The organism is Sinorhizobium chiapasense (genome assembly GCF_036488675.1).
GTDB lineage: Bacteria > Pseudomonadota > Alphaproteobacteria > Rhizobiales > Rhizobiaceae > Sinorhizobium > Sinorhizobium chiapasense.
Genome location: NZ_CP133151.1, coordinates 230,687 through 442,576 on the forward strand (window position 1 = coordinate 230,687; position 211,890 = coordinate 442,576).

At 58.2% G+C, this 211,890-nt stretch carries 183 protein-coding genes and 24 pseudogenes; 83 read left to right on the plus strand and 124 right to left on the minus strand.

Features of this window, described 5'->3' with window-relative positions; all coding sequences use genetic code 11:
- Positions 1-213: 213 nt before the first annotated feature.
- The 9 genes and pseudogenes from RB548_RS23755 to RB548_RS23795 form a co-directional block, all read right to left on the minus strand.
- The gene (locus tag RB548_RS23755) at positions 214-1,221 is read right to left on the minus strand and encodes a helix-turn-helix transcriptional regulator (RefSeq protein ID WP_331375448.1); all 1,008 of its coding nucleotides are present in this window, start codon (positions 1,219-1,221) and stop codon (positions 214-216) included.
- A complete protein-coding gene (locus RB548_RS23760) occupies positions 1,218-1,787 on the minus strand; it encodes a UPF0262 family protein (protein ID WP_331375449.1) in 570 nt (189 codons plus the stop codon). The genes RB548_RS23755 and RB548_RS23760 overlap by 4 nt, the downstream gene beginning before the upstream one ends.
- On the minus strand, positions 1,784-2,368 hold the full coding sequence (locus RB548_RS23765; RefSeq protein WP_331375450.1) for a UPF0262 family protein: 585 nt from the start codon (positions 2,366-2,368) through the stop codon (positions 1,784-1,786). The genes RB548_RS23760 and RB548_RS23765 overlap by 4 nt, the downstream gene beginning before the upstream one ends.
- Before the next feature lie 256 nt (positions 2,369-2,624).
- Positions 2,625-3,602 (minus strand): annotated as a pseudogene (locus RB548_RS23770) (Glu/Leu/Phe/Val family dehydrogenase).
- 103 nt (positions 3,603-3,705) lie between these two features.
- Positions 3,706-4,083 (minus strand): UPF0262 family protein, encoded by a 378-nt coding sequence (locus RB548_RS23775; protein ID WP_331375451.1) that lies wholly within the window; start codon positions 4,081-4,083, stop codon positions 3,706-3,708.
- A 12-nt stretch (positions 4,084-4,095) separates the two neighbouring features.
- A complete protein-coding gene (locus RB548_RS23780) occupies positions 4,096-5,277 on the minus strand; it encodes an acetyl-CoA C-acetyltransferase (RefSeq protein WP_331375452.1) in 1,182 nt (393 codons plus the stop codon).
- Between the two features lie 72 nt (positions 5,278-5,349).
- Positions 5,350-5,979 (minus strand): CoA transferase subunit B, encoded by a 630-nt coding sequence (locus tag RB548_RS23785; protein WP_331375453.1) that lies wholly within the window; start codon positions 5,977-5,979, stop codon positions 5,350-5,352.
- Positions 5,980-5,994: 15 nt separating this feature from the next.
- Complete coding sequence (locus RB548_RS23790; RefSeq protein WP_331375454.1) at positions 5,995-6,693, minus strand: CoA transferase subunit A; 699 nt, start codon at positions 6,691-6,693, stop codon at positions 5,995-5,997.
- Positions 6,694-7,261: 568 nt separating this feature from the next.
- Positions 7,262-7,527: pseudogene (locus RB548_RS23795) on the minus strand (IS66 family transposase); the annotation flags it as partial.
- 34 nt (positions 7,528-7,561) lie between these two features.
- On the opposite strand from RB548_RS23795, the pseudogene RB548_RS23800 reads away from it, so the two are divergent.
- Positions 7,562-7,939, plus strand: a pseudogene (locus tag RB548_RS23800) (IS66 family transposase); the annotation flags it as partial.
- Between the two features lie 304 nt (positions 7,940-8,243).
- Here the strand turns inward: RB548_RS23800 and RB548_RS23805 are convergent.
- From RB548_RS23805 to RB548_RS23835, 7 genes and pseudogenes are all read right to left on the minus strand, one after another.
- On the minus strand, positions 8,244-9,281 hold the full coding sequence (locus RB548_RS23805; protein WP_331375455.1) for an ABC transporter ATP-binding protein: 1,038 nt from the start codon (positions 9,279-9,281) through the stop codon (positions 8,244-8,246).
- Entirely contained in the window at positions 9,278-10,285 is a 1,008-nt protein-coding gene (locus RB548_RS23810; RefSeq protein WP_331375456.1) for an ABC transporter ATP-binding protein, read from the minus strand. The genes RB548_RS23805 and RB548_RS23810 overlap by 4 nt, the downstream gene beginning before the upstream one ends.
- 1 nt (position 10,286) lies before the next feature.
- Positions 10,287-11,168 (minus strand): ABC transporter permease, encoded by an 882-nt coding sequence (locus RB548_RS23815; protein WP_331375457.1) that lies wholly within the window; start codon positions 11,166-11,168, stop codon positions 10,287-10,289.
- A gap of 1 nt (position 11,169) precedes the next feature.
- Positions 11,170-12,111, minus strand: coding sequence for an ABC transporter permease (locus RB548_RS23820; protein WP_331375458.1), 942 nt, complete (start codon positions 12,109-12,111; stop codon positions 11,170-11,172).
- A complete protein-coding gene (locus tag RB548_RS23825) occupies positions 12,111-13,712 on the minus strand; it encodes an ABC transporter substrate-binding protein (RefSeq protein WP_331375459.1) in 1,602 nt (533 codons plus the stop codon). Before RB548_RS23825 ends, RB548_RS23820 begins: the two co-directional genes overlap by 1 nt.
- 46 nt (positions 13,713-13,758) lie before the next feature.
- Positions 13,759-15,273: a M81 family metallopeptidase gene (locus tag RB548_RS23830; protein ID WP_331375460.1), complete on the minus strand. Its 1,515-nt coding sequence runs from the start codon at positions 15,271-15,273 to the stop codon at positions 13,759-13,761.
- Between the two features lie 584 nt (positions 15,274-15,857).
- A pseudogene (locus RB548_RS23835) lies at positions 15,858-16,171 on the minus strand (DDE-type integrase/transposase/recombinase); the annotation flags it as partial.
- Positions 16,172-17,082: 911 nt separating this feature from the next.
- Here RB548_RS23835 and RB548_RS23840 point away from each other — a divergent pair.
- The 5 genes and pseudogenes from RB548_RS23840 to RB548_RS23855 form a co-directional block, all read left to right on the plus strand.
- Positions 17,083-17,340, plus strand: coding sequence for an aldo/keto reductase (locus RB548_RS23840; RefSeq protein WP_331375461.1), 258 nt, complete (start codon positions 17,083-17,085; stop codon positions 17,338-17,340).
- A gap of 198 nt (positions 17,341-17,538) precedes the next feature.
- Positions 17,539-17,652 carry a hypothetical protein gene (locus RB548_RS32255; protein ID WP_408642443.1) on the plus strand — a complete coding sequence of 38 codons (114 nt, stop codon included), beginning with the start codon at positions 17,539-17,541 and terminating at the stop codon, positions 17,650-17,652.
- A gap of 44 nt (positions 17,653-17,696) precedes the next feature.
- A pseudogene (locus RB548_RS23845) lies at positions 17,697-17,872 on the plus strand (IS6 family transposase); the annotation flags it as partial.
- Positions 17,873-18,519: 647 nt separating this feature from the next.
- Positions 18,520-19,542: a gamma carbonic anhydrase family protein gene (locus RB548_RS23850; protein WP_331375462.1), complete on the plus strand. Its 1,023-nt coding sequence runs from the start codon at positions 18,520-18,522 to the stop codon at positions 19,540-19,542.
- 35 nt (positions 19,543-19,577) lie between these two features.
- Positions 19,578-19,695, plus strand: a pseudogene (locus RB548_RS23855) (IS6 family transposase); the annotation flags it as partial.
- A 373-nt stretch (positions 19,696-20,068) separates the two neighbouring features.
- Here the strand turns inward: RB548_RS23855 and RB548_RS23860 are convergent.
- The 3 genes and pseudogenes from RB548_RS23860 to RB548_RS23865 form a co-directional block, all read right to left on the minus strand.
- Positions 20,069-20,965, minus strand: a complete 897-nt coding sequence (locus tag RB548_RS23860; RefSeq protein WP_331375463.1) for a carbon-nitrogen hydrolase family protein — start codon at positions 20,963-20,965, stop codon at positions 20,069-20,071.
- 101 nt (positions 20,966-21,066) lie between these two features.
- Positions 21,067-21,478 (minus strand): annotated as a pseudogene (locus tag RB548_RS32260) (IS5/IS1182 family transposase); the annotation flags it as partial.
- A 161-nt stretch (positions 21,479-21,639) separates the two neighbouring features.
- Positions 21,640-21,815, minus strand: a pseudogene (locus RB548_RS23865) (IS110 family transposase); the annotation flags it as partial.
- A 354-nt stretch (positions 21,816-22,169) separates the two neighbouring features.
- Between RB548_RS23865 and RB548_RS23870 the strand changes: the two are divergent.
- The 6 genes and pseudogenes from RB548_RS23870 (at position 22,170) to RB548_RS23900 (ending at position 27,721) form a co-directional block, all read left to right on the plus strand.
- Positions 22,170-23,078, plus strand: a complete 909-nt coding sequence (locus RB548_RS23870) for a BKACE family enzyme (protein ID WP_331375464.1) — start codon at positions 22,170-22,172, stop codon at positions 23,076-23,078.
- A 1,063-nt stretch (positions 23,079-24,141) separates the two neighbouring features.
- Entirely contained in the window at positions 24,142-24,684 is a 543-nt protein-coding gene (locus RB548_RS23880) for a UPF0262 family protein (RefSeq protein WP_331375465.1), read from the plus strand.
- Positions 24,685-24,730: 46 nt separating this feature from the next.
- Positions 24,731-26,374 (plus strand): MFS transporter, encoded by a 1,644-nt coding sequence (locus RB548_RS23885; protein ID WP_331375466.1) that lies wholly within the window; start codon positions 24,731-24,733, stop codon positions 26,372-26,374.
- A gap of 277 nt (positions 26,375-26,651) precedes the next feature.
- A pseudogene (gene pmtA / locus RB548_RS23890) lies at positions 26,652-27,235 on the plus strand (phospholipid N-methyltransferase PmtA).
- A 134-nt stretch (positions 27,236-27,369) separates the two neighbouring features.
- Positions 27,370-27,474, plus strand: a complete 105-nt coding sequence (locus tag RB548_RS23895; protein ID WP_331375757.1) for an aspartate 1-decarboxylase — start codon at positions 27,370-27,372, stop codon at positions 27,472-27,474.
- A gap of 13 nt (positions 27,475-27,487) precedes the next feature.
- Entirely contained in the window at positions 27,488-27,721 is a 234-nt protein-coding gene (locus RB548_RS23900) for an aspartate 1-decarboxylase (RefSeq protein WP_331375467.1), read from the plus strand.
- Here the strand turns inward: RB548_RS23900 and RB548_RS32265 are convergent.
- From RB548_RS32265 to RB548_RS23915, 4 genes and pseudogenes are all read right to left on the minus strand, one after another.
- Complete coding sequence (locus RB548_RS32265; RefSeq protein ID WP_408642444.1) at positions 27,699-28,052, minus strand: hypothetical protein; 354 nt, start codon at positions 28,050-28,052, stop codon at positions 27,699-27,701. The genes RB548_RS23900 and RB548_RS32265 overlap by 23 nt on opposite strands.
- Before the next feature lie 92 nt (positions 28,053-28,144).
- Positions 28,145-28,420, minus strand: a pseudogene (locus RB548_RS32270) (hypothetical protein); the annotation flags it as partial.
- On the minus strand, positions 28,420-28,722 hold the full coding sequence (locus RB548_RS23910) for a TrbI/VirB10 family protein (protein ID WP_331375469.1): 303 nt from the start codon (positions 28,720-28,722) through the stop codon (positions 28,420-28,422). The pseudogene RB548_RS32270 and the gene RB548_RS23910, both read right to left, overlap by 1 nt.
- A gap of 207 nt (positions 28,723-28,929) precedes the next feature.
- Positions 28,930-29,280, minus strand: coding sequence for a 3-keto-5-aminohexanoate cleavage protein (locus RB548_RS23915; RefSeq protein ID WP_331375470.1), 351 nt, complete (start codon positions 29,278-29,280; stop codon positions 28,930-28,932).
- Positions 29,281-29,419: 139 nt separating this feature from the next.
- Between RB548_RS23915 and RB548_RS23920 the strand changes: the two genes are divergently transcribed.
- From RB548_RS23920 to RB548_RS23945, 6 genes and pseudogenes are all read left to right on the plus strand, one after another.
- Entirely contained in the window at positions 29,420-30,790 is a 1,371-nt protein-coding gene (locus RB548_RS23920; RefSeq protein ID WP_331375471.1) for an MmgE/PrpD family protein, read from the plus strand.
- Between the two features lie 77 nt (positions 30,791-30,867).
- Positions 30,868-32,235 carry an aminotransferase family protein gene (locus RB548_RS23925; RefSeq protein ID WP_408642445.1) on the plus strand — a complete coding sequence of 456 codons (1,368 nt, stop codon included), beginning with the start codon at positions 30,868-30,870 and terminating at the stop codon, positions 32,233-32,235.
- A gap of 228 nt (positions 32,236-32,463) precedes the next feature.
- Entirely contained in the window at positions 32,464-33,861 is a 1,398-nt protein-coding gene (locus RB548_RS23930; protein WP_331375472.1) for an amidohydrolase family protein, read from the plus strand.
- Between the two features lie 478 nt (positions 33,862-34,339).
- Positions 34,340-41,398, plus strand: coding sequence for a non-ribosomal peptide synthetase/type I polyketide synthase (locus RB548_RS23935; protein ID WP_331375473.1), 7,059 nt, complete (start codon positions 34,340-34,342; stop codon positions 41,396-41,398).
- A gap of 272 nt (positions 41,399-41,670) precedes the next feature.
- Positions 41,671-42,325, plus strand: a pseudogene (locus RB548_RS23940) (IS6 family transposase); the annotation flags it as partial.
- A 42-nt stretch (positions 42,326-42,367) separates the two neighbouring features.
- Positions 42,368-42,997 carry a reverse transcriptase domain-containing protein gene (locus RB548_RS23945; RefSeq protein ID WP_331375759.1) on the plus strand — a complete coding sequence of 210 codons (630 nt, stop codon included), beginning with the start codon at positions 42,368-42,370 and terminating at the stop codon, positions 42,995-42,997.
- Between the two features lie 134 nt (positions 42,998-43,131).
- On the opposite strand, the gene RB548_RS23950 is transcribed toward RB548_RS23945, so the two are convergent.
- The 6 genes and pseudogenes from RB548_RS23950 to RB548_RS23970 all read right to left on the minus strand — a co-directional run bounded on the left by RB548_RS23950 (position 43,132) and on the right by RB548_RS23970 (position 48,356).
- A complete protein-coding gene (locus RB548_RS23950; RefSeq protein ID WP_331375474.1) occupies positions 43,132-44,073 on the minus strand; it encodes a phosphotriesterase family protein in 942 nt (313 codons plus the stop codon).
- Between the two features lie 139 nt (positions 44,074-44,212).
- Positions 44,213-44,383 (minus strand): annotated as a pseudogene (locus tag RB548_RS23955) (IS6 family transposase); the annotation flags it as partial.
- A 100-nt stretch (positions 44,384-44,483) separates the two neighbouring features.
- On the minus strand, positions 44,484-44,849 hold the full coding sequence (locus tag RB548_RS32275) for a GntR family transcriptional regulator (RefSeq protein WP_408642446.1): 366 nt from the start codon (positions 44,847-44,849) through the stop codon (positions 44,484-44,486).
- Positions 44,850-45,077: 228 nt separating this feature from the next.
- Positions 45,078-45,314: a M81 family metallopeptidase gene (locus RB548_RS23960; RefSeq protein ID WP_331375475.1), complete on the minus strand. Its 237-nt coding sequence runs from the start codon at positions 45,312-45,314 to the stop codon at positions 45,078-45,080.
- A 184-nt stretch (positions 45,315-45,498) separates the two neighbouring features.
- A complete protein-coding gene (locus tag RB548_RS23965) occupies positions 45,499-46,746 on the minus strand; it encodes an ATP-grasp domain-containing protein (RefSeq protein ID WP_331375476.1) in 1,248 nt (415 codons plus the stop codon).
- 878 nt (positions 46,747-47,624) lie between these two features.
- Complete coding sequence (locus tag RB548_RS23970) at positions 47,625-48,356, minus strand: GntR family transcriptional regulator (RefSeq protein WP_331375477.1); 732 nt, start codon at positions 48,354-48,356, stop codon at positions 47,625-47,627.
- 166 nt (positions 48,357-48,522) lie between these two features.
- Between RB548_RS23970 and RB548_RS23975 the strand changes: the two genes are divergently transcribed.
- The 4 genes from RB548_RS23975 to RB548_RS23990 all read left to right on the plus strand — a co-directional run bounded on the left by RB548_RS23975 (position 48,523) and on the right by RB548_RS23990 (position 54,896).
- Positions 48,523-50,178, plus strand: a complete 1,656-nt coding sequence (locus RB548_RS23975) for an ABC transporter substrate-binding protein (RefSeq protein WP_331375478.1) — start codon at positions 48,523-48,525, stop codon at positions 50,176-50,178.
- A 19-nt stretch (positions 50,179-50,197) separates the two neighbouring features.
- Positions 50,198-50,974: an SDR family oxidoreductase gene (locus RB548_RS23980; RefSeq protein ID WP_331375479.1), complete on the plus strand. Its 777-nt coding sequence runs from the start codon at positions 50,198-50,200 to the stop codon at positions 50,972-50,974.
- A gap of 30 nt (positions 50,975-51,004) precedes the next feature.
- The gene (locus RB548_RS23985; RefSeq protein ID WP_331375480.1) at positions 51,005-53,056 is read left to right on the plus strand and encodes a hydantoinase/oxoprolinase family protein; all 2,052 of its coding nucleotides are present in this window, start codon (positions 51,005-51,007) and stop codon (positions 53,054-53,056) included.
- Between the two features lie 73 nt (positions 53,057-53,129).
- On the plus strand, positions 53,130-54,896 hold the full coding sequence (locus RB548_RS23990; protein ID WP_331375760.1) for a hydantoinase B/oxoprolinase family protein: 1,767 nt from the start codon (positions 53,130-53,132) through the stop codon (positions 54,894-54,896).
- Positions 54,897-55,350: 454 nt separating this feature from the next.
- On the opposite strand, the pseudogene RB548_RS24000 reads toward RB548_RS23990, so the two are convergent.
- Positions 55,351-55,422: pseudogene (locus tag RB548_RS24000) on the minus strand (IS6 family transposase); the annotation flags it as partial.
- A gap of 400 nt (positions 55,423-55,822) precedes the next feature.
- Here RB548_RS24000 and RB548_RS32355 point away from each other — a divergent pair.
- Together RB548_RS32355 and RB548_RS24005 are read left to right on the plus strand one after the other, a co-directional pair.
- Positions 55,823-55,951: pseudogene (locus RB548_RS32355) on the plus strand (ATP-grasp domain-containing protein); the annotation flags it as partial.
- A gap of 315 nt (positions 55,952-56,266) precedes the next feature.
- The gene (locus RB548_RS24005) at positions 56,267-57,766 is read left to right on the plus strand and encodes a M81 family metallopeptidase (protein WP_331375481.1); all 1,500 of its coding nucleotides are present in this window, start codon (positions 56,267-56,269) and stop codon (positions 57,764-57,766) included.
- A gap of 339 nt (positions 57,767-58,105) precedes the next feature.
- On the opposite strand, the gene RB548_RS24010 is transcribed toward RB548_RS24005, so the two are convergent.
- The 6 genes and pseudogenes from RB548_RS24010 to RB548_RS24035 all read right to left on the minus strand — a co-directional run bounded on the left by RB548_RS24010 (position 58,106) and on the right by RB548_RS24035 (position 64,453).
- On the minus strand, positions 58,106-58,348 hold the full coding sequence (locus RB548_RS24010) for a transposase (protein ID WP_331375482.1): 243 nt from the start codon (positions 58,346-58,348) through the stop codon (positions 58,106-58,108).
- A gap of 15 nt (positions 58,349-58,363) precedes the next feature.
- A pseudogene (locus RB548_RS24015) lies at positions 58,364-59,377 on the minus strand (transposase).
- A gap of 156 nt (positions 59,378-59,533) precedes the next feature.
- Positions 59,534-60,100: a hypothetical protein gene (locus RB548_RS24020; protein ID WP_331375483.1), complete on the minus strand. Its 567-nt coding sequence runs from the start codon at positions 60,098-60,100 to the stop codon at positions 59,534-59,536.
- Between the two features lie 834 nt (positions 60,101-60,934).
- Positions 60,935-61,393, minus strand: coding sequence for a gamma-glutamyltransferase (locus RB548_RS24025; protein ID WP_331375484.1), 459 nt, complete (start codon positions 61,391-61,393; stop codon positions 60,935-60,937).
- Positions 61,394-61,532: 139 nt separating this feature from the next.
- On the minus strand, positions 61,533-63,365 hold the full coding sequence (gene asnB, locus RB548_RS24030; RefSeq protein ID WP_331375485.1) for an asparagine synthase (glutamine-hydrolyzing): 1,833 nt from the start codon (positions 63,363-63,365) through the stop codon (positions 61,533-61,535).
- Between the two features lie 575 nt (positions 63,366-63,940).
- Positions 63,941-64,453, minus strand: a pseudogene (locus RB548_RS24035) (transposase).
- Between the two features lie 7 nt (positions 64,454-64,460).
- Between RB548_RS24035 and RB548_RS24040 the strand changes: the two are divergent.
- The 4 genes and pseudogenes from RB548_RS24040 to RB548_RS24055 form a co-directional block, all read left to right on the plus strand.
- Positions 64,461-64,702 (plus strand): annotated as a pseudogene (locus RB548_RS24040) (DDE-type integrase/transposase/recombinase); the annotation flags it as partial.
- A gap of 264 nt (positions 64,703-64,966) precedes the next feature.
- Positions 64,967-66,337: an MmgE/PrpD family protein gene (locus tag RB548_RS24045; protein WP_331375471.1), complete on the plus strand. Its 1,371-nt coding sequence runs from the start codon at positions 64,967-64,969 to the stop codon at positions 66,335-66,337.
- A gap of 77 nt (positions 66,338-66,414) precedes the next feature.
- Positions 66,415-67,782, plus strand: a complete 1,368-nt coding sequence (locus RB548_RS24050; RefSeq protein ID WP_408642445.1) for an aminotransferase family protein — start codon at positions 66,415-66,417, stop codon at positions 67,780-67,782.
- 246 nt (positions 67,783-68,028) lie between these two features.
- Positions 68,029-68,648: pseudogene (locus RB548_RS24055) on the plus strand (IS6 family transposase).
- Between the two features lie 381 nt (positions 68,649-69,029).
- Here the strand turns inward: RB548_RS24055 and RB548_RS24060 are convergent.
- The 3 genes from RB548_RS24060 to RB548_RS24065 form a co-directional block, all read right to left on the minus strand.
- Complete coding sequence (locus RB548_RS24060; RefSeq protein ID WP_331375486.1) at positions 69,030-69,200, minus strand: hypothetical protein; 171 nt, start codon at positions 69,198-69,200, stop codon at positions 69,030-69,032.
- Positions 69,154-69,408 carry a DDE-type integrase/transposase/recombinase gene (locus RB548_RS32280; protein WP_408642458.1) on the minus strand — a complete coding sequence of 85 codons (255 nt, stop codon included), beginning with the start codon at positions 69,406-69,408 and terminating at the stop codon, positions 69,154-69,156. The genes RB548_RS24060 and RB548_RS32280 overlap by 47 nt, the downstream gene beginning before the upstream one ends.
- A 345-nt stretch (positions 69,409-69,753) precedes the next feature.
- Complete coding sequence (locus RB548_RS24065) at positions 69,754-69,984, minus strand: hypothetical protein (protein ID WP_331375487.1); 231 nt, start codon at positions 69,982-69,984, stop codon at positions 69,754-69,756.
- 26 nt (positions 69,985-70,010) lie between these two features.
- On the opposite strand from RB548_RS24065, the pseudogene RB548_RS24070 reads away from it, so the two are divergent.
- Both RB548_RS24070 and RB548_RS24075 read left to right on the plus strand, forming a co-directional pair.
- A pseudogene (locus RB548_RS24070) lies at positions 70,011-70,558 on the plus strand (IS21 family transposase); the annotation flags it as partial.
- Positions 70,559-70,773: 215 nt separating this feature from the next.
- Positions 70,774-71,790 (plus strand): helix-turn-helix transcriptional regulator, encoded by a 1,017-nt coding sequence (locus RB548_RS24075; protein ID WP_331375488.1) that lies wholly within the window; start codon positions 70,774-70,776, stop codon positions 71,788-71,790.
- A 491-nt stretch (positions 71,791-72,281) separates the two neighbouring features.
- Here the strand turns inward: RB548_RS24075 and RB548_RS24080 are convergent, their stop codons facing one another.
- The 17 genes and pseudogenes from RB548_RS24080 to RB548_RS24160 form a co-directional block, all read right to left on the minus strand.
- The gene (locus RB548_RS24080) at positions 72,282-73,295 is read right to left on the minus strand and encodes a 1-aminocyclopropane-1-carboxylate deaminase (RefSeq protein ID WP_331375489.1); all 1,014 of its coding nucleotides are present in this window, start codon (positions 73,293-73,295) and stop codon (positions 72,282-72,284) included.
- 339 nt (positions 73,296-73,634) lie between these two features.
- Positions 73,635-73,892, minus strand: a complete 258-nt coding sequence (locus RB548_RS24085; RefSeq protein WP_331375490.1) for an exopolysaccharide production repressor protein — start codon at positions 73,890-73,892, stop codon at positions 73,635-73,637.
- 27 nt (positions 73,893-73,919) lie between these two features.
- A complete protein-coding gene (gene fdxB, locus RB548_RS24090) occupies positions 73,920-74,237 on the minus strand; it encodes a ferredoxin III, nif-specific (protein WP_331375491.1) in 318 nt (105 codons plus the stop codon).
- Positions 74,234-74,437 (minus strand): CCE_0567 family metalloprotein, encoded by a 204-nt coding sequence (locus RB548_RS24095; RefSeq protein ID WP_331375492.1) that lies wholly within the window; start codon positions 74,435-74,437, stop codon positions 74,234-74,236. The genes fdxB and RB548_RS24095 overlap by 4 nt, the downstream gene beginning before the upstream one ends.
- A gap of 25 nt (positions 74,438-74,462) precedes the next feature.
- Positions 74,463-74,946 (minus strand): annotated as a pseudogene (locus RB548_RS24100) (NifX-associated nitrogen fixation protein).
- A 499-nt stretch (positions 74,947-75,445) separates the two neighbouring features.
- Complete coding sequence (locus RB548_RS24105; RefSeq protein WP_331375493.1) at positions 75,446-76,144, minus strand: winged helix-turn-helix transcriptional regulator; 699 nt, start codon at positions 76,142-76,144, stop codon at positions 75,446-75,448.
- A gap of 92 nt (positions 76,145-76,236) precedes the next feature.
- The gene (locus tag RB548_RS24110; protein WP_331375494.1) at positions 76,237-76,725 is read right to left on the minus strand and encodes a NifX-associated nitrogen fixation protein; all 489 of its coding nucleotides are present in this window, start codon (positions 76,723-76,725) and stop codon (positions 76,237-76,239) included.
- Positions 76,726-76,728: 3 nt separating this feature from the next.
- A complete protein-coding gene (nifX, locus tag RB548_RS24115) occupies positions 76,729-77,223 on the minus strand; it encodes a nitrogen fixation protein NifX (RefSeq protein ID WP_331375761.1) in 495 nt (164 codons plus the stop codon).
- A 10-nt stretch (positions 77,224-77,233) separates the two neighbouring features.
- Complete coding sequence (gene nifN / locus RB548_RS24120; protein WP_331375495.1) at positions 77,234-78,565, minus strand: nitrogenase iron-molybdenum cofactor biosynthesis protein NifN; 1,332 nt, start codon at positions 78,563-78,565, stop codon at positions 77,234-77,236.
- Positions 78,562-80,061: a nitrogenase iron-molybdenum cofactor biosynthesis protein NifE gene (gene nifE / locus RB548_RS24125; protein WP_331375496.1), complete on the minus strand. Its 1,500-nt coding sequence runs from the start codon at positions 80,059-80,061 to the stop codon at positions 78,562-78,564. The genes nifN and nifE overlap by 4 nt, the downstream gene beginning before the upstream one ends.
- A 61-nt stretch (positions 80,062-80,122) precedes the next feature.
- Positions 80,123-81,664: a nitrogenase molybdenum-iron protein subunit beta gene (gene nifK / locus RB548_RS24130; protein ID WP_331375497.1), complete on the minus strand. Its 1,542-nt coding sequence runs from the start codon at positions 81,662-81,664 to the stop codon at positions 80,123-80,125.
- A 123-nt stretch (positions 81,665-81,787) separates the two neighbouring features.
- Complete coding sequence (gene nifD, locus RB548_RS24135) at positions 81,788-83,290, minus strand: nitrogenase molybdenum-iron protein alpha chain (RefSeq protein WP_331375498.1); 1,503 nt, start codon at positions 83,288-83,290, stop codon at positions 81,788-81,790.
- A 112-nt stretch (positions 83,291-83,402) separates the two neighbouring features.
- Positions 83,403-84,296 (minus strand): nitrogenase iron protein, encoded by an 894-nt coding sequence (gene nifH / locus RB548_RS24140; RefSeq protein WP_180941993.1) that lies wholly within the window; start codon positions 84,294-84,296, stop codon positions 83,403-83,405.
- Between the two features lie 868 nt (positions 84,297-85,164).
- Positions 85,165-85,713 (minus strand): flavin reductase family protein, encoded by a 549-nt coding sequence (locus RB548_RS24145; protein ID WP_331375499.1) that lies wholly within the window; start codon positions 85,711-85,713, stop codon positions 85,165-85,167.
- A gap of 9 nt (positions 85,714-85,722) precedes the next feature.
- On the minus strand, positions 85,723-85,914 hold the full coding sequence (locus RB548_RS24150) for a hypothetical protein (protein WP_331375500.1): 192 nt from the start codon (positions 85,912-85,914) through the stop codon (positions 85,723-85,725).
- Positions 85,915-86,236: 322 nt separating this feature from the next.
- Positions 86,237-87,673 carry a cytochrome B6 gene (locus tag RB548_RS24155; protein WP_408642459.1) on the minus strand — a complete coding sequence of 479 codons (1,437 nt, stop codon included), beginning with the start codon at positions 87,671-87,673 and terminating at the stop codon, positions 86,237-86,239.
- A 525-nt stretch (positions 87,674-88,198) separates the two neighbouring features.
- On the minus strand, positions 88,199-89,425 hold the full coding sequence (locus RB548_RS24160) for a metal-dependent hydrolase family protein (RefSeq protein WP_331375762.1): 1,227 nt from the start codon (positions 89,423-89,425) through the stop codon (positions 88,199-88,201).
- A 782-nt stretch (positions 89,426-90,207) separates the two neighbouring features.
- Here RB548_RS24160 and RB548_RS24165 point away from each other — a divergent pair.
- Complete coding sequence (locus RB548_RS24165; RefSeq protein ID WP_180941998.1) at positions 90,208-90,414, plus strand: hypothetical protein; 207 nt, start codon at positions 90,208-90,210, stop codon at positions 90,412-90,414.
- 46 nt (positions 90,415-90,460) lie between these two features.
- On the opposite strand, the gene RB548_RS24170 is transcribed toward RB548_RS24165, so the two are convergent.
- Positions 90,461-90,814 carry a hypothetical protein gene (locus RB548_RS24170; RefSeq protein ID WP_331375502.1) on the minus strand — a complete coding sequence of 118 codons (354 nt, stop codon included), beginning with the start codon at positions 90,812-90,814 and terminating at the stop codon, positions 90,461-90,463.
- Between the two features lie 136 nt (positions 90,815-90,950).
- Between RB548_RS24170 and RB548_RS24175 the strand changes: the two genes are divergently transcribed.
- Positions 90,951-91,166, plus strand: coding sequence for a hypothetical protein (locus RB548_RS24175; protein ID WP_331375503.1), 216 nt, complete (start codon positions 90,951-90,953; stop codon positions 91,164-91,166).
- Here the strand turns inward: RB548_RS24175 and RB548_RS24180 are convergent.
- Both RB548_RS24180 and RB548_RS24185 read right to left on the minus strand, forming a co-directional pair.
- A complete protein-coding gene (locus RB548_RS24180) occupies positions 91,153-91,470 on the minus strand; it encodes a hypothetical protein (RefSeq protein WP_331375504.1) in 318 nt (105 codons plus the stop codon). The two genes, RB548_RS24175 and RB548_RS24180, sit on opposite strands and share 14 nt — an antisense overlap.
- A complete protein-coding gene (locus RB548_RS24185; protein ID WP_331375505.1) occupies positions 91,437-91,760 on the minus strand; it encodes a sunset domain-containing protein in 324 nt (107 codons plus the stop codon). The genes RB548_RS24180 and RB548_RS24185 overlap by 34 nt, the downstream gene beginning before the upstream one ends.
- Positions 91,761-91,985: 225 nt before the next feature.
- Between RB548_RS24185 and RB548_RS24190 the strand changes: the two genes are divergently transcribed.
- The 7 genes from RB548_RS24190 (at position 91,986) to RB548_RS24215 (ending at position 95,847) form a co-directional block, all read left to right on the plus strand.
- The gene (locus RB548_RS24190) at positions 91,986-92,435 is read left to right on the plus strand and encodes a hypothetical protein (RefSeq protein WP_331375506.1); all 450 of its coding nucleotides are present in this window, start codon (positions 91,986-91,988) and stop codon (positions 92,433-92,435) included.
- Between the two features lie 30 nt (positions 92,436-92,465).
- On the plus strand, positions 92,466-92,636 hold the full coding sequence (locus RB548_RS24195; RefSeq protein ID WP_331375507.1) for a hypothetical protein: 171 nt from the start codon (positions 92,466-92,468) through the stop codon (positions 92,634-92,636).
- Positions 92,637-92,681: 45 nt separating this feature from the next.
- Entirely contained in the window at positions 92,682-93,395 is a 714-nt protein-coding gene (locus tag RB548_RS24200) for an SOS response-associated peptidase (protein WP_331375508.1), read from the plus strand.
- Positions 93,392-93,898 carry a thermonuclease family protein gene (locus tag RB548_RS24205; RefSeq protein ID WP_331375509.1) on the plus strand — a complete coding sequence of 169 codons (507 nt, stop codon included), beginning with the start codon at positions 93,392-93,394 and terminating at the stop codon, positions 93,896-93,898. Before RB548_RS24200 ends, RB548_RS24205 begins: the two co-directional genes overlap by 4 nt.
- A gap of 89 nt (positions 93,899-93,987) precedes the next feature.
- Positions 93,988-94,314 (plus strand): helix-turn-helix domain-containing protein, encoded by a 327-nt coding sequence (locus RB548_RS32285; RefSeq protein WP_408642447.1) that lies wholly within the window; start codon positions 93,988-93,990, stop codon positions 94,312-94,314.
- Between the two features lie 187 nt (positions 94,315-94,501).
- Complete coding sequence (locus tag RB548_RS24210; protein ID WP_331375510.1) at positions 94,502-95,254, plus strand: carbonic anhydrase; 753 nt, start codon at positions 94,502-94,504, stop codon at positions 95,252-95,254.
- Positions 95,255-95,388: 134 nt separating this feature from the next.
- On the plus strand, positions 95,389-95,847 hold the full coding sequence (locus RB548_RS24215; RefSeq protein WP_331375511.1) for a type II toxin-antitoxin system HicB family antitoxin: 459 nt from the start codon (positions 95,389-95,391) through the stop codon (positions 95,845-95,847).
- 1,106 nt (positions 95,848-96,953) lie between these two features.
- Here the strand turns inward: RB548_RS24215 and groL are convergent.
- The 8 genes from groL to RB548_RS24255 form a co-directional block, all read right to left on the minus strand.
- Positions 96,954-98,582, minus strand: coding sequence for a chaperonin GroEL (gene groL, locus RB548_RS24220; RefSeq protein WP_331375512.1), 1,629 nt, complete (start codon positions 98,580-98,582; stop codon positions 96,954-96,956).
- A gap of 39 nt (positions 98,583-98,621) precedes the next feature.
- Positions 98,622-98,936 (minus strand): co-chaperone GroES, encoded by a 315-nt coding sequence (groES, locus tag RB548_RS24225; protein ID WP_180942009.1) that lies wholly within the window; start codon positions 98,934-98,936, stop codon positions 98,622-98,624.
- Positions 98,937-99,362: 426 nt separating this feature from the next.
- Positions 99,363-100,322, minus strand: coding sequence for a transcriptional regulator NodD2 (gene nodD2 / locus RB548_RS24230; protein ID WP_331375513.1), 960 nt, complete (start codon positions 100,320-100,322; stop codon positions 99,363-99,365).
- Between the two features lie 243 nt (positions 100,323-100,565).
- Complete coding sequence (locus tag RB548_RS24235; RefSeq protein WP_331375514.1) at positions 100,566-101,669, minus strand: LLM class flavin-dependent oxidoreductase; 1,104 nt, start codon at positions 101,667-101,669, stop codon at positions 100,566-100,568.
- 173 nt (positions 101,670-101,842) lie between these two features.
- Positions 101,843-103,462: an SDR family oxidoreductase gene (locus tag RB548_RS24240; protein ID WP_331375515.1), complete on the minus strand. Its 1,620-nt coding sequence runs from the start codon at positions 103,460-103,462 to the stop codon at positions 101,843-101,845.
- A 131-nt stretch (positions 103,463-103,593) separates the two neighbouring features.
- On the minus strand, positions 103,594-104,139 hold the full coding sequence (locus RB548_RS24245; protein WP_331375516.1) for a nuclear transport factor 2 family protein: 546 nt from the start codon (positions 104,137-104,139) through the stop codon (positions 103,594-103,596).
- A gap of 222 nt (positions 104,140-104,361) precedes the next feature.
- On the minus strand, positions 104,362-104,613 hold the full coding sequence (locus tag RB548_RS24250; RefSeq protein ID WP_331375517.1) for a ferredoxin: 252 nt from the start codon (positions 104,611-104,613) through the stop codon (positions 104,362-104,364).
- A 35-nt stretch (positions 104,614-104,648) separates the two neighbouring features.
- Entirely contained in the window at positions 104,649-105,827 is a 1,179-nt protein-coding gene (locus RB548_RS24255) for a cytochrome P450 (RefSeq protein WP_331375763.1), read from the minus strand.
- A gap of 777 nt (positions 105,828-106,604) precedes the next feature.
- Between RB548_RS24255 and RB548_RS24260 the strand changes: the two genes are divergently transcribed.
- Positions 106,605-107,423 carry a calcium-binding protein gene (locus tag RB548_RS24260; RefSeq protein WP_331375518.1) on the plus strand — a complete coding sequence of 273 codons (819 nt, stop codon included), beginning with the start codon at positions 106,605-106,607 and terminating at the stop codon, positions 107,421-107,423.
- A gap of 168 nt (positions 107,424-107,591) precedes the next feature.
- Here the strand turns inward: RB548_RS24260 and RB548_RS24265 are convergent, their stop codons facing one another.
- Complete coding sequence (locus RB548_RS24265) at positions 107,592-107,849, minus strand: tyrosine-type recombinase/integrase (RefSeq protein WP_331375520.1); 258 nt, start codon at positions 107,847-107,849, stop codon at positions 107,592-107,594.
- Positions 107,850-108,111: 262 nt separating this feature from the next.
- Between RB548_RS24265 and RB548_RS24270 the strand changes: the two genes are divergently transcribed.
- Positions 108,112-108,864 (plus strand): sulfite exporter TauE/SafE family protein, encoded by a 753-nt coding sequence (locus RB548_RS24270; protein WP_408642448.1) that lies wholly within the window; start codon positions 108,112-108,114, stop codon positions 108,862-108,864.
- A gap of 419 nt (positions 108,865-109,283) precedes the next feature.
- Here the strand turns inward: RB548_RS24270 and RB548_RS24275 are convergent, their stop codons facing one another.
- Positions 109,284-110,003 carry a GntR family transcriptional regulator gene (locus RB548_RS24275; protein ID WP_331375521.1) on the minus strand — a complete coding sequence of 240 codons (720 nt, stop codon included), beginning with the start codon at positions 110,001-110,003 and terminating at the stop codon, positions 109,284-109,286.
- Between the two features lie 340 nt (positions 110,004-110,343).
- Here RB548_RS24275 and aepX point away from each other — a divergent pair, with 340 nt between their 5' ends.
- Genes aepX through RB548_RS24290 form a run of 3 tightly spaced genes read left to right on the plus strand, consistent with a single transcriptional unit; the run spans position 110,344 to position 113,326 of the window.
- Complete coding sequence (gene aepX, locus RB548_RS24280) at positions 110,344-111,261, plus strand: phosphoenolpyruvate mutase (protein ID WP_408642449.1); 918 nt, start codon at positions 110,344-110,346, stop codon at positions 111,259-111,261.
- Positions 111,262-111,318: 57 nt separating this feature from the next.
- Complete coding sequence (locus RB548_RS24285; protein WP_331375523.1) at positions 111,319-112,509, plus strand: aminotransferase class I/II-fold pyridoxal phosphate-dependent enzyme; 1,191 nt, start codon at positions 111,319-111,321, stop codon at positions 112,507-112,509.
- Positions 112,510-112,549: 40 nt separating this feature from the next.
- Positions 112,550-113,326 (plus strand): phosphocholine cytidylyltransferase family protein, encoded by a 777-nt coding sequence (locus RB548_RS24290; protein ID WP_331375524.1) that lies wholly within the window; start codon positions 112,550-112,552, stop codon positions 113,324-113,326.
- 441 nt (positions 113,327-113,767) lie between these two features.
- Here RB548_RS24290 and RB548_RS24295 read toward each other — a convergent pair whose 3' ends face one another.
- The 20 genes from RB548_RS24295 to RB548_RS24390 all read right to left on the minus strand — a co-directional run bounded on the left by RB548_RS24295 (position 113,768) and on the right by RB548_RS24390 (position 132,775).
- Positions 113,768-114,556: a class I SAM-dependent methyltransferase gene (locus tag RB548_RS24295; RefSeq protein WP_180942020.1), complete on the minus strand. Its 789-nt coding sequence runs from the start codon at positions 114,554-114,556 to the stop codon at positions 113,768-113,770.
- 629 nt (positions 114,557-115,185) lie between these two features.
- On the minus strand, positions 115,186-116,778 hold the full coding sequence (gene tnpC, locus RB548_RS24300; RefSeq protein WP_331375525.1) for an IS66 family transposase: 1,593 nt from the start codon (positions 116,776-116,778) through the stop codon (positions 115,186-115,188).
- Between the two features lie 74 nt (positions 116,779-116,852).
- Positions 116,853-117,197 (minus strand): IS66 family insertion sequence element accessory protein TnpB, encoded by a 345-nt coding sequence (gene tnpB / locus RB548_RS24305; RefSeq protein ID WP_331375526.1) that lies wholly within the window; start codon positions 117,195-117,197, stop codon positions 116,853-116,855.
- Positions 117,194-117,571: a transposase gene (locus tag RB548_RS24310; protein WP_331375527.1), complete on the minus strand. Its 378-nt coding sequence runs from the start codon at positions 117,569-117,571 to the stop codon at positions 117,194-117,196. Before RB548_RS24310 ends, tnpB begins: the two co-directional genes overlap by 4 nt.
- Positions 117,572-117,894: 323 nt before the next feature.
- Positions 117,895-118,611, minus strand: a complete 717-nt coding sequence (locus tag RB548_RS24315; protein WP_331375528.1) for a DUF1045 domain-containing protein — start codon at positions 118,609-118,611, stop codon at positions 117,895-117,897.
- Positions 118,611-119,348 carry a phosphonate C-P lyase system protein PhnL gene (gene phnL / locus RB548_RS24320; protein ID WP_180942021.1) on the minus strand — a complete coding sequence of 246 codons (738 nt, stop codon included), beginning with the start codon at positions 119,346-119,348 and terminating at the stop codon, positions 118,611-118,613. The genes RB548_RS24315 and phnL overlap by 1 nt, the downstream gene beginning before the upstream one ends.
- A 54-nt stretch (positions 119,349-119,402) precedes the next feature.
- Complete coding sequence (phnM, locus tag RB548_RS24325) at positions 119,403-120,560, minus strand: phosphonate metabolism protein PhnM (RefSeq protein ID WP_331375765.1); 1,158 nt, start codon at positions 120,558-120,560, stop codon at positions 119,403-119,405.
- A gap of 48 nt (positions 120,561-120,608) precedes the next feature.
- The gene (phnK, locus tag RB548_RS24330) at positions 120,609-121,406 is read right to left on the minus strand and encodes a phosphonate C-P lyase system protein PhnK (protein ID WP_180942023.1); all 798 of its coding nucleotides are present in this window, start codon (positions 121,404-121,406) and stop codon (positions 120,609-120,611) included.
- Positions 121,407-121,420: 14 nt separating this feature from the next.
- Positions 121,421-122,350: an alpha-D-ribose 1-methylphosphonate 5-phosphate C-P-lyase PhnJ gene (locus tag RB548_RS24335; protein ID WP_331375529.1), complete on the minus strand. Its 930-nt coding sequence runs from the start codon at positions 122,348-122,350 to the stop codon at positions 121,421-121,423.
- Complete coding sequence (locus RB548_RS24340) at positions 122,347-123,453, minus strand: carbon-phosphorus lyase complex subunit PhnI (protein WP_180942025.1); 1,107 nt, start codon at positions 123,451-123,453, stop codon at positions 122,347-122,349. The genes RB548_RS24335 and RB548_RS24340 overlap by 4 nt, the downstream gene beginning before the upstream one ends.
- A complete protein-coding gene (gene phnH / locus RB548_RS24345; RefSeq protein ID WP_180942026.1) occupies positions 123,454-124,059 on the minus strand; it encodes a phosphonate C-P lyase system protein PhnH in 606 nt (201 codons plus the stop codon). It lies immediately after the preceding gene.
- A complete protein-coding gene (gene phnG, locus RB548_RS24350) occupies positions 124,056-124,466 on the minus strand; it encodes a phosphonate C-P lyase system protein PhnG (RefSeq protein ID WP_331375530.1) in 411 nt (136 codons plus the stop codon). The genes phnH and phnG overlap by 4 nt, the downstream gene beginning before the upstream one ends.
- Positions 124,467-124,704: 238 nt before the next feature.
- Complete coding sequence (phnF, locus tag RB548_RS24355; RefSeq protein ID WP_331375319.1) at positions 124,705-125,406, minus strand: phosphonate metabolism transcriptional regulator PhnF; 702 nt, start codon at positions 125,404-125,406, stop codon at positions 124,705-124,707.
- A 64-nt stretch (positions 125,407-125,470) separates the two neighbouring features.
- Positions 125,471-126,673 carry an alkaline phosphatase family protein gene (locus tag RB548_RS24360; RefSeq protein ID WP_331375437.1) on the minus strand — a complete coding sequence of 401 codons (1,203 nt, stop codon included), beginning with the start codon at positions 126,671-126,673 and terminating at the stop codon, positions 125,471-125,473.
- A gap of 34 nt (positions 126,674-126,707) precedes the next feature.
- Positions 126,708-127,709 carry an ABC transporter ATP-binding protein gene (locus RB548_RS24365; protein ID WP_331375436.1) on the minus strand — a complete coding sequence of 334 codons (1,002 nt, stop codon included), beginning with the start codon at positions 127,707-127,709 and terminating at the stop codon, positions 126,708-126,710.
- Between the two features lie 41 nt (positions 127,710-127,750).
- Entirely contained in the window at positions 127,751-128,767 is a 1,017-nt protein-coding gene (locus RB548_RS24370) for an ABC transporter ATP-binding protein (RefSeq protein WP_331375766.1), read from the minus strand.
- A gap of 38 nt (positions 128,768-128,805) precedes the next feature.
- On the minus strand, positions 128,806-130,317 hold the full coding sequence (locus tag RB548_RS24375; RefSeq protein WP_245181553.1) for an ABC transporter substrate-binding protein: 1,512 nt from the start codon (positions 130,315-130,317) through the stop codon (positions 128,806-128,808).
- A 62-nt stretch (positions 130,318-130,379) separates the two neighbouring features.
- A complete protein-coding gene (locus RB548_RS24380; protein WP_180942031.1) occupies positions 130,380-131,282 on the minus strand; it encodes an ABC transporter permease in 903 nt (300 codons plus the stop codon).
- Positions 131,282-132,196 (minus strand): ABC transporter permease, encoded by a 915-nt coding sequence (locus RB548_RS24385; protein WP_180942032.1) that lies wholly within the window; start codon positions 132,194-132,196, stop codon positions 131,282-131,284. The genes RB548_RS24380 and RB548_RS24385 overlap by 1 nt, the downstream gene beginning before the upstream one ends.
- Positions 132,197-132,457: 261 nt before the next feature.
- The gene (locus RB548_RS24390; protein WP_331375531.1) at positions 132,458-132,775 is read right to left on the minus strand and encodes a hypothetical protein; all 318 of its coding nucleotides are present in this window, start codon (positions 132,773-132,775) and stop codon (positions 132,458-132,460) included.
- 468 nt (positions 132,776-133,243) lie between these two features.
- Between RB548_RS24390 and RB548_RS24395 the strand changes: the two genes are divergently transcribed.
- Together RB548_RS24395 and RB548_RS24400 are read left to right on the plus strand one after the other, a co-directional pair.
- A complete protein-coding gene (locus tag RB548_RS24395; protein ID WP_331375767.1) occupies positions 133,244-133,501 on the plus strand; it encodes an acyl-CoA dehydrogenase family protein in 258 nt (85 codons plus the stop codon).
- A 100-nt stretch (positions 133,502-133,601) separates the two neighbouring features.
- Positions 133,602-134,393: a 3-deoxy-manno-octulosonate cytidylyltransferase gene (locus RB548_RS24400; protein ID WP_209647282.1), complete on the plus strand. Its 792-nt coding sequence runs from the start codon at positions 133,602-133,604 to the stop codon at positions 134,391-134,393.
- Between the two features lie 180 nt (positions 134,394-134,573).
- On the opposite strand, the gene RB548_RS24405 is transcribed toward RB548_RS24400, so the two are convergent.
- The 3 genes from RB548_RS24405 to RB548_RS24415 form a co-directional block, all read right to left on the minus strand.
- The gene (locus RB548_RS24405; RefSeq protein WP_331375532.1) at positions 134,574-135,833 is read right to left on the minus strand and encodes a sialidase family protein; all 1,260 of its coding nucleotides are present in this window, start codon (positions 135,831-135,833) and stop codon (positions 134,574-134,576) included.
- Positions 135,834-136,180: 347 nt separating this feature from the next.
- A complete protein-coding gene (locus RB548_RS24410) occupies positions 136,181-137,089 on the minus strand; it encodes a class I SAM-dependent methyltransferase (protein WP_180942037.1) in 909 nt (302 codons plus the stop codon).
- Positions 137,090-137,110: 21 nt separating this feature from the next.
- Positions 137,111-137,722, minus strand: a complete 612-nt coding sequence (locus tag RB548_RS24415) for a CDP-alcohol phosphatidyltransferase family protein (RefSeq protein WP_180942038.1) — start codon at positions 137,720-137,722, stop codon at positions 137,111-137,113.
- A 566-nt stretch (positions 137,723-138,288) separates the two neighbouring features.
- On the opposite strand from RB548_RS24415, the gene RB548_RS24420 reads away from it, so the two are divergent.
- The gene (locus tag RB548_RS24420) at positions 138,289-138,570 is read left to right on the plus strand and encodes a hypothetical protein (RefSeq protein WP_331375533.1); all 282 of its coding nucleotides are present in this window, start codon (positions 138,289-138,291) and stop codon (positions 138,568-138,570) included.
- Positions 138,571-138,609: 39 nt separating this feature from the next.
- On the opposite strand, the gene asnB (RB548_RS24425) is transcribed toward RB548_RS24420, so the two are convergent.
- The 3 genes from asnB (RB548_RS24425) to RB548_RS24435 form a co-directional block, all read right to left on the minus strand.
- On the minus strand, positions 138,610-140,532 hold the full coding sequence (gene asnB / locus RB548_RS24425; protein ID WP_408642460.1) for an asparagine synthase (glutamine-hydrolyzing): 1,923 nt from the start codon (positions 140,530-140,532) through the stop codon (positions 138,610-138,612).
- Between the two features lie 2 nt (positions 140,533-140,534).
- Positions 140,535-141,461 (minus strand): class I SAM-dependent methyltransferase, encoded by a 927-nt coding sequence (locus tag RB548_RS24430; RefSeq protein WP_180942040.1) that lies wholly within the window; start codon positions 141,459-141,461, stop codon positions 140,535-140,537.
- Positions 141,462-141,653: 192 nt separating this feature from the next.
- Positions 141,654-141,800: a hypothetical protein gene (locus tag RB548_RS24435; protein WP_180942041.1), complete on the minus strand. Its 147-nt coding sequence runs from the start codon at positions 141,798-141,800 to the stop codon at positions 141,654-141,656.
- Positions 141,801-142,452: 652 nt separating this feature from the next.
- On the opposite strand from RB548_RS24435, the gene RB548_RS24440 reads away from it, so the two are divergent.
- A complete protein-coding gene (locus RB548_RS24440; RefSeq protein WP_331375535.1) occupies positions 142,453-142,992 on the plus strand; it encodes a peroxiredoxin in 540 nt (179 codons plus the stop codon).
- A gap of 74 nt (positions 142,993-143,066) precedes the next feature.
- On the plus strand, positions 143,067-144,506 hold the full coding sequence (gene rpoN, locus RB548_RS24445) for an RNA polymerase factor sigma-54 (RefSeq protein WP_331375536.1): 1,440 nt from the start codon (positions 143,067-143,069) through the stop codon (positions 144,504-144,506).
- A 44-nt stretch (positions 144,507-144,550) separates the two neighbouring features.
- On the opposite strand, the gene RB548_RS24450 is transcribed toward rpoN, so the two are convergent.
- Positions 144,551-145,246 carry a nitrogen fixation protein NifQ gene (locus RB548_RS24450; RefSeq protein WP_331375537.1) on the minus strand — a complete coding sequence of 232 codons (696 nt, stop codon included), beginning with the start codon at positions 145,244-145,246 and terminating at the stop codon, positions 144,551-144,553.
- A 435-nt stretch (positions 145,247-145,681) separates the two neighbouring features.
- Between RB548_RS24450 and RB548_RS24455 the strand changes: the two genes are divergently transcribed.
- From RB548_RS24455 to RB548_RS24530, 16 genes are all read left to right on the plus strand, one after another.
- A complete protein-coding gene (locus RB548_RS24455) occupies positions 145,682-146,227 on the plus strand; it encodes a hypothetical protein (protein ID WP_331375538.1) in 546 nt (181 codons plus the stop codon).
- Between the two features lie 104 nt (positions 146,228-146,331).
- Positions 146,332-146,616, plus strand: a complete 285-nt coding sequence (locus tag RB548_RS24460; protein WP_331375540.1) for a hypothetical protein — start codon at positions 146,332-146,334, stop codon at positions 146,614-146,616.
- A gap of 300 nt (positions 146,617-146,916) precedes the next feature.
- The gene (locus RB548_RS24465; protein ID WP_331375541.1) at positions 146,917-147,237 is read left to right on the plus strand and encodes an iron-sulfur cluster assembly accessory protein; all 321 of its coding nucleotides are present in this window, start codon (positions 146,917-146,919) and stop codon (positions 147,235-147,237) included.
- A gap of 69 nt (positions 147,238-147,306) precedes the next feature.
- A complete protein-coding gene (locus RB548_RS32295; protein WP_408642461.1) occupies positions 147,307-148,089 on the plus strand; it encodes an iron-sulfur cluster assembly scaffold protein in 783 nt (260 codons plus the stop codon).
- Positions 148,086-149,279, plus strand: a complete 1,194-nt coding sequence (nifS, locus tag RB548_RS24475) for a cysteine desulfurase NifS (protein ID WP_331375543.1) — start codon at positions 148,086-148,088, stop codon at positions 149,277-149,279. Before RB548_RS32295 ends, nifS begins: the two co-directional genes overlap by 4 nt.
- Positions 149,280-149,521: 242 nt before the next feature.
- Positions 149,522-149,905 carry a nitrogenase stabilizing/protective protein NifW gene (gene nifW, locus RB548_RS24480; protein WP_331375544.1) on the plus strand — a complete coding sequence of 128 codons (384 nt, stop codon included), beginning with the start codon at positions 149,522-149,524 and terminating at the stop codon, positions 149,903-149,905.
- Between the two features lie 190 nt (positions 149,906-150,095).
- Positions 150,096-150,947: an electron transfer flavoprotein subunit beta/FixA family protein gene (locus RB548_RS24485; RefSeq protein WP_331375545.1), complete on the plus strand. Its 852-nt coding sequence runs from the start codon at positions 150,096-150,098 to the stop codon at positions 150,945-150,947.
- 15 nt (positions 150,948-150,962) lie between these two features.
- Positions 150,963-152,072 carry an electron transfer flavoprotein subunit alpha/FixB family protein gene (locus RB548_RS24490; RefSeq protein WP_331375546.1) on the plus strand — a complete coding sequence of 370 codons (1,110 nt, stop codon included), beginning with the start codon at positions 150,963-150,965 and terminating at the stop codon, positions 152,070-152,072.
- Between the two features lie 11 nt (positions 152,073-152,083).
- The gene (locus RB548_RS24495; RefSeq protein ID WP_331375547.1) at positions 152,084-153,391 is read left to right on the plus strand and encodes an FAD-binding protein; all 1,308 of its coding nucleotides are present in this window, start codon (positions 152,084-152,086) and stop codon (positions 153,389-153,391) included.
- 12 nt (positions 153,392-153,403) lie between these two features.
- Positions 153,404-153,703, plus strand: a complete 300-nt coding sequence (locus tag RB548_RS24500) for a ferredoxin family protein (protein ID WP_283067593.1) — start codon at positions 153,404-153,406, stop codon at positions 153,701-153,703.
- Between the two features lie 253 nt (positions 153,704-153,956).
- On the plus strand, positions 153,957-155,591 hold the full coding sequence (nifA, locus tag RB548_RS24505; RefSeq protein ID WP_331375548.1) for a nif-specific transcriptional activator NifA: 1,635 nt from the start codon (positions 153,957-153,959) through the stop codon (positions 155,589-155,591).
- Positions 155,592-155,824: 233 nt separating this feature from the next.
- Complete coding sequence (gene nifB / locus RB548_RS24510; RefSeq protein ID WP_331375549.1) at positions 155,825-157,306, plus strand: nitrogenase cofactor biosynthesis protein NifB; 1,482 nt, start codon at positions 155,825-155,827, stop codon at positions 157,304-157,306.
- A 34-nt stretch (positions 157,307-157,340) separates the two neighbouring features.
- Positions 157,341-157,535, plus strand: coding sequence for a 4Fe-4S binding protein (locus RB548_RS24515; RefSeq protein WP_180942056.1), 195 nt, complete (start codon positions 157,341-157,343; stop codon positions 157,533-157,535).
- Between the two features lie 92 nt (positions 157,536-157,627).
- Positions 157,628-157,930 (plus strand): nitrogen fixation protein NifZ, encoded by a 303-nt coding sequence (locus RB548_RS24520; RefSeq protein WP_331375550.1) that lies wholly within the window; start codon positions 157,628-157,630, stop codon positions 157,928-157,930.
- Positions 157,927-158,139 carry a putative nitrogen fixation protein NifT gene (gene nifT, locus RB548_RS24525; protein WP_331375551.1) on the plus strand — a complete coding sequence of 71 codons (213 nt, stop codon included), beginning with the start codon at positions 157,927-157,929 and terminating at the stop codon, positions 158,137-158,139. The genes RB548_RS24520 and nifT overlap by 4 nt, the downstream gene beginning before the upstream one ends.
- A gap of 37 nt (positions 158,140-158,176) precedes the next feature.
- Complete coding sequence (locus RB548_RS24530; RefSeq protein WP_331375552.1) at positions 158,177-159,052, plus strand: SIR2 family NAD-dependent protein deacylase; 876 nt, start codon at positions 158,177-158,179, stop codon at positions 159,050-159,052.
- A 186-nt stretch (positions 159,053-159,238) separates the two neighbouring features.
- On the opposite strand, the gene nodD1 is transcribed toward RB548_RS24530, so the two are convergent.
- Positions 159,239-160,183, minus strand: a complete 945-nt coding sequence (nodD1, locus tag RB548_RS24535; RefSeq protein ID WP_283067601.1) for a transcriptional regulator NodD1 — start codon at positions 160,181-160,183, stop codon at positions 159,239-159,241.
- Between the two features lie 186 nt (positions 160,184-160,369).
- Complete coding sequence (locus RB548_RS24540) at positions 160,370-160,807, minus strand: hypothetical protein (protein ID WP_331375553.1); 438 nt, start codon at positions 160,805-160,807, stop codon at positions 160,370-160,372.
- A 561-nt stretch (positions 160,808-161,368) separates the two neighbouring features.
- Between RB548_RS24540 and RB548_RS24545 the strand changes: the two genes are divergently transcribed.
- The 5 genes from RB548_RS24545 (at position 161,369) to RB548_RS24565 (ending at position 169,115) form a co-directional block, all read left to right on the plus strand.
- Positions 161,369-162,001: a hypothetical protein gene (locus RB548_RS24545; RefSeq protein ID WP_331375554.1), complete on the plus strand. Its 633-nt coding sequence runs from the start codon at positions 161,369-161,371 to the stop codon at positions 161,999-162,001.
- 314 nt (positions 162,002-162,315) lie between these two features.
- Positions 162,316-165,768, plus strand: coding sequence for an AAA domain-containing protein (locus tag RB548_RS24550; protein ID WP_331375555.1), 3,453 nt, complete (start codon positions 162,316-162,318; stop codon positions 165,766-165,768).
- Positions 165,765-167,237 carry a hypothetical protein gene (locus RB548_RS24555; RefSeq protein ID WP_331375556.1) on the plus strand — a complete coding sequence of 491 codons (1,473 nt, stop codon included), beginning with the start codon at positions 165,765-165,767 and terminating at the stop codon, positions 167,235-167,237. The genes RB548_RS24550 and RB548_RS24555 overlap by 4 nt, the downstream gene beginning before the upstream one ends.
- On the plus strand, positions 167,194-168,012 hold the full coding sequence (locus RB548_RS24560) for a PP2C family protein-serine/threonine phosphatase (protein ID WP_331375557.1): 819 nt from the start codon (positions 167,194-167,196) through the stop codon (positions 168,010-168,012). Before RB548_RS24555 ends, RB548_RS24560 begins: the two co-directional genes overlap by 44 nt.
- Positions 167,970-169,115: a DUF3800 domain-containing protein gene (locus tag RB548_RS24565; RefSeq protein ID WP_331375558.1), complete on the plus strand. Its 1,146-nt coding sequence runs from the start codon at positions 167,970-167,972 to the stop codon at positions 169,113-169,115. Before RB548_RS24560 ends, RB548_RS24565 begins: the two co-directional genes overlap by 43 nt.
- A gap of 78 nt (positions 169,116-169,193) precedes the next feature.
- Here the strand turns inward: RB548_RS24565 and RB548_RS24570 are convergent, their stop codons facing one another.
- The 3 genes and pseudogenes from RB548_RS24570 to RB548_RS24580 all read right to left on the minus strand — a co-directional run.
- Positions 169,194-169,877, minus strand: coding sequence for a PIN domain-containing protein (locus tag RB548_RS24570; RefSeq protein WP_331375559.1), 684 nt, complete (start codon positions 169,875-169,877; stop codon positions 169,194-169,196).
- Between the two features lie 6 nt (positions 169,878-169,883).
- Entirely contained in the window at positions 169,884-170,540 is a 657-nt protein-coding gene (locus RB548_RS24575; RefSeq protein WP_331375560.1) for a hypothetical protein, read from the minus strand.
- 232 nt (positions 170,541-170,772) lie between these two features.
- A pseudogene (locus RB548_RS24580) lies at positions 170,773-171,366 on the minus strand (RHE_PE00001 family protein); the annotation flags it as partial.
- 411 nt (positions 171,367-171,777) lie between these two features.
- Here RB548_RS24580 and RB548_RS24585 point away from each other — a divergent pair.
- Positions 171,778-171,996 (plus strand): hypothetical protein, encoded by a 219-nt coding sequence (locus tag RB548_RS24585; RefSeq protein ID WP_331375561.1) that lies wholly within the window; start codon positions 171,778-171,780, stop codon positions 171,994-171,996.
- Between the two features lie 520 nt (positions 171,997-172,516).
- Here the strand turns inward: RB548_RS24585 and RB548_RS24590 are convergent.
- Entirely contained in the window at positions 172,517-173,683 is a 1,167-nt protein-coding gene (locus RB548_RS24590) for an omptin family outer membrane protease (RefSeq protein ID WP_331375562.1), read from the minus strand.
- Between the two features lie 501 nt (positions 173,684-174,184).
- On the opposite strand from RB548_RS24590, the gene RB548_RS24595 reads away from it, so the two are divergent.
- Positions 174,185-174,535 carry a hypothetical protein gene (locus tag RB548_RS24595; protein ID WP_331375563.1) on the plus strand — a complete coding sequence of 117 codons (351 nt, stop codon included), beginning with the start codon at positions 174,185-174,187 and terminating at the stop codon, positions 174,533-174,535.
- A 502-nt stretch (positions 174,536-175,037) separates the two neighbouring features.
- A complete protein-coding gene (locus RB548_RS24600) occupies positions 175,038-175,352 on the plus strand; it encodes a helix-turn-helix domain-containing protein (RefSeq protein ID WP_331375564.1) in 315 nt (104 codons plus the stop codon).
- Here RB548_RS24600 and RB548_RS24605 read toward each other — a convergent pair.
- The 13 genes from RB548_RS24605 to RB548_RS24665 form a co-directional block, all read right to left on the minus strand.
- On the minus strand, positions 175,349-175,702 hold the full coding sequence (locus tag RB548_RS24605) for a type II toxin-antitoxin system RelE/ParE family toxin (RefSeq protein WP_331375565.1): 354 nt from the start codon (positions 175,700-175,702) through the stop codon (positions 175,349-175,351). The genes RB548_RS24600 and RB548_RS24605 overlap by 4 nt on opposite strands.
- Positions 175,703-176,163: 461 nt before the next feature.
- The gene (locus tag RB548_RS24610) at positions 176,164-176,538 is read right to left on the minus strand and encodes a YybH family protein (protein WP_331375566.1); all 375 of its coding nucleotides are present in this window, start codon (positions 176,536-176,538) and stop codon (positions 176,164-176,166) included.
- Between the two features lie 183 nt (positions 176,539-176,721).
- On the minus strand, positions 176,722-178,623 hold the full coding sequence (nodQ, locus tag RB548_RS24615; protein WP_331375567.1) for a bifunctional sulfate adenylyltransferase/adenylyl-sulfate kinase NodQ: 1,902 nt from the start codon (positions 178,621-178,623) through the stop codon (positions 176,722-176,724).
- A complete protein-coding gene (gene cysD, locus RB548_RS24620) occupies positions 178,623-179,522 on the minus strand; it encodes a sulfate adenylyltransferase subunit CysD (RefSeq protein WP_331375569.1) in 900 nt (299 codons plus the stop codon). Before cysD ends, nodQ begins: the two co-directional genes overlap by 1 nt.
- Before the next feature lie 5 nt (positions 179,523-179,527).
- Complete coding sequence (locus RB548_RS24625) at positions 179,528-180,289, minus strand: sulfotransferase (RefSeq protein WP_331375570.1); 762 nt, start codon at positions 180,287-180,289, stop codon at positions 179,528-179,530.
- Positions 180,290-180,475: 186 nt separating this feature from the next.
- Positions 180,476-181,528, minus strand: a complete 1,053-nt coding sequence (locus tag RB548_RS24630; RefSeq protein ID WP_331375571.1) for an NADP(H)-dependent aldo-keto reductase — start codon at positions 181,526-181,528, stop codon at positions 180,476-180,478.
- Positions 181,529-181,562: 34 nt separating this feature from the next.
- Complete coding sequence (locus RB548_RS24635) at positions 181,563-182,351, minus strand: ABC transporter permease (protein WP_331375572.1); 789 nt, start codon at positions 182,349-182,351, stop codon at positions 181,563-181,565.
- Positions 182,352-182,354: 3 nt separating this feature from the next.
- Positions 182,355-183,269 (minus strand): nodulation factor ABC transporter ATP-binding protein NodI, encoded by a 915-nt coding sequence (gene nodI / locus RB548_RS24640; protein WP_331375573.1) that lies wholly within the window; start codon positions 183,267-183,269, stop codon positions 182,355-182,357.
- 4 nt (positions 183,270-183,273) lie between these two features.
- Complete coding sequence (nodU, locus tag RB548_RS24645; protein WP_331375574.1) at positions 183,274-184,983, minus strand: nodulation protein NodU; 1,710 nt, start codon at positions 184,981-184,983, stop codon at positions 183,274-183,276.
- A 32-nt stretch (positions 184,984-185,015) separates the two neighbouring features.
- Entirely contained in the window at positions 185,016-185,630 is a 615-nt protein-coding gene (gene nodS / locus RB548_RS24650) for a nodulation methyltransferase NodS (protein ID WP_331375575.1), read from the minus strand.
- A 16-nt stretch (positions 185,631-185,646) separates the two neighbouring features.
- Positions 185,647-187,005, minus strand: a complete 1,359-nt coding sequence (gene nodC, locus RB548_RS24655) for a chitooligosaccharide synthase NodC (protein WP_331375576.1) — start codon at positions 187,003-187,005, stop codon at positions 185,647-185,649.
- Positions 187,006-187,018: 13 nt separating this feature from the next.
- Positions 187,019-187,678 (minus strand): chitooligosaccharide deacetylase NodB, encoded by a 660-nt coding sequence (nodB, locus tag RB548_RS24660; RefSeq protein ID WP_331375577.1) that lies wholly within the window; start codon positions 187,676-187,678, stop codon positions 187,019-187,021.
- A complete protein-coding gene (locus RB548_RS24665; RefSeq protein WP_331375578.1) occupies positions 187,675-188,265 on the minus strand; it encodes a NodA family N-acyltransferase in 591 nt (196 codons plus the stop codon). The genes nodB and RB548_RS24665 overlap by 4 nt, the downstream gene beginning before the upstream one ends.
- 309 nt (positions 188,266-188,574) lie before the next feature.
- Between RB548_RS24665 and RB548_RS32300 the strand changes: the two are divergent.
- The 3 genes and pseudogenes from RB548_RS32300 to RB548_RS24675 form a co-directional block, all read left to right on the plus strand.
- Positions 188,575-188,700, plus strand: a pseudogene (locus RB548_RS32300) (LysR family transcriptional regulator); the annotation flags it as partial.
- Positions 188,701-189,274: 574 nt separating this feature from the next.
- Positions 189,275-189,526 carry an acyl carrier protein gene (locus RB548_RS24670; protein ID WP_331375579.1) on the plus strand — a complete coding sequence of 84 codons (252 nt, stop codon included), beginning with the start codon at positions 189,275-189,277 and terminating at the stop codon, positions 189,524-189,526.
- A gap of 9 nt (positions 189,527-189,535) precedes the next feature.
- Positions 189,536-190,747: a beta-ketoacyl-[acyl-carrier-protein] synthase family protein gene (locus tag RB548_RS24675; protein WP_331375580.1), complete on the plus strand. Its 1,212-nt coding sequence runs from the start codon at positions 189,536-189,538 to the stop codon at positions 190,745-190,747.
- Positions 190,748-191,202: 455 nt separating this feature from the next.
- On the opposite strand, the pseudogene RB548_RS24680 reads toward RB548_RS24675, so the two are convergent.
- Positions 191,203-191,696 (minus strand): annotated as a pseudogene (locus RB548_RS24680) (NodA family N-acyltransferase); the annotation flags it as partial.
- Between the two features lie 207 nt (positions 191,697-191,903).
- Here RB548_RS24680 and nodD2 (RB548_RS24685) point away from each other — a divergent pair.
- Positions 191,904-192,830 (plus strand): transcriptional regulator NodD2, encoded by a 927-nt coding sequence (nodD2, locus tag RB548_RS24685; RefSeq protein WP_331375581.1) that lies wholly within the window; start codon positions 191,904-191,906, stop codon positions 192,828-192,830.
- A 53-nt stretch (positions 192,831-192,883) separates the two neighbouring features.
- Here the strand turns inward: nodD2 (RB548_RS24685) and RB548_RS24690 are convergent, their stop codons facing one another.
- The 7 genes from RB548_RS24690 to RB548_RS24720 all read right to left on the minus strand — a co-directional run bounded on the left by RB548_RS24690 (position 192,884) and on the right by RB548_RS24720 (position 200,189).
- On the minus strand, positions 192,884-193,912 hold the full coding sequence (locus tag RB548_RS24690; RefSeq protein ID WP_331375582.1) for an LLM class flavin-dependent oxidoreductase: 1,029 nt from the start codon (positions 193,910-193,912) through the stop codon (positions 192,884-192,886).
- 257 nt (positions 193,913-194,169) lie between these two features.
- Positions 194,170-195,297 carry a histidinol-phosphate transaminase gene (gene hisC / locus RB548_RS24695; protein ID WP_331375583.1) on the minus strand — a complete coding sequence of 376 codons (1,128 nt, stop codon included), beginning with the start codon at positions 195,295-195,297 and terminating at the stop codon, positions 194,170-194,172.
- A 247-nt stretch (positions 195,298-195,544) separates the two neighbouring features.
- Complete coding sequence (locus RB548_RS24700; protein WP_331375768.1) at positions 195,545-196,588, minus strand: LacI family DNA-binding transcriptional regulator; 1,044 nt, start codon at positions 196,586-196,588, stop codon at positions 195,545-195,547.
- Between the two features lie 461 nt (positions 196,589-197,049).
- Positions 197,050-198,063 carry a transcriptional regulator NodD2 gene (gene nodD2 / locus RB548_RS24705; RefSeq protein WP_331375584.1) on the minus strand — a complete coding sequence of 338 codons (1,014 nt, stop codon included), beginning with the start codon at positions 198,061-198,063 and terminating at the stop codon, positions 197,050-197,052.
- A 203-nt stretch (positions 198,064-198,266) separates the two neighbouring features.
- A complete protein-coding gene (locus RB548_RS24710; RefSeq protein WP_331375585.1) occupies positions 198,267-198,857 on the minus strand; it encodes a NodA family N-acyltransferase in 591 nt (196 codons plus the stop codon).
- Positions 198,858-199,038: 181 nt separating this feature from the next.
- A complete protein-coding gene (locus tag RB548_RS24715) occupies positions 199,039-199,386 on the minus strand; it encodes a carboxymuconolactone decarboxylase family protein (RefSeq protein ID WP_331375586.1) in 348 nt (115 codons plus the stop codon).
- A gap of 308 nt (positions 199,387-199,694) precedes the next feature.
- Complete coding sequence (locus RB548_RS24720; protein ID WP_331375587.1) at positions 199,695-200,189, minus strand: DUF2867 domain-containing protein; 495 nt, start codon at positions 200,187-200,189, stop codon at positions 199,695-199,697.
- 649 nt (positions 200,190-200,838) lie between these two features.
- On the opposite strand from RB548_RS24720, the gene repC reads away from it, so the two are divergent.
- The 6 genes from repC to RB548_RS24750 all read left to right on the plus strand — a co-directional run bounded on the left by repC (position 200,839) and on the right by RB548_RS24750 (position 210,864).
- On the plus strand, positions 200,839-202,107 hold the full coding sequence (repC, locus tag RB548_RS24725; protein WP_331375769.1) for a plasmid replication protein RepC: 1,269 nt from the start codon (positions 200,839-200,841) through the stop codon (positions 202,105-202,107).
- 1,039 nt (positions 202,108-203,146) lie between these two features.
- The gene (locus tag RB548_RS24730; RefSeq protein ID WP_331375588.1) at positions 203,147-203,308 is read left to right on the plus strand and encodes a hypothetical protein; all 162 of its coding nucleotides are present in this window, start codon (positions 203,147-203,149) and stop codon (positions 203,306-203,308) included.
- A gap of 214 nt (positions 203,309-203,522) precedes the next feature.
- Positions 203,523-204,548 carry a DUF3991 and toprim domain-containing protein gene (locus RB548_RS24735; protein WP_331375590.1) on the plus strand — a complete coding sequence of 342 codons (1,026 nt, stop codon included), beginning with the start codon at positions 203,523-203,525 and terminating at the stop codon, positions 204,546-204,548.
- 74 nt (positions 204,549-204,622) lie between these two features.
- Positions 204,623-205,228: a DUF1419 domain-containing protein gene (locus RB548_RS24740; protein WP_180942093.1), complete on the plus strand. Its 606-nt coding sequence runs from the start codon at positions 204,623-204,625 to the stop codon at positions 205,226-205,228.
- 12 nt (positions 205,229-205,240) lie between these two features.
- Entirely contained in the window at positions 205,241-205,642 is a 402-nt protein-coding gene (locus RB548_RS24745; RefSeq protein WP_331375591.1) for a DUF3085 domain-containing protein, read from the plus strand.
- A 122-nt stretch (positions 205,643-205,764) separates the two neighbouring features.
- Positions 205,765-210,864, plus strand: coding sequence for a helicase-related protein (locus RB548_RS24750; RefSeq protein ID WP_331375592.1), 5,100 nt, complete (start codon positions 205,765-205,767; stop codon positions 210,862-210,864).
- A gap of 242 nt (positions 210,865-211,106) precedes the next feature.
- Here the strand turns inward: RB548_RS24750 and RB548_RS24755 are convergent.
- Positions 211,107-211,574: pseudogene (locus tag RB548_RS24755) on the minus strand (acyl-homoserine-lactone synthase); the annotation flags it as partial.
- Between the last annotated feature and the right edge of the window lie 316 nt (positions 211,575-211,890).

Consider the following 211,890-nt stretch of genomic DNA (forward strand, 5'->3'; position numbering starts at 1 on the left):
TGAAACAGATCAACGACATCCGAATGACCTGAGAGGGCGGGGAAAAAGTCGCCACACTTAGGGTTGAAGTATGTTCAGGATCGACCGGTTGCTCGGCGTGGATGATGTGGCCGCTATGAAACGAACACTTGCATGTCTCGACCGAGGAGACCTCGGTCGTGCAGCTCACTGCAACCGGCTTCCACATGGCGAGATCCAGGTCCGTCTCTTTCATCAGGTTTCATCGCTTTCAACGTTATCCATCTTGCCCTCATCGCGTGCGAAGCGCAGGGCGGAAGAGGGGCTGCAGCCGTAGGCGCTCCTGTAGAGAACCGAGAAACGACTGAGATTGGAAAACTGGAGGCTCATCGCCAAGTCGGTTATACTCGTCATTCGGCCGGCCTTGATCGCGCCGTGCGCTGCAGCCAGCCTGTAACTACAGAGAATGCCAACGGGCGAGTCGCCGCGATGGCTACGGAACATCCTCTGCAGCGCCTGCGGGCTGCAGCCTGCAGCGACCGCGAGATCGTCGATGGTTATCGGGTTGGATAAGTTCTCCCGCATGAAGGCCTCGGCCTTGAGGAGTTGCCTTGGGGCATCCGTCAGCGATCCGCGCCCGAGTTCCTCGGCGAGGTTGTGCGGCGTCTTGGCAAACAGCTTCGCCAGTGCCAACTGTTGGTACGCTTTTGCCAATATCGGTCTTTCTTCAGAAGAAACGGAAGAAAGATCCTCTTCTGCCTGTCTGAGCGTTCGATAGAGGCCCAGCCCATCGTCTTCACAAAACCTGATCGGCGGCAGCACGAATTCCTGGACATATGGCCGCCCGGTCAAGTCCTCAAAGTGTCGCCGCAAGGTGGGCTCGGGAATGTGGAACGCCAACCACGAACTGTGAGGTTCGATAGCCAAGCGTTTTCCAGAACTTTCGCAGGCGCTTGCAACGTGGTTCGCGGGGATGGACAGAACCGAGCGCGCCGTGCGATCACTAATTTCCATCGCGCCGGCCAGCACGAAATAGATGCTGATGCGCGCCGTATTGCGTCTGGCGACGGCGCCGATACCGACGGAATGCTCGATGGTCACTATCGAGCCCGTGTGAAGATATTGTCGCCTGAACTTGAGTGAGCAATCTTCATCCGAATGGGCCGTGATCGTCCACCGCCAGTTCGGTTCCACGGCATCAAGATTGCGCCGGATCGCATCATTCGAACTTGCTTCGAAGCCAATACTTCTGAGCACACTCATCCACGATGCTCCCTTTTAGTCAAACCGCGACTCGGTCCCAATTGGTGGCGCGGGGCTGCGCCTTCGTTGTCATTATTGGAGGGTGCGCTCGGCGATCGTCGCATGAGCAGTACGTAGATCAGCGTGAACAGCCGTCGGGCGGTGTCTTTGTCGACGATCACCTTGGCCGCGAGCCGCTCTCTCAGTACTTCGGCGGCGTCGTTGTGAATGGCACGACGGCCCATGTCGATTGCTTCGAACCTGGCGGGGCTCGCGCCTGGCATGGCGTCGTAGAAACTCTCGCAGGTCAGGATGTAGTCCTTGAGCAGCCGGCGGAAGGGCGCGAGCGACAGGAAATGGCTCATGACATGCGCTCCCGCCTCGGTTGAGATATGCAATGCTAGCTGCGCCCCCGCCAAGGCGAGGCTGAGGCGATAGGGCCCGCCGTCATGACCGACTGGAATGAAGGTGTTCTTCTCGAGCAGGTCGTAGACGGCAATGGCGCGTTCCCGCTCGAAGTGGGGATTGCGGCTGCTGAACGAGCCGTCAAGCGTCACATGGCCCAGTCGGAACGCGGCGGCACTCATCGACGTTGCTCCGCTCGCGAGGCTTCAATGCCGATGGCGATACCCACTCCAGCACCGGTGCAGAGCTTCCTCAGACCGGGTTGTGGCACTTCTCGAACCGCTGCCGGGTGGCGTTCTGCAAAGAGCGCATAGAACAATGTGAACAGCCGCCGAGCGGTGTTTTTGTCAACAGTAACCTTCGGCGCGAGCCGCTCTCGGAGCACGTCCGAGGCGTCATCATGAATTGCCCGACGGCCCATGTCGATTGCTTCGAGCCTTTGCGGGTTCGGGTGTGTCAAGGCGTTGTGATAGCTTTCACAGATCAGGAAGTAGTCCTTGAACAGCCGACGGAACGAAGTGAGCGACAAGGAGTGTCTCACCACATGCGCGCCGTCCTCCGTCGTGATGTGCAGCGCCAAGCGTGAATCCGCTAATGCAAGACTGAGACGATAGGGGCCGCCCTCATGACCGACGGGAACAAAGGTGTTGTACTCAAGCAAGTCATCGATGGCGATCGCTTGTTCGCGCTTTAGGTGCGAGTTGCGGCCGCTCAAGGAACCATCAAGCGACACGTCGTAAAGCCGGAACATGGCGGCGGTCATCGACGTTGCATCCGGTCGTAAGGATGCAATGCACATGGCGATGGCTCTTCGACGGCCATTGCAGAGCTTCGCCAGGGCCGATTGCGGCGCTTCATTCTCATTCGGCTGAAGGGTGTCAAGATTGAGTAGCTGTCTGCGCATGGTTTCATAAATCTTCTGAGCACGTTCTTCCGGTATGTTTCCGAACTTGCGGCTGACTTGGGCCGTAGGAGTTATGTTATAACATCGCATAAGATAGCTTATGGAACTCGGAAGTTCATATCCCTATAGCTTCATAGGCATCGGCAATCTGTCGGATTGATGCAACGTAGGCGGCGGTTCGGTAATCACCGAGTTCCGGTTGCTGTTCGATGAGGTCGGCGATGCGCCCCCAGGTGCTGTGCATAACGTCTTCCAGCCCGGAACGGACGAGATCGATTTCAGCGCCGCCTTCGAGAAACTCGTCTCGGATATCGGCAGGGAATTCCTTGCCGGTCATGCGTTCGAGTGCCGCGGCAATCGTCTGGTTGCGCCGCTCGCGCCGGCGCCGCTCCATCAGGCCGAAGGGGATATGCGTCAAATTCTTCACCCACTCGAAGTAGCTGACGACAACGCCGCCGGCATTGACGTAGAGATCGGGAAGGATGGTAACGCCACGGGTGCGCAGCACTTTGTCGGCCTCGAAGGTAACCGGGCCGTTGGCTGCCTCGACCACCAGGTTTGCCTTGATGCGGTCTGCATTGCCCGCATGGATGGCATTTTCGACAGCGGCTTGACGGTCACGCAGGCGCGGGCATTGATAACGTCGGTCGGGTTGGCGCGGCGGAACTCGTCCATCATCCAGGCCATTTCCCGCTCGCCCGTGCCGATGTCGGGCGCCGGGACGTTGACGCCGGGGCCGATCAGGCCGCGCTTGTTGAGCTCCTGCGTGAAGCGGCGGGTGATACGCTCGAGTTCCTGCGGGGTCCATTCGCGCGGATCGATTTTCAGCGCGCCCTTCGAGCCGCCGAAGGGAACATCGATCAGCGAGCATTTGAGTCATGAGTGCCGCCAGCGCCTCGACTTCCTCAGCGTCAGCATTCGACGCATAGCGGATGCCGCCCTTCACCGGTTCGCAGTGTTCGCTGTGGACCGATCGCCAACGGATGAAGCTGTACATGCGGCCGCGTAGCCGGACGCCGAACCGTACCGTGCAGGTCGAGTTGCACTGCATGATCCGCTCCGACAGGCCTTCCGGCAGGTCGAGGAACGTCATCGCATGGTGGAAGTTCTGGTCAACGCTATCCAGAAAGCCCGCGGAGCTGGTTTCTCCGGACTGTATGCCGCGATGTGGTATTGCATTCACTTGGGGTTCCTCCTTAGGCAGCCTCGTTATGGACGCCACGCCGGCCCATATCGATCGCCTCAAGCAGTTCAGGGCCTGGGTGGCGGATGGCGTCGTAGTAACTCTCGCAGATACGGATGTAGTCTTTGAGCAGTCGACGGAAGGGGGTGATCGACGGGTGGTGACTGACGACATGCTCGCCCTGATCATCAGCGACATGTATTGCAAGGCGCCCTACAACCGCTTCGATCCTGAGGCGATAAGGCCCCCCCGCCGTGACCGACCGGGATGAATGTTTGCTTTCCAACAGGTCGATGACCGCGAGCGCTTGCTCCCGCTCGATTCTCGCGTCCCGGCCACCAAACGACCGGTCGAGCGATACGTCGCAGAGACGGTACTCGGCGGAGGTCATGACCTTGTCCCCTCAAAGCGTTTCCACACACATGGCGACACCCATGCCGCCGCCGATGCACAAGGTGGCAAGGCCCTTGGAAACCCCGCGCCGCTTCATCTCGAACAGTAGCGTATTGAGAACGCGCGCACCGGAAGCGCCGATCGGATGGCCGATCGCGATCGCACCGCCATTGACGTTGACGATCGACGGATCCCAGCCGAGGTCCTTGTTGACGGCGCAGGCCTGTGCCGCGAAGGCCTCGTTCGCTTCTACGAGCCCGACGTCGCCGACGGACCAGCCGGCCTTCTCCAGCGCCTTGCGCGAGGCCGGGATCGGCCCCGTCCCCATGATCTGCGGATCGACGCCGGCCGTCGCCCAGGAAACGATGCGGGCAAGCGGCTGGATGCCGCGCCTGCCGGCTTCCGCCTCGGTCATCAGCAGCGTCGCGGCGGCACCATCATTGAGCCCGGACGCATTGCCGGCAGTGACGGTTCCTTCCTTGTCAAAGGCGGAGCGGAGCTTCGCCATGGAATCGAGCGTGGCGCCGTGGCGGATATATTCGTCCTGGTCGACGGTCACATCGCCCTTGCGGGTCTTGACGATGAACGGCACGATCTCGTCGGCGAAACGGCCAGCCTTCTGTGCGGCTTCAGCCTTGTTCTGCGAAGCGAGCGCGAATTCATCCTGCTCTTCACGGGTAAGCTGCCACTTGCGGGCGACGTTCTCGGCGGTGATGCCCATGTGATAGCCGTAGAAGGCGTCCGTCAGGCCATCCTTGATCATCGTGTCGATCGTCTTGAAATCGCCCATCTTCACGCCGCCGCGAAGGTGCGCGCAATGCGGTGCCATCGACATCGATTCCATGCCGCCGGCCACGATGATATCCGCATCGCCGGCCACGATCTGCTGCATGCCGAGCGCCACGGCGCGCAGGCCCGAACCGCAAAGCTGGTTCATGCCCCAAGCCGTCTTCTCCTGCGGGATGCCGGCCTTCATCGCAGCCTGACGGGCCGGGTTCTGCCCTTCGCCCGCGGAAAGAACCTGGCCGAGGATCACCTCGTCCACCTCTCCCGCGTCGACGCCCGCCCGCTCGAGCACAGCCTTGATGGCGCCCGCGCCCAACTCGTGCGCGGGGGTGTTGCCGAAGGCACGGTTGAAGGATCCGACGGCGGTGCGAGCCGCGCTGGCGATGACGATCGATGGGGTGCTCATGGTGGTCTCCTCTATGGTCCTGCGAAGCCGGCAGACTATCGGCTCCAGCCTTTCGGCAAAGAACCGCTGGCCTTAGTTGACGATTGTCGCCTCGGTGGCGCTGCGGATCTCGCCGTCGGTGACGCCTTCGGCGAGTTCGATCAACTTCAGTCCGCCCTCGACGACGTCGAGGACGCCAAGATTGGTGATGATGCGGTCGACGACGCTCTGTCCGGTCAGCGGCAGGGTGCAGGTCTTCAGCACCTTGGATTCGCCGGCCTTGTTGGTGTGGTCCATGATGACGACCACCCGCTTGACGCCGGCGACGAGATCCATGGCGCCACCCATGCCCTTGACGAGCTTGCCGGGGATCATCCAGTTGGCAAGGTCGCCGTTTTCGGCCACTTCCATGGCGCCGAGGATCGCCATGGCGATCTTGCCGCCGCGGATCATCGCGAAGCTCTGCGCTGAATCGAAGAAGGCCGAATGCGGCAGCGCTGTCACCGTCTGCTTGCCGGCATTGATGAGATCGGCGTCGATCTCACCTTCGGTCGGGAACGGGCCGATGCCGAGCAGGCCGTTCTCCGACTGCAGCGTCACATGGACGCCATCCGGGATATAGTTGGCGACCAGCGTCGGAATACCGATGCCGAGATTGACGTAGGTGCCGTCTTCGAGTTCGCGGGCAGCGCGCGCCGCCATCTGGTTTCTGTCCCAGGCCATGTCTCCCCCTGCCCTTCAAGCCGCCGCGCGCGTGGTGCGCTGTTCGATGCGTTTCTCGTGCTGACCCTGGATCAGGCGATGCACGTAGATCCCCGGCACGTGAATATGGTCCGGATCGAGGCTGCCGACCGGTACGATTTCCTCTACCTCGGCGACGCATATCTTGCCGCAAGTAGCGGCCGGCGGATTGAAGTTGCGCGCCGTCTTGCGGAAGACGAGGTTACCCGACGCATCGGCCTTCCAGGCCTTGACGATCGACAGGTCCGCGACGATACGGGTCTCGAGAACGTAGGTCTCGCCGTTGAAGGTCTTCGTCTCCTTCCCCTCGGCAACGACGGTGCCGACGCCGGTCTTGGTATAGAAGCCAGCAATACCGGCGCCGCCGGCGCGCATACGTTCGGCAAGCGTTCCCTGCGGATTGAACTCCAGCTCGAGTTCGCCGCTGAGGTATTGCCGCATGAACTCCGCGTTCTCTCCGACATAGGATGAGATCATCTTGCTGATCTGCTTGGTCTTCAGCAGCACGCCGAGACCGAAGTCGTCGACACCGCAATTGTTCGACGCGATCGTCAGGTCCTTCGTGCCCGCCTCACGGATGGCGCTGATCAGGAGTTCAGGAATGCCGCAAAGCCCAAATCCGCCCGCGGCAATGAACATTCCGTTGAACAACAAATTTTCCAGTGCCGAACCAGCGTTCAAATAGATCTTGCTCATATCAGCCCCTCAATATGGCCAGACACGTTGATGAGAGCGCATTGTCCAGTCGCATCATTATGGCCAATAGTTTTCAGGCGCGGAGGTTTTCCCGAGCCACACGTGGAGAACAATTCACTGAAGTAAGAGCTGACGCGAGCAACAAGCGTTATTCCACTTGGCTAATATTTATGCTGTTCGATGAACCGAATGCTGACGCGGTGAACGCAGCACGGTGTAGCGTGTTGACGTTGCGCAGCTTGCGGCGTGAATGAATATAATTTCCTGCTTGGCGCGTCGCAGCATGAAGTAGTGGCGGATCAATCCCCGCACTACGGTGCATTGAGGGAGTCTGTGTCCACAGTGGAGACTTGGACACAATGACATTGAATGGAACGAGCCTATTAGGGCATTTGAAGATCGTCAGGGTCCTTCGCAACGGAAAGCGGCGATATGGTCCGGCTGAGCAGGCGCGGCTGATCTACGTGTGCCTTTGAACCGAGGGTATTGGTTGTTGCGGGCCTTGAGCTGGCGCACGGCGTGAACGCCAACCAGTTGCGTCGCTGGGTCAAAGTTCGCCAGGGGCGGCAGGCGGAACGCCGGGTTTCTTCCTCGCCTTAAGGGCTTCGATAAAGCGTCCCCTGGCGTGAGCTCGGCATCCGCTACGCGGTGGCCCCTTTCAACGTGCGCCAGGCGAGTAGCGTCGCTCATCAGGATGCCGCGATAGTCGCTGTGGAAGGCCCGTCGGTGTTCCTGCACGCGACCGGGCTGATAATCGATCGCTGTCCTTGCCGCTACGATAGGCCCAGATATACGAGTGCTGGTGGGATCCTTGCCCTCTTCCTTCAGCACCTTTCCTGAACGCAAATAAGCTATAAGCCATAACCCGTGGCTCGACGCGATCGCACCGAAGGTCGTGCCCGACACCAAGCTCGAGGATGTCGTCTCCTACACGCTCAACCAATGAGATTATCTGACGCGCTACATCGAAGACGGCAGGTGCCGATCGACAACAACCTTCTGGAACGCCACATCCGAATTTTTGCTCCCTCAAGGAGAGTTGGATCTCTTCAGCGATACAGTCCAGTGGGCCAAGGCCAGCGCCGTCGTCCACATCTTCATGCTAACCTGTCGTGCTTGCCGTGTCGAACCCTTTGCCTGTTTGCGGCACGTCTGCACCGAACTGCCTCAGCGCACGGAGGACTCCGAAATCGACGATCTGCTGCCCTCAACTTCAAAAAGCAGTCTATCTGACCGGCCGCCTTAAGCTGATTCACGACGCGCACCGAAATGCGCGCTTACGCTGAGCGCGGTCAGATAGCCATAAGTCCATCATGGTCCAAGCGCTGCAAGTTGCCTATTCTTCGTCGCCAGATCGCGCTCGCCTTCCAACGCCAAGAAGACGGTATTTCCAGCTCGTCGGCTCTCACTTCCCCGCAGATAATTTGTTCCAGCCGATCGGTGGTATCCAATCTGAGGATTAACGCCATCAAGTTTTGCGTTTGTGCCAAGCGGTGAAAGGATTGTGAGGGTCCCATCACCGCGGGTGTTTACGCTATAACGTCATTTCATTAAGCACGAGATTTTGCGCCAGGCCCATCTGTAGCCGCCACAGCCGAATCTTCCGAGACCTTTGTCGCCGGTGCGCGCACGTGACAAGCCACGACGCGCCCGTCTGCTATCGGTACCAAAGGCGGCACTTCGACTCGACAACGATCGACCGCGAGCGGACACCGCGGGTGGAACGCGCACCCGCTCGGCGGATTGATCGGGCTCGGCACCTCGCCCTCGACGGGCGCCGGTAGCCGAACGCGGGTTGGGTCGGCTACCGGCGCTGCGGCGATCAGTGCTTCGGTGTAGGGGTGGACCGGTTTGGCAAAGAGGGCTTCACACTGCGCAAGTTCTACAATCCGTCCCAGATACATGACCGCAACGCGATGGCCGATATGCTCTACGACACCAAGGTCATGCGAGATAAAAATGAATGCAATACCCATCTGCTGCTGGAGATCCATAAGCAGATTCAGAATCTGTGCCTGCACGGAGACGTCAAGGGCTGACACCGCTTCGTCGGCGATGATAATCGATGGCTTGAGGGCCAGCGCTCGTGCAATGCCGAGCCGCTGGCGTTGACCGCCCGACAGCTCGGAAGGAAGTCTGTGCATCATCTCGGGCGACATTCCGACCTTCTGGAGCAAGTCCGCAGCAAGCGCGTTGCGCTGCTTGCGGGTGAGGCGTTCAAAATTCTCGACTGGTTCGGTGATGATCTGTCCAGCGGTGAGGCGCGGATTTAGCGACGAGTAAGGATCCTGAAAGACCATCTGCATCTGACGGCGATACGCGCGCAACTCATGTTTCTTTAGGCCAGCTATATCGGTTTCATAGATCAGGACGCGTCCGCCCGTCGGCTCCACGAGCCGCATCAAGAGCCGCGCGACAGTGGATTTGCCGCAACCCGATTCCCCGACGATGCAGAGCGTCTCGCCTGCTTCGACAGAAAAGGATACATCCTCCACCGCCCGGACCACCGGAATGGTGTTCTTCAGGAATCCCGCACCAATGGGATAATGCTTAGTTAGATTTTCGACTTTTAGCAATGGACCGCTCATGCGCATACAATCTCCTCTGAGCGCCAGCATGCCGCGGTGTGACCCGATTCGACGTCACGCAGGACGGGCGTCTTTTCACGGCAAATGTCGATTGCGAATGGGCACCGTGGTGCAAAGCTGCACCCGATAATCGGTTCACGCAGGTTGGGCACAATTCCAGGGATTTCGGACAGACGACTCTGTCGGCCTCGCCGCCGATCAGGCACGGAACGCATGAGACCCTGAGTGTACGGGTGCATGGGTCGCGCGAACAGATCCATCACAGAAGCTTGCTCAACGATCCGGCCGGCATACATGACGATGACGCGCTGGCATGTCTCGGCCACCACGCCAAGATCATGGGTGATGAACATCACGGCAGTCCCCGTGCGCTCCTTCAGATCGACGATCAGCCGCAGGATCTGCGCCTGGATAGTGACGTCGAGTGCGGTTGTCGGCTCGTCGGCGATCAACAGTTCCGGTGAGCAGGCCAGAGCCATGGCGATCATGACTCGTTGACGCATGCCTCCTGACATCTCATGCGGGTAATTGGTGACACGGCGCCCGGGGTCCGCGATGCAGACGAAACGGAGCATATCTTCTGCTTTCGCCATCGCAACTGAACGTGAGGCGCCGGTGTGAATTTGTACAGCCTCGGCGATCTGATGACCGATCGTGTAAACCGGGTTCAGACTTGTCATCGGGTCCTGGAAGATCATTGCGATTTTACCACCGCGGATCTTTCGCATCTCCTGCTCGGACAACTTCAAAAGGTCTTGTCCGTGGTATCGGACCTCGCCGCCCACAGTTCTGGCCGTCGTCTTCGGCAGCAGCCGAAGAATGGAAAGGGCAGTGACACTCTTGCCGCACCCGGATTCTCCGACGACACCAAGGGTTTCGCCTTTCATTATCTGGAAGCTGACGCCGCCCAGCGCGCGGGTAATGCTTTCTTCGCCGTAAAAATGTGTTTCAAGATCTCGAACGTCGAGAAGCACGTCGTCCCTTACCGCCTTGTGCATTTGCATGTCAGCCCCTCCGCTTCGCGCGGGGATCAAACATGTCGCGCAGACCATCCCCCAGCAGGTTGACCGCCAGAACCGTAACGGCAAGACAAATGCCCGGGCCAAAGATCGTCAATGGAGCACTTGCCAGGTACAACCGCGAACTTGCAATCATGTTGCCCCAACTGGGGATTTCCGGAGGTACGCCTGCGCCGAGGAAACTAAGCGCCGCCTCCGTCATAATGGCGCTGGCGCACACGGTGGCGCTCTGCACCATCAGCGCCGGTATGGTGCTCGGCAGAATATGCCGCCAGAGCACCTTGGGCAGGCGCGCACCGCCACAGAGAGCGGCCTCCACATAGGGACGTTCCCGAACGCTAAGTACCACTGAGCGAACCAATCGCGCAACCGCCGGTGTCTCGGGAATCGCAATTGCGGCAATAAGGATGCCAATCCCCGGGCTCGTTAGAGAAATGAGCGCGATGGCAAGCAGAATCGTCGGGATCGACATCAGACCATCCATGACCCGCATCATAATACTGTCGAAAGTGCGGCTGTAACCGGCGAGGATGCCGATCAAAAGCCCAACAATGGCGGCACAGCCTGCCGATGCCAATCCAACCATTAGCGATATCCGCGCGCCGAAGATCGTCCGGGCAAACACATCACGGCCCAGATTGTCGCTCCCGAACCACATCTCGCTCGACGGTGGCTGTAGGCGTTTGAACGGATCCATGTTTTCCGGATCGCCAGCGTAAAGGGGGGCAGCGAGGGCGAGAACTATCAGGACGGTCAATAGGGCGCCGCCGATCAGTACCAGTGGGTGCCGCCTTGTGAGGCGGGCGAGACTGAAAAGTGTCGGTGGGGACGACGTCGCGGTCTCGAGTGTTGTGGAGGGGAGCGTCATATCAATACCGTATACGCGGATCGATCAGCGAATAGGCAAGATCGACGGCCAGGTTAATAAGAACGTACAGGCCTGAAGTTAGGATGAGCACGCTCTGGATGATGGGATAGTCACGGTTGTTAATCGCATCGACAACAAGCCGTCCGATACCGGGTATGTTAAATACCGTTTCCGTTAGAACCACACCGCCGATCAGATAGGCGAAGCTTATGCCGATGACTGTGAGGATAGGAACGCCAGCATTCTTCAAGGCATGGTGGAAAAGGATGGAGTAGGACGAAGCACCTTTTGCGGCAGCCGTTCGTATGTAGTCTTCTGAAATAACCTCCAACATGCTCGCTCGTGTAACCCGTGCAATGAATGCGATGAAACCAAGACTTAACGCTAAAGTAGGCAGGATCAAGTGTACAAACCATAGCCCAAGCCCCTGGTTGATCTGCACATATCCCTGCACTGGCAACCAATGCGTCCTGATCGCTAAGAAATATACGAGAAAATAGCCGACCACGAACACCGGAACAGAATAACCCAGTGCCGAAAAGGCTGCGAGGAGCCGATCAACGAGACGGCCACTTCGCCACGCGGCAACAACACCGAAGGAGACTCCGACCGACACCGAAAACATCATCGTCAGGATCGCCAAGGAAATGGTAGGTTCGAGTCGCTGAGAGATCAGCTCGAGAACCGGTCGTCCGGAAAAGATCGAGATGCCGAAATCGCCACCGAGCATCTGACGCACCCAATGGATGAACTGAACCGGCAGTGGCGCGTTCAGCCCAAGCTGCTCGCGGATGTTGGCGATTATCTCGGCCGTCGCATTGCGGCCGGCGATGATCGCCGCCGGGTCGCCGGGCGCCAGCCTGAGGAGCAGAAAAACGAAGGCCCCGACCATCGCCATGACGGCGATGGCCGAAACCAATCTGCGCAGGATGTACGCGGACATTACGCCGAAGCCTTCTGCATGTTCCACATCGGCCAATAAGCCGCGTGAAAATGCACAAGGCCAGTTAGAGATTTTCGGCGAGCGATTGGCTCAAAATATTGACCCAACATGACATTGCTAACGAAGTCCCAAGCGAGGCTCTGCATCTCGCGGGCCAACGCCTTGCGCTCCTGGAGCGTTTCGATTTTCACCCATTTGGCCCGAAGAACCTCGTATTGATCGTTCTTCGGCCAGCCAAAAAAAGCGTCTGCGCCGTTTGCGCGGAACAACGGCACACTGATCGGATTGTCGAGTTCGGCATCGGTCCAATCGTTTACATATATGTTCCAGCCGCCGTCCTCAATCGGACCCTTGTTTGCTCGGCGTTTAGCAACTCCGCCCCAGTCACTCGGCGCAAGCTCGGCATTGACTCCAATCTTCCGCAGGGTAAATGCGAGATATTCGGCGGCCTTGCTAGCTGTCGGCCAATCCGTGGATTGGAGAATAACGACTTTCTCGTCAGTATATCCGGCTTCCTGAAAAAGTTGCTTGGCCTTTTCTGGGTCGCCCCCCTTCTTGTACCATCCCGTATTCTCGTCGTTGGAATACGGGGTACTGTTTCCAAATATCGACTTAACAGGACGGAAGTATTTCGGATTGAAGCCGGCGGCAAGCATAATCGCCTCCTGATCAATCAGGTGAAGCATCGCCTGGCGCGCCTTGGCGTTGTCAAAAGGCGACTGCAGAAAATTCATGCTCACGAACATGACCCTGCCCGACTCGTTCACGTTTTCCAATGCGAGGTTGGGATCGCTTTCGATCAGCGGATAAAGATCGGATGGCGGTGTTGCAAGGAAATCGACCTCTCCGGCTTGGAGCGCCGCAACGGCAGTCTGTTGATCCGAAATAACTCGCCAGACCACTCGATCGACCTTGGCGACCTTTCCGCCGGCATACCCGTCTGCTGGTTCCTGACGGGGTATATATTGTTCATTTCGGTCGTAAGTGAAGCTTACGCCTGGATTGGCTAGAGCGTTATTGAACTTGAATGGCCCGGATCCGATATTCGCGGTTACCTGCTCCGTTGGGGGAAGCGTCGCGTCTTTCTCGCGCATGATAGCAAGATAATACCCGCCGGAGGACGCGAGCAAAGGTATGAGAAGCGGCAACGGCTCGTTGAGCGTGATCGTGAAGGTCTTCTCGTTTTCTTTCGAGATATCCTTGACAATGGCCATGATCAGTTTTCCACCTGAATCCACCTGGCTCCAGCGTCGTATCGAGGCCACACAGTCCGCCGCGGTGACTGGGCTGCCGTCGTGGAAGGTCAGGCCTTCGCGGAGTTGGAATGTGTAAGTCTTCTTGTCCTCGGATAGGCTCCATTTTCCCACCATTTGAGGCTGCGGCATCCCTTTGGAATCGAGTGCGAAAAGGGTGTCGTAAATCTGATAAGCATGATATCCGGCAGTTACTGAGATGATCGGATCGAACACAAAGACGTTAGAAGCGACCCAGCGGACGGTCCGAGCGTCATCCGGCGTCTGCGCCCGAAGGATTGTCGGCATTGATAAAGCCGTTCCGGCGGCCAAACCTGCTTTGATAATTTCGCGTCTAGTTATTGTCATGCTACGTTCCTCTCTTTTTATTTTTCAGGGGTATTTCCCAGTCTTCTCACGAATTTATGGATACGTCAGCAGAGTGCTGCCGAGCGGTGATTTCGGGACTGGCGATATCGTGTTCAGGCCAGAAATGAGCTTTCCGGAATTCGAATTGGTGTTTTTTATAGTATCCCACGCCAGGCGTGTTCACGAGCACTGGAGTCGCAACACCAGCGAAGTTCGAAACAAAATGGAAACCTGATTTAACGACTACGAAATCGAGATCTTCGATAACCACTGCTTGGCTTGTAAAAGCCGCTGGATCAAGGGTTTCTCCAGGCTTTGTGGTCAGCAGAACTTGTATCCGGTCATCTACCCTAATAACAGCCGTTGGCCCCATGGCCCAGCGAGCGCCCCCGCCAACGGGACCCTTCGCAGTAAAACTTCCGTCACTCACGTGCTCAATAATCCCAGTGATAAGTCGAGGCGTGAAACCCGGCGTGTATCCAGCGCCGACCGCAAAAGTGACAGTTGCACCTACACCAGCCTCAATCGCGCTAGCCGCTGCGGCGGGGTCTGTAATCGGCACCGCGCCGCAAAGTCCCGGATAGCGATCGAGCGCTGCGGAAAGCAAAATTGTGCTGTCTCCGGGGGCACCCGCTGCGACCCGATCGCCCATATCTCCGATCGCGAACGGCCGTTCATCTGGCGAACTCTGCACACGCTCAAAGGCCTCCTCAACCGTCAGAAGGTCGTCCTTGAAACGCTCACGTTCAACCCAAAAGCGAGTCGCAAGGTCTACAGCTATGGAAGGTGCATCAGCGCTTGGGCCGTTGCTCAATACCGTAACAACCTGACCGATTTCATAGTCATCGGTAAAGCGGAATACGTTATAGATCGATATATCCTCAATCGATGGATGGAGCGCCGCGTATTCGCGTGCCTTCGCATGGATTTCAGCCAACGGCCCAGAGCCGGTTTCACCCGCACCCGGCAGGATCATAGGCACCCGCGCCGAAACCGTGACCGGCTTTAGACGCCCCTCAAGTTGCTCGATCAGCAGTTCTGCAACTTTCTGGCCACATTCGACAAAGTCGGAATGAGGGTTTTCCTTGCAGGCAATACAAATGTCGGAGTTGTCGAGCATGCGGGGTGTGATATGGCCATGCAGGTCGAGACCGACGCCGATCGGCACGGTGGGGCCGACGAGACGGCGAAGCGCTTGAAGAAGATCGCCTTCGGCATCGGGCGTTTGTGTGGTTCCCATGGCGCCGTGAAGGCTCAACCCGATTGCATCAGGCTTGGTGCGCCGAACCGCATCCAAAAGTTGCTCACGCATACGCAAGTAGAAATCATGATCGACAAGGCCGCCGGCGCCACCGCTCGCCGAAAAGACTGGTTCAATTGTCACACCCGCGTTGACAAGCGCTTCAGCCAGTCCCTTCAGCACGCCGGTTGGCGACCGAAGAATATCGCGGCCACGTTCCACCACGAAGAGCTCCTCGTCGGCAGACCTTGGGTTCAGCCTGTTGGATTCCTGGCAGAAGCAGGCAACAAGAATGCGATAAGGTTGTGATAGTTCTGGCAAGCGATTACTCCGGATTTTTGTGATCGTATGCAAACCGGTAACCGGAGTGCGGCAATCCGGAGTGAATTCTTACAGCATGGGCCTTTAGCCGAAACTACCGGTCAGTGCCGCCAGGCAGGACCTCTTCGGCAGCCTCAAATTTCTGTCTGCTCGTCGAGGTTCGAGGTTTCATAGACGCGTTACTCATGCGCAGCGGCGTCGCCGATCGTAGACCGAGTTTCTGCGGACTGCAGCATCGCAGACGATTCCCTATAACCAGTGTTTCCAAGCACCATAAGAATGCTAGTTTGTGTCTATGCATCGCATGGAGAACGGGCCCGTGAAACTCAGAATAGTTATTTGCTGCAGCGATTGATTATGCAAATCGTTAGCCTAACCCATCTTATGCATGAGAATGAGAATGTGCATGCGGGGCTGGCGGATCACGGGAATCCTGCACCTCACGCACAATAGCCAGCTTCTGCTTGACCGTCCGGGAGCGACGTGTACATCCGTCGGAAGCGACTCACCCCGGGGGCGCTGTCACATTGTCTGCATATACACGCGTTGAGACCTGCGGCCGCTAATGTCAGCTGACCAACGGCCACGGCTTTCCATTTCGCCATGGCCTCCAGGCGGTGAATGTGCGTAGCGAGAGCGGAGCGTTTGAGCGGAGCGGGGCGGCGGACGAAGCGTTGCAGTGCTCCTGGTGATCGGAAGCCTCGCATAATCCGCTCCCGTTTGCGCAGCGGCACATGTGCATTCTCCGCCCAGTTGCTCAATCCCTTGTGCGACCGATGCTCGACGCCCGGCATCACCTGTCGCCTGGCTGCTCCGTAGGAGCGCAGCTTGTCGGTGATCATGCGCTTCGGCGCGACTGCCTCTTCAGCAGCCGCGTCCGCAAGCGCTTGGCCGCCCGAAGCAACCGTACTCCACCGGCGAATTGACGCGACACAGTCCGCTGCTGTGACGGGGCTCCCATCGCGCCACTTGAGACCGTCACGCGTTCAAAAATCTAGGCCTTCTTATCGTCCGCAACACCCCACTTGCCAACCATCTGGGGATGCGGGGTTGTAATATGCATCGACCCCGAAAAGCGTATCGTAGATTGCGTATGCGTGCGTATGGGTTGGATCGGATGTGGTGACCACTGGGTCAAAGACGCTGAGATTGGAAATGACCATGCGAACAGTCCGGTCAACGGCCGGAGAAGTTCCCGCTTGGAGGAATGAGGGCATTCAAAGCGCCGTTGCTGCGGCGGCACCCAACTTGAAGGGACTGCATCGGGAAACGATCATTTCCAGCTCCTTCTTATGACAATTAGCGCCTGTTTGTGCAGGCGCCCGCAAATATAACGGCCGAGAGAAAATGAGTTGCATCAAAGTGCTGACGCGTGCGAAACCGGCGTTGCACTGCAAGGCGGTATTTCGGAATATTTATGCTGCGGGCTCTCTGTGGTCCAACGATCCGGAAGCTTTCGACATTGCGAGACGCTCAATTCAAGACTGCAGTTAAACATTTCTAATCGAGTATTGTGAATGCTCAAAAGAACCAGTTTGGGATCACTGTCAGTCTCGGTCATGGCGTTTGGGGGCATGTATCTCTGTACGAAGACGAATGACGAGGCTTCGCGAGAACTTCTCGACGAACTACGCAACCTGGAGAGTTGAGGTTGCGCGCACGGTGAGTGCGGCCGCAGGCCTCGCATGTTACACTGCAATTCAACAACGGCATAGCTATTTAAGACCATCGCCCCGGCACGACCTGGAAGTTGCCAAGGCGCTGGGCGAGCGTGGGGGGCACAGGGTTTAGGAAGCGGTCGGCTCGGAGATGCTCGACTATGTCGCAGCCCATCCGGGGCTCCGAATTGTCGGCTATTCTCCGCTTCTGCAGGGCGGCATTGCAGACCCTGAGAGGATGCCCGACGGCTACCGGACCCCGGACAATGAAAAGCGGCGAGCTGTGCCAGAGACCGTCGCGTCCGAAACTGGCACCTCGACCAGCCAAGTCGTTCTCGCTTGGATGATGGCATCACCGCAAGAAGTCATTCCCTTGGTCGCCTCTTTCCGAGCCGAACAGCTGCTGTGAGATTGTCGCCCGAACAGATCGTTCGGCTGAATCAAGCCGTGTAAGTGGCTGCTTTTCCTCGCTTGAGGCTATGGGCTATACCGAATCCGTCGGTCGGCCGGCAGTGGTATCGTTGCGCCCGGAACGAGTAAAGCTGCATCCGGCGCTTTGGTTCCCTGCCAAATACCCTTCAATGGCCGAGTCGAGGAGCTGATTTACTTGGGCGACCATGTGCGAACCCGTGTGTCGGTTGGCGGCCCTGATCTCGTGATCAAGCTGCCAATTCGGCGTTATGAACTTAACTCGCGTTCAGGGAATAGACCGATGTCATGAACACCGCAACCGTTAGCTACAAGCGCCATCGTTTCCCGCGGTAGATCATCTCCAATGCAGTCTGGCTCTACTCCAGGTTCCCCTTGAGCCTGCGTCTGGTCGAGGAAATGCTGCTGGAGCGCGGCATCGTGGTTTCGTATGAGACAATCCGCCGATGGGCATCAAGTTCGTTCCGGATTACGCTCGCCGCTTGCGCCGCAAGCAGCAGAGACGGCCGGATGAAATAGTAGGTCTCCATCGGTTCAGCAAACGTTCGTTGGTCGAGACGAAATTAGGGACCGGCGCTACCGACTGCATAATCAATCACCCACGGAAATAACTATTCCGAATTTCCCTGCCCCCCTTCTCCATGTGATGGTATCAGAACCGCACGCGTGAGCATTCTCATGCGGCTTGGAAACACTGGGGAGATGGAACCGTCTATGATGCACTACCCGGAAGGTTTGCCAGGCCTCAATCCCGTTCAGGAATTGCCACCGTCGGGCGATCGCGAGACCGCTTCGACGTTGCGTGTGGATGGCCGGCTCGTCTTCCTTGATGGACCTCTACCCAGGTCGACCAGACTTCGGTTGTCGCAGCTGGACGCACCATGGCGCGGCGTGTGCTCGACAGGGCAGGCTATAAGGCTTCCAAGGGCGGTGATAAACTGATCCGTGATTAGGACTGATATTTTGCAGTATGGAAACCGCACATCGGCAATTCAGGTTCGGGAAGCGAGCTTTCGGGGCGGTCGCCGATCTATTCCTCCACTGTTTGAAAGGTGTCGCAATCAATCACCGTCGCGCGAGGGTGCGAGGATTTCTGCTCCGTGAGGCTGGTTACCGAGCTTTCAGCTCAGGTCATGCCCTTCAGGAGACCAAGGACCTCTTGTTCGAGAAAGCGGTCACCCGGCAGGAGAAGATCAGCGTGCGCTCTTCCAGTCGGTGCGTGCCAAGGAAAATCATGTATCCGGGCATCTGCGTCGGGCTGGCCTTCCTATCGGAAGGTGTGCCGAGTCGTGCAAAGCATGTCTACCAGCACGATGGGCGGCCACGTCAGTATCACCGGCTCTTACTTGATGGAGATATGCGTCGGCCGTACACAAAACGTCCAACCTCCTTATCCACGGACCGCATCAAGGAAACACGAGCCAAGAAACTGGCGGTAAGCGAATTGGTGGTACCTCTGGAGATCGACCCTCAAGCCACAAGGGCGCTCAATGCCCTGCGGGCATCTGCACGAGTGTTAACTCGAAACAACGAGCCGTGGCTGCGTCCGTTCTTCGAAGCGCGACATAGCCGGACAAATGGGAAGGCGTTCATGTCTAAAGAACATCAGTCAGTATACAATCTCGGTTCCAGCAAGCCCAAGATTGCCGTGGACGCGTGGATCGCGCCTTCCGCCACCATCGTGGGTGCCGTGACCATCGGGCAGCAGTCCAGTGTCTGGTTCAACTGCGTGCTGCGTGGCGATGACAATACGATACAGATCGGTGCGCGAACCAACATCCAGGACGGGTCGGTCATACACATCGATCCCGGCGAATTCGATGTCATCATTGGTAACGATGTTACCGTTGGGCATTCCTGCCTAATCCATGGTTGTCACCTGGAAGACCGCGCTTTCGTCGGGATGGCCTCGACCGTCATGAACGGCTGCATCATCGAGCCAGATGGTGTTCTCGGGGCGCGCAGTCTTCTGACATCGGGCAAGCGAGTTAAGTCGGGAGAGTTGTGGACGGGATCACCGGCCAAGTTTGTCCGGATACTGTCCGAAGAGGAGATTCTAAATTTCCGAAAAACTGCAGAAAGCTACGTGCGAAAAGGTGAGCGTTTCCGCACCGAATTGAATGCAATAATGGTCAAAGCTGTTGAGTTGGGAGAAACAGCCATGTCGGCGTTATCAACTTAACTCGCGTTCAGGGATTTGCGGCATAGACCGATGTCATGAACTCCGCAACCGTCAGCTACAAACGCCATCGTTGCCCGCCGCAGATCATCGCCAATGCAGTCTGACTCTACTTACAGGTTTCCCTTGAGCCTGCGTCTGGTCGACGAAATGCTGCTGGAGGGATCGTGGCTTCGTATGAAACAATCCGGGCGCTGTCACGTTGTCTGCATGTACACGCGTTGAGACCTGCTGCCGCTGATGTCAGCTCACCACGGCCACAGCTTTCCATTCCGCCAAGGCCGCAATGCCAGCGTTGCATAAATAATGCCGTGGAAGCGTTTTTTCGCCCAAAGTTTGCACTTGATCATACACGCTCAAGTGCAGCCGCGGCGTTCGAATCAACGCGCGCTGTCCGCCATCGGCCACAGTCTCGGCGCCCTCCTCGCATGGCTTAGGCGTCTCTTGCGGCTCATCGTAACTGCGATCCTTAAAGCGTGCGACAACTGCTCAGCGCTCAAGCCGGGCTTCTAACGCCGAAAGCGATCTGTCAGCCGTCCACCACGACTGGTGAGGAACCATTGAGCACCTTGTAGGTATCGGCACGACGGTCCCTAATGAGGCGCGGCCCCCAATAAAGCGCTGAAGCACCGGCAAGCCCGCCACAGATATCTATCTCCGCAGTGACTACTCCAATGTGGTCAAGTCCGCTGCTTACAACGATCCCGCCGAGTGGATCGACAATCTGGCTGAAGCCAATAAAGTTCGATCCACCATGTTCACCAACGAAATTTGATGAGATGAGCCAGCGGCTGTTTTCTAAAGCTCGCACACGGTCGAATAGGTCGTACCTGCGCACTGCGGAGTTGTTTTCGCGGTCGCCCTGGCCAAGAGTTGCGGCCCACGCGGAACCTATCACCAGCAGTTCGGCCCCCGAAAGGGTAAGTTCTCGGCACCCCTCCGGCCACGATTTGTCGTAGCAGATCAGCAGCCCGACTTTGCCAAGGGTCGTGTCAAAAACTGGCCAATGGTCGCCCGGCCGGAAGATAAAGTTCTCACCGAGGGTGAGGTGGACCTTTCGATATGAGCCGATATATCCCTGCGGCCCCGCGAGCACTAGGGTATTGTAGAGGATGCCTGGCTGCTTGCCAGCCTCAGTGAGGCCAAAGACAACATGGATGTTGTGCTTCATGGCCGCGGTTATTAGGCGTTGCACTGTTGGGCCATCCGGAACTGACTCGGCTGTGCGCTGAGCTTTTGTGATAGCGTCCTCGATCTTTTCTAAGTCCAGGATTGCCGGATAGCCTTGTAAGCTCGTCTCGGGAAAAACGACAAGGGAAGCACGGGCACTAGCAGCCTCCTTGATATAGGATAGATGTAGGTCGAGGTTTTTGTCCACGTCGTATGTGCCCGGAAACGCACAGGTGGCGATTACGGTTTGGGGCATATCGATCTCCCTGATGAGGGCAGGTTTAACTGGATGACTGCCAAGCTATCTGTGGATCGCATGGAAAACAGATCGGCGAAATCCAGCAAAAGTTATTTACGGCGGTGGTTTATTATGGAACCGGTAGCGCGGGTCGCCCCAATTGCTGTCTTGACCAACGAGCGTTTGCGGTAGCCGTTGGAGACCTGCCATTTCACCTAGCCGTCGCTGCTGATTGCGGCGATATGCTGGTCCCTTAGTCCGTCAGGTGCGCAGTTGATTGGTTCGAACGCGTTGACGCGTGGCGGACGATGGCAGCCGCCGCGCCTTGATCGACGACTGCGTCGTGTGTTCGGTTTCCCTCTTGGGAAATGTCCGTAGTAATTTGTCCGATCGAACCGTCAATCTGGTTGAGTAGTAGCTCAACGTGCGTGTCGCGATCCAGTACCAGATGCAGCTTTGGCGGGTCTGACGCCATGCTTCTCCTCCAGCCACTGGCGCGCCGTAGACGTGCAGACAGGTGCTATCCACAACCTGCAACGAGCTGATTCACATGATCGTGCAGTGCTCCGGGAGGTCGCCATATTAGTGCCCGACGCCTTCAGGGCAGCATCGCCATGTTCGCGATCCTAGTCGATACATTGAGTGCTTGATGAACGTGTCCGTCAAATGTCAGGCGAAGCGCAGATTTGACCCCATTGGGGTAACGGCCCGGCTTCAAGGCCACCCTTTCATTAAGGATCCTCAGAAAGGAAACAAGATCGTCCGGGTGGCCGACCACCTTTCTTTCCCGGCAGATGTTCCCTTTTTCATCGACGATGCACACACTCGTCTCCTTTACCGAAACATCGAGGCCGGCGTAGTATTTCATGGCAGCGCTTCCTTTCAGATATTTGTGGCCGATGACGTCAGACCACGTTTATTATCAACTCGAAGCGCTGCTCCTTTTACCAGGTCGAAGATGGGCTCGAAGCCGATTACCCTATCTTTTTCGGTCAGTCTCTGGGATCCTCATCGTTGGAAACCGTCCTATTATACGGTGTGATGGCCTAACCACGACCGCCCATAGTGGGTTACCTCCGCTTCAGATGGTGCGGTCTAATCTAATCTTATCATGCCCCCCAAGCCAGCATAACGATTAGTTGAATGTCATAACTCAACAGCGGTAGCGCTGTTCCGGAATTCGGTCTTACTTGTCGGCGTCAGCAACACAGGGGCTAATTTTATGCCAATCACGCCATTCAACAATCGCAAGATCATAATTACCTGCGCGGTGACGGGCGGATCAGTATTCAATCGCGATCACCCGAATTTTCCGATCACCCCCAAGGAAATCGCCGACTCGGCGATTGAAGCCGCGCACGCTGGCGCAGCGATCGTCCATGTTCATGTGCGCGATCCCGCGACCGGTGCCGCCTCTTACAATGTTGATCTGTTCAAGGAAGCTTCTGACAGAATTCGCCAGTCGTCAGTCGATGTCATTTTAAACCTCACCTGCGGCGGAAATGCCCGGTTTGTGCCCGACCCGGGAGACGAATCGCGCGCCGCGTTTGGCACGACGGTGGCGCCGCCCGAAATTCGCTATGCGCACATCGAAGAGTGTCTTCCGGACATTGCGTCTCTCGATGTCACGACCTCAAATCAAGGCGATGGCGGCGATGAGTACGTTTACCTAAATACACCGCGCACGCTTCGGGCGATGGCGAAGCGCTTTAAGGAGCTCGGCGTTAAGCCAGAAATTGAAGTATTTGAGGGTGGCGATATCGGCTTTGCGCATCAGTTGATCGCTGATGGATTAATCACCGGGATCCCGATATTTCAGTTTGTTCTGGGCGTGAAGTGGAATGCACCGGCGACGCCTGACACAGTTGCCTACATGAAAGGCTTGTTGCCGGAGCGGGTTCATTGGGGCGCTCTCGGGACGGGGCGAAACCAGTATCCTATCGCAGCGCAGTCGGTCTTGCTTGGAGGTAACATCCGTGTAGGCCTTGAAGATAATCTATATCTACGACGAGGCGTCTTCGCTACCAATGGACAGCTTGTGGAGCGCGCTCGGCAGCTCATCAATGTTCTCGGACATGAGCCGGCGACACCTAAGGAAGCGCGCGATATCCTGGGGCTGCCCGCCAAATGAGCGGCCGCTGTCAGGCAGTGACAAAGTCGAGTAACGAAGGTGAACTGACGAGCGCGCCTTTCACGTGTTCTACGGGAGACGTAACAATCCAAACTGCGCTTTATCAAAATAGGTCACGCGGGCATGACGGTTGTTTGAATGCAAAAAAGCAATAGGGGCCAAACCGCCTAGTCGTTATTCTGCTGCGTCTCAGCATCGCATTGGGAGGATCAGACACACAAAGAAATGCAACATGAAGATCCATAAACGGCCCGACGAACTACACTAACAAGGGCGCTGTCCGTCCCAGACATTGCCTCGCAGAAGGGCAAGGACCTCTCGTCTACCTGACGGCCTACACGACGCCTCTCGCTCGGCTAGTGGACAGATATTGCGACATCGGGCGACAGCGTCGGCATGGTGTTTGCAGGGATTGTCTTCGACGCTGAGTGCGACACTGGACATGATGATCCTGCACCGCGAGGCTGTGCGGCGTGACCTTGAGGGCCATCTGAGTCTTATCCGGGCCGCGCTTGAGCGGTACGAACTGTTCGTTCAAAACAGGATGAGGACCTCATGCGGGCCAGTTTCGTGGGCACGGCTCAGGAGTTCCTATGCGGCGCTGTCGCAAAGCGGGAACGATCGAACGGGCATTGCCTTGGTTCCCTCGCGGCGACTTTTGCCCCGCCCGGTCGGGGGCATTCGGCTGCCGTTGCACCGTCTTCAACGGCAGCTCCTTTTGTTGCCATCCACAATCAACGGCACTTTGTGCGTCGGCAGTCTCATACTGGCCGTCGTGGCGGACGCCGCCATGCAGGTTTCCCGAAGATGGCTTCGTTGACTTCGACCCTTCGGGATGCTCCGGCTGTCGTCGGTTCTCCAGGCCGACGACAGCCGTCTTTTGGCCGGGCTTACCGCCGGCAGACCAAAGATCTCGGGTCCATTGAATGCCTCGCACGCACGCGGATGAGCGTTCTCCCAGCCCCAACTCGCGGGGCACCCTGGCTGCGTCGGACGCGCTCCGGCGGCTCGCGATCCCCGCAAAGGGCCCAATGGCAGCCGGAGCAACGAGATGAGAGCGAATATGACGGCCGAACCCTTATCGCAACCGAATTCCCGGCTGATCGCGGTTGTCCTCGGTGCCGCCTGGAGTACGCGGGCCAATTCCGAACTGAAGCGGGAACGCGACATCGCGATGCATGACCTCCCGGAAGACAACTCATTTGCGCCTGCCGGCAACGATCGGGGGCCCTTCCGCCTCGGGATCGATATTGTGGACAATCGACTTGTACTTGGCATCACCATGGATACTGGGGCCCCTATAATCAGGCAGCTCCCGTCGCTGCCCTTCAAACCTCTCATCAAGACCTACGCCCAGATCTGCGAGAATTATTTTGATAGCGTCGGACGCTGCAAGCCCGAGCGCCTCGACGCGATCGATATGGCCAGGCGCTTGTTTCCCAATGACGCTGCCGGCCTGTTGAAGAAACGTCTGGAGACCAAGGTCGCGATCGATCAGCAGACGGCGCGGCGGCTGTTCACACTGATTTACCTGCTCGTCAGACAGGGCATCGTTTCCGGGACCGGCTTCACACCAACAGCACGAAGCGCAGTTATTCCCCTGTGACAACAGATCTCAGAAGAGAGCCGACCTCGTCGGAATAAACCAACTCATGCAGCGCGAAGATCCCCATTCAGCCGTTTCGACCACCCTGGCTCCTCTAGGGAACCGGGCGTTTCGTGCGATCTGGACGGCGACGCAGATCTCCAGCCTAGGCTGGCTGATCCAGACGACGGCCATCAGCTGGCTGATGACGACGATCTCCGCCTCGGACGTGATGGTCGCGCTGGTGCAGGCCTCCTCCACGCTGCCAGCCTTCTTCCTGTCCATCCTTGCCGGCGCCATTGCCGACAGTTTCAGCCGACGCGGCGTGATGCTTGCGGGGCACTGCTTGATCGCCCTGGCTTCCATGACGCTGGCGATCTCCGTGGCCCTGGGCCTGGTCAGCCCATGGCTAATCCTTGGACTGGGATTCCTCGCCGGATGCGGTTTTGCCTTGAACGATCCGGCCTGGCATGCCTCTGTCGGCGACATTCTGGAAAAGCGAGATATCCCGGCAGCCGTCACGCTGATGTCGGTTGGCTATAACATCGTTCGCAGTACTGGCCCTGCGATTGGCGGCGCGATCCTTGCCTTCTTTGGGCCTCTTGCCGCTTTCGTCCTGGCGGCGCTGAGCGATCTGGTGCCGCTTGCCGCGATCTCGCGCTCGAAATGGCACGTACGCTCGTCGTCGCTGCCTCGCGAGCGCGTCACCACCGCCGTTCAAGACGGGCTGCGCTTCACCGCGATGTCCTCGGAAATCAAGGCGGCCATCGTGCGGGGGACCTTGTTCGGCGTGGCGAGCATTTCCATCCTGGCGCTGCTGCCGCTGATCGTGAGGGATCATCTGGCCGGCGGACCGATCGTCTATGGCGCCCTCCTGGCTGCCTTCGGGATGGGGGCCTTTTCCGCCGGGCTCAGCAGCAGTCATCTCAGACGGATCGTCTCCCAGGACCGGCTGATCGCCCTTGCATCAGTTGCCTGTGCCGCTTGTTGTTTCCTACTTCCGCTGACGACGTCAATCCCCGATGCGGCGCTTGCGCTGGCAATCGGAGGTGCCGGCTGGCTGCTGACCTGGACCGGAATTGACGTTGCGATTCAGCTGTCGAGCCCGAGGTGGGTGGTCGGCCGGACGCTGTCGATCTACTACGCCCTTTCCCATGGCGGCATGGCCGCGGGCAGCTGGATCTGGGGCACTGTCGCCCAGAACTACTCATTGACGGTTGCGTTCGAGGGGGCCGCTGCGGTCCTGCTTCTTGTAGCAGCCGCCGCATTCGTGCTGCCGATCGAGTTGTGGGACGAAGCCGAGCAAGAGTCCTCCGAGTTCGAACCGCCGGCTCTCGCGCTCGATCTGCAGCCGAGAAGCGGTCCCATCGTCGTCAAAGTCGAATACGCCATTGCCGAGCAGGATTTGGAGACCTTTCTGGAGTGCATGCGCAAGCGGCGGCGCATCCAGAGCCAGGCGGGTGCGCGCAACTGGACGCTCCAGCGCAACCTGCTGAACCCGGCCCGATGGACGGAGACATACCGGACACCGACATGGACGGACTATCTCCGCCTGAACCATCGTCTGTCGGCGGCCGACCACGAACTCGTCGAGCGGCTTGTCGCCCTTCATGATGGAGCGGATGCCCCTCAGACGGTGCTGGCGATCGAGCGCGCGACGACCCCGGTTCGCTCGCGTAGTCAGCCGATCACACGTGTCTCCCGTCCATGAGGTGCGTTTGAGATGAGGCAGATCATTCAACATCGGCAACACCCGCACCACCTGTGCCATCTCTCTAGGAATGCCTAGCCCGCGCGATGGCCTCGCTGGAGGCCAAGACGATTGCCGAGGCGGTGCGGAAGGCCGGGTTTCGGCCTCCGACCGATAGAAGTGCAGAGCAGATAAGGGCACGCCGAACGGGGCTTTGAAAGTCGATCCATTCGACTGATCCCCCATTCGCGAATGTACCGGCGAATAAGCCGACACAGGGAGAAGATATGGTTTCCGTCTGAAGGAGCGCCTCGCCAAGAGGTTTGAAGAAGAGGTTCATTTTTTCAAGGGATGGCAGAAGGACAAGAAGGGTGTCGGTGCCGTCATCCCGACATCGACCCGTACCGCGCGGCGAATGGCGAGCGCCGTCAAACCGCGCTGCGGATTGCCGGTGCTGGAATTCGGCGCCAAGACCGGGGCGATCACCAGGGCGATCCTGGCGCGGGGCGTCGAGCCGCGGCAGCTGGTCTCGGTCGAGTATTCCAGGAATTTCTATGACGGCCTGACGCAACGTTTTCCAGGCGTGGATTTCCGATTGGGCGACGCGTTTCAATTGGATCAGGTGCTCTCCGATCACCGAGGCGAACTGTTCGACTGTGTCGTCAGCGCCGTGCCGATGCTGAGTTTCCCCATGGAAAACGCGTGGCCCTGCTCGAAGATCTGCCTGCCCGCATTCCCGCCGGTCGGCCGGTCATCCGGATCACCTATGGGCCGCCATCGCAGGTCATCAAGATCGCGGACCGGCATGTGGTTTGTCACTACGACTTCGTGGTTCGCAATATCCCGCCGGCACAGCTGTGGACCTATCGGCGCTCCCGTTAAGCCCAATTCGTGAATGCACTGCGACAATACGTGCGTTCTTCGCGCGCCGCCAAAGGCGTCAGCGTTTCTTTACTGAAGCAAAAAGGAATTGCGATTTGGAGAAGTACGTCAGCGCCAAGCTTCATGGGATCCGGGTGACGGATGCCAAGCTGAACTATCATGGGTCGATCACAATCGATGCGGATTTCTGCAGGGCCGCTCGAATATGTCGACATCTTGTACCAGATGTCCGGCGCTAGGATCAGCACCTAAGTGCTCTATGGCAACGCGGGTTCCAGATGCTGTATCCTCAATGGCGCCGCCGCGCGCACCTGCCAGCGGCGAGACGAGATCATGATCGCCTCGAGCACCTTCTGCGAGGTTGACGACATCAGCAGTCTCAAGCCACGTGTCCTCGTATTCGATCCGGATCGGATTACCCATGAGGTGTTCCGCCGCCCCGACGGTTCGCTCGATCTGCCGGTCAACAGCGAGCTCGTCGTGTAGGTGAAGGAACTGATCCACTCGGCGCGAAGCTCGGGATTGGCCACTTCCTCGAGCCATTCACGAATCGGCTGGTCGCCACCTTGGACACCATTGAGGACAGTCCCGTGATTTTTGTCCTTGTTACGTCAGGTTCTCCAATACCCAGGAGGTCACACCTGCAAACAGCGCGCGCCCCGGAAATCCAGTAAGCGTCACCCTTCGGGGTGGGCAGAAGGGCTGCCGCGATGGAATTGATATCGATGTCGCGCTGGTGGGGGGCGATGGCGACGAAGTCGAGCGGATTATAGCATTCCGTGTCGCCGTTCTCGTCGGCCGGCGAGAAGCACAGCACGCGCGAGAACTTCGAGCGTTATCCGACCGTCGCCTCATATCGAGCACGACGATGCTGTCGGGCCAAAGCAGGCAGTTGGGGACGATCAGTGACGCGCCCTTGCCGGAACGCGGCGGGCCGATGACGAACCCGCCTACATCATCGCCACCAATCCAGAGCTTTTTGCCGCCGATGAGGTTGGGCTTCGGCAGCCGCCGTTTGCCGGAGCCGCGCTGGGTAAAGACCCTTGGAACCTTGATCAGGCTGCCGCCGATCTGGCCAACGAACACGCCACCGGTGCGGGTGAGGCCGAGGGTGCGCGCCTCTGCCGCGCTTTGGCTGGGTTGCGCCGTGACCGTCGTTACCGCGCCCGTGACGGGATCGACCATCAAAATTGAACGGGCGCTGGCGGTATCGCCAGGTGCGGCGCATATTCCGCAGCACCACCCATCACGGAGAGCATGATCGCTGAGCCGAAGCGCTCCCCAGAAATGGTGTCGATCTTGCCGGTGAGGCCAGCCCGCCGGTCGGCGCCAGGCGAGGCGATCTCGACGGACAGGCCGTCGGAGCGAATGATCCACGACCAGGCGACCAAGATCCGATTCTGGCCGCGCCCCAGACTGGACTTGTATTCTCCGACGTAACGCGTGCCCTCCGGGATGAGGATGCGGCCACCATCGAGGGAGCGCACGTCCTCGCGCACCTTGCAAGGCCGATATTAACAGCCGTTTCAAGAAAGCCGCGGATCATCGTCCCTTGAGCAACGAACGCGTCGGTGCGGTCGAAGCGGGTCGCCGTTCGTTTCTCGAATGGTATCATACGCGGCCAGCCGAAGGGGGCATTGACCACATCAGTTCACCTTCGTTACTCGACTTTGTCACTGCCTGACAGCGGCCGCTCATTTGGCGGGCAGCCCCAGGATATCGCGCGCTTCCTTAGATGTCGCTGGCTCATGTCCGAGAACATTGATGAACTGCCGAGCGCGCTCCACAAGCTGTCCATTGGTAGCGAAGACGCCTCGTCGTAGATATAGATTATCTTCAAGGCCTACACGGATGTTACCTCCAAGCAAGACCGACTGCGCTGCGATAGGATACTCGTTACGCCCCGTCCCGAGAGCGCCCCAATGAACCCGCTCCGGCAACAAGCCTTTCATGTAAGCAACTGTGTCAGGCGTCGCTCTTTGTCGCAATCGAATAACGAAATGAGCACGATCATAAATATCGGCAAATGCGCGGGAAAATGACATCGCTTAGAGTGGGGAAATCCAAGAAGACGAATGAAATGAAAGCCAACCTCATGATTTGCCTTTGTGGACTCGCGGCAGTCTCGCGAGCAGAGCCTGCGGCCTCGATGATCGCGCAGGTTCCTCATTGCGGTTTGAAACTATGTCGCTAACACAAGACGTTGCCAGTACGGTCGCCAGCCTCACCTACGACGAACTGCCGGCAGCAGTAGTCGACAAGACGAAGCTTCTCGTCCTCGACCATGTCGGCTGCATGATCGCGGGAAGCACTAGCCGCGGGGCGAGACAAATGACGCCCTATCTCGCGCGTCTCGATTCCGGTGGTCCCAGCACTGTTTTCGGCACGTCATTATGCTTCCATCCTGCCAATGCCGCTCATGCCAATGCCCACAGCGCCAGCATGCTTAGCCTGGATGATTCCTACGTCCTTTTCGGGCATCCCGGCGCCTCCATTATCCCGGCTGCGCTCGCCGTTGCCGAAGAGGTAAACAGCTCCGGCAAGGAGCTGATCGCCGCGATTGTCGGTGGCTATGAAATGTCGCTGCGCCTTGGCACGGCCATGCGGCCTACCGAAGATCGCGCCCGCCACGTCAACGGTCTTGCGACTTGGCAGATTTTCGGCGCCTGCACGGCAACAAGCCTGTTGCACCGATTCAGCGCCGTGCAAATCGCCGATGCTTACGGACTGACGCCGATGCATGCTCCGCTTCCCTTTGGACGCAAATTCCAATCCCGGCCGATGAGCTTTTTGAAGAACAATTACGGTTGGGCGAGCAAGGGGGCCATCACTGCTGTTGACCTTGTGCGCGAGGGCTTCCACGGGAACCGCACCATCTTCGACGGCGACGACGGCTTCTGGGCCATGGCCGGTTCCGACCGCTTTGAACCCCAGAACATGCTTGACCGGTGGGGAGAACGTTACTTCATCCTTGAGACCGGCTTCAAACCTTATGGCGTCTGCCGCTGGATCCACACCGCGATCGACTGCCTGCGCGCGCTGCAGACACGCCATCGTTTCGGCCATGCCGACATCAGGGGCATTGATGTCGAAACCGTGAGCCAGTTCGTTCGTGACTTTGATGGCCCCTGGCCGCAATCCACCATCGAGGCGGCATTTCATATCCCCTATGCGCTCGCTCTCGAACTGCACGACAAGTCCTCCGCGACCGGCCTCCGCGAAGACGACCTGGCTGACGAAGGTGTTAAACAAACCGCGGCACGGACCAGCCTTTCAACCCTCGCCGGTGCCGATGAGAAATTTTATGCGGAAAGGCTCCTGCCGGCCCGCGTCAGCGTCACCCTTCAGAATGGCAAAACGCTTTCCGCCCAGGCCGACGTTCCAACCGGCGCCCCCGGCGGGCCCGCTTTTGGACAGGCGGAAGTAGAAACGAAGTTCCTCGCGCTGGCTAGCCCCGTCATCGGCGGTATCAAGGCCGCGCGTCTGAAGGAGGCCCTCCTTGAATTGGAGGGCCTCTCCACCCGCGACGCACTGAAGCCTTGCACCATGACGTGATCTCCGCACGGGTGCAAGACCGCAAACAGGCGGCACCCCTTCTTCACACCGCAAACCAATCAGCATGAGGTTGCAAAATGTCCTCTCAGAGTATCGTCCCAGCGAAATCCGTTCAGAAAGGATCTTCCGAGAAGTTCGTCTACGCCAACGCACGCGGGGTCACCGAAACGTTCAATGTGTCGCATGGGAAAGGTATCTTCTTCTGGGATACCAACGGCAAGCGCTATTTCGACGGTTCCTCCGGCGCGGTCGTTGCCAATCTCGGCCACGGGAATGAGCGCGTCCGCGATGCGATGATCGATCAGGCCAATCGCATCAGCTATGTAATCCGTACGGCATTTACCAGTGAATCAACCGATACGCTCCGAAAGTTGATCGCGGACCTCGCCGGACCTGGATTCGATCAGACTTTTCTCGTTTCCGGCGGTTCGGAAGCAGTCGAATCCGCCATCAAGCTCGCGCGCCAATACGCGGTGGTCAGCGGACAGCCGAAACGCCGGAAAATCCTTGCGCGCTTGCCAGGATATCACGGCGCGACGCTTGGCGCCGCTGCTGTCACCGGCGATCCTGACCGGGATGAGATTTTCGGCCCGATCATGCAGATAATGCCTAAGGTGCCAGCGCCACTGAGCTATCGCCTCCCTGAAGGCTTTGATGTCAGTTCCTATGCCGACTACTGCGCGGACGCGCTCGAGCAACAGATTCTTGCGGAAGGTGAGGAGACGGTGCTCGCCTTCATCATGGAGCCGGTCGGCGGTATCGCAACCGGCGCCTTAGTTGCGCCGGATAGTTATTATTCCAAAGTCCGGGAGATTTGCGATCGCCATGGCGTGCTGCTAATCTTCGATGAGGTGATGTGTGGCGCCGGCCGAACCGGAACCTTCCTTGCCGCTCATCATTGGCCAAGCGCCCTGCCCGACATCGTCGTCTGCGCCAAAGGTTTGAGCGCCGGCTATACGCCGCTTGGTGCCATGATCGCTCCCAACAGGATATTCGACAAGGTCGCCGAATCCGGCGGTTTTTTACACGGCCACACCTACTGCGGAAATCCCCTCTCCTCGGCGATTGGTGTCGCGGTTCTCAAGGAGATGCTCGAGCACGATCTGATGGGCAATGCCAAGCGGATGGGCGTCGTGCTGCGCCGAAAGCTCAACGCGCTGAAGGATCAGAGCACCACCATTGGTGACGTACGGGGTATGGGCCTCCTCAACGCGGTTGAGATCGTTGAGGACCAGGCAACCAAGGCAATTTATCCTCAGGCATCCTATCGAGTTTCGGAGATCGCTCGCGAACTTGGGCTTCACATCTACGCGCGCCGCACCGCCAGCGGAAAGTTTGGGGAATGGTTCATGGCAGCTCCTCCGCTCATTACAACCGAGCCGGAAATCGACCTCTTCATAGAGCTTCTCACTGAGACGTTCCGAGTTTTTGAGAGCAAGAGTTGATAACGCGGCCGCCTATCAATAGTTTGCTGATGCAATCCATGTTGGCCGGTGTGCAGGAGCCAATCCCTCTGGCGTCATCGAACCAGCGAGGACTATTCGTGCCAAAGACGTCTATGGTGCAACAGTCCGCGTTAGCACGAACGGCACCAGCTGAAAGAACCGCCCCAAAAGCTACCAAATGAGGTAGTCGCCGCACGACGTGGGATGGCTTCGTCAAAGGTTGAAACAATGTACAAAAAGGTTGAAATAATGCACAAGAAGACCGTCGACATTGTCATCATCAATGGTGATATTTTTACCGGTGACAGAAGTCAGCCTCACTATAGACCGGGGGCCATTGCGATTTCTGATGGCGTGATTGTAGGGATCGGTCACGAGCAAGAGATTCTGTCGGAGTATGATGCAGCGCGCAAGGTCGACGCTCAGGGCGCTATGGTCCACCCGGGCTTCATTGAAACTCATCTGCATTCGACCGGGATGGCCTATCACGGCGCGCCTTTCTCGCCGCTCTCAGGCACTGCCAGCAAAGTGAATTACTCGAGCATGAAAGCGGAGACGGACCCCGACATCACCGCAGCTTATACAGCCGCGGCCGCTTGCTCGATGCTACAACGCGGCTTCACCCTTTACTTCGAGTCAGGGACCGTCTTCGAAACCGATGTGTTTGCCGAGACAATGACCAGGTGCGGCGTGCGGGGAATGGTGACCGCACCATGGGGATGGGACGATATGTCCAACATGACCGATGGATATGGGTTAAACGAGACGCTTATGCGGCGTGCGCCATCGGATGCGAGGCGGGTTATCGATCAGTGCAAGCATGAACTTGCGCGCAATGAGGACGACAACGCATTAGTACGCGGATATGTCGGTCTACAGGGAGGGTCGAGCAGCACAGACGAGCTCATCCAGGAAGCGGTGAGACTCGCCACCGAATCGAACGCGATCTTTTGGCAGCACCAAGCCTTCGACCCCGTCTCCGATGCGGAAGAGCGAAGGAAGTATGGTGACGCGGGAACGGTCCGAATGAGCCGGCTCGGAGGCCTTGGGCCTAACACGACGCTCGCGCATATGAACATGCTTGACGAACCGGACATCGAGCTCATCCTGGCGACGAAGCCGGGCCTGTCCTGGTGCCCCAACAATGCGATGGTCCATCGGATTACTCCACCGCATAAATGCTGGTTCCCACATCTCTACCGAAAAGGGGTAAGTATCTCGCTCGGTGTCGACACAACCATGATCCATCCAATCGGGATCGCGGGCCTCATGGGCCTCTATCTGTCGAGACTGGTTGGGGACAGCCTTAGTGACTCCGATCCATTCTACATGCAGACGATCGATGCTGCAAGAAACGTAGGCCTCGGCGACAGGCTGGGCAGCCTGACCGTCGGCAAGCGCGCTGATGTTGTCATACGGGAAGCTCGCGACATCACCCATTACTCCTGGCGCGACGATATGGGCATCCTGTTGTCACTGTCGTCGTCGATGATCCCGGTCGACACAGTTCTCATCGATGGCAAGGTCGTAATGGAAAAGGGCCGCCTCACGACAATGGATCAGGATGAAATCCTTGCCGAAGCCATGCACCAGCGAGATCTTTTGGCCAACAGGCTCTCCGCCTGAGTATGCGTCACCGAGCTCGAACTCAGGAAAAATGGTCTGCGACCCTTCGATGCTGACTGTCGCATGTTCCGCCCCGTGGACGCATGCGTCACAGCATGCTCCACCACACGCCCTTTGATCGGCGCAACGGTCAAGTCGTCGACGCTTGGCCGTTCACACCCTTCAGCTGCCCTAGGTGGCGTGGGTCGTCGTTACTGAGTGGGGGTCACTTCTACGCTGCCGACGGCTCGCGACGTGTAAAGATATATGAAGCCACTTCAACAATCGCGAAACGGTTTGATGCTCCGCTGTCCACCTTTTTGAATTTTCCCTTCAAAATGTATAACGCCAGTCATCTGTAATTCTTACTTCGAGTGGAATATGTACTCTGTCATATGGCAGGTTCACATAAACGACTGAATAAATCTCCGAAAATTCAGACTATTTCCAAGAGAAGACGGGTAGCATTCTCCGCACAACTATGTGGCTGGAGAAAGCAATGGATCATGTTACGCGTCCGCTGTCGCATGGCCAGATGGGCCTTTGGATACATCATCAAAAACGACCGACCGGTAGCGAATACAATCTGCCAGTTGAGCTGCGCATAAAGGCACCGTTCGACATTGATGCCTTGCGGCGCACGCTTCAATCATTGATCGACCGCCATGAAATGCTGCGCACGACCTTTCATCAGGAAGGCGAGCAGATCTATCAGCGCATTCATGAGACAGCCCTTCTGAGTTTTCGTGTCGTTCGGCTACAAGGTCTTAAAGAAGCCGACTTCCATCACTCCATCGCAGCGGAAGCTCGCTCGCCTTTCGATCTGGAACATGGGCCGGTGTTTCGCGCTCACCTGTTCATCAGGAGTGCGACGGAAGAGGTTCTCCTCCTCAATTTCCATCACATCGTTTCCGACGGTTACAGCATTCGCACCTTCCTGCACGAGTTCGGCGGGCTCTATCAGGCGTTCTGCGGCGATACGGACATGCCGGGTCTGACCACGGCGGCTCCTTACGGGGACTTCGTAGCCTGGCAAGAGCGCCTCCTTACCGGCGACGACGGAGAACGCATGTGGGCCTACTGGCGCAGCCAGTTTGTCGATCATGAGCCCGACCTGGCCCTTCCGACCGACAGACCACGAGCTGCATTTGCCACGCACACTGGGTCAGTTTTCTCCGTGAATATTGAGATGCCGCTGATCGCGCGCTTGGAGCGACTGGCGCACAAAGAAAAAGTGACGCTCGCCACCGTGCTGCTTGCTGCCTTTTATGTCCTGCTGCATCGTTATGGCGACCAGGATGACATCACCCTTTACGCGCCACGCCTCGGTCGTCCGGCAGGAAATTTTTCGGGGGCATTCGGCTACTTTGTGACCCTGGCGGCCCTGCGCCAGGATCTTTCCGGAAATCCCGGTTTCCTCGACCATTTGCAGCGAGTGCGACAGGTCATTCGCGGCGCGCGCAGCCACGAGTATTTTCCTCTTCCCCTGCTGCTGGAGAAGCTCAAGCTCCCCCCTGCACCTGATCGCGATCCGCTCGCGCAAGCAGTTTTCAACTTCATTCCGGAGGCGGTTAGTTCTCTTGGTTTCACGCCATGCGACGTCGACCTCTCCGACTTGCCTGCGCAAATCCGACTCTGCGAGACCGATATCTGGATCGATCTTGATTTTCGTATCCTGGCGGGCAAAGACAGCGTTCGCCTTTATGTCGTGTACAATGCGGATTTGTGGGATCCTAGCACCATTGAGCGACTGGCAAAGCACTATCATTTGTTGCTTGAGGGGATTGCTGATGCGCCAGAACGACAGATCGGCGACTATAGCCTTCTGACGCCAGAGGAGGAGCACCGGCTCCTGCAAGATTTTAACGAGACAGCTGCACCGTTTCTGTCCGATATTTGCCTGCACAACATGATCGAAGCGCAGGCCGCCGCTTACCCAGACAATATGGCTGTCAGCTGCCCGTCGGAGGCACTCAGCTATGCCGCACTTGAGCAAAGCGCAAACAGGCTCGCTCGTCATCTAATTTCAATAGGTGTCGGCCTTGGAGACGTGGTCGGCATTCTCGTTGAGCGTTCTTGCGATCTCATCGTCGGCTTTCTAGCGATCCTGAAGGCGGGTGCCGTCTATCTTCCTCTCGATCCGCAGTTGCCGCCCCAGCGCCTACGCTTCATGGTGCGGGACGCGGGCGCCACTGCGATCGTCAGCAAGGCCAAGCTTCAAGAACACACGTTCGGAAAAGCCCTGTCAGGGCTAAACATTGAAGGTGCGAATGGATGCGCGGTGGTTCTCCTCGACATGGACCACACGGAAATTGCCCTGCATGAAGTCACGCCTCCGCACTGTCCTGCTGGCCCCTCCGATTTGGCTTACGTGATCTATACGTCCGGGTCCACGGGTCAGCCGAAAGGTGTGATGATTGAGCACCGCAGCGTCTGCAACGTGGCGGAGGACCTAAAAAGAACCTATCAGTTGGAGCCGGATAGCCGAGTATTGCAGTTCGCTTCCTGCGGATTTGATGCATCGCTATTCGATTTTATGCTGGCTTTGTCCTCGGGTGGTCGATTGTGCCTTGCGCCCCCATCAGCATCGCTGCCCGGAGCAGAGCTGGTCGAGTTCATGCGCCGTGAGCGCATCAACGTTGCCGGTCTTACACCGACAGCTTGGACATCGTTGCCGTCGACTGATCTTCCTGATCTCACCGTGATCAAGTCAGGCGGAGAGCCCTTGCCGTCGAGCCTCATTCAGCGATGGGGCGAAAAGCGCCGCATCTTCAATTCCTATGGACCGACCGAAGCGACCGTTTACTGTATAAGGACCGAGGTGAGAGCCGACGGGCGAAAGCCACCCATTGGGCGCCCGGCCAGCAATACCCAGGCTTACATCCTTGATCGCTATGGAAATCCGGCACCGATCGGCGCAATCGGTGAACTTTACATCGGGGGCGTCGGCATAGCCCGCGGCTACATGAATCGCGATGAACTCACCCGCCAGGTTTTCCGGGCAAACCCGTTCGATGCTGAGCCGGAATCCAGGCTATACAAAACTGGGGATCGGGCCCGCTATCGGTCAGATGGTACGATTGAGTTCCTGGGCCGGAAAGACGGACAGATCAAAATTCGCGGCATGCGGGTCGAGCTTGCCGAAGTCGAGCAGTGCCTGATGGAGCACGAAGCCGTCAAAACTTGCTGCGTTACGCTGATAGACGGTCCCGATGATAACGCGAGCCTAGCGGCCTACGTGGTGAGGCGAACGGAAAGTTCGGAGGATACCGATGAACTTCAGTCTTTTCTGCGCGCCGCGCTGCCTGGCTACATGGTTCCCTCACAGTTCCTGTTCCTTCCGCAGCTACCGACCAATCGCAGCGGCAAGATCGATCGGCGCGCTCTTCCCGAGCCGAGAAACTCCTCGCGACTAAGGGCAACAACGTTACCCACTGGTTGGCTGCAGACGCAATTGGCTGAGATCTGGAAGAATGTGCTGAAGCTGGACTTCGTCGGCATCGAAGACAATTTCTTCGATGTTGGGGGACATTCCTTGGCCATCGTCCAGGTTCAGGCGCGTATCCACGACCGTTTGGGCATTGATTGCAAGATCCTGGATCTGTTCGAGCACACCACCATAAGGAGGCTCGCTGCGCACTTGGCTGCAATCGAAGCCCCTCCCCGCCTCACTCAGTATCATAAGAAACCAATTGGCGTGGCCGCAAGCAAAAACGAACCCAAACAAGACCGTAATGCTGTTGCGATCATCGGTATGGCGGGCAGGTTCCCGGGGGCGGAGAACGTCGATCAATTCTGGAGCAATCTGGTCGATGGCATAGAGTCCGTCGCAGATCTGGATGAACAGACCCTGCGAGAAGCTGGCGTCGATCCCGATACTTCGGGCAGACCCAACTATGTGAGGCGGGAAGCCATTATCAGCGGAGTTGATCTGTTTGACGCAGCGTTTTTCGCTATCTCACCTAAGGAAGCAGCGTGGATGGACCCGCAACAGCGAATCCTGCTGGAAACGGCCTATCAGGCGCTCGACCATGCGGGATACGGATCGCGTGAGACGGCAGGACGCCGTGTCGGCGTCTTTGCCGGCGTCGGGGCCAATCACTATCTCTCTGAAAGTCAAGCAGTCGGCGACCTGCTGGATTCAGAGAAGTTACAGATCCGCATTCTTAATGGTCAGGATTTTACGGCGACACGCATCGCCTATAAGCTCAACTTGTCCGGCCCCTGCGTTTCAGTTCAGACTGCCTGTTCCACTTCGTTGGTTGCTGTCCACCTCGCTTGTCAGAGCCTGCGCAGCAATGAGTGCGATATGGCGCTAGCAGGCGGTGCATCGATTTCCCTGCCTCATGGAAAGGGCTATCTCCATCAACAAGGCCACATCTTGTCTCCTGACGGGCGCTGCCGTGCGTTTGATGCTAAGGCACAGGGAACCGTGAGAGGCAGCGGGGCTGCGACCGTTGTTCTCAAGCGGCTGAGCGATGCCTGTAGAGATGGCGACTATATCTGGGCAGTCATAAAGGGGACCGCCATCAACAATGATGGCGCCGCCAAAATAGGGTTCACCGCCCCCAGTGCAGCCGGACAGGCAGCGGTAATCCAAGCTGCCCTCGCCGATGCTGAGGTCTCTGCGGACACCATTGGCTACGTGGAGGCGCACGGTACGGGAACCTATCTTGGAGACCCCATCGAAATCTCCGGCCTGACCAAGGCTTTCCGTTCCCACACTGCGAGGAATCAATTCTGCGCAATAGGTTCGGTGAAGACAAATGTTGGCCATCTCGACGCCGCAGCGGGTGTAACGGGATTGATTAAGCTCGCCACAATGTTGAACAAGGGCATCATTCCCGCGAGCCTCCATTTCGACAAGCCCAACCCAAACATCGACTTTCAGGAAAGTCCGGTGTTCGTAACCACGGCTTGCACCGCTTGGCCCAAAGGTCGCGAGTCACGCCGCGGCGGGATCAGCTCATTTGGCATTGGTGGCACGAATGCGCACGCGATTCTGGAGGAAGCTCCGCCGCCCAGCAGTGAACAAAGCGGTCGCAGGCTACAAGTTTTTCCAGTGTCGGGTGCGAGCGCCTCTGCACTGACCGAAATGCTGCGGCAACTGGCAGCTTTTATGCGCCGAAGCGATGTTCAGCACAGCGCAGCAAATGTCGCACACACCCTGCAACAGGGTCGAGCCGCTCTCAGATGTCGCACAAGTTTCGTCGGATCCGATTTGGTGGAATTAGCCGACCAATTCGATCAGGCGGCACTGAATGTGGGCGCATCGGGGGAAGCGTCAAGCAGTGAACATCGCATCGTATTCATGTTCTCAGGCCAGGGCGGGCAACAGCTTGGAATGGGTCGGGAGCTCTATGAAGAAGAGCCGGTATTCCGCAATGCCATCGACGAATGCGCAAACTGGCTTAATGAGCTCGCGCATGTTGATTTCCGCCCCCTGCTCTACTGCGAAGGCAAATCTGATGGCGAGCTTGAGCCTCAGCTGGAAGCCGTCATACAGCCTGTCATCTTTGCTACGCAATATGCAATGACGAAGCTCTTCATGTCATGGGGTATTACCCCTGCAGCTGTGATCGGCCACAGCATCGGCGAATATGCAGCCGCTCACTTTGCGGGCATTATCTCGTTACCTGACGCCATTCGACTGACACTAAAAAGGGGACAGTTAACGTCGCGTGTGCCTGCTGGCGGGATTGTTGCAGTCAGCCTATCGCCGGAAGAGCTCCAGCCCTATTGGAACGAACGCCTTTCATTGGCGGCAATAAATGGTCCACGTCAGTGCGTCGTTTCGGGGGCCGCATCCGAGATTGAAGCGTTTCATGAGCGACTGCAGGCGAAATCTATTGCGAGCAAACGAATACGTGGAAGCCATGCCGTGCATTCATCTCTACTCGATCCGATCTTGTCGGAGTTTAGGATTTATGCAGAACAAGTCGATTTGCACGCGCCGCAAGTATCTTTCATGTCGACGGTACTCGGTGACTGGCTGGAGGCGGACGTGCCGCCTGATGGCAACTACTGGGTCCGTAATCTGCGAGAGACGGTGCAGTTCCATCTGGCTTTTGATGGACTGGTGCAATCAGGCTATGAGTTGTTCATTGAGATGGGGCCTGGCGCAGCCTTGTCCACGCAGTTCAAGTCGAAAGGCAACCTGCGCAGCCCCCTCACCTTTTCGGCCTTGCCAGGAGGCGACCATGGCCAGGGCGATCGCCGAAGACTGCTACAGACATTGGGCAAAATCTGGACATGCGGCGTTGCCATCGATTGGTCTGGACTGCACGATCATGTGCCCCGGCGCACCCCGCTCCCGCCCTATCCTTTTGATCGCCAGCGGTACTGGTTCGATGCGGTCGCCACTACCAAGGAGCGTGGACAAAATACCGGTCTGAATCGGGCTAACACTGCGGGCACATCCGTCGATGATCCGACTAAGAACGAAGAACAACGCAGCTCGATTGTTGCTCAGTTGTCTGCTGAGGCGGCTTTAGACCGCCAAATTGCGGCGGTCTATCGGGACATTTTGGGTTTGGATGACGTTGCCCTGACCGACAGCTTCTTTGATCTTGGTGGCGATTCGTTGAGCGCTTTAAGCGTCATCGATCGCATAGAGCAACTTACCGACGAGAGATTGGCTGTCTCCCTGCTGCTAGAATACCAGACACCAAGAGGGCTCGCGATGGCTCTATCGAAGACACGTAGAGCGCGTCCGAACGCATTGGTGCCGCTACAGACCGGCGGTTCGCGGGCGCCTCTGTTTTGCCCTCACCCTTTTGGGGGACATGTGCTGCTATATAAGCCTCTTGCTACTGCACTTGGTACAGAGCAGCCGCTCTTCGGCCTGCAGGCGCGCGGTCTGAACGGTGAGGCACGACCTCACCTGAGCATTCCGGAGATGGCGCGGGAATACGTTGAGGCCATCAAGAGCGTACAACCGTGCGGCCCCTATCAGCTCGTCGGCTTGTCCATGGGTGGTAGCATTGCTTGGGAAATGGGCTGCCAATTGCGCGATGCTGGTGACGAGGTAGCAATAATTGGGCTGCTCGATGCCAAAGCGCTTCACAAGGATGAAGAGCACACAAGCAGTCGGTATCATCGCTTGCTCGGCAACCGCCGTATTCCTGACTGGGTGAGCGAGCAAGCGGTCATATTGAGTGTCCTTTTTCCCGCGCTCAAGAAACATTGGCGAAAGCTGAAATCCATCAAACGTGAGTGTCAGGTTATGGCACTGCTGGATTTCGGAGTGCAAGCAGGCAACGTACCCGACATGGGCGAAACGCAGCTCAATAATATCCTGGCAGTTGCCGAGGCAAATAAAATTGCGCTACGCGAATATACGCCTCGGTTCAACGACAGCAGGTCCGTTCTTTTTGCAGCCAAGAAGGGGCTGCGCACATCAACTAATGAACCTGATGGCGATCTTGGGTGGAAGCAATTCGCGCGGGCGCGCCTGGAAATTCATGAGGTGCCCGGTGACCATTACACGATGGTCGCTCCACCTCATGTACGCTTTCTAGCAACGAAGCTCAAAGATTATCTCAATCGAAAGGACTAAGCGACGGTACCAGCAGCGGATCGCAAAAGCCGGACAGGACCGGTGACCCCACCTGTTGCAGCAGATCCTTCAAGTAAGTTTATAGAAACTTTGCCACCGCGGATCGCTGACGATGGTACGTTCACCACAACGTCTGACATCCGGCACGACTGAAATAGCTCTGCCGATGTACGCTCAGACCGCCGCACAGCGCAACGTCGGAGTCAACGGCCAATGGCAAGAAGAGCGTACGCCTCCGGCGAAGGCCGTCTTAGCCGCCATTCGACCAATCTGTGATCTTGCTTTGCATTCGCTGGTATCTGGCCTACGGACCGAGCCTACGCGATCTTCGAGAAATGATGGCGGAGCGTGGCATTAGTGTCGATCGATTCAACGATCCATCGCTGGGTCATTCATTTCGCGCCGCTGCTGATGGAACGCTTCAACCGGCACAAGCGCGCCGTGACCGGCAAATGGCATGCGGACGAAACCTACATCAAGGTGCGCGGGCGATGGATGGACCTCTATCGCGCCATCGACAGCGTCGGCGACACCGTCGAGTTCTGGTTCAGTGAATACCGGGATTTGTCGGCCGCCAAGCGTTTCTTCACAAAAGCGTTGGCACGCCATGGCCGTCCCGATCGCATCGTCATCGACGGCAGTCAGACCAACCGGGAAGCCATCGCTTCCTACGATGCCAGAAGTCGATTGCAGGATTGCTCCCGGCGCCGGTCGAAGCCGATCCGCATCCGCCAAAGCCAATACCTCAATAACCGCATCGAGCAGGATCATCGGCGCATCAAGCGCCGGGTGCGGCCGATGCTCGGTTTCAAATCGACGCACGCCGCCGCAGTCACCCGGTCTGTCATCGAGATGGTCCACATGATGCGCAAACGACAGGCGCGGTACGCCTTCAATCCGAACCCGTCTCTCGCCGAGCAGTTCGAATCCTCGCTGCCGCATGAGGTTGCCACCACTCTGGCAAATTCTCTGACCAGACAAAACTTTGCAACGGAACCAGATGGAGCGGTCCATCCGAACGACGAAGGAACTCCACAAGGGGGATCGATCAGCGTGCTGATGAGCAACCTGTTCTTGCACTATGGACTCGACCTCTGGTTCGAGCGCGCGGTGAAGGTCCGGTTGCGGGGCGAAGCCCGGCTGGTGCGCTATATCGATGATTTTGTGATCTGCTTCCAATATCGTGAGGATGCGCACCGCGTTCAGAAGGCCTTGCGTCTTCGGTTGGGCAAGTTCGGCCTTACTCTCGAGCCGACCAAGACTAACTTGGTCGAGTTTGGTCGATTCACGCAGCGACGCGCGGGCAAGCGCGGCAGGAGGCGCCCGGAAACAATCTACTTTCTCGGCCTGACGCTGTGCTGCGTAACCGAAAGCAACTTCAAGGTGGGGATGCGCACCGAGAACTCTCGGCTAAAGCGCAGCCTTCTGTCTCTGCAGGAGCTGATGCGGCGCATACGGCATTACAAATTCAGTGATCAGGTCGCGGAAATAAACCGCGTCCTGCGCGGCCACTATGCCTATTACGGCGTCGCCGGAAATCTCCGGTCGCTGATCAAGATGTACCAGGTCGTGGAACGTTACTGGCGCAGAATGCTGTGAACCAACTGCCGAAGAGCGCGGTGCGGGAAATCCGCATACTGCGTCCTGTGGGAAACGGGGGCGGGTGACCGCGTGCACCGGTGGGCGGCGTCTCGAGGCGTCCCCCTATCTCGATCAATCTGCAAACATGAGAGCTATTTCGGTGATCTTTTCGGCAGAAACTCACCGGCAAAGAAGCGTCGCGGGTTGTCCACTAGCATAGATTCGACGTCCGACTGGCTGACACCTCGGGCGTGCAGCATTGGGATAAAGTCGGTAAACAAGTAGGTGTGGGCCTGATAGAGTCCTTGTGACTTGAGGTATTCGATCTTTGCAAGATACGCGGCAGTGACCGGTTTAACGAACTTACCGAGCCTACAGCAGTTGCGGTCCATGCTCATCATGATCTGCGTGCGAAAGCCGTTGCGCACAAGTGTCGCTATGTTATCTGCGCGGACGTCGTCCGGTCGATAGTAGAACAATCCAATTTGATCGAAGCCGACGTAAGAGCCAGCATCGACAATGCGGCGATGGTACGCGGGATCGACGTTACAGCAGCTATGGCCGATCAGGCAGCGATGGGCGGGGACACCGCCAGCCGCAAACAGTTGCTGCTGTTCTGGCCCTGCGCAGCCGTCTGTCGTGTGAGTTATGATCGGCACCCCGGTTGCTTTATGGGCTATGCAAGCGGACTCAAGGAACTTCTTCTCCTGCGCGCTAATAAACGCGCCAGTCGCGACCTTAATGGCCCCGGCCTTCACACCGGTATCGCCGATGCCTTGGGTGATCTCGCGCACGTAAAGCTCTGCGATCTCATCGACGGCACGTGCGCGCCAGTAGATGGGTAGCCCCAGTTCCTCGTAGTAGAACCCGGTGGTGCACACGATGTGTACGCCGGATTTTTCGGAAACCTCCTTCATCGCTTTAACGTCACGGCCGAGTTCGATCGGACAGGGATCAACGAAGGTGTTCACGCCATGCTCGGTGCGGAGTTTCACCAGACGTCGAACTGCCTCCTCGATGAATTCCGAGCGGTTGAATTTCACGAGCGGATCGAACTGCGCACCAGGAAAGGCGATGAACAGATGCTCGTGCATAAGTGTGCGACCTAGAGTCTCGACAGGGATCGGCCCTGTTGCTGTCTGAACCCTCATGGCTTTGTCCTCTCTGTAAGCTACACGTTGCTTGGCCAAATGGAGCGCTGCTACGGGGTCTCGATGGTGAGCCTATGACAGCGTGTTGCGGAAGAAACTGGAACAGGTTGGCAATCGGATCATGGATGGAAACGAAAAACTGAAGCTGACGTGCAGCCTTGAAGCGTTTCATGATCGTTTCCCGCCGTCGGGTCGGCTGCTGCGAATTTTCCGCTCGATTATTGAGGCCTTTGTGCGACCGGTGCTCGACACCGGGCGGTGGCGACGATAGAGCGGATCACGAGCAACTTCTGACATGGCCCATCCTTCAAGATTGACGCGGATCTTCGTGATTTCCCCCAAATCTGAGCGCCCTAGGCCACAATGGTCTTTGGACCTGCCATCGACAGGCTTTCCTCGGACACGAGGCGCGTGACTGCCTCTCGGACGGGCGTAACGCTGACGCCCAGTTGAGAGGCTATAGCGCGGTGCGTGATCTTCTCACCCGGCCCATACACGCCGCATCTGATGCTTTCACGCACTATCCCGTATACCCTATCGGACAGGGTCGTCGTCTGTGGATGTTCGCTCAGATCTTTCATTAGTAGGCGCACCGCCGACGGCGCGAGTTTGCCGTCATCAACGAGGACTAAATTGTTCGCGCATTGACAGCAATGTCCTCGCCTTGACCGGTTGGGAGTCGCTTCGATGTTGGCGTGCGAATCGTCAGTCGAAGTCATCGTTCAGTTCGCCATATCGGTCCAGGAACATGCCAAAGGCATTCTCCAACGCAACGGCATCTTTATCACCAGGCGCGGCCAGTTTACCGTGTCGATGGCCAATCCCGAAGACGAGTTGGCCCCACGGCGTCAATTTCAAACTCAGCCGTGGACATCGATCCATGCAGGTCGAGGACAATCGCATCGGAGGCGAGCTTCTTGAGTTCCTCGCCCCAGAACTGGCGTTGCTCAACATAGAAACCTTGATCGATGGCGCCGCGGGGCGACCATCGAATCTGAAATGGGAAGGATTTCAATATCAGCGCGTTCAATCAGGGCGTCGACAATCCCGCCGAGCGTGGTGCCATTTCCCTTGGCCGCCTCAATCACAGTCTCGCCGCGAACGACCGTGATATCTGCGGCCGCTGTCGCAGGAGCATATCCGTGCGATTCATGAAACAGACGTCCGACTGCTATGCGCTTCATAATCTTATATTTCCTCCTGAATGTCAGGCTTTGGTCGCTAGCGACTTCGCGGCTATTTCACCGGGTTAGCGTGCAAGGACGTATGGCTGCGTTTTATGCTGCGGTTTCAAGTTCACGGTGCGGATGGGGCTGGGCGGGTGGGGACTCGCAACAGGGTGTGCGCCGGGGACAAGCGCTTGATTTCTTAAGGGGCCACAAGCCGCTCCTGTTCGCCAGGCGTCGAAAATGGTGTAATCGACCAGTCGATTAAGTCAGCAGCACGCTGTAGTATTGTCTCGGTTTCAGCAAAGCTGGGTGAAGCGGCGATGACATGTCCGATGTAGTCTCGCAGATCGCCGTTTATGATGATCGGCGTCTCGGGTTGAACATAAAATTTGACCTCGACGACACCTGGTACAGCAGCCGCCTCACTGTCGCCACCGATCCATTCGAGGGTGCCATCGCGATCCGGAATTAGATACCGCACAGCCGCAGTGTGTGAATGCCTTCTGCGCAGATCCAATTCCTCGCCGATGACAAGCTTGATGTGCTCGGTGATGAGGTCGACGCCGCAAGCCAGTTGAACCCGTTGAGAAGTTGTTCCACCATGAAGCCGCGGATTGACTTCAATCACCACTGGGCCATGCTTCGTCCACCGGATTTCAACGCCCGTCGGTCCCCAGCAAAGGCCGAGAGCTCGCAAGCAACTCATCGAAACGTCGGCAATGCTCACATGCTCATCATCCGTCAGCGGGGCCGGAATGATGCACTCACGAGAGATGAAGTAGGGTGGAGGGCCGAAATCATTGGTCCCAATCCCGATAACTTCATTTCCCATTATTTCAACGGTATAAAGAGGGCCTTGTGCGAATTCTTCCACCAGGATCCTCGGCAGCGACTGCCATATGTGCTTCCCGCCCAAGAGATAGGTCGTATGGTCGGCTAGCTCTTCGAGGGTGCCGCACAATCGGACGCCGCGGCTCCCGGTGCCTACGGCTGGCTTAACAATCACCGGCAGCCCGATTTCCGCGGCAGCGCCTTCTACATCCCTCGCATCCTTTACCAAGCGATAAGCAGGTATTGGAACGCCGGCCTCCGCGAGAAGCTGACGTTGGGTGAATTTGTCGCAGCATCGCTCAATGGATGTGGGGTTCGGTCCCGGCAGATCGAAATGGCGGCAGAGCTTGCCCACTGTCGCATAGAACGAGTCCCCGACGGACGTAATGCCAGCAATGTCATAGGCTGCATGCAGCCGGGAGCATTCGCGGATCAGTGTTTCGAGATTGGCTGTATCGACGCGGATTGCCTCAATTCCTTCGGCCCCTAGATAGCCGTACTGAGCTGGATCAGCCGACAGGACAATTGCATGAAGACCAAGTTGCAGAGCTGCGTGGACGTATAGCGGACCATTATACCTTGAACCTTCAAGCAGGATGAGCGCTCTTTTTGTCATTGGGCGTTGACTCCGGCGTTGCGTGCTGTGCGGCGGTCTGAGCGTACATCGGCAGAGCTATTTCAGTCGTGCCGGATGTCAGACGTTGTGGTGAACGTACCATCGTCAGCGATCCGCGGTGGCAAAGTTTCTATAAACTTACTTGAAGGATCTGTTGCAACAGGTGGGGTCACCGGCCCTGTCCGGCTTTTGCGATCCGCTGCTGGTACCGTCGCTTAGTCCTTTCGATTGAGATAATCTTTGAGCTTCGTTGCTAGAAAGCGTACATGAGGTGGAGCGACCATCGTGTAATGGTCACCGGGCACCTCATGAATTTCCAGGCGCGCCCGCGCGAATTGCTTCCACCCAAGATCGCCAGGATGTGTTGCAAAGTTTTTGGTAACGAGGGGTATGGCATTGGGCTCCGGTGTTCGCGACAGCCCTGGCGTGAAGCCGGATTTCGACGACCCGTCCCTGCCACGGCAGTCAGCCACCCGGCGCATGTAGTGGCTGTGGATGCGGCCGGTTCGACAGTCGCAGGAGCGACAGCGCGATTCTGTCGCCTTCGGCAGGGGCTACAAGCACTACCTTGTCGGCCTGTGGGAGAACTTGGACAATCGAAGCTCGGGCGAAACCAGCGAACGGAAGGCATGGAGCGCGGGCGAATCACCGGCGTCGACTGCGATTCCGACTCTACGGACTCATTCGCACCGCCCGTGAATCTCGGCCCCTACACCAAATATGCAAAAGATCCCCAGATTGTCGCGCTATAAACTGCGTCGAGTGCCGCCGATATAGACCGCGGGTTTTCACGAGCCTTCTTCGTTCAAGGCCGACAGAGCGTATCAGTTTTCTGGTTCCCGTGGTGCAGCCTTAGCGGTTCACTCCAGGGCGGACGATCAGGGGACCGAAGCAAGTCTCAGTGACCGCTGCAGTGACACAAGGATCTGAGTACATCCATCTCGAATATCGGCCTCCACCGCAAACCGCAAAGCCTTCGGATCCCTTTTTTCCGCCGCCGCAATGATAGCGTAGTGGTGACGCACACCTTTCTTACTTTCGGCGAATTCGGGATAAAGGCCGTGCATTGACGGCCCGGCTCTCAGCCATAGACTATCAATCATCTGCACGACCCGCTCCCATCCAGATCGATTGTAAATCAGAAAGTGAAAGTGCCAATTGGCATTCAAAACGTCTTTGAAATGCTTGCTGTCGAGGTTTTCGTTGATTGTGGTCTGTAGTTTAGCTAGTGTCTTGCAATCAGCAGATGTTAGATGAGGCGCTGCCCTCTCCGCTGCCATTCCTTCTAGGGCCAATCGAGAATGTAATAGTTCGTCCATGGCCAATTCGGTCAAAGGGGGAATGACAACAGTCTTCGGGCCTTCATTTACAAGAGCGCCTTCCGCCAGGAGCCGATTTACGGCGTCGCGCGCTGGTGTGGTACTCGTCTCCAAGGCCGCCGCAATCGCACGGATAGTCAACTTTTCTCCAATCGGAAAAGCTCCACTAACAATACTCTGCTTCAAGCTGCGATAGGCGGCATCTCCCAGGCTACTGTGTTTTGGTAGTGGATCCACAGCCTCCGCCACTCCTATCTTGGGCTGCTTGGGTTTGACATTGAATTTCACCATCTCAATAACCGATCACTCTCGTGTAGAGACTACAAGCATAATGTATGTTGCTCAATGCGCCTTCCGCCCGGTTCCTTGGCATTTAGCCTTTCCCTCTCGACATTTAGTAACCTAAACAAGCTCCGCGCGCCATATTTTTGTTGCACCAAACATCAAAAAAATGTCAATGGTTGTGAACCAAGAGACGATGGGCTCATTAAATAAATCAAAAACGGGAACAGGGATGCGCGCAATTTCGAGGCGACAAACGCTGAAAGCTTCAGGTTCCGCTGGAGCAGTGATCGCGGCGGCTCAGCTCCCCGGACGCGCTCATGCAAATATCGAGCAAACGCTGAGGCTGGTCTGGCCGTATGATGCCAACTCCTTGGATCCTCTAGGGATGGGCGTTCAACGATCAACATGGACTGTCAGCCTGCACGTCTACGACCGGCTTCTCCGCTATGATTTGGTCAAAGATGAAAGCGGGCGTTCCGTATACAATCCCTCGAAACTTGTTGGGGAGTTCGTGGCTAGCTGGCACGTCGTCGATGACGGGAAAGCTGTCGATTTCCATATTCGTGAGCACGCGCAATTCCACGATGGCAGCCCGGTCACAGCCGAAGACGTCCGCTGGTCAATCGCCCGAGCCATGAGGGCCTCTGCTGCTGCGGCAGGTCTCTTCTCTGCCACAGGAATCAAAAGTGAAAGGCAGCTTCAAGCTGTGAATGAGCGGCCATTCCGTCTGTCGCTGCCTACCGCTAGCAGATATATCATCCCCTACGCGGCGATCTTCAACAAAAATTTGGGTCTTAAACATGTGACCGAAGGTGACCCCTGGGCATCCGAATGGCTTAAGACCAATAGCGCAGGCGGTGGCGCATATAAGGTTAGCAGCTTTCGCCCAGAGCAAGTTGTGCTCACGCTGAACGAGAACTGGCGCAACGGCTTTAAATCCTTGATTGGGCGGATGTTGTTCCAATCGGTGCCAGAAGCGACAATGCGAGTAGCTCTTGTTGAACGTGATGCTGCAGACGCAGCTATGGAAATCCCGCCTGCAGACTCCGATGCAGTTGCGGCATGGGGCAAGGCGCAAGCGTTGGCTGTCGCCATGCCCAACCAAATGGAATTTCTTGGGTTAAACTCAGGCTCGGCTCCATTCAACAATACCGCAGTCCACCAGGCAGTTGCCTGGGCGCTGCCATATGACGACATTTGCCAGAAAATATACCAAGGCCGTGGAAAGAAGCTCTATGGATCCAACACCCCGCCCATCGGTGGAGAGTTTCCGCAACTCACAGTATTCAATACCATTATTGAGAAGGCGAAAAGCCTCTTGGGTGGTGCAAGTGGATTTACAGCATCGCTGATCTACTCGACCGGTAAGGCAGGCTACTTCGACCAAGTGGCGCTGGCAGTGAAAGAGAACCTGTCCAAAATCGGGATACAGGTCAATATTGGGCGCCTACCTGGCTCCCAATTCGATGAGCGTATCGCAAAGCGGACTTTTGACGTGCTTGTGGAGAATAGAACCTCCTGGTTCAGCATGCCAGATTATTGGATGCGCACCTATTACACCGGGACCGGGACAAATATTCTCGGTAACTTTCAAAGTACCGTACTTCAGGACATGTTGAACAAACTACGGGGTGACGCGAGCGAGTCCGAGTACGCAGCGCGCACTAAGGAAATGATCGAACTAGTCTTGGACGAGGTGCCGCTCATCCCCACTAAGTCCCAGGATCCGCAACATCCCTACACACAGTCCTTGGTGGCAGCGGTCCCGGCATTCACACCCCGGGCCGATCCCGACGACTCAATGAACAAGGCAAGCATCATCCACTAACCGAGTGAGGAGAAAACTGTTGTCAGGCGTTTCAGACGACCATCGTGTGCTCGTAACTGCGGGCGCGAACGGAATTGGCTTGGCAATCGCCAAGGTGTTCCTGAGATCAGGTGCCCAAGTTTACGTTTGCGATATTGATCCCGATGCGCTCGAGAGAGCATCTCGCGAATATCCTAGCCTGAAGACCTGCCGCGCCGATATCTCGTCCGTGTCAGACGTCGACGAGCTAGCTCGCATCATCGAAGGCGAATTGGGCGGCATCGACACACTCGTAAACAATGCAGGAATCGGAGGACCGAGCAAGTTCGTCGAGGACCTCAGCGATGACGACTGGGCTGGCGTGTTTGCTGTCAACGTCACAGGCACCTTCAACGTCGTGCGACGCTTCGTGCCTAAAATGAAGGAACAAAAGAAGGGGTCAATCATCAACATCAGCACGACATCCACCCGGACAGGGTTGCCGAAACGAACCCCATACGTCGTCTCAAAGTTCGCGATCGAAGGCCTGACGAAGAACCTGACCCGCGAGCTCGGTCCTTTCAACATTCGTTGCAACACGATCTCGCCAGGATCGATCGAGAACGAGCGGGGGCGCATGCTCATGCAGAAGCGAGCCGAGAGCCACGGAATCCCCTACGAGGAGGCCTTACAGCAGAGACTCTCCTTTATCTCCATGAGAACAAAGATAAATCCGACTGAGATCGGGGAGATGGCTCTCTTCCTATCCTCGGAAGGAGCCAAACATGTCACCGGACAATGCGTAAGCGTCTGTGGCAACGTCGAGTGGGAAGACTAACAGGCCTATCTGTTTCGGAGGGATAAACGTATGTGGCTAGCATGTGACACCGGCGGAACATTCACTGACCTTGTGGTCGAGTCAAACGGTGTTTGGCAGTCGTTCAAATCACCGACAGTCGCGGCAGATCCCGTGAGAGGAGTGCTCGATGTGCTGGACGTGGCGGCGACGGGATCCGGACGCTCGCTTAAGGATTTTCTTTCTGAAGCTGAGGTATTGGTTCACGCCACCACCCATGCGATCAATGCTGTGCTCACAGGCAACGTCGCTAAAACGGCGTTGCTCGTCACGGAAGGCCACCGCGACATTTTGACTTTGCGGGAGGGCGGCCGACCAGATCCCTTCGACCATCGTACTCGCTACCCTAAATCGTTCATCTCCCGTGACTTGGTATTTCCTATCCGAGAGCGTATCGATTCTGATGGATCGATCTTTAAAGCATTGGACGAAGATCAGGCCATCAGGGTAATTCATCGCCTCAAAGAGAAGAAGATCGAAGCATTAGCAGTTTGCCTGCTTTGGTCAGTCGCGAATGCTCAACACGAGCTACGCGTTGCAGAGCTCGTCCGCCAACATTTGCCAGACGTCCCATTCACACTCTCGCACCAGATCAACCCGACGCCACGGGAATTTCGTCGGGCTGTCTCCGCTGCAATTGACGCATCATTGAAGCCAATGATGCTCAACTACTTCGGTGGGCTAGTTTCACGGCTTGCCGACGCGGGCTTCAAGGGAAAGGTTCTTGTTGTCACGTCGCAGGGGGGTGTCATGGAGGCGGCTGATGTAGTCGATGCCCCGATCAATCTGGTCAATTCCGGACCATCGATGGCCCCAATTGCCGCGCAAGCATACGTCAGCATGGATGACGACACAAGGGATATCATCGTGGCAGATACCGGAGGGACGACATTCGATGTCAGTGTGGTTCGCAGTGGGCGGATCCCCTTGACCCGTGAGCTGTGGATCGGCCAACCAATTCTAGGCCTCCCTACCGGATATCCTTCCATCGACGTCAGAAGCGTAGGAACCGGAGGCGGCAGCCTTGCGAGGATAGACGCCGGAGGCATGCTTCACGTGGGTCCTCAAAGCGCTGGCGCGAGGCCCGGCCCCGCGTGCTATGGACACGGCGGCCTTGAACCCACGGTGACCGACGCTGCCCTCGTCTTGGGTTACATTGATCCAGACTTTTTCCTTGGTGGTAGGATGCGGCTCGACCTGAAAGCGGCAGAACGGGCCATGGCGAGCATCAATGGTGACGCGACTTCCATAGAATCAACAGCCGCATCCATCATCGCCTTGGCTACCGAAAACATGACTCAAGCCATCTTTGATATAACTGTGAAACAGGGTGTAGATCCGTCGAAAGCGGTTATGGTGGGCGGTGGCGGAGCGGCCGGTCTCAATGCGGTATTTATTGCGCGTCGCTTGAAATGCGCTCGACTCATAATTCCTGAAACCGGAGCAACCTTGAGCGCCGCCGGCGCGCAAATCTCGGACTTGAAGGGCGACTATCGGGCAAGCGCGTTCATGAGCACCGAGCGGTTCGACACCGCGGCTGCAGATAGGATCCTCGATTCCCTTGAGGTCCAGTGCCAAAAATTTGCGGAGCGTTCAGGCGCTCTTCCAGAAAAGACACGTTTAAATTTCACGGTTGAAGCAAGGTACGCGGAGCAGGCTTGGGAAATCGAGGTGGGCTTACCGAGGACACGGTTTTCTAGCGAAGGGTCCCTTCAGGGATTTTTGCAGGCGTTCCACGATGAACACAGGCGTCTGTACGGTTTCGCCGACCCAGACAGTGCAGTAGAAATTGTTGGGTGGAGAGCATCAATCGCTTGCGAACTTCGTGATACTCGACCAGTTCGACTTAAGAAGGACAACGCTGCGCGCCACCGCTCAGTGACGCGCAAAATCACTCTCCCGGATCTAACGTCATACGAAGCCGGTGCCTACGATTGGAATTCCCTTCCAATAGGGAAGTACCACCGAGGTCCAGCAATCGTGGAATCAGCATTTACGACGGTCGTCGTCGACGATGCGGACTTCCACGTCAATGCCTCCGGCAGCCTCGTCATCAATTTATAGGAACAATCCACAGATGCTAAATGGTTCACAACTTGCCATCTTGCGAAGCCGTGTCGATGGCGTAGCGAGGCTTATGTCAAATGTGGTTTTGCGGGCCGGGCGCTCGGGCGTCCTCAATCGCGCGAAGGATCTTTCATGCGCAATCGTCACGGCTGACGGAGAATTGCTCAGCGCAGCCGATAGTCTTCCAATCCACGTCTTAAGCGGACCAGACTTGATGGCTAAGGCGATGATGAGTTTCCATCCAGAGTTACGGCCAGGCGACGCATTTTTGCACAACTCACCTTATCATGGCTGCAGCCATGCAGCGGATCATACAATCCTTGCGCCGGTGATCGATGCAGAGGGTGTTCACCGATTCACAGTCGTCGTGAAGGCCCATCAAGCAGACATTGGAAATAGCGCACCCACCACCTATTTCGCGACTGCTAAGGATGTATACGAGGAGGGTGCTCTTCTATTTCCGGCAGTTCGCGTCCAAAGCAATTACCAAGACATAGACGACATAATCCGAATGTGCCGCCTGAGAATCCGCGTGCCAAACCAATGGTACGGTGACTATCTGGCCATGGTCGGCGCCGCCCGCGCGGGGGAACAGGAGCTCCTCGCCCTTGGTGCTGAAATTGGCTGGGATGTGATTAGCGAGTTTCAGACCCAATGGCTGGAATACAGCCGCACCCGGATGCTTGAAGCAATCGCCAAGCTCCCGGAAATGGTTTCAAGTGGTCAAAGCCATCACGATCCGATGTTTGGAACACCTCCGACCGGAGTTGATGTCGCTGCAACGGTAGTGATCTCCCCTAACTCCGGACGCATTACGGTCGACCTGAGAGATAATATTGCGGCGATGAACTGCGGGCTGAACGTCAGCGAGGCCTGCGCAAAGACCGCTGCGATGATTGGCGTGTTTAACTGCTTAGATGCAGAGATACCAAAGAATGCTGGTAGTTTTAGTTGCATCGACGTCCTAATTGAAGACGGCTCGGCAATCGGTGGCGCAAAGCATCCAAACAGTCTTTCCGTTTCCACAACCAACTTAGCCGACAGGGTTGTGGCGGCGGTGCATATGGCTCTTTCAAAGATCGTACCAGAACAGGCTGTAGCGGAAATCGGCGCGGTCAACCCTCCTCACAAAGGCGTTATATCAGGAACCGACCCGCGAACGAAAACTCCTTTCATAAACCAGCTCTTTCTAGGTAGCACGGGAGGCCCTGCATCATCCTTTGGCGATGGCTGGTTGACCTATTCACACGCTGGAAATGCAGGAATCTCCTTCGTCGAAAGCGTGGAAATGACGGAAATGCACCATCCTCTACGGATATTGTGCCGCGAATTGGTCCCGGATAGCGAGGGCGCCGGTTGCTTTACCGGCGCTCCGTGTCTGGAAGTGGAGTTTCAACCCACTTTGTCGCCGATGACCTTGGCCTACGTCAGTGATGGCACTTTTAGTGCCGCGCAAGGTGTGTGCGGTGGTCTTGCGGGAAGCACCGCAGCACAACACGTCCGCGACGAGGCGGGACATCTGAATGAGATTGCTCCAGTTGGGCAGATGACGGTCAAACCGCAACAATCTATTCTTTCACGGACCGCCGCAGGTGGTGGATATGGAGACCCGCTTGATCGGGAATGCGATCAGGTACTTCAAGACCTCGCCAGCGGACTACTCACTTTAGAGCGTGCTGAATCAATATACGGAGTTGTTGCGCGAGAGGGCGTGTTGGACGAACGCGCGACGGCAAAACTTCGCACTGTTAAGGGCTCGAACGAGAACGCTGGCAGCGACAAATCTACACCTGACAGATTGGCCGGTCCGATGGAGGCTACCGATGGCACTCTATGAATTGGATGGGGTTTCACCATCGCTGGTGCCGTCCGGGGTTTAGTTGGAAAATAGGGGTGGCGTAGTCTCCGGGGTGATCAACCTCGAATCATCCGGCGTTGGAGCGCCGGACTGGAGACCACGCTATGACAAGCACTACCACGAACCCGCTGCCGTCCATCCCGAGGCTGAGGCGACGAGCTCTCTTTTCGACAACTGGTTCGACCCGATCGACGCGCGCCTGCGCGAGCGGGTGCGTGGCTTCATTGAAACGATGATCGAGGCCGAGCTGGAGGCGGTTTGCCCGTCCCCGCTATGGCCGTCGAACGCGCACGCTCACAGGCACCTTCGGCACGACCGAGATCACGGTGCCGCGAAGCACGCTTGGATGCCGATGACGGCACGGTTCCGTTGCAAAGTTTTGTCTGGTCAGAGAATTTGCCAGAGTGGTGGCAACCTCATGCGGCAGCGAGGATTCGAACTGCTCAGCGAGAGACGGATTCGGATTGAAGGCGTACCGCGCCTGTCGTCTGCGCATCATGTGGACCCAATGCCATACCCCTCGTTACCAAAAACTTTGCAACACATCCTGGCGATCTTGGGTGGAAGCAATTCGCGCGGGCGCGCCTGGAAATTCATGAGGTGCCCGGTGACCATTACACGATGGTCGCTCCACCTCATGTACGCTTTCTAGCAACGAAGCTCAAAGATTATCTCAATCGAAAGGACTAAGCGACGGTACCAGCAGCGGATCGCAAAAGCCGGACAGGGCCGGTGACCCCACCTGTTGCAACAGATCCTTCAAGTAAGTTTATAGAAACTTTGCCACCGCGGATCGCTGACGATGGTACGTTCACCACAACGTCTGACATCCGGCACGACTGAAATAGCTCTGCCGATGTACGCTCAGACCGCCGCACAGCACGCAACGTCGGAGTCAACGCCCAATGACAAAAAGAGCGCTCATCCTGCTTGAAGGTTCAAGGTATAATGGTCCGCTATACGTCCACGCATCTCTGCAACTTGATCTTCATGCAATTGTCCTGTCGGCTGATCCAGCTCAGTACGACTATCTAAATCCGGTGGACGAAGCATGGCCCAGTGGTGATTGAAGTAAATCCGCGGGTTCATGGCGCACATGCTTAGATAGAGGCGATACTTCAGCCGTCGACGGTCGATTCACCATTTTCGACCCCTGGCGAACAGGAGCGGCTTGTGGCCCCTTAAGAACTCAAGCACTTGTCCCCGGCGCACCCTGTTGCGGGTCACCACCGGCCAGTCCATCCCACCGTGAGCTTGAAACCGATCCAGCAATACGTCGCACGCTGCCCGAGCAGGTAGCGCGAAGTCCTTGGCGATCAAACCCTCACATTCAGGAGACAATTAATATCATGAAGCGCATAGCAGTCGGACGCTTGTTTCATGAATCGCACGGATATGCTCCTGCGACAGCGGCCGCAGATATCACGGTCGTTCGCGGCGAGACTGTGATTGAGGCGGCCCAGGGAAATGGCACCACGCTCGGCGGGATTGTCGACGCCCTGATTGAACGCGCTCATATTGAAATCCTTCCCATTTCAGATTCGATGGTCGCCCCGAGCGGCGCCATCGATCATGGTTTCTATGTTGAGCAACGCCAGTTCTGGGGCGAGGAACTCAAGAAGCTCGCGCCCGATGCGATTGTCCTCGACCTGCATGGGTCGATGTCCACGACTGAGTTGGAAGATGCCGAAGGTGATTTCCTCTCCTACATTCGCGGCGCGATCGGCGGAAACGCAGTCATCGGAGTAGGTCTCGACCTTCATGCCAATATAACGCCGCAGATGCTGAAGGCAGCCGACATCTGCATCGCTTGCAAGAACAATCCCCATGACGATTACTACGATAATGGGAAGAAGGTCGTCAGATTGGTCTTCGATGTGCTCGAAGGCCGTCTGCGCCCGGTCTATACCTTGGCGAAAACCCGAATGATTGCCCCAGGCAGGCTCGAAACTCATCTCAGCCCACTTAAGGGAATGCACGCACGCGCCCGTGCGATCGAGAAGTCGGAAACGCCAGTGGTGGACCTTAGCATCTACAACGCCTACCGCTTTGCGGATCTAACGGACATGGGTCAGGCCGCTGTGATCTTGAGCAACGGGCCATATGCGCGAGCCAAGGCGATCGTGGAGGCTTACGCCCAGGAGTTCTGGGATCTGCGAGAGTGCTTCAAGGATGAAACTGTGACTATCGCAGAGGCCCTAGATGCCACTGCGAAGGACAAGAGCGGCATCACCAAGGCGCTTGCCGATCTTGGCGACCGGACGCTGGCCGGCGCGCCGGGCGACAGCACCTTGATCCTGCAGGCCGCACTAAAGCATCCTGCGAAGCTCCGGGGCGCGATGACAGTCAATGATCCGGAAACCGTCGCTCAGGCACATGCCGCAGGAGTCGGTGCGAAAATCAAGATGCGTCTCGGCGGCAAGATGACCCCACTATATCTGCCCTTCGAGGTCGAAGGCGTGGTCAAGATGCTCAACAATAGGGATATTAAACTCATTGGACCCAGTTTTGCCAAGGAATCCGCTTCCATGGGAAAGACGGCCCTTATCGAGATTGACAACCGTTTCCTTGTGATTGCCACTTCAAAGCCAGGATTCATCGTTGATCGGGCCATTTTCGAATCCCACGACATCAAGATTATCGAGCAGGACTTTATCGTGATGAAGTCGCAGTTCCACTTCAATCGCAATTTCGAGGGCGTTGCAGCGACTATCTATGTTGCAAGCGCGGGTCTCTCCTATTTCGTCCCAGGTGCTTTCCCGAAAAAACGCGCACGGGTCTGGCCGGATACCAATGTGGGCGACGCGCCTATTATCGCGACTCAAGTAGTGGAGCGTTTAGCCGTATAAGGCACTATCGCGACACTAGGCCGGCAGGACTCGCGGTTACTGTCGACAACGCGGCGGTAGCAGGCCAGAGCGCCGAAATCGTTCGATCCTCATCAGAGTCCTGACGTCGATCGCGCGCTTGAGATGGCCGTGCGGGCTTTCGATGAGCCATTCTCATGCGCGAAGCCGCGATCTTTGTGCGAACGGTGGCCGCACAGTTCGTCGTAGCGGCGCGTAAGCCCGCTTCTCTCACCGAATCTAAGCGGCAGGCTCCGTTGTGGCGCGTCGTGGGCACTGGCATGGCTGTGGAGTTCGGGAACGGGCGCGACCAGCGCCGCGATGTTGCGACGGTCGGGTTCCTCAGCAATGTATCCTCTGTCGTTTGTGAGAAGGGTTCGGGTCGGGCGGCGTCACAGAGCCGTGGCACGTATTCGGGCGTGAGCCAGCGCGAACTCTTTGGGCATAGGGACACGCTGAGGCCATCGCCACCTTGATGCGATGAACCGAGACGCGCACCTGTGCGCCGATCTTCAGCAGTTTCAATCTGATCGTGCCGCAGCTGGCGTTGGCGAGCCGGGTATGGGGAAGACCGAGGCGACGCAAGGCGCAGATCAGGACCTACGTAAACGAGGCGAACCACAGCCGCAGCTGATTGGCGCCCTGCGTCGTCCATTCGGCCTCGGCCACGACCCGCCTGCGGCGGGACCAGTTGTCTTTTGCCGACCACCTGAAGTCGCGGAAGGTCCGGGCAGCCTGGCCGCTTTTCCTGGATACCAGACAGGCTTCCTCGAGGGCCGGGGCGATCTTGGTTTCCAGCCGTTCGTTGCGGGCGAGCCCGAAGACGTAGTCGACGCGGTTGATCTCGCACCAGGTCATCAGTTCCTCGCCTGCAAAGCCGGAATCAGCGCGCAGGATGATGCGGACCCTAGGCCAGGTTTTGCGGATGTCACGATCCGCTCAACCTCCTCGACCGCTCCTTTGCTGGCATCGATGTTGGAACGCCTGAGCTTTGGCGCCAGCAGGTGGCGGTCGCAAAAGATATAGAGCGGCAGGTAGCAGGAAGCAGTTGTAGTAGCCGTGGAAGAACCTGCCTTCCTGTCGGCCGTGCAGCGGATCATCGGTGGCGTCGAGGTCGAGCACGATCTCGGCCGGCGGCTTGTCGTGGACTTCCAGAAACAGGTCCACCAACGAAGCTTCCAACGCGACCCTTGTCGTAATTGATCTTTGATAGCGCATCGGCTCCGCGACCCGGCCGTGCTCCAGCCGGTTCAGCGTCGACTTGCCAGCAAGCACCGCACAATCTTCTCGCTTCGGCGTCAGGCGTTCCGACACAAGCGCGAGCACCGGGTCGTGGCGAAGCGTGTCGTGGTCGTCGATGTCCTCGTATCCCAGCGCGATCGCTGCGATGCGTTGGCCAACCAGCGTGCGGACGCTGTGAACCGTGCGATCCTGATTGCGGTAATCGACGAAGCACGAGGCCACCCGGTTGAACAGCCTTATGGCCCCATCAACGTGACGCAGAAGCAAGGCGCCTGCGTCTGAGGTAATGGCTCCGCCGTCGAAACCAGCCACAACTTTGTGGCCGTCGAAGCCTTCAAATTCAAGCCGGTCGGACGTACAGCGTGTCTGCATCGGACCCCGTTCCTGAACCTGGTAACTATTTGTTGCAAAAGCAGTCTCTCAGATTCTCGGGGCCGATGCAGTTCTTTTGGGTAGGGTCGAGGAAGGGCGCGGTGGCTTGGGCCATGTCGGCACCGCTCCGTTTCCCCATCGGGTCACCGGAGGCGGTCACCCGCCTCCGGTTCCCGCAGAACGTAGCGTGCGGATTTCCGGCACTACGCTCTCGGCATTTGGTTCACAGCACGGCGAGTGCTTGCAGCGCTTGATACGGAAGCCGCAGCTTCGGTCGCAGTATCGGATTCCGTTCTTTGATCTGGTTGAAAGTGTCCCAGGTAAGGCGGCCGCCATCCCGACTGCGACTGCGTAACTCCGGCACCAGTACCGTTCGGTGACGCGATATACCTTGAGCAGCGACTGGAGGTTTCCGGCGATGCTGATCCTGCCGCCGGCGATGACCTCGTCGAGGGTCGACAAGGCATGGTGGGCGCTGAGCTTTGGTCTGCCTCCGAATGAGCAGGGCAAGAAGTCCTGCTCATAGATCGCCGACAGCACCTCGGCCGTGCTGCGCTGGAGCGCCCGGTCCGAGATAGTTGGCACCCCCACCGCCAAGCGGTTCGAAATCCTCAACAGATTCCTCCGCACTCGATCGCGCGTGATGAATGAAAGGCGTATCTCCCGTTGGATGGAGCCCATGTTGCCCAAGAACACTGCAACTACTGCAGACCACTTCACCATGTGGCCGGCTCTCCCGTCCTCCGAGTACTATCAGTCAGTCCGACTTCCACTCGGCCCTCGCCTCATTAGCTTGTCGGCGGCCTACAAGCTCACACTTGAGCCGAATGGATCTCCCTTGTTCACGACAAATCCTTTGGCTGCATGCTGGCGGTACGAACCCCGGGATCACGTTGGACCACTCGCAGAATCGCGATCCGCGGTTCCGCCTTCCCCTTAGAGAGATAGGGTCGGCTGCTCCGACCACGTTCGATTTCGCGGCTATCAATCCGTACACATATATTCCGGCCTACAACCTCCTTGTCTACGTTTCATAGTGGCCGTCGCCGGACACCACGCAAGACTCAGCACACGGCTGCTTGCTAGGTTTTACCGTGGCCGTCATTCCAGACGGCAGGACTTGCCGCGCTTGCGAGGCGAGACGCTCATCAAACCGGACGTGCGGATTTCCCACATCCGGCTTTCCGACTGGCTTCATCCCAAGGCACACGGCGGCGGCAGATGCACGCTTTGCAGACGCAAGACACTAAGTTCTCTGAAGACTTGATCGTCGGAGAAGCGCCGATCTCAGGTGGGGCGGCATCCGCATCATCACTTTCGAGGCCTCGCAGCCGCCCCATATTGCATGACTGGGCAAAACGCACTCCATTTTCCACTTTAGATCAATGCCGAGGAGGTTTCGCCCGTGACGCCATTCGCCAGACACTTAACCGCATCGATAACCACGTCATGCGCCGGCTGGACGTCAGTCGCCGCCCATGATGTTGAGGCAACGGTCTTTAGCGGTCAGGTCGAGTGTTGCGCCGATATGACGGGCAAGCGCGACGGTCTCTCGGATCAAGTGGCGCAGACCGCCATGCGAAAGTGATGTCCGGTCTCGCGCCAGGATCGCCAGCACGTCTTCAGTGCCGGAGAAAGACGGTTGGCCGGTGTTTTCTTTTCCGATCGTGGTTCCCGACTATGTTTCGAAACATTGGCCACGTCCAGCAAACGAGTGCAAATATCTGAGCGCGAGTCCGTCCTGCGCGGGTCGGAAGCACCGGTCAGCGTTCCCTTCTCCCAATCAATGAGCACCGCCTGCCCGCCGCCCAATGGGTAATGCGGCTCCGCCACTTGGCGCAAGCCTTCGACCGGGCCAGCGCCAACGCCTCGCGCGGCCTCCACGACATCGTGGTTGTAAAACGCGCGAGCGGCATCGATCGCTTGCTGCGGATCCCTGCCGAAGTCGATCATGTTGGTCAGCAGATGGACATGGCCGAAGGGCTGGTAGCCACCGCCCATGACGCCGAAGGCCATCACCGAGCGCCCATCTTTCGTCATCATGCCCGGCATACTGCTTGTCGAGCGAGCCATCGTTCTGAGCCTTGGCCAGCATCGCCATGGAGCCCAACTCCGTGTCGGACTGACCTTTACTGTTCTTATCTTGTTCGCCGGCTCAGACAGTGAGGCTCACGTTGTAATCGGTCAGGAAATCCTGAAGGGTCAGGATGCACTCCACCCACCTAATATTGTCGGTCGCGCTAAGCAATGCGCGGGAGCGGTCGACGGACAGCAGTGGTGCCACTGCCGCATCGCGATCATTCAGGAGCACGGTGAACCGGGTGCGCAGCATTCTGTCATAGGTCGGGTCCTGAATAGGCGGGTACACACTCTTGACTCGCTGCACCACCGACTGCGGCAACAAGTCCGCGGTCGCGGCCCGCAGGAGGCTCTTCTCACGCCTGTCGAACGTCTTGTGCGACCATGGGGTGCCGAACACGTACTCAACGAGGCGGTGGTCGCAGTAGGGGACCCGCACCTCTAGACCCGAAGCCATGCTCAGCCGATCCTTGCGGTCGAGCAGAGTCGGCAGGTGGCGTGTGAGAACGAGGTAGCAGACCTCACGCATGCGACGCTCGTGCGGATCGGCCGAGGCCGGCCCGGTCAGGGCGGGTACTTCCGCAAGTGCCCTGCGGTACTGCTCGTCGAGGTATCCGGGGAGGTCGAGCTCCTCTGCGAGTCCGGGGTCAAGCGACTGCCGGGCGATATCGACGGCGTATCCGGGCCACGGAAACGTGTCGACTTGAACGTGCGCGGGATCGTGGAACCACGAGTAGCCGCCGAAAAGCTCGTCGGCCGACTCCCCGGACAGGGCCACCGTCGAGTGTTGCCGGATTGCCCGGAACAGCAGATAGAGTGAGCTGTCGAGGTCGCCCCAAGTGAACGGTAAGTCACGGGCGTGCAAGGTGTTAGCCCGAACGTCAGGCTCCATGAGTTCGTGCGCGGATAAGGTGATGTCGGTGTGATCGGTACCAACGAACTTCGCGACCTCCTGGACGTACGGCCCGTCAGGTGTGCCGCACATCGGGCCGGGGGTGAAGTTTTCAGTGTAGCCGACGAAGTCGAGGGCGAAGGATCGGATCCGGTCGCCGTCAAAGCGCGCGGCCAGCGCGGTCAAAGCGGAGGAGTCCAGCCCGCCCGACAAGAGCGTGCCTAGTGGCACGTCAGCGATAAGTTGCCGCTGGACCGTGTCCTCGAGCAGCTCGCGGACGCATCCAATTGTGGTAGGGACGTCATCGGTGTGCCCGCTGTCGGTGAGCTGCCAATAGCTCATCTGCTGGGTACCTTCGCGGGTCACGCGGACGATGTGGCCGGGCCGTACCTTACACATGCCGCGGAACACGGAGTTGTACGGGTCGGCCGCGGAACAGAGGGTGCGACGAAGCCCGTCGGCGTCCATGACCCGTTCCGCGAGCCTATTGGCGAGGATCGCCTTTGGCTCGGAGCCGAACAACACTCCGTGCTCGGTGGGGTAGTAGTAGAGCGGCTTGATGCCAAGCCGATCGCGTACGAGAAGCAGTTCGCGCTTGGCGGCATCCCAGAGTGCGTAGGCGAACATCCCATTGAGTTCGCTCACCGCAGTGCACGGGTCCTCTCGGCCCCACTCGCGGTGGGCGTGCAGCACCACCTCGGTGTCACTGCTCGTGTCGAACCGATGACCCAGGGCGGCGAGCCGTTGGCGCAGCTCGCGGTAGTTGTAAGTCTCGCCGCCGTAGACGAGCACCAAGGCGGGTTGGCCGTCCTCCTGGAGCGTCATCGGCTGGCGGCCGCCCTGGATGTCGATGACCGCCAGGCGGCGGTGTCCCAGCGCCGCGGGCCCGTCAATCCAAGTTCCCTCATCGTCTGGACCGCGGTAAGCCATGGTGGCCGTCATGTCGGCAAGCTCCCTACGCGCGTCGGGATCTCCTAGGTCACGTTCGAAATCAATCCACCCACAGATGCCGCACATTTTTTTTGGCTCCTTTGCCTTGGGTATTATCGCTCAACTTTGAGGCCCACGGGGCACGGCACCCCGCGAACAACCGATGAATCTTCGCACCCGCCTCATCGACTCAACTTGAGTAAACTCGATGAGCCACGACGGTTTATTCTCAATGCGCCGGCAAACGCCTCCCTAGTTGCTTCGGGAAATGCATCGACGGGACTAAGGAAAGTGGGTCGGACACGCTGCGGTAGTCAGCCGCCGCTGTTGAGTGACCGCGGTCTTCCATGTTCTCTCCTCCGCAGCCTGTTGCATCGGGTGCGGTCCCTTGAGGACAAAGCTGCCGACGTAAGGCTGCGGTTCTGACGCCACCGTTAGCGGGGCGCCACCGAAGCTCTATCACGTTACGGCAACGCATAAAGTTATTTTGGGTTAAGTGAGGATTACGCTGCAATTTCGGAAGTGTAAAATTGGAAAAGAATGCTTAATGGTTAACATCGTCCGCCTCATTCTCTCAAGCTAGCCATTATGCGGTATGTTTCTTTGGTGCCTATTCGTCCAGCTATTCTTCCTTCGAGCGGCCTTAGAGTCCGTTTTGAAATTCAGGGAGCGTTTCTGCGGATGAGATTGCCGCCCATAGCGATAAGGATCATAGCCTGAGAGAGTCGATGCGCTTCTCGTAGTCGCGCACGAAGCGGCGCCATCTTGTCATCCAGCCGAAGGTGCGCTCGACAACCCAGCGGCGGGACAAAACTTCGAAGCCCTTCTGGTCGTCAGATCTGCGGATGATCTCTACCACGAAGTCCAGATAGGCGGCCTCGCGCCCGGCTCGCTCGCGGTCCAGCATCAGCGCCACGTCGTGGATGGTCTGGAACAGAAGCGCCGCGCCAATTCGCGAAACGAGCCGTAGACCGTCTGCCAGGCGCGCCGAGATGGATCGGCAGCATCCGTCTGCCGCAACCCGAGCGCACAAGGTAGCGCACCGCGTTGATCACCTCACGGAAATCAACCTCGCGCGGACGGCCGCGACGCCTAGGCTTGGGCATCAGCGGAGCGATCTGTTCCCACTCCTCATCCGTCAGATCGGACGGGTAGTGCTTGGTCTTCTTGGCGATCTTGGGCGTCGAGCATCGGTCGCATAAGGGATTGAATAACCCGGCGGAGAATGCACATGTGCCGCTGCGAAAACGGGAGCGGATGTGGAAAGCTTCCGATCACCAGAAGCACTGCAACGCTTCGTTTCGATCTTCTCGGCTCTGCGCAATCTCTTCGTTCCGCCCCGCTCAAAACGCTCCGCTCTCGCTACACATGTTCACCGCCGGCAGGCCATGGCGGAATGGAAAGCCGTGGCCATGGTCAACTGACATCAGCGGCCACAGGTCTCAACGCGTGTATATGCAGACAACGTGACATCGCCGTGCAGTGGCCCGAACCGATCGCCAGAATCGTTCGGAGATCTGCGCGGGGGATCACTGCAATTCAACCACGTTTCACATTGTCGTATGTCCGACGACGTCGGACATACGACAATGCAGTATTAGAGGCATCGTTTTTTGTTTTGACCTGACTTTCTCCTTGGCTCGGTACATGCATGGATATCCGCAGGTTCCTCATTGCGGTTTGAAACTATGTCGCTAACACAAGACGTTGCCAGTACGGTCGCCAGCCTCACCTACGACGAACTGCCGGCAGCAGTAGTCGACAAGACGAAGCTTCTCGTCCTCGACCATGTCGGCTGCATGATCGCGGGAAGCACTAGCCGCGGGGCGAGACAAATGACGCCCTATCTCGCGCGTCTCGATTCCGGTGGTCCCAGCACTGTTTTCGGCACGTCATTATGCTTCCATCCTGCCAATGCCGCTCATGCCAATGCCCACAGCGCCAGCATGCTTAGCCTGGATGATTCCTACGTCCTTTTCGGGCATCCCGGCGCCTCCATTATCCCGGCTGCGCTCGCCGTTGCCGAAGAGGTAAACAGCTCCGGCAAGGAGCTGATCGCCGCGATTGTCGGTGGCTATGAAATGTCGCTGCGCCTTGGCACGGCCATGCGGCCTACCGAAGATCGCGCCCGCCACGTCAACGGTCTTGCGACTTGGCAGATTTTCGGCGCCTGCACGGCAACAAGCCTGTTGCACCGATTCAGCGCCGTGCAAATCGCCGATGCTTACGGACTGACGCCGATGCATGCTCCGCTTCCCTTTGGACGCAAATTCCAATCCCGGCCGATGAGCTTTTTGAAGAACAATTACGGTTGGGCGAGCAAGGGGGCCATCACTGCTGTTGACCTTGTGCGCGAGGGCTTCCACGGGAACCGCACCATCTTCGACGGCGACGACGGCTTCTGGGCCATGGCCGGTTCCGACCGCTTTGAACCCCAGAACATGCTTGACCGGTGGGGAGAACGTTACTTCATCCTTGAGACCGGCTTCAAACCTTATGGCGTCTGCCGCTGGATCCACACCGCGATCGACTGCCTGCGCGCGCTGCAGACACGCCATCGTTTCGGCCATGCCGACATCAGGGGCATTGATGTCGAAACCGTGAGCCAGTTCGTTCGTGACTTTGATGGCCCCTGGCCGCAATCCACCATCGAGGCGGCATTTCATATCCCCTATGCGCTCGCTCTCGAACTGCACGACAAGTCCTCCGCGACCGGCCTCCGCGAAGACGACCTGGCTGACGAAGGTGTTAAACAAACCGCGGCACGGACCAGCCTTTCAACCCTCGCCGGTGCCGATGAGAAATTTTATGCGGAAAGGCTCCTGCCGGCCCGCGTCAGCGTCACCCTTCAGAATGGCAAAACGCTTTCCGCCCAGGCCGACGTTCCAACCGGCGCCCCCGGCGGGCCCGCTTTTGGACAGGCGGAAGTAGAAACGAAGTTCCTCGCGCTGGCTAGCCCCGTCATCGGCGGTATCAAGGCCGCGCGTCTGAAGGAGGCCCTCCTTGAATTGGAGGGCCTCTCCACCCGCGACGCACTGAAGCCTTGCACCATGACGTGATCTCCGCACGGGTGCAAGACCGCAAACAGGCGGCACCCCTTCTTCACACCGCAAACCAATCAGCATGAGGTTGCAAAATGTCCTCTCAGAGTATCGTCCCAGCGAAATCCGTTCAGAAAGGATCTTCCGAGAAGTTCGTCTACGCCAACGCACGCGGGGTCACCGAAACGTTCAATGTGTCGCATGGGAAAGGTATCTTCTTCTGGGATACCAACGGCAAGCGCTATTTCGACGGTTCCTCCGGCGCGGTCGTTGCCAATCTCGGCCACGGGAATGAGCGCGTCCGCGATGCGATGATCGATCAGGCCAATCGCATCAGCTATGTAATCCGTACGGCATTTACCAGTGAATCAACCGATACGCTCCGAAAGTTGATCGCGGACCTCGCCGGACCTGGATTCGATCAGACTTTTCTCGTTTCCGGCGGTTCGGAAGCAGTCGAATCCGCCATCAAGCTCGCGCGCCAATACGCGGTGGTCAGCGGACAGCCGAAACGCCGGAAAATCCTTGCGCGCTTGCCAGGATATCACGGCGCGACGCTTGGCGCCGCTGCTGTCACCGGCGATCCTGACCGGGATGAGATTTTCGGCCCGATCATGCAGATAATGCCTAAGGTGCCAGCGCCACTGAGCTATCGCCTCCCTGAAGGCTTTGATGTCAGTTCCTATGCCGACTACTGCGCGGACGCGCTCGAGCAACAGATTCTTGCGGAAGGTGAGGAGACGGTGCTCGCCTTCATCATGGAGCCGGTCGGCGGTATCGCAACCGGCGCCTTAGTTGCGCCGGATAGTTATTATTCCAAAGTCCGGGAGATTTGCGATCGCCATGGCGTGCTGCTAATCTTCGATGAGGTGATGTGTGGCGCCGGCCGAACCGGAACCTTCCTTGCCGCTCATCATTGGCCAAGCGCCCTGCCCGACATCGTCGTCTGCGCCAAAGGTTTGAGCGCCGGCTATACGCCGCTTGGTGCCATGATCGCTCCCAACAGGATATTCGACAAGGTCGCCGAATCCGGCGGTTTTTTACACGGCCACACCTACTGCGGAAATCCCCTCTCCTCGGCGATTGGTGTCGCGGTTCTCAAGGAGATGCTCGAGCACGATCTGATGGGCAATGCCAAGCGGATGGGCGTCGTGCTGCGCCGAAAGCTCAACGCGCTGAAGGATCAGAGCACCACCATTGGTGACGTACGGGGTATGGGCCTCCTCAACGCGGTTGAGATCGTTGAGGACCAGGCAACCAAGGCAATTTATCCTCAGGCATCCTATCGAGTTTCGGAGATCGCTCGCGAACTTGGGCTTCACATCTACGCGCGCCGCACCGCCAGCGGAAAGTTTGGGGAATGGTTCATGGCAGCTCCTCCGCTCATTACAACCGAGCCGGAAATCGACCTCTTCATAGAGCTTCTCACTGAGACGTTCCGAGTTTTTGAGAGCAAGAGTTGATAACGCGGCCGCCTATCAATAGTTTGCTGATGCAATCCATGTTGGCCGGTGTGCAGGAGCCAATCCCTCTGACACCGGCTTGCGTGCCTGGGTAAGGACATCATCGAACCAGCGACGGGCTGGCGCCGCGATTTCCATCCCTATCCTCGGCGTTATGAACTTAACTCGCGTCGGGGATTTGCGGCTTAGACCGACGTCAGGAACACCGCACCCGTCCGCTACAAGCGCCATCGTTACCCGCCGCAGATCATCGCCAATGCAGTCTGGCTCTACTCCAGGTTCCCCTTGAGCCTGCGTCTGGTCGAGGAAATGCTGCTGGAGCGCGGCATCGTGGTTTCGTATGAGACAATCCGCCGGTGGGCATCAAGTTCGGTCGGGATTACACCCGCCCGCTTGTGCCGCAAGCAGCACAGCCGAAACGATGTCTGGCACCTGGACGAGGTCGTCATCACCATCGCCGGCAAACACTGGTTGTGGCGCGCCGTCGATCAGGATGGCTATGTGCTCGACGAGATCGTCCAGAACCGCCGCAACGCCAAAGCGGCCAAGCGCTTGCTGACGCGGCTGCTGAAGAGGCAGGCGCCGCGCCGAAGCGCATGATCACCGACCAGCTGCGCTCCTACGGCGCAGCCAGGCGACAGGTGATGCTGGGCGTCGAGCATCGGTCGCACAACGGATTGAGCAACTGGGCGGAGAATGCACATGTGCCGCTGCGCGAACGGGAGCGGATTATGCGAGGCTTCCGATCACCAGGAGACTGCAACGCTTCGTCCGCCCCGCTCCGCTCAAAACGCTCCGCTCTCGCTACACATGTTCACCGCCGGCGGGCCATGGCGGAATGGAAAGCCGTGGCCGTGGTCAGCTGACATCAGCGGCCGCAGGTCTCAACGCATGTGAATGCAGACAACGTGACATCGCCCCATGCGGCGATAGCTGCCGTCTCCGCGAAAAACGCCCCGAAACCAACGAAACAGTGGAATGTCATTCCCTCTTGAAGAACGTCGGTAGATCGCTCCAAACTGATATTGCTGCGTTCGGTCCAAGGGGCACCAGCTTGATATCCGGTTCGCTGCCAGGCTCCGTTGTGCGCGTCGCGGGCACTGGCATGGCTGTGGAGTTCGAGAACGGGCGCGACCAGCGCCGCGATGTTGCGACGGGCGGGTCCTCAGCAATGTATCCTCTGTTGTTGTCTATGCCGCCGCAAATTTCCCCAAAAGTTGGAGTGAGCCCCTTGGGGTGGACACGGATCAGGCTGCTGATTTGCCAGTCTGCCGGATGTGTTGATCCTCGAACTGTTTGGGGCTCAAGTAGCCGAGCGCTGAATGGAGCCGGCGCTTGTTGTAGACCTCCTCGATGAAGTGCGGAAGATGTTCAGTTATGCCATCTGATAGACCGCCTTCGACCTTCAGCGTTTTCATGAAGCTCGCGGCCGTAGCGTTGTCGTAAGGTTCCCCGGCGACCCATCGAGCCGATTAGGGCGTTTGGGGCCAGTGTCTCGCGGTAGCGCTCGGCAGCATACTGCGAGCGGCGGTCCGAATGGTGGACCATGCCCGGCGGCGGCTTTCTCCGGTCAATGGCCGCCTTTAAGGCTGCAACCGTCAGCCGGGCGTCGATCGACCGACCGATGGCCTAGCCGACGATCAAGGCGGCGGTTCATTGCCACCACCGACAGTGACCACGACGGCCCGATCTTCCCGAACCTGGCCAAGGACATCACCTATGTCGCCTTGCCGGCCCGGTTCATCTGCGTCGCTATCATCCTTGATATCTGGTCGCGGTTTATAGCCGTAGAACTCGAACTCGTCTCAGATCGCGAACATCGCTTCGACGACCGCAGTGTCGTCGGCGGCCTTTCTGGGTGGTCATAACAAGTGGAGCGCGCGATTCCCACCAGCCGGCATCCTTCCGCGACGGATGCCGCGGGGCCGGTGATGACGGATGTAGTCCCGTTTTTCGGCAGTGGTATGCTTTTTAGAGCCCCTTTAGGAACTCCAACTCCAACTCCAGCGCCTGCTTGCCGACCAGCCGCTCCAGCGCCGCGATCCGGCCCTCGTATTCCTGGATGAGGTCGGCGGCCTGCGCATCGTCGTCAAATGCGCCTTGCTCGTCCTTCTGAATCCAGGTGCGGATACGGTTGCGCGACGCGTCGTGGCGTTTTGCCAGAGCATGCAGCGTTTCGTCGGCGAGGAATTCCCGCGCCACCTGACATTTGAATTCGGCGCGGTTACAGCGGAGGGTACGGTCCGCTCTACTACGCGCCGGGCGAGGCCTACCAGTTCGACTGGAGCCACGAGATCGTCTTGATCAACGGTGTCACTGTGACGGTGAAGGTCGCCCATCTCCGTTTCTGCCACAGCCGGACGCTGTTCGACGCGCACGACAAGGCCTTCGCCTTCTTCCGCGGCACCTGCACGCGCGGCATCTACGACAACATGAAGAGGCGGTAGAGACGGTCTTCGTCGGCAAGGACCGGCAATACAATCCCCGCTTCCTGCAGGTGGGCAGCCACTATCTGGTCCACCCGGTCGCCTGCACGCCCGCATCCGGGTGGGAGAAGGGACAGGTCGAGAACCAGTTGGTCTCGTGCGCGAGTCCTTCTTCACGCCGCGCCTGCGCGTCAAAAGCCTGGAGGAACTGAACGGCTGGCGCATCGTCATCCCGAGCAGACCGACCGGACGATCTGGCAGGCCTTAGAGGTCGAGCGCGGCTCGCTGGTCGGTTATGCCGGACCGTTCGACCTTTCCACTCGACCTCGGTCTCGGTGTCGAAGACCTGCACGGCCGCTTCCGCTCCGCCCATGCGTCCGGCATCACTCACGGCGCCGCCGCACGCTGCTGATGAGCGAAACGGAGGCCGCAAGGCGTGGCATCACCCCGCTGGCGGGCTCGCCCTCCGTGGCGCTCACTCCCATTTGACAACGAGGCAAAATCGATTAATTTTTGTTACAAAACAGTTACACAAAACAGTTACACTTGGGAGGAGTGGGAGCGTATGAATGCCCTTGAGCAAATCGCTTGGGCGAAGGAATTCGAGGAGGTCCTTGCCCCGCCGGAAATGGCTGGATTCGGGCGCCGCTGGATACCGCCTTCCAGGTATGCGGCGGGTCACGAAGACTGTTTCCAGATAGAGCCCAGCTTTCTGCTGACGACCAAGCACTTCAGGATGCGCGAAGAATGCTTCGAGACCCATCGGGGCACCGACCGCTTGGTGTTCCTCTATCATTTGGACGGACGCCGTACCATCTCCCCATCAAGGGGCGAAGCACTTAAGCTACAGAAGCCCACCTTGGTCGCCTACTTCCACCCCAAAGGCGTCGACGCGATAAGTCAATGGGCCGAAAGCCAGTCGGAGACGGCGCTGGCTCTCGGCTTTGACCCGCAAGATCCGCCACGTGTTGTGGCCGAATTTTCTGATCAGCTAACGGTCCTGCAGGACCTGATGCACGATGCTGCCGGCCGATTTACCTGGATCGAGCTTCCGATCTGTTCGGAAATGGAGAAGGTCGCGAGATCAGTCATATTTCGCAGCATCGGTCAGCATTTTGTGCATCATTATGTCTCGGCAAAGGCCAAGGAGTTGCTTTGCATCACTTTAGACAATCTACTTTCACCGCGTTTTGTAAAATCTGGCACCGCCCTCGGTATGGACGAGCGGATGGAACGCCTTAAAACCATATTTGACGGAGATTTAAAGAGCAAACTTCCGATCTGTAAGCTCGCAGAGGAATTCAACATCTCGAGCCGGAGCGTCAACAAGGCGTTCGCGGATCGATACGGCATCAACGCCTCCGATTACCGGGCTATGGTGCGCTTGTCAAAGGCTGTCGATCTCCTCGTCAACACCACGATGCCGCTGAAGATGATCGCCTACGAAGTCGGCTACGACCATGCTTCCAACTTCTGCCTGGCGTTCAAGAAGCACTACGGCTACACGCCCAAGGAAATTAGAAGAAGCGGTCTATTGCAGGATGCCGCCCAATCTGAGACGATGGCGGGGTCTCCGGATTAAGGGCCGCGTGCTGATTTCGTTCAAGCTTGGCGCTCGTTGCTGGCAACGCGGTCAGCGGCTGGGTTGGTGAGAACCATCGGCTTCGCTCAATCTATTTTGAAGCGTCGTGACAATCCGTTGTCATGACCTTTGCCGTGAGCGTGCTCGACCATTTCGATGCAGTCCGGATTGAGCCAAGCCAAGGCTCGGAGTGCCCCAGCAAACCTAATGTCGCCAGAGGTTGGTACGCGCGCCAGACAACGCTTGAACTCGTCAATACAAAGATGCTGAATCAAAGTCAGATACTTCTTTTTTCCGGTCGGCGAACTTGTCCTGTGGGCAATAAGCACATCCGAGGATGCAGTCTGTTGTCGTGGATATTCCCTAACTCAGTCGATGAATCCAACTCCTCCGGTTCCCCAAGAAGATCCCAACGCAGCAATCTGGCAGAACCCAATAGAAAAGAAATCATTTCTACTCTGCAGTACGGCAAAATCGAAATCTGTCGAGCGTTAGCCGTCGCGAAAGGTGTAGCTGTAGCCGTTGATCGCCGGAGCGCCGCCGAGATGCGCGTAGAGGACTCGCGACCCGTCTGGAAAGAACCCCTTCTGGGTGAGGTCAACCAAACCTTGCATTGATTTGCCCTCGTAGATAGGGTCGATAATTATGCCCTCGAGCCGCGCACACAGGCGGATGGCATCCTTCGTTCCCTCGGACGGAATGCCATAACACGGGTACGCGTACTCTTCGAGCAACACCACGTCATCGTCAGCGATTTCCGTGCCGAGGTTGACAAGCTCTGCGGTATGCCGGGCAATTTGTTGCACCTGCGCCTTGGTTCCAACGGGGGTAGCCGAGGCATCGATACCGATCACGTTGCACTGTCGCCCGTCTTTGGCGAACCCAACCACCATGCCGGCTTGCGTTGAACCCGTAACGGTGCAAACCACGACATAGTCAAAGGCAAATCCAAGCTGCTTCTCCTGTACGCGCACCTCTTCCGCAAACCCGACATAGCCGAGACCGCCATACTTGTGAACCGACGCACCGGCTGGGATCGCATAGGGTCTACCGCCCCTTTGCGTCACCTCGTCTAGCGCCTGTTCCCAACTGCGGCGGATGCCGACGTCAAAGCCCTCATCAACCAGACAAACCTCTGCTCCCATGATCCGACTCAAGAGAATGTTGCCGACGCGGTCGTAAACGGCATCCTCATGCGGCACCCAACTCTCCTGTACGAGGAGGCACTTCATGCCGATCTTAGCGGCGACTGCGGCGACCATCCGCGTATGGTTCGACTGCACACCGCCGACGGAGACAAGCGTATCGGCCTTGGACGCGATCGCGTCCGGGATGATGTATTCCAGCTTGCGGAGCTTGTTTCCACCGAACGCGAGACCCGAATTGCAGTCCTCGCGTTTGGCGTAGATCTCCACCTTTCCCCCTAGATTCTTGCTGAGGCGGTCAAGTTTCTCGATGGGCGTAGGCCCAAAGGTAAGCGGGTAGCGTTCGAACCTATCCAGCATGTTCTCTCCAATGTTATGTAATCGAGCTGAAGCTCGTTATGCGCACGCGCTCTAAGGGCGTTTTTCTTGCTTGAGGTCGACTGAGCTCTTCAATGTCCCAGATCGGCCCCGTTGGTATTTCCAGCGACGCCGAAGCAATCACACTCCGGAGTACCAGCGACGTCTACGGAGCGGGAAAGCGCATCACCCTCGCGTTGGAACGATCTGAATGCGGCATTCGCTCAGTGACGATGTCAATGGCTCGTCCAAAGTAGCGCGAGTCTGAGCTCTGTTTTGTCATTGTCCGCCCGAGCGAGCGGCGACGTGCTACGCGTTTGACCAAGGGGCATCTCGGACGTTTCATTCATCACGCTCATGATACTCTTGCGCCTGGCAGCGAACTTTCCGGCAGTGCTCAGCCCTTTGCGCTCCTTTCTGAGCGCAGCCATACCGCCAGATCAGAAACAGCAAGCTTCCGAAATAAGCGACCTGGAGAAGCAGCCAACTGACGAGCGTTATGACCACTACTTTGCGGATGGAAAGCGAGAGGAAGTAGACCGCTAGCGCGTTGTTGCACAGGACCAGCAGCAGGACGCGACAGAAGACTCTGAAGTGCACAGCCGTTCTCCTGGTTTGTCCATCGGATCATGCCGCGAGCTTGTCAGCCGCAACATGGGTCTGGCAGTTCTTCGGGCACACGCGGGCGCAGGCTCCGCAACCGATGCAGCGGCCCGCTTGGTCGACGACCATGATCATGCGATTTAGCTCACCATCGAAGTCGTCGTCCTCGTCATCGGAGATACCGAGGATTTCACCCGCGTCATCGACCCCGTAAAGGTGCATGACGTCGCGAGAGCAGACCTTGAAGCAGCGGCCACAGCCGATGCAGGTGGCGCCATCGATAGCGGTCATATATTCCGGCATCCAGTGCGAGCCGTCGCGGGTGAGGAAAGGGCTCGTCACGATGAGTTCTCCAAAGCACTGAGCTCTCTCTTCGCAGCGTCCAACTCGGCAAAGGCCCGAAACGTTTTCTCGGCGACCATTTTGATCTCGGTCCAGTTGCCTGGGAGGTCCTCGGCGAGGTCGTGCAATTCCATCTTCGCCGTTCCCGCTCGCGACTGCAGCTTTCGGACCTTCTTCCGCTGTTCTTCAAGGTCTGACATGACATACTTCCTCGTACCGGTCCTGTCACGCCCGTGCCACGTTTGGATAGGCTTCAATGGCCGCGACCACATCATCGACCAGTTTCGCACCTGCCTCAGCGAGTTTGCGAAGCGTATGAAAGCCGAACCGATGGACGTCGCGAAGGGTCTTGGAGAGAACGACCAACCGCCCCGTCGTGAGGAGTACGCGGCCGAAGCCCTCATGGTTCATCATCATGGTCGACGATACCACTAGGCCGGAGCGTTGCTCGATCACAAGCCCAACGCAGGTGCAGAAAATCTGGAGCCTCCACAGCACGGGTCGGGATCGCCGAGGATTGGGATCTCACGCGCTGCTTCTTGGTGACGATGAAGTCGGCCAGCAGCTCAGCAGCCGCCTTACCTTCCCACGATCCGTAGGAATCCTGCGCACGGATCAACCGCATGAGGCACTTGAGGAAAGGCGTGGCAAGGGCCGTCTCGTCCTCGTGCACAGCAGGGCCATCCGCGGTAGCTTTCGGTCTTTTCATCGTTCAGTCCTCATCCTCAAAGGACGAATTCATTCGGCTACGCCTGCTTCGGGCATACTTGCGCGGGGCGGTCTATTTCACGCAATGATGTCCCCGTGACCGACCTGGACGCGTCCTCATCTGCGAGATTGCCGGCTGGAAGTTGGTGAGGACCTCGCCACGCAGCCAGTTCTCCACTTTGATCGAGGGAGTCGGCGACTCCATCTGTGATACCATGTTGCTCTCCAGAGCTATTGCCAAAGGTTGCGTGACTTCATGCGAGCTTGTTTCCCTCTTAGAGAGGGGGCGCACGGGTTCACGACGTCCGCGTGCAGCCAGCCTTCACTGAGTGTGGCCGCATCTCAAATAGCAAGGGCCGTGCCACAGGCTCGGCGCGCAGTAAGTGCATGTTTACGCCTTAAAAAAGACTCCATGTGCCACGATGGCCGGTTGTACTGAACCCGACATGTTTCTGCCGCTGTCAGGTTTTGGACACGCATGCGCTTCACCCGTTCGCTATTTAGCCGTCGGGTACCTCGAGCGAGTAGCCGGCGGACCTGATGGTACGAATGACGCTGCCGGGCGAGGCTGTCTTCAGCGCCTTTCTGATCCGGCTGATATGGACGTCGACGGTGCGTGCACCGATATGAATATTGTCCGGCCAGGCCGCGTCAATGAGCTCGTCTCGGCTGAAGACCTTGCCAGGAGCTTCAAGCAAATGCCGCAGCAGGTTGAACTCGATCGGTCCGAGATGGATTTCGTGGCCATTACCGCGAACTCTGTGGGCATCGAGCTTCATCTCAAGGCTGCCGCAGCAGAGCCAACTGCCGATACCGTTTTCACCCCGCTTTGGCAGCGCCAGCTTCGTCCGCAGACAGTCAAGCAGCTTGGCCGGCGCGATTGGCCGCACAAAACTCTCGTCAATGCCTGCCTTCAAGAGATCGAGGTGTTGGTTCTCCGCGCCGGGCGCGATCAGGGCAATAACGGGCAGGCCGCCGGCCCGGGGGTCCCCCTTGAGCCGGGCGCAGATTGTGGAGCCTGTCGCGCTTGCAGGCCCGCAGTCCAGCACTACCGCCTGAAGCTCCCTTTCCTCGGCCAATGCAAGTGCTTCCTCCGCACTGCCTGCCGGCTCACTCGTGAAGCCGTCCACCCCCAGAATGTGGCTGAGGAACAGATACAACTCTGCATCTTGCGAACAGATCAGGACCAGTGGCTTCATCAGCGCTACCCCGAGACCGACTCGGTTGAGTGGGCTGGGCATCGCATGTCCTCAAGGCCCGACATGATCCCCTTGTTCGAAAATCGGTCCCGTCACGCCCGCGCCACGTCTGGATAGGTTTCGATGGCCGCGACCGCATTATCGACCAGTTCCGCACCTGCCTCAGCGAATTTGCGAAGCGTGTCGAAGCCGAACCGATGGACGTCGCGAAGGGTCTTCGACAGAACGACCAACCGCCCTGTCGTGAGAAGTATGCGGCCAAAGCCCTCATGGTTCATCATCATGGTCGACGATACCACCAGGCCGGAGCGCTGCTCGATCACAAGCCCCACGCAGGTATAGAAGATCTGGAGCCTCCACAGCACGTCCGGGTCGGGATCGCCGATGATCGGGATCTCACGGCGCTGCTCCTTGGTGACGATGAAGTCGGCCAGCAGCTTAGCATCCGCCTTGCCTTCCCACGATCCGTAGGAATCCTGTGCACGGATCAGTCGCATGAGGCATTTGAGGAAAGGTGTGGCAAGGGCCGTCTCGTCCGCGTCGACAGCAGGACCATCCGCAGTGGCTTTCGGTGTTCTCATCGTTCAGTCCTCATCCTCGAAGGGTTTCTTTTCGGCGGCACCTGCTTCCGTCAGCACCTTGCGCAGCCAAGGCGGAGGAGCCGTCCGGAGCATTGTCCGGATTCGCGACAGCACATCTTCAATGGATTGAGGCTGCGGCACTTTGATTGGATGGATTTTCGCCGAAATCACCTTGGCTGCCGAAGGACCGCCGATCGCCAGACAAAATAGCAGGTGACAGCCCTTCAATGCCTCCACTTTCGGAGTAATTCGGTCATCGCCGTCAATCCGGTGCTTCCCGCTTTCATCGGAAACATCTTCAAAGGCGACGGCTTCCACGAAATTCCAGTCATCGGAGGTCACGTCATAGACAGCGAAGCGCTTGGCCGATCCGAAATGGGCGTTGAGGCTCTTCATATCTTGCGTGGCGATCGCGACGCGCAAGGCACCAGCTTGCCGTTGCGGCATCAGTGGGTGAACCCGGTCAGCGGCGAGCGAAAGGCGACGAACGGAAGTCATCTGGCGTTTCTCATTTGCGGAGTGACTCGGGCGTCGGCGCGTGCTGGTTGGCCTGGAAGATGTTTGCAACATCGAAGATCAGGTCGCGCGTCCCCTGATAGAGGATCGTGAGCTTATGCTGGCTGCCGAGTCGGTCGAAGATCGGGAAACCGATGCGCATGAGCGGAATACCAAGGCGCTCGGCCGCCTGGCGTCCGTGCGAATGGGTGACGAGAAGGTCAGCGCCCGGGGCAAGACCTTCGAGATCGCCAAGATCGCCGACCTGGACCTGTCCGGCCGGCACTTTCTTGAGAATTTTCGAGGTGCCGGTCGTGGTGACGGCCGCCGCGATCTCGGCGCCCATGCCGGTGAAGAAAGTCGCGAGCTGGTAAAGCTGGTCCGGCTCGGCGGCGATGGCAATCTTTTTGCCGCCAAAATGAAAGTGTCCGTCGAGCAAGGCGTCCTGAAGCTGTGCGCGGCGACGGCGGATTATCGCTGGCGCTGGCGCACGGGAGATTGAAGAAAGCAGCGAGACGAAACGGTCTGTGTCCTTCAATCCGGTAAGGGAATGAAACAAGGCATAAGGCACGCCGGTCAGTCTTTGCAGCACCTCCGCGGGGCGGCGCATATGCTCGCCGATTGCGATGCATTGCACCGCCGTGCCAAGCTCTTCAATGTCCTTAACCGTGGTGCCGCCATAGGTGGTCGGTACCCAGCGGTCGTCTGGCACCGTCCCGTCGAGCGAGCCAGAGAGGTCGGGCAAAATCACTGGCTTGAAGCCGAAGCTTTCCATCGTTTCGCGCAAAAGCTCGATGTCAGCGACCGTGAGGTTCCAGCCTGGCAAGATCGCAACCTTCTTCGACTGCCGAACCCGCTCACCGCGCAGCGTAATCCTTTGGATCATCGCGGTGACCGCTTGGGCCCAACCCTCCTCAATCGCACCATGGAAATCCGGCGTGTTGGCCAGAACGATCTCCGTGCCTGCGAGTTCTTTAGCGTGCATCATCTTGATGTTCGCGAGATCCCTTGCGAAATCCTCGCCACGGGTTTCAATCAGCGCGGTGGTACAGACGCCGATCAGTTTCGGATTCGTACGGGTCTTTAGATTGAGGATCGCTTCCTCCAGATGGTCCATGCCACCGAGGATCGTCGCCATCTCGTCCATCGCCGTGGTCTGCAAGGGAACGGCTTCCTTAAAGTGCCGCACGAGAAGTACCAGCGCAAAGCTGGTGCAGCCCTGGCTGCCGTGGAAGAGCGGTACCGCACCGTCGATCCCGAGAAACGCGAGCGCGGCACCCAGTGGCTGAGACGACTTTAGCGGATTGACCGCCGCCGATTTGGTTTGGGGAAGAATGCGGGTCATCGCCTTTCCTCAACGTTCGCCGAAGCCGTCGGCTGTTGCGCGGATACTTTTTTGAAGGCATGGACGGTCTCGATCTCAGGTGTGCTTGGCAGCTCGTGCTCTACAGCAGGTTGGTATTCCCACGGTGCCGGCTCCCGCACCTGGCGCCAGATCGGGTTGTGAATGGCAAGGTCGATCTGGCGCACGAGTTCCACCATGCCGTCATAGCCGGCATAGGGGTGGCAACGCTCCTGGTTGATGTCCAGCCAAGGTGTCTTGGCCTTCAGCGCGATGAATTGCGTGCGCCCGCCAGACAGCATGATGTCGGCCTTGTCTTCCGAGAGCATGGCGTAAAGATCGCGGGGCGCCATCGATTCAAACATATGGTTCTCGTCCTTGAGGATCTGCTTGATGCGTTCCTTGTCTTCGGCCGTCGATTTCTTGACGGAGGTGCCGACGATCTCGATGCCGATCTCCATCAGCGCATGGACGACCGACCAGGATTTCACCCCGCCGGTGTTAAGCAGCACGCGCTTGCCTTTAAGCCTCGGCCGGTATGCTTCAAGCCTCTTCCACGCAATCGCCTCCTCCTCCGCGATCAGGGTCTCCGTGCGCTCAAGGATCTGCGGATCGGTGCCCTTCTTCACGAGCAGCTTGGCGATCTGTCTGAGTGCATCCGACGTGTCGCTGATGCCGTAGAACGAGCCCTCAAAAAACGGGATGTCCCAGCGCTCCTCCATCTTGCGCGCGAGATTTATGAGCGCGGTCGAGCACACCATCATGGCCGCCTGGGCGCGGTGCGCCGAGGCAACGTCGAGGTAGCGCGCGTCGCCCGGAATGCAGGCGCGCACCCGGATGCCGAGCCGGTCAAGGAGCGGCTTCACCAGCCAGAACTCGCCGGAAAGGTTGAATTCGCCAAGGATGTTGATGTCGTAAGGGCCGATATCGTCGGGCTCAACCGTGCCGATGACATGATCGAGCAACGCCTCGCCGGCGAGTTTGTTGCCGAGGTTTTTGGAGCCGACGAAGCCCGGTGTATTGACCGGCACCACCGGTAAGCCGCACTTTTCCGCAGCGCGCTTGCAGACCGCCTCGATGTCGTCGCCGATCAATGCCGTCACGCAGGTCGAATAGACGAAGATCGCTGGCGGGGCATAGGTTTCCTTAATCTCGCGGATCGCTTTGAAAAGCTTCCGCTCGCCCTGCCCCATCACCACGTCGAGTTCGGTCAGGTCGGTCGAGAAGCTTGTGCGCCATAGCGTTGGCCCCGACGAAGCTGCGCCGCGGTTGTCCCAGGAATTGCCCTCGCAGGCGATCGGTGCATGGATCAGATGCGCAACATCGGTGATCGGCTGCAGCACGATCTTGGCCCCGTCGAAAGCGCAGCCGCCGGCGGCCGCCCCGGGGGTCAGCGGCTTCGAACATCCCTTCTGGCGCGCCTTGGCATCCTTACCTAGATTCTTCTCGCAGGCGGGCTCATTGAAGACATCCTGGATTTTGGCAGTGAGCGGGAGCATCGCGCCGGACTCCAAGTCCATCTGAAGATGGCTGGCCTTTGGCGAAGGCCAACCGTCGTTCTTAGCGGGTGAGGTCATACGAATAGTCCGTCACACCTACCTTGATCGTTTCGCGATCGAGCTTGTCGAAGATCTTGTCGAGGATCGTCGTTAAGACGCGCAAGCCCCCTTGGTAGCCCATGAGAGGGAATCGATGATGATGGTGGCGGTCAAAGATCGGAAACATCAGCCGGATCAGCGGCGTATCGGTATCGCGCTCCAGATACTTGCCATAGGAATTGCCGATCAGCAGGTCCACCGGCTCGGTGAAGAGCAGCGAGCGCATCGCCCACAGATCCTTGCCCGCCCAAACCTGGCCATCCTTACCGAAGGGCGAGGATGCAAGCAGTTCCTTCATCTCGGCTTCCCAGGCTGGTGTGCCGTTGGTGGCGAGGCAGTGGATCGGCTCGCCGCCGGTCTCCATCACGAATCGTGCGACGGCGTAGACGAAGTCGGGATCGCCGTAGATCGCGTATTTCTTGCCGTGCAGCCAAGCCTGGCTATCCGCCATAGCGTCGACAAGTCGGCCGCGCTCCTTACCGATTGCCGTTGGGATATCCTTGCCGGAAATCTCCGAGACCTTCATCAGGAATTCGTCAGTCGCGTAGACACCAAGAGGATAATGGAATGAGGCCGTCGCCTGCCCGACCTCGTTGCAATATTCCAGCGTTTTGCGGGTGTTGTAGTGCTGCAGCGACAGCGTCGCTTCGGCATTGAGTGCCGCCCTCACGTCATCGATCATCGTGCCGCCGTCATACATGCGATAGATCCCGTCCGAAGGCGTGTCGAACTGGTCGGAAGCATCCTGAATGAAGGTGTAGGACACGCCCATCAGGTCGAGCAGGCGCTTCAATTCGCGGTTGTTGCCGACGCAGAAGCCGTCGAATCCCGGAATGATGTTTATCGTTCCAGCAGATTCCTTACGCTCCTGGCCCTTCCAGAAGTGCTCCAGGACGCCCTTGACCATGGCGTCATAGCCATCGACATGGCTGCCGACGAACGCTGGCGTGTGAGCGAAAGGAACATCGAAGTCGGCCGGGACTGAACCTTCGTTCTTGGCGTTCTCGATGAAGCCGTGCAGGTCGTCGCCAATCACCTCTGCCATACAGGTGGTCGAGACGGCAATCATCTTCGGGTCGTAGAGGCTATAGGTGTTGGCGAGTCCGTCGACCATGTTCTTCAGACCGCCGAACACCGCCGCGTCCTCGGTCATCGAGGACGAAACCGCTGATGAGGGCTCCTTGAAGTGTCGCGACAGATGCGAACGGTAATAGGCAACGCAGCCCTGGCTGCCATGGACGAAGGACATGGTCCGCTCGAAGCCCGCGGCCGCGAAGACGGCGCCTAGCGGCTGGCAGGCTTTGGCCGGGTTAACGACAAGCGCCTCGCGGGCGAGGTTCTTTTCGCGATACTCCCAGGTCTTGGTGTATTCGCGTTGATCGGTAACAATCTGATCCGGATGCGGACATTCGAAATTCAACTTCTTCTCGGCGAGCATCTTCCTGTATTCCGGCTCGCGGAACAGGGGAGCATGGTCGAGGACTTTTTCGGCCGACTGCGGCATGGGTGGTCACCTCTTTTCATCTGGCGCGCCAGACGGCGGCCACGACATCGAGACGTTTCAGGTTTCCCGCGGATCAAGGGTCACGGGCCTTCATCGGCCCCCCTGCTCCTGGGAGGCCATTTTTTATTCGGCCGCGACCGCTATCGGCGGCAGGGCCTTTTTCTTCCAGGGGGCGTCGTAGAGGTCCCAGACCGGGTTGTTGATGGCCAGATCCATGTCGCGGGCGAAGATGGCGAAGCCGTCATAGCCGTGATACGGGCCGGAATAATCCCAGGAGTGCATCTGACGGAACGGAATGCCCATCTTCTGCACCGGGTACTTCTCCTTGATGCCGGAGCCCACGAGGTCAGGTCGGATCCCCTCGATGAACTTTTCCAGCTCGTAACCGGTCACGTCGTCATAGATCAGCGTGCCGTTCTTCACGTAATGGCCGGTGCGCTGATAGTCGTCGTTGTGAGCGAACTCGTATCCGGTGCCAACTATCACCATGCCGAGGTCCTCGTAGGCCGTGATGACGTGCCGAGGGCGTAGGCCGCCGACATAGAGCATCACCGTCTTGCCTTCGAGGCGTGGCCAATACTTGTCCACGACCTCATCGACCAAGGGGCGATACTTGGCGATGACCGCCTCGGTCTTGTCCTCGATTGTCGGCCCGAAATGCTTGGCTATCTTGCGCAGAGAGGCTTCAATCTGGGAGGGACCAAAGAAATTGTATTCCATCCAGGGGATGCCGTACTTCTCCTCCATGTGCCGGCAGATGTAGTTCATTGACCGGTAGCAGTGGATGAGGTTGAGCTTGGCCTTCGGCGCGCGCTCTACCTCAGCAAGCGTCGCGTCCCCCGACCAGTTGCCGACCACGCGCAAGCCCACCTCCTCCAACAGGATGCGCGTAGCCCACGCATCGCCGCCGATATTGTAGTCGCCAATGACGTTAACGTCGTAACGGTCCGCCTCGAACTCGACTTCCCTCTTGTCGAAGACCCAGTCGCGGATCGAGTCGTTGGCAATGTGGTGACCAAGCGATTGCGAGACGCCGCGGAAGCCTTCGCAGCGCACCGGCACGATCGTCTTTTCGTGCTCCTTGGCCTTCTTGCGCGACACAGCCTCAATGTCGTCACCGATGAGGCCGATCGGGCATTCCGATTGGACGCTGATGCCATTGTTCAGGGGAAAAAGCTCCTCGATCTCGTCGATGATCTTTTCCAGCTTCTTGTCGCCGCCGAAAACGATGTCCTTCTCCTGAAAATCAGAAGTGAACTGCAGGGTCACAAAGCTGTCGATGCCCGTCGTACCGACGTAATAATTCCGGCGCTGCGACCAGGAATATTGACCGCAACCGACTGGCCCATGTGAGATGTGGACCATATCCTTGACCGGACCCCACACCACACCTTTGGAGCCGGCATAGGCGCAGCCGCGGATCGTCATCACGCCCGGAATGGACTTGATGTTCGACTTGACGCTGCATTCGGAGAGGACCTCGCTCTCCTCGTTGGCCTCCTCCCCGTTCGTCGCGACGCTGAGGTGTTTTTTGCGGCGCTTCGCCGCCTTGTCCGGATACTGCGACAGCACTTGCTTGATAAGCTCCTCATGGAGAGCGCCGTCATTCTCGTAGTCGAGGCTCATGGGGCCTGTTCCCTTTCAAGGTTCGGAGACGCCTCGCGGACGAGGCGTGTTCTTGGAAAGGGCGCGCCAACTCAAGGCCGGCGCGCCCCCTGCTGGCGGCGGGGGAGGGCGCCTAGTGGGCAACCGCCAGCTTGCCTTCCTTGGCCTGGAGTTCGGCAAGCATCTGCTCATCGGTCTTCATGATGCCGAAGTCGAGCAGCATGTCTTCCAACTCCTCCATGGTGATTGGGGTCGGGACGGTGCCCTGGCCCGAATTGGCATGGATCTTCTCGGCCAGTGCGCGATATTCCCCGGCCTGCTTGGAGTCCGGCGCATACTGGATCACTGTCATCTTTCTGAGTTCGGCGTGCTGGACGATGTTGTCGCGCGGCACGAAGTGAATGAGCTTGGAATTGAGCTTGGCAGCCAGCGCCTCGGAGAGATCGAGCTCGCGGTCGGTCTGGCGCTCGTTGCAAATAAGCCCGCCGAGGCGCACGCCGCCGGAATGGGCATATTTGAGGATGCCCTTGGCGATGTTGTTGGCGGCATAGAGCGCCATCATCTCGCCGGACATGACGATGTAGATTTCCTGGGCCTTGTTCTCGCGAATCGGCATCGCAAAGCCGCCGCAGACCACGTCGCCGAGCACGTCGTAGGAGACGTAGTCGACATCGTCATAGGCGCCGTTCTCCTCAAGAAAGTTGATAGAGGTGATGACGCCGCGGCCGGCACAGCCGACGCCCGGCTCCGGGCCGCCGGACTCCACGCACTTGATGCCTCTGTAGCCAACCTTGAGCACGTCCTCGAGTTCGAGGTCTTCCACCGAACCCTCCTCGGCCGCGAGATGCAGAACCGTGTCTTGCGCCTTCGAGTTCAGGATCAGGCGCGTGGAGTCGGCTTTGGGGTCGCAGCCCACGATGAGGATCTTCTGCCCGAGATCGACGAGGGCCGCGAGCGTATTTTGGGAGGTCGTGGACTTGCCGATGCCCCCCTTGCCGTAGAATGCGATTTGACGCAAATCTGACATGTTGCCTTCCTTCCTTCGTTCCATCCATCGCAATGGCGGTCGGCAGCTCGCGCCGCCTCGCAATGAAGGTTTCAAAACTCGTGCCAAGTTTGTTGACCGAGCTCTAGGAAAGGTCTTTTGCTTGTTTTTCAGCTATTTAGGCTAGGACACAATGAACGGTTCCGCGCAACAAGCCTGTGTCGCGGTTTCGACAAAGCCGACAGAGCTGTCAGCGCAATGGTGAGACCGCCGCATAGAGCTTGTCGGAAGACGGTAGCTTGGCGGCGTCCCACACCAAGATCTACGAGCTTCGAGATCGAAACTGGCGTGGGCTGACCTGAATTGTCGTTGTGACATCAAACGCGTCGCAAAATACTCTGCCGAAGTTGAGCGGCGGCACACAAGGGAGCTTGCAGCAAGTCATCAAGCGAAGATGAATGGGTCCGCCTGTACATCAAGAATCATCCCTCCTCGCGTGATAATATCGGGCCAATTCATCGACACGTTAATTCGCCAAATCTATATTAGCCGAAGATAGGGTTTTCTCCACACACTCTGGGCGCAACGCTGACGTCCAAGATCAGTCCCATCTGAGTTCCGGATTTCCGTGCAAGGAGGCAGACTGGCAGTTCACGCTGTACCTGCTCCCGCCCAAAAAATCGGAAGAAGCTCCAGAATCTCCCGTGTTCCCGTTCCCATTGTTGTTCAGTCCGAACAACTGACCGCGTTCGTCGTGATCCTGCGTTTTCGCAGGCAGGTTCGCGGCGTGGAGTTCACTCGCACCAGGGGGCGAAGCGATCAAAAGAAAAGTTCACCATACCGCCCGGCATTTGGTTCATTCCTCCGTTTAGGGCGGCGAACGGCATCGCCCCGTTCTGATTTTTCGTAGCTACCCGCCAAGGGCATAGTACTGCCCGTCGCGGTAGACTAATGAACCACGATTGCCGAAGCGAATACCGACGACGCGGCCCAGAACGATCGCGTGGCTGTGCCTTTCGATGACCTCCTCGACTTCGCAGTCGATGGCCGCCGCCGCATCCTCGAGGACCGGCGCTCCGCTCACGAGGCGGGTCCAATCTGCGCCGAGATACCGTTCCGCCCCCTTCAGCCCGCCGCGGCCGGCGAACTGGTTGGCAAGTGTTTCGTGGTCGGGTCCCGCCACGTTGACGCAGAAATGGCCGTATCGCTCGACGACAGGCAAAGTTGAGGCTGAACGGTTAAGGGTGACGATCATGCGCGGCGGATCGATCGAAAGGGCGGTCGCCGACGTGACCGTCGCTCCATTCCGAGTCTCGCCCTCCCCTGCCGTTATGATGCTCACTCCGCCGCCAAGGGCGCGCAAAGCGCGTTTCAGCCCCTCGGCATCGACGTAATGGTTGGCGATATCGCCGGTGGCCTCCTTTACGTCGAAGGCGCGCAGGGAAGATTGTTCGGACATCTCAGTCCCTCAGCCGAAGTCTGCCGTCGTATCGACGCCGCTGTCCGACTTGTAAACGAAGGTGTCTGCACCACCGGTCTCACCGACAGTATGATTGCTGCCATCGATGTAGTAGGGGCCGTCCCACTCTAGGACCTGTTCAACATCCATAGGCGGCATCGCTTCCTTGCCATCGGGTCCGAGGTACGTTGAATCGCTCATCGAGAGTCTCCTCTTAATGTACCCCCCCAAAGCCCTCTAGCATCGCAAGGCCCTATCCAAAAATCCATATTTTGCATCGAACCCATTGATCCTATGAATAAGAAGGCGGCCGAAACTCTTCGCGAGCCGCTGGCAACGTCCACGGTGCATCGAGAATCGGAATGAGCGTTCATGGCGGTTTGCAAGCGTGGGCTGAAGGGTCCCATGGTGTCCGAGCCAACTTTCCTCGTTACGCCGGGATGCTTAGGCGAGGCAACGATCATAAAACGGCCACTATGAGAACGCGCTGGTTTTCTCCGCAGCAAACAGGTTTATGTCCGCGTCACAGGGCAAGCAGATAGGCAACCAGCGCATCCTTTTCTCTCTGCGTAAGGTTTGTTCCCAGAACCAGGTTGAAGAACTCGACCGTGTCGGCGAGTGTCATCAGCCGCCCATCGTGCAAATAGGGCGGCGAGTCCTTGATACCGCGCAGTGTGAAGGTCTTGATCGGACCATCCGGTAACATCACGAGATCGTTGGCGCTCTGGCCGGTTTTATAGAAGCGCTCGAGCTTGAGGTCGTGCATGTTGTTGTCCATGAAAGCAGTCTGCGGGGCGTGGCAAATGGCGCAGCCACCCTTGCCCATGAACACCTGTTCGCCCTCCAGTTCCTGCTCGCTCGCCCCGCTTGGATCGAGGCGTCCGAACGCGTCGAGCTTGGGCGCGGGCGGAAAGTCGATCATGTTCTGCATCTGGGCCATCATTGAGACCTGGCTCGCACGATCGAGTAGGTTCACGCCTTTTCTAGCGGCGCTCACATGGTCGCCGTTGAAGTAGGCGGTGCGCTGCTCGAACTCAGTAAAGTCTTCGATCGACCGCAGCGACCGTTTCGAACCATGAATCTGCTGGTTGAACAGCCCGCGCAGGCTGGTCGTGTCGAGACGAAACCGCTGCGTCTGTGGCCGGACGTCGGGCGTCAGGTGGAAGGCCGCATTGGTATGGAAGTTCGAATGGCAGTCCAGGCAGGCGACGCCCAGGCTCGCCTCGGCAGCTTTGCGGTCCTCGGTTTCGTTGAACTCTTCTTGCGGAAACGGGGTTAGCAGAAGTCGAAGCCCTTCCATCTGCACCGGCGTGATGATGCCGCTCATAATCTCATTGAAGTTCCGGATCGTCAGAAGCTCGCCGCGCGAAACGTCACCGAGTTCCGGATGCGAGGTTAGAAAGATTGGCGGCGGAAACTCCGGCGTCAGGTGATCGGGGAGGTCGAAGTCGACATCGAAACGCCTAAGACCCCTGCCTTCCTGGCGGCCTATTTCATTAATCTGCACCTCCGGAAAGACCTGACCGCCAGTTGCGTGCTTTACATGCGGCAGCGGCATAAAGCCTGCCGGCAGTAGTCCCTGCTCTCTGATCTCGTCAGGGCTCTTCTCGGCCAAAGCGCCCCAGGTCACGCCCTTCGGAAGTTTGACGCGAACGCCGGCTTGAACCGCCTTCCGACGACCGGACATCATCAAACCTTGCATGGGGCGGTCAGAAAGGTCATATCGCCCCTCAAGCAGGCGCCTCTGACGCTCCATGACGCGCGGCTTCGCACGTTCGTCGAATTCCTTCACTTCGGAAAAGGGACGGTTCGGAAAGGTTAGATAGATCAGATCAGCGGGCAGCGGATCAGACACGGTCGGAAAAGCGTGCGCGGAGACTGCGAATGCGATCGCCACACCGATCAGGATAAGCGACCTAAGCCGGGGCGTGTGGGCCTTTAGGTCGCAGCCCGCGATCATAATCTTCTGACCGAGATCGGCAAGAGTATAGGGCGTCTTTACCGAGGCGGTGAATGTTCGGATGCCTCTCTTCCAATAGAATGCGATCTGACGCAGACCTGACATGTTGCTTTCGCCTTCGTTCTCCGATCGCGTTTTCACCACGATGCAGGACGGCAGCTTCTGCCGCCGCTGATGCGTGACGTTCAAAATTTGTGCCAAGCAGGAAAGTGGTTAGAGATTATTGTTCTGCACTTAGTCAGCGCTTGATAGCTGGACGCTGGGCGAACATCGGCGTGTCACGTACCCCGCAAACCGGACTGTCATTCGAGGGTTGCAGTCTGCATTGCTTTTGTAGCCAGTGCCGAAACGGATGGCACGACGCACCTACCCCTGCCTGCCGAGTTGCTTGCTCTGGATATTCATCCCGCGCACGACAGACGCAATTGTTGCACCGTGGTGCCTGACAGTTCCCCAATACCATCCCTAACCCCGAGCGAGCTCTCACAGCAGCGACTTTGGTTCTTCGGGGCAGCGTGGCGGCGGCTAGCTGTCTTTCACAACACGGCCCCCTTTGATGATTGTGCGGATGCGCGTGATGTCAGAGAAGATCGACAGGTCCTTCAGTGGATCGCCGTCGACCACGACCACGTCCGCGAAAGCGCCTGGTGCGATGATGCCCACCCTGCCCTCCATTTGAAGGACCCGGGCGGCATCCAGGGTGGCGGCGCGGATCACTTCGTGTGCCGGCAGAACCCGGCCGCGCAGCTCAAATTCTTGCGCCTGGTGCTCGTGCATCCCGCCGAGCAGGTCCGAGCCGTATCCCATTGTTACTCCAGCCTCCCGCAAGGTCTCCAATGCAGTGAGGCCCGCAGACAGGACGAAACCGATCTTTTCGAGCGAAGCCGCCGGTATCCCATGCTCGGCGCCCTCGCGCGCCAGCACCGCGTACGTGATGTTAGTAGGAACCACAACTGCGCCCGCCTTGCGTACCCGCTTGGCGGTCGCCGGGGTAATCAGGTTGCCGTGCTCGATCGACCCCACCCCGGCTTCTAGCGCCCGGGAAATCGCTTCGTCGGTATAGAGATGAGCGGCCACATAAGTGTGCTGGTGCGCCGCTTCCTGCACCGCCGCCTGCAATTCGGGAAGGCTGAAGGCGAGCGCATCTATAGGGTCGGTGGGCGAGGACACACCGCCGCTGGCCATGACCTTGATGAAGCGCGCGCCGGCCTTCAGCTCCTCTCTGGCCGCCCGTCGCACGTCCGCTTCGCCGTCGCAAATGCGACCAAGCGCTCCCAGCTGGTCAGGATAGTAATCTACAGGGCGCCGATCATGCCGGTCCCGATAATCAGTGTGGCCGCCCGTCGGAGACAGCGCCTTTCCGCAAATGACGAGGCGCGGACCCTCGATAAGCCCGCGTTCGACAGCGTCCACCAGCGCTTGATCAGCGCCGCCCAGGTCGCGGACAGTCGTAAAGCCACGGCTCAGCATCCCGCGCATGGTATTCGCAGCATAGAGCGCGGCGAGCGTGTTGGGCAGTTCGGCGTTGGCAGCGAGGTTTCCTTTCGCGGCGACGACATGCACATGGCAATCGATCAGCCCTGGCAAGACGATGCGCCTCTTCGCGTCGAAAATATGGGCGCCCGCCGGTGCCTTCACCCGCTCTCCGACTTCGGCAACGAATCCATCCGCTAGCAGAACATCTACCGGATCCGCGGGACGGTCCGCGGTGCCATCCACGATGGCAGCGTTACGAATAACAATCGTCGGAATCACACGCTCCTTTGGTTTGACGCAGGATGGATCGAGCACTTCAGGAACGCCCTGTAATATCCTGGTGTTCGAACCATCGCCGCCACGGTCAATGACGCCACGTTGGCGACTATGTCTATTGCGTTGCCGGCTACTCGTACTCCGCTCGCGCGAGACCTCCAGTTGTCGAGAAACATGATATCGGCTCCCCTGACAGGCGATTTGCAGTTTCAGCCTCCGCACCACGTTGAAAGCATCGACGTTTTCTCGCCGAAGACAGGAATCATCAGTCGTGCCAACTGCGCAGAGCCTCTTTTTCGAGTTTTGTTGCAAGGTCTTGGTGCATTAGCACGCTGGCCGAACGCCACCGTGTCGCGAACTGGACAAACCCGACAGCGCCGCGTCCCGCTCGATCGTCCCGTAGCGACTGCCGGCGTTTTGGGCGGGACTTTCAATCACTGCGTCGGCATCTCAAGGCTTGTCATCGGCGGGCGCGAGCGACCTACCGAAACGCAAGGATGAAGAGCCTTCCTACACTACCAACGTGATCGACCTGATTTCGGCCCTGAAGAAGAGTCTCGAGAGGAAGACGTGGAGCGGCAAGAGTTCACAGGCGCGGCGATACGGCCATTCACGCACAATTCCGCGAAATAAATGCATGCCATACCACCAGCGCGAAAGGTCGACCAAATTTGCTTTTTTAATAGCCAAGCGTCTCATCGGGGCGCAGCATGGTGCAAATGACAAGGGCGCCGCCGGCTGAGAGATACTCGCGCTTTCGCCCCAACCAAGGAGGTCGCGCAATGTATCCTTCCCGCGAATTTCACTCCGATTTTTTCCGGCCCAGGGAAATCGAATTGCTTCAGTGCATTTTCAATGCCGCGTTGGAAGCGAACGAGATCAAGTGCAACAGTCCGGAAGCCGAAGCGCTCGCAAAGAGGCTCTTCACGCTCTACCAAGGGGGCGTGAGGGACGCAGCGGAGCTGAGCGACCGTTTGAAAGCAGCGTGAACGAGAGACCAGAGCGAGAGAACGCCTGCCAGCGCCCACTGCCGTACTAGCCTCCGTAAGGCTCACGGACGTACTGGACCTCGAATGCTGCCGTCAGCCCCGCCAGAACTCCCTGCGCGATGGCGTCCGTTGCCCCCGCCTTATCTTCGGCCTTGACGAATTGGGTGATTGTGCTCAACGGGACGCGCCAGATGGCGTCAGCGATCTCGCGGGTCACCGCGTCCAAGGTCGCCTTGTCCGAACCTCGCCAGAAAACGTAATCGTGTCCGATGCGCAGGCACAGGTGAATGGCCACCGCAGCCGTGGCGCGCGCACGATCTGACAGCAGCATGCCCCGCAGCTCGCCGTCGATCTCCAGCAGAGGCGTCTTGATTGTCGCGGAACTCAGGTTTCGCTTCATGCGGCCATTAACGCACGGATCGAGAGAACCGTCGCATCGGTTATTGCGATGATCGCCCGGCGGCCGATACTCGCACTTTTGCGAGTAGCCATACTTTTTCTCCCTGCCTACCCTCGCCGTGGAAGGGAGATCTGGTATGGACTATATCGCAGAGATCAAGGGAATGACGGACGAGGAGTTCCGGGCGACCTGCATGTTGGCAGTAGCCCATTGCGTGACGGACGAGATGCTGGACGACTCCATGCCGCCCTACTGGATTGAGATCCTGAAGGAAATCTATGAGCGCGGCTGGGCGGGTGACAATCGGGAGATCATTGCCGAGAAACTGGCAGAGGCCGCTACCACCTGCTAGCGTCGCGCTGACGCTCCTCGACCGCCCGGCGCATTGCGTCCTCGCGGCCACATTCGTACTTCTCCATGTAGTAGCGGATCATGGACTGTCGCCGCGCTTCATCCATGATGGAGTAAACGTTCCTGAATTGCCGCTCGGCTGCTGATTTTTTCTTCGACAGCCGACCGCGGCCAATGAGCCTCGACAGCGCAAAGTAAGCCAGCAGTCCGACAAGACTTCCAACCAACAGGGCGAAACCCATTTCCTGATTGAGAAAATCGCCAGGGACAGTCATCTGTATGCCTTTCGCCACCCTGCGGCCCACGCCTCTTCCTCAGAACAGAACCAGCGCTCCCCGTATTCCGGTCTTATTCGGGTCTCGGAGTAGTACTTCTGTCCAGGCACATGAAAAATACGCTCGCCTGAATCGATGCTGATATTGCCTTTGATGTCGCAGGAGGTTCCAAGGCTGCCCAGACTGTCCCATTTGGCAATGAAGTCCGGTGCGGTCATGCCGCCGGCCGCACCTACCGCGACGGCCGCGATTACTAGCCCGGGCGCCGTTCGGAACACCGAGGGCTGCTGTGGCTTCCGACCTCGTTGGCGATAACTCATGCCCCCTACTCCGGCAACTTCGCGCGAAGATGGTAATTCAGGGCACAAATTAGCAAAAGCTGCACAAATGGGTTAGTCGCCGCCAATGTGGTCCTGCGGCAGCCATGCGCCATTGACTCCCCTCGGAATGAGAACATAATAGGAACATTCATCGGCGCTGCGGCGCGCCAATCCGAAACCTGAAGGGGACCAACAACCGCTGCCTGCGGGCAGAGAAGGTGCGCCATGCGAACGTTCGAAGATGAAGTCCGAAACATGATTGCGGTCGACCTGACCGTCCTGCCACCCGATCGAAGACGTGCCATCGCGGGCCTCGACCAATATCGCCGCACCGTCGAGATCCACGGCGTGCAGGACGTTGCCGCCAAAATCGCTGAATCTTTCCGCTCCTTTGCCGTTTTCGATGGTGACCAGGTGCTGCGCTACCCTGCGATTGCCCCCTTCATCACACAGACGCTGTATGCGATCCCGATCGAGCTACGACGGGAGGCATGCGACCGGGACCGGGTGAAGGCAGATCGGGCGCGCGTCAGCATGGCACAGATGATCTCGTCTGCATTGTTGCAGCGGTATCGCTTCGAACAACTGAAATGCGGCGTGGCGCCGTCGAGCACCGATTGGGACGGAGCCTTCGAAGAGCAGTTCGGTAGCGGCCGGAAGGCGGCTGAAGATTGAAGCCGGCTTTTCAGCCAGGGAGCAAGAAACATGAGCGATGAGGCAAGCGCTGCGACCAAGCCACGCCAGGATACGGCGCTCTACGTTCATTATTGCGAGTATCCCGGCTGCGCGAAATGGGGCGGCTTCGGATTCGCTGCCGGCAAGGACGAGCCGCGATGGTTCTGCTTTGAGCATCGGCCAGAGCGGAAAGGATGTTGACGCTGGCAGCGGCCCCGATACCTTTGCCGCGATAGAGGAAAGCTTATGTGTGGACGCATCTACATCAAGAGCACGCTTGGAGACCTGCCGCGCAATTTCTCTTTCGCCGCAACCGAGCGCGTTGAAGGGCTCGCAAACCAGTTCCCGCGTTACAACGGCGCTCCGTCACTCTATTACCCGATCATAATCCGCGACATGGTCCGAGAGCCAGACGTTTTCGGCCCCACCTTCGTCAGCGCGCGATGGGGATTGATTCCGAATTGGATCAAGGAGCAGAAGCCCGGCCGTCCGCCGCCCGTAAACGCGCGGTGCGAGGGCATTGCGAACAATGGCATGTTCAAGAAGGCCTACGCCAGCCGGCGTTGCTTGGTGCCGATCGACGGCTTCTTCGAATGGAAGGACATCTACGGCATGGGTAAGAACAAGCAACCCTACGCAATCGCCATGAAGTCAGGCGAGCCATTCGGGCTCGCCGGCATCTGGGAGACCTGGCGGAATCCTGAGACCGACGAGGACCTCCGCACCTTCTGTGTTATCACCTGCCCACCGAACGACATGATGGCGGCAATCCACGACCGCATGCCGGTAATTCTGCACACGGATGACTATGAGCGTTGGCTGTCACCGGAGCCGGACCCTTACGACCTGATGAAGCCATTTCCGGCCGAACAGATGACCATGTGGCCGATCGACAGGAAGGTCGGCTCTCCGAGGAACGACACTGCAGATATCCTCGATCCCACAGAACCCGCCCAATGAAGCTTTCGCATTTGTTACTCGTCGCGGTCGCGCTGGGCGCCGCCCTGCCCGCCCGTTCTGCCGGTCCGATCACGGGCCGCGCCACTGCCATTGATGGAGATACGATCGAAATCAGAGGTGAGCGCGTTCGCCTGCATGGCGTCGACGCTCCGGAGAGCTGGCAGAAATGCGAAGACGGCGATGGTAGCACCTACCGCTGCGGCAAAGAGGCGGCCTTTGCGCTCGACCGGTTTCTCGCCGAATCCCGCCCTACCGGCTGCGAGTTGGTCGAGCGTGATCGATATCAGCGGTTCGTGGGTGTGTGCTTTCGCAATGACGGTCGCGAGGTCAATCGCTGGCTTGTCGAGAGCGGCAATGCTGTGGATTGGGAGAGATACAGCAGAGGCGCGTACACCCGCGCTCAAGAGGTCGCTCGGTCACGAGGCGGCGGCATCTGGCGCGGCAAGTTCCAGTTGCCTTGTCAGGCGCGAGCTCAGCGCGCAAATCGCGGGTCCTCTTGCTGACTGAAAAGTGTTGCCCGTCGACGAAACCCTTATAGACGACGAGACCATAGATTCAGGAAGTCGGCGCGCGAATACGTGCAGCACGCGAGGTGCTAGGCATCACTCAGCAGTTGCTGGCAAGGCACGTGGGCGTCACGTTCCAGCAGATCCAGGAATACGAGAATGGCAAAAACCGTGTCTCCGCGGCAATCCCGGTCCGGATCTGTCAGGCGATGCAGATCAGCCCGATGGAGATCATCGGTGTGTGCTTCCCTCACGAAGGGCCGACCGCCGATCGAATTGGGTGTAGGAAAAATTGCGACGGCGGAGACAAAGTTGGCCGGCGTCCAGCGGGCCTTGCGAGACGAGTGGGTGAACGCTGGGTCGCCTGGGCATGGAGGCTGCTTTCGCGGGCCTCTAGCCCGCCGAGAACATAAGAAAAGCTTCCCAATCCCCGCAAGCGGCGGAAGATGCCTCCAATCTGCCGTGCATGACTTTGCAACCTCTCGGTACCATGATAGTAGCTACGCACGGGGTAATCGGGGTTACTCTTCTCCCAGTCCGTCACCGCTTTGACGACGCTCCATCTTCAATCGACTGCCGTCAGAATGAGACAGGATGACAATGGAAAGACGTAATTTTCTCAAGGGCATGGCGCTGCTTGCAGCATGCCCGCTCTGCGTGAAGCCGGCCTTTGCCGCCGAGGGCGCCCACTGGGGCTATGAAGGCGACGCGGGGCCCGCTCGCTGGGGTTCCTTGAGCAAGGAGAACAGCGCCTGCGCGATGGGTTCGCAGCAATCGCCGCTCGACATCACAGGCAGCATCGAGGCCGAACTTCCCGATCTGGCAATCGACTGGAAGACGGGTGGTTCGATCGTCAACAACGGCCACACGATCCAGGTCAACGCCTCGCCTGGCGGTCTACTGCGCCGTGGCGACAGGGCCTACGAATTGCTGCAGTATCATTTCCACGCGCCGAGCGAACACTTGGTCAATGGCAGAAATTTCGCCATGGAAGTGCACTTTGTACACCGGCATGCCGAATCGGATGCGCTCGGTGTGCTGGGCGTGTTCCTTGTCTCTGGCGCCGCTAATCCGGCGTTCACCGCGTTGGCTGCGGCATTCCCCAGGCAAGTGGGACAAGAAAACCGGGTTGACGGTGTCAATCCATCCGGCTTGCTGCCCCCTTCGCTCGAATACTGGTCCTACGAAGGGTCCCTGACGACGCCGCCGTGCAGTGAGATTGTCGATTGGATGATCGCGATGGATCCAGTTGAGGTCGATGCGGCGGACATAAAGAAGTTCACCGCGCTTTACTCGGCAAATGCGCGGACAACAGTTCCAAGCAATCGGCGCTACATTCTCCGCTCCGGCTAACTGGCCCTGAAGGCGGGTCGCCATCAGACTGTTCGTCGCGGAAACCGTAAAACAGATTTCCCGTTCATGGGAGTGCCAAGGAACTGGGAAAGGTCTCGTGGCGAAGATTCTGAAAGACCTGGGAATTAAGTAACATGTCCCGTTCTTACGAACTCACACTCTCAATGGACGAGGCTGAGGACGGCACCATCTCGTGGATGGTAACCGCTCCGGCGTTTCCTGAAGTCATCACTTTTGGCGATACACAACCGAACGCTTACCTGGAGGGACTCAAAGCGATCGACGAGGCTATCGCCGCGCGCATGGCGGACGGAGAAGAAATCCCCCTGCCCTTGTCGGAAACCAAGGGCGTCGGCCGATATGTGGAAGTACCTGTCCTCACATTTCTTAAGTGCGGGCTTTACGTGATCTGCAAAGCCAAGGACGTTTCGCGCGCCGAATTGGCGCGTCGTCTCGGTTGGCATCGTGAACAGGTGGATCGCCTTTTCCGCCTTGATCACAAATCTCAGATGGATCAGATCGAAGCTGCTTATAAAGCCCTCGATGTGCCGCTCGACGTCAAGGCCGACTTTGATTTTCCAGCAGCGGCGTAGCGGCTGCTGAAGGTATCGACCATTTCAAAAGCCCCGCGGCGAAACTCCGGGTTTTCTCTTTTCACTCGATGTTGCGAGCCAGTCTGAAGGCCTACGACAGATTGCCAGCGGGACCGCCGTTGCCGGGAGGCACAGGCCTGGTTCCCATTTGTTAACCAAAATTGCTCATGGTCGGCGCCCCGGACTAAGAAACTTCGGAGCGCATGATGAGCTACGATTGGACTGGCGTGCGAACACGCCGAACAAGAATGCTGAGGATCGTTGGATTGATCCTGATGACCATGGCCGTAATTGCCGCCTTAGGGGCCGTTTGGCTCTAGAAATCGTTGGCGGCCACTTGAACGCGGGGTTTCGTTCGCCGCCGCGCCGGATTAGGCATGTCACGCCAACGGGTCTCGACCCTCTCACGCATCTTTGCTTCTGTCACAGACAGATGAATGCGAACTGGCGGTCCCACAACGGGGGAAATTCTTGGAAGACGCAGACGCTGACTTTGAAATCGCGTGCTCGAAATGCGGGCTCAGGACTAAACGCAGCATTTTTCAGTACGCCGAGACTTTCAAATGCGACGCATGCGGATCGACGCGAGCATTGAACAAGGAAAACCTCAAAGAGCTCATGCGCGAGGCGGACGCGAAGACTCGCCGGCTCTGGATCGACGGCAAACCACCATGGCTTGGCTAGGTCACAAGCGGCACAGAGAGCTCACAGGTTTGTCGCGGCGCTCCACATGGCGTCGATCTTTTCATCAGCCAGGCCCAGCGCCGCGCCGACCAACGAAATCAGCGGGTGCATCCGATGGAAGTTCGAGGCGCCAACGCGACTCAGCTGGCCGGACTGCTCAGCACCCTCCCCTCGGGTTCGGGCCGATCAACGCCACTGCCCGGCATTCCGGGCTGCGCGCGCGTCGGCGGCGCTTCGCATAGTAACCCGAAATCAGCAGGTCTGGCAGCTTCGCCATCACTTATCGTGCAAACGGGTGAGGCTCGTCGGTCCCCCCCAGAATCGCTGAAGCGCCGACGACCTCAGCATTCCCCGACAGGACCGAACGTGTATCTTATTGAAAGCTCCCGGCTAGCCGAGGCGGAATGCCGCTTCAGGCTTTCCTAGAAGTCCATCCCACCGCCCGGAGGCATTGCCGGCGGTGCGTCCTTCCTGGGCTTCTCGGCGATCATCGCTTCGGTGGTAACCAGCAGGCCGGCAATCGAGGCCGCATCCTGAAGCGCGGTACGGACGACCTTGGCCGGGTCGATTACCCCCATCGAGAAGAGGTCGCCGAATTCGCCGGTCTGGGCGTTCCAGCCATAGGAGAGTTCCGGCTTCTCGCGCAGCTTGCCCACGATGATCGAGCCTTCCGCACCGGCGTTCTCGGCGATCTGCCGTACCGGAGCCTCAATGGCGCGGCGGACGATGTCGATACCGACCCGCTGATCGTCGTTGGCGGTCTGCACGCTATCCAAGGCCTTGACTGCACGCAGCAGTGCCACGCCGCCGCCCGGCACGATGCCTTCCTCGACTGCAGCACGCGTTGCGTGAAGCGCATCGTCGACGCGGTCCTTCCGTTCCTTCACTTCGACTTCCGTCGAGCCGCCGACGCGGATGACTGCGACGCCGCCGGCGAGCTTGGCAAGCCGCTCCTGCAGCTTCTCGCGATCATAGTCGGATGTCGTCTCTTCGATCTGCGCCTTGATCTGCGCGATGCGCCCATCAATGTCGGCTTTCGCGCCGGCGCCGTCGATGATCGTGGTGTTCTCCTTCTCGATCGAGACCTTCTTTGCACGGCCGAGCATCTCGAGCGTGACGTTTTCCAGCTTGATGCCGAGGTCTTCGGAGATCACGGTCCCTGCCGTCAGGATTGCTACATCCTCGAGCATGGCCTTACGCCGGTCGCCGAACCCAGGGGCCTTGACGGCAGCGACCTTCAGTCCGCCGCGCAGCTTGTTGACGACGAGTGCGGCCAGCGCTTCGCCTTCGACGTCCTCGGCGATGATGATAAGCGGCTTACCCGATTGTACGACGGCTTCGAGGAGGGGCAGCATGGCCTGCAGGTTGGAGAGCTTCTTTTCATGGATCAAGATGTAGGGATCCTCGAACTCCGCCCGCATCTTGTCCTGGTTCGTTATGAAGTAAGGCGAGATGTAACCCCGGTCGAACTGCATTCCCTCGACCACCTCGAGTTCCGTCTCCGCGGTCTTGGCTTCCTCGACCGTGATCACGCCGTCATTGCCGACCTTCTCCATCGCCTCGGCGAGGTAACGGCCGATCTCCGCGTCACCATTGGCCGAGATGGTGCCGACCTGGGCAATTTCCTCATTCTTGGAAACGTCGCGCGCGTTGGCTTTCAGCTCGGCGACGAGAGTGTCGACGGCGAGGTCGATGCCTCGTTTCAAATCCATCGGGTTCATCCCGGAGGCAACGGCCTTGGCGCCTTCCCTGACGATCGCCTGGGCGAGCACCGTCGCGGTGGTGGTGCCGTCGCCCGCAATGTCGCTCGTTTTCGACGCAACTTCGCGCAGCATCTGCGCGCCCATGTTCTCGAACTTGTCTTCGAGCTCGATCTCCTTCGCCACGGTAACGCCGTCCTTGGTGATGCGTGGCGCGCCGAAGGACTTGTCAATGACAACATTGCGGCCCTTAGGGCCAAGTGTCACCTTGACGGCGTTGGCAAGGGTGTCGACACCGCGCAGCATGCGTTCACGGGCATCGGAATGGAATTTTACTTCTTTGACAGGCATGGTTCACTCCTTCGCTGAACTTTGGTCGGTCGCACGCTCTCAAGCGACTTTCTTGTCGGCGCCCAAATCTTCGATGACCCCGAGCACGTCGGCTTCCTTCAGGATGAGCAGGTCCTCGCCATCGACCTTGATCTCCGTGCCTGACCATTTTCCGAAGAGCACGCGATCTCCTACCTTGACGTCGAGCACCACGAGTTGACCCTGCTCGTTGCGAGCGCCCGGACCGACGGCGATCACTTCGCCTTCCTGCGGTTTTTCCTTGGCCGTATCCGGGATGATGATGCCGGCTTTGGTTTTCTCTTCGGACGTGACGCGGCGGATAAGAATGCGATCGTGGAGCGGTTGGAACTTCATGCCTTCCTCCTGGATAAACGGATCGATGAATGCCCTTTGCCGGACCAATGGACTCCGTACGGGCAGCCCGTCCCGGCAACTGGCAGTAGTTGATCTGGTTGTGTCGAAAATCGAATTCAAGAGGAGGCGACCAACTTTTTAGCACTCTTCGGTGGAGAGTGCTAAAAAGTGCATTCCGCAAGCGCCGAGTGAGGGATGGCGCACGCGGACGACGACAGGCCCGCACGTTGGACCCGCGTCTGATTCTATCGCGACAACAGCTTAACCGAAGCGCGCTGGCCGCACGCTTCGGCAAGAGTATCCTCCGGCCCGCGCCGAGGATGCAATGTCGAGGGATTTCAAAAAGGGGAGAGCAATACTAGCTTCATGGAAGGCTGGCGATGACGAAGCGCACTTTTTGCGAGCAGCGCCTCATCCGCGCGAGAGCTATTGAACGACGAGATCAAATCCAGGAGCCTCCAGGGGTTCCGGGGCACGCGGCAAACCCATACGGGACGCCTCCTGGAATAGCATCTCGCGCATCCAGAGGCTTGCCGGATCGCTATCGTGAAGGGCCGGCCACTGAACGGCCTCGGTGAGTGGGGGAAGTGGCAGCGGAAGTTCGACGATCCGCAGCGGCATTGTCTTTGCGAAATGCTGCGCCAGCCGCAAGGGCACGGTCCCTATACGCTCGGTCCCCACCAGCATGGGCGGAATCATGCTGAAACCCTGTACGACAACCTCGACACGTCTCTTGAGACCGTGCTCGCGCAAATACCACCCTTCGATGGTGGGTCTCCGCATATTCCCGAATTTGACTGCAACATGCCCCATCGACATGTATCTCTCGAATGTAAGTGGCTCTGACAGTTGCTCGTTCGTCCGGCAGCCGACGCACACGAATTTATCCTCAAACAGTGCTGTGTGAGGATGCGTCGACATGAACACGTCCGGCATAATCAGAAAATCGATGTCGCCGCGCCGGAGAAGCTCCTCGAAGTCGTCGGCGAGTGGCAGACAATCAAAGCTGACTCCGGGAGCTTCTTGCGCCGCACGCTCCACGATCTTTTCAAAGAACACGAGGGTGACGTAATCGGAAAGGATGATCCTGAAGCAACGATCCGACTGGGCCGGGTTAAACGGTTGCCGGGAAACAATCGAGAGCTGGATGTGCAGCAGAGCCTCGCGCACCGCGGAGGCGAGCCCTTCAGCACGCGGTGTTGGAATAAATTCGCGGCCAGCCATTGTAAATAGCTCATCGCGGAAATAGGTGCGTAACCGGGCGACGGCCGCGCTCATCGCTGGCTGGCTCAGGTTGATGCTGCGTGCCGCCGCCGTGAGGTTCCGCTCGGCCATTAGAGCGTCGAGCGCGACGAGCAGATTTAGATCAAGGCCCTTGAACCGCATATCTTCATCTATCCATAGCGTGGATGTATGCCATCCCAAACCACCAGTTTTCTTAATTAGTAATACAATTGGTTCGAAATCAAGGCGGACGCCGGCAGACTTTCGTAGGGGTCAGCCGACGCGGTCGGATGACTGTTTTGTATCGCGGTTCGCTTCCGATCCTGCCTTGCAGCGGGTCCCGACAAGCCGCCCATGTCCAAAGAGCACACAGCACGGTCTGAGAGACATTGCTTGAACCCGCGCCTACGCCGGCCGTATCGCTACCTCACGTCGAGCATGGCCGGATAGAGCCTCGGCCGGGCCGTTGCGCGTGACCGAGTTGACCGCGGGGATGATCTTGTCTCCCCAAAGCTCGATTTGCCGGAGCATCGTCTTCTGGTCGAAATCGCCCAACTGGGTCTGAATGGCGATCTGAGACGGTTTCAACACACTAATTTCTTCCAGCAGCCGGTCGATCACCCGATTCACACTGCCGATCGGCAGGTTATCGCGCATACTCTCGAACGACAGGTCCTGTTGCGTCGGGGTTTCCTCAAGCAGATAGCCGTCCCGGCTCTGCTGGCGGCGCTGATGCAACGCTTCAGATAACCGTCGCTGGAAGCGGGCGTTGTCGAGATAGCTGTTGATCTCCGCCTCGTGGTCGCTGGCAAAGCAGCAGCGTAGCAGCGATATCTTGGCATTCGTGACATTCTTACTCTCGGAGGCCGCCGCGCTCTCGATGCTTTCGCGCCGCGCGCCTAAAGCATCCAAGCCGTCGTGAAATGCTGTGACGAACAGATTGTGGCCCTCGCGATAGGCCCTTCTCATCCTGCGCTCCGACCCGGCCGCAATCCAGATCGGCGGGGTCGGCTTCTGGATGGAGCGCACTGAAATCGCGGTGGGAGGTATCGTCTCATACTGGCCGTCGTGCTCGAAGATCTCCTGGTTTAGCCCCTTGAGGAGGATGTCAAGGTATTCCGAAAAGACGGCCGGCGCCTCGTCGACATCGACGCCAAAGCGCTCGAACTCGAACTTCTGGTATCCAGAGCCGACGCCGAGCTCAAGGCGACCGTTCGAAACGATATCGGTGAAGCCGACCTCGGAAAGCAGGCGCTGCGGTTGATAGAGCGGCAGCACGCAGACGGCGGTGCCCAGGCGAATTGTGGTCGTCAGGCCTGCACAATGCGCAACCATCATCAAGGGCGACGGCACCAGACTGTAGTTGTTGAAATGGTGCTCGGCAAACCATGCGGTGTTGAAGCCAGCCTGCTCGGAAAGCACTGCCTGTTCGATTGAGTTGCGGATGACTGTGTCGGACGATTGATGATAGCCGCGCTGGGCGGCAAGGATGAATGTCGCGAATTCCATGGCAATTCCTTCGGGTTGCGGAGAGGTTGTCCATCGGGCTGCTCGAGAGGTTCGCGAATGTCGTGGCCGCAACGGGCGATGTTTGCGGCCAACGGTTTTTCGGCAATTCGCCTGCCATTCGCGGTCGCGAGTTCCCTATGCCTGGGATTGTTTCGACGGGCCGCCGCGGTCGCCTAGGGCATAGTCCACAACCATTTGGCGGCCTCCATTGGCTGTTCCGGATCGAGGTCGCCTGCAAATCCAGCATCGCCAGAAGAAGAGCGGCCGCCGTTCACGCAAAGGGTCGAACCGTTGACGTATGAGGCGTCAGGCGAAGCCAGGAAGAATGTTGCGTCAGCTACGTCTCCCGGATTTCCTATCCCGGCCACGGGAATACTCGGCCGAAACCCTTTCGGCGCGATGCTGCCGACGTTTGCGGACTGAGCGACGGCCGGCGTGCTGGTGTAGCCGGACATGACGGCGGCTGTTCGAATGCCAACGGGCCCGAGTTCGGCCGCCATGCACCTCGTCAGGATTTCGATCCCGGCTTGGGATGCTTCATAGGCGTGGCGCGGCGCGAAGGGCAGAAAGGTGTGGGCCGTGCCGACATTCAGAATCACGCCGCCGGGGCGCATCGTCTTGATAGCTTCACGCGCGCAGATGAAGGCGCCGGTGAGATTGACATCCAGGACGTGTTTGATCTCATCTGTTGTTTGTTGGAGGCGTGGGACAAAACTGTCGACCACAACAGTGGCGTTGACGAGGACGTCTAGCCTGGCAAAGCGCACTCGCAGCTCCTCGAACAGCGCCACCACGTCACTCTCGACGGCAACGTCCACGGATTTCGCCATATGCTTGCCACCGAGAGAGCCCGCGAGCGTTGCTGCTGCAGCACCATCTTTATCAACAATAACGACAGTATCGCCGTTTGCGGCAAAACGGCGAGCGACGGCGGCGCCTATACCGTTCGCCCCGCCTGTGACAAGCACGACTCGCGCACCGACGTGCCCGACCGGACGAAAGAGTTCGGCTGTTGGCGTCCCATCCGCTGACAGGTTCGCATTACCCGGCTGGTTGAAGGACATCCAACCACCGTCAATAGTCAGCACCGAACCGTTGATGTAACCCGCGTGCCGGCTAGCCAGAAACCGCACCGTCCGGGCGATCTCGTCGGCGCGCGCCATCCGCCCCATCGGCACGCGGCGGCGAACAGCGGCGAGATCCGCCGCGCCGGCACGCTCCAGTTGCTCGACCATCGGCGTGCGCACATAGCCCGGCGCTACTGCGGTCACGCGGATGCCGCGCGGCGCCAACTCGCATGCCAAAGATTTCGTGATCGAGATCAGGCCCGCTTTGGAGGCGGCGTAGGCGTTGCGTTTGGGATTGCCTACTACGCCCGCCAGCGAGGCTACGTTGACGATGACAGCGCCAGGCTCCATCCGCCGCGCCGCCTCCCGCGTCATAACGTAAGGCGCGATCAGGTTTACTGCCAAGACGCGTCGGAAAGCGTCGACACTGGTGTCGACGGTCGCATCCATGCTAGGCCCGATAGCCGCGTTATTGACGACCACGTCGATGCGCGCGAACTGTGCGTCGACATGGTTATAGAGCGCAACAATATCCACCTCTCGCGAGACATCGAACTCAAGTCCGAGATGCGGGTGGCCGAGACCGCGGGCAAATTCAAGGATGCCGCTGCCTGGGAGGTCTACGGCGACCACAGTGCCTCCGTCCGCCGCAAAAGCATTGACCAGGGCACGGCCGATCCCGCCTGCAGCGCCTGTAATGATGACGACGCGCTCTGCTTGCTTCATTGAGATAAGTTCTCCTGATCAACGTTAGCGATTTCAGGGTAAGGACCGCGTCGCGGTACAGCAGCCCGTGGTGGTGACGACCAGCTCCGCCCCGGATCGACGTCGCGCGTTGCAGCCCAGCAGCGATTGCCTCACTTTCTCGCTCTTGGAGGGATGCGGCGTTTCCTAAGCGCGTAGACCGGATCGTCCGGATGCGATACTCCGATCGGCCGGCGGAGACCGAACCGCTCTATTTCCGAGGCCGTCTGCGGGCTCTGCTCCTCGAGCCAATCGTAGACGACCGTGCGCTCGGCAATTCGCCACTCCCCTTCCCTCTTTTGAAACAGGTCACAGTATCGACCGCAAAGCAGAACCTGCCGGATCGTCCTGCCGCCGTCCGGTCCGCGTTGCAGCGCGGTGAAGTAGCTCTCGACGGCGGCCTCTCCCGGGCCTATGAACTCGATCAGAACGTTCGTGATCTGATGGATGTTGCGCGGTTCGGTTTTGAAGACACCGAGCGCGAACTCAATGAAGCCTTCGGCCGAGCCGGCATAGGCCCCGTGGTTGTCATAGGCATCCGGCCAGTAGGAGCTGCGCAGCGCCGCCTCATCCGCGCGGTCTATCCCCCGGCAGTATCGATAGAGGCAGTCGCGGATCGCCTCCCGGTCAAGCAATTCGACGATTTTTTTGTGGTCCATGGCTTGGTAGCAGGTTCTGAGATTGAAATGGCGCTTTTGCGTATCCGTATACGCAGCAACGATTTCGGACTAAGGCACAGCCGCACTCCAGCCAAAAACGGCCTGCCGCTGCGCACCGATGTGAAGCACCTCAGTGCCGGAGGCGTTGACAGCGTTGAGTGGCTTCCCGCACGCGGTGTCTGGATAGAGGCCACGCGCCGTCCTGTGCCGGCGAAACTCCATTTAGGTGTTAAACCCTCCACAGGCTTGATTGAACAAAAACCGATCAAGCAACGCATCGAATGCGCGATCGATTTCGAGCGCACGTTCGGGGCAGGATCGAGCGCCTCGCGTCGCGAGTAGTTCGTCCCGCTCCGCGACCTCGATGTCACCGGCTAGGATGTAGCCCTCGTCATCCAGTTTGAAGACGTCCGGCGCATGCGCCCAGCAGCGAGCATGCCCCTGGCATTTGTCATTGTGGACGATGATGCGCATGCGGTACCTCCATGTCTTTGCTCCCTCGCCTATATTCAGGACCAGTCCAGAATCAGATTCTCGATTCCGAACACATGGCCACCATAGGTGATGGGCGCCGTGTCTTCCTTGATACGGAAGTCAGGGATGCGGGACAGCCACTCCTCCAGGCCGATGACGATCTCCCGCCGGGCGAGGTGCGAGCCAAGACAACGATGGGGACCATAGGCGAAGGCGGTGTGGCGGTTGTCTTCCCGTGCCAAATCGATCGTGTTCGGGTTCTCGAACTCTGCCGGATCGCGATTGGCGATCATCGTGGCACAGGAAATGTAGTCCCCCTTACGGATCGGCGCGCCTTCGAACTCGATGTCTTTCTTTGCCACGCGGATCATTTGCACGGTGGAATAGGCGCGCAGCAATTCTTCGGCCGCGAGCCCAATTCGATCCGGTTCTCTCCGCAGCAATTGCTGGTCTTTCGGATTGCGAGCGAGATAGGCCAGGTCAAATCCTATTGCCGTTGCGACCGTGTCGAGGCCGGCGACGAACACAAGTACGCCAATGCCACGGACTTCCTCATCGGTCAGCGGGCGACCATCGACCTTAGCCTCCACGACGAAGGTCATGAAATCGTCGGTCGGTTCCTTGCGGCGCACGGCCGCAAGGTCATCGATGAACGCCACAATCGTCCGGGCGGCTGCCGTTCGCTTGACGCCCTCGCCGTGGAGCAGATCCTTCCCCCAGCCGACGAATGTGTCGAGCCGCTCATCCGGCAGGCCAAGAAAGTGAAGGAAAATACTGACCGCAAAGGGAAAAGCGAAATCCTTCATAACGTCGCAGTTTGTGCTCGCCGCGGAGATCCCGTCGATCAACACGATCGCGCGCTCACGGATGGCCGGTTCCAGAACCATCACCCGCTTGGGCTCCAACAACGGGTTGAGCAGCGAACGAAAGACACCGTGGGCTGGTGGGTCGAGTTCCAGCGGTATCATCGGCCAGTTTTCGCCGAGCGCGGAGGCGAAGATGCTGCGATGGCTGGAAAATGTTGCGGTGTCGTGCAGTACCCTGCGCTGGTCCTTGGCACGCGTAATGACCCAGGTACCCCGGCCGTCGCGAGTGTTGTTGGGAGAATAAAAGATGGACGGCGCGTCATGGGCGCAGGCGACAGCTGCGTGAGGATCCCCGTCTGGCGTGGGCCCCATGCCGGGCGACGTGAACAAACTGAAATCCCTTACCATTTCCGGCGGGACATGATCTGGAATCGGCTTGCTCACGACTTGGTTTCCCCTCAAGGTCATGCACTTATGCGCTCGATTGAAATCACCCGGCGATCCTCGATGTTAATTACTGGTGCGGCCCGTCACAGGCGCCTCGAGATTCCGCTGCACGATGCGCCGACCCACGCACCAGCGCGGATGAGATCGTCGCTAATTTGAGCAGCACAGTATCCTGGTCGGCCCCTGGTCCATGAAGGACCGCCATCAGCTTACGCGCGTTGAAAGTCAGATGCTGATCAATCACCCGTTAGCTCCTTGAGGCACTGCAGACATCCGCCCTGCAAAATTATCGAAGCAAGTTGCGTGCCGTTGACCCGGAACCACTTGTCCACACCGGCGCCTATGTCTCTTCGGCAACTGTTTTGGTCCGGTTTGCGACATACTTGTTCTGCTTGGGACACACGGAGGCTGGCGGATCGACACGCGCCGGGGAACGCATGCAAACGCCGCGATCCAATCCAAACTCAAACACTCGCCTAAACGTGAGCCGGTGTAAGCCGGATGAAATGCCCTGCCATCAAACACTTGAGCACTATCTGGATGACTACCTCCACGCGGGAGGCTTCAGATCAAGTTCAGATCACTGGTCATGTAGGTTCCAATTTGCGGCGAAGCGCACGTGGATGCATCCGCTATGTCGATGTGTGCTATCCAAACAATCAATTACTCCAATTGCCCGATACGGCATATGAATGAGTCCAGTGGCGTCGTGGGGCTGTTTCATAAAGAGGACTCGCGATGGAAAAGACAATTCAGGGCGGCCAGGGCAGCAACAGTCTCTTTGGCAGCAATGGTGATGATGTGATAGTCGATCCCACGGGAAATGACTGGATCGACGGTCGCGCCGGCAGCGACTCCATCTCGGCCGGCGAGGGCAATGACCGAGTCTTCGGTGGCGTGGGCAATGACCACGTCTTTGGCGACGAGGGCAACGACTACCTCTACGGCGACCTTGGCCGCGGCAACCCGCGCATCCCTGCTCCGGCCATCCTCGGCGCGGACAACGACAAGCTCTACGGCGGCCCCGGCGACGACGCCCTCTTCGCGGGCGACGGCAGGGACTCTTTGACCGGAGGTGCCGGCCACGACACCTTTGTGTTCCAGTTCCACAACCCGCTTCCCGGGTTTGATCAAAACTACGGGCCGAACGCGGAGGACCACACCACCATTGTGGATTTTGACCCAGCGCAAGATACTTTCGCCTTCGATGCGGTAGGCCTTGGCAGCGATGGTCTTGAAGCTAATTTCGTTAATCACGCCGGGCCTGGCAATCAGGTGGATACCTTCTACAGCGGCCCCGCCAATGGCGCGAACGGCGAGCACGTCGTAGTGATCACTGATCACAGTTTCGCCGACGGCTCGGCCGCAGCCAGGGATATCTCCGGCGAGGCTGCAGGCGATATCATTGCCTATTTCGATAATAGGACCATGACGGCGGATCTGGGTTATGTTACCTCCGAAAACCACGTGGACGACTTCGCGCACCTGGGCAACGTGCAAAGTTTGCTCCAATTGGCCGGCCTGGGCCTGACCGCGTCGGATTTCATGTTCTGTTGATTCAGAAAACCCATGCGGAATTGCGCTGCGCCCCCCAAGCGCAGCGCTTTCCCTTTCCGCTCCCTTGACCGTGGGCCATCCAGGAGCAGGCGCAGTGTTGTTCAGCTTGATGAAGCTCTGTACATTGCGTCGGCTGCAGACCCAACCCTAATCGAGCCTTGATCACATTCAGAGAAAATCATAACTGCACCACTTGGCGAGCAGATGGGCGGCAAGGCTGTGCCGCAGCATGTGCACGCTGATCCGCTTGGTCAATGCGGTCGCCTTGGTCGCCGAACGGCAGGCGGCATGGAGTATCTGCACATCAATCGGCTTATCGCCCCGTCCGGGAAATTGCCAGTCCTTGAGGCGTTCCAAGCGCCAAGGTTCACCCTGAATACCATCGCCGCCGTAACCGCCGGGCTCTCCCAAACCGCAGTCGATCAATTCGGAATCCTTCGTCCAGGCATGTTTTTTGCTCCTCGGTTAGGGCCGCGGTGGAGAAAGACGCGCCGGCAGATGCAAGCGCTGACAGGCGTGGAGTTCAACTAATGATATCGCCTTCACCTCGGGCGGGACTGAAAGTCATGATGCAGCAATACTTTCGGCAGTTGAGGTGATGTCTGAACGCACAGAGGATTGTGATTTCCGCGGTCGAGCATCCGGCAGTGGTCACGCGCTGCACGCATCAAGGAAGTGACCCGAGAAAGTGGGCAAGCCGTTGGATACTGAAGTGATCGGGCTCGCGGCAGCCTTCCTTGTCATCGCATTGGTATATGCGGCAGTCGGGCAGGCTGGAGCGTCGGGCTATATCGCCGCAATGGCACTTGTCGGTTTCGCCCCGGCGGCCATGAAGACTACAGCCCTTGCCCTGAACCTCTTGGTCGCCGCGATCGGCACGTTCCATTTCATGAAGTCTGGACGCTTATCGTGGCGGAATGTCTATCCTTTTGTCATTTTGGGCTTCCCTTTCTCCCTGGTCGGCGGAGCCGTTCATCTTCAGGAAGAACTTTACTATCCGATTGTGGGTGTGATCCTCGTGCTCTCTGCGGCCCAAATGGTCCGGTCTGCACTTTGCAAAGGTGCAACTGTCGCCTCACCAAGCGTGCCGCCCTTCTGGCCTGCTTTAGCGACAGGAGCTATTGTCGGTTTCTTCGCGGGGACAACCGGTACGGGCGGCGGCGTGTTCCTTGCCCCATTGATGCTGGTTATGAATTGGGGAAGCGCGCATCAAACAGCAGCTACAACAGCAGCTTATAATCTGATCAACTCTGCCGCCGCCTTGATAGGCGCCTATGCATATTGGAATGCCCTGCCAACATCGTTGCCATTTTGGTTATTTTCCGTGGCGGTGGGCGGATCGATCGGCGCATTCGTTGGAAGCCGATATCTGGCAGATCGTTGGTTGCGCGCGATCCTCGCTGCTATTTTGCTGATGTCGGGCCTCAAGCTGCTTTGGTAGCGAGGCGTGAGCCCGCGCAAAGCCTGCTGGATTATGCCGAATGCCGCATCAAAAAAGGTAGCATTACACCGACTGAACTCGGCCGTGCGGCAAAGGCTTACGACACAATGGGTGTTGGACTAACCGCTCCGCCACGGGCGGAGCGGCAAGGGGGTCGTGTATTCAGCAGGAGCCCCAACTTGCTCCATCGGACAGCGGAGCTCGCCCGATTGACGGAGATCCTGAAGCGGAACGCCTAAGGATACGCTCCTGCCGAATGCCCAATGGACGATTAGGCATACCTTGGATGTTGCAGTGCTTCCCACTTCAGCCGAAGCACCGCAAATTGCCCCGATGAACTTAATTGGAAGGGGTGAGTTCCTCCTGATGTAGGCGTGTACATTGGACCTGCTTTCCCTCCTTGGAACGGGGGAATTGACTTACAAGCTTCTCGCTACAAGGGGGAAGCTTGTAAGCCATCGTGTGTTCATATCCTGCACGACACGCGGCAGAGCACCCAGTTCCAAGTCAAGGTGGCTTATTAATGCGGATTCCACCACGCCCGTTGCGCTGCCGAGTTGGCGCATCGCGTCCGTTAGCGTTGCGATGCTTCTCCCGAAAGAAGGTGAAAGCTCAGATGCGGCTATTTCCATGCGTACGGTGTGAGTGCAAAAACAGAACTTGTCGATGATTTTGCACATCTCGCAGTTCGATGCCGCCTGGGCGATTTCGGTGAAGATCGCTTCCGCTCTAAGTGCGATTTCGGCCGGCCTCAATTGATCGCAGGGCGCGGGGTGGCATGTAGCCTGAGGCCGTACGCGCGCTAATGCGAAGGTAAGAATTTCGCGTGCCACGGCATATGAGTCCAACAGAGCCCACTCGATGAGGGGCCTCGTGAAGTAGCCCTTTTGGGGAAGGGATACGATCTTTCCTTCAGCTGCAAGTCGGATAAGTGCTTCGCGGAGGGGAGTTCGGCCAATCTTGAGTTTCAACGCCAGGTCCCTGTCGCTGAGATGCTGTCCCGGCACCAAGGCGTGGCTGCAGAGCAATTGAACCAATGCATCGTAGGCTGCGTCGGCCTTTCCACGCGCCGCCGGTTCGGTGGGAAATTTTGATAGGTCTATTCCATGACACTGGGCGGCCTTTTCACAGAACCACATCTCTGCGCTCTCCTTTGTCGTTTTTTGAACGATATCCAAACTGCATGCCAGAAAAGTTCGTTCTGTCACACGCCCCATATATCTGGCGACAACCATTAATAGATGTTTTGTGGCTCGGTTTAGCACACCGTAATATTACGACAATCATTGTCAGAGACGACGCGTTGTCGATGCGATATATTTTTAAATATAATTCCGTTGTATTATTATTAGTTTGCAACGACTCCCAACTATTAATTCTATGATGGAATTCGTCGCGAGAGTATTATTTGAAATATACCAGATTAGTCTATTGCATTTCGCGACAAAAGCATTCAGCCTCGGCTTTTATGAAGGAGGGATGACAATGAATCGGGCAGCTTTTATAGCCAGGCCGATCGACGCCGTTGAGGACCCGACGACGATCCTTCGTGCGCTTATTTTCTCCAGCGAGCTGTCTTTCCTCATGGAGGCCCATGACGGGCTTTCGGCAGCAATCGCCGCTCAGGCCGGCTTCAAGGGACTTTGGGCCTCCGGACTTTCGATCTCCTCAGCGCTCGGCTATCGAGACGCAAACGAGGCGAGTTGGACTGAAGTCGTGGACGTGGTGGAGCGCATGGCCGACGCCAGCGGACTACCGATCCTCGTCGATGGCGAGTCTGGGTTTGGCAATTTCAACAACGCCCGGCTACTGGCGATGAAGCTCTTGCAGCATGGCGGCGCCGGCGTCTGCCTGGAAGACAAGGTCTTTCCGAAGAGAAACAGTTTCGTGGGAGACCACCACCCGCTGGTCGATATCGATGAGTTTTCCGGGCGCCTCAAAGCAATCAAGGACACGACGGGGGACGACCTCTTGCTGGTCGCTCGCATCGAAGCGTTGATCGCCGGTTACAGTCTGGACGAGGCGCTGCGCCGCGCAGACGCCTACGCTGACGCTGGCGCCGACGCGATCCTGATCCATTCACGTAAGAGCGAGGCGGACGAGATTCTCGCTTTCGCGAAAGAGTGGCAGACGCTTCCGATCGTGATCGTGCCCACGAAATACTACCGCACGCCGGTCTCGGCTTATCGAGATGCCGGCATCTCGACGGTGATCTGGGCCAACCATGCGATGCGGGCTGCAGTCGCCGGGATGCGTGCGGCGTGCGCTCGCATAGCCGCCGAGGAGAGCATTGCCGGAGTTGAGCCGGAAGTCGCCACACTCGACGAGGTCTTCCGCCTCTTGGGTTACGATGAATTGGCAGCGGCCGAAGATCGCTATCTGCCGAAGCACTTATGACGGAGCACGCCGCTGAGAGAATCGCGGCGACTCCGATATCAATTCGAGGAAGCTCTCATGCTTGCGGAGCGGACAGCCTTGTTCAAATCGTCGGGGACGGCTGCGGCGCGCGCTGCGGCCGAGGCGGCAGCCGGGTCGGGAAAAGAGATCATCGATTTGACTGCCGGCGAGATCTGGAGCGATCTTGCCCCGACGATCCGGGTCGGTGCGCTCAATGCGATCCGCAGGGGCATCAACCGTTACACCGACACCATCGGAATGATAGAGCTTCGCGAGGCGCTCGCCCAGAAGATCTCCGGCCATACCGGCCAGGTCTGGCGCGCCGATGAGGTCGCCGTAACGTGTGGCGCCAAACAGGCGCTGTTCAACGCTGCCATGGTCCTGCTCAATCCTGGTGACGAGGTCATTATTCCCGCGCCGTACTGGACGACTTTTCCGGCGCAGGTACTGATCGCTGGCGGAAAGCCCGTCCACGTGGAGACGCGCGCCAATGGCTATGTACCGAGAGTCGAGGATATCGCGGCCGCAATCACCGACCGAACCCGCGCCGTGGTTGTCAACACCCCGAATAATCCAACCGGCGCCGTGTATGGTTCCGAAACGTTGGTTGGCATCGGGAAGCTTGCGATCGAACGCGACCTATGGATCATTTTCGATGAATGCTATGGCGATTTCATTCACGTTGACGATGCCCATTGTCCGATCGTCTCGATCCTTCCGGAAGCTCGCTCGCGCACCCTGATTGTCAACTCCTTTAGCAAGTCGCTGGCACTGACGGGCTGGAGGATCGGTTATCTCGCCGGACCAAAAGAGGTGATCAGCGCGGTGAAGGCCCTGCAATCACATACAACCTCGAACCCGAACGTGATCGCGCAGCACGCAGCGCTCGCACACCTTCTAAACAGCGATGGCAGCTATGAGAGGCACCTGCGGTCGCACCTCGCGGGAGCCCGGCAGACGGGTCTCAGCGCGCTTTCGACCCTGACGCGGATTCCCGTGCCGAAGGCGACTGGAGGCTTCTATTTCTACCTCGACGTTTCCGGTCTGCTGCGCCTGAGATTCGGCAATGATGAGCCCATGACGGCCGACGATATCGTGCACGTTCTATTGACGAGAGCGGGGGTGGCCGCGGTTTCGGGCACGACATTCGGTGACCCGGCTGGCCTTCGCCTCTCCTACGGAGTACCGCCCAAAAAACTGGAGATCGGCCTCACCCGGCTCGTCGAGGTCCTGAACGCCTGGGAATGACAAGATCATGCAGCGGCGCCAACAGAAGGGAACTACAAGGATGACGAATGCTCCCAAGACGGCAGTCATACTCGCCGCAGGTTGCGGATCTCGCCTGCGGCCTTTGACCGACCTGCGGCCGAAGCCGCTCGTCGAAGTCAACGGTATCCCCATCCTCCACAACGCGCTGCGCAACCTTGAAGCTGTCGGCGTCGAGGAAGTCACCATCGTCGTTGGCTACCGCAAGAATGATATCCAGTACTCCTGCGGCAACCACTTCGGTAATCTCGAAATTAGCTATGTCGAATCCCCTGTCTTCAACAAGACCGGCAGTGCCTATTCCCTTTGGTTGGCGCGCCATGCGCTGCTGACCGGCGACATCTACCTCCTGGAAGGGGATGTCTTTTTCGAGCTGGATGCACTTCGCTATCTCGGGACGGTAGAAGCAGAAAATGTCGCCGCGGTCGCACCCTTCGACCGGTCGATGGAAGGCTCTGCTGTTGTCCTAACAGAGAACGGCGATATCGCCGAAGTGCGGATGAAGCAGACGGCCACAAACCTGATTGACGGGTCGCCGCCGCTCTTTAGGACGATGAACCTGATCCGCTTTTCCGGCAACGATCTCCGCGAGACGATTGTCCCACACCTCGACGATCTCATCGGCAGTGGCGCCGTAATGTCGTATACTGAAGAGCTACTCTCCGGGCTGGTGCAGAAAAAGGACTTGCGGATCGCCGCGGCCAGATGTGACGACGTAAGGTGGTATGAGATCGATAACGAGGATGATCTGCGCATCGCGGAAGCGCTGTTCCTGACTGCCCGCAATATCGCGTGTTAGCGGCTCGGTCGAGGAGAAAGGTGATGCTTCGCTATCTCGTGAATCCCGCCAATGCGATCACGATGTTCGGCCTGTTACGCTCGTCTATTGCGCTTTGTTTAGCGTTGGACAGGCGCCTTGGTCTCGCTGTTGCCGCCGGTCGTGGGCGGTCCTCGCCGACCACCTCATCAGCCTGAAGCATCTCCCCGCCCTACATCGCTCGCGACAATACAGGATGTGCCGAAAAATCGCTCGTCATGCATCTCCTCGTTTGAAAAGAGGGGATCAGTTCGTTAGGGGTTAGTTTTCATTTCGCCCGAAAGCATGGGCATCAGGTTGATCTGCTGACATAAGCATGACGAGCCTCCAGATTTTGACGAACCCACTCTGCCACGATGCGGGGGACCCCCCCTATCCACTCCCCGTAGGATATTGTTCCAACTCGACTAAAGGTCCGGAGTCCTAAGGGCACTCGCATGGTGCTTTGCGGAACACCGACATGTATCGCGAAGATTTATTGTCAAACGGGTGCCTCAGCCAGTTTCCGTGACGCTCAAGAAGCTCAAGTCCGCTGATCCTTGCGAGCAAGTCGAGTTCGGTTGGATAGACATATCGCATCTTAAGCGGCATCGTCCGACTTCCTGCCGGTGTAATCCAGAAGTCCAGAGAAATAAAATGCTGCTGATTGCGGTCGTGTCTGGCAAAGCGAACCATCGCACGCTGCTCATCGACATGCATGACTGTCGTTCGCTGGTCACGGCAGATGCCTTCTCCGACGAAGTCAGCGGTATATGGATAGCTCAAATCAACAACAAAGCATCCGTTCGGCTTGAGAGCCTTTGCAGTTGATTTCAAGCAACTGATCTGTTGCTCGACGGTCACCATATGCGAGAAGGTGTTACCAACACAGTACACGAGATCATATTGAGTACCCAGGTCGAACTCCGCCATGTCACCTACGTGTGCTGTGACAGACTGCCCACCTTTCTTTGCGCGAAGCGAGGCAAGCATACTTTCCGAGTTATCGAGACCGTGAACCGAAACTCCTGTCTCCGAAAGGGGCAAGGCGAAGTGGCCGTTTCCGACGCCCAACTCGAGTGCGCTTCCGTTCTTTGCAAGGGCCGCAAGAAAACTGACTGCCCGCTCGATCTCGATCGACCTGTCGAGCGCTTCTACATATTCGTCGTATACATCACTCCATATTTCGCCATAGGCGGTATAAGCATCCCTTTCTTTCACAGGGTCGTTCATGAAGTTTCCTCGCTTGCTGACAAATCAATACGTCGAGACGACCCCTCCCGGACTTGCCCATGAGAGTTGCATCTACCGGACCTGCACTGCCTTTGCGCTCGCGAAAACAGGTCTCTTTTTTGCTTCGATAATACCAACAAAAGTCGTGCCAATTTGCTGATCCAGGCCGAAAGAAAACTTTGCGATTGCTTCCAGCTATTTAGTCACAGGCAAATCAAGATGACCTAAACACACCTGTGTCGAAACCCGGACAGACACGACAGAAGGTGTAGGATAGCGTTACTTCCTATCGCTTAACGTTGATCTTGCCGGAGAGGCGCAATTGGTGTCCTTTCTGTAATTGGCTGGCGGGGAGTATCTGGGGAAGCGATCGCCGCTTTCTGCTCTACTGAGAGTTGAATTTGCTGCATTTTTCTCTGGATCGAGGCAATGTGCCGTTGCGGGCTTCGGCATATTTACCGCCTATCCGGCTGCGGCAATGATCTTCGAGCCACGTTTCATGTTACAGCGATGGCGGTGAGGTGGATCTGATGAGGCCATGGCAAGCCGTTTCGGCATCGCATGCGTCAAAGGCTTTAGCTTCGCTTCTTGGTGCCGAAGATCTTCTGTAAGCGACAAGCTGAGGCCGTTCAGCCGGCGTAGTTCCACGGCATGAGCGCGTCGATTTCTGAACTCGGCCAGCCATTGGCGATGCGCTCGAGGCTCTGAGTGAGCCAGGCAAGCGGATCGACGTTGTTCAGCTTGGCCGTCTGCAGCAGCGTCGCGATGGTTGCCCAGGTCCTTCCGCCGCCGTCGCTGCCGGCAAAGAGCGAGTTCTTGCGCGTTATGGCCTGGGGCCGGATTGCTCGTTCGACGATGTTGGAGTCGAGCTCAATGCGGCCGTCGGTCAGGAAGCGTTCGAAGATGGCGCGACGCGAGATGGCATAGCGGAGCGCCTCGGCGAGCTTCGATTTGCCGGAGACGCGTGGCAGGGTCTTCTGCCAGAGGGCGAAGAGCTCGGTGACGATCGCGGCGGAGGCCTCCTGACGCGCCGCGACACGGGCCTCAGGGCTTTTGCCGCGGATGGTCTCCTCAACCTGCCAGAGCTTCGCCATCCGCTCGACCGTCGCCGTTGCAACCTCGGAACTTTTGCCGACATGCAGCTCATAGAACTTGCGCCGGCTGTGTGACCAGCAGCCAGCCAATGTGACGCCGTCATTGCCGCCATCGGAGCGGACCAGCTTGTTATAGGCGGCATAGCCGTCGACTTGCAGGATGCCGCGATAGCCGTTCAAATGACGGGCGACGCATTCGCCGGCTCGACTGTCCTCGAAGCGGTAGGCCACCATCGGTGGACCGCTGCCACCAAATGGTCGGTCATCCCTGGCATAGGCCCAAAGCCAGGCCATCTTTGCCGATCCGGAGCCGGGAGCGAGCGTCGGCAAGGTGGTCTCGTCGGCGAAGATCCGCTCGCCCTTCTTGATCTCATCGAAGAGATAGTCCGCGAGGATCTCCAGCTCGAAACCGAGCTTGCCCATCCATTGCGCCATCAGCTTGCGGTCGAGCTCGACCTTGTCGCGGGCATAGATCGTCTCCTGTCGGTAGAGCGGCAGGCCATCGGCATATTTGGAGACGGCGATCTGCGCCAGAAGCGCTTCCGTCGGAATGCCGCTCTCGATGATGTGTGCCGGCGCCGGCGCCTGGATGACGCCGTCCTCATTTTTGAAGGCATACTTCGGCCGGCGGGTGACGATGACGCGGAACTTCGCCGGCATGACATCCAGCCGCTCCGAGACGTCCTCGCCGATCAGCACCTTCCGCTTGCCGGCATGCTCCGGCAACTCCTCCGGCTCGATGACGACTTCGACCCGCTCCAGGTGAGGTGCGAAGCCCTTGCGTGGCCGCGGCGGACGTTTGCCATCCGGACGCTCGCGGCCCTTGTTGACCTGTGCCCTGATCGCGGCGATGCCGGTCTCGATCTCCTCGAAGACAAAGGCCTGCTGCTCGTCGTCCGTGGTGGGAGAGCCGAGCTTTTCCGATCGCCGGCCGAAGCGGGCGCGATCGAAGGCCTTCAGGATCTGGGGCAGCCGCTCGATGCGCTCGTCGGCATCGGCGTTTCGCGCCTTGAGATCAGCGACCTCGCTCTCCAGGGCGTCGGCGCGCACCGCCTTTTCGGCCATGGCAAGCACCATGGCTTTCAGCGCTTCTACGTCATCCGGGAGATTGAGATCGGGCGGCGTCATCGGCCCGACCAGAGCACATTTTGCTCCGGTTTTCCTGCCCTTTCAGGCCGCTGATTCACTTCGCCGCAGGGCCTTTACCTAACAATTTCCGGCGGCTTGACCGGCACAGATCGAACCCGCTTCCAGTCCATGCCATCGATGAGCGCCAGAAGCTGGGCATGGTTGAGCTGAACCCGGTTATGACCGATGCGGGGCCAGCAGAACTGCGATTTTTCCAACCGCTTGGCATAAAGGCAGACCCCAGAGCCGTCCCACCAGACGATCTTCACTCTATCCGCCCGTTTGGCCCTGAAGACGTAAAGCGCACCGTTGAACGGATCACTGCCGGCGTCCCGCACCAGCGACAGCAAGCTGTCTGGTCCCTTGCGGAAGTCGACAGGATGACTGGCCAGGAACACCTTCACGCCGGAGGGGATCATGCCGAACGCACCGCCCGGATCACCCGCTGCAAGTGCGCCTCGTCGACATCTGCGCCGGCGCGCACGACAATGTCGCCAAGGACAACCTCGATCACCGGGGCAGCCGCGCGCGCCGAGGCCACTTCGCCAGCCGAATGCTGCGGGGAGGCATCGTTCCGAGCGTCACGACGCCAGGCGAAGAGCTGGGAGGGATGAATGCCGATCCGATGGGCGATCGCCGATACGCTTGCGCCGGGCTCCAATGCCTCTGCCACCGCCTGAGCCTTGAACTCATCCGACCAACGCCGGCGCAATTGCCGTGGAGCACCCTCAAGTCGCTCGGCGACCGCTTCGATCTTACGGAAGGTTCTAGTTCCAGAACTAGGCGCAGACATAGAAGCTCACTTAGGCTCACAACGTGCGCTACCGATATCCGACCGCTAACCCCTACGCCAGACGGGGTCTCCTTGCCGCTTACGATCTTCTCGATCCCGCCACGGATGTAGTCACCTGGAGAAGCCGCCGCAGGAACTAGTCATAGTCAACCGGCTCACGGTCCTCTCCGACCGCGACCGGTCAGCTGATAACCCGGCGCATGAAGCGAACGCGAGGATCATCTTTGTGGCGGCTTCGCACATAGTCGATCAACGTGTCTTTGCCCGCACCGCTTAGCCCGACAACAAGGATAAGTGTGCTCCACGGGGCGACCTCATTGGCCTCAGATCGCCGCCTTGAGCAGCGCTTCGCCTTTCAAGGCGAACTGGGAACGAGCAATAAAATTGCCACCGTCGTTCTCCTGGACGAACAGGGACAGGGTGTCGATGCGGTAATCCTCGGGCAGGTACGGCCGGAAGACCTTTTCCAGACGCGCTCTTGTTTGTACGCGATCCTCTTCGGCAACGCGGCCGGTCAGCGTCATATGAAACCGGAAACGATCGAGCACGTAAGGATAGCCCCACCGTACGAGATGAACGGTCTCGATCTCATCGAGCGGAGTTTGCAGCCGCCGCTGGAGTTCCGATGCAATCATCGGCGCCCGGAAACGATCGAACTCTTCTACGATCTGCGCAGCAAAATTACGCAAGGCGGGGATGGGGCTGGCGGGGACGAGCGCGAAGAAGCCACCGAGAAGATCGAGCCTGAGAGGACCTATCGGACAAGAAGACCGCGACGCGGCGAATCTCCTGATCGCCTGTTCGAGGTCGTCGACCGAAGTGCCTTCTCTCAACCGGAACGGTGCCTTGAGCGTGGCGTGGAAACCATACCGTCGCGGTTCGGACGTTAGCAGGCCGTCCGCTTGCGGTCGGACGTCACCGGCTGCATCAAACTTGCCGAACGCATCGCGGCCAAGCCACCCACTCGCCGCTACGCTCAGTGGGTGTTCCCGAGCCGGTGCATAGTAAATGGCGTAGCGAGGAGTGGATGGTGCGGGCATCAGGCGCATGCCTCCGCCAGAGCAACCATCGCGGCCGATCGATTGCCGACCTCGAACAGCGTGTCCGTAACGGCTTCGCGCACTTCCTCGTCGTGAAAGATGCCGACGATGGCGGCGCCACGGGCTTTCGCCTCGTTGATCAACTCGACGACGGTCGTGCGATTGGCCGCGTCAAGCGAGGCGGTCGGTTCGTCGAGCAGCAGGACGGGGTAATCGACGATGAAGCCCCTGGCGATGTTGACGCGCTGCTGCTCGCCACCGGAGAAGGTGGCCGGCGCCAGCGACCAGAGACGCTCAGGGATTCGAAGCCGTGTCAGCAGGGTTTTGGCGAGCACCTTGGCGTTGTCGGCCGGCATACCGTTGGCGATCGCCGGCCCCGCGACGACATCGAGGGCACCGACGCGCGGGATGACGCGCAGGAATTGGCTAACATAGCCGATCGTCCGGCGACGAATTTCCACCACCTCCCAGGGCTCGGCGGCGAGCAGGTCGATGGTCTCGCCGCCATGCTCGAGAAGGATCTGGCCTTCATCCGGCTTATAGTTGGCGTAGAGCGAGCGCAGCAGGGTCGACTTGCCAGCGCCGGATGGTCCGTGCAGGCAGACGCATTCGCCGGATCTCACCGTGAGCTCGATGTTGTCGAAGACGGGCAGGACGATGCCGCCCTGCGTGTGGAGCGTGAAGCTTTTGGAAAGGCCAATGGCGTGAAGCGCGGTGTTCGTTAGCACGGATTTCATGGAACGGTTCTCCCGGTGTCTGGTCGAAGACACCGTCTTGTGGCCTGCGTTCTGTCAAAAGACCTGCCGGCCTTCTTTCCAGACTCTTCGGACAAGCGGCATGTCGTTGATCCCGGTGATGTGGCAGAGATCGGCTCGGCTGCCGATTTTGATCGCACCTCTGTCGGCAAGGCCGGCGGCCGAGGCTGGGACTGAACTGACGGTAGAGATCGCCTGTGGCAAGCTCATGCCGACCGGATCTCTCGTCAGCTGAAAAGCCGCATGCAGGAGGCTTGCCGGAACGTAATCCGAGGCGAGGATATCGAGATGTCCTGTTGTCGCCAAATCCCGGGCGCTTACGTTTCCCGAATGCGAGTTGCCGCGAACGACGTTGGGTGCGCCCATCAGGACACGAACGCCGAGCGAATGCGCCGTTTCCGCCGCAGGCCGCGTCGTCGGAAACTCGGAGATCAGCACACCGGCAGATTTCGCCTCTCGAACATGCTCGGCTGTTTCATCATCGTGGCTGGCGATCGGTAGTCGTCGAGCACGGGCAAGCGCGACGATCCGGGCCTGATTTTGAGGTCCGATCGTTCGGGACGCGTCCATCCATGCTTCGATACGGCGATCGGCATCCTCTTCCGACCAGCCGTACTGCGTGATCTGCATCTGGCGGAAACGGTCGAGTTGCCGCGACTGGCGATGACCGGGGGCGTGATCCATCACCGAGACGAGCTTCACAAGCGGATCGTCCACCAACGGCGTGAATCGGGCCAGAACGTCCTCGTCCGTCACCTCACAGCGCAGATGCAGAAGATGGTCTGCTCGAAGCACGCCATGGTCTTGGGCTTTATGGATACCATCGACGAGGATGGGCAGAATGCGAGCGCGATCGTCTTGCTTTCTGTGATCGCGGGTCATTGACCCGATACAAAGGGAATCGAAAACCGTCGTAACGCCGGCTGCGGTCATCACGGCATCATGCGTTACGACAGCGGATAGCGGATTCCAAACCACGCCGGCCCGCGGCAGAGCATGCTTCTCCAGATTGTCGGTGTGAAGATCGATGAGGCCTGGGATCAGATAGCCTCCTTCGAGATCGATCGCACCGGGCATCTTGCTTCTGCCCGGAGTGACGTCATTGATGTAGCCGTCAACCACATGGACGGTTCCTTCGTAAACCTCGTCCAGCAAGACGACTCTTGCGCCGCTCAAGGTCAGCTCGTTGTTGATGGAGCGTTTGACCGCCACACCGCACGATGAAGTGTCAGTTCCGAACATCTAAAGCACCGATGATACTAAAAGTTGGGTGTAGGCGTGATGCGGATCATCCAGGACCTGGTCTGCCAGACCGGTCTCCACAATGTTGCCCCGCCACATGACGATGATGCGGTCCGCCAATAGCCGGGCAACGGAAAGATCATGGGTGACGATCACCGCGGAAATCGCAAAATCTTGGACCAACTGTCGCAGCAGATCCAACAGCCGGGCCTGGACCGAGACATCGAGGCCGCCGGTCGGCTCATCCATGAAGACGAGGCGCGGTTTGGTGACGAGAATTCTGGCGATCTGCAGACGTTGCTGCATGCCGCCGGAAAAGGTTCTCGGGTGGTGATCGATGCGCCGCAGGTCAATCTCGACCCGGGCCAGCCAATTCTGAGCCTCTTCGCGTATGCGGCCATAGTGCCGGGCACCGATGGCCATCGGTCGCTCGCCTATGTTGCCTCCCGCGCTGACTTCCATTCTAAGGCCATCGCGCGGGTTCTGGTGCACAAGTCCCCAGTCGGTACGCATCAGCTTGCGTCGTTCTGGCTCTGACAAGGTCAGAATATCCGTTGGCCCCTTGTCATTGAGGTCGTAAACCACCGAGCCTGTGTCCGGCATCAACCCTCCCGAAAGGCAGTTGAGCATCGTCGACTTACCGGATCCGGATTCGCCAACGATGGCGATGATCTCCCCTGGAAAGAGGTCGAAGGAAATGTTCTGGCAGCCGATCGTCTTTCCATAGCCCTTCGTAAGATTTTGCACGGAAAGCAGTGGTTGCCGGCGACTGGGTTGGACCTGGATTGCAGTTCTCATCGTGGTTCCGATCCCTATTCGGTTTTCGAGTTCGGGAGCGAACCAAAGGGAGCCCGACCTTCACCCTCCGGTCCAACGTGACCTTGGTCTCGACGCGTTGCGCAGTAGTCGGTGTCAGAGCAAACGAACATTCGTTGCCCGCTGTCATTCACGACGATCTCGTCGAGGTAACTGTCACTTGCCCCACAAAGCGAGCAACAGTGCCTCCATTTCTGCACCCGGAACGGATGGTCTTCAAAGTCGAGGTTCTGCACTCGCGTGTAGGGCGGGACGGCATAGATCCGCTTTTCGCGGCCCGCGCCGTAAAGCTGGATCGCCGGACTGTTCGCGATCTTTGGATTGTCGAATTTGGGAATAGGCGACGGCGACATCAGATAGCGCCCGTGGGTCATCACCGGATAGCTGTGAGCCGTGGCAATATGGCCGAAGCGTGCAATGTCTTCGTAAAGCTGGACGCTCATTAACCCATATTCTGCATAGGCATGCATCTTCCGCGTCTCAGATTCCCTCGGCTCCAGACTGCGCAATGGTTCCGGCGACGGGACCTGGTATACGATGACTTGACCCTCTCTGAGAGGGGTTTCGGGGACGCGATGACGGGTCTGAATGATTGTGGCCGCATCGGTTTTTTCGGTCGTCTCGATTCCAGCCACGCGCTTGAAAAATCGGCGGATCGAGACCGCGTTCGTGGCGTCGTCCGCACCCTGGTCGATCACCTTGAGCGTGTCGTTGGGTCCGATGACACTGGCCGTCACTTGTATACCGCCGGTGCCCCATCCGTAGGCGAGCGGCATTTCGCGGCTGCCAAACGGAACCTGCAGGCCGGGAACGGCCATCGCTTTCAAGATGCATCGGCGGATCATCCGTTTGGACTGCTCGTCGAGATAGGCAAAGTTGTAGGCTTGGCGGCCACGCTTGGCCGCATTTTCATGCGCGTCGATCATTCCGCCGCCTCCTTCGTTGACGGGCTGCCGACCTGCTCCTCGCGCAGCTGTCGTATGAACTGCAGGTCACCCTGAAAATCAACGTAGTGAGGCAAGGTCAGATGTGAAACGAACCCAGCCGCCTCGAGATTGTCGGTATGAGAAAGAACGAACTCTTCGTCCTGTGCGGGGTATTTCACATCCTCGCCATATTCACGGGACCGCAATGAGCGATCGACGATCGCCATTCCCATCGCCTTCCGCTCACTCTTTCCAAAGGAGAGCCCGTAGCCCCGCGTGAAGCGTGCCGGCTCGTCGTCCGAGCCTGCAAACAAGTCAAGCATCTGGCATTCGGTGACGGTGATGTCTCCAATCGAAACTGGAAAGCCCAGTTCCTCGGGAACCACTTCGATCGCGACGTCTCCGACCCGGGTTTCGCCGACATAGGGATGGGCTGCGCCATAGCCACGCAGAGCGGAATAAGCCAACCCCACGACAAATCCCTCATCGCCACGGGCAAGATTTTGCAAACGCTGATCGCGACCGGCCGGCAATGCCAGGGGCTCTCGCGTCAGATCGAAAACCGACGCTTTGCCAGGCGCAGGCACTTCTGCCTCGATCAGACCTTCATCGGAGATGCTATCGAAAGCACGTGGACAATTGGCATCGAGCGGGGTCGCAGCCAGTTCCGCCCTTGTCACCTCGGCATCAGCGTTGTCGAGGAGGTCGAAATCAAGCAGTCTATGCGTGTATTCGTAGGTCGAACCGAGGACCTGTCCCCCAGGAACGTCCTTGAAGGTTGCGGAGATCCGTCGCTGGATGGCCATCCGATCCGTCTCGATCGCATTCGACACTGCGAAGCGCGGTAAGGTCGTACGAAACGCCCGGAGGAGGAAGATCGCCTCGACTGCGTCGCCCTGGGCCTGCTTTAATGCCAAGGCCGCAAGCTCTCTATCGTAGACAGAGCCCTCGCACATCACGCGGTCGACGGCGAGACCGAGTTGCTCGGCGATCTGAGAAACGGTAAGTTCGGGAACTTCAGGATCGCCGCGTCTATCCTCTGCGATCAAACGGTGCGAGTTGAGGATAGCCTGCTCGCCGCCTTTTACAGCCACATAGGCCATTTAGATCTCCACCGATATGCTGCGGGGAAGAGCAATGATTGCTTTTCCGGAGGTAAAGAGGACATCGACCCCGATCGGATAAAGCTCCTGATTGAGCTGCCACTCTTCCCAAAACCACGACGGAAGCCCTTCGATGGTGGCCGAAACCTCGTGCTGGATCCCTGGCCCTTGCCATCGAACCGAGGGACCATCCGTAAAGGAGGGCACCTGGACAACAATGGTCGTCGAAGTCTGGGGCTCCAACTCAGTTCCGAGGCGAAACCCTGCTAGGCGTGGCATCGTCGTCGAATCGGCCACGATGGCAAATGCTGCTTCGTCCGCGCCATTGGCGAACGGCGTCCCGCAGTGAAACCCAAGGTAATTACGGACGTCGCCACGATTAGATCGGGAATCGAGCCAGACCGGCGTTTCGAAGTCTGCCAATGTGAGGCAAGCGGAGACGGTCGCCGGCGCGAGCGGCCCAACTGCCGTAGCTACAGAGCCAAGCGTTTGCGGGCGGCCCACATAAGCATAGGCATCCAGAATACGGCGGAACGTGTCTTGGCTGTCGAAAACGGGATTTGTGAATCCGGGCTTGATCCCGGCAGTGTCCATACCGCTGTTCATTCCGGGCTCGTGCCTCGCGCCATTGCAAAAAAGTCGACCTTTGTGGAAGCCGCCTTGCGGCTCTTCAGCTCACGCCGTCTCGCTTGCATCGCTTCAAATTGAGCGACCAATTCGCGACTCTCGGCCGCCCGCTGCAGGAGCGCATCGAAGACTGCCGCCAGTTCCGCATGGCGCTGGTCGCGTCCGAGTACGAAGGCGAACCCCGTCGTGCCCTCGGTTAGCCTCAGGGCACATCGGGTCATCGTGACCTCACCGAGGTTGAACGCACCGCCGGTACCGCCTGCGCGTCCACGCACCAGCACGAGGCCGGTTTCGGGTCGACGCAGCCATTCATATTGAGGAGCGATGGGCAGATCGTTCCACGCACGCTCAAGGTCATCACACTTGGTTCGCGCCAGAACCGCCATCCATCGCCGTCTGTTTTCAATTTGATTGCGCACTTGCATTCGCCGCTTCGATTGCAGGCCTCGGTGGGCCGGGCCTAAGATGATACCTAGATGTCTAGGTATCTGCTTTTTGCAACACTTTGATGACAAGAGGCTGGTTCAGCAGAAAAGTGTTAGTCGGAGCAACAGAAGGAAATGGCCGGCGCTGGTAGGCTGAACCCGCGAATGAAGCTCCCTTCCCGTTCGCCAGCAATCTCGTTTAGTCATCGGCTTCTATCAGGTATTCATATCTGTCGGCTCGTATGACGCCGAAGGCGTATTTGATAGGTAATCCATCCGGAGCCACATCGACATTGGTCTCGAAGAGCACCGGGCTGGACGATGATATTCGCAACAGACGGGCCTCTTGCTGGGTGGGCCTTCGGGCGGTAATCCGCGTCCATTTTCGCTTGTATTTCGGAATGCCACAGCGCTTCAGGGCCGCAGTCGGAGAGTTCAGCCCCTCGAACGCCGTGGCGAGACCAGGAACTCGCTCGACCGGAAAATAGGCCGTCCCGGTCGCCAGGGGCCAATCGTTGATGAACGAAGTCGTCCTGACGGCCGTCACGAGCGCCGAGGGCGCAATCTTCAAATGCGTCGCAATATCCGGTTCGACAGAGATCTCGTTGATCGACAAGATCTCCCGCTTGACCGACTTGTTCTGGCCAAGAAGTTTGAACGTAAATCTCGGATCACTGCCCAAGGTGTGCGAAATGAAATCGTCGGCAACGAAGGTACCGACACCATGTTGCACGCGCAGAGCTCCTTCAGACTCCAAAATCTTGATGGCGTTTCGAACGGTGTGGCGATTGACGCCAAATCGTTCTGCCAAAGCCAGGTCCCCAGGCAGGCGACCGTTCTCGAAGGCTCCTGCATGGATATCGCTGAGTATTCCGGAGCGAACCACTTCCCAACGTTTCATTAAGCACCACTTCAACTGCCGATACGACTATTGCATTCCCCAAAATGGGTGCAGGAAACCCTGTTTACCCGAAAAGCGGCCGATCAGGAAACATCTCTGTGGATAGCCCAAGGATGGATGCAAGCGTCGGCGCAAGGCGTGTGGCTTCAGCTCCTTCCGCCACCGCACTTGGCAGACCGGCCCCGGACATAATGCAGATACGATCGTCCGCAGGCATGCCTGGTCGAAATCCATGGGTGGCTTTGTATTTCGGTCGACCGAGCGGTTGGTCAGCCGGATGCCCGGCTGGCACTAGTTCGAAATCATGCTGCGGCGGAGCCACGAAAGTAGCAATGCGCTCGCGAAGTTCTACCGGCAAATGTGCATCATTCCAAGGTTCCGCCCCCACGGCGGCGAGCCTTCGCGTAACCTCCGCACGATCGGCATCGTTGTCGACCAGGACGTGCAGCGTCGCACCCTCAGTGCAAAACGTTTTTCCGGGAATAACCAGCTCAGGCAGGATCGAAGTGTTGATGTTACCGTGACCGTGATCGCTGGTAATCGCGATCACGTAGTCGTCGAGCCGGCCGGATCGGCGCAAGGCGTCCAGGCAAAGTCCAACGAGAGAGTCGGCAAAGGCAATAGAGAAATGGGCCTCTTCGCTCTCGCAGCCGAACTCATGCTGGAACATGTCCGGGGCATTAATTTCGGTGACGACCAGATCAGGCGGTTCTTTAGAACCGATCAGCCTTGCGGCGACGGAGACGGTCAATTGGTCGTCGATGAGCGTCGCAGTGACCCGAGAGACGAGATCCGGCCTTGCGGACTCCTGAACGAAGGAAGGCAGGGGAACACCTGCCAAGCGACCGCGCGGATCTTTGACTCTCAGGAGGTAGGGGGCACTGCCGTCGATCGGAACCTTGGTGAAACCGGGGCCGCGCATCCAACTGGGCGGAACATAGACGGAGGTATCTTCCGGGTCGATGAGAGCATGCCCGACGCAGGCCACGTCCAGGCCCGCGCGTGAAGCAAAGGTTGCAATTGTCGGCACAAGAAGATGCTCCACCTCGGCCGCGATGAATGCTCCGTCGATCAGAACGCGATTACCAAAAACCCCGTGCCTGTCTGCATCGACACCTGTGAGGATGGAAGCCCGACCCGGCATGGAGGTCGCCGGTACGGCGGAACGCATCCGGCGAACGCGATATCCGCTGTCGGCCAGAGCAGATAAATTCGGGAGCCTCTCCCGATGGTTCTCAAGATAGTCCGAGTTCACGCCGTCGATCATGATCAACAGGAGTTTACGACGCTTCATTTCAATCTCACCCCTTCAAATCGAAAGATTTTTGTTTGATGCAGGCCGTCCAGTGCCCTGGCGCAACCTGGCGCAGTGCCGGTGAAGCCGCTGCACATTCCGGGCTTGCAATCGGGCACCTGGTTCGAAAGACGCAGCCGGACGGCGGTGACACGGCACTCGGAACTTCGCCTTTCAGAACCACCCGGTTTCGTCGAAACTTTGGATGCTCGACCGGCAGAGCGGCCAGCAGCGCTTCGGTGTAGGGATGCGCAGGCCCATCCCAGAACATTGCCGAAGGGGCGATCTCCATGATCCGACCGAGATACATGACGATCACCCGGTCGGCGATGTGGCTGACCGCGCGCAGATCATGCGAGATGAAGAGCATTGTCAGAGACAGCTTGTCCTTCAGCTCCAAGATCAAGTTGATGATCTGCGCCTGAACCGAAACATCGAGCGCCGAAATCGGCTCATCAGCGACGATGAAATCCGGCTCGGTCGACAGTGCTCTGGCGATGGCGATCCGTTGGCGTTGACCGCCGCTGAAGCTGTGCGGGTAGCGCACGGCATGCGTCGGCGAAATTCCGACCCGTGAGAGGAGTTCTGCCACACGCTCAAGCCGTGCTCGTGCGGTCAGATGAGCATGATGGATCGACAGCGGTTCACCGACGATTTCCCCGACGGTCATGCGTGGGTTGAGGCTGCTGTAGGGATCCTGGAACACCATCTGCATATGGCGCCGAAAGGAACGCATTTCCTTTGGCGTCAAGGTCGTCAGATCGACCCCTTTGAAGCGAACCCGGCCGGAACTCGGCGGCGTCAGCCGCAGCAAGCTGCGCCCCAGCGTCGTCTTGCCTGAACCGGATTCGCCTACCAGAGCGACGATCTCGCCGGGCAATATCGAAAACGATGCTCCGTCGACAGCTTTGATGAACTGCTTGGGACGGAACAGCGACCTGCTGCGCAGTGGCAGGTGAACCCGAAGATCCTCGACGTCAAGCAGAGACGCACCGCTGAAGGGCGGCATCACACCGCCATTGGGCGACCCATAATGTGCAAAGGACGCATTCATGCTACAGCCTCCCGCCTCGCGGCAGATGCGGTGATTTCTCGCCAACGCCAACAACGGACACTGTGGCCGTCGGCGATGTCGAGTTCCGGCATCTGCCGTGCACAGTCGGCGACGGCATGGCTGCAGCGCGGACGGAAGGAACAGCCGCTCGCCAGATGAGCAAGTTCCGGAGGGCTGCCGGGGATGGCGGAAAGCCGCCGCGGAAATGCGCGGCCAGGCTGCAATTGCGGCCGCGCTTTCAGGAGACCGCGCGTGTAGGGCATCCATGGCGTGTCGAAGATCTGCATGACATTGCCCTCCTCGACAATCCGGCCGGCATACATCACCACGACCCGATCGGCGATTTCGGCAACGACACTGAGGTCATGCGTGATGAACAGCATGGCCATGCCGGTCTCCTGCTGTAGTTCGTGTAGAAGGGCAAGGATTTGCGATTGGACCGTGGCATCGAGGGCCGTCGTCGGCTCGTCGGCGATCAGCAATTTCGGACGACATGACAGCGCGATCGCGATCATTGCCCGCTGGCGCATACCGCCGGAAAGTTGATGCGGATAATCATCGAGGCGCCGCTCGGCATCGGCGATACCGACCCGATCGAGCAGTTCTCTGGCTTGGCGTCGAGCTTCGCGAGGAGTGCATCGTTGATGGGCCCGCAGAACCTCGGTCAATTGGTTGCCAATCGTGTAGACCGGATTGAGCGCTGACGCGGGCTCCTGAAAGATCATAGCGATGTCGTTGCCAAGAATGCCGCGCAGACGTCGCGCCGGAATTTGGAGAAGGTCCTCCCCTTGATAGAGGACCTTCCCCGCAACAATCCGGCCCAGTGACTTCGGAATGAGGTTCAGGATGGAAAACGCGGTTGCCGATTTGCCTGAGCCGGATTCTCCGACAAGGCAGACCGTACTTCCTTGCCGAACCGAGAACGAGACCCCTTCAACTGCTTTGACAGTTCGATCGTGGGCATGAAAATGGGTGCGCAAATTCTCGACGCGCAGGAGTTCGGCATCGTTCATCATAAAACCGTCCTGGTAGCTGAGCGGAACAGTGACCTTCACTTGAAGTGAATGTTGTCCGGCCGGAAATCCATCGTGTAGTCGGTGTTCGGCAGCCACTGGATGGTGGTCCGAACCCCGTAGAATTCCGGCGCACGATAGAGGTACGTACCGGGCGCTTCGTCCTCGAAGATATCGATCATCTTTTGATAGATGTCGTAGCGACGTTTGGTATCGAGCGTGGTCTCGCCTTCTTTGGCGAGTTCGACGAAGCGCTCCTGGTCTTTCCAAAAACGCTTCGCCCAGGTCATGTAAAGCGTGACCGCGGGGTCGGTCGGCACGACCCAGTCAGACGCGTTCCTCACGGTGAGGGCCGGGTCCTCCTTTTTGAGCTTCGTCCAGCCTTCGTCGACACGAACGCTGGCATTGACGCCGATCGCTTTCCACATCTGAACGACAGCTTCCGCGACTGCAACGCCATTCGTGTAGTAGACCGGGTGAGTTACGAATTGGATCGGCTCCCCCTTGTAGCTCGATTGCGAGAGCAACTGGCGCGCGCGGTCGGGATCGAAGGCCGGAGTTGGCCGATCGGGATTATAGAGTTCCGGTCCCCAGGCCTCGTATTGGGCGGAGTGCGGCAGCGTAGCCTTGCCATCCCACAGGGTGTCGACAAGCAGCTGGCGATCGACCGACAGATTGAGTGCCTGCCGCAGTTTCTTGTCGGCCATCACTGGGTTGAAGGTGTTGTAGATAAGGAAGTGATGGTTCATCAACGCGCTGCGGAGGTCGCAACAACCCAGGTTCTTTACCGCTTCCAATTGATCCGGCGGCAGGCTGTTGATGACATCGACCTCACCGTTCGCGAGCGCAGTGATCCTCGCAGAAACCTCCGGGATGGCCTTGAAGGTCAAGCTCGAGATTGTCGGCCGACCGCGAAAGTAGGAGTCGTTGGCCTTCAGTTCCATGCTCTCGTCAGGCTGGAGCTTGACGAAAGCGAACGGACCCGTCCCGACCGGCTTTTGGCCGAAGCCGCTCTCTCCCACCGACTCGAAATAGGCTTTCGGCACGATATCGCTCGAATGATAGGCAAGCAGGTGTAGCAGTATCGGGCTCGGAGCTGTCGTGGTAATCCGGACAGTCAGATCATCGACGATGTCGACGCGTTCGATCACCTTGAGGAGATTCTTGGCAAAGACGTAGTCCGACTCCGGATTCAAGATTCGATCAAAGGTGAATTTGACATCAGCACTGGTAAAGGGCTGACCGTTGTGAAACCGCACATCCGGCCGCAGCGAGAATTCCATGGTACGATCGTCGATCCGCTTCCAGCTTTGTGCTAGGCCGGGAACAAGCTCATAAGCTGTCCGATCCTTGCTTTTGGAAAAGTCCCGCGCAACGAGCGTGTCGAACATATTGTATGTCATTGGGAAGTCGACATTGCCAAGTGCCAATGCGGGATCGAAGTTTGCGCGGACCGCGTTGACGCCGACAGTGAGGGGGGGTCTTGTGTCTTCCTGCGCGACCGCGAAGGTCGGCAGTAGCATAGCGACCGCTACGAGTAGGTTTCGCATAGTGTCTCCTAAGGTTGGAGTTGTTGAGTTTTCCTGCAGGAAGCGTTTGAGAGGGGCGCGATTTAGCTGCGGCTCCGGGGATCGAACGTGTCGCGCAGCCAATCGCCGATCATCGATGCCGCCAGCGTTATTGCGACGATGACAAGACAGGGAAATACCGCCAGCCAGGGTGTGGTGATCAGGTAGTTCCTTGACTCGCCAAGCAACGAGCCGAGAGAAACATTTGGCGGCTGGATACCGACTCCAAGGAACGTGAGCGACGACTCCAGAACGACAATCTCGGCGAAGCTCAGGCTGGCCAATACGATGACGGGCGACAACGTGTTGGGAAGCACATGACGCATCGCGATATGGTAAGGGGAAGCGCCGGAGGATCGAGCCGCCTCTACGAAACTGCGTCCGCGCAGAGCTTGCACTTGGCCCCGGACAACCCGAGCATATTTATAGTAATCCGCGAACCCGACGATCAGCACCAAGACAAGCGGACTCGGGCCGATGAGGGCGACCGCAGTCAACGCCACCAATGTGACCGGCACCGAAGCCTGCGCATCGACCACAGCCATGAAGCAATGGTCGATCCATCCTCCCATGCTTCCCGAGACTAGCCCACTGAGCGTGCCAGTGATGACGCCTACGAGAACTCCGGCACCGGCGATAAGCAAGGTGGTCTGGGTTGCGAACAGAAGCCGAGAAAAAAGATCTCGGCCGAGATGATCCGTTCCAAGGAGGTATTCGGTCGTACCCCCCGCGAACGCCGGCGGCCGAAGCCGGTGTAAAAGGCTCTGACCGGCGAGATCATGCGGTGCGATCACCGGCGCGGCAGCGGCCAACAACGCTGCCAACATAAGAATGAGGCACGAGGCGATCGCCACTGTCGGCGGCCGACGCCTTCCGGTATTGGTGGCGAAGAGGCCCTCTTCGGTTTGGGAAGCGCTCACTCCCGGCGCGCTGGTCTCGATGCTCATCACGACCTCCCGCGCACCCGCGGATCGAGCAAGCCGTAACCCACGTCAACGAGAAGATTGGTCAAGATTATTGCTGCCGAAAATACGAGAATTCCGAATTGCAGCATCGCGAAATCGCGTTGCATGACCGCATCGATCACGAGGCGTCCTGCTCCAGGCCAGGCAAACACAGATTCCGTCACCACCGCGCCGGCGATCAGTCCGCCAAGTTGCAGGCCCAGAATGGTCAACACCGGGAGGATTGCATTTCTCAGCCCGTGCTTCACCACAACACGGAACGGACTCAAGCCTTTGCTGCACGCATAGCGTATGTAGTCCTGAGACAGGACCTCCAGCATGCTGCTGCGAACGAGCCTTGCAATGTTGGCGCAGGTCGCAAGAGCAAGGGTAATTGCAGGCAGGACCAGATGTTTCCACGTGCCCATGCCGCCGCTCGGCAGTAGTTTCAGGGAGAAGCTGAAGATCAGAATGGCGGCAATGCCGACAACGAAGTTCGGAATGGCTTGCCCCGCGATTGTTGCGGTCGTGAGGGAGCGATCAAAGACCGTGTTGTGATGTAGTGCGGCCCAGAGGCCGGCAGCCATGCCGATGATCATCGACAACACGAAAGCTGGAATGGTCAGGAGGAGCGTATTGGGAATGCGTTCCACGAAGAGTTCGACCACGGACCGGTTCGAAAAGAAGCTCTGCCCGAAATCGCCGCGCAGGAGTGCGGCGCCGTACCGCACATATTGCGTCGCCACATCTTCATCCAGTCCGAGCCTTGCCCTCAGCTCAACGCGTTGTTCCTCGGGCAGGTCAGGCGGAATGAGGAAGGACGTGGGATCTCCAGTCATTCGTGTCGCAAAAAACACGATGGTGAGGATCGCCCAAAGCGTGAACACGCTACGCAAGCCTCGCGAGATGAAAAACATTAACTCTCCTCCACCCAAAGCAAGAAGTCGAAACAGCTCCTACGCATGCGATCTAGATGTCTAGGTATCTCTCGAAGTAAGGCGTGCATGTTACGCTTTGATGACATTCGCGACAAAAGTGTCGGATAATCTCTCAACGTTTGTAATGTTTGCGACGAATTCACACCGAACACAGGCAGCGAGAGCGCAAGGCGGGCGCACAGATGATTTTCCGGACCCAATCGCTTACGTCGAATTGCCGCTGCACCTGATCCGATTGGGTTACGATTTTCCGCGTGCCGGACGGCTCGTTGATCGGTTCGACGAGGTGAGGCGGAATGCTTCCTTTCCTTTCGGGGCAATGCCTTTCATGCTGCGGCGCGGCCCTCGTGGACGAGGTAGCAAAGAGCGATGTTCGCCACCGATCTTCACCTTGGCCCTGATGATGCCGATGGTCCGAATGAAGAGCTTCATCTTGTCCTTTGACGAGCGAAGACGTGTTTGATGGCGGACTTCACACGCTGTCTTTCCAGCAACTCCTCGTTGGATTTCGAGCGATAGGCGCTGTCCGCCCAGCCCGTCGCCGACGGCGACAGCCAAATCCACGATCCCCCATAGGATCGAGCTTCTCCCCCAACCACCGGGCCGGGGGCTTTGCGATGGGGGATCCATCACCAGTCTGGAAGAGCTCATCGAGAAGCTGGAGGTGACGCGCCGCAGAGGCTGGGCACTTTGCGACGAAGAGGCTGAAACTGGCGCCATTGCAATCACCACCCCTATTACACTGGAACCGACCAGACGGTCGGCACCAACCGATTGGTAGCGCCCTTCAACGATTCAACTTATTAGAAAAGACACATCACGATGACGGCGTTCGCGAACTCCTTTGCCCTTGCCGCGGAAACCAACCCACACCCACTCTGGTCGTTCTCGATGATTACCGCACTCCGGGGTCGAACCATCCCGGCGGCAGCGAAGGCCGGGCCGACTTAGTGCGGCGGCGCAGGCGGCGGGCCTCGCCCAGGCCGGAAAGCGCTACCAACGGCGCGCGCGAGCGGAGCCAGCTTGGTGATCCTTGATCAGGCCATGCAGTTCATGCTGGCCGACATGTCCGCAGCCCGATTGCTGATCTGGAATGCCGCCTGGCGTTGCGATGCAGGCTTGCCTTTCACCAAGGAATCATCGCACGCTAAGCCCTTCGCCGGCGACTTGTGCGCGAGGAACGTTTGGAACGCCCGCAAACATTCGGAGCTACTCCAAGGAATACCCATCGAGCGCTTCTACCGCGACGCCAAAATCCACGAGAAGTGGGACGGGACCAGCTAGACTCTACACATGATCATCGCCAGACAGACCAAAAAGGAAATGGAAGCCGGAACCCTCTTCTGAGGGTGTGGCGTATGCGCGAAAACTGGGGGAGAACAACTTGTCACACTCAAAACGCATCATAATTGTTCCAGCGCGTTTCGCCTCGACAAGATTTCCTGGCAAACCGCTTGTTGAGCTGAACGGCAAAACCGCCATTCGACACACCATTGACGTCGCGAGAAAGGTCCGCGGCATCGACGCGATTTACGTCGCAACTGATGACGTTCGGATCGCGAACGACGTAGAAAGCTACGGTTGCGCGGCAATTTTCACCAGTGCTTCGTGCCGCAATGGCACCGAGCGAGTGGCAGAGGCAGCTGGTACTCTCGGGCTTGACGGGGGAGATCTTGTGGTAAACCTTCAGGGCGATGCCCCGCTAACGCCGCCGTCATTCATTGAACACGTCTTGGAGTTCCTCAACGGCCGTCCAGAGGCCGATGCAGTTACGCCAGTGCTAAGATGTGACCGCTCAAACTATCTGCGTATCGCCGCGGATATTCGCAACAACCGCGTCGGTGCGACAACGAGTGTCTTCGACGCACGAGGGAGGGCGCTTTACTTTTCGAAAGCGCTCGTCCCTAGTGGCACTTCTGCAGAGACGCTTGCAGAACTGCCCGTATACCACCACGTCGGACTCTACGGATATCGGGTAAGCTGCCTAAAAGGCTTCGGCGAGTTGCCCATTGGACCGCTCGAGCAAGCCGAGAAACTTGAACAGTTGCGCTTTTTGGAGAACGGGCTCTGCATGTACGTGCTTCAAGAGCACGATGACGGGACCGAGTTTTGGGAACTCAATAACCCAGAAGACGTTTCCCACCTCGAAAGAACTCTCCCAAAGCCCACCGCGTAGCCAAGCTTCGGCTTTGTAAAGTCGACCTATCTTCCGAGCTGATCGCGTTTTTTGTTGGTGCGTGGCCTCCCCACCCGTTGACCATGCGTTTAGATGGAATAACGGTCGAGCCGTATCGGGCCGGAATGATGATAGTGACTGTGTGCTAGGCATGTTTCCCCTTCTCTCATATAGCAAATATCAATAGACGAGTTTGCGGAACTCCTTGACGCGATGGAGCGTGATCAGGTTTGTATATTGAGGATCTCTGCCCTCCTCGTCCCCTGACCGGCACAACACGAGAAGATCATCGCCATCGACGGCCATGCTCGCGTAGTTCCGTGCGTGACGCTCTGTCTGACCCGCTGCGACAAGTCCGGCAAAGCACCAATCGATGCAGTTTCTGGAGAAGTGCAGCTGTAGCCTATGGCGTTCATTGTTAGGCAAGTTGTAGCGCGCCCGCGGCATGTGCGTAAGCCGCACCATTGAGTCGGTTGCTTGTGAGCTCAACAGCCAGTAGAGCTGCGTTCCGTCATCATAATGCAAGAAGAATTTCAGATGACCTCCGGGAAATGGAATAAAGAGAGCCTTTTTCCCAGATGGCGTGGATTGCAATGAGGTGAACAGACGGCCGTCATCCTGCTCAACAACCTTGACCAATGCAGCATAGCCCGTTCCGCCTGTGTTAGTGCGCAAAAAGAGGTGTAATGTGCGTCCAGCCGGATCGTGCCACAGATGCGCGGGATCGTGGAATTGAACAATATTCGGTTCGAGCCAGCCCATCGGTGCACATAGGCGTCCCGATCCGAGTTCGGCCGGAGCTCGTACTAGCGTGCTATAGAACGGGACGCCAAATAGATCGAGATCGCTTGGCGAGACTATCTCGTTGAATGAAAACGACTCCGAAATAGTCCAGCTATTGGGGTCCAGGAGATCCTGGTCAATTCTTGCGCGCAACAGCCTCGGTGCCAGACCGGCTACGTTCCATCCCTTGACGGCAAGATCTCGCCGTTCGTCCAGGGCGAGATAGACGTAAGGATCGGCGTGAAGCACATTACAGGAAGACCCGTGCCATTTCATATTCGCGGTTAGCGCGACCGGCACGCTCCATGTCTCCCCTCTATCGTCAGAAGCGATGATCATGAGGTCGCCAGCATGACCAAGAATATAGAGTCGTCCGGCAGCTATAAACGGCCGAGCGTGCCAGAATGGAAAAGTACAGCGCTCAGCCCAGGAAGAGCCACCATCGTCCGAGACATAGACCTTGCCCATTCCGAAGCGCATACCGCGTGCGCGAGATCCCTTCGGCCCGGGGAGATCTCTGACCCCATCACCGCCGAGATCGAAGGTAGCTATCAGCCTGCGGCTAGCGGTCACGACAATGCCCGGTGTGTAGCAATGGACATTTTGTGGCCGCTCCGAGCGATAAACGAGCTCGAAATCGTCCGCTAAGGCACGCATCAACGAAATCCTCCTGTGATCGACAGTCCGGCCGAGCAAGCTTGCAAATCGTTCCTTGAACGATGATCACCACGAGCTGTCATCACTCACGACATTCTTGCGGGATACGAGGCCCACAAGCCTTTCCTGATCCTGTCGTACTGGCGGAAGAACCGTAAGCCCCATCAAGAGAGAGGCGTGCCTAGAAATTGTGGTGAGCCCGTTTCTGCACATTCAACGGCCGCATGTTGCAACGCAAGTAGCCTCCACTGAGCCTTCATAATATGTCGCGACGCTGGCCGCCATTCGACTTGAAAAACAGAAATCGCTTCCGAAGCGGTCTTCTGAGATAGAGAACGCTCGGGAATCTAGTTCCGGGCTCCAATCATCTGAATGCAGCCATCTCCGAACCAAAATCGCGCGAGCGGATGGTCGTAGTGTAGGTACAGGGGTGCAAGGAAACGTCGAAGGTTCTCGAATCCTTTCGTGTATCGTGACACTCGCCGAATATCGATAAATCCGTTTTCGGCGTACCAATTGCGAATTTGTTGCTCGGTGAAAGCGAATTCGTGATAGGTGGGGGCCTGGAAGCGGTCACGAAGCGTGACGAACAGGTCATCATCAAACAGGCTTCGAAAGAAACCATCCTCTCCTTTAAGGAATGGAGGTTCGTTCTGACTCTTAACAGCCAACAACCAGTCAAGCGCTTCTTTTGCCGTTCGGCCATCCAGATTGTCGATCGCCTGCCGGAACTGAGCGTCGGAAGCATACAGTTCACGAAGATGGTTGATGCAGCGATAGAAGATCCCGTTTCCGGTTCCGATGATGGTGATAAACAAATGCCCACCCGGCCGTGTCACCCTCGCCAGTTCGTCGAACCCTTTGCGCGGATTCGCAGTGTGGGGCAGGACACCCGCGCAGTGCACGAAGTCGAAACTTCCATCTCCGAATGGCAAGTTCAGAACGCTCCCACCGATCAATTCCGATTTCCTGCCGAATTTCGAAAGGCGTCGAGCGGCACAATCCATCCACTCCTCCCCGAGCTCAAGCGAGGTGACCTTGGCGGCACCTTTTTCGAGAAAAGCATAGGATGCATTCGCGTTCGAACCACAGCCGGCGTCCAGGACATTGAGTCCCGCGAAGCCTCCCGGATTGAACCCGAAGTATTCTTCATCGATTAGCGAGACCAATCGGGTGAAGATATGTTCGTTATTCTCCTGCTCTCGTTGATAGCGATCGAAGACTGCACGTGTTTCACTTTCGAAAGCCGTGTCCATAGGTTCTTCTCCCTCGATCCGTCAGGACCCGAATTCGTCCGTCAACAAAGCGATCAAACCGACCGCCGCGAGTGCGAGGTGGGTCAGGCGTAGCGCATTGCCGGTGCCCGGAAATTTGAAGGTTGAAAGATGCAGCACCGTCAGAAGAAACGCCGCCCCAATCAACAACGTGCCAAGGGTCTGGGCCGGCAAGTACCGTTTGGTGGCAAAAAGAAGCGCCAATACGAAGGGGTCGGTGTTCAACGGGAGACCTCTGGTGAATCCGTCAGCGTCGAGGCCGATCGTTTTTAAGTAGCTGAGACGGAAAGCCCCAGACACGACAAGGCAGATCGCGGCTGACAACGCGGCAACCGAGAACGCGTTGAAAGATAAAATCAGAACCGCTGGAAAGACGGCCAAGTTCACCAGATCTGCTAGCCCGTCGAATAAACTCCCAACCTGCGCCGTGAATGCTGATCGATTGGCGGAACTGTTGGCGACCATACCATCAGCGTGATCGGCCAAAAGAGCGCATAACGCGAAACAAATGCCAACTTCGAAGCGTCCGACCAAAGCAAAATAGATGGCTGTCACGGCGAAGGTCAGCCCGAGAGCGGTAATGGCATTCGCAGCATCAAAGAGATAACGGATCATCATCCTACTCCCCAGTAGCGGCCGCGAGAGGCCTGCCGCCATTATTCAGTGGCCGGTCAAGGCGCTAAAGCACTCTCAGCCGCGCGCGGTCTCTTTTACCGTCGATTTCGAATGGTCAGAGATCGTCGCAGCGTGCGGCCGCTACTGGAGGTCGCGTTTGCCGATCAGTGTGCAAGGAACTCCTCGGTGGACGTCACAGTTCACAACGCAAGAGCTATGCCACCTTAAAAGCGGTTTTAGTTCCGTAGGTTAGCTTTTCGCCTCCGATTCTGTCGGTTTGCGACGACGCAATTCTGTCAGGTTTCCGACAATCTCCATTGGGGCTGAGGACCGTCGAGTTCGGGGGTCCGGGTTTCGGGAGACATTGTCGCGATATCGGATGCAGAATTAGGCCCGACCAACTCGCACGAGCGGGTCGGGACTGAAGAGCCGTGCCGCCGGTTACTCCCTGAAATCGTCAAGCAGAGGTCGGAGCCCCCGAGCCGGGTGATGTTAATCCAGACAGACGCTCAGACTTTGGATTTGCCGTCCGAGCGTGCGGATGCCGATTCTCTCGATTCGGTGCGATGACCTTCAACCCTTCAACGATCCGATCGCGGCTTTCGCCAATTGCCGGACGTTTGTCAGGCCCGATGCTCGGGCAGGCACTTTACATGTCCGCCTTCATCGCCATCCGCTTCAACCCACCACTCCAGGATAAATACGATAGCCTGCGCCGCGCCGGCAAACATGCCAAAGTCGCCATCGCTGTCAGTCTGCCGAAGCTCCTGGTCCTGGCCAATGCCTTCATCAGAGATCAGCGCAAAATGGACCCTAAACCGCGCGGGTACCATGTGGCTCGCAAATGAACGCATTCCCGCGAATAGAATTTCTTTGGCGGAACGCACCTACGCGAAGTGCTCCCTAAGGAATATTTCCAGGTTGCACAGCATCCAAACCTGCTTCCCAAAATCATCCGAGATCGGCCGGTTGGCGCCCAGCCATGATCTCAACCGGGACCCGTCAAGATACGAGACAATGGCGGAATTGCTGTCTAGCAGCAAGCGCCGAAAGGGAGCCGAGGCCGTACCGGCTGCCCATTGACCCAACGGTACTGGAAACCCTAGCTTCCTGCGTTTCAAAATAGCTGCCGGAAGAACATGTCCGTACGCTTCACGAAGCGCGACTTTCGACGTATCGGCTCGTTCAGAGAACAGAGAGATAGGCTGGACTGCCGCGGAAAGAAAAGCTGCCGTGCTATTCCACTTCAATCTCGCTCTTGCCGGCATGTTCAGAGCAACGGACGTTAGCGCGTGGTCCACAAACGGTACTCGAGCCTCAAGCCCGACCGCCATTGTCGTGTTGTCTACCATTTCGAGCAGCGCCGGCAGGTGCGATCGGACAAAAAAATGCGAAACTCGGTCGAAAACGGTCCCGCCGCACTCGTTCCACAGTAAACCGAAATGCTCCCTAAGTGCTGCATCACCATCCAAGTCGCCCAACCATTGGGCCGTCGCCAGCTGTTCTTTGAGCGGAAGCGGAAAATAGGAGTATCGCTCGAGGAACAGGTCAAGCGCCGAGACCCCACGTTGCGGCAGCCCCAGCGAACCGCGTATGAAACGCTGGAGACGAGGCGGTAGATGGCGAATGATCTGGCTTCTCTGGTGATCAAATGGGAGCCTGAAAATCTTTCCGTAACCAGCGAAGAGTTCATCGGCTCCCTCGCCAGTCAGAACGACCTTGTGATCCTCGGCGACCGATCGCGCCAGGTGATACATGGCGACTTCGTTGTGCATTCCCATCGGATGCGAACGCAGCATCACAATTTTTTTGACGAGATCGACCGAGGGATCGGGAGGAATAGCGACAATTCGATGCGGCAAACGGAATGTCTCGGCAACCAGCGAGGCGTATGGAGCCTCATCGTAGTCCCTGCCGCGCACCGATCCCGTGAAGCAGACCACGCCAGGGGAAGCCTGCTTCGCGACCTCATAGGCTAGAATGCTCGAATCCAGCCCGCCCGATAGAAGCATCGCAACTGGGGCGTCGGCCACTAGCTGCCGCTCAACTGCCGAGCTAATAAGTGACGTCAGCTCACGTGAGTCAACTGGCGCAGGGTTGCGGTCCCATGTCCACCATCGTCGCACGGTCACGCGGCCACCACTGATGACGGCTAGGCATCCAGGTTCGAGCTTCTTTATGCCGCTGAATAGCGTCTTCTGTCCGAGGGCTGCTCGGCACGAAAGAAAGCTCGACACGCCAATAGGATCCGGGCGCCTCGGACAACTCGGCCATTGCAACAGCGCGGATGGCTGAGAGGCAAAGGCGACGCCGTCTGAAAGATCCGCAAAATAAAGTGGCTTAATGCCGACGCGATCACGAACGAGAATCGTCATCCGGTTCCTCGGGTCATACAAACCAAAGGCGAACATCCCGTCTAAACGATTCAGACCATTGAGCTCCCACTCGATGTAGGCCCTAACCAAAACCTCCGTGTCGGATTTGGTCCGAAACCGATGACCCAGCTGACATAGTTGCTTGCGCAGTTCCCGATAATTAAAGATCTCGCCGTTGTAGGTAACCGTCACACCAGTTGCCTCGTCGCTGAACGGTTGATCGGATTGAGGTCCGAGATCGATGATCGAAAGACGAGCGTGCGCAAATGCGAAGCCACGACCTATTTGCACGTTGAGCGCATCCGGACCGCGATGTGAGAGCCTGCGAATACACCCCAAGACCGAGCGCTGATCGTAGTTCTCTTGTCCGGTTGCGCCGACGATTCCAAAAATTCCACAAATGGTAGTCTCCCGCGGCTTTGTACGTTGAAGAATGCTTAGCGTGGGGACGGGGCTCCGACGCTCCGTCGCGCGATCATTTGCACATAACCGTCACCAAACCAGAATCTCGCGACAGGATGCTCATACTGGAGATACATCGGGGCAAAAAACCGCCGCAGGTTCTCGAAGCCCTTTGTGTAGCGCGAAATCCGGCGAGGTTCGACGAACCCCTCGGTCAGGAACCACTCCTGGACTTGTGTCTCCGTGAAGTCAAAGCTGTGGTAAGTTGGCGCCTGTAGCCGATCCTTTATTGTTAAAAGCAGGTCTTTATCGAAGAGGCTTCGAATGAAACTTTCTTCACCTGGGATGAGTTCCGCCTCTGTGGCGTTCTTGACGCTGAAAAGCCAATCCAACCCTGCTTCGACCGACTCGATGGACATGTCATCAATAATGCTGCGAAACTCTTGATTCTGTGCGTAAACTTCCCGCAGCCGGTTTATGCATTGATACAGCGCACCGCTACCGGTCGCCATAATAGTCAGGAATAAGCACCCGCCGGGCTTGGTGACGCGAGCCAGTTCGGCGAACCCGCGTCGCGGGTCTTCGGTATGGTGGAGAACGCCCGCACAGTGTACCAGGTCAAAAGTTCCTGTCTCGAAGGGCAAGTCCAGCACGCTACCGCCGACTAGTCTGGATCGATCTCCAAACTTTACCAATCTAGCTGTCGCGCATGGAAGCCATTCCTCCCCAAGCTCAAGCGACGTGACTCGTTTTGCTCCGTGCGACAGAAACGCATACGAGGCGTTCGCGTTCGAACCACAGCCGGCGTCGAGGATTGACATATCCCGAAACGCGCCTGCTGGAAGCCCAAAGTATTCTTCGGTGATCAATGTCGTTAGTCGGTGGAAGATGTGCTCGTCACAATCCTGCAGCCGGTGATGTGCATCAAAGACCTTGCGAGTGGCGGCTTCGAAAGCATTCATGGTCGTTACCTCCTGTTTAGTACTGGTTGCATTTTGAGCGCATCTATTTGTTCTCATTCAAAGCTGTCGCGGTATCAGACGAGGGAGAACGCTTGAATGAAAGTGACGCGCCGAGCCAGTAGGATACAACCAGACATCATTAGCGCCGTTCGCTTCACCCAAACATGAGAACGTCGATTGGAAGGCTCCAGATCAGGCTAAGATGCTGGCTAGAACATCTTCACCGATGGGTGCTTGCTCGCGCGCGCGCTCCAAGCGGAATGCGGTGAAGCGTTCTTCGCTGTGCCATCGCGCACCGCTCTGCGAACCATTCGCAGATTTGCCCTTGCCGTCCGCCATGACTAACTCATTGAAGCAAGTTGCATGCCGTATTTGCGCGCCGCTTGCGCTGCACTACCTGTCCGTAGCGTCGGCGCGGACCTGGCGCCCTTGGTCGGGTTTCCGACATTCTTGTCCAGCTTTAGGCACAAAAAGGTTTGCCGATAGAGCACACACAGGGAGGTCTCAAGCATCAAAACACCGCGAATCGAGCGGGATTCGGTTCTCACCGCGAATGGACCGATAGGCGGCTTGCTGAACCGCTGGGTAGTGGCACCGATCCTAATCGAGATATGCTCAAGTGTAGCCACACAAGCGCGCAACGTCAGTGCCGCGAGAAGAGTGTCTCCGCAGATCGCCGTAACTGCACACGCCCGAACACCGCGCGGACAAAGACTTCCCCCAGGTGCAGTGCTTGGCGGCGGTACGCTCGTTGGTGCAGCAGCTCGGCTTCCGACGGAGGCTTTTCTCGATGACGAGCCGTTGACCAGTCTCCCGGGAACTCCGTGAAGTCGTAGGTCAACGCGAGGCTGCTCCGGACAAGAGCAGTGTGCTTGCTGCTTTCAATAAAATGGCATGGCACTTGCAGGACATGCATGTCGGTCGAGGGTCTGCACGCATCAGGCGCAATGGAGAGCCATGCGTCCGTTTTTCTACTAGAGGAGCAATATTGATGACTGTGAAAAAGAAGGTTCCCTTCGTCACCTTTCGCACGCGTGTTCGCGATGATTCTATCGCAGGGCCAAACCCATACCGGTGGGAAGACAAGACATCCGACGACTATTTCAAGGGCAAGCGCGTTATCCTGTTCTCGCTGCCAGGCGCCTTCACCCCGACCTGCTCCACTTATCAACTGCCCGATTTCGAGGATCTTTACACCGAGTTCCAGAAGGAGCGCATTGATGAAATCTACTGTCTCTCCGTCAACGATGCATTCGTGATGAACGCCTGGAGCAGGGCCCAGGGGCTCAAAAAGGTCAAGCTCATTCCCGACGGCTCGGGAGAATTCACGCGCAAGATGGGCATGCTGGTCGACAAGGACAATCTCGGATTCGGAATGCGCTCCTGGCGCTACGCTGCCGTCATCAATGACGGCGTGGTCGAGCAGTGGTTCGAGGAGGACGGTTTCTCCGACAACTGCGAAGCCGATCCCTATGGCATTTCTTCTCCGCAGAACATTCTTGAAAGGCTAAAGGCCCCGGCCGCCGCATGACCTAAAAGAGCCGCCGTCTCGCAGCTACCATTACGCACCGCGCAGTGCGTCGCTCGACAGGAGTTTCGCTCTACATGGAGTCCGTTGTAAGCCTTCTTCAACGCCAGCAGCAATCGCTGGTTATGACGCCGCAACTCATCGCGTCGATACGCTTGTTGCAACTGGCGCATGCCGAACTGCATCAGTTCGTCGAGCAGGAAATAGAGAAGAACCCGTTCCTCGAGTTGGCGTCAGACGACAGTGCGGCGTCTGTCGATCTATCGCCGGTCTCGGAGCGAGACCAGAACATCGGCGCGCGCGAAAACGATGGTGATGGGGCAATGAGGGCGGAGACCTCGGAACTGCTCAGGCAATGGAAGTCAATCCGCGACACAGCCAATGTTGCCGCGGGGGATAGGCCTGCCCTCGAAGAGTTCGCCGCCTCGACGGAAACATTGCACGACCATGTCGCTCGCCAGGTGGCCCTTACTGCATTCACCCCGCAGGAGCGGCTGGTCGCCAGCCAGCTTACTGATCATCTGGAAGACACTGGGTATATTCATGCGGACCTTTTGGAGCTGGCCCGGAGGCTGAATGTCGGAGAGGCTGATGTAGAGCGGGTTCTCGGAACCTTGCAACTCTTTGATCCACCGGGAATATTCGCACGAACTCTCAGCGAATGCCTCGAGATACAACTGCGCCAGCGAGACCGTTTCGATCCCGCGATGGCAGCGTTGGTTGCCAATCTTGAGATGCTGGCGCAACGCGATTTTCAGGCACTGAAGCGGCAATGTGGTGTCGATGAGGACGACATTCTCGACATGCTGCATGAAATCCGTACCCTCGATCCCAAGCCTGGAAACCGATACCAATCAGGAGGTCCGGACTATATCATACCCGACGTATGGGTCCTGCCCTCGCCTGGAGGTGGATGGCAAATCGAGCTTAATCCGGACATGCTGCCCAAAGTGTTGATCAACCAGACCTATTTTGCCGAAGTCTCTCGGCTGACGGCACACAATTCAGAAGATCAGGCCTTCCTCAACGAATGCTTCCAAAACGCAAGCTGGCTAGTTCGCAGCCTCGATCAGCGCGCCAAGACGATCCTTAAGGTAGCGAGTGAAATCGTCCGCCAGCAGGATGTATTTCTGGAACATGGCATTGCCCATCTTCGGCCTCTCAACCTTAAGACCGTCGCTGACGCGATCGACATGCACGAGTCGACTGTAAGTCGGGTGACATCGAACAAGTACATGCTCACTCCGCGCGGCGTCTTCGAACTAAAGTATTTTTTCACAGTCGCAATCGCATCCTCCCAAGGCGGCGAGGCACACTCCGCCGAAGCTGTCCGCCATAGCATCAAGGCAATGATCACCGCAGAAACGCTCGATCATGTATTTTCAGACGAGGAGATCGCGGCCCGCCTCAGGAAAACCGGTATCGACATCGCGCGCCGCACCGTCACAAAATATCGCGAGGCGATGAACATCCCCACCTCCGTGCAACGCCGCCGGGAAAAGCGGCTGGGCCTTTAATGGCGATCAAGCCCTGCGGCCTCCGACCGCCGGCGAAAACGGCTCTAGTCCAAATCGGTCCCGCTCTTGATCGGTTGAAGGCGACTCTCGCCCTCCTCCGGGCCAAAGCAACTCTTGAACTCGTGGCATTCCCGACAACTGGGCGCCGCACAAAGCGAAAAACCCTCAGCCTCGCAGAGCTTGTAGTAGAGATACTTCTTCCATTTCATGTTTCCGGTGTTGCCGGCCGCCAGGCTCGGGAAGTGCGTGGCAAGCAAGCGGCTGAGCTCGGATCGGTCGAAGAGGCCGAGTTCCTGCCAGAGATGGTCATTGCGCAAGGCACGCCGGGCGATGATCTTGGCGAAGCGGGCACTCGCGGGATCGCCCGGCCGGGCATGCGTTAGCAGCAGTCCGCGCAGAAGGTCTTCCTCCATACCAATCTCGGGATCGCTCACGTCTCCCAATGAGAATGAGTGGATGAAACTGCAGGGGAAATTACGGGTCAGGATATCCTGTAACTCGGCGCGTGAAAGGCCGGTTGCCTCCGTCGCCGTCGCCTCGCCGGCATCGATCTCCTCGAGCGCACGCGAAAGGACACAGGCAAGTACATAATCGTCGAAATCCATCTCCACATCCATCCGCGGCCATCGGCTGGGGCCGGGCGATTGTGAGTGTCGTGCCCGGCGGGGCAGATAGGACATTCGTACTCCACGAGTGTTGCCCGGGCCCCATAAAATGCGGATCTGCCGCGGATCTGACATGGTGCTTGTCCTTCCATTCCCATCGACCGATGTCATATCGGTCGGCAGCTCCCGCCGCCTTGTCACAGGGGACCTTCAAATCTCGTGCCAGCTGCGTAGCAAAGCTCTCGGAACTGATTTTCCGAGATGTATTCAACAACTTAAATGAGCATGCAGCAGAAAATGGATCGAATACGATGTCTCGGAATCGACAAAAGTCGACAGCACCGCGTCCTCTTGCACCGAATAGGAACGTCTAGAAGAGGACTGTCGGCATCCGAACACGGACGGGGAGTCCCGAGCGCGCTTTCGATCGCAGAAACCTGGGCGCTGCTTGGTATGATCCTTGCAACTGACACTCGAGGCAGACGCAAGCGCTGTGGCTTTAGTCGAGCTGATCGCCGCGACAATCAAACATCTAGAAGGCTGGAATAGCCCATATGAGGAGCACAGCGGATGACGTGCATTGTCGGTTTAATCGACAACGGGTCAGTTCACATTGGCGGCGACAGCGCTGGTGTGGCCGGCCATTCCCTTACCATCCGAGCCGATCGGAAGATCTTCCGCAAGCAGGACTTCATCTTCGGTTTTACGACCTCGTTCAGGATGGGCCAGTTGTTGGCGCATTCCTTCGAGCTGCCAAAAAGGCATGCCGATACTGATGTCTACGCTTTCATGGTAACCGACTTTGTGAACGGGCTCCGCCAATGCCTGCGAGATGGTGGCTACGCACAGCGGCACTACGAAGCCGAGCGTGGTGGCATCTTCCTCGTCGGCTATGCCGGACGGCTCTTCAAAATCGGTTGGGACTATCAGGTTGGCGAGGCCGTCGATGGCTTTGATGCCTGTGGATGCGGACAAGAAATAGCACTCGGCGCGCTTTTTGCCCGCTCCCACTCTCCGCCTCGCGAAAGGTTAGCGATAGCTCTCAATGCGGCTGAGCGTTTTTCTACCGGCGTACGCGGCCCGTTTCACTTCGAGACGCTGGACCCGGCCGAGTGAAGAGATCGATGCGCAAGGCCGAACCTTACGGCACACAAGGTCCACGTTAATTGTCAAACACCGGCCGCACCTGACGGCCCCTTCGCGTATGTCCGCAAAGCGACATGGCCGGGAGTGACCCGCACCCGCAGACCGAGGCGTTCTTCGGCCCGATGTCACAAGATGAAGAACTTTTCGGTGGCGCGAAAGGAGATGTCCAGAGCAGACTCTTCCCCTTCGATTCCGCCGTTCCGCCGGGGCTGGGAGAGCAGCAGGCCGGAAACAAAAACTATATCGAGCATGCAAGCGAGCGCGGCGCACGCACAGCAGCATTTCAGGCGATCATCATGTTACGGCGGGTGGATCGACAAAGTTGTTCGCACGTAAGCCTGTCGCAAGCGCTCGCGTGACAACACGCATTTGTTACGAGGCCGGTCAGCAATCTTCAGCGTCCGATCGATGATGACCTGACAGCGCCGCGGAACGCCAAGGAGAGCGACGACCAGCATCTTTAGGCAAACCACACGACGGTACGGGTTTCAAAGCGAATTGGCCGACTTCCGCACCCCGCATTGTCCCATGTTCGACGATGTCGGACACGGGACACAAGAGCGTTAGAGCATGATGTTGTTTATACATGTTTTTCTCCTTGGCACGGTGGTTGCTGGGTTACCCCGCTAAACCCCTTCGGAATGAGGAGAAACCATCGCATGATCACGCTCACCGAGAATGCCGTCGCCGGCATGAAAGCTGCGCTCTCCCGAGCCACCGAACCGGTGGAAGGTTTTCGCATCATGGTCCAGGCAGGCGGCTGCGCGGGCTTCAAATACGTGATGGGAATGGAAAGCCTGGCGCGTGAGGGGGACGTGGTCATCGAAACCTGTGGGGTTACGGTGTTCGTGGACGTAGATTCGCAACCCCAAATTGCCGGTATGACCGTTGACTTCGTCACCGGTGTCGAATCCTCCGGCTTTGTCTTCGACAATCCAAACGCGAGAGAGAAGTGTTCCTGCGGCAAGTCCTTTGGCTGATCACCTGACACAGTGAGCGGAACCATGTGGGACTATTGGGAAATGGTCGAGGAATACTTTTTAAACGCGATGAATGCCGGCGTCCTTAAGGCCACTACAATCGGCGCCATCTCCTGCGGCAAAACGCTTGAACTGATGACCGGAGTCGATCCTGTTGCCGAAGCGGTCACTGCCGCGAAATCCCAGTCTTTGCGCTGCAGCTCCGCGATCCCCTCTTCGTCAGTGATTGCCGAACTCATCATTGGACCGACTGCCGACGAAGCGCATCGCCTCATCCACCGGGTGAAAGCGGGGCTCATCGACGGCCAGCCGCCGGACAGGACGCACCGTTCGGCTGTGAATTCTACTAGGAGCGCCGATTTCCGCGGCAGGGGACGCTTCTGGGATCACGAGTCAGGCGCCCTCGTCTGCAAACGCTTTGGTGTCGACGAAGGCGTAATCAGAAGGACATCCGTATCAACTGACTCACTGCCAGCGAGCAGGCTATTTGCGACACGAAGCCTGCTGGCAGTTGGGGCGCGTGCTCCAAAGCAGTGGGGCAAATGCTCGTCGGCCATGCAGCAATGTTCACGGAAGGCGCCACGACGTGAGAGGAGGCCCGTACGCAAAACAAAGGCCGCCGTCGATACGGCAAGTTCGACTTGTCGGAACGCTGTCAAGGGCACGCGTTCACCTGAGGGCTGCGGGGGCTGCAACCTTGTCGACGTCGGCCATGATCAAGCTCCCTCGCCCCGCCGCGCGCCTCGATCCCGTGTCTGCAGGCCTCGGTCATCATCGACGGCACGCGCAACCAGAGCGGCCGAGCACATGAATGTTCACGTCACTCCCCGCCCGCCGAGAATGCAACCATGAGATCTATCTATCTCGACAACAACGCAACGACACGGGTCGATCCTGAAGTGGTTGAAGCCATGCTGCCATTCTTCACGGATCAATTCGGAAATCCTTCTTCGACGCACGCTTTCGGCTCCTCCGTCGGCGTGGCGGTGAGAAAGGCGCGCCAGCAGTTGCAAGCGCTGATCGGAGCGGAGTTCGATTATGAGATCGCGTTCACCTCGGGCGGGACGGAAAGCGACACTACGGCGATCCTTTCGGCGCTCGAGGTGACGCCTGAGCGCACAGAGATCGTGACTTCCGCAGTCGAGCATCCGGCCGTGCTGACACTTTGCGCGCACCTTGAGATGACCCGCGGCGTCAAGGTGCACCGCATTCCGGTGGATCAACACGGTCGTCTCGACCTCGATGCCTACAAGGCCGCCCTCACCGCGCATGTAGCAATCGTTTCGCTCATGTGGGCGAATAATGAGACCGGTACAATCTTTCCCGTGGTTCAGCTCGCCGCCCAGGCCAAGCTGGTCGGTGCCCTTTTTCATACAGACGCGGTCCAGGCGGTCGGGAAGATTCCAATAGATCTTAAATCGACTGCAATCGACATGCTTTCGCTCTCCAGCCATAAGCTGCACGGTCCAAAAGGAATCGGCGCGCTCTACGTAAAACGCGGCGTACGCTTCCGCTCGCTGATCAAGGGGGGGCATCAGGAGCGCGGCAGGCGCGCGGGTACAGAGAATACGCCCGGCATAGTCGGACTCGGCAAAGCGGCCGAACTTGCCTCAAAATTCATGGATGACGAGAACACACGGGTAAAAGCTCTCCGAGACCGTCTGGAGAAGGGCGTTCTCCAGCGTGTTCCAGACACCTTCGTCACCGGCGATCCGCTGGAGCGGTTGCCGAACACCGCGAACATCGCGTTCGAACATGCCGAAGGCGGTGGCATGCTGCGTCTACTCAATCGCCATGGCATCGCCTGCTCCTCCGGCTCGGCCTGCAGCTCCGGCTCGCTGGAATCGAGCCATGTCCTGCGCGCGATGAATCTTCCTCAAACGGCGGCACAAGGGACAGTGCGGTTCTCCTTCTCACGCGACAATGGCGAGGAGGATGTCGACCGGGTGCTCGAAGTCATGCCCGGAATCGTGGAGGAACTGCGTGACACTCCCCGTCCTAAAGCACGTGCCGAAGACCACAATCCGGATAAGGCAAAGTAAGATGCGGCCGCCGCTCATGAAGCCTTCACTCTTTCAACCCTGCGACGGCGAGCACGCGTCTGATGTCGCCTTCGCTACGGCAGAGAAGTTGGGGCGCTTGCCGCTTCTTTCGCTGCTGCCGGCATCCCGGCTGCCGACGCAATCGCTCGCCAGCCAACCGCATCACCTCCCTCGAAGCGCTCACTTTACGGCTGGAGCCTCAGATGCGGGAACACTTGAGACCACCGGTTGGGAGAATGCGTATGACCAGGTGTTTTGATGAGAGCCATCATATTGATGTCAAGGATATCCTCGCGCGGCTAAGGAGCCTGTCGGCTGCAGAGGAGTTCTTCGCAGCGCTTGGCGTCTCCTATGACCCGAAAGTGCTCAACGTCTCACGTCTCCATATCATGAAGCGTATGGGCCAATATCTCGGCGAAGAAGATTTCGCCGGTCTGCCCGACCAGGTGATCGCGGCTCGGGCCCGCGCCATGCTGGAACGGGCCTACGAGGATTTTGCGACTTCCTCCCCGCTCGCGCACCGGGTCTTCAAGGTGCTCAAGGACCACGACCCGGACAATCCCGCTCCACCGGGCCGCACCTTCGTGCCGTTCGACTCCGTTCTGAAGCCGATCGAGAAGAAATGAGTCCGTCGCGGTTGCGACGCGTCGATGTCGCGAACCCGACAACTTCGGCTAAGACGCCGCAACCTCTGAACTGGAAAGGCCCCTCTTTTCAAAACGATAGGGGGAGCGCGGAGCGTTTGGCACAAATAATGCTTGCAAGGAAATGAAGTGCCAAGCCCGCCATCCAAACAGGAGGGAGCAAGAACCCGCCATGCACATCGTAATCTGTATCAAGCAGGTGCCGGACTCCGCACAGATACGAGTCCATCCGGTGACGAACACAATCATGCGTCAGGGTGTGCCAACCATTATCAACCCCTACGACCTGTTCGCCCTGGAGGAGGCACTCAAATTGCGCGACGCCCATGGCGGCGAGGTCACCGTGCTCACCATGGGGCCGCCCATGGCAGAGGACGCTTTGCGCAAGGCGCTCACTTACGGCGCCGACCGCGCGGTACTTTTGACCGACCGATATTTCGCCGGCTCCGACACTCTGGCGACCTCATTCGCTCTTTCTCAAGCTATCGCGAAGATCGGCGAGACCTTCGGTACGCCTGATATCGTCTTCACCGGCAAGCAGACGATCGACGGCGACACCGCCCAAGTCGGGCCCGGCATCGCCAAGCGCCTCGACCTCCTGCAGCTCACCTACGTCGCGAAGATCGCCTCCATTGATCTAAACACGCGGGAGATCACAGTAGAGCGCCGCTCGGAAGGCGGCACGCAAACGCTGATGAGCAAGCTCCCTTGCCTCATCACAATGCTGGAAGGCACCAATGAGATCCGCCGCGGCTCGCTAGACGACGCGCTACGTGCCGCGCGCAGCCGGATCGTGAAGTGGAGCGCGGCCGACGCCGGTATTGAGGACCTCACCAAATGCGGCCTGCGCGGTTCTCCAACCGTCGTCAAGCGCGTCTTTGCCCCTGCTGCGCGGGCCGAAAAGGCGGAGCAAATCGAAACCACCGAAAAGACGCCGCGCGATCTTGCCGATGAGTTGATCGCCGGGATCTTCTCGCGCCAGCCGGCGCTGGAAGACGAACTCGCCTTCGATGGCGACGCGTGAAGGCAAGGAGCAACGATGTTGAACACGAAGCAAGGCACCCCTCCTCCAGCCGCTGGCCGCGCCGGCATGAAGAAGGAACTGCCCGAGCATTTCAAGGACTACCGGCACGTTTGGGTCTTCATCGAGCTGGAGCGGGGCCAGGTCCATCCCGTCTCCTTCGAGCTGCTCGGCGAAGGCCGCAAGCTCGCTGACAAACTGGGGGTCGAGCTTGCCGGCGTCGTTCTCGGACCGGCGGGAGAGGCCACCCTTTATGCCGTTGCCGAGGCCTTTGCTTACGGCGCCGATCTTGCCTACCTGGTCGAGGCGCCGCTCCTCGAAGACTACCGCAACGAGCCCTTCACCAAAGCAATGACGGACTTGGTCACGACATACAAACCGGAGATCCTGCTTCTCGGTGCGACCACGCTCGGCCGCGATCTTGCCGGTTCCGTTGCGACGACGTTGTTGACGGGACTGACGGCCGACTGCACCGAACTTGATGTGGATGCGGAAGGCTCGCTCGCCGCAACTCGGCCGACTTTCGGCGGCTCCCTGCTATGCACAATCTACACCCTCAACTGCCGTCCGCAGATGGCAACAGTGCGGCCAAGGGTCATGGCCATGCCGCAGCGCGTGAACAAGCCGATCGGGCGTGTCATTCAGCACGACGTCCCGATGATAGAGGAAGAGATCGTTACCAAGGCCCTCGGCTTCCTGTCCGATGGCCAGTCGTCGACCGCCAATCTCGCCTATGCCGACGTCGTGGTTGCCGGAGGCCTTGGTCTGGGCGCGGCGGAGAACCTGAAGCTTGTAAAGAATCTCGCGCGGGCGATTGGGGCCGAATATGGCTGTTCGCGTCCGTTGGTCCAGAAGGGCTGGATGCCGGCTGATCGGCAGATCGGCCAAACCGGCAAGACCATCCGGCCGAAGCTCTACATCGCGGCCGGGATCTCGGGCGCCATCCAACACCGGGTTGGCGTCGGGGGAGCTGATCTCATTGTGGCGATCAACACCGACCGAAACGCACCGATTTTCGATTTCGCTCACCTCGGCGTGGTGACCGATGCGATCCGCTTCCTGCCGTCCTTGACGGAAGTCTTCACCCATAGGCTGTCGCCGCACAGTCGCGATAAGCTTGCGAACTAAGGGGCACGACCATGACCGAGGAAAAGTTCGACGCCATAGTTATCGGGGCCGGTATGGCCGGCAACGCAGCCGCTTACACCATGGCGAGCCGCGGCCTGAAGGTGCTGCAGCTGGAGCGCGGCGAGTATCCGGGCTCCAAGAATGTCCAGGGCGCCATCATGTACTCAAATATGCTGGAGAAAATCATCCCGGACTTTCGGGATGATGCGCCTCTCGAGCGGCATCTGGTCGAGCAACGCTTCTGGATGATGGACGACACATCCCACGTCGGGATGCAATACCGCTCGGATGACTTCAACGAGTCGAGACCAAACCGCTATACGGTCATTCGTGCCCAGTTCGACAAGTGGTTTTCGCGCCAGGTGCGCGAGGCGGGAGCGACGGTTCTGTGCGAAACGACGGTGACGGAACTCGCCCGCGATGCAGATGGGAAAGTGATCGGCGTTCACACTGACCGCACCGGCGACGTGATCCTGGCGGACGTGGTCGTTCTCGCAGAAGGGGTCAATGGGCTGCTCGGCACGCGGGCTGGCTTGCGTGAGACGCCGAAACCCGAAACCGTGGCGCTTGCAGTCAAGGAAATGCATTTCCTGCCGGAAGAGGTGATCGATCAGCGCTTCGGCCTTAAGGCCAACGAAGGCTGCGTGATCGAGGCAGCCGGAACCATCTCCCGTAGCATGGCTGGGCTCGCCTTCCTCTACACCAACAAAGAGTCGATCTCGATCGGCATCGGCTGCCTCGTCTCGGATTTTGCCGCGACGATGGAGAGCCCTTACGACCTGCTCGAAAACTTCAAGAACCATCCGTCGGTCCGGCCGCTGATCGCAGATTCGGAGGTCAAGGAATATGCCGCTCATCTCATTCCGGAAGGTGGTTACAAGGCAATCCCGCAGCTCTTCGGCAATGGCTGGGTGGTCGCAGGCGACGCCGCGCAGCTCAACAACGCCGTGCACCGGGAGGGATCCAATCTCGCCATGACGTCCGGGCGCCTCGCCGGTGAAGCCATCTTGCAGGTCAAGAAACGCGGGGACCCAATGATCAAGGAGAACCTCGCCCTCTACAAGTCGAAGCTGGACAAGTCCTTCGTCATAAAAGATTTGCGGAAATACAAGGACATGCCCGCCCTGCTCCACACCAATTCCCGCAATTTCTTCACGACATATCCGCAATTGCTGTCGCAGGCTGCACAGAACTTCATGCGTGTCGACAGCACCCCGAAGCTCGACAAGGAACGGGCGACTACGGCGGCCTTCGTCAAGGAGCGCTCGCGCTGGGGGCTCGTTAGTGACGCAGTCCGCTTGGCATTCGCCTGGCGCTGAAGGAGAGATGAGATGACGATCGCAGTCACCAACTTGCGCGTAGAGGAAAAGCTTTATCAAAATCGCTATGTAGTCGATTCAGGACGCCCGCACATTAAAGTGCGACCGCACCAGTCGCCGAGCGCGAAACTCTACGCCCTCACAAGCGTCTGCCCGGCCAAATGCTATGAGTTGAATGACAAGGGCCAAGTGGAGATCACCGCCGACGGGTGCATGGAGTGCGGCACATGCAGAGTCCTTTGCGAGGCAAGTGGTGAGATCGAGTGGAATTACCCGCGAGGCGGCTTCGGTGTCCTCTTCAAGTTCGGATGACTAGCTCGCAGGCCCTCCCGCGAATGTCGCAAGCAGCATTGGATTTTTCAGGTTGTCGAAAATGTGCACAATAGGGCTTTGGAATCATATGCTTCCAGAGTTCAGAAGAAAAAAGGCGCTTGGAGGAGCACCTGACAACCCCTGAGGAGTTCACATGCTGCATGATCGGTTCGATGAAGGAAGGCGGTCTGATTCATCCATTAAAACCAAGACGGATATCTCCAGCGTAATTTACCAGATATCGAAAGTCCTGATGGCCCCCACCCGGCCGGAGATCATGCTCACCAATGTCGTGAACATCCTCTCCTCGATGCTCGACTTGCGTCATGGAGCAATCGTCGTCCTCGACGATGAAAACGAGCCAGAAATTGTCGCGACTGCCGGCGTCACGCCCTCACCTCCATCCGGCCGTGACCGAATTATACCGCAGGCCGCAATAGACGAGATCGTCGCTACGGGGGCACCCGTCGTCATACAGGATGCCAGCAAATCGGAGCTCTTCCGGGCTCACCTTCAGACGTCCTCGAACGGCGGCGCCATCCCAGGTCGTTTTATTGGTGTCCCGGTAAAGGCCGAGCGCAGGATTCTTGGAGCGCTATCGGTCGTCCGCGCCAGGGGCGACGCCACTGGCTTGCCCTATGACGAAGACGTTCGCTTTCTCACAATGGTTGCCAACCTTGTCGGCCAGACTATCTGGCTCCATCGCACTTTTGGCATGGATGGCCAGCGGCTCATGGAGGAGCAATGCAGACGGGAAAAATCCCCAGACGATGAGAGGAACGACACCGGCGGGCGTCTGCCTGCCAAAATCGACTGGATCGTCGGGGAAAGTCCCGCAGTCAAGCAGGTGCTCGAAACCGTCTCGGCCGTGGCCCCAACCAATACCACCGTCCTTCTGCGGGGCGAAAGCGGCACCGGCAAGGAATTCTTCGCACAGGCCATCCATGAGCTTTCACCTCGGAGGAAGAAACCTTTCGTAAGGTTGAACTGCGCCGCATTGCCTGAAGGCGTTCTGGAATCAGAGCTGTTTGGGCATGAAAAGGGTGCCTTCACCGGGGCTATCTCGCAGCGCGCGGGTCGTTTCGAACTGGCCAATGGCGGAACCCTGTTGCTTGATGAAATCGGCGAGATCTCGCCTGCATTTCAGGCCAAGCTGTTGCGCGTCTTGCAGGAAGGTGAACTGGAGCGGGTTGGCGGCACCAGAACGCTAAGGGTCGACGTGCGGCTCATATGCGCCACCAACAGGGACCTCGAGACAGCTGTCGTCAATGGAGAGTTCAGGGCTGATCTTTATTACCGCATCAATGTGGTCCCAATTGTCTTGCCGCCGCTCAGAGAGCGACCCGGCGATATTTCGCGCCTTGCAAAGGCTTTCCTCAAACGATTCAACAAGGAGAACGGCCGCGAACTCGCTTTCGCGCCGTCGGCGCTCCAACTGGTCTCGCAATGCCGTTTCCCTGGGAACGTCCGTGAGCTTGAAAATTGCGTGCGAAGGACGGCAACACTCGCGCAATCCACGACGATCGTTCAGTCGGATTTCGCCTGCCAGAACAGCCAGTGCCTCTCTTCGCTACTGTGGAAAGGAGCCGACGGTTCAAACGGCGGCAATGCCACCGATGACCTCGCCAGGGGAATGCCGGCTGGATCGCCGCTCACAGTCAGGCGTGTCGGCGGCTCGGAGAGCGAGGCGTCGTGCTCCAACGCCTGCGACCCGAACGATCCTGCTTGCCCCGCAATGGGTGCGCGTCTGACCGAGCGCGAGCGACTGATCGACGCGATGGAGAAGTCCGGCTGGGTTCAGGCCAAGGCGGCTCGCGTCCTCGGCCTCACCCCGCGTCAGGTCGGTTATGCTCTGCGCCGGCATCAAATCGAGATAAAGAAGTTCTAGCCTGCTGGTGACGTCAACCGTCAGGCCAAACTTGCCCCGCCTCCCCTCGTGTGCTTGAGACGCGGCGCCTTTCGAACCCTTGCCTGTCCACAGTCGGAAACCTCACAAAACCATGTCGGCTAGGAAATGGAGGGAATCGGACAAGAAAAGCTAACCGATTGAAGGGAATAGCGCTTTTCGTTGGCATGGCTCTTGCGTTTTGTACCGCGACGTTATGAGCAACGGAGCCTTCAATGTCCTCACCGATGATTTCGCTTAAAAGCCTGACCAGCAAGACAACAATGAATCAGTTGCTGGCGACCGCGAAGTCCGGTGCTTGCGCTTCCTCATCCTGCGGTTCGCCCGCAAAGCCGGACGACGTGGACCCTGATACCTGGGAGAAGATCAAGGACCATCCCTGCTATTCAGAAGAAGCGCACCACTATTTCGCACGCATGCACGTCGCGGTCGCCCCAGCCTGCAATATCCAGTGTAACTACTGCAATCGTAAATATGACTGCGCCAATGAAAGCCGGCCCGGGGTCGTCTCGGAAAGGCTCACGCCGGACCAGGCGCTGCGAAAGGTCATTGCGGTCGCCAATGAAGTCCCGCAGCTTTCCGTACTCGGCATCGCCGGACCGGGCGATGCCTGCTATGACTGGAAGAAGACAAAGGCGACATTTGAACGAGTCGCGAGCGAAATCCCCGACATCAAGCTGTGCCTTTCGACGAACGGTCTAGCGCTGCCCGACCATGTCGACGAGCTTGCTGACATGAACGTTGATCACGTGACGATCACCATCAACATGGTCGATCCGGAGATCGGTGCGAAGATATATCCCTGGATTTTTCATGACCATCGCCGCTTCACTGGACTCGAAGCCGCCAAAATCCTGCACGAGCGACAGATGTTGGGTCTGGAAATGCTGACCGCGCGCGGCATCCTCACCAAGATCAATTCGGTGATGATCCCCGGGGTAAACGACGAGCACCTGATCGAGGTGAACAAATGGGTCAAGGAGCGCGGCGCGTTCCTGCACAACGTGATGCCGCTGATTTCCGACCCGGAGCATGGCACCCATTACGGCCTGACCGGGCAGCGCGGCCCGCGGGCGGTCGAACTGAAGACGCTTCAAGATCGTCTCGATGGCGGCGCCAGGCTGATGCGCCATTGCCGGCAGTGCCGGGCCGATGCGGTCGGCCTTCTGGGCGAGGACCGTGGCCAGGAATTTACCCTGGACCGGATTCCCGGCGAGGTGAGCTACGACGCCAGCAAGCGCGAGACCTATCGGGAGGTGGTCGCGCGCGAGCGAGGTGATCACGTGGCGGCCAAGAGCGAGGCAATCGGGATGGTCAAGACGGCAGGCTCCAGTGGGTTACTCCTCGTCGCCGTAGCCACCAAAGGCGGCGGCCGCATCAACGAACATTTCGGCCATGCGAAGGAATTCCAGGTTTATGAAGCCTCGGCCATCGGGATCAACCTCGTCGGGCATCGCAAGGTCGAGCAGTATTGCCGCGGCGGCTGGGGCGAGGAGTCCACCCTAGATGACGTCATCGCTGCGCTCGATGGTATCGATATCCTGTTGTGCGCCAAAATCGGAGATTGCCCTAAGGATCAGCTCACGAAGGCCGGAGTCCGAGTAACGGACGATTATGGCTATGACTACATCGAGACGGCCATCAGCGCACTTTACGCCGCCGAATTTGGGCTCGAGCCACTGGCGGCTACGGCCTGACCGCCCGTCATTCCAACAAAACCAGGAGCTGAAAATGGCCTTCCGGATCATCGCATCCCAATGCACCCAATGCGGTGCCTGTGAATTCGAATGTCCCTCCGGCGCGATCAAATTCAAGGGAGAGGCCTACGTGATCGATCCGGAAAAGTGCACCGAATGCAAGGGAGAATTCGAATTGCAGCAATGTGCCTCCGTATGTCCAGTGCCAAAGACCTGCATTCCTGCCTGACCTCCAGGCGATTTACCGACTGGCCACGGTGTCCTCCGGAGGGCCGTCGGGTTCCTTTCGACTTCATGCAGCCGAGGAATGGAGGAACCGCCATGGGCCTTCAACGCGAACAGGAAGTGGAAATCCGCAAGCCGCCCCGATTCATGCCGGGTGAGCGGGTCCGTGCCACACGCCACATCAAGAATGACGGCACCTATCCCGGCAAAAATATCGGCGAAAACCTGGTGCGGAAGGGCGACGAGGGTTATGTGCGCGACATTGGTACCTTTCTCCAGCAGTTCTACGTCTATGCCGTCGAGTGGGTCGATCGCGGCACCGTTGTCGGCATGCGCGCGCGTGAACTGACGAGCCTCCAGAAAACTGTCACTGTCCTCAATGAAGGGATAGCCAAATGAAGGTAATGATCCGCAGAACCAGCGCCGGCTTGTCGGCCTATGTTCCGAAGAAGGATCTCGAAGAGCCAATTATCAAGGTCGAGAAGGAAGATCTATGGGGTGGAGCTGTAACGCTCAAGAACGGCTGGCGCATCGCCCTGCCCGACCTGCCCCGGGATACGCCTCTTCCGATCACCGTCGAGGCTAAGAGGATTTTCGACAAGGACTGATGCTGCGGATAGCAGTCAAGCGGCGAGAGAAAACAGCATGAACACGATCCTGACCTCGGACCGTCTCGTGATTTTTCGGAACTTTGATGCCGAAAGGCGACTTGACCTGTTGAAGGAAGTGCTCGCCACCGATGGGATCGTCCCCTATCTCGGTCCGGGTCTCCTGCGGCTCAGCTCCGCGCAACCGACTATACCGCACACACCGGAAGCCGTCGCCGCGGCACTTAACTTGCGGGCCACAGCTCCTTCCAGGATACGCACCAACATGTGGTCGGTCGCGCAATTCATAGAACAGCGCCGGCATCGCCGTACGCTTCAAACCTGGATGTCAGAGATCTTCGCAGCGTCGGTGGCACCGACCGTGCTCCACGCCTGGTTCGCAACCCTACCGCTCTCCCTCATCATCGATAGCTGGTACGATGGGACGATGCGCGCGGCCCTTGCGGAGACCGGTCGAACAGACGTGGTTGAGATACAAGGCGTCACGCGCGCGAACGAATTCGGCGACATTTGGACAAAATCCTACGATCTTTCAGGGAGGGAACTCGAACTCGGACGAGCGGCAAAAACGGTTCTCTATACGCCTCACGGCAGCGTTAGGCCGGCCGCAAACTTCCTCATCTCAGATTCCGATTATGTCGAAGTCCTGACCGAGATCGATATCCAGACGCCAATCCCTGAGGTGGTGCAGGACCGGCGCACCAACCGGGGCCTGTTCTTCGTCGGCTGCCGCTTCAACGACCAGATGCTGCGTACCTACGCCCGACAGATCATGAAGCGCTCCAACGGCCCACGAATTGCGGTGATCGATGCGGCAACGCTGACCAAAAACGAACGCCGTTTCCTTGCAGCAAACGCGATCACGCTCATCGACATGCCGATCGCAGAAGCGGTGGCTCGGCTTACCGGATGAGGCAGGGCAGCAAATGGGGCAAGGATCGTTCAGTCTCGGTCGATCCGACTACCTACTGCCAATCGCAAGATCGATTGAGAGTCGAGCAGTCCCACGCGTCGGGCGACGTCGCAGGCGCACTTGCCGTGAGCATCTGTGTCCCAACAGACTGTTATGCGATGACTAGGTGCGAGACGCGCGTAAAATTCAGGAACGCCTGGGACGTCCCTTGGCCCGTCGTGGAGAAATTATACGGGACGCCTCCTGAAATAACACCTCGCGCATCCAGAGGCTTGCCTGATCGCCATTATGAAGGGCAGGCCATTGGACGGCTTGGGTGAACGTGGGGAGTGGCAGCGGAAGTTCGACGATCCGCAGGGGTATTGTTTTTGCGAAATACTTCACCAGCCGTAAAGGCATGGTCGCTATACGGTCGGTGCCTGACAGCATGGATGGAATCATGCTGAATCCCTGTACGACGACCTCAATATGTCTCTTGAAGCCGTGCTCGAGCAGATACCATTCCTCGATGGAAGGCGTTCGGGTATTCCCGAATTTGACCGCAACGTGCCCCATCGACATGTATTCCTCGAGTGTAAGTCGCTCTGATAACTGCTTGTTCGAGCGGCAGCCTACGCACACGAGTGTCTCGTCGAACAGCCTCGCTCTGGGATGCGTGCGTGACATGAACAATTCCGGAAAAATCAAAAAATCGGCGTCACCGCGCCGCAGGCAGTCATCGTAGTTGTCCGCAAGAGGCAGCAATTCGAAGCTGACGGCGGGAGCCTCCCGCGCAGCGCGCTCCACGACCTTTTCGAAAAAGACGAGTGCGGCGTAATCCGAAAGGATGATCCTGAAACGACGATCCGATTGAGCCGGGCAAAACGGGTCCCAGGAAATGATGGAGATTTGGATGTGTAGCAGAGCCTCGCGGACTGCCGGCGCAAGTCGTTCCGCGCGCGGGGTTGGAACTAATTCGCGGCCAATCATGGTAAAGAGGTCGTCGTGGAAATAGGTGCGCAACCTGGCGACGGCCGCGCTCATCGCTGGCTGGCTCAGGTTGATGGTGCGTGCCGCCGCCGTGAGGTTACGCTCTGTCATTAGGGCGTCGAGCGCGACGAGGAGATTTAGATCAAGGCCTTTGAACCGCATGTCTTCATCTATCCGTGGCGACGTGGCGAGAAAGGGTGGCAAGGCTTGTGCAGTACGAGCCCCGAGACATCAGGCAGAGGCTTATCTTCATCGCGCATACCTGCTTCAACAAGGATTCCGCTTTAAGCAAAGGTAATGGAGGGTCATGGGCACGACCGAGCTGACTGCATGGAAGAAATGGGCAGGTTAAAGCCGGCTGCAGGGCGGCTTTAATTTTGGTTGATGGCCGCTACCTACTCGCCAGGCGCCGGTGGAATCGCCGATCTGATCAATCGCCTCGCGTGAGGCGGCATATTGACTTAGACCATGCAAGTGACGTCGAGAATTGCGCCGGCTCACGTTGGCCAAGCGCAAGCGCGATTTCGGGATTCCCCTTCCAAGGGGGAGTTGAGCTGGGGTAGGCCACCAGTGCTTCAACCTTCGCGTGACCTTCTCACTCTCCTCAAGGTCCGCCACACTGAGATGATGGGAAAAAGCGCCGCCGCCCGTAGTCGAGGTCAAATGACAACCACCGCCGAAGCGCTTTACGCCTCGATCGGCTTTCATGGAATCATCCGACGTGCAGACGTCGTCGGATTTGAGTACATTCTGGTAGTGCGCAATGACAACGGTGAGCTTCGCCATCTTACTCCTGCGGCTTCTCTAAAATCGTGTCTGGTTCGCCTCCTCCGACCGGTCATGGCCGGAGGACCTGATTGAGGACGGAGCGGATTACAATCCGCGGCATCCAGCGCCGGAATCATACGCGACTATAAGGTCTGGTCGCGCGGACGGGCCTCAGTGCCCAAGCTTCGTCAATGCAGCATTACGCGAGATCGGTAAAATCGATTGTATGGATGGAATCCATTCGCGTTATAGATGATAAAACTCATATGCTTCCAAGGAAGAGCGGCGACGCCAATGCGTGCAGAGGCCGAGGAAGATTTTCCAATCACGTGAAAGGGAGCGCCGAGAGACTGAACACCCGAGCCGGGACGCCGCGGACCCGCAGATTGCCGCCGCTATTCTGAACTTCACGTTGCGTAGTTCGATGCACAAGCTACAGGTTGATTTTCAAAGAGCTTACATCAGCCCATAGGCTGATTCTCTGTGCGGCTTATCAATTTATAGGCTGAACGTTTTTAGGGCATTTCCGGACTGTCACCCGATGAAGCTGTCGCAGAGGCAAAGGCCTATATCAACAGGATGGACGAGCTGGGCCGAATCCCCCCTCGCCCGCTCCAACACGAATGGCGGCACGAGCGCTACTCGTCTTATGACGGCATTGGGTACTGGGTCTCCGAGCAGATGAAAGGACATTTCAACCAGATCGTGAACCATCTCAAGTCCACCCGTGAAGGCGCTTTGTCGCGAGCGCTAAGGGAAAAGGAACCAGATATTCTCGCGGCACTGGCCGACGGCGAAAAATTCTTCGAGATGGTGGTATCGACCTATACCCGTAAAAATCCCTACGCCCATGTCGCGATCCTCGAAACGATAGAGCCGGAAACCTTTGTCTCGGCCTGGCCAATGGCCCCGAAGTCAGGATGGTATTGGATCGGCAGTGCGATCAACGAGCGCTACAAGTCCTCGTTTCATTCGGAAGAGCTCCGGCACGAGCGGCCGTGGGCTAGGCAGGTGGTGGCACTTCTGGAGGAAGAGGTTGAGAGGTTTCAGGGCTTTGCACGGCTTCGCCTGTCGCGGGCTATTCCCAGGTCCATAGGCGACGCTGACGATGACGACGTCGCAGCTCCGATGAACGGCACGGTCGCGTCCATCGCCAGCCAGGCCATCGCGGACCATCCGGTCACTCCGGACAACGGCGCGCCCGCAGGATAGGCGCGACCGAAGCGAGCCTGGCGGCCGCGCTCAGAAACCCGCCCTTCAGCGGAACATCCGGCCAAGCTGATTTGTGGGGCAGGTAGAGGCTGATTGATGGCCTCTGCTCGTAAAGCACGGCACTGACCTTGATTGACCCTGCCCCGGCGCATGCCGCAAATTCCAGCAAATAGACCGGTCTCATCTTTCACCGACCGCTCCCAAGATCAAACTGGGGAAAGCACTCGTATTCTCTGCATTAATTCTTTTCAAAAATTGAAACTTGTGGTCGCATCACGAATGTACGCTATCTATTGAGCTCTTCGGACAAGTCAGTGACCGCAGAATTGATTTCCGCCCCGATAATACTGAGCAATCGCTTTGTGTTGGCAGATGAACGGCGTGAAGGCGGGATGGGATCCATCCAGAAATCGTACGATGTTACGAACGGGAAGCACGTAGCGATCAAACGCATGCTCCTCCAAGGTGATGCGGAGCGCCAGAAGACGTCCTTTCAGCGAGAAGCGGATGCACTCGAGAAGCTCGAACACCCAAACATCGTTTCTCTCGTTAAAGTCGAGCAGGATGCTGAAGGTCGGTGGTACCTCGCTCTTGAGTGGCTAGAGGAGACGATCGAGGCCTATGTTCTCAGGAAAGGTGCCATCCCCTGGAACAGGTTCTACACCACCATTGGCAAACCGGTTCTGGACGCGCTTGAATTTGCACAGACACGACATCAGATCGCCCATCGCGATCTGAACCCCCGCAATATCATGATGACGGACAAGGAGGTGCCGAAGATCACGGATTACGGGATATCGAAAGTGTTCGGTCGCGATCCCTGGATGCCGGTCGCCGGCAAGACATTCGTTGATGCACGGACACCCGGTTTCTCTCCTCTTGAGGCCGATGATGGCGTTCATACCTATGGGCGTGACTGTTTCGGCTTCGCGGCGGTTGCAGTGTATTGCCTCGTCGGACGAATAATCGAAGGTGACGCCGATCTGGGTGTCGCGCTGCACGAGGCAGCGGTTCCCGACGGCATCAGAGACGTTCTTGAAAGAGCCCTTTCAGAGGATCGGCGAAAACGACCACTAGATGCAAAGCAGCTGAGACTCGAGATCGAGGCTGTGGAAGCACGCCGAGCCGAGGATATTGGCTATAAATATCCGTGCTTCCTGGATCTGACGCCGATGGCGGAAGAGCGGTTGGCTGAAGAGACGTTGTTTGACGATGGTGCCGCCGTTCGGAACTTTATCCTCGAAGAGCTCCACGACGTTCATGGGCTGGCATTGCATCGACACGGTGACCAGGACCCATCCAAGGCCAGCATCGACATATTCGGATCGTCATGGCGTTTTCGCGGGCGCATCGTCGGGCGGGACAAGGACACGATCGAGATCTATGAATGCCGCGAGCTGGACGTCGCCGCCGCTGCTTCGAAGCGCGAGCACACCTTACGTCTTCCGCTTCAATTTTCATTCACACCTGCGATGGATACGCTTGTCGCGGCCAGTATATTGGCGGAGATCTGGCAGCGCGTTTCCGATCACGAGGACCGCCGAAGTCAGGAACGGCAGGCGGCACGAAGCGAAAGGATCTTCAAAGCCTGGAAAGGATACCTGCGGGATCGCGTCCGCTTCGAGATCGAGCGATCGGCGGTAATGCATTTCACCAGCCGAAAAATCGACGGAAACAAGGTCACCTTCATCCTCGATAGCGCGGCGTCCGCCGACAGCGTCGGAGAGGAGCGCCTCGTTCGGGTCGCCGGGCGTCATGTCTTCGGCACTGTGCAAAAAGTAGTCTTGGATCAGGTCGTTTTTGAGGTTCAGAGTGGCATACCTGATCTCATCCCACGCCGCGGCGAACTGCTTCTAAACACGGTGGCAGCGGAGCGGTCGCTAGCAAATCAGAACAATGCTGTGGACGGGATCATGTATGGTCGCGCGGCGAATGAACGGCTGAAGGCCATCCTGCTTGATCCGTCGCAAGCCAAACCGCCGAACATTGTCGATCAGAAGCATTTCTCAGCGTCAAAGCTCGAGGGAGAAAAGCTTGCTGTTTTGAAACAGGCGCTCGGCACGACCGAGGTGCTTGCGATCGCTGGCCCACCAGGCACCGGCAAGACAGATCTCATTTCCGAAATCGTAGTTCGATGGTTGGATATGCATCCGGGAAAGCGAATTTTGCTTTCCTCGCAAACTCACACGGCACTCGATGAGGCCATTGAACGTATCGCCAGATTGGTTGGCGACGGCGAGGAGATTGTCCGGATTGGACGGCCCGATGACGAGCGGATTAGCGATTTTTCCAAGCGTCTCCTGCTTGAAGAAAAGGTGAACTCCTGGGCGGAGCAGGTAAGAGGCAAAGCGCAGCAGAACCTGACCGAATGGGCTGTTGCCCAAGGCGTCGACCGTGACCTAGTCCAGCTCGGCATGCTCGTCGAAAGGCTCGTACAGACGATCGAGCGGCGCCAGGAGGTGGACCTTCTGCTTGAAGACGCGGAGCGCCTAATAGATTCGGCCGAGGAGGTTTCTGAAGGGCGTCATCGTCGTGACGAAATCGATCATGAGCTCGAAGAAAAAACCGTCGTTCTGGGCGATGAGATCACGCTTCTTAAAAACACTAGGCGAGCGTTGCGCACCGAAGAACGAGCTGTCCGTGAACAACTTCGATCCTCGGTTGATATGGGTCCGGGTATCGCAGACATCCGCGATCCCGAGGAGCTTAGAGAATGGCAGGACCTCTACCTCCAGGGGTCGCCGGCAATAGTGTCGTGCAAGGACCGGCTCAAACTTTTGGAGGGATGGCTGCTGAAGGTCGGAAGAACAGGCGATTTCAACGCGGCTGTAGTAAATGATGCTCGTGTGATCGCAGGAACTTGTGTCGGTGTCGCCGGCGTTCGGGGTATCGAAGATGTCCAGTTCGACCTGTGCATCGTCGACGAGGCATCCAAGGCGACTGCTACCGAGATTCTTATCCCGATGTCGAAGAGCAAGAGGTGGATCGTCGTGGGCGATCCGGAGCAACTGCCGCCGTTCTTCGAAGATTTCGGAGACGAGTTGCTTGAACAGTTTGACGAGGAAGAGGATATACGTCCGACGATCTTGGATCGCTTCTTGAAGGGGCCGACGGCTTTGCCAGCGGCAAGCCGAGCGGAGATGCGCGTTCAGCATCGGATGGTTGCGCCAATCGGTGAGCTCGTCAGCCACTGCTTTTATGAAGGCAAGCTCAAGAGCCCGATTGAATCGCATGGACTGGATTTTTCTGCGAAGCTACCAGCACCCGTGACCTGGTACACGACGTCTGGAGAAAAGAGGCGCGAAGAGCAGCGTCATGCGAGCACGTTCGATAACGCGCTTGAAGCCCAGTGGATCAAGCGGATCCTTGACGACCTCCAGGCCACCACGGAGCAAAGCGGTGCCAAGATCACCGTCGCCGTCATCGCCGGCTATTCCCGTCAGGTCGGCCGGCTGAACCTGATGACGAGGAAGAATAGTGCAGATTGGCCGAACCTGAGCATCGTCTGCAATACTGTCGACGCCTTCCAAGGTAAGCAGGCGGACGTCTGCATTTATTCTGTCGTGCGATCAAATCTCCGGAAACAGTTCGGCTTCCTTCGGGAAAAGCCGCGGCTGAACGTGGCATTGTCGCGCGCCAAATCCGCCCTGATCATCGTCGGCGATCATTTGTTCTGCCAGACCGCCAAAGCACCGAATCCCTTTCGGAAAGTGATCGACTGGGTGGAGGCTCATTCCGGCAAGTGCCATCTGGGGCCGCTGCAATGATTTCCACTCAACGCGTAGTTCGTGAATTTGGTCTCCGTCCGGGCTTCGACTTGATCGATGTGAAGAAATGCGGGCTTCCCGTCTTCCGTCTTACCGTGGAAGCGATAACGCTCCGCCGGCAAAACCTACCGACCATCCAGGAATTCATCTTGAAGTCGCTCATGATCGAGGATGCGGCAGCAATCGAAATCGCAGCGATGCTGGGTTTGGCAGCCAGACACGTCGAGGAAAGCCTGACACGGCTTCTGTTCGAGCAGCTCGTCTCCGAAACAACCGATCCGCTGACAAAAATCAGATATCGCCTGACCGATCTGGGAAAGGAACGGCTGGAGAGCGGGCAGAGCAGGCCGCAGGATGAGACCCTGGTATTCGACTATGACCTTCTTTTCCAATCCCCCGTCAAGCTCACCGATGCGCAGGTCGAGAGTGCGAAAGAAGCGCGGCAGGATGGAACCTTACTTCTACCCGCGGCATCTTTAGATCCTCCCAGTTTGCAGGCGCTGTCCATCAATACGCTTGGCCAGGTGGTTCGAAGGATTGGGGGGAAGGAATTCCAAAAGCAAATCCTGGGCTTACGACGCATTTTACGTCACCAGATGATGTTCCGGCCGGCCACAGGTCTCCTCTTCCGCAATCGCCTCTCCGGCGAGATGGAACTGGGAGTTATTGTCGATGACAAGTTGAGTGAGCGTCATGAAATCGAGTTTTCCAGAACCGGTGGATTGAAAAAGGCAGGGTTTATCAAGGGAAGCTGGTCAGAGGACACCAGTCGCATCAGGGCGTTTCTCGGGGCCAGCGCTTGGTCGAAGGTCGCCGATGATCAGGCAGAGGCTGTTCAGTGGAGGATGAGAGAGCTCGGCAGAGAGAGAACCGAGCTGGTCGAGATGCATGAACGGAAGCGTCGCAGCCGCGACAAGCTCAAGGCCCACCACCTTCAGACGGTGGAAGATCTTGATCGGCAGATTGCCGCCTCGAGGGCGCAGCTTGACGGATTACCGCTCCGCTCAGTTAGTCCCTCCGAGCTAGCGACCCTGCTTCGAGACGCGCTCGAGCATACCGAGAGCGAGTTGATTTTCAGCATTGACGCGGTCGAACAGGAGGGCATGACCAGACAAGTCGTCGGCCAGCTCGGAAAAGTGGCCGAGCGCGCGGTTGTTGAAATTAGAACGAATGACCCGATAGATCCGATGCCGATCGGCGAGAAGGGAACGTTCGAGCCAGGCGTAGAACTCTGGTCGCTTGCGAACCTCAACCGTCGGATGACGCTGGCGGAGCGAGGATCGGAGCTTCACGGACTATCCGTCGTTGTGAGAGACCGCAGGCTTGCGATCATTGCGGCGGGCTCAATCGTAAAACCAGTGGACCGTCGACCCCACTTTCGCGTCCAGACAGCCTATGTGACGAGCGATCCCGATATTGTAGACCTTGTGCGTCAAAAGCTGGGTAGTGGAGTGCCGCTTGTCGTCTGATATCGCAAAACTGTCCATCTCCGCCGCGACCCATAGGGGCTACGCCCGAAATGGCAATGAAGACAGCTTTCTTGTCGATCATCGCATCGGAGGGGGCGATTTCGATCAGCTGACCACAGATTTGGTGGTAGCGTCGGACGCTGTCGTCCTCGCAATCGCTGACGGTTTGGGTGGACATAAGGCCGGCGAGGTCGCGAGCCGTTATGCCGTAACGCAGATTTTGGCCAAGCTCGAGGAGGTAGACTTCGGTGACGATGCCTCGGTGTCGGAGCTGCTCAATTCAATCAGCCGCGGACTGCATCACCAGATGTTGGAGACACCAGCCCTGATGGGGATGGGGACGACAATCGTCATTGCGATCGTAACTGCACGATCGCTGACGTTTATCAATGTCGGTGACAGTCGCGGCTACCTGATCGACGAAAGCGGCCTGCGTCAAATCACCCATGACGATGTTCCGCCTCATCCATCGACCGCGCCGCGGCGAACGGGGGCGATCACTCAGGCCCTTGGCGGGATCTCAACTCGAACGCGGGTTATCCCTCACGTCCACCGTACCGGCCTGCCGACGGGAGACTGGTCCATGATCCTCTGCTCTGATGGCGTGACAGATTTCGTGTCTTCGGAAGAAATCGCGAGCATAGGCCGATCGGGCCCGGCAGATGCGATGACGCTTGTCGACAGTTCCCTGCGCGCTGGCGGGGAGGACAATATTTCCGCGATCGTCGTCAGATGCTCGCCGGCTGGACACACAAACAGATCGTTCGACCGGTGACTGGGAACTTCTACTTTGATGAAAGCGGCAACACCGGGGATCTCTGCAAGGTCGGAGCATACCCTTCTTTCGGTGGCCAACGGATGTTTTCCCTGGCCTGCATCGGTATCGATGACATCGATGCGCTCGACTATGAAGTCGAACGGCTGAAGTCTCTCCACAGGCTACAGGGAACGGAGCTGAAATCGACACGAACGAAAGCTAAGCCGAAGTTTGTGTCTGATATCGCTCGGTTTCTGCACTCGCGAGAATGGCCTGTTTTTATCGAACTTGTCGACAAGCACTACCTGGTGATGGCAACTATCGTCGAGCGGCTTGTCACCTTGCATCTCTCAGGGACCGAGCCATCACGCGGCGCGCACTTCGTTAAAAATACGATGGCGGATTATATCGCTCTTTACGCACCAGATGATCTCGGCCCGCTTTATGCGAAAGCTTGCCAATCCCAAAACCGTCCGGATTGTCGCAAAGTCTTCCAGCGCTTGATATGGTGGAGCCATCGCTCCCAGCGGGATCGCGATATTGCAGACGGAATCGAACGCTCGAGTCGAGCCAGCCTGAAGATCTTCGAGAAGCTGCATCCCTACGAAGCTGTCAGGAATGTTCTCCCTATCCCCGATCTTAGCAAGCGGGACGCGAGAATCTGGCTCTTGCCCAATATCTCGTCGTTCACGACTATATATGGTCGCATCAATCGTCACGTCGGGGGAAACATGGGAAATGTGACCTTCATTCACGACGAACAGGTCCATTTCGACGAGATCATCGAGGCAAACAAAGCGCTTGCAGAGAGCCTGCGCGATGACCTTTCGCGGGTGAAACTGCGCACGGCCGACTACAATTTCCAGTTTTCGCCGAGCCTGGCGTTTCAAAACTCCAAGGATTCGCTGGGCATACAAGCCGCGGACGTCATCGCTGGCTTCGTGTCACGCTACATCTACCAGAAACTTTGGCAACCTGAGACGGTCGATGCGGACCATGACGAGGCTTTTCACCTCATCGACCGCTTCACGCGCTCCGGCGGCGTGACGGGCATCAACTACGTGGCACCGAAGGAACTGCTCTACGCGCTGGGTCTTTCGCCTCTCGCGAACTATGAGTAGCAACATGCGCGACAATATTCGCCGAAGCGGCGCAAAGCACCCCTGTGCTGGGACTGCCCGTATGCTCCCAGATTAGCTCTACAACCCCAGGAACCGTCGCGCGGCGCTCATATTTGGCGCATAGCTTGCTGTTATCGTGTCCAAATCTTCGATAATCTCCGGCTTCACTAAACGGCTTTCTGTTTGATACTCCTGCGTGTTGGAAGACACAAAGACAACGGCACCCTTGTGACCAGCGCCGCGGAGATCTCGTCCGATCTGCAGATAGGACTCAAAGACAAAGCAATCCTTTGTCGACTCCTTCCCACGTCGCGCGGGCGCTCGCGCGATGTTACTTCGCGCAAATGCTCGCGAGGCAATTTCAGGATGGGCATCAATAACACTGCCGATACTCAACAGCCGCTCGACAATGGCGCGCGACCGTTGTGTCATGTCCGCAAGGTGCGACAGATCGACAGCCTTGTGCCGCCCGTAGACGCCAGAGAGCGCGTTGGCCTGATCGATCTGTGCGATCAACCTTTGTAGTGCGTTGGTTGCTTCCGACTGGACTGCTTCGTCATGACCATCGAACTCGACGATGACCTGCGCGGCCAAAATGATCTCAAGGTTGCCGGTCTCGGCAGCTTCAATAACCTGCAAGGCCGCTTCTCGGTCATGCCTTCGCATCGCCTCGCGCGTCGGATCGCGCATTACATCCAGAATGGAGCAAGTGTCCATGAAGAGGATCGGTATGTTCGGCGAACGTCGAACCGCAGCACCCATGAGGAGCTATCGCTCGCCGTCATAGAAACGCAAAAGCGAAAGAGCGTTCTCAAAGTCTCCAGCCAACCTGTGCGCGGTGTCCTCGTCCCAGCCGTCCACTTCAGACAGCCACCGGGATAATTGGTCCGGATCGAGCTTACGCCGGTGCGAATGCGAGGCCACGATAAAGGCATACCAACGCCGTTGATCGGACGGATGACCCGCACCCGTTGATTTGTTGGCTGCTGCAGAGAAACGCCGCAGAGCCGATGCGACCTCCACGTTCACCCAATCGTCTAACCCCTGCTCTTCTTTAGTCGTTTTGATGCTGAAGCCGTGTCGAGCGGCAATTGGCTCCAAGAGATTGTGCAGAAACTCGTCAAGAACCGCATTGTACTGTGCGAAACTCAAGCGTCCGACATTGAGCGGCGTAATATTCGGAACGTAGTAGCCATCCGCTGTCCCCCAGAATGTGAGACCGGCTTCGGGATGGTGGGCGTTCTGCTCACACGTGAATAAAAGCACGTCCTCGTCAGTGAGGCCTGCGAGCCGCATCTCCTCCGAGCGCTCCAGGTCAACCGACCATGGTGCCACAGCACCCTCGATGAGCGCATTTCGTAGTGCCCCGCGTTGCTCACGATCACCATGCACAGACAGGTCCCGAAAAACTTCAATCTCTTTCATAGCCTCGCCTCGCGACTATCAAATCTCGGCTCATGCTTTTCAGTAGGACTACGGCATCAACGGTGCAACTGGGCTTGGAAAATCGGACCGACTGAGAACTCTCGTTTGCTTAGCTCGTCTTCAAACTTCGCCTACGGATTCCAAGTTTGTGCTGTGAAGCTCTCATGACGGGCTCGGGTCGCTTTCCGCGGAAGCGAACGCCAGAGGCGAAAGCGCTTTAAAACACGCGCTGTCAGATTATTCCCCATGCCCGGAACCTCCCCCGCCCCGTCATCTCTCTGAGCTCCAGCTCCAAAACAATTCGCCGCGCCGCCTGCGGCGTCACCTCGAGCGTCTTCACGACCATCCCGGCCGAAACGAGCGGTTTCGTCATGACCAGCTCGATCAGTTCCGGCAATTTTGACGAGGTGCGCCGTCCAATGAGCTTCCGTTCCATCATCTGTCGCGCCAGTGCCAACCGGTCATGTTTCTTCAGCCCGATCTCGGCAGCCGCGCTCAGTCCCTGAGCGATCGCGAGCAACCGCATCTCGCGATCGCGATGCCGACGCCGATCGACGGGAATGCATTTCAGGCCGAAATTGATGGTGGTGAGATGCGCCGCGGTGGTGATGCCGGCCTGGCGCAGGAACGACGCCGCCAGCAGCCGGCCGAGCCAAGGCGCGTGTTGCAGCACGGAGAGCTCGTTCCAGGCATCGAGCGCAACGATCGCCTGCAGCACTGGCGGCAGGTCGCCAATCAGGGCGAGCACGCCGCGCCACTCCTCGAGACGTTCGTCCTCGTCCCAATCGAGATCGTAGACCAGTGGATTTTTTTCGGCCCGAGCCGGGCCGGGCGTTAGAGTTCCTCACTGCATATGATGCTTCAGGCCACGCCTGACTATCGATAGGTTTCCAGTATCTATATGTATTGCGCGTATACATTCGCAACCAGGCGGAGAATTATACATAATTCTATTATTGCAGGCTCCGACCTAATGGGGACGAAGCCGTACAACGTACTTTCGGCTGTTTCCAACATCTACGAGACCAACAAACGGCACTTTTGGGACTTACAGGCACGGTGACGGCAGGCGACTTGCCGGCTTAAAAAAATATCCCGTCGGTTAGACACGGATGGCGGTCGAGTTATGTTGAAATTGGTTGCGAGGGTAGGATTTGAACCTGTGGTCTTGAGCGGAATCGAACCGCGGGCCCGCCGAACACGTCATGCTGTTGCCGTTGATACATTATGCGATCTGTTGAGCACGGAACGGGACCATACCCAAATACGCTGCGTCAAAGGCACTACGGCTGCTCTCGACCTCGCGACGGTCGTTGCCGTGCAGATAACTGAACGGTGGCAAGCGACACTGCTCCCTGACGCGCTGGAAGACTATGTCACGCAGGACAACCCGGTTCGCGTCAATGCCGCCGACCCGCGAATTGCCACGGGTACTCTGAGACAGACGGCGCAATAGAAGGAAAATTGCGTGCGCGAAGGCCTATCCGGCCGCGCCGCGCCAACATGGCTAAGCGGCGATGCTAGCAGCGTGGCCTGATGAGTATCGCCGCATCGAAACCGCTGGATCAAGATCGAACATGGCTGCGCCCACGCCACCACCAAACGTGTGTCATGTGGAGGACGCATTGCCGAGAGGGCCTGAGACGCCGAAGCGGCAGACTACGCACTCGTCCCGTGGTCTCGCGCGACAGGACGCCGAGAACCGGCAGCCGTCGGTGATGGTACGTCGTACTTCGACTGTCGAGTCATCTGTCTCTTGTCCTCGCTCCGCCAACTGCGACAGCCTGAAGCGGGTCAGCTACTTGCGGGCGGTGCGCTCATTGACGCCCGAGGCCGCTGCTTTGACAACAGCGAGGACAAAGCCATTCCGATCATTGTATAGTCGCCTCGTCTACGTGGCCGGATTGGCTATCCCGTGAGAGCAGTTCGCCTCTTAACTGACCACAAACCCGAAGTTGCCGCACCGGTTCCAGGAATCAGAACGTGAGTTTGAAGCCGGCCGATATCGTAAGGGCCTGGAGGTCCATGCCGGCCAAATTCTTGTAGATTCCTGTCGCGGTATCCTTCGACTTATCCACCGTCATGTCGCCTTTCTCGCGAAAATACTTATCGAAATTGCCGGCCAGGAAGAGGTTGACGCGGTCAGTCACTTGATAATTGGCCTTGGCGCCGAACGAGACGAAAGGCTCCGTACCGAATTCGCCTTTGCTATGCATTGTGCGCAGCCAGTGGTCGTCGATCTCACTTTCATCGATCCCGAGGCCACCGCGTAGCAGACCGGAGAGAGTCCAATCGCCGAGTCTAGTGATTACTTCGGCGCCGAGGAAAACCCCCGGATAACGCTGTTCGTAGCTGATGATGCCTTTGCCGGGCTCGAAAATTTCCTGGCTGTCTCGGAAGGCCCTACCGCTATAGATAAAGGTGCCGCCATAGGCGGTCCATTTCACGTCGGTGTACTTGAAGCCGCCGTGCAGGTTGATGGTTGTGGCATCGTTGATCCCAAAGTCGCGACCGGCTGCAATATCAAGATTGATGTAGCGATCAAGCGAGGTGTCGGGGCTTATGTCTCGTGACGCCCAATCCCCCGGACCGAAGCCCGGCGAAAAACCATACCAATCATAATCCTCCATGTGGCTCTCGCCCGAGAGCCCGATCACAGAGTTGGCTGCGATGGTCCAGCTATTACCAAGCTCAGCCTTGAAGCCGGTCGTCAGAACTGGCGCATCGCTTTCCCAGATCAGTTTGCTGACATGATTGCCAGCTAAGTCGTAGACAAGCTCGTTGGCCCTGAGCTGAGTGTAGCCGACACCACCAACAAGTACGAAGCTGCTGTCGGGCGCAGCATAGATCGTTTCGTCGGCCGCCACGGCGACTGTCGAAGTTGCGCAGAAAGCGCCGAAAACAAAAACTGGGAATGATGCCGTGAAGCGACGCATTACGCGGGCCGTGCCTGCCGCAGGCTCCGCTGAACTTTTTGCTTGGCTAAGCGACGTCGCTGCAGCATTGCGTTGCGAGCTGCCGGCCAGTTGGAGCAATTCGTCATATGGATGCTGTTGCGTGGCATCGCACAGTAATGAGCTTGCAAAGTTCGACGCATTCCGTCCGTAATCTTCTTGCCGATGAATCCTGATGTGAAGTGTCATTTGACCCTTTCCTGAAGATCGACCAGATAAGCCGTTAGTGAATGAGCACTGCCCCCACCACAAAGACGGTACAGTCACGCCGGCACAGCTAGCGTCGGGGGTTACATCGGCTAACGCCGTCGTCGCGGCGACCACCGTATGCTGGCGAGCCGTTCCTCATCCAAAGGCAGCGCGTTTGCGGAATGGCAAGCAAGCATTGTGCCGATGGGAACATTGTTGCAGATCAACTGGATCGCACCCATGGCATCTTGTGCGATGTCTGACAGTTGTCGAAGTTCTAACAACGCGTGTAACCGGCAGAGCGTGCGCTTTGTCGTCTCCCGCCCAGTATGAAGCTGGAGCCACCGCTGTCAGCGACACTGTAGGCTCCTGAGCACGATGACGAAGTGAATATTGAACATGGCGCACCTCCGCCATCTTCCTCGTGCGGTGCGTTCCAAAGACCCGAAAGAGGCACGTAGCAAGAACGTGAACCCCTGAGCCAACCAGGAGGCCTCCCCTATGGGTCAATACGGTCAGGTGGCCTGCCATCATTCCAGGACAGGACAACTGATAAAGAAGGTGTCGCCGGTCTGGCGTCTGACGACCGTACTATCCGACACTGTTCTGTCGCCTTTGTTGGTCCGCGATACCGGCCTATTTCGCCGAGCTCTTGTCTGGCCTCAGGCTAATCCGCTGAAATTCAATCACAGTTTTTTCTTCTGCTGGGTCGGCCAAGTTGGCACGAGTTTTGAAACGCCTTCGTTGCGAGCCGGAGCCGCCGACCTTCATTTCGTGGATGACACCGCGATCGATGGAAAAAGAACTGAAGTCGCGCAAGGAGATCATCACAGGCGGGTTCGACCTTCATGAGGAGACGGGCTGGACCAGACGGCGCTTCAATCCAGCATTCCGATATCTGCTACCTCTGTTTCCAGAAGGTCGGGCACGGCAGGTGCTCAAACCTGACTACCCCGTTTTGGGAGTGCTTCTCGATGCTGAGGACCGTGCAGCGCTACGGCGCTGGATTTCCAGAGCCGAGCGGCGAGTCGACTGAGAAGGTCTTGTGCAGGGTGCTGTTGCCCTGGCGCGTTGTCGACAATGAAGGACTGCGGGCGCGTCAGCAGTAACGGAACAGAACGCTTCGCCGCGCGAGGTGCATTTCTTTCAGTTGGCACAGGGGGATACTTGGCAACATTTTCTATAAGAAAATTGTGGCAATTACGCCGAATGCGCGCAAAGGGGCAGTTCGAATTGGCGGTCAGTCGAAAATTTTCCTGTTGGCCCGGCGCATTTCTGTCAACTAAATGTTGATATCGTCAAGATTGCTCCCTATAAATATACGTAATCTTGTATATGAAGTTGGATTTGTTCGATGACCCAGCTAGCCTACGACAGCATTTTCGATGCGATCGCGGACGATCCGGCAGAAGCTGCCGATTTGCAATTCCGCGCCGATCTGATGATCACGTTGCGGAAAATCTTCGAGGACCGCGGTTGGAGACAAGCAGAAATCGCCGCTGCGCTCGATGTCCCGCAGCCCCGAGTGAGTGAACTCATGCGCGGTAAAATTGACCTGTTTTCGGCCGACAAACTGATAGGCTTGTTGGCCAAAGTGAACGTAAGGCTGAGGCCGTCCTACGCCGCTGATGACCACCGAGTGACTTGCGAAGTAGTGCAGGCCGCTTAGCGGCCTGCACCCTTGTTCTCCTTGATCTGCCTAAGCATTTCCTTATAGCGCTCGCTCGCCGTGTTCATCGCTTTCTTATCGACGCCATTCGTCGTCTTCGTAAAAGCGTGGAGTAAGTAGACGGTATCCTCGAATTTTGCGCAGTAGACCGCCCTATACGCTGGGCTTCCATTTTCGATCAGTTCAATTGCTCCCGGCCCAACACTTTTCTGGATGTGTTTGTAGGCTGAGAATGGCACTCCCCCGTGCTGAACGGCAGTTAGATCCAAACCGAACTGTCTTTGAATTTCCTTGGGCAACGCCCTAAAATCTTTGGCCGCCGCTTCATTCACAAATCGAAACTTCTTCATAAAACCTCATTCAATCACTTTTCTCCTTTTATCCGCCCTGGGCGAGGTTAATCACTTATCGGACGTTCCCGAGATCGTAGCCGATCCGTTTGAATATAGTACACGCCATAGATGTATTCAATTTCTGTCGGTGATAGCGAATGTAACTGAACAGCGGCAATGAGCCGGTCTTCGTCATTTACCTTCCGCGGCTTCGCGTCGCCATGTCTGCAACCGTGTCCTTACCGATGGCGAGATCACGGACGATCCACCGATAGCTACGGCCTTCTTCAACAAAGGCTCGTACCTTCGGAGCTGGCCGGTCCGATGCGGTCTTTGTCCGGGCTGGCGTCCCCGTTTTTTCCAACGCGATTTGGCAACCCCCAGCTAGAATTCACGCGTTGGCTGAGAATGGCGGCCCGCGTATAAGTTAGCACCACCGCGTTTTCGGAGCCGGCTTCAAAGGCATCCTCGGCATTCATTCAAGTGGAAGATTTTGCATCCGAAAGGACGCACGTTTCGTGCCAGTAGGCAAAGGCGATGCGACTATCGCGGACAGCAAAAGCGCCACATCCTCGCCGGCCCGATGGATCGCGCCATTCGAGTACTACGCTAGCACCTATTTCGTATATCACCGCTGGAATGCAGGTCATTCCCGCCACCGCGAAATCCCGCTCAAACATTTTTTGGATTGCAGAGCGACCTTCGACGCAATGCTGCCTTGCCGGAAGGTGAAGAGCGTCTTCACGGTACAGTTCTGCAACGGCGACCGCGTCACACCTATTGAAGCGTCTAACCCACTCTTCGACCAGCTCCCGCGACTCCATCAGGATGTTCCTTTCGTCGGCCAGTATCATCGGAGCACGCCCTGAACTACGGCTCCGTGACAGTGATAGGAGCACTCGAAACGCCGTCGTCATTTCTTCAAAGACGATGGCCCACCTCGCCCTTGCAAGACACCTTGGTACGGGCATCATAGACACCGAGGATCGCCTCGCCGGCATCGATGGCGATGCGTTCGAGCACCTCGCACAAGGACGTCATTTCTCCTCCATCATCTGGTCGAGATATTCCTCGATCTTGAGGGCCAGCGAGATCGGCTCGTGGCTGACCGTATGAAGGTGAAGTTCCGGATTTTCGGGCGCCTCATAGGGCGAAGAAATGCCGGTGAAATTCGCAATCTTGCCCGCCAGCGCCTTTTCATAAAGGCCCTTGGGGTCGCGTCGCGCGCATTCTTCCAGGGGCGTATCGACGAATATCTCGATGAACTCGCCCTTCTCCATCAGTTCGCGCGCCATGCGCCGTTCGTCGCGGAACGGAGAAATGAAGGACACAAGCACGATCAGGCCGGCATCGGCCATCAGCTTCGCCACTTCCGCCACGCGCCGAATGTTTTCCACCCGGTCCTCGTCGGTGAAGCCAAGGTCTCGGTTAAGACCGTGGCGCACATTGTCGCCGTCGAGCAGATAGGTATGTTTGCCCCGCGCATGCAGAACCTTGTCGAGAGCATTGGCGATCGTCGACTTTCCGGAACCGGAGAGCCCGGTGAACCAAAGGACGGCGGGTCGCTGGTTCTTAATCGCGCTCCGTGCGCCCTTGTTGACGTCGGTCGCCTGCCAATGGACGTTGTCGGCGCGACGCAGCGGGAAATCGATCATCCCCGCACCGACCGTCGCATTGGAAATCCGGTCGACGATTATGAAGTTGCCCGTCGTCCGATCATCCTTGTATGCGTCGAAGACGATCGGCGCCTGGGTCGAGATATTGCAGACGCCGATTTCGTTCATCTGCAGCGACTTCGCCGCCTCGCGCGCGAAGCTGTTGATGTTGACCTGGTGCTTCAGCGCGGTAACGGTCGCATTCACGCTGTCCGTCTCCGTGCGCAGGATATAGCTTCGCCCGGGGATCATCGGGCTCGGATCGAACCAGATCATGTGCGCCTGGAACTGGTCAGCGACGAAGGGTCTGGCCCCCGGCGCGGCCAACATGTTGCCGCGGGAAGCCTCGACCTCGTCCGAAAGCACCAGCGTGACCGCTTCGCCTTCCACCGCCTTCCGCACTTCGCCGTCATAGGTGACGATGCTCTTGATCGAGGTACGCTGCCCCGATTTGGCGACGATCACCTGGTCACCGACCGAAATCTTGCCGGACGCAATCTGCCCCGCATATCCCCGGAAGTTCGCGTCTGGCCGCATGACCAGTTGAACAGGAAAGCGGAACGGCTTCTGTGCCTCCTGGCGATCGAAATCGATCGTTTCGAGATATTCGAGAAGGGCGGCACCCTGGTACCAGGGCGTCTTCTCCGAATTCGCGATGACGTTGTCGCCAAAGCGTGCCGAGATGGGTATCGGCTTGACGGTTTGAAAGCCAAGCTCGCGCGCAAAGCGCAGATAGTCTTCCGCGATCCTCTCGAAGACCGTCTGGCTGTAGCCGACGAGGTCGATCTTGTTCACTGCCAGCACGACATGGCGGATGCCGAGCAGCGACGCAATGTAGGAGTGGCGTCGTGTTTGCGGGAGAACCCCCTGACGGCTGTCGATGAGGAGCACCGCGAGAGCCGCGGTCGAGGCCCCGGTAACCATGTTGCGCGTATATTCTTCGTGCCCGGGAGTGTCCGCGACGATGAACTTGCGCTTCGAGGTCGAGAAATAACGATAGGCCACATCGATGGTGATGCCCTGTTCGCGCTCGGCCTCGAGGCCGTCCAACAGAAGGGCGAGATCGATGTCGTCGCCATTCGCGCTGCGCTGCGCGCCGACGCGCCCCAGATTGGCAAGCTGGTCCTCATAGACCAGCTTCGCATCGAAAAGCAGCCTGCCGATCAATGTCGACTTGCCGTCATCCACCGAACCGCAGGTTATAAATCGAAGGATCGACTTGTTGTCCTGATCGGCCAGGTGCGCCGCAATATCGAGCGGCGCAAGAGAAGGAAGATAGGACATCAGAAGTAGCCCTCCCGCTTCTTTTTCTCCATGGCACCGGCCTCGTCCCGGTCTATGAGACGGCTCTGTCGCTCGGAGGTCCGTGTCGTCAGCATTTCGCGCAATATGTCGGCGACGGTCGCAGCTTCCGACTCGATCGCGCCCGTCAGCGGATAGCAGCCGAGCGTGCGGAAGCGCACAAGCCGTTCGCTCACGCTTTCCTCCGGCTGAAGAGGCATGCGATCGTCGTCGACCATGATCAGCATGCCATCACGCTCAACGACCGGGCGTTTCGCCGCAAAATAAAGCGGCACGATCGGTACGTCCTCCGTCATGATGTATTGCCAGATGTCGAATTCGGTCCAATTCGAAAGCGGAAACACCCGCATCGTCTCGCCCGGACGAATGCGCGTATTGTAGGTTTTCCAAAGCTCGGGACGTTGGTGTTTCGGATCCCAACCGTGCTGGCCATTGCGGATCGAAAATATGCGTTCCTTGGCGCGCGACTTCTCCTCGTCGCGCCGGGCACCGGCAAGCGCCGCGTCAAATCCATACCTGTCGAGCGCCTGCCGCAAGGCAACCGTCTTCATGACGTGCGTGTGGACATTCGACCCGTGCGAAAATGGCCCGATGCCCTGGTCCAGGCCGTCCTGATTGATGTGGACCAGCAGATCGAAGCCGCGCTCCTTCGCCATCCTGTCGCGGAATTCGATCATTTCGCGAAACTTCCATGTGGTGTCCACATGGAGGAAAGGGAAAGGTGGCTTCGATGGAAAAAACGCCTTCATCGCCAGATGCAACAGGACGGAAGAGTCTTTTCCAATGGAGTAGAGTACAACCGGATTTGAAAAGGTTGCAACAACTTCGCGAATGGCGTGAATTGCTTCAGCTTCAAGTCGCCGAAGATGGGAAAGAGACATATCACTTATCCCTGCGGGACTATAGCGTCATCAAGCTCGAAGAATCTCGCGTAAGGTCCGCCTGCGAAGTGACGCCGCAACTCTTCGAAATTCTCTACCGTTTCCTCCAGCGGCCGCTTTTCCAGGCGCTGAAGAGTAGCGCGGCCAGAAAGTTGCAGCGGCTGAACGCCCAAAAATCGCCAAGTCGTTTCCAAGCATGCCGCGGGTTCAAGAAGAAGCCTCTCGTACTCGATCTCAAGCAAGCTGGTCGAAGCGTAGGAATGCTCGACTCGCGTGTGGAAATCGTCAGCGGCCTTGAAGTAGTCCTCGCAGGAGGCGATCGGCAATTTTACGCGTGGCGGCGGAGCCGTATCGTCATCCGAGCTGAATTTGAGCCACTGGCGGCTTTGCCTTGCCTGCACCAACGAGCGCAGCGACTCCAATGTGTTTCTGCGAGACAAGAGGATGACCTTGAGCCCCGGCCAACGCGCCAGTTCGTCAAAAAAGCCTGGACGTTCATGAAACTGAGGTTCGTTGATCTTGCATCCAACATGCGTGACCTTCTTGTCGCTCCGTGCCGGGAAGCGCAAATATGCGAGCTCGAGGAGCTCGCGATCGCTGCGCATTAGGCGGTCCTTATCGGGCCAATTGGCATCATACCTGTTGAGTAACTCACCATTGCTCAACACGTTCGGGTGCTCGTTCAGCAACTCTTCGAGGTAGTGGGTTCCAGTCCTTGGCATCCCAAGGATCACAAATGGCGCAGGCGCTGGCTGGGAGTGGATCATTGCATGTGTTCCCGACTGAAAATAGTTCACGTAGGATTGGGGGGGTGCCCCAGTGCAAGAATCTGCGGTCGCTTAATATCGGCGCGAGTTCGCATGTCTCGCCCCATGACTCGTTACGCAGAAACAAAGACGGTCATGGCACCGATATCAGCGGCGTGAGTTTGCACCACGAGCCCGACACCCGAGTTACGGCGGCGCAGTTCCATAGCGCTGATAGATCGACTGGATTCCATCCAGGATTTCGCGTGACAGGGTGACTTCCAGGCTGGCGATGTTGTGCTGCAATTGCTGCATCGAGGTAGCGCCTACCAGAGTGCTTGCAACAAATGGCCGGCCCCTGACGAACGACAACGCGCCGTGCACCGGATCGATGCCATGTTCACGAAAGAGCGTCGTATATGCGAGCGCCGCATGCTGCGCCCTCTCATTGCTGTAGCGGAAGAACCGCCCGAACAAGTTCAGCCGCGAGCCAGTTGGCCGCTGGCCATCCAGGTATTTGCCAGTCAGCGTCCCCATGGCAAGCGGCGAGTATGCAAGCAGTCCCACCTGTTCGCGCAAAGCCATCTCGGCGAGACCATACTCGAAATCCAGGTTGAGCAGATTGTACGGATTCTGAGTGCTTATCACGCGGGCCAGCCCTTGCGCTTCCGCGTGATGGAGGAAGCGCGCCAGGCCCCAAGGCGTTTCGTTGCAGAGCCCGATGTGACGAACGCGACCGCTCTTGACCAGAGCGTCCAACGCTTCCAGCGTCGCTAGGATAGGAACCGTATCGACGTCGAGTTCATACTGGTAGTCGAGTAGCTGGAAGACGTTGGTGCTACGGTCAGGCCAGTGCAGTTGGAAGAGGTCGATATAGTCCGTCTCGAGCCTTTGGAGGCTTGCGTCTACGGCCTCGAACAGGTTGGCACGGGTATAGCTGACCTGGCCGTCGCGCACATAAGGTAAGTTCGCCTTTCCTACTCGAGCAGGCCCGACCGCCTTTGTTGCGAGCACGATGTCTTGCCTGCGGCCGGTCTTGCGTATCCAACTGCCGATATAACGCTCCGTAAGTCCATGTGTCTCGACACGGGGTGGCACAGGATACATCTCTGCAGTATCGACAAAATTTATGCCGGCATCGAGGGCTGCGTCCAGTTGCGCGTGCGCCTCCGCTTCCGTGTTCTGCTCTCCCCAGCTCATGGTGCCCAGGCCGAGCACGCTTATCTGCAGGCCGCTGCGGCCAAGTTCGCGAGACAGCATCACGTTTCTCCTTCTCGTCTGGTGGCGAGTAGCATCAAGACATCAGACGCCGACGAAACAGTGCCGCCGACAGGAAGAACGGCAAGACTGCGTAGATGCAAAGCGCGCCGATATGCAGGCCGATGCTGTCCGCCGGGCGGCCAAGCATTGCTGGACGAATGAGCTCGATTGCATGTGCCAACGGCAAGAATTGCGCAGCCTCCCGAAAGGCGCCGGGCAGCTGATTGATCGGAAAGACCGCGCCACACAGGAACAGCATGGGTGTGAGGACGAGCGTCTGGTAAAAAACGAAATAGTCGTAACTGGGAGCAAGCGCCGTGACGACCATCGCCAGGCTCGCGAAGGCCAAGCCAGTGAGCACGATGACTGGCAGCGCATAAAGGATGGACGGCCACGCCGCATAGCCCAGCGTGGTGGCAACAATCATAATACCCGTACCGGCGAGAAATGCCTTGCTGGCTGCCCAAGCCAACTCACCGAGAACAATGTCGCCGAGCGTAAGTTGCGTGTAGAGAATCGCTTCCCAGGTGCGTTGAGCATGCATCCGAGCGAAAGCCGCGTAAATCGTCTCGAATGTCGCAGACGTCATCGCGCTTGTCGCCACCATGCCGCCTGCCAAAAAAGCAACGTACGACGTGCCGTCAACGCGACCTATGACAATTCCGAGGCCAAGGCCGAGGCCGAACAGGTAGATTATGGGATCGGCCAAATTCCCGAGAATCGACGCAAGCGCTACTTTCTTCCATGCCAGATAGTTACGTCGCCATACGGCGATCCAGTTCCAAGCGTTGGCGGGCAGAGCCGCGGCACGACCTTCACCCATAGCTCACTTCTCCATCTCGCGCCCGGTCAGCCGCAAAAACACATCCTCAAGATTCGGCGGACGCTGCAGAACACGCAAACCTGTGCGCTCGCGCAGCCGCACGCGCACCTGCTCCGGATCGGACGCGTAGCAAAAGAGTGTTTCGCCGCTCACTTCGATGCGTTGGGCGTAGGGGCTAATCAGCGATTGCAGTTCATGCGGATTGCCGCCGTAAATCTCGATGACCTCGCACCCGATCAGTTCGTCGATCAGCGCATGAGGGCGGCCTTCGGCGATGTTGCGACCTCTTTCGAGCACGCACAGCCGATCGCACAACCGCTCAGCCTCTTCCATGAAGTGGGTCGTCAAGATAATCGTCATGCCCCGCGCCAGCAGGGCACGCAGGCGCTCCCAGATCAGGTGGCGAGCATGCGGATCGAGACCGGTGGTCGGCTCGTCCATTACAAGCAGCTGCGGGTCGTTGATCAACGCACGCGCCAGCGTCAGGCGCCGTTTCATGCCGCCGGACAATTCGGAGACACGGGCATCCACCTTGCTCTCAAGGCGGGCGAACTCGAGAAGCGACGGCATAACCGCTTTGACCTCGCGTGTGCTCATGCCGAAGTAGCGCCCGTAGACCAGCAGGTTCTCGCGTACAGTGAACTCAGGGTCGAGGTTGTCGAATTGGGGGACTACGCCGATGCGCCTGCGCGCCAAGCGAGCCCGCGCCGGTACCGGGACGCCGAGCACGGTAATCTGCCCCGCATCAGGCGATGTCATGCCGAGGACCATACGGGCAATTGTGCTTTTGCCCGCGCCGTTCGGTCCCAGCAGGCCGAAGCATTCGCCCGACGCCACGCTCAACGACAGCTCGTCAACCACGAGCTTGTCACCATATCTCTTGCTTATGCCGGCAAGATCGATTGCTACCATGGACATGCGCTCATCTACCCGTGAAGGCGCCGGCGACTGGCTTTTGCTGAATTGCCTGCGTTTTCGTCAACAGCAGGCCGTCGCACCATACGTGTTCAACGCGCCCCCACTCGCAGGCTGCCGCCGCATCCGGGAAGAAGCCACGTCCATGGTAATTGGCACTTGTGTTGCAAAGGAGCGGAATGCCCGTGAGTTTTTCATATTCGACGAGTAGTTCGGCGACTTTGTGCTGAGAGCTCCTAGCGATCGTTTGCAGTCGCGCAGATCCGTCAAGGTGGACAACAGCGGGGACTTTGTCCTGCCATTCCATCCGTGTCTGGTGATCGAACAACATGTATGGATCGGGCGTTCCGGGGCTGAATATATCCGGCGCACGGTCCTCCAGGCATATCGGCGCCACCGGCCGGAAGTGTTCGCGAAATTTTACTTCGTTGAGAAAATCCTTCATTTCCGCCGAAGTCGCGGCTGCGAGAATGCTTCTGCCTCCCAAAGCCCGGGGTCCAAGCTCGGCGCGTCCGGAAAGGAAAACCACGGGCTTGTTGCTGGCGAGGATGGCGGCGAGTTCCGGCATGCTGCAAGGCGTGGCCTCCCATCCGGCCGGCACATGCCCGCTTTGCAAGACCGGGCCGCTGTAGACCGACCATTCCAGCGGCACGAAGCCTTGCTGCGCCACCATTGCGCAGCAAGCCGCACCGATTGCAGAGCCGCTGTCATTCGGGAAAGGCGGGACCCAGACGTCATCAAACAGGCCCGTCTCGCGTAGTGCACTGTTCCATTTGATGTTCAGACCGCAGCCGCCGGCTACACACAAATTGCGCGGCCCTGGAAACGAGTGGCGCTGCAAGGCCATCGTCATTTCGTGGACGAGGAGGCGCTCGAGGAAGAGATGAAACGATGCAAGCACATCTTCGGGTGACTTGGCCTCCAATCGGACTACGCTGGCATCGAAGAAATCATGCACAGCCACGAGCGAGGTCTCGGCGTTATTGATGTTCGCGCGATAACGGCTGGCAAGCTCCGTATCGGCCGCAAAGCGCTCCTCGTAAAGCTCCTGAAACACCGCGACGATGTCTTCATCAACCGACCCCAGCGCGATATAGGCCATCAGCTTGCCGGCGACCCCTAAATCCCAGCCTCCCCGGCTCGCCTTCTTATAGGGTCCGAAATAATGGCCCGCGGCAGCGTAGGCTTGGCCTATCACCGGGAAGAGGCATTCGAGGAACCGTGCGCCCTGGCCATCCACATAATAAAGGCGCGGGAAGATGCAGCCGTCCCATACCAGGCAGAATGCGGGTTGTCCGGCCTTCGCGAACGGGCTGGTGCAGTATGCGGAGGCCACGTGGCCCGTTACATGGGGATAGCTCTTATAGGGAAAAGCCCAGTCATCGAGAATCAGACCGGAGCCGTCGAAGCATTCGAGAAGGCCGTCGGCGTAGCGTTCGACATAAGGCGCCCCTTTAAGAGTTAAGGGAGCCACCCCGCTGAGCACCTGAAATCGCGACTCGTCCTCGCCATCCCAGCCGTCGATAACGAATTGATCAACATCGCGCGGTTTCAGACCGTATTGCGCCAAAGCGGCGACAATTGCGTCGAGATTATCGATGGTTTGATATCGCGGATTGTTGTCCTGCTTCTCCTGCTCAATGCAGAAGACGAGCCGTCCATCCTCGACAAGCGCGATCGCCCCGTCATGGGTCAGCTTGATACCACAGATGCGCATGGTGTCTCCAATGTCTAACGTCGACAATTCATTCATAAGGAACCGGAAACCGGATTCCGGAAGCGGGCGAGCAAGCAGTCTTCGTTGACCGACTCACCCCGGCACTCAAGCCGCTCTACCTCGATCAAAGTTTCGTTCAGCATGGCGATGACGGTCTCGGCACCAGCAACGTGACCCCAGCGCCGGCAATTGGCATCGCGCGCCGATCCGAAAACCAGATGCCCACCTGGCGCAAGCATCCGCACCAGGTTGCGGACGGCCGCCCGCATATCCGCTATCTCTCCAACGTAGTAGAGCACTTCCGCCACAACGATCAGATCGAACCGCTCATCGGTCGAAAACTGTTGAACATCGGAGACCGTCCAGCTGATGTGCGGCGGCTCCTTCATCCGTCGACGCGCTCGAGCAATTGCTTGCGGCACGACATCGATCACGGTGAGCCGTTGGCAGTGAGGCGCCAATTTCTCGGTGAATGCGCCGGCAGCGCACCCGACTTCGAGCGCATGTGTGATAGAACCTTCGGCAAGCGACAATCGGAGCATTTGCGCGTAACGCTTTTGCTCGAACGGGTTGCCGTCGAGCCGCCACGGATCGTCTGCGGCCAGTTCCCGATTCAGCAATTGATAATTTTGTGTCAACTCGTCCACCTCGGTAAAGTCGCTATCACTCGTCACTGCAAATGCCGTCAGATGTCACTAGTCTCGAAGAATCTCGCGCAAGGTTGAGCCTGCGGAGCGGAGTCCCACGTCCCGAGAATTCTGTGCTGCATGATTCAGTGGTTGGACTTTGGACGGGGGCCTGTTTCCCACCCTTGTTGGCCGAGCTGCCGGCAGAGCCGCGTGACAGCCAGTCGCTATTGCTCAACGTACACAACGCGTAGGCCTTCAACGGCAGCAACAGAAAGATGTTGATGAATGTGTGCAGAGAGAAGCCCAGAAATCGAAGTTGGCGGGCCCGAAACGCCACGATGCTGCAGCGAATCCCGGTCATGGCTGCAATCATCAGGACCGTCCACCAAGGCACGGTGCCTGTCAGTGCGACCTGTGCGAGGCCCGTTAGTACCGATAGCGCAAGAAGCAGCGGCCCGAGATTTTGTCCGACCACGTCCAGCGTCAGAAAGCGATCAAGGCCGGGCAGTAGGCGAAGCCCCAGTAACGTATCCCGGAACGTGCTCCGTGCCCAACGCAGTTGTTGGCGCAGATACGGCTTCAGTCTGTTCGGAACGACTGTAGCCGCGATGGCGTCCGGCACGTACTCAGTTCGAAAGCCTGCCTTCAGCATGAGAATAGTGAGATGGCGATCCTCACCGAAGTCGCTCGGCTTACCGCGAAAATATTGCGACTCGTACTGGTCAAGCAGCATAACGAGCGCAGAGCGGCGATACATGGCACATGGGCCGCAGCAGCACATAACGGCACCGAAGCGACCCTGTGCAGCACGCTCCTCGTTGCAAGCCAGCCAGTACTCCATGTCGATCAACCTGGTCAACCAACTGTCGTCTCGGTTGCTGGCCGTCAACTGCCCCATGGCCGCCCCGACCGCTGGATTTTGCATCTTTGGTACAAGCTTCGAGATGACGTCCGACGCGAGTATCGTGTCTGAGTCGACGTTTAACACCATATCTCCGCCTGAGCGGCGTATCGCGGCGATCTGCGCCTTGCGCTTGCCAACATTCTGCGGAAGCAGAATGATATTGAACCTGGGGTCGCGCGCGTAGGTCTCATGCACAGGTCGCAAGACGTCGCGATTTCCAGAACCGTCATCAACCACGTAGACCCGCAGTTGCCCCGCATATTCCTGGTCCGCAATGGAAGCCAAGCAGTCCGAAAGCGTGCGCGGGTCCTCGTTGAAACAGGGGACGATCACATCTACGCTCGGTAGTTCGTCGAAATCGACCAGGCGCTCAGACGCCGACGAATCGTATGCCGGCACAGAGTAAACGGCCTGCATGCTTTTATAGGCAGTCGAGAGCAGCGCATAAAGCGAGATGGCGACAGTGCTGGTTGTGTCAAGCAAATTCATGGGAGTCTCGTCTTCAGTGATCTTGAGGAAGCGAGCGGAATACAAGGCCGCGGCTTTGCAAGGCTGGAATTATGCTGGATAACGCCACGATGGTCTGGTAGCGCAGACCGCGGTCAGTGCCGGGTTGCAACTCGCTGGGAGGGCATCCGTCGTGCAGGAGCACAATTGCGCCCGGCCGGACGGAGTCGAGCACTTCATCAACAATGGCGTCGATCCCGGGACGGGACCAGTCTCGCGGATCTACCGACCAGTGGACCGCGTTCAGTCCAGCGTCCGCTGACGCCGTGAGCACTTCTTCGGTCCAGCTCCCATACGGAGCGCGGATGTGCCGCACCGAGGCTCGCGGGGACGCCATCGTGATGGCTCTGTTCGCCTCGAGTATTTCACGCTGTATTTCGCCGGGTCCGCATTTGGACAGGTCCGGATGAGTCATTGTGTGGTTAGCGACTTCATGCCCTTCGGCAATCATTCGTTGGATCAGGTTGGGCTGGTCGGCCGCGTACTGGCCGATGACGAAGAATGTCGCCGGCACCCGGTGCTCAGCCAGCACATCGAGGATTTCCGGTGTGCAATATGGATGAGGCCCGTCATCGAACGTCAAATAAACGCTGTGCTGACCGGTACCGTCGGTGCACACACTGTGCACTTCGGAAAAGCAATTAACGCGCGTCATAGCTCTGGTCCGTTGCGATCAATTGTCGTACCGGCGGGCCAGTCTGACATCGACCGTCCGACTGGCAGAACGATGACAAGTGCATCTTCGGTGCGCGTGGGCGGCTTGTCGAGGCGCGCCTCTGGTAGCGTGAAGCGCACGTGAATCCCCGACAAAACGGTCACGAGACCGTATCGGGCGAACCGCTCTATATGCTTGCGCAGCGCGTGCCTAACGGTGCCGAAAGCGAATGGAACGCCAAGCTCCTGCAGTACTGGAAGCATGGCATGGATCGAATGGGAGATTCCGAGTCCCTCAAGGTCCGGACGGACCCCGTACAACCCTAGTTCAGCCACTAATTGATCGACCTCGCCTACCTTGATGAAACGGCGCAACAAGCCCATATGGGCAGCGATACCATGGGAATCGTAGGCGATTGCGCGGAGCTCGGGCCTGGCTCCGGCCCAACTTCGGCTACCCTCGAATGGTTTTGCGTTGAACGCCCCAGTAGGCCCATAGGCCTTCCGAAAGAACTCGGTGAGTTCGATATGGTCGGACAGTTGCAACTCATTTTCCCAAAATAGACTCCACCGCACCTCGCAGCGCATGCAAAGCCCTCCTTGTTGTTTGCTGTTTGCTAGAGGCGCCCGATCACGCGATCGAAGCTGTGGGCGAATGGTCAATGTCAGAGGCTGCAGTCAGCGGTCCGATGACATGTAATTGGAACGTTCGAAGCCTTGGTGGCACTCCGTTCCAGAGCTGATGGGCTCTCTAACCACTCCCGGTCCCTTCCTGCGCCACTCGCAAATGTGCCGTCAATGACCTTGATTTCCGTCAAGTGATGGTCTTCTAATGCAGTAGGCCGATAAATTCGTAAAATCGATTGTTTGGATAGCACACATCCACGTTATGGATGAGTGAAGGGTCTTGATCTGAATCTTCTGGTCGCGCTGGACGCTCTGACGGGCAAGCTTGACCTCACCGCGGCGGCGCGCAGCATCAACCGGCGATCAGCGCGGGCGTCGCGGTTATGCACCTATTTTCAATATGTTGACGATGCGTGCCGTCCCCAGATCGAATACCAAAGATCCTACACCGCCGCGTATAGGATCGCGCTACCAGCCGTCGTGGATATGGTAACGTTGTTCCTCTCAAGACGCCGCTCAATCCGGCGTCCAATGTTTCGAAAGATGACAATTTGCAGAACCCCAAGAATGCCTGTGCGCATCCAACATGTGGATGTGTGGCATCCAAACAATCGATTTTACCGATGTTGCGGAAAGCTGCATGGATGAAAGCGTCAATTCTCGTGCAACAACATTTGCACCGTCACGACTAATGTTAACTGCTGACACTTACGCCAGGACATGCAACCGCTAACACAAGACAACACAGTATTCAGTGAGGTGGGGCATCCCTTCATACGCCGGACCTCACGCGAGATTCTCTGTGGATTGCGTGCGTCCACCTGGCCTTGGCTGGCCACTAAAGCAAAATGAAGACTGATCAATAGTTGCTATTGAACAAGACAGAGTTGTCCGCAACGACGGCAGACATAGAGCTAGTCCGCTCAGCTTAGTTGCGGAGGAATTGAACGATTGAATTTGGGTGAGGGCAATGGCCGATCAACTGGCAACCGAGATCATCGAAAAGATTAAAGCTCATGCGGAGACCGACAAGGAAGTTACTATTGACTCCGAGCTCGGAGCTCTTGAAATCCATTCGCTGGAACTTACCGAAATCGTGTTCGATCTCGAGGTCGCTTACGGCATCGAGATCGAGATGAACACTTCAGAGGCTTGGAGCACCCTCAAGAACGTCGGCGACCTCATCGAGGCGACACGCGCCTTGATTGCAGCTAAGGATTAGCATTTCGTCATGGCCCGTTCCCGGATCGTTATAACCGGCCTCGGCGGCATCTGCGGCATGGGCGTCGGCGCGCCCTCCATCTGGGAGGCGATGCGCGCAGGCCGATCGGCGATCGGCGAGATCACCACGACACCCTTCCATGAGTCGAGAATCCGCACAGGCGCAGAGGTCAAGCAGTTGCCCGATGTCGAGTTCGACCGCAAGCGCCTGACGACGATGGACCGCTACAGTCTGCTGGCTGTTCTTGCTGCCGGCGAGGCACTGCGGCAATCCGGGCTCATCGTGGACAAAACCAACACCGATCGCATCGGCGCGGTTGTCGGCACTGCCATCTTCGGTGCGGAGACGCTGGAAGAGAACTATCGCGGGCTGTTCGTCGACGGGAAATCACGCACCAATGTCTTCGCGGTGCCTCGCGCCATGCCAGGCGCGCCGGCCAGCCAAGTCAGCATGGTCTATGGTCTGCGCGGGCCGGTATTCGGTGTCACCTCGGCCTGCTCGTCGTCAAACCACGCTTTCATATCAGCGATCGACCAACTAAGGCTCGGCAGGGCTGACGTCATGCTGGCTGGCGGCACCGATGCACCGCTCGCCTGGGGCGTGTTGAAGGCTTGGGAAGCGCTGCGCGCTGTCGCCCGCGATACCTGCCGACCGTTCTCGGCCGACCGTAACGGCCTGGTACTCGGCGAAGGTGCGGGCGTGGCTGTCCTCGAGACCTATGAGCACGCCGTGGCGCGCGGCGCTCCGATCCTCGCCGAGCTTGCCGGCACTGGGATGTCCGCAGACGCGTCCGATGTCGTCGCTCCAACCGTCGAAGGCCCGGTCGCCGCAATGAAGGCCTGCCTTGCCGATGCCGGGCTCCTTCCTGAGGACATTGACTATGTCAACGCGCACGGCACAGGCACCAAATATAACGACCGGCTCGAGACACAGGCAATCCGCCGCGTCTTTGGCAAGCACGCCGATGCCCTGTCGGTGTCCTCGACCAAGTCGATGCATGCCCACTGCATGGGGGCGTCCGGCGCCCTCGAGCTGATTGCCTGTGTGATGGCGCTCCGCGACGGGATCATTCCGCCGACTGCGAATTATCGAGAGAAGGATCCAGACTGCGATCTCGACGTGACGCCCAACATCCCCCGGCAGCGCAAGGTGCGGGCAGCGATCAGCAATGCCTTCGCCTTCGGCGGCACCAACGCCGTGGTGGCGATTACGGCAGCCTGACGGCTCCGGCGAAATCGGCGAACTGAAGCCAGAGAACATTCTGTCGCAAAATGCGAGTGCACCCCGAGAGAGTTAATTTCTGAGCTCACGCAGGCCCCGGCCCGACAGGAAGAAAGGCACAGCGATCGTCGCGAGCGCAATCATGACATAGGCGCCACGCAACCGACGCTCCGCGTCCCCGATAACAGAATTCCCAATAGCCGAAGCGTGATTGCTCGAGCTGCGTATCAGGCGGCCTGATCAACGCCAAGAAAACCGAAAGGCACGAAAATCTGTTTGAAAGTCGCGGGTATAGACGACTTAATGAATTTCACGCTTTAACTGATCAGAGCTCGGCCAAATGGGTATCAGCGGTAAGCCCACAACAAGCATGCGAAATTCATGCCTCCATCCATTCGCTGGATTCGGCTGGTCGGCCGCATACTCGGCGATTATGAAGAATGTCTCCCGCAGCCTATGACAAGTGCATCTTCGGTGCGCGTGGGCGGTTTGTCGAGACGCGCGTCTGGCAGCGTGGACCCTACGCGAAGCCGCGACAAAACCGTCACTGGACTATGTCGGCCGAACCTCTCAAGATGCCGCTGCAGCGCGTGCCTGACCGTGCCGAAAGCGAACGGAACGTCAAGCTCCTGCAGTGTTGGAAGCATGACCCCGATTGAGTGATTGATTCCGGGTCTTTCGAGATCCGGACGCTCCCCATACAAGCCGAGTTCAGCCACCAACAGGTCAACCGCGCCAACCTTGTTGAAACGGCGCAACAGGCGCAAATGAGCCGCTACACCGCCCGAGTCATAGGCGTTTGCGCGAAGCTCAGGCCTCGCTCCGCCCAACTTCGACTACTTTCGAATGGTTTTGCGCTAAACTCCCCGGTCGGCCCATATGTCTTGAAGCAGGCTGCGCTATGGAGAGCCACGCTCGATTGGTACAAGTCGGACCCGGTCGCGAGCATTGCGACGCTAGCCAGTTGAGTTCGCATGGACCGTGTTCCAGAGCTGATGGCTATCGAACCACTTTCAGTGTCTTCCTGCGCCACTCGCAATTTGCCGTCGGTGCCCTTGATTTCTATCGATTGATATCCTTCTAATGCAGAAAGCCGATAAATCGGCAAAATCGATTGTTTGGATGGCGCGCATTCACGCCATAGATAGATGAAGACATGCGGTTCAAGGGCCTTGATCTAAATCTTCTTGTCGCGCTCGACGCTCTAATGGCCGAGCGGAACCTCACGGCAGCCGCACGCAGCATCAACCTGAGCCAACCAGCGATGAGCGCGGCCGTCGCCCGATTGCGCACCTATTTCGACGATGAGCTCTTTACGATGAATGGCCGCGAACTGATCCCAACACCGCGTGCGGAACAGCTCGCCCCCGCGGTGCGCGAGACCCTGCTGCGCGTTCAGCTTTCGATCATTTCCTGGGATCCGTTTAACCCGGCCCAATCGGATCGTCGTTTCAGGATCATCCTTTCCGATTACGTCACACTCGTCTTTTTTGAAAGGATCGTGGAGCGTGCGGCGCGGGAAGCTCCCGCCGTCAGTTTCGAATTTCTGCCTCTTGCCGACGACTATGCGGACCTTCTCCGGCGCGGCGACATCGATCTTCTGATTCTGCCGGAAATGTTCATGTCAAACGCTCATCCTCAAGCGAAACTGTTCGACGAGGTACACGTATGTGTCGGCTGCCACTCGAACGAGCAGCTGTCAGAGCCACTTACATTCGAGAGATACATGTCGATGGGGCACGTTGCCGTCAAGTTCGGGAATACCCGACAACCCACCATCGAAGGGTGGTATTTGCGCGAGCATGGTCTCAAGAGACGTGTCGAGGTTGTCGTACAGGGCTTCAGCATGATTCCGCCCATGCTGGTGGGGACCAACCGTATAGGGACCATGCCCTTGCGGCTGGCACAGCATTTCGCAAAAACAATGCCGCTGCGAATCGTCGAGCTCCCGCTGCCACTTCCCACGTTCACAGAGGCTGTCCAATGGCCTGCCCTTCACAATAGTGATCCGGCAAGCCTTTGGATGCGTGAGCTGTTAGTACAGGAGGCGTCCCGTATGGGTTTACCCCATGATTTTGCGTGACGCTATGCGGCATTCTCGAATAGCCGGAGCTTGGAAGTTGGCGGATTTCATCGCTAGCCGACTGGATCCATAATTTCGGATCGAATGGTTGTCGCGGTGTAGAGCGAAGCCTCTAATGGCAGATTTCCAAATGCGAGTTGACACAGAAGATAGTTGGCGCCTGCCGCTTCGAGCTGACCAAGAAGAGCTTGTCGCACAGAAGTCGCCGTTCCCGCTACACACAATTCACTTTCAATCGCTGCATCGAAGGTCAAGGGCAGGTTTGGTGGTGTCGGGATTTCATTGAGATCGTAGAGGAACTTGAAGCTCGTGAGCCATCGTTCGTAAGCAGGCACCGCGAGCGAACGCGCTTCTTTCTCAGAGCGTCCAACGACGACCATGCGGAGCAAACCCAGAAACGGCGCATGATCGTCTGCGTCGATGTTGCGCTCTCGATGGGCTCGGTAGGCGTCAGTTATCTTGCGGACTGTCCAGGACGGCCCGACGCACGCAATATTTGCGCCATTCGCAGCCGCCCAGCTTGCGGACTCGGGTCGATTGGTAGCGATCCATGTCGGCGGATGCGGACGCTGATGAGGCCTGAGCGTCAACGGAACGCTGTTCAGCTCAAAATACTGACCTTGATAGGATAGCGTTCCGCCTCTCATCGCATTCATAAGTATTTTGCTGGCTTCCGCATAGCGTTCCGGTGCCGCGTCGGCACCAATTCCGAAGTAACCCAATTCGATCGGGAGGGAGCCGCGCCCGAGACCCAGCTCGAGCCTGCCGCCGCTCAATTGGTCCAACATGCAGATCTCTTCAAACGCGCGCAGCGGATGGCAAAGACTAAGCAGCATTACGAGCGGGCCGACACGAAGATTGTGCGTCCGCTGTGCAACGCTCGACAGGAACAGATTTGGCGCCGGGCTTCTCCCATGAGGGGTAAAATGGTGCTCTGCGAGATGATACGCATAGAAACCGAGGCGATCACACGTCTCAGCTAACGTCAGGCGATCCGCGTATTGTCGGGCGATATCGCTGCCATTTTCGTCCAGGTGATCGAAGATGCCGATGGCGAGTTTTGAAGAAGAGGCGTTTTTCATTCAATTATCTCCAACTCTGGCGCAGAAGTTTCGGCCGCTACCCCGAGCGACCACTGGCATTGATGTCTTTCTGGTTCGAGAATGGTCTTGTTCCTCAAGTAGATATTGTCCCTCTAAGTGCGCCGGCGGCAGCGCGGTCTAGAAGCGGTCGCCGTCAACTCGTACCGCTTATACCGGCGGGAGTTTTCCTGAGCGGCTCCAGCGACAGGTGACGCCCGTTCTTCGTTGCACTTTACGAAGCGAGGATGTGGGCTTGCCTAAGTTTGAAGATCAGTGCGACGCACACCGGAGTCGTTTCGAAGCCAGCCAGAAATGTCGCTGACGGCTGCGAGAAATGCATCCATTTGGGGTCTTGTACCGATGCTCACGCGGATGCAGTTTTCCAGACCATCTTCAGGGAAGGCGGCAACGAGTAACTTTCGCCTTTTCAGAGATGCTTGCCACCAAGTTCCGTCTTTTCCCGAAGGCACTTGGGCCAGCAAGAAATTGGCGTGGGAGGTTGTCACAGAGAAACCAAGTTGCGACAGGGCGACGCTTACTCTCTGTCTTTCACTTTTGATATGTCTGTGGTTCTCTTCATAGGCGACACGATGGGAAAGGATGCTGATGCCAACCGCGTGGCCGATCACGTTCATGTTGAAGACGTTCTGAAGATTGCGCAGCCGTCCAATAATCTCGGGATGACCAAAACCGAAACCAACGCGAATGCCGGCGGCGGCATAGCTTTTCGAGAACGTTCTCAAGACCAGAAGGTTCGAATAGCGATCGACAAGGCGTAGCGCATTATCCGGTGCAAAGTCGACGTAGGCCTCATCCAGGACGATCAACCGGTTCGATTGTGCTACGAGGCCTTCGATATCGGCCACCGGAACAAACGTTCCGGTGGGGTTGTTCGGATTGGCTACTAGAATGAACTTCGCATCTTTGGCGGGGCCGAAAAGCAATTGCTCTGTCGGCAGCGAATAAGCTCCGCACAACGGGACCTCAAGAAATTGTGCACCCTGCAACGTGGCGAGTTTGCGGTTAAACGAAAAACCTGGCGAAACCATCGCCACGGCGTCGCCCGGACTAAGGAAAGCCTTATAGATGAGCCCTAGCAGTTCAGACGATCCGTTGCCGGCAATCACCTGATCCCTGCAGAGGCCATAAGCATTGGCGGCTGCTTCCCTCAAGCTGATGTTATCATCCTGCGGGTAGAGATACTGGCGTTCGAGCGCCGCAACGGCGCTTTGCATCACGGGTGGCGGCAGCGCAAATGGATTCTCATTCGTGTCGAGTTTGACACAACGAGCATCAGGCACCGGCCAAGTGGATGGCAGAGCATTTAGCTCACTCGCCTGCTGCGAAAGAGATGAAAGCACGCTCTGCAATTTTGCGTCAGGCATATATTTCTCCGTTTCAGTCTACCCGTGCGAAGCACCGCCGGTAGTTGAGTGTTAAGCGGAGGGAGTGACGCCTAACTTGGGCGTTCCTCTCTGAAGCGCGGCCGAATCTTCTCCGTCAGAGCGCCGCGTCGTAGAAGCACGCTCACGAGATCAGCCTGAAGGAGTATGGTCAACGAATTCTCTGAGACAATGATAGGATTCTATCTTTAATCTATCATGATGATAGAATTCTCAGCGCTCGCGGATCTCAGTCGGGGTATGAAATATTCTCTGGCAAGTAGATATCGAACGGCAGGTCGATTTGCCCTGAAGGATCTGCAGTTCCGGTTTCGATTACCCGCGCCATCAACGTCGTCAGCTCGCGGCAAAGCCGCCCTAACGGCGTGGCGATCGCCATCGTGATGACGCCATCTACGAGCGCCGCCCGTGAGTCCGGCGTAATCTCATTGACGATCGCGACAAGATCTCGGCTTTCGCGCCTCTCGCGTAGAGCCGCGATGGCTCCCTCCATCGCGCCACCAGGTACATAAAATCCGACGAGCTCGGGTTCATGGTGAATGAGATCGAGAGTGGCCTCATAGGTGAGCTGCCGTGTCTCAGGGCTTACGAGCGTATCGAGCACCTCGAACGTCCGCGCGTTTTCACGGAAATACGAACGAAATCCGATTTCACGAAGCTCCTGCCCCTGGGAACGGTCACTCGCAACGAAGACCGCCACTTTGCCCGGCCGTTTTGCGGCCTTGGCCACCATCCAGGCCGCCGTCCGCCCAACCTGCCGGTTGTTGAGCCCAATATAGCCCGCGCGTGCGCCCGCAGCGAAATCGGAAAGCAGAGAGAAGACCGGGATGCCTTTTACCTTCAAATCTTCGACTGCTTCCGTGATCGTCGGGTGGTCCGGAGCGACCATGGCAATCGCATCGCAGCGTGCGCCCAAATTTTTGAGTAGCACGACCAGGTCGCCGGGTGCATTCGACGTTACGAACTCGATGGACGGAATGCCATGAAAAGCTGGTGCGGCATTCACTGCCGCCTCGACTTCACGTGCAAAGGCGGCAAAGAAGGGGTGTGCGGGCTTCCTGAGAATAAAACCCAGCCGATAGTGAGGCAGATGGCGCGGCCTCGGCGGCTCCATGAGGCGAGCCGTAGGATAACCGAGCGCGCGGGCCGCGTCGTAGACGCGCCGCGCGGTCTCTTCCCGTACCGGATGGCGGGCGTTCAAAACCCGATCGACTGTCGCAACGCTGACTCTGGATTCGCGTGCGAGATCGTCAATTGTGGGACGCTTGGTCATGGTTCTATCTGATAAATCGTCATCGAGAAAGATGCAAAGACATGATGTAATTTGATGGATATCTATCAACCCATCCACGGCTTTGATGCTGATTTCCGATGCACCGCGGCAGAAAGGCCCCCGAGGGCAGAGACGCAAGAAATGGAGTAAATGAGTAGAGGCGATTTCAATCAATCGTTGTGCATAACCGTTCCCCTGAAACGCCAGCCGGGCCGCACAACTCCCCTCAGCAAGGCCTGAACGATCGCCTCCGCCGTGCTGCTCGAGCGCGGCAGTTTCGTAAGCATCTTGTCCCACCACCGCAGACAAGCTCGTTGGCCCTAAGCCGAATGTAGCCGACACCACCAACAAGCATCGCCATCAGCGCCAGTGTAGCCGCCACGCGTGAGATGGGCACGCCGCGAGCGGCTCCCTTTTATCTGCGACCGCTCTCGCGGATCATGCGGTCAGACAATGACGGATCACGCCCGCGAACTCGCCGCGGCGTTCGTCTTCGCGGGGCGACCCGGACAAACATCCCTTGGCGATCCAGGCTCGATGGGGGTCTCGGCCGCGGCAAGCGGCGAAACCATACTGGACGCCTCCTCTACTAACATCTCGCGCATCCACAGGCTTGCCGGATCACTATCGTGAAGGGCGGGCCATTGAACGGCCTCGGTGAACGGAAGGTGTTGTGGCAGCGGGAGCTCGACGATCCGCAGCGGCATTGTTTTTGCAAAATGCTGCGCCAGCCGTAAGGGCATGGTTCCTATGCGCTCGGTCCCCACCAGCATGGGCGGAATCATGCTGTAGCCCTGTACCACGACGTCGATACGTCTCTTGAGACCGTGCTCGACCAAATACCGTTCCTCGATGCCTAGCCTCAGGCTATCCCCGAATCTGACCACAACGTGCCCCATCGACATGTATCTCTCGAATGTAAGTGGCTCTGACAGCTGCTCGTTCGTGCGACAACCGACGCACACGTGTACATCGTCGAACAATTTCGTTCGAGGACGAGCGTTGGACATGAAGATTTCCGGCAGAATCAGTAGATCGACGTCGCCGCGCCGAAGAAGGTCCTCGTTGTCGTCGGTGGGGGGAAGAAATTCGAAGCTGACGGCGGGCGCTTCAAGCGCCGCACGCTCCACGATCTTTTCGAAAAACACGAATGTGACGTAATCGGAAAGGATGATCCTGAAACGCCGATCTGACTGAGCCGGGTTAAACGGCTCCCAGGAAATGATCGAGAGCTGAATGCGCAGCAGAGCCTCGCGTGCCGCCGGCGCGAGCCGTTCCGCACGCGGCGTGGGGATAAATTCGCGGCCAGCCATCGTAAACAGCTCATCACGGAAATAGGTGCGTAACCGGGCGACGGCCGCGCTCATCGCTGGCTGACTGAGATTGATGCTGCGGGCCGCCGCCGTGAGGTTACGCTCGGTCATGAGGGCGTCGAGCACAACCAGGAGATTTAGGTCAAGGCCCTTGAACCGCATGTCTCTTTATCCACCGTGTGGATGTATGCCAGCCGAACCATCGATCGGCTGCTTCACTGGAAGAATATACTTGTCAGAACTCACTGACGGATTTCGCCGACCGGTGCGCTGTCGGTCCGGCCGACCGCCGGCGTTGAACTGCGGGCGTGGCTGCGTGAGATGGCCAATAAGCGTCTGCGCTTCGGACCAGCAATAGAGATAGCTCATAGCTCTGGTCCATTCCGGTCAATTAGCCTGGCGGCGGGCCAGTCGGAGATCGGCCGTCCAACAGGCAGGACGATGACAAGTGGATCCTCGACGCGCGTGGGCGGCAGGTCGGTACGCGCGTGTGGCAGCGTGGAGCGTACGGTGATCCCGGACATCACAGTCACCAGACCGTGTCGGCCGAACCTCTCAACGTGCTTCCGCATCTGGGGCCGAACGGTGCCGAAAGCGAATGGAACTTGAAACTCCTGCAGTGTTGGAAGCATGACATGGATCGAATGGGCGATCCCGAGTCCCTCAAGATCCGGACGCACCCCATACAAGCCCAGTTCAGCCACCAGCAGGTCGACTCCGTCAACCTTGATGAAACGGCGCAGTAAGCCCATGTGGGCCGCTACACCGCTCGAGTCGTAGGCGATTGCACGAAGCTCAGGTCTTGCTCCGGCCCAGCTTTGACTGCCTTCGAACGGCTTTGCATTAAAGGCCCCGGTCGGTCCATAGGTCTTCCGAAAGAAGTCTGTGAGTTCAACGTGGTCGGACAGTTGCAACTCATTTTCCCAGCACAATTTCCACCGCACGTCAGCGCGCATGCAAAAAACCTCATTTTTCTGTTCAGTGGAGTGGGAGGTATCGACCTTGCGTCCAAGTTATCGCTCGCTTCTGCAAGAAGCAGTCGGACCACCGCGTAGGCGCCACCCAATTGACAGGCCCTCATGACCGCCGATGACACGGGGGATCAGAACCTGCGACGATCCGGAGCATAACGCATTGCTAATTTGCCGTATTTCGATGAACTGACAATCTGTGTAGAATATCCGCCAACCCGCTCTCAAGGCAGGGGTCACAGTGCGCGACCAGCGAATGGCGGGCGCGTTCGAGATAGTACACGCCGTATAGGCTAAGCGCCGCGCCCGCATTGAGCGCGATCAGCAACTGGAGGGCCTCGGCAATCTCGTTATGCAATGCATCGAGTTCGACCGCCTTCTTCACGTGAACGGCAATGCAGTCGTCGCATCGCGTGGTCACCGGAAAGCCTAGCGCGATAAGGTCATGCGTCTTCCGGTCCAGAGTACCGGTCTTCGCCCCGCTGGCTTCGATCGTGTGAAGGTCGCGCAGCACGTCCCGGCTCTAGCTTGGCGAAGTCCCGCGCTCGGCCCCCGCGTGTCGCGACAGACTCGTGCCGGTGATCCAGGAGGCCTGTTCGGATCAGGGGGAACAGCATCGCCTCCAAAAATCGCGTTCCGTATCAGGGCCGTTTCCGTGACAGAGCTGGACGGCATCCGCAACCCACTTCCTGGGACTTGCCCGCATCCGTGATGCCCGCAGCTTCCGGCCCACTACATCCCCGCCGGGTGGGCAGCACATCGCCAGCGACTTCCTGTGGGATAGCGCCGCAAAGGCAACTGTGTTCAATCATGCGCTGTGCTTCACCGCTCCCGCGAAACACCATGTCCGGGTCGCTTAACTCCCGTCAGCAAGGCTGGGACGATCGCCATATGCAAAGGTATGGCGGCGGCAAAACAAAGCCGCCCGAACGCATTCCTGCGGCGCACCAAGGTGGTCATACCGATGACCTGGCCGTCAGCAGGGCCTTCGCGAACATCCACGACAATTCGAAAATGCAAGTGCCGGGCATCATAGCCGACGACGGCTTCGCGATCGTCGCTGTGCAGGAGCGGAAAGGTGCCGATCAGGCCTGAATGCGCCGGGTGCGCGGTTTCGCTCAGCCCGATTATTGGCGCGAGGCGGTTGTGCCATGTCACAAGACTTTGCACCCAGCCGGATGCGCTCCCAAGTGCTCGACGCGCCGCCTCGGCCGCAGTCACCCGCTCGGCGAAGAAAAGAAGCTCGTGACGGTCGGCCCAGTCTGCTCCGGGAAGCCAAGGATTCGGCAGGCTGATGGCCACCCTTCGTGGTCTCATGAACGCTTCCTTTCGCCTTTTGCCATCGGCTCGCGGGGCGCTCACCGCAGCGCTGAATGGCTCATGATTGCGCCGGAAGCCGGCATCAGGTAGGTGGCCGCTTGTCGCAGCCGCACGCCAATCGTCGCACGGTGCATTCACTCAAGGGGCCGCAGCGTCTTTAGGGACGACAACATTTCATCAAATCGCATAGCGTGTCGCATAAGCCCACAGAGGCGCAACCGCTTGAGCGCAAAGATAGCATCGGCAGACAGACTGCGCGGCTCAAACGCAAATTGGTGGCAGCTCGCGTCCCTGCGTAGCGAGGCCGGCAGCCACACATGGCCTTGCGGCGACTTAAAGTCGCTCTTTCAGCGGCGCTGCACGATTGTTGCGCCAAAAAGATCATTCGGTTTATGGTCGCGCAACGTTACGCAGGGTCATTTCGATTCCGAGTAATGTATTCCAATCTAACAACGGAGAAAAACCGCCCGGACCAGAAAAGAAAAACCGCCCCCGAAACAAATCTCGGAAACGGTTTGCTAATAATCAATTTCGCCAAAATTTGAGTAGCAAACCTCACTTCCTCTGTCAACTTAAAAAACACCGTTTCGGTGAACGGGGTTGCTTTGTCTGGTCTCCAACACAGGAGACGACAGTGCGAGAACCGATGCCCCCAAAGCGGTCGATCGGCCGTAGACAGACGCCCAAACGTGCCGAATTCCGACGCCTTGCACTATCGGCTGAGATTGGGACCGTGACACGCGGACAGCTCGCCGTGCTTGCGCAAAATCTGCCCTGCACGGGGATGGTCAATGCGACCGAGGCGTACCTATTGACCACACTGATCAACACGGCTCCTGCGGACGCTTTCGAAAAGGGCGGCCGGCCAATCATCTTCAAGTCGAACCAGCAGCTCGCTTTCGAAATCAATCGTTCGGCCGGACGCGTCAGCCGGCTGCTGTCGAACCTCTTCGACGCCGGTCTGATCACCATGCAGGACAGCGGCAACTACAAGCGCTATCCCACCCGAAACGTCGAAGGCACGGTTGTAGACGGTTGCGGGATCGACATGCGAATACTCATCGCTCGTTACCGCGAGCTTGATGAACTCATAAGGCAAGCCAGAGTCGAAAAGGCCGCCGCAAATGCCGCGCTGCGGCGGTATCGCGGGGCGTTGCGTAATCTCCGTCGTGCGCTCGCGTTTGCTAACTGCATTCCGCAGCGCACGCGGGCCCGGCTTGAGGTGCGTGTTGAAAAAGTCATCACTTTGGTCGGCATTGCGACGAGGGCACCGAGCGTGCTTTTGCGTCGCGCGACCGCGCTTTTTGAATGGTTTGTGGAGCGGGCTATGCAGCTCCCACGACGGCTTGAAGTTGCGTTCGCGCCACAGGATTCGGCATGCAGGTGTGCCGGAAGCGACACGCACAAACAGACTACAAGCCCTAATTCACATGAAGAGAGTAATGTTGACCGGCCTTCGGTTACCGTCGAACCATTGACATCAGTTGGCGCTGGCTCCGCCAGCGAATGGGCTTCTGAAGCAAGCCTGGGGCGACGCAGGAGCCGAACCAAACAACCACATCATTCGCGGCAGGAAATGGTCGCACTGCAGGACCTACTGCGAGCCATACCAGCACTAAGCACTTACGGTTTCGCGCCGCCCCGCAGTTGGGCCGATCTGGCCCGAATCGCGCCGCAAATGTGTCGAATTGCCGGTATTTCGGACGATGCGCGGCGCCGCGCCGTCGATCAAATGGGCGAGCAGCAGGCCGCCGTTGCCATCGCCATTACCCTGCAGAAGCTCGATCGGCAGGAAATCTCTTCGCCAGACGGTTATTTGCGGGCAATGACTGGACGTGCGGTCGCCGGCGAACTTCACCTTTCCCGTTCGATCTTTGGGCTCGCGGCGCGCTACACGGTAGAACGGCTGGAGTAAGTTCTCAGTTACATCGCTCTGGAGCCGCGAGGATCTGCCGCTGTCGATGAGTATCTCGGCGCGGTGCCTCTTTTTCGCGCGCTTGGTCCTACGAAAACTCGTCCAGGGAAGATTGCGAGCTCGGCGGCCGGGTACGGGACCCTTCGCCGCGGAACGGAATGCGAGTTTCGTTCAAGCGCGCTCCTGCGTTGTCGTATGCCCGACAATGTCGGACAAACATCGCGTCGGAATCAATGTAGCACGGTATTTTCAAACGACTTTCTCCTTTGGCACGCTACATGCTGGGCTATCTCCAGCTGCATCACAGGCTAGGGAGAAGGGCTTTGTCGCAAACTGATTGGCACCGGCACGAGTGCTCGTCGTTTTCACACGCTGTTGGCGTGAACCCACCGTTGCGCAATGCCGCCGCCGCCCTTCGCAAAGAGCGAGCAGCGAAAGATGTGGCGGGCAGGCGGCTGCTCATCATGGGCAGTCACAAACAGGCGGCCAGGCGCGGCGCACCGAAGGGTTCATTGCTGCAACAGACGCTGGTGCGCAAACCGCGGATGCTGGTGGCAGTCGCGCTCGCCGACACGGTGGCACGGATTGCATGGGCATTGTTCATCAAGCAGGATGAGGTACAAGCCTCCGGCCGCGGTCAAGGCGTAAGTCCGACGGGGCGGAGACCGTCGCAGGCGTCGGTCAAAGTTGGGTGTGGCACAACTGTCGGCGAGAACGGATCGGACGAACCAAAGCCCTCCATCGTTCCAGCGAGAACGCTCAGGCGGATATGGATCCGGTCCGAATCCCATACGGGGCCGCAGCCCAGGCGCTGCACCAAGAGGCCGGACAGATGGCAGCATCCGCCAACGTCCCAACCGTCCAAGAAAACCGAAATGGCTAAATGACCGCGGCGGGTGTTTTTAGCGCGATCAAGCGTGCCAGTCTTCTTGAGGAAGATGGAAGGCGGGTGCAGGGCGGGGCGGAAACCCGCACCTGCGGCACGTCGACCATAAAGGGTCCCTGAGCCAGCTGCCGCCGCTTCCGAAGGGGGCTCTCAATGTCGCACGATCTTTCTCTCACACAGTCCCGCGCCTTCCAGCTTTCCCGCGACCTGATGGTCCGGGTCATCCCCTTCCCGATCGACGGTCAATACGGCGTTCTCCCCTCCGATGAGATCGACGACGACGATCTCGCGATCGTGCGCGAATATTTCCCCTGACCGGCTCATCGAGCCGGCCTCGGCCTTTTTGTGCCGCTTGCGCGCGGCAGGCCGCAAGGGAAGCTCCGCCGCGGCCGACGTCAGCATTGCATAGTCCGACAATTGCCACCCGCGCTCTTGCGGCCTTTGCTCTTCGCGGTCTGCCGAAAGGCGCCCACCAAACGACGGGCAAGGAAGTGTCATGGAGGGCGATCGCTGCGCGATCGGAAGCAAAATGAAAAGAAGAGAAATAGAGGCGTTGCGCAGCCAAGTGAGCTGCGCGATCGTGCTCGAACAGGCGAACTTCGCAATTGATATCAAGGAAAGCACCCGGCGCGCGGTCAAGTTTCGCCGCGGCGGTGAGATTATCATCGTCACGCATGAAGGACGCGGATGGTTCGATCCGCTCAGCGACGCGAAAGGCGATGTGTTCGGGCTTGTCGAGCATCTTGACCATGTCGGCTTTCTCGAAGGCGCCGAAAAGGTTGCAAATCTCGTCGGTCTTGAGATCACTGAGCCAGAGTGGCGGGATCCAACGTATAATGGAGGGCACGAGCTCACCCTTCATGCTCGTTGGCATGCACGCCGCCGCCCGTGGCCCGGCTCGTCGACTTGGCGTTACCTCCAAGACGAGCGCTGTCTTCCGGCGGCTTTGCTCCGAGTGGCAATAAAATGCAACCTGCTTCGCGAAGGCCCTTATGGCAGCATGTGGGCAGCGCACAGGAACCATACCGGCGTTGTGACCGGATGGGAGGCGCGAGGTCCGCAATACCGGGGCTTCGCCTCCGGAGGAACGAAGGTTCTCTTCCGCCTTGGATCTGGAACCGCATTTCGCCTGGCCGTCACGGAAGCCGCGATCGACGCTTTGAGTCTTGCGGCGATCGAAGGGTTGCGTGAGGGCACGCTCTATCTCAGCACCGGCGGCGGATGGTCTCCGACCGCGAAGGGGGCGTTGCGGGAATTGGCCTGCCAGACTGGCGTCCAGCTGGTCGCAGCAACAGACGCCAATTCACAAGGTGACATGTTTGCCGAGCGACTGCGGTCACTTGCCAACGACGCCGGCTGCGATTGGATGCGGCTTCGCCCGCCCGAGGAGGATTGGAACGAGACCCTGAAGGTCAGGCAGAAGGAAATAGACAAAAGACGGAAAGAGGAAGAGGCGTCCCGCATGCGCGCCGCCCGCGTCAAGGAAGGCTTCGCCCGGCTTAAGCCGGCCCTTGACCCGGCCGGTCGCGATGTCGGCGGCTCGAAAGGGTCATGAAGGACCGAAGAGGATGGCAAGGTCGAGAGGACTGTGCCGCGCCTTCGGTTCGGTAAACGCGCAAGGAGCCGCAGATGACCTCTTCTCCCGCAATCCGTAAGGTGTTTCAGGGCGTCGCAAGCCGCCAGCAGATGTTCCGCATGTTCGATCGCCACGCGCAGCGACCCAACCGTTGGGAAGGTGACGCAACCCCGCTCTACGCCGGCGAATGGTTCGAAATCGCCGAGGCCGAACACGACTACATGTTCGAAGTCCTTCCGCCGCTCTGGATCCGCGGCTCGATGTTCGCTATGTGCGAGCTGCTGACTGGATCGGTGGCGAGCGTGTTCTTCGCCCTTCGGATCGACGAGGCGCTCCGATATTTTCACGGCTATTGCGACCTTTCAGATAAGGCATTCGTTGAGGCGATGCGCGTTGCGATTGTCGAGCGCGAGAGCCGTCCGGTGCGCGCCATGACGCGGAAGGAGCGCCTCGAGCATATCTGGAGCAGCACGGCGGATGACTATCGCGGCTATGCCGGTGAGCGCTGGGCGGAGGCCTCTCGCGGCAAACGCACCGTGATGCTCTATGGCGGGAAAGAGGGGACCTTTCTGACGCTGTTGGAAGACCTGACCGACGACGAGATCGCCGCCAAGCTGCCGGTGCATCTGCGCTATCTCCCCTCGCCGATCGCGGCATGAGGAGGTGCTGTCATGCTCACGTTCCCGATCGCATCCGTGCGCGAGGTAATCGCCCGCGGCCGCGCCGATGCCGAAGCCAATGGCGGCTTTCGCAATCCCTATTACGGACTCCTGCCCGGCAAGGATGAACAGCCGGGCCTCTGGCTGGTCGGAGATCATGGGGTTTACATTTTGTCGAACGGTAAGCTTGCCGACGGCGCGAAAGCCCTCGTCGTCTTTGCCGAAGAGTGCAATCCGACCAGTAACGACGACTGGCTTGACGCCAAGCGTCGGACATTCGGCGGCGACGATGGTGTCGACTTTATCGATGCCGAGCGGCTGGAGGCGATGATTGCGGCGAGCCCCAATGCCACGCATCTTCGCGTCGTTTTCTTGGCCGACACCATGCAGATTTCGGTAGTCGAGCGCACCTAGCGCTTTGCCGGCCATGGCCGCATCGCCAGCCATAGACGTGCCCTTTCCACCCCCTCCGCGTCCGATCGGCTGTCCCTTGCGACAGGACGAAGACGCTCGCCCTCTGACCAAGGAGCTATTCGATGAGCAATGATCCCTTCACCCTTGATATGTTCGCCGGCAGCGCGCTGTCGTCGGGTCTCGGGTTCGGCGTCACCGCATTTGGCGGCTTCGCCGCCAACGACGACGATCCCGATCCGACGCCGCCCTCCCCCTCCCTCGCGCTCCCTCTGCCGGCGGCCAAGCAGCCAGCGTCAAACAAACAGGCCCATCGCGCCAATTTCCATCTTGACGATGTCGACCGTGGCTTGGCCGCCACGTGGAAGGAACGCGCGCGAATGAATGTCGCCGCCATCCTGACCGCCAGCGAAATCGACAAGCAGGATCGGTCTGCCACACATGAGGAGCAAGCGAGGTTGATCCGGTTTACCGGTTTCGGCAGCTCGGATCTGGCGAATGGAATGTTTCGTCGCCCCGGTCAACCGGATTTCCGGGCGGGCTGGGACGATCTCGGTAGTGCTCTGGAGTCGGCGGTCAGCGAGACGGATTATGCTTCGCTGGCGCGCTGCACCCAATATGCCCACTTCACGCCCGAATTCGTAATCCGGGCGATCTGGGCAGGCCTGCAGCGGATCGGATGGCGCGGCGGCCGCGTGCTGGAACCGGGGATCGGGACGGGCCTGTTTCCGGCGCTGATGCCGGTGGAGTATCGTGATTGCAGCTATGTCACCGGCGTCGAGCTCGATCCGGTCACCGCCCGCATCGCGCGACTGCTGCAGCCACGGGCGCGCATCATCAACGCGGACTTCGCGCGCACCGACCTCAATCCGATCTACGATCTTGCCATCGGAAATCCGCCCTTCTCCGATCGGACGGTTCGCTCCGACCGGCACTACCGCTCGCTCGGTCTCAGGCTGCACGATTATTTCATCGCGCGGTCGATCGATCTCTTAAAACCTGGCGCATTTGCTGCCTTCGTCACCAGCACCGGTACACTGGACAAGGCCGACAGCAGGTGCCGAGAGCGTATTGCCAAATCCGCCGACCTAATCGCCGCCATCCGTCTACCTGAAGGCAGTTTCCGGCGAGATGCCGGTACCGACGTTGTGGTCGACATCCTGTTCTTCCGCAAGCGCAAGGCTGGCGAACCGACACGCGATCTCGCCTGGCTCGATCTGGAGGAAGTCCGCGCTGCGACCGACGGGGAAGGGCCGATCCGCGTGAACCGCTGGTTTGCACGCAATCCGGATTTCGTGCTCGGCACCCATGCGCTCACTGCCGGGCAGTTCGGTGAAGGCTACACGTGCCTGCCGTGCGCCGGCGAGGACCTCACGGTGGCCTTGAATGCCGCCATTCAATTGCTTCCCGAGGGTATCTATGACGGCGAGCCCGGCGAAATCGACGTCGATCTCGAAGACGAGCTGGCCGAATTCGTCGACCTGAAACCCGAGAGCACGCGGGTCCGCGAAGGCAGCTTCTTCATCGACAACAGGCACGGTCTCATGCAGATCGTCGACGGGGCGCCTGTGGCGATCACGGTGCGCAGGGGCCGCGGCACCGGCGGCATCCCGGAAAAACATGTTCGCATCATCAAGAAACTGATCCCAATCCGCGACGCCGTGCGCGGGGTGCTGAAAGCGCAGGAGATGGACCGGCCTTGGCGCGACCTGCAGGTGCGGCTGCGTATCGCCTGGTCGAGTTTCGTGCGCGACTTCGGAGCGATCAATCATACGACGGTGTCGATCAGCGAAATCGAGGAGACTGGCGAGATCCGCGAGATCCATCGTCGCCCAAACCTTGCACCCTTTCTTGACGATCCGGATTGCTGGCTGGTCGCCTCGATCGAGGACTATGACATCGAAACCGATACGGCCAGGCCGGGCCCGATCTTCTCCGAGCGCGTCATTGCGCCCCCTGCCCCGCCTGTGATCAGTAACGCCGCCGATGCGCTGGCCGTCGTGCTCAACGATCGCGGCCATGTCGATCTTGAGCATATCGCCGAGCTCCTGCATTGCGACAGCGATACGGTCCTAGACGAACTCGGTGATGCGACCTTTCGCGATCCGGCCGACGGCTCCTGGCAAACCTCGGACGCCTATCTCTCCGGCGCCGTGCGCACGAGACTCGCCATCGCGGAAGCCGCGGCCGGGCTCGATCCCGCTTATGAGCGCAATGTCCGTGCGCTTCAGGCCGTGCAGCCCGCCGATCTATGCCCGTCGGACATCACCGCACGGCTTGGCGCGCCCTGGATACCGGCGACCGATATCGTCCAATTCGTGCACGAAACGATGGGTGCCGAGATCAGGATCCATCACATGCCGGAACTCGGCTCATGGACCGTCGCGGCACGGCAACTCGGATGGACGGCTGCCGGCACATCCGAATGGGGCACCGATCGCCGGCACGCCGGCGAGTTACTCGCCGATGCGCTGAACAGCCGGGTGCCGCAGATCTTCGACGTGTTCAAGGATGCCGACGGCGAGCGGCGGGTCCTGAACGTCGTCGACACCGAAGCGGCGCGCGACAGGCTGCAGAAGATCAAGCTGGCCTTCCAGAACTGGATCTGGACCGATCCTGATCGTACCGACCGGCTCGCGCGGGTCTATAACGATCGCTTCAACAATATCGCGCCCAGGCGTTTCGACGGCTCTCACCTCAAACTGCCCGGCGCCTCTGGCGCCTTTGTTCTTTATGGGCATCAGAAACGCGGCATCTGGCGCATCATTTCGTCCGGCTCGACCTATCTGGCGCACGCCGTCGGCGCCGGCAAGACGATGACGATGGCGGCAGCCATCATGGAACAGCGCCGGCTTGGGCTGATCGCCAAGGCGATGCTGGTGGTGCCCGGCCATTGCCTGGCACAGGCCGCCCGCGAATTTCTGGCCCTTTATCCGAACGCCCGCATTCTCGTCGCCGACGAGACGAATTTTTCTTTAGCCAAGCGCGCTCGTTTCCTGGCGCGCGCGGCGACGGCGAGCTGGGATGCGATCATCATCACCCATTCGGCATTCCGGTTCATCGCCGTGCCGTCAACCTTCGAGCAGCAGATGATCCAAGATGAACTGCAGCTCTACGAGGATCTTCTCACCAAGGTCGACAGCGAGGATCGCGTCTCGCGCAAACGGCTCGAACGGCTGAAGGAGGGCCTGAGGGAACGGCTCGAGGCGCTGTCCACACGCAAGGACGATCTGCTGACCATCTCGGAAATCGGCATCGATCAGATCGTCGTCGATGAGGCGCAGGAATTCCGCAAGCTTTCCTTCGCCACCAACATGTCGACCTTGAAAGGCGTCGATCCGAATGGCTCGCAGCGCGCCTGGGATCTTTACGTCAAGTCCCGCTTCATCGAGACGAAGAATCCCGGCCGTGCCCTGGTTCTAGCCTCGGGTACGCCGATCACCAACACTCTAGGAGAGATGTTCTCGGTCCAGCGCCTGCTCGGCCACGCGGCGCTGGCCGAACGTGGCCTGCACGAGTTCGACGCCTGGGCTTCAACCTTCGGCGACACCACGACCGAGCTGGAGATCCAGCCGTCCGGCAAATACAAGCCGGTTAGCCGTTTTGCCTCCTTCGTCAATGTTCCCGAGTTGATCGCCATGTTCCGCAGCTTCGCGGACGTGGTGATGCCTGGGGATCTCCGAGAATACGTTAAAGTCCCTGTTATCTCGACGGGCCAAAGGCAGATCCTGACCGCCAAGCCGACGCTAGCCTTCAAGAACTACCAGACGATCCTCGACACCCGCATCAAGGCGATCGAGATGCGTGAGGGACCTGCGCATCCCGGCGACGATATCCTGCTCTCAGTCATCACCGACGGGCGCCATGCCGCCATCGACCTGCGCCTGGTCGATCCAGCCAATGACAATGAGCCGGACAACAAGCTCAACCTGTTGGTCCAGAACGCACATCGTATCTGGCGGGAGACCGCGCAAAGTACCTATCTCCGAGTGGACGGCAAACCGTTCGATCTACCCGGTGCGGCGCAAATGATCTTTTCCGATCTCGGCACCATCAATGTAGAGAAGACCAGAGGTTTTTCGGCCTACCGCTGGATCCGCGACGAGCTCGTCCGCATGGGCGTTCCGGCACCCGAAATCGCCTTCATGCAGGACTACAAGAAGACCGAGGCGAAGCAACGCCTGTTCGCAGACGTGCGCGCCGGCAAAATCCGCTTCCTGATCGGCTCGTCAGACACGATGGGGACCGGCGTGAACGCGCAGCTTCGCCTCAAGGCGCTGCATCATCTCGACGTCCCGTGGCTGCCTTCGCAGATCGAACAACGGGAGGGCCGGATCGTGCGGCAGGGCAACCAGCATGATGAGGTCGACATCTTCGCTTATGCCACGCAGGGTTCGCTCGACGCCTCGATGTGGCAGAACAACGAGCGTAAGGCCCGCTTCATCGCCGCGGCCTTGTCCGGTGACACGTCGATCCGCCGGCTCGAAGATCTTGGCGAGGGTGCTGCCAACCAGTTCGCCATGGCCAAGGCGATTGCGAGCGGCGACGAACGTCTGATGCAGAAGGCGGGGCTCGAGGCAGACATTGCCCGTCTCGAGCGGCTGCGTGCCGCCCATGACGACGACCAGTATGCGGTGCGTCGGCAGATCCGCGATGCCGAACGCGCCATAGAGTTTTCGAGCCGGCGCATCGCCGAGATCGGCAGGGACATCGAGCGTCTCATTCCGACGGCTGGCGATGCCTTTGTCATGACGATCGTGGGCAAGGCTTACGACGAGCGGAAGCTTGCCGGACGCGCGCTGATGAAGGAGATCCTGACTCTCGTTCAACTCCAGCAGGAGGGCGAAATCGCCATCGCCTCAATCGGCGGCTTCGATCTGGTCTATTCCGGCGAATATTTCGGTAAGGGCGATGGATATCGCTATACAACCCTGCTTCAGCGCACTGATGCGGACTACGAGATCGATCTGGCGGTAACTGTGACGCCGCTCGGCGCCGTCTCCCGCCTCGAACATGCGCTTGACGGGTTTGAAGACGAGCAGAACCACTATCAACGCCGTCTGGAGGAAGCACAGCGGCGCCTTGCCTCCTATCGCTCGCGCCAGGGCGGCGCTTTTGCCTTTGCGGACGAACTGGCCGAGAAGCGCAGGCGGCTTCGGGGCGTCGATGAGGCGTTGGCGGCCGCGGCACGCGAGGAAACGGCAGACGCATCAGAAGCGGCTTAAGGCACCGCCAATTGCTGACATGCGTTCGCGACATGGTTTTGGAAGCAGCAGCGCAGCATGCGCATAGCTGCATTGCACAATAAATGTTTTCCATCCGATCAAAAAATGATCATTGGTGCCACAGCTGATGCACATGGCGGCTTTCCTCCCAGTTCCGCCGTATCAGCTGTTCCCTCTGGAGGTTAATGACCTCCACACTTCATGGGCCGCGGTTTCCGCTGGCCCATTTTTTTTGCAGATCACGCAAGGATCCGCTCGAATCGTAGATCGGTTACCGTGACAATCTCGGTGTAGCCATTCGCCATGCACCATTCGGTGATGCCCGCGAACATGGTGAGAGTTGCCTCATGGACCGAGCCGGCTCCCCTTCCCTCCGCGAGGGTCGTGTCGACGCAAAAGCGGGAGCTCTCGATCATGAAAGGATGAGCGTTGAGCCCGTCGCCCGGGAGAAGTGAGGGAAAAACATCCGTCACCATGGTCGGGCCCAGGGCTGGCAGAAGCCTGGCGCATCCTGCCAATTGGCCGCTCTCCGAAACGGCGAGGATGTAGGTCGGCTGAAGGCCATCAAAGGTGTCATGTTCCTGGCCGTCGCGAACGCTGACCTCCCAGCCTAGCCGATCAGAAAAGACTCGCGCTCGGAGCCTGTGATGCTGCCCGAGCAGTTGCTTCTCCTGAAAATCCGGGCGTGCAGAAATCGCAATCACCTGCATGCTTCTCTCCATCGTTGAAATGCTTCGCGGAGTTGAGCACGGATCAGAATCGCTGGGCAGTTGTAGAATTCGACAAGTTTTGCTTGAGGTGAGTCGGCACAAACTTGCGCGAAGAACCTCTTGGTGCGGTGCCCCGTGCTAGTATTGATTGTAGGATTCACAGGAGAACAATCCGAGATCAGGAAGTTCGCAGTGTTGAGCTAACCCTCAGAGCGGGAAGACAAAAAGCCGAAAAACCGCTTGCTGGTTCGCTAGGAATCTTCGGCGGCGTTAACCTTTTGGTAACCCTAAACTTCTGGACGGGTTCGGGAGAATC

Coding starts and splice junctions, on each gene's coding strand:
- RB548_RS23860 (WP_331375463.1), bottom strand. CDS start 20,965: ATGCCCCAAACCGTAATCGCCACCTGTGCGTTTCCGGGCACATACGAC.
- RB548_RS24190 (WP_331375506.1), top strand. CDS start 91,986: ATGCGAACGTTCGAAGATGAAGTCCGAAACATGATTGCGGTCGACCTG.
- RB548_RS23925 (WP_408642445.1), top strand. CDS start 30,868: ATGTCCTCTCAGAGTATCGTCCCAGCGAAATCCGTTCAGAAAGGATCT.
- nifA (WP_331375548.1), top strand. CDS start 153,957: ATGGCCCCCACCCGGCCGGAGATCATGCTCACCAATGTCGTGAACATC.
- RB548_RS23930 (WP_331375472.1), top strand. CDS start 32,464: ATGTACAAAAAGGTTGAAATAATGCACAAGAAGACCGTCGACATTGTC.
- RB548_RS24720 (WP_331375587.1), bottom strand. CDS start 200,189: ATGAGACCACGAAGGGTGGCCATCAGCCTGCCGAATCCTTGGCTTCCC.
- nifE (WP_331375496.1), bottom strand. CDS start 80,061: ATGCTCCCGCTCACTGCCAAAATCCAGGATGTCTTCAATGAGCCCGCC.
- RB548_RS24465 (WP_331375541.1), top strand. CDS start 146,917: ATGATCACGCTCACCGAGAATGCCGTCGCCGGCATGAAAGCTGCGCTC.
- phnG (WP_331375530.1), bottom strand. CDS start 124,466: ATGGCGGTTCTGGCGCGAACCAAGTGTGATGACCTTGAGCGTGCGTGG.
- RB548_RS24410 (WP_180942037.1), bottom strand. CDS start 137,089: ATGGACACGGCTTTCGAAAGTGAAACACGTGCAGTCTTCGATCGCTAT.
- RB548_RS24710 (WP_331375585.1), bottom strand. CDS start 198,857: ATGCGCGCTGACGTGCGGTGGAAATTGTGCTGGGAAAATGAGTTGCAA.
- RB548_RS24145 (WP_331375499.1), bottom strand. CDS start 85,713: ATGTCCGAACAATCTTCCCTGCGCGCCTTCGACGTAAAGGAGGCCACC.
- RB548_RS24275 (WP_331375521.1), bottom strand. CDS start 110,003: ATGTGGTTCTGTGAAAAGGCCGCCCAGTGTCATGGAATAGACCTATCA.
- nodC (WP_331375576.1), bottom strand. CDS start 187,005: ATGAATTTGCTTGACACAACCAGCACTGTCGCCATCTCGCTTTATGCG.
- RB548_RS23755 (WP_331375448.1), bottom strand. CDS start 1,221: ATGAGTGTGCTCAGAAGTATTGGCTTCGAAGCAAGTTCGAATGATGCG.
- RB548_RS24290 (WP_331375524.1), top strand. CDS start 112,550: ATGACGAATGCTCCCAAGACGGCAGTCATACTCGCCGCAGGTTGCGGA.
- RB548_RS24385 (WP_180942032.1), bottom strand. CDS start 132,196: ATGTTTTTCATCTCGCGAGGCTTGCGTAGCGTGTTCACGCTTTGGGCG.
- RB548_RS24540 (WP_331375553.1), bottom strand. CDS start 160,807: ATGGCGAAGCTCACCGTTGTCATTGCGCACTACCAGAATGTACTCAAA.
- RB548_RS24520 (WP_331375550.1), top strand. CDS start 157,628: ATGGGCCTTCAACGCGAACAGGAAGTGGAAATCCGCAAGCCGCCCCGA.
- RB548_RS24570 (WP_331375559.1), bottom strand. CDS start 169,877: ATGGGTGCTGCGGTTCGACGTTCGCCGAACATACCGATCCTCTTCATG.
- RB548_RS24635 (WP_331375572.1), bottom strand. CDS start 182,351: ATGGGTGAAGGTCGTGCCGCGGCTCTGCCCGCCAACGCTTGGAACTGG.
- RB548_RS24545 (WP_331375554.1), top strand. CDS start 161,369: ATGGACGAGCTGGGCCGAATCCCCCCTCGCCCGCTCCAACACGAATGG.
- RB548_RS24195 (WP_331375507.1), top strand. CDS start 92,466: ATGAGCGATGAGGCAAGCGCTGCGACCAAGCCACGCCAGGATACGGCG.
- nifK (WP_331375497.1), bottom strand. CDS start 81,664: ATGCCGCAGTCGGCCGAAAAAGTCCTCGACCATGCTCCCCTGTTCCGC.
- RB548_RS23785 (WP_331375453.1), bottom strand. CDS start 5,979: ATGGCCTGGGACAGAAACCAGATGGCGGCGCGCGCTGCCCGCGAACTC.
- RB548_RS24205 (WP_331375509.1), top strand. CDS start 93,392: ATGAAGCTTTCGCATTTGTTACTCGTCGCGGTCGCGCTGGGCGCCGCC.
- RB548_RS24405 (WP_331375532.1), bottom strand. CDS start 135,833: ATGCGTGCCTTAGCGGACGATTTCGAGCTCGTTTATCGCTCGGAGCGG.
- RB548_RS23880 (WP_331375465.1), top strand. CDS start 24,142: ATGACGGCCGAACCCTTATCGCAACCGAATTCCCGGCTGATCGCGGTT.
- RB548_RS24605 (WP_331375565.1), bottom strand. CDS start 175,702: ATGAAGAAGTTTCGATTTGTGAATGAAGCGGCGGCCAAAGATTTTAGG.
- RB548_RS24175 (WP_331375503.1), top strand. CDS start 90,951: ATGGACTATATCGCAGAGATCAAGGGAATGACGGACGAGGAGTTCCGG.
- RB548_RS24600 (WP_331375564.1), top strand. CDS start 175,038: ATGACCCAGCTAGCCTACGACAGCATTTTCGATGCGATCGCGGACGAT.
- RB548_RS24200 (WP_331375508.1), top strand. CDS start 92,682: ATGTGTGGACGCATCTACATCAAGAGCACGCTTGGAGACCTGCCGCGC.
- asnB (WP_331375485.1), bottom strand. CDS start 63,365: ATGTGCGGCATCTGTGGGTGGATTGATTTCGAACGTGACCTAGGAGAT.
- RB548_RS23805 (WP_331375455.1), bottom strand. CDS start 9,281: ATGAGCGGTCCATTGCTAAAAGTCGAAAATCTAACTAAGCATTATCCC.
- RB548_RS24630 (WP_331375571.1), bottom strand. CDS start 181,528: ATGCTGTCTCGCGAACTTGGCCGCAGCGGCCTGCAGATAAGCGTGCTC.
- RB548_RS24020 (WP_331375483.1), bottom strand. CDS start 60,100: ATGGTGAAGTGGTCTGCAGTAGTTGCAGTGTTCTTGGGCAACATGGGC.
- nifD (WP_331375498.1), bottom strand. CDS start 83,290: ATGAGCCTCGACTACGAGAATGACGGCGCTCTCCATGAGGAGCTTATC.
- nodD2 (WP_331375584.1), bottom strand. CDS start 198,063: ATGCGGTTCAAGGGCCTTGACCTAAATCTCCTGGTTGTGCTCGACGCC.
- rpoN (WP_331375536.1), top strand. CDS start 143,067: ATGGAGTCCGTTGTAAGCCTTCTTCAACGCCAGCAGCAATCGCTGGTT.
- nifX (WP_331375761.1), bottom strand. CDS start 77,223: ATGACTTCCGTTCGTCGCCTTTCGCTCGCCGCTGACCGGGTTCACCCA.
- RB548_RS24315 (WP_331375528.1), bottom strand. CDS start 118,611: ATGCCCGCACCATCCACTCCTCGCTACGCCATTTACTATGCACCGGCT.
- RB548_RS24665 (WP_331375578.1), bottom strand. CDS start 188,265: ATGCGCTGCGAGGTGCGGTGGAGTCTATTTTGGGAAAATGAGTTGCAA.
- RB548_RS24380 (WP_180942031.1), bottom strand. CDS start 131,282: ATGAGCATCGAGACCAGCGCGCCGGGAGTGAGCGCTTCCCAAACCGAA.
- nodD2 (WP_331375513.1), bottom strand. CDS start 100,322: ATGCGGTTCAAGGGCCTTGATCTAAATCTGCTCGTCGCGCTCGACGCT.
- RB548_RS24155 (WP_408642459.1), bottom strand. CDS start 87,673: ATGATCGCGGGCTGCGACCTAAAGGCCCACACGCCCCGGCTTAGGTCG.
- groES (WP_180942009.1), bottom strand. CDS start 98,936: ATGAAGTTCCAACCGCTCCACGATCGCATTCTTATCCGCCGCGTCACG.
- RB548_RS23915 (WP_331375470.1), bottom strand. CDS start 29,280: ATGTCATTTTCCCGCGCATTTGCCGATATTTATGATCGTGCTCATTTC.
- RB548_RS24025 (WP_331375484.1), bottom strand. CDS start 61,393: ATGGCCTTCGGCGTCATGGGCGGTGGCTACCAGCCCTTCGGCCATGTC.
- RB548_RS23870 (WP_331375464.1), top strand. CDS start 22,170: ATGCCAATCACGCCATTCAACAATCGCAAGATCATAATTACCTGCGCG.
- RB548_RS24310 (WP_331375527.1), bottom strand. CDS start 117,571: ATGTCTGCGCCTAGTTCTGGAACTAGAACCTTCCGTAAGATCGAAGCG.
- RB548_RS23780 (WP_331375452.1), bottom strand. CDS start 5,277: ATGAGCACCCCATCGATCGTCATCGCCAGCGCGGCTCGCACCGCCGTC.
- RB548_RS24730 (WP_331375588.1), top strand. CDS start 203,147: ATGTCGCACGATCTTTCTCTCACACAGTCCCGCGCCTTCCAGCTTTCC.
- RB548_RS24240 (WP_331375515.1), bottom strand. CDS start 103,462: ATGAAGCAAGCAGAGCGCGTCGTCATCATTACAGGCGCTGCAGGCGGG.
- nodD1 (WP_283067601.1), bottom strand. CDS start 160,183: ATGCGGTTCAAAGGCCTTGATCTAAATCTCCTCGTCGCGCTCGACGCC.
- RB548_RS24455 (WP_331375538.1), top strand. CDS start 145,682: ATGACGTGCATTGTCGGTTTAATCGACAACGGGTCAGTTCACATTGGC.
- RB548_RS24150 (WP_331375500.1), bottom strand. CDS start 85,914: ATGAGCGATTCAACGTACCTCGGACCCGATGGCAAGGAAGCGATGCCG.
- RB548_RS24260 (WP_331375518.1), top strand. CDS start 106,605: ATGGAAAAGACAATTCAGGGCGGCCAGGGCAGCAACAGTCTCTTTGGC.
- RB548_RS24450 (WP_331375537.1), bottom strand. CDS start 145,246: ATGTCAGATCCGCGGCAGATCCGCATTTTATGGGGCCCGGGCAACACT.
- RB548_RS24595 (WP_331375563.1), top strand. CDS start 174,185: ATGGGTCAATACGGTCAGGTGGCCTGCCATCATTCCAGGACAGGACAA.
- RB548_RS24745 (WP_331375591.1), top strand. CDS start 205,241: ATGCTCACGTTCCCGATCGCATCCGTGCGCGAGGTAATCGCCCGCGGC.
- RB548_RS24415 (WP_180942038.1), bottom strand. CDS start 137,722: ATGATCCGTTATCTCTTTGATGCTGCGAATGCCATTACCGCTCTCGGG.
- nifS (WP_331375543.1), top strand. CDS start 148,086: ATGAGATCTATCTATCTCGACAACAACGCAACGACACGGGTCGATCCT.
- aepX (WP_408642449.1), top strand. CDS start 110,344: ATGACAATGAATCGGGCAGCTTTTATAGCCAGGCCGATCGACGCCGTT.
- RB548_RS23765 (WP_331375450.1), bottom strand. CDS start 2,368: ATGACCGCCGCCATGTTCCGGCTTTACGACGTGTCGCTTGATGGTTCC.
- RB548_RS23885 (WP_331375466.1), top strand. CDS start 24,731: ATGCAGCGCGAAGATCCCCATTCAGCCGTTTCGACCACCCTGGCTCCT.
- RB548_RS24295 (WP_180942020.1), bottom strand. CDS start 114,556: ATGAACGACCCTGTGAAAGAAAGGGATGCTTATACCGCCTATGGCGAA.
- RB548_RS24075 (WP_331375488.1), top strand. CDS start 70,774: ATGAATGCCCTTGAGCAAATCGCTTGGGCGAAGGAATTCGAGGAGGTC.
- RB548_RS23820 (WP_331375458.1), bottom strand. CDS start 12,111: ATGTCCGCGTACATCCTGCGCAGATTGGTTTCGGCCATCGCCGTCATG.
- RB548_RS24095 (WP_331375492.1), bottom strand. CDS start 74,437: ATGTCAGACCTTGAAGAACAGCGGAAGAAGGTCCGAAAGCTGCAGTCG.
- RB548_RS24460 (WP_331375540.1), top strand. CDS start 146,332: ATGGCCGGGAGTGACCCGCACCCGCAGACCGAGGCGTTCTTCGGCCCG.
- RB548_RS23840 (WP_331375461.1), top strand. CDS start 17,083: ATGCTCGACTATGTCGCAGCCCATCCGGGGCTCCGAATTGTCGGCTAT.
- RB548_RS24440 (WP_331375535.1), top strand. CDS start 142,453: ATGACTGTGAAAAAGAAGGTTCCCTTCGTCACCTTTCGCACGCGTGTT.
- RB548_RS24215 (WP_331375511.1), top strand. CDS start 95,389: ATGTCCCGTTCTTACGAACTCACACTCTCAATGGACGAGGCTGAGGAC.
- RB548_RS24490 (WP_331375546.1), top strand. CDS start 150,963: ATGTTGAACACGAAGCAAGGCACCCCTCCTCCAGCCGCTGGCCGCGCC.
- nodI (WP_331375573.1), bottom strand. CDS start 183,269: ATGTCCATGGTAGCAATCGATCTTGCCGGCATAAGCAAGAGATATGGT.
- RB548_RS24365 (WP_331375436.1), bottom strand. CDS start 127,709: ATGCCGCCCTTCAGCGGTGCGTCTCTGCTTGACGTCGAGGATCTTCGG.
- nifN (WP_331375495.1), bottom strand. CDS start 78,565: ATGACCCGCATTCTTCCCCAAACCAAATCGGCGGCGGTCAATCCGCTA.
- phnK (WP_180942023.1), bottom strand. CDS start 121,406: ATGAGAACTGCAATCCAGGTCCAACCCAGTCGCCGGCAACCACTGCTT.
- phnF (WP_331375319.1), bottom strand. CDS start 125,406: ATGAAACGTTGGGAAGTGGTTCGCTCCGGAATACTCAGCGATATCCAT.
- groL (WP_331375512.1), bottom strand. CDS start 98,582: ATGCCTGTCAAAGAAGTAAAATTCCATTCCGATGCCCGTGAACGCATG.
- RB548_RS24625 (WP_331375570.1), bottom strand. CDS start 180,289: ATGATCCACTCCCAGCCAGCGCCTGCGCCATTTGTGATCCTTGGGATG.
- RB548_RS24255 (WP_331375763.1), bottom strand. CDS start 105,827: ATGGTAAGGGATTTCAGTTTGTTCACGTCGCCCGGCATGGGGCCCACG.
- hisC (WP_331375583.1), bottom strand. CDS start 195,297: ATGCCTGACGCAAAATTGCAGAGCGTGCTTTCATCTCTTTCGCAGCAG.
- RB548_RS24675 (WP_331375580.1), top strand. CDS start 189,536: ATGGCCCGTTCCCGGATCGTTATAACCGGCCTCGGCGGCATCTGCGGC.
- RB548_RS24735 (WP_331375590.1), top strand. CDS start 203,523: ATGAAAAGAAGAGAAATAGAGGCGTTGCGCAGCCAAGTGAGCTGCGCG.
- RB548_RS24740 (WP_180942093.1), top strand. CDS start 204,623: ATGACCTCTTCTCCCGCAATCCGTAAGGTGTTTCAGGGCGTCGCAAGC.
- RB548_RS24360 (WP_331375437.1), bottom strand. CDS start 126,673: ATGATCGACGGCGTGAACTCGGACTATCTTGAGAACCATCGGGAGAGG.
- nifW (WP_331375544.1), top strand. CDS start 149,522: ATGACCAGGTGTTTTGATGAGAGCCATCATATTGATGTCAAGGATATC.
- RB548_RS24690 (WP_331375582.1), bottom strand. CDS start 193,912: ATGAAAAACGCCTCTTCTTCAAAACTCGCCATCGGCATCTTCGATCAC.
- RB548_RS23775 (WP_331375451.1), bottom strand. CDS start 4,083: ATGACCTCCGCCGAGTACCGTCTCTGCGACGTATCGCTCGACCGGTCG.
- RB548_RS24500 (WP_283067593.1), top strand. CDS start 153,404: ATGACGATCGCAGTCACCAACTTGCGCGTAGAGGAAAAGCTTTATCAA.
- RB548_RS23975 (WP_331375478.1), top strand. CDS start 48,523: ATGGTTGTGAACCAAGAGACGATGGGCTCATTAAATAAATCAAAAACG.
- RB548_RS23990 (WP_331375760.1), top strand. CDS start 53,130: ATGTCAAATGTGGTTTTGCGGGCCGGGCGCTCGGGCGTCCTCAATCGC.
- nodD2 (WP_331375581.1), top strand. CDS start 191,904: ATGCGGTTCAAGGGCCTTGATCTAAATCTTCTTGTCGCGCTCGACGCT.
- RB548_RS32295 (WP_408642461.1), top strand. CDS start 147,307: ATGAATGCCGGCGTCCTTAAGGCCACTACAATCGGCGCCATCTCCTGC.
- RB548_RS23985 (WP_331375480.1), top strand. CDS start 51,005: ATGTGGCTAGCATGTGACACCGGCGGAACATTCACTGACCTTGTGGTC.
- RB548_RS24210 (WP_331375510.1), top strand. CDS start 94,502: ATGGAAAGACGTAATTTTCTCAAGGGCATGGCGCTGCTTGCAGCATGC.
- RB548_RS23810 (WP_331375456.1), bottom strand. CDS start 10,285: ATGCAAATGCACAAGGCGGTAAGGGACGACGTGCTTCTCGACGTTCGA.
- RB548_RS24750 (WP_331375592.1), top strand. CDS start 205,765: ATGAGCAATGATCCCTTCACCCTTGATATGTTCGCCGGCAGCGCGCTG.
- RB548_RS24165 (WP_180941998.1), top strand. CDS start 90,208: ATGTATCCTTCCCGCGAATTTCACTCCGATTTTTTCCGGCCCAGGGAA.
- RB548_RS24105 (WP_331375493.1), bottom strand. CDS start 76,144: ATGAAGCCACTGGTCCTGATCTGTTCGCAAGATGCAGAGTTGTATCTG.
- phnH (WP_180942026.1), bottom strand. CDS start 124,059: ATGAACAGCGGTATGGACACTGCCGGGATCAAGCCCGGATTCACAAAT.
- RB548_RS24435 (WP_180942041.1), bottom strand. CDS start 141,800: ATGGCGGACGGCAAGGGCAAATCTGCGAATGGTTCGCAGAGCGGTGCG.
- RB548_RS24005 (WP_331375481.1), top strand. CDS start 56,267: ATGAAGCGCATAGCAGTCGGACGCTTGTTTCATGAATCGCACGGATAT.
- RB548_RS24495 (WP_331375547.1), top strand. CDS start 152,084: ATGACCGAGGAAAAGTTCGACGCCATAGTTATCGGGGCCGGTATGGCC.
- RB548_RS23950 (WP_331375474.1), bottom strand. CDS start 44,073: ATGCACGAGCATCTGTTCATCGCCTTTCCTGGTGCGCAGTTCGATCCG.
- RB548_RS24700 (WP_331375768.1), bottom strand. CDS start 196,588: ATGACCAAGCGTCCCACAATTGACGATCTCGCACGCGAATCCAGAGTC.
- RB548_RS24485 (WP_331375545.1), top strand. CDS start 150,096: ATGCACATCGTAATCTGTATCAAGCAGGTGCCGGACTCCGCACAGATA.
- RB548_RS23935 (WP_331375473.1), top strand. CDS start 34,340: ATGGATCATGTTACGCGTCCGCTGTCGCATGGCCAGATGGGCCTTTGG.
- nodQ (WP_331375567.1), bottom strand. CDS start 178,623: ATGTCCTATCTTCCTTCTCTTGCGCCGCTCGATATTGCGGCGCACCTG.
- nodU (WP_331375574.1), bottom strand. CDS start 184,983: ATGCGCATCTGTGGTATCAAGCTGACCCATGACGGGGCGATCGCGCTT.
- nifH (WP_180941993.1), bottom strand. CDS start 84,296: ATGTCAGATTTGCGTCAAATCGCATTCTACGGCAAGGGGGGCATCGGC.
- nodB (WP_331375577.1), bottom strand. CDS start 187,678: ATGACGCGCGTTAATTGCTTTTCCGAAGTGCACAGTGTGTGCACCGAC.
- RB548_RS24610 (WP_331375566.1), bottom strand. CDS start 176,538: ATGATACTGGCCGACGAAAGGAACATCCTGATGGAGTCGCGGGAGCTG.
- cysD (WP_331375569.1), bottom strand. CDS start 179,522: ATGTCTCTTTCCCATCTTCGGCGACTTGAAGCTGAAGCAATTCACGCC.
- RB548_RS24530 (WP_331375552.1), top strand. CDS start 158,177: ATGAACACGATCCTGACCTCGGACCGTCTCGTGATTTTTCGGAACTTT.
- RB548_RS24565 (WP_331375558.1), top strand. CDS start 167,970: ATGCTCGCCGGCTGGACACACAAACAGATCGTTCGACCGGTGACTGGG.
- RB548_RS24575 (WP_331375560.1), bottom strand. CDS start 170,540: ATGAAAGAGATTGAAGTTTTTCGGGACCTGTCTGTGCATGGTGATCGT.
- RB548_RS24555 (WP_331375556.1), top strand. CDS start 165,765: ATGATTTCCACTCAACGCGTAGTTCGTGAATTTGGTCTCCGTCCGGGC.
- tnpC (WP_331375525.1), bottom strand. CDS start 116,778: ATGACGCCGCCCGATCTCAATCTCCCGGATGACGTAGAAGCGCTGAAA.
- RB548_RS23815 (WP_331375457.1), bottom strand. CDS start 11,168: ATGACGCTCCCCTCCACAACACTCGAGACCGCGACGTCGTCCCCACCG.
- RB548_RS24045 (WP_331375471.1), top strand. CDS start 64,967: ATGTCGCTAACACAAGACGTTGCCAGTACGGTCGCCAGCCTCACCTAC.
- RB548_RS23790 (WP_331375454.1), bottom strand. CDS start 6,693: ATGAGCAAGATCTATTTGAACGCTGGTTCGGCACTGGAAAATTTGTTG.
- RB548_RS24375 (WP_245181553.1), bottom strand. CDS start 130,317: ATGCGAAACCTACTCGTAGCGGTCGCTATGCTACTGCCGACCTTCGCG.
- RB548_RS24110 (WP_331375494.1), bottom strand. CDS start 76,725: ATGAGAACACCGAAAGCCACTGCGGATGGTCCTGCTGTCGACGCGGAC.
- RB548_RS23920 (WP_331375471.1), top strand. CDS start 29,420: ATGTCGCTAACACAAGACGTTGCCAGTACGGTCGCCAGCCTCACCTAC.
- repC (WP_331375769.1), top strand. CDS start 200,839: ATGCCCCCAAAGCGGTCGATCGGCCGTAGACAGACGCCCAAACGTGCC.
- RB548_RS24590 (WP_331375562.1), bottom strand. CDS start 173,683: ATGACACTTCACATCAGGATTCATCGGCAAGAAGATTACGGACGGAAT.
- RB548_RS23760 (WP_331375449.1), bottom strand. CDS start 1,787: ATGAGTGCCGCCGCGTTCCGACTGGGCCATGTGACGCTTGACGGCTCG.
- RB548_RS32275 (WP_408642446.1), bottom strand. CDS start 44,849: ATGACTTCGACTGACGATTCGCACGCCAACATCGAAGCGACTCCCAAC.
- nifB (WP_331375549.1), top strand. CDS start 155,825: ATGTCCTCACCGATGATTTCGCTTAAAAGCCTGACCAGCAAGACAACA.
- RB548_RS24370 (WP_331375766.1), bottom strand. CDS start 128,767: ATGAACGATGCCGAACTCCTGCGCGTCGAGAATTTGCGCACCCATTTT.
- RB548_RS24430 (WP_180942040.1), bottom strand. CDS start 141,461: ATGAATGCTTTCGAAGCCGCCACTCGCAAGGTCTTTGATGCACATCAC.
- RB548_RS24185 (WP_331375505.1), bottom strand. CDS start 91,760: ATGAGTTATCGCCAACGAGGTCGGAAGCCACAGCAGCCCTCGGTGTTC.
- phnL (WP_180942021.1), bottom strand. CDS start 119,348: ATGAAATCCGTGCTAACGAACACCGCGCTTCACGCCATTGGCCTTTCC.
- RB548_RS24060 (WP_331375486.1), bottom strand. CDS start 69,200: ATGAAAACGCTGAAGGTCGAAGGCGGTCTATCAGATGGCATAACTGAA.
- RB548_RS24285 (WP_331375523.1), top strand. CDS start 111,319: ATGCTTGCGGAGCGGACAGCCTTGTTCAAATCGTCGGGGACGGCTGCG.
- RB548_RS24670 (WP_331375579.1), top strand. CDS start 189,275: ATGGCCGATCAACTGGCAACCGAGATCATCGAAAAGATTAAAGCTCAT.
- RB548_RS24050 (WP_408642445.1), top strand. CDS start 66,415: ATGTCCTCTCAGAGTATCGTCCCAGCGAAATCCGTTCAGAAAGGATCT.
- RB548_RS23970 (WP_331375477.1), bottom strand. CDS start 48,356: ATGGTGAAATTCAATGTCAAACCCAAGCAGCCCAAGATAGGAGTGGCG.
- RB548_RS23960 (WP_331375475.1), bottom strand. CDS start 45,314: ATGAAGCGCATAGCAGTCGGACGTCTGTTTCATGAATCGCACGGATAT.
- RB548_RS24245 (WP_331375516.1), bottom strand. CDS start 104,139: ATGGACCACAAAAAAATCGTCGAATTGCTTGACCGGGAGGCGATCCGC.
- nifT (WP_331375551.1), top strand. CDS start 157,927: ATGAAGGTAATGATCCGCAGAACCAGCGCCGGCTTGTCGGCCTATGTT.
- RB548_RS24235 (WP_331375514.1), bottom strand. CDS start 101,669: ATGGAATTCGCGACATTCATCCTTGCCGCCCAGCGCGGCTATCATCAA.
- RB548_RS24515 (WP_180942056.1), top strand. CDS start 157,341: ATGGCCTTCCGGATCATCGCATCCCAATGCACCCAATGCGGTGCCTGT.
- RB548_RS24340 (WP_180942025.1), bottom strand. CDS start 123,453: ATGGCCTATGTGGCTGTAAAAGGCGGCGAGCAGGCTATCCTCAACTCG.
- RB548_RS24335 (WP_331375529.1), bottom strand. CDS start 122,350: ATGATCGACGCGCATGAAAATGCGGCCAAGCGTGGCCGCCAAGCCTAC.
- tnpB (WP_331375526.1), bottom strand. CDS start 117,197: ATGATCCCCTCCGGCGTGAAGGTGTTCCTGGCCAGTCATCCTGTCGAC.
- RB548_RS24170 (WP_331375502.1), bottom strand. CDS start 90,814: ATGAAGCGAAACCTGAGTTCCGCGACAATCAAGACGCCTCTGCTGGAG.
- RB548_RS23965 (WP_331375476.1), bottom strand. CDS start 46,746: ATGACAAAAAGAGCGCTCATCCTGCTTGAAGGTTCAAGGTATAATGGT.
- RB548_RS23825 (WP_331375459.1), bottom strand. CDS start 13,712: ATGACAATAACTAGACGCGAAATTATCAAAGCAGGTTTGGCCGCCGGA.
- RB548_RS24250 (WP_331375517.1), bottom strand. CDS start 104,613: ATGCGCATCATCGTCCACAATGACAAATGCCAGGGGCATGCTCGCTGC.
- RB548_RS24080 (WP_331375489.1), bottom strand. CDS start 73,295: ATGCTGGATAGGTTCGAACGCTACCCGCTTACCTTTGGGCCTACGCCC.
- RB548_RS24420 (WP_331375533.1), top strand. CDS start 138,289: ATGACCTTCAACCCTTCAACGATCCGATCGCGGCTTTCGCCAATTGCC.